Raw genomic sequence first — 230,686 nt, forward strand, 5'->3', positions numbered from 1 at the left:
GGGGGTTGCTCAGCGTATGCCAGTGTCCACCTGGCCGGTCCACCATCCCTACGAGGACCTGAAGAACTTTCTCACCGATTCCCGGCTGCTCTCGGCCCGCGCGACGGCCGGATTCCTGCGCCGCACCAGTATGGGCAACCTCCGTTTCCCGCCCGGCTTCCTCGATGACGTGCACAGCCATCTCGAGCGCATGCGATGACCAGGCCACCGACCGACCCGGCGACCAGCGCCCGCTTGTCCCGGCAGCGCCGCTCCGGCACGAAACCCGAACTGGCACTTCGTAAAGAGCTGCATCGGCGCGGTCTGCGGTATTTCGTCGATCGCGCGCCGCTGGCCGGGCAGCGGCGGCGCGCCGACGTGGTGTTCCCACGGCTGCGCGTGGCGGTCTACGTCGACGGCTGCTTCTGGCATCGCTGTCCGCAGCATGCGACGGATCCGAAGAACAATGCCGAATGGTGGGCGGCCAAGCTCGCGGCCAATGTGACCCGGGACCGGGCGACCGATGCCGCGTTGCGCGCGGCGGGCTGGCAGGTGGTCCGGATCTGGGAGCACGAGGATCCGGGCCGGGCGGCCGATCGAGTGCAGGCCGCGGTGCGACGCTGAGATCGCGGATGCGAGTATGAGAACCATGGCTGGTAGCCGAGAGATAGCTCACCTGCGGCTGGCCGTCGCCGCAGCGCTCGTCCTCGCCGGGCTCTGCTATTCGTCCTGGGTGCTCGAGTTCGTGCTGCCCGTCCACAGTGCTCCGGTCGACAGCTTCCTCAGCGAACTAGACGCCGAGGGCAAGCCCTATCGCTGGGTCTTCGCCACCGGCGACAAGATCGCCGCCGCGCTCCTGATCGCCGTTGCGCCCACCGCGCTGTGGCTCTTCCCGAGGCGTCCGCTCACCACGCTCGGCTGGCTCGCCCTGCTCTGCTTCGGCGCCGCCACCCTCGCCGATGCGCTTGTGCCCCTGCGTGATTGCGCCGACTGCGCGGACCGCGGCCTGTTCCCACAGCTGCGCCAGCCGCACGCACTGACCAGCACGCTGGCTGTCGCCTCGATCGCGGTCGCCGTCCTCGCCTTCACCCGCGCCGCCTTCCGCTACCGTCCGCACTGGCGGATCCTGCGCACCCTCGGGCTGGTCTTGCTGATCATCGGCGCGCTGGCCACCGGCTGGATGCTGGCGGCCGATCGCCTGCCCGGCGACTACGCGCTCGGCATCGCCCAGCGGATCCAGGTCGGCGCCATCTCGCTGTGGCTGATCGCGCTCGGGTTCGCTCTGCCGCGCGCGGACGAGAGTGCCATGCTGTCCGCGTGAACGCACGGGTGAACATCTCCTCGGAATCGGATTTCGAAGACGTCGTCGGCTATTCGCGCGCGGTGCGGATCGGGAACACCGTCGCCGTCAGCGGCAGCACGGCCGCCGCGCCCGGCGGCGGCGCGGTCGGCGGCGACGATATGGCCGAGCAGGCGCGAGAAGCGCTGCGGCGCATCGCGACCGCGCTCGAGAAGGCCGGCGCCGAGCTGACCGACGTCATCCGGACCCGGATCTTCGTCACCGACATCGCACGCTGGCCGGAAGTCGCCGAGGCGCATCGCGAATTCTTCGGCGACATCAAACCGGCCGCCTCCATGTACGAGGTGCGGGCGCTGATCGCCCCGGAACTGCTCGTGGAGATCGAAGCCGACGCCGTGCTCGGCTAGCTACTTCCAGGCGGGCAACGGGGGCAGATCGCCGGACAGATCCTTACCGTCCGAACGGCCGAGCAGCCAGGCGAGCAGTGGTTTCGACGGGCCCGAGACGACCTGCCCCGACTCGCCCGGGCCGATCGTGGCGCCGATTCCCAGATCGGTCGCCTCGATCGCGAACGCCGATGCGGGCGCCTCGGATGTGGCCGCCACCCTGGTCAGATCGATAGCCACCTCGGGCAGCAGCCGCAGCACGAACGGCGCCGGCCAGTCCGCCGGGTGGTAACCGAGACCGAGATCGACATGGTGAATCTCGACCTCCCGCAGCCGCATCCACGGAATGAAGGCACCCGGCAGCTCCCCGCCCTGCCGGTTGCGCACCGTTGCCGTCCACGCCGCATCCGGTGCGGTGCACGCGAGTTCGAGCCAGCGCGCGGCCGTCGCCTCGATATCGGCGACCTGCTCGGCGAGCGGGCGGGGGGCGCCCTCCTCGATATCCTGGTCGCGCGCCGAAGCGCTTACATACTGCGGAGTTTCGACTCCGGTGCGAGCCCAGGTGAGCAGATTGCTCAAGCTGTCGGCATTGCGCGCGATGTGGGCCAGCACGTGACCGCGCGTCCAGCCCGGCAACACCGACGGCTCCCCCACCTCCCGCTCGCTCATCCCCTTGATCGTCTCGAGCAGCCGTGCGGTGCCCTCGGCGACTTGATCGATCACATCGACAGGGGCGGCGGAATCAGCGCTGGTCACGCCGTCGACCCTAGTCCGTCGCAGGTGAGCGAGTCCACAGAACTAGCCGAGCCGCTCACGCAACGCGCGCGCCTGCGCCCACAGCTCGTCATCCGGGATCCGCCGCTCCGAACCGTCCTGCGGCAGCAGGGGAAACGGACGGCCCGGCGCCGGATCCTCGACGTATCGCGGCAGCAGATGGGTGTGCAGGTGCGGGACCGAATTGCCGAGCGTCTCGTAGTTCATCTTGAGCGGACGGTAGTAGTCCATCAGCGCTCGCGCCACGCGCATGACCGCACGCCAGTACCGCGCCGACTCGTCCTCGGTCAGCTCGAACGGTTCCGTGACATGGCGGCCCCGCCAGATCACCACCGTGTAGCCGCGTTGAATATCGGCCCGCTGCAAGGACGCGTCGACATTCGCCGACTCGAAGATGCGCACCCCGTAGTCGTCGGATTCCGCCCGGGCGGAATCGCACATCACGCACCCGATCCCGCGGGTGAGATCCGCCCACCCGGCGGGCCAGCCGCCGGTCAACGCCGCACCGTCTCGGGCGAATGTCCCAGCACCTCTTGAAAACTCGTGCGCAGCGCGTCCACCGCGTCGGTGTGCGCCCGGCTGTAGCCGTGGATCTCGGCGGGCTGCAACATCCGGGGCGGCTGCCGCAGATACTGGCGGACCAGCGTATTCGCGGCCAGGATCTGCTGATACGGCGCGTCCAGGTCGAGCAGCAGCAGCATGCTCGCCGCCACGGTGCACTCGTCCGCCGCGGCCGTGCACCGGTCCCGGGCGTGCTCGTCACCCGGGTTCGACCCCGCAGCCGCGTACGCGTCCTTCAACTTGCTCAACGCCGCCAGCCCGTCCTTGACCGCGTCCGTACTCACCTGGCGGCGATGCTTCTCCCGCTCCAGGTTCGCTGTCGCCGCCAGTTGCGCCGCGTGCTGTCGCCCCTGCCGCACCAGCGCCGCGTGCTGTTGGCGCAGCTGCGCTCTGGTCGCCGATTTCGCAACAGCCTGTGCGTGTAGCACCCCCACGAAGGCAATGCCCGCCGCGACTATCGCCAAGCCCGCCGCGATAACCGTCGCCCATGGTTGCGTCAATGCCTGCTGCCCTTCTGTAGGAGGTGATCCCGGTCTTCAGCTATCTTTCCGCCAGTCGCCGTCAGCGATGGTGTTTTGGCCGCACATCGAGAGCGGCGATTACGAAGCAATACAACGTAATCGGCGGATTGCGCACAGCCGTGCGCGTCCGGGTCCACTCACCCGAGTGGGGCGACGTACTGTATCCAGCCTTCGAGCTTGTACTCGAAGTCGGCGCTGCCGTAGGTCATGATGAGGAAGATGTTGCGTTCGGGGTCGGTGGGAAATGCTGTCAGCACATACGGGCGGCCGTCCTGCGCGGACATCGCGTAGTTCGTATACGAGATGCCGTCTTCCTTCACACCGGGAGACTTGCGAACATCGAGCGTCGCCAGCGCGGACTCGATCTCGCTCGATCCGGTGAATTGCAGCACGGTGAAGGTCAGCTGCCCACCCGGATCGACACAACCCCACGCGTAATCCCACGAGTCGAAATGCTGTGGGAGTGCTGGGCCGTTCGCCAAGGTCGCCAGCGGCTTGCGCCGGGGTGCCCACGTGCATTCGAAGCCCTGGAATCCGGTTCCCGAGTATTGCTCTCGTGGGACGAGTTCAGGAAATGCTCGTTGCATCGGATCCAGGTGCACAGGCCGGTTCATCGATCGATAGACCGCGACACCGATACCGGCGATCAGCGCGACCGCGAGCACACCGGCCAGCACGAACCAGACAGCTCGCTTGGACCGTGCCGGCGGGGCAGCGCCCCACGGTGCGGGCTGCTGCGGGAATGGTGCGCCGGAGTACGGCGGAACTGGCGCATTCAACTGTCGGCCCCCTTCATCCATCCAACAGACGAGGAGCCTACTGGAGGTCGGAGACCGTACGGGGCCACGCTAGGCGAGGAAGGCGCGCAGCAGGTTTCGGATAACAGGCGAAAGTCGATCCGGCAGCGGGTCGAGGGCGGCGGTGCCGACGAGGTGACCGAAGAGGATGCCGTCCAGGCAGGCCGCGAAGTCGTGGGTGGCCACGGCGGGGTCGGCGGCGCCGAGGGTGATGAACAGCGGTTCGACGAGTGCCCGTGCGCCCGCGGTGGCCTGTAGGAGAGTCTCACGCAGCTGGGGCTGGCGTAGCGATTCGAGCGACAGTTCGTAGCGGGCCAGTGTGCGCGTACGGCCGATGGTGAGCCAGGATTCGGCGAGAACCGCCAGGTCGGCGGCAATTTCGTCGATATCCGCGTCCGGCCGGGGGACGAAAGCCTGGGCTACCGACAGTTCGGTGAGACGGTTCACCGCGGCCGCCAGCAGGGCCTGGCGGGTGCGGAAGTGGTTGGAGCAGGAGCCTTCCGGCAGTCCGGCCGCGTGATCGACGGCGCGGTGGGTGAATCCCCGCATTCCCGCGTGGGCAAGCGTTTCGATCGCGGCGTCGGCGAGCTGTTTGCGCCGATCTGTGGGCTCGATCACCAGGGTTCCCTTTCCAATTCAGATGAACTACAACTGTAGTAAGAATCGAACTACAGACGTAGTGAAGAATGCCAGGGCAGCGTATCGCGCCGTGGCCGACACGACAGGAGCACCCGATGCGACTCCCCGACACCGCGCACACCAGCCAGCCATGGCGCGTCCACGACATCGCCGCCGACTTCATACTCGAGGACGTGTGGCGATTGCCGACCCCCGGCGGCCCCGACGGCCTGGCACGGTACGTCCGCCTCGCCGGCACCAGGGCCGAACACAAGTCGTTCACCATCGAGCAGCTGTTGCTCACGATCCGTTGGAAACTGGGCGGATTGCTCGGCTGGGACGAACCGGAGACCGCCATCGGCACCCGGGTTTCCTCGCTGCGGGACCGGCTCCCCGCCGACCTGCGCGACGGTGAACGCGGCCCCGACATCCCCGGGACCCCATTCACCTCGGTGTACCTCACAGATCGGGAATGGTTGGCGGAGTTCGCGAACAAGACCGTCCACGGCCTGATGCACATCAGCTGGGTCCCCGGCGACGACGGCTACCACGCCCAGATGGCCGCGCTCGTCAAACCCAACGGCCGCTTCGGCACCCTCTACATGGCGGCGATCAAACCGATCCGCCACCTCCTGGTCTACCCATCGATGATGCGCACCATAGAACGCCGCTGGCTGGAGCCGGACACCCCTGAAACCGTCGCTTGATCACCCGCCTCGTCGGCGGACCAAGGATACGAGCAACCCCTCGGAAGAAGCACCTGCACGAATGGTACCAAATTGGTACCATAAGACATGGCCATCAATCTCAGATTCACCGGCGACAACGAGACGCGGATCGCGAAACAGGCCGAGCAAGAGGGCCTTTCGATCAACAGCGTCATCAACAAGGCGATCGCGGAGTACATCACCAAGTACCAGCGGAAATCCGAGGTCGACGCAATCCTGGATGACGAGTTCGGCCGTTGGGACGAGCTCTTGGACCGACTGAAGTGAGGTACCCCACCCTCGAGGAGGTGCTGATGATCGCCATTCGCGTCAATGAAGAGCGGAGAACGATCGTCAGGGACATGGGGCTCTTACAATCAGCGCTCTTCCGACCCGAAACCGTCGCCTTCGGCGTCGAGGCCTACACCGACGTTTTCGACAAAGCGGCAGCGCTGCTGCAATCCCTGGCCTGTAACCATCCGTTCTTCGACGGCAACAAGCGCACGGCCTGGATCTCATGCATGCTGATGCTCCGCTTGAACGGCGTGCGACTCAGGGTGGATGTGGATCTAGCGGAAAAGCTGGTCCTGGATGTTGCGACAGGGCGACTGGAGAACGTATCCGAGATCGGCGACGCTCTCCGAGGCCTCCAGTAACCCGAGATGCGATAGAGCCCCTTCCGACGTATCGGAAGGGGCTCTATTACTGTGCGCCCGAAGGGATTCGAACCCCTAACCTTCTGATCCGTAGTCAGATGCTCTATCCGTTGAGCTACGGGCGCATGGATATTCAGTTATGTGGCGGAGGCGAGAGGATTTGAACCTCCGGTCCCCGTGAAGGGACAACTCATTAGCAGTGAGTCCCATTCGGCCGCTCTGGCACGCCTCCTGGAGCCTTCTCTTCGAGGGCACCGGTCCTTTCGAACCGCCGAGCATGAAGATTACAGGAGGCACCGTCCAGATAACAAAACGCCTGGTTATCTAGCGTAAGTTGCTGTCGAACCAGTCGAAGATGCGGGTTTGGGCGGCGATGAAATCGGCGTCGTCGTCGGCGTCGGGGGACGGGCGGTCGGCGCGATGGTGCAAACCGGGATAGCTGACGACGAGAGAGGCGACGGCGGCCTGGGCGGCGGCATCGCGGAGCTGATCGATATGGGCGGCGGGGATGAGCGGATCGTCGGCGCCGTAGAGCCCGAGCCAGGGGGCCTGCAGACCGGGCGCGGCCAGAACGAGCGCGTCGGCATCATCGGTGAGCGGTTCGACGATGCCGGGGGCCGCGACACTGACGGCCGCACCCACCGGACGGTTGGTGGCGACGAGGAAGGCGGCCGTACCCGCATGGTCGAAACCGAGCACGCCGATACAGTCCGGGAACACCCCGTGAGCGGTGAGCCAATCGTGGCAGGCGTCGAAATCGTCGAATAGCGCGTCACCGAACACCTCGTGCTCGGGATCGCCGCCGGAACGGTGGAACAGGTTGGGCGCGACGACCGTCCAGCCATCCAGGGACAGGGCCTGCATCAGGTCGAGCAGGGGGCGGGTGAACTCACGTGCCTCGTGCAGGACGACGATCGCGCCGCGGGCATTCCCCTCTGGTTCGACCACCAGGATCGGCACCTGCAGGTCGGCATCGAGACGGTCCGCCGGCGCGGTGGCGCGGCGTAGGGGGGCAATATCGTCAAAGGTGCCCGACATGGAATCCAGAGTAGGGCGACGGGCTGATCTTGGCGAGAAATTGCACGTGAGCGGGTTCCAACCGCAATTTTTTCGGTACGGAGCACCCGATCGGCGACCTGTCGGAGGCCCGATCGAGATCTCCGTCACGGAGGGGGACACGTTTAGGGTGGAGGGGTGAGCGCGCAGATCCGATCGGACCTTTCCTCCATTCCGGCCTACACCCCTGGCCGCAGCTATCCCGGCGCCGTCAAGCTCGCCAGCAACGAGACCACGCTGCCGCCGCTGCCCGCGGCGGCCAAGGCCATCGGCGAGGCGGCCGAGCTGGCCCATCGCTACCCGGACAACCAGGTCACCGAACTGCGCGCGGCCCTGGCCGAGTTCCTCGGCGTCACCGCCGAGCAGGTGGCGGTCGGCTGCGGCAGCGTGGCGCTGCTGCAGGAGCTGGTGCAGATCACCTGCGCCGGCCCCGAGGACGAGGTGCTGTTCGCGTGGCGCTCGTTCGAGGCCTACCCGATCGTCACCCAGGTGGGGCACGCGACGGCGGTTCGGGTCCCGTTGACGGCCGAGCACACGCACGACCTGGCGGCGCTGGCGGCGGCGGTGACGGACCGCACGAAACTGGTGTTCGTCTGCAACCCGAACAATCCGACCGGCACCGCGGTGGGCCGGGACGTGCTGACCCGCTTCCTGGACGCCGTGCCCTCGAACGTACTGATCGTGCTCGACGAGGCCTACTTCGAATATCTGCGGATGGACGGCACCGGGCAGTGTCCGGACGGCGTGGAGCTGGGTCGCGGCCGCCCGAATGTGGTTGTGCTGCGCACCTTCTCGAAAGCCTACGGACTGGCGGGGTTGCGGGTCGGGTACGCGGTCGGTGATCCCGAGGTGATCACGGCACTGCAGAAGGTGCACATCCCGTTCAGCGTGAACCGAGTGGCGCAGGCCGCGGCGATCGCCTCACTGGAGGCGCGGGGTGAGCTGCTCGACCGCACGCACGCGCTGATCGTGGAGCGCGAGCGGGTCCGGGCGGCGCTGCTGGCGGCCGGATACTCGCTGCCGCCCAGCGAAACCAATTTCGTCTGGCTGCCGCTGGGCGAGCGCAGCGGCGCGTTCGCCCAGGCGAGCGCGGAAGCGGGCGTGCTGGTGCGGCCCTACGCCGACGACGGCGTGCGGGTCACCATCGGCGACCCGCACGAGAACGACCTGTTCCTGCGCTTCGCCACCGATCCGGAGATCGCGGCCCGCTTCAGTTGAGGCCGGCGGCGACGGCGGGCCAGGAGGCGGCCAGCTCGTCACGCCAGTACGGCCAGGAATGTGTGCCGGTGCCGCGCAGACTCACCGAAGCCGGAATGCCCAGCGCCCGCAGCCGATCGGCGAGAATCCGGGTGCAGGCGAAGGTCGCGGCCTCGAGCGGGCCGCCGAAGCCGATGGCGCTGGCCAGTTCCGGATTGCCCGGTACGTCGTACCCGCCGGGGATGCCGCTGCCCGAGGACAGGTAGATCGCCTTGCCGCGCAACGCTTCCGCCTGCGAGAGCACATCGTGGGCGGCCCACTGCGGATCGTGCTCCGTGCCGAACATATTGTCGGCCTTGCCGTTATAGGTGGCGATCACCGCGCGAGTCTGGGCTTGGCCGGCGTCGGTGCCCATCTCGTAGCAGCCGCTGTGCCCGGCCACCGCGGAGTACAGCTCCGGGCGGCGCACCGCGAGCATTAGTGCGGCTTCGGCGCCCATCGACACACCCATCACCGCGTTGCGGCCGTTGCCGTCGAAGCGGGCATCGATCAGCGGCGGCAGTTCCTCGGTCAGGAAGGTTTCCCATTTGTTCAGGCCCAGTACCGGGTCGGGACGCTGCCAGTCGGTGTAGTAGCTCGCCGGGCCGCCGACGGTGAACACGACGGTGACGTCCTTGTCCTCGAAGAACTCGAGGGCGCCGCCGCGCTCGGCCCAGTTGTTGCTCTCCGATCTCGCGCTGCGGCCGTCCAGCATGTAGACCACGGGTCTGACGTGAGACGTGTTGCGCGGCAGCAGAACCTGCACGTCGACGGAGCGGCGCATGGCCGGCGACGAGACGGACACGGAGAGCAGGCGCTCATCGATGCGGGTGACGCGTTCGATGAACGGGGTATTCGGTGGCGACGTGGTGGGCTCGGCCGGATCGGGCTTGTCCGAGGAGCCGCTGCTCGGTCTTTCCGCGGGATCGGCGAGGGCGAAGGGCGCCGCCGCGCCGGTCAACAAGGCCACGGTGACGAGGACGCCGGGTAGGCGGCGTCTCAGTAACTCGGAGAAGGTTCTGCGCCGAGACCGCATGGCGCCCATCCTGCCAGAAGGCGGGGGCCGGGCCCGCGTGCCAGCGGTGGCCGTGGGCGTGTCGGCCTCGGCTGGCAAACGGCGAGCCGGTCGCTCCCGGGGCAGCTGAGGCGAATCCAACTGGGAATACCACGAATTCGGGCACACGGTCAGCACACTGGTCTTAGGCTGGCTCCGGGCCCTCGTCAGGCGTCGATCGGAAACCCGTATGACCGCGCGTAGCTCTGCCTCCCACTCAGTTCACGGTGGTGTGCGCGCCCAGGTCAGCCGGGCCGGATCAGCCCTGGGGCTACTTCACAGCATCGAGGGGTTCCACTGCGGGCGGGCACCGCCGCAGGCTCCCGCGCACACTTCGCGCGAACTCGATCCGAGCTCCACGTTAGCTGTCTTGTCTGTTTCCGCAGTACCTGATGCCCGACCGGAGAAATCGTGAACCACATGTTGCCCGTTCGACAGTTCGAGAACCTCACCGACGCAGGCGCTTTCGGCCCCGAACAAGCCCGGCGGCTGCGCGAGTGCGACGAATTCTTCCGACAACCGGAACTGGCGCATCTGCCGAGTCATCGCCGCCGCGTCGCCCTGCGCGAACTCGAGCACGAAGCCACCTATCAGCACACCGCCGAGGAAATCCTGATCGGCGCCCAACTGGCCTGGCGCAATCACGCCCGCTGCGTCGGCCGAAAGCATTGGCGCGCACTGAAACTGATCGATGCACGGCAGGTGCGCACCGCACGCGAGCTCGCCGAGGCCTGCTGGGAACACCTACGCCAGGCCACCAACGGCGGCGCCGTCCAATCCATGATCACCGTCGGACCGCCCCGCCGACCCGACGGACGCGAATACCGGATCGTCTCACCACAACTCATTCGCTACGCGGGCTACCGCAACGGCGACGGCACCGTCACCGGCGATGCCGCCCACATCGCGATCACCGAATTCGCGCAGAAGCTCGGGTGGCGCGGGGCGCGCACCCCGTTCGACATCCTCCCGGTACTGATCAGCACCCCCGACGAACCGATCCGCTGGTTCGATGTGCCGCCGGAGCTGGCCCGCGAGGTGCGGCTGGAGCATCCCGACTTCGACTGGTTCGCCGGGCTCGGACTGAAATGGCATGCGGTACCGGCTGTTTCGAACATGGACCTGGAAATCGGCGGCGTAACCTACCCGTGCGCGCCGTTCAACGGCTGGTACGTCGGCACCGAGATCGGCGCCCGCAATCTCTCCGATACCAACCGCTACAACATGCTCCCGCTGATCGCCGACATGATGGACCTGGACACCTCCAACGCCCGCACCCTGTGGCGCGATCAAGCCCTGATCGAACTCAACCGCGCCGTGCTGTACAGCTACCGCAAATCCGGCGTCCACATCGTCGACCACCACACCGTCGCCAAACAGTTCTGTGAGCACGTCGCCCGCGAGAAATCCGCCGGCCGCACCTGCCCCACCGACTGGTCCTGGATCAATCCGCCGATCTCCTCCGGCCTGACCCCCACCTTCCACCGCACCTTCGACCCACCGGACGACCTCATCCGCCCCAATTTCGTTCGCAGAGGCTGAATCGGACCCGACAGGCGTGGCGGAGACGGAGGGATTTGAACCCCCGGTCGCTCTCGCGACGCTCGCTTTCAAGGCGAGTGCATTCGGCCGCTCTGCCACGTCTCCAGGGGGTTGATGCTAGCGCACCGGGGTGGCGGTGCGCTTTTCGATCAGTGGGTGGTGGTGATGAGGGAGCGGTTGAGGGCGGCGGGGGTGGGGCAGCCGGTCAGGCCGAGGGCGGAATCGAAGTCGGCGAGCAGCAGGCGCAGCGCGTGGCGGGCGCCGGCGCGGCCCGCGATACCGAGGCCATACGCCCAGGGGCGGCCGTAGAGCACGGCCTTGGCGCCGAGAGCGAGGGCGACCAGGACGTCGGAGCCGGTGCGGATACCGGAATCGAACAGGACATCCGCGCGGTCGCCGACGGAGGCGACGATGGCGGGCAGGGCGTCCAGGGAGGCGATCGCGCCGTCGATCTGCCGGCCGCCGTGATTGCTCACGATGACACCGTCGGCGCCCGCGTCCACCACCTGGCGGGCGTCGTCGGGATGCTGGATGCCCTTCACCGCGATCGGCAGATCGGTCCACTCGCGCAGATGCGCGATATCGGCGGGTCGCAGGGTGTGATTGCCGAACAGGCCGACCCAGGTCAGCACCGCGATCTGCATCGCCTCGGGGCTCTCCTCGGGCGGTGACGGCAGCTTCGCCCGAAACACTGGATCCGACAGATAGTTCGCTATCCCCTTGCCCCGCAGGAACGGCAGATGCGCCAGCTCCAGATCACGCGGACGCCAGCCCAGGCTGGGCGTATCGACGGTGACGACGATGGCTTTCGCGCCCGCCCGCTCGGCACGCTCGACGAAGGAGCGGGCCAGATCGTCGTCATTGGGCCAGTACAGCTGATACCACCACTCCCCCGCGGCCGCACCCACCTCCTCGATCGTGGAGGACGCGGCGGTGGAGAGCACCGCGCCGATACCGAGTTCCTTGGTGACATCGGCGACGACCACCTCGCCTTTGTCGTGCAGCAACTCCAGCACGCCCACCGGCGCGGTGAGCACCGGCGCGGCCAGCCGGGTGCCGAGCACCTCCACGGACAGATCACGCGCACCGGGACCGGTGGTGCCGCGCAGCATCCGCGGCACGATCCGGTGCCGGTCGAAGGCCGCCCGGTTCGCGTCGGCGGTCCGCTCCGTGGACGCGCTACCGGCCACGTACGCGAATTCGGCCGCGCCGAGCACTTCGCGCGCCCGCTGTTCCAAACCGGCCGCCGTCATCGGCAGCTCGGGCACCGCGCCGCCCAGTCCGGCCAGGTAGATCTCGTTCTGGAAGTCGATGAAGCTCACGTCGGGAACGCTAGCGGTTCCGCGCCCATCGCGCCGACCGCTGGGCAGATAGGCTGCCGCCCAGGTGGATTCGACCGCCTCCGGAAACCTGCCCGAGCACCGAATCCGAACAGCGGGAACAAACCGGTCAGACCGCAGACGGCGCCGTCGCCGCGCCAGGGCCCACTGGGGCTCTCGAACGCGGGCGGTGCTCGCGCGTCGGAGCTGGAGATGACAACGCCGCCGGGAGCGACGGGGCAGTATGGAGGGGTGCGCGCTATCACGTTGAACGGATTCGGTGGGCCGGAGGTCATGGAGTGGGGCGAGGCGCCCGCTCCGGTGGCCGAGTACGGCGAGGTGCTGATCGATGTGGTGGCCGCGGGGGTGAACCGGGCGGATCTGCTCCAGCGGCAGGGGTTCTATCCACCGCCGCCGGGGGCGAGCGAGATTCTGGGGCTGGAAGTGTCCGGGGAGGTCGCGGCGGTCGGTGACGGCGTGCTGGAGTGGCGGGTCGGCGACCGGGTGTGCGCGCTGCTGTCCGGTGGCGGGTACGCCCAGCAGGTGGCGGTCCCCGCGGGGCAGTTGCTGCCGGTGCCGGAGGGCATGGATCTCACCGTGGCCGCGGGGCTGCCCGAGGTCGCGGCCACGGTGTGGTCGAACCTGGTGATGACGGCCGGGTTGCGCGCCGGACAGCTGGTCTTGATCCACGGCGGCGGCAGCGGCATCGGCACGCACGCGATTCAGGTCGCGGTGCAGCGCGGAGCGCGGGTCGCGGTGACGGCAGGGTCGGATGAGAAACTGAAGCGCTGCGCCGAACTCGGCGCGAGCGTGCTGATCAACTATCGGGAACAGGATTTCGTCGAGGTGGTGCGCGGTCAGGAATCCGGTGCGGGCGGGCCGGGCGCCGACATCATTCTCGACAATATGGGTGCGGCGTACTTGGCGCGCAACGTGGAAGCGCTGGCCGAACACGGGCACCTGGTGGTCATCGGCATGCAGGGCGGGGTCACGGCCGAGCTGAATCTCGCGGCGCTGCTGGGCAAATGGGGGACGATCCACGCGACGAATCTGCGCAGGCGACCGGCGACCGGTAGCCACAGCAAAGCCGAAGTGATCAGTCAGGTGCGCCAGCAGGTGTGGCCGCTGCTCGCCGACGGAACCGTGGCACCGGTGGTGCACGCGGAACTGCCGATTACCGAGGCGGCCCAAGCGCATCGGATGCTGGATGCCGGGGCGTTCGGAAAGGTGACACTTCGGGTGGAGTAGGCCGTCCACGGCACACGGTCATGCGGCTTCCGGCCGAGGCGAGTGCTCAATCCAGCGCGGTCAGTGCCCGCCCCAGCTGATCGATCTCGAATTTCGTTGTGTACGGCGCCAATCCGATGGTGACCGCGCCACCTTCGTCGTTCACGCCCAGCGCGTCCAGCAGCCGGCTACCGCCGTGCACGCCGGACAGGGTTCCGATCCGCGCGTCCGCGAGCTTGGCGGCGACCTTCTCCGCCTGCATCCCGGCCATCGTGAAACTCACGGTCGGAATCCGGGTGGACGCCCGCCCGATCACGGTCAGGTCGGGCACCTTGTCCAGCACCTCCATCAGGTGCTCGAACAGCTGATCGTGATAGTCCTGGAGTGAGGTGATCGAGACCTCGAGCCGTTCCCGGCGCGTGCCCTTGGCGCGCTCGTCCAGCCCCGCCAGGAAGTCGATCGAGGTGGTGAGCCCGGCCAGCAGCGCGTACTGATGCCCGCCGACCTCGAGGCGTTCGGCGCCTTTCGCGTACGGGTTCAACGACATCGACGGAATCCGGTCCAGGAACGCGGGATCGCGGAAGACCAGCGCGCCGATCTGCGGGCCGCCCCAGGCGGGCGCGCTCAGCGCGATCACATCGGCGTTGAGTTCGTCGATATCGATGAGCGCGTAGGGCGCAGCGCCGACCGCGTCCGCGACCAGCAGGCCGCCGACCTCGTGCACCCGGTCGGCCGCGACCCGCACCGCGGGCGCGGAACCCACGATCGGGGACGCCGCCGTCAACGCGACCAGCCGGGCGGTCGGGCCGATCAGTTCCTCGAACTGCCAGGACGGCATCTCACAGGTTTCGATCTCGACCTCGGCCCAGCGCACATGGGCGCCATAGCGGTTCGCGATCCGCAGCCACGGCGCCACATTGGCCTCGTCGTCCAGACGCGAGAGCACGATGCCGGTGCCGAGACCGAGCCGGGAGCTCAGCGACTCGGCCAGCCAGGCCAGCAGGACCGCGCGATCGGGGCCGAGCACCACGCCCGCCGGGTCGCCGCCGACCAGATCCGCGACCGCCTCGCGGGCCGCGTCCAGCAGACCGGCACTGCGTACGGCGGCGCCGTTACGGCCGATATGGGAGAAGGCCGAGGTACGGAAACCCGTTGAGACGGCGCGCGATACCGAATCCGGAACCAGCATGCCCGCCTGCGGGTCGAAATGAATCCAGCCGTCGCCCAGGGACGGTATGAGGCCCCGAACCCGCGCGACGTCGTAAGTCATGCTGGCCACTCTAAGGGCAGTGGGCGAGGCGGCGTAACCGTGTTCCACTCGACTGGCGTCCAGCACCGCAGCGACCGGGGTGAATGCATGGCAACCGACTTTCAGCAAATCCGAACCACACGACGACCCGATCAGTTTAGGACGCCCTGCGCCGTCGCAAGCACGGACCGGCGGGCTCGCTCAACGGATGACATGATGGGGAACATGACGCATTCGGATGAGGCACCCGATTCCATCGTCGTGGTCGGACCCGACGGGCGGCACCTGGTGATCCCGGCCGACGCGGGCACGCCGCTGAACGCGCAGGTGGTCTCCGAGGACGACACCGCCGCGGCGGCGGACCCGGACGCCGGGGAATCGCTGGCCGACATGGTCGAGCAGCCCGCGAAGGTGATGCGCATCGGCACCATGATCAAGCAGCTGCTGGAGGAGGTGCGCGCCGCACCGCTGGACGACGCCAGCCGCACCCGGCTGCGCGAGATCCACAAATCCTCGGTGCGGGAACTCGAGCAGGGCCTGGCACCGGAGCTACGCGAGGAACTGGAACGACTCACCCTGCCGTTCACCGAGGACGCCGTGCCGACCGACGCCGAACTGCGGATCGCGCAGGCGCAGCTGGTGGGCTGGCTGGAGGGTTTGTTCCACGGGATCCAGACCGCGCTGTTCGCCCAGCAGATGGCGGCCCGCGCGCAGTTGGAGCAGATGCGTCAGGGTGCGTTGCCGCCCGGCCTGCACGCCGCGGATCCCCGCACCGGCCGGCCCGACCACGTCACCGGCGGCTCCGGGCAATACCTCTGACCCCCGATCCGCGACCCCGTTCCGGACGATCCGGCCACGGGGTGGTTCCGGCCGATCTCGGCCAAGTTCGCACGGGTAGTGTCGACCACCGTGTCCGCCGCTGCCGCTCGCCCCGACTCCGACGTGAGTGCGGTGCGTCCTGAAGAAAGCACAGTGCATGTGACTGCCGAGGAACCCCGCACCACGGAAGCTGTTCCGGTGGAGCCGATCGTGTCGGATTCACAGACCTTCCGCCGGGCCTTCCAGGATTTCCGCCAGGGGTTCTCCCAGCGGGAACTGTGGCTGTCGCTGGGCTGGCAGGACATCAAGCAGCGTTACCGGCGTTCGGTGCTCGGGCCGTTCTGGATCACCATCTCCACCGCCGTGCAAGCGGCCGCCATCGGCTTTCTCTACGCGACCCTGTTCGCGCAGCCGCTGCGCGAGTACCTGCCGTATGTGACGGTCGGCATCATCGTCTGGAATGTCATCGAGGCCAGCATCCTCGAGGGCTCGGATGTGTTCATCGCCAATGAGGGCCTGATCAAACAGCTTCCGTCGGCGTTGAGCGTGCACGTCTATCGGCTGGTGTGGCGGCAGTTCCTGTTCTTCGCGCACAACGCGGCGATCTACCTGGTGCTGCTGCTCGCTTTCGGCGTGTGGCGCGAGCTGGACCTGTCGGTGCTGCTGGCGATTCCGGCGATCGCGCTGCTGTTCCTCAATGCCGCCTGGGTCACCATCGTGTTCGGCATCTTCAGCACCCGCTACCGCGATATCGCGCCGATTCTGGGCAGCCTCACCCGCATGCTGTTCGTGCTGACGCCGGTCATGTGGTCGGCGAAGGTGCTGCACGAGCAGGGCGGTTCGGTGGGCGATCGCGCGCGGCTGGTCGAGCTGGTGCCCACCTATCACTATCTGGAAATCGTGCGCGCCCCCCTGCTCGGCGATCCGATCCACTGGCGCAGCTGGGTGGTCGTCGGCGGCCTCACCGTCGTCGGCTGGCTGGTGGCAGTGTTGGCTATGAAGAAGTACCGGTCCCGCGTCCCCTACTGGGTGTGAAGGCGATATGTCCGATGTGAGTATCGAAACCCAGGGCGCCTGGGTGGAGTTCCCGATCTTCGACGCCAAGTCGCGGTCGCTGAAGAAGGCTTTTCTGGGCAAGGCTGGCGGCGCGATCGGGCGCAACCAGTCCGATGTGGTGGTCGTCGAGGCGCTGCGCGACATCAACCTGTCGCTGAAGGAAGGCGACCGGATCGGTCTGGTCGGCCACAACGGCGCGGGCAAATCGACGCTGCTGCGCCTGCTGTCGGGCATCTACGAGCCCTCGCGCGGCAGCGCGCGGATCCGGGGCCGGGTGGCGCCGGTGTTCGACCTCGGCGTCGGCATGGATCCGGAGATCTCCGGCTACGAGAACATCATCATCCGCGGCCTGTTCCTCGGGCAGACCCGTAAGCAGATGCTGGCGAAAATCGATGAGATCGCCGACTTCACCGAGCTCGGCGAGTACCTGTCGATGCCGCTGCGGACCTATTCCACCGGTATGCGGGTACGGCTGGCGATGGGCGTGGTCACCTCGATCGATCCCGAGATCCTGCTGCTGGACGAGGGAATCGGCGCGGTCGACGCCGAATTCATGAAGAAGGCGCGACTGCGGTTGCAGGAACTCGTGGCCCGGTCTGGCATTCTGGTGTTCGCCAGCCATTCCAACGAATTCCTCGCCCAGCTCTGCGATTCCGCCATGTGGGTCGATCACGGGCAGATTCGCCAGCGCGGCGGAATCGAGGAAGTGGTGCGCGCGTACGAGGGGCCCGACGCCGGAAACCACGTGGCAACGGTGCTGCGGGAATTGGAAGCCGAGCGCGCGGCGGGCCCGCAAGGTGATCGAGAACTGGAGCGTAATCTCCCATGAGTTCCCCGACCGGCCCGAGCGAGCAGGCCACTCCGTTCGAACAGCCTTCGACGGGGGCCGACGCCCGGATCGTCGCGGTGGTGGTCACGCACAAGCGTCGTGAACTGCTCACCGAATCGCTGAAGGTGCTGACCTCGCAGTCGCGTCCGGTGGACCACCTGATCGTGGTGGACAACGCGAACGAGCCCGAGGTAGCGGCCCTGGTGGCCGAGCAGTCGATCGAGTCCACCTATCTGGGGTCGGCGCACAATCTCGGCGGGGCCGGCGGTTTCGCGCTCGGCATGCTGCACGCGCTCACCCTGGGCGCGGACTGGGTCTGGCTGGCCGATGACGACGGCCGCCCCGATGGCCCGGAAGTGCTTGCGGTGCTGCTGGATTGCGCGCGCCGGCACGGGCTGGCCGAGGTGTCGCCGGTGGTCTGCGATATCGACGAACCGGATCGGCTGGCCTTCCCGCTGCGCCGCGGTGTGGTGTGGCGGCGGCTGCGCTCGGAGCTGGGCGCGGAGGATTTCCTACCCGGAATCGCCTCGCTGTTCAACGGCGCGCTGATCGCGGCGAAGGCGGTGGATCAGATCGGCGTGCCGGATCTGCGGCTGTTCGTGCGCGGTGACGAGGTGGAGGTGCATCGGCGGCTGGTGCGTTCGGGGCTCCCGTTCGGCACCTGCTTGCAGACCGCGTACCTGCACCCCAATGGCGCGGCCGAGTTCAAGCCGATTCTGGGCGGGCGAATGCACACCCAGTATCCGGATGATCCGGTGAAGCGGTATTTCACCTACCGCAATCGCGGCTACCTGATGGCGCAACCCGGTATGCGCAAGCTGCTACCGCAGGAGTGGGTGCGGTTCTCCTGGTTCTTCCTGGTCACCCGGCGGGATCCGGCGGGGTTGAAGGAGTGGTTCCAACTGCGCAGCCTCGGTCGGCACGAGCAGTTCGGCAAGCCCGAAAAATAGGTTGCGGGCCCGTCCGGGCCTGTGCGAGGGTGATCGCAACGTCGAGAGAGTAGAGGAGGTGGAGATCGTGAAGACAACTGTGCGGATTGTCGTGCCCGTGGCACCGATCTACCCCTCCACCTCATCTCACTGAAGGATTCCCCCATCATGGTCGTCAACGACCCTGAATTCCATATCCCTTTCGGCTGGACCGAAGCTGTCGCACACCGCTACGCACCGCTGATTCCCGCTGGTCAGGCGCCTGCGCGTGTCATCAGGATGGACCGCAGCGAATGCGATGTGGCCACACCCACCGGGCTCGCCCGGGCCCGCTGCCCGCGCTCGGATTCCGAGGTCAGCGGGCTGTGCACCGGTGACTGGGTGACCGTCGACGCCGAACTGACCGTGCGGCGACTGCTGCCGCGCCGCTCGGCGATCACAAGGTCCTCGGTGTCCGGGCGCTCCGAGGCGCAGGTGCTGGCCGCGAACGTCGATACCGTGCTGATCTGCTCGCCCGCCGACGGCGATGTCGATCTGAATCGGATCGAGCGGATGCTCACCCTGGCCTGGGAGAGCGACGCGCAACCGGTCGTGGTGCTCACCAAAGCCGATGCGGCCGACGATATTCCGCTCGCCGAGGTGCGGGCCGTCGCACCCGGCGCGGCCGTGCTCGCCGTGTCCGCCGGTACCGGGGCGGGCCTGGATGTGCTCACCGCCATGCTCGACGGCACCGTCGCGCTGATCGGCCCCTCGGGCGCTGGTAAGTCGACCCTGGCCAACGCGCTGCTGGGCGCGGAGGTGTTCGCCACCAATGATGTTCGCGCGGTGGACAAGAAGGGCAGGCACACCACGGTGCACCGGGAATTGCGCCCGCTGCCGGGTGGCGGCACCCTGATCGACACCCCGGGCCTGCGCGGGATCGGTCTCTACGATGCCGCCGAGGGGATCGAGAAGACCTTCAGCGATATCGAATCGCTCGCGGCGGACTGCCGGTTCCTGGACTGCTCGCATGTCACCGAACCCGGTTGCGCGGTGGTGGCGGCGCTCGAATCGGGCGCACTGACCCAGCGCCGGATGGACAGCTACCGCAAGCTGATCCGGGAGAACGCCTGGATGGAATCGCGCACCGACAAGCGGATCCAGGCCGAGCGCACCCGGGAGTGGAAGTCGATCAGCAAACAGCAGCGGCGCATGTACCGCGAGCGCGGCTCCCGAAGCCGATAGTCGAAACGCCGTCCGCGCACTGGAATTCAGGTAGTGCGCGGACGGCGATTCGGCGGTGCGGCCGAATTCGTGGATTCACGGTAGGGTTCGCCCCGAATGACCATGCTTTCGGGAGGGTTTGGATGAGTTACCCCGGCGGATACCCGCCTCAGGGCCAAGCGCAAGGCGGGCAGTACCCCGGACAGCCTGCGTACGGCCAGCAACCAGCGCAGGCGGGCAACCCGTACGGCGCACCGCAGCAGCAGCCGTACGGCCAGCCACAGCAACAGCCCTATGGCGCACAGCCTTACGGTCAACCGCAGCCCTACGGTCAGCAGCCGCAGTATGGGCAGCCGCAGGGGCAGTACGGCGCGCCCGCCCCGGCCCCGGCCCCGGCGCCGCCCGGGATCACCGTGCAGGCCGACTACGAGTGGCCGCTGTTCATGCTCGCGCTCAGCAAACCCAAGATCCGGATCAACGGCCAGCAGGTGCCCAATACCCGCTGGGGCGAGAACCATATCCCGGTGGGCCCGGGGCAGTACCACCTCCAGGTGTGCACGCCGTGGCTGTTCGATATGGGCCCGGCCCAGGATCAGGTGGTGGTCGCCGACGGGCAGGGTGTGCGGTACTTCTACCGGCCGCCCGCCATCATCTTCATCAATGGCGCGCTCGGGCAGTTCCCGCAGAAGACGCCGGCCATCCTGTTCCTCTACATCGCGTGGGGCGCGGCGGCCGTGATCTTCCTGCTCAATTTCCTGTTGCTGGCCGCCATCTGATGACGGGAGGATGTCGATGAGTTACCCGGGTGGCGTCCCGCCACAGCAGCCGTACGGACAACAGCCGTACGGGCAGCAGATGCCGCCGCCGGGTGTTCCGGGGGCCCAGGGCATCACCATCCAGGCCGATTACATGTGGATGGCCTTCATGCTCGGCCTGCTCACCAAGCCGAAGATCCTGATCAACGGCCAGAAGGTGCCGGTCACCCAGTGGGGCGAGAACCATATTCCGCTCGGGCCGGGCCAATACCATCTGCGGGTCAGCACGCCGTGGATCAACGATATGGGTCCGGCCGAGCAGCAGTTGATGCTCGCGCCCGGGCAGAGTGTGCGCTACTACTACAAGCCGCCCACCATGTTCTGGATGCGCGGCGCGATGGGCGAGACGCCGCAGTCCACGCCCGGCATGTGGATCTACTGGGTCCTGCTGGCCCTGATCGCCCTGCCGTGTGTGCTGGGCCTGCTGATCACCGTCGTCGGCATAGCCGCCGCCTGATCGGACGCCCGAGGCGGGGCATCGGGAGCACCCGATGCCCCGCCTTTCTGTTGCCCGTATCGCATATGCAACTGGTTGCATAGCGCCCGGGTCTACGCTTAGTGTGCGAAGGAGGCCGCGGGCCGAATCCCGCGGCGGGCAGACAGGAGCTGGTCATGGCGGAATCGGGTAGGGCGCTGGCGGGAAAGACGCTGATCATGTCCGGCGGCAGCCGGGGCATCGGGCTGGAGATCGCCAAGCTGGCGGCCGCGGACGGTGCCAATGTCACGCTGATCGCGAAGACGGATCAGCCGCATCCGAAATTGCCGGGCACCATTCACACCGCGGCCGCGGAGATCGAGGCGGCCGGCGGACAGGCACTGCCCTTCGTGGGCGATGTGCGGCTGGAGGAGTCGGTGGCCGAGGCGGTCCGGCAGACCGTCGAACGGTTCGGCGGCATCGATCTGGTGGTGAACAACGCCTCGGCGATCGACCTCTCCCCCACCGAGACGCTGCCGATGAAGAAATACGATCTCATGCAGGACATCAACTGCCGCGGCAGCTTCCTGCTGTCCAAGCTGTGCATCCCGCACCTGCGCGCCGCGGCGCGGGCCGGGCGCAACCCGCACATCCTGACGCTCTCGCCGCCGTTGAACCTGGACCCCAAGTGGGCGGGCATGGCGCTGGGCTACACCATCGCCAAGTATGGAATGTCGCTGACCACACTGGGTTTGGCGGAGGAACTCAAAGGCGACGGCATCGGCGTGAACTCGCTGTGGCCGCGCACCACCATCGCCACCGCCGCGGTGCGCAACCTGCTCGGCGGCGACGAGATGATCTCCACCTCACGCACACCCGCCATCTACGCCGATGCCGCCTACCTGGTGCTCACCTCGCCCGCGGAGCAGACCTCCGGCAACTTCTTCATCGATGACGACGTGCTCGCCGCACATGGCATCACCGACCTGGACAAGTACCGGGTGACCCCGGGCGACGGCGAACTGACCACCGACCTGTTCCTCTGACGGTAGCCCGCCGCCGTCAGCCCCAGACCACCGAGTGGTACTTGGCGACGGCGGCGATCAGGCCGATCGCGCTGGCGACGGCGACCGTGACGGCGGGGCCGACGGCCGGGGTACGACCCTCGATATCGGTGAGGCGCAACGGCATCCAGCGCAGCAGCACCGCGAAGGCGAGGATGGCGAGCGGGACGAAGTAGCGGCCCTGGACGCCGTCGATGATGTAGTAGCCGACCGGCGTGAACGACATGTACAGGGTCACATAGATCATCGCGACGCTGGCCGCCACCGTCAGCGCGGCCACCCAGGTGCGCCAGCGAGTGGACCCGGTCATCCGATCGGAGATGCCGAGCGCCACCGCGAACGCGAGCAGGCAGGCCACGATCGACAGGGCGGGCACATCGATGTAGGCGAAGCCGAGTTCACCGAAGAACTGGATGAACCAGCGCTGATCGCGATAGGAGATGCTGTCGCCGAACACGCTCAGAAAACCCACCGGGTCACCGAGAATGCCGGACAGCTGGTCGCCGGGGCGCACCGACTTCCACTGGTGCTCGGGCCGCATCAGGCCCATGCCCTCGGTGGTCGGTCCGGCGATCTTGGTCCAGACCGCGAAGCAGACCGCGCCCGTGCCCGCGAACACCCACGGTACGAAACGTTGCCAGCTACCCGCGCCGAAGGCGAAACGCCCGGCGGGCACCAGCACGACCAGCATGGCCAGCAGCACATACGTCGGCTTGCTCAGCGGCAGCAGCACCGCCGCGGCGAGCAGGGCGGTGGTTTCCACCCAGCCCAGCCGGTCACCGAGGAACAGCGCCTTCACCAGCAGCGCCGAGACCATGATGGCCAGGGCGTTGGTCATGGTGTCGGCGGTGACGGTGCCCGCCTGGAACACCGCGATCGGCAACAGCGCCACCGCGAGCACCAGCCACTGCACCCGGTGCCGCCGCAGCGCCCACAGCCCGAGCCCGACCAGCGCCAGATATACCGCCAGACCGGCGAGCCGGGTCGCCATGATCATGCCGCCGACCTCGAGGCCCAGCGCTTCGGCGGCCTGAATGCCAACGGCGGCGGGGAGATACGGGATCGGCGAGTAGGCGGCGGTATTGGTGAACCACACCGGTTCCATCGCCGTGGAGACCTCGGCCGACTTGAATCGGTCGTAGGCGGCCGGGTCGGCCACCATCGGATCCGGCTCCTGCGGATTGGTGGTGTAGTCGGTCAGCGCGTAGCCCATCAGGTCGGTGATGCTGACCGGCACATCGCCGCCATAGGAGATGCCGCGGGTGTCCGGGATCCGCTCCGGCAGGAGTCCGCCGTGCGCGACCTGATAGGCCCGCCCGAACTGGGTGATCTCGTCGTGCCCCCAGAACGGCGGCGTGCTCACCGCGAACGCCGCGCCGAACACCGTGGCCAGCACCGCGAAAACCACGGTGGCCGCACCGACTCGGTGCGCGAGGGCCGACGCCGCCCGCCGGAGGGTGGACGTACCGGTCTCCGTCGCGGGCTTCGGACCGGTGCCCGAGGTCTTGTCCAGGACCACCGAGGTCCGCACCGGCTGGTTCGCGTCGATCTGCTCGGCGACGCCCGCCGACTCGGCAGGCCCGGCCGACGTGGTCAACGCCGTGGCTCCGGGTCACCGTCCACGCCGGGCGCGGAATGCAGCAGGTAGTTCAGCCGGGCGGCCTCGTGCCGGGACCGGCGGATGCCGTCCAGGACCAGGCCCGCGGTCCAGGCCAGGCTGCCCAGCAGCAGCAGGGTGAACGCCAGGAACAGGGTCGGGAAGCGCGGCACCTCGTGGGTCGCGTAGAACTCGACCACGATCGGAATCGCGAGGGCGATCGAGATCAGCCAGCTCAGCGTGCCGAACAGGCCGTAGAACGCGACCGGGCGCTCGTGCCGGGCCAGGCCGATGATCAAGCCCAGAATCTTGAAACCGTCATGGTAGGTGCGCAGTTTCGACTCGCTGCCCGCCGGGCGATCCCGGAACCCGACCGGCACCGCGGTCTGCGGAACCCGCAGGTGCAGCGAATGCACCGTCAGTTCGGTCTCGATCTCGAACTCGCGCGAGACGGCGGGGAAGCTCTTGACGAAGCGACGCGAGAACACCCGGAATCCGCTGAGCATGTCTTCGACGTTCTCGCCGAACACCTTTCCGACCACACCGTTGAGCACCTTGTTGCCCATCTCGTGGCCGGCCCGATAGGCCGAGGAGCCCGTGTCTTTCAATGACTCGGTTTCACGACGCACGCCGAGCACGTGATCGTAGGGGCCGTCGAGCAGCGTCTTGATCATCAGCGGCGCGGCCGAGGCCTCGTAGGTGTCGTCGCCGTCGATCATCAGATAGATGTCGGCGTCGATGTCGGCGAAGGCGCGGCGCACCACATTGCCCTTGCCCTTGGTGTTCTCGTACCGCACGATCGCACCGGCTTCGCGGGCCCGCTCGGCCGTCTGGTCGGTGCTGAGATTGTCGTAGACGTAGACGACGATTCCCGGCACGGCGGCCTGTAGATCGGCGACGACCTTGGCGACCGACGCCTCTTCGTTGTGGCAGGGGACGACTGCGGCGATTCGAAGCTCGGTGGAGTCCACCTGGGTAAATCCTCGATGTCGGCGGTGAAGGGGAACACCGGGAGGGTACAGGGCCCTGCTGACTCTGCCACGTTCGCGGTACCGTCACCCGGTGTCTTACCCCGAGCCGCCCGTCGCACACCCGGTGACCGTGGATCCGGAACCGAGCCTGGCCGCCAAGGTGATCACCGCGCTCCGTAAGGGCAGTGCCTTCCTGATCGTCGGCGGCATCGGCTTCCTGGTCGACGCGGGCACCTACAACCTGCTGGTGTTCTGGGGCGGCGAGGGCGTGCTGTACCACCAGCCGCTTGCCGCGAAGATCATCGCCATTCTGGTGGCCACCGTCGTCACCTACTTCGGCAACAAGTGGTGGACCTTCGCCGATCAGCAGACCGACAACCCGGGCCGCGAGTACCTGCTGTACGCGGTGTTCAACGTGGTGGCCATCGGGTTGCAGCTGGGCTGCCTCGGATTCTCCCGCTATGTCCTGGACCTGTCGACGCCGCTGTCGGACAACATTTCCGGCACGCTGATCGGCCAGGCGGTCGCGGTCGGATTCCGCTACTGGGCCTATAACAAGTTCGTGTTCACGGGTTCCACATCGCGCCCGTGAAGGTTTGGATTGATATCCTCACCCCCGCCGCGAACGGCATCCCGTCGGCACAATCAGGATTTCGAGGACTTCATGGAGCAGTCGGCTACCGAGGCCGTTACCGAAACGAACGACCACACGTCGGCCGAGGCAGCGCCCGCTACCTTGCGTAGTGATCATCGGGCGCCGGACCGGCTCGTGTTACAGCGCGGCATCTTCACCGGGCCGTCGGCGAAGATCAGCGACGAGCTCTACGCCGTGGTCAAGGGCCGCGCGCACCGGGAACGCCTGGAACTGCGCCTGGACAAGGGCGCCACCGCGCACACCAATACCTACTTCGGCCGCTTCGCCGCCGCGTACTGGCAGCGCTGGACCGTGGTCACCGAGGTGCGGGCCACCATGGTGCTGGAGGTGACCGGCAAGGCGCAGGTGCGCATCGTCGCCTCCGATATCGCCGGGCACCGCCGCATCATCGGCTCCGCGGTGGCACAGGAGAGCGGCGCGGTGACCCTGTCCGCTCCGCTGGACCAGTACGTCGACGGCGGCGCGCTCTGGCTGGAATTCGATGCCGTCGGCGGCCCGCTGACCATCACCGAACTCACCTGGACCGCACCCGCGCCGAAGCGGATGCGCCCGGTCGCCATCGCCATCTGCACCTTCAACCGCGCCGCCGACTGCGCGGAAACCGTCGCGGCGCTGGCCTCGGATCCGACCGTGCTGGCCGCCATCGACGCGGTCTACGTCGTCGATCAGGGCACCGACCTGGTGCAGGACCGGCCGCGCTACCAGCAGACGCTGCCGATCCTCGGCGACAAGCTGCGCTACCTGCGCCAGCCGAACCTCGGCGGCGCGGGCGGTTTCACCCGCGGCCTCTACGAGGTGTCCGCGGTCAACGAGCACGCCGACGTCATCCTGATGGACGACGACATCCTCTGCGAACCCGAAACGGTGTTGCGGCTCAACGCGTTCGCCAATCTGACCGTGGAGCCGACACTGGTCGGCGCGCAGATGCTGTTCCTGCTCAACCCCGACTACCTCAATGTCGGCGCCGAGGAGGTGCACCTGCACGAGCTCAAGCACGGGCAGAAGGTGCCCAAGGCGCTGCGCAACACCTCCATGCTGAAGAAGAACCAGGAGCGCCGCGTCGACGCCGGCTACAACGCCTGGTGGACCTGCCTGATCCCGGCCGAGGTGGTCGCGAAGATCGGGCTGCCGATACCGATCTTCTTCCAGTGGGACGACGTCGAATACGGCGTGCGGGCGCGGGAGAGCGGTTTCGTCACCGTCACCCTGCCCAACGCCGCGGTCTGGCACGCCGATTTCTACTGGAAGGACTTCGACGACTGGGCGCGCTATTTCAGCACGCGCAATTCGCTGATCGTCGGCGCCATGCACGCCGAGCTGGACGGGAAGAAGATCACCCGGCAGTTCCTGCGCCAGATCGGCGAATACCTGGTCGGCATGCAGTACGGCCTGGCGCACACCACCCTGCAGGGCATCGAGGACTTCCTGGAGGGCCCGAAGGTGCTGCGCGACGGCGGTATCGACGCGCTCGCCCGGGCCCGCACCAGCCGCGCCGACTACCCGGAGACCGCCAAGCACGCGGCCGCGACGCCGCCGGTGCGCGCGGCCGATATCCAGCTGCGCCGGGCCGGCGGCGAGCCGAGCCGGGTCCTGCTGATCCTGATCAAGCGCGCGATCACGCAGTGGACCGGCCGCACCCAGCACGGCGTGATCGGCGTGACCCGCGAGGACGCGCACTGGTGGCATGTGTCGCTGTTCGACCACGTGGTGGTGACCGACGCCTCGCAGTCCGGCGTGCGGGTTCGAGTGCGGGACAAGGACCGTGCCCGTCAGCTGCTGACGCGCACGATCCGGGTGCTGCGCCGGTTGCGCAAGGACCTGCCGCGCCTGACGGCCGAGTACCGGGCCGCGGTGCCGGAGCTGACCAGCCGGGCGAACTGGGCGCGGCTGTACGGGATCGACGCCGACTGACAACGGTGCCCGCCCGGCTCATCGGCCGGGTGCAGGGCTCCGTCGTGCTCGATCGGCCGGGCGGCGAGCGCTATTCGGCGGTCGCATCGAGGGTGCGTTCGCCCGCGGCGGCGTAGGCGCGTTCGGTGGCGGCCTTCTCCGGCCGCCACCAGTCCTCGTGGTCGCGGTACCACTGGACCGTCGCGGACAGGCCCGCGCGGAAATCGGCGTAGCGCGGCGTCCAGCCGAGTTCGGTGCGCAGCGTGGTCGCGTCGATGGCGTAGCGCTGGTCGTGACCGGGCCGATCGGTGACGTGGTCGAAATCGTCCGGGGCGCGGCCGAATTCCTCGAGGATGAGCCGCACGACGGTCTTGTTGTCGAGTTCGCCGTCAGCGCCGATCAGGTAGGTCTGCCCGATCCGGCCGCGCTCCAGCACATCCCAGACCGCGCGATTGTGGTCCTCGACGTGGATCCAGTCGCGCACCTGATGGCCCGCGCCGTAGAGCCGGGGGCGCACGCCGTCGATCAGATTGGTGATCTGCCGCGGGATGAACTTCTCCACATGCTGGTATGGCCCGTAGTTGTTGGAACAGTTCGACAGGGTGGCGCGCACCCCGAACGACCTGGTCCAGGCGCGGACCAGCAGATCGCTGGACGCCTTGGACGCCGAGTACGGGCTGGACGGGTTGTAGGGGGTGTATTCGGTGAACCGCGGCTCGTCGGGGGTGAGGTCGCCGTACACCTCGTCGGTCGAGACATGGTGGTAGCGCACGTCGTAGCGGCGCACCGCCTGCAGCAGCGAATACGTGCCGACGATATTGGTCTGGATGAACGGCCACGGCTCGGTCAGCGAGTTGTCGTTGTGCGATTCGGCCGCGAAGTGCACCACCGCGTCGACGCCGCTGACCAGCTCGTCGACCAGGTCGAGGTCGGCGATGTCGCCGTGCACGAAGTCGATGCGGTCGGCGACGTCGTCCAGCGAGGCCTTGTTCCCGGCGTAGGTGAGCGCGTCGAGCACCGTCACCGTGGTGTCCGGGCGCTGGGCCACGGTCTGGTGGACGAAGTTCGCACCGATGAATCCGGCTCCGCCGGTGACAAGCAAGCGCACGCCATGAACTTTACGTCCCGCCGGCGCGTCCCCGGACGGCGCCACCTGAGAGCCGCCTGAGTGGCCTTCGCCACACTCGAGCGGAATAAGCGCAGCTCGGCATGGCCGACCGATTCCGAAAAACCTGCTGGGAGTGCGTATTTCCGGGAGTACCCCATCGCGTACGTCCGAATGGTGAACAAGATTTGAATTAACCGTCACAGGCGATTCACCCCCCGTTAGCTGGCTTGAATTTCGATCAGCTTGTCCCCGCACGATGCGCAACATTGAGGTTCAAGAAAAATGCTGATGAGGAAGTTCACCGCGACGTCGGCCCTGCTGATCGCCGCCCTGGGTGTGGCCGCCGGTACCGCCCACGCCGAGCCCGCCGCCGCCGCCCCGCTGCCCGTCAACCTCTCCTACGAGATCGACGAGAAGAACGGCAGCCTGAAGCTGACCACCGATTCCGGTTCGATCGTGACCGAGAACGGCCGCCTGGCGATCAAGGCCAACAACGGTGCCGTGATGGCCGGCATTCCGCTCGCCACCCAGATCTTCGACCACGAGTTCCCGGTCGCCGCCACCCAGGTCGCCGACCGCTCCGTGACCCTGACCCCGCAGCTCGACGAGCAGCACGCCGTCTACAAGCCGGTCGCCCTGCCCTTCGAGGGCCAGGCCGAGTTCAAGAACGAGTACGAGCGTGAGAAGGCTGCCTACTCGCGCATGAAGGACAACATCGGCCTGGCCGCCACCGTGGCCGGTCTGACCACCACCGTCCTCGGTGGCCTCATCGGCTGCGTCGGTGGCGCCGCCCTCGGCACCGCGGCTTCGGCTCCGGTCGCCTTCCTGCTGGGTGCCGGTCCGGTCGTCGGCTGCATCGTCGGCGCGGCCGCCGGTGCGTCGTTCCTCGGCGTCGTCGGCACCATCCTGATCACCGCCCCGATCGCGGTGGTCGAGGCCGTCAACTACTTCGGGATCATCAACTCCCCCTTCGTTCCCCCGGCCAAGAAGTAAGGCTCGCGGTAGCGCAGCGAAACCCCGTCCGGTTCGCCCGGGCGGGGTTTTTCGTTGCCGCCGAACGAAATTGAACCCCCGCCCCGAGGGGGGAGCGGGGGTTCATGCTCGTCCGGCCGACCGGGGTCAAGGCCGTCCGAGCTCAATCAGGCTGTGCCCGAGGTCAAGCTGTGCGTATCGTCGCGTCTGCCGGTTCGGTGCAGGCGCGCACGAATCGCGCGACCCGTCCCAGTGCCCGGCGGCCCTCGGGCAGGCCGGGCGCGATGCTCATGAACGCGTGCACCTGGCCGCGCCAGAGCTCCAGGGTGTTCGGCACGCCCGCGGCGGTGAGCCGCAGCGCCATGAGTTCGCAGTCGTAGCGCAGCATTTCGTCTTCGGCGGCGATGAGCAGCACCGGCGGCAGCCCCGCCAGTGCCCCGTTCACCGGCGACAGTTTCGGGTCCAGCCGGCCGTCGATCTCGGCGCCGAACCGGACCACGGCCTCGAGCGCGGCCAGCGGAAGGTACGGATCGCGCGCGACATTCACGTAGTCCCGCTTGGCCGTGTAGTCGAGATCGAGCAGCGGGCTGAGCCCGATCAGCCCGGCGGGCGCGGGCAGGCCCGACTCGAGGGCGGCCAGCGCCGTGGCGAAGGTGAGGTAGCCGCCCGCGGAGTCGCCGGCGAAGGTGATGCGGGCCGGATCGACGCCCTTGCGCAACAGCCAGCGGTAGGCGGTGAGACAGTCGCGCACCGACTCCTCGATCCGGCAGCCGGGTAGCTGCCGGTACTGCACATTGACCACCGGCTGTCCGGTGCGCCGGGCCAGGCTGGCCGCGACCGGTCGATGCGTGGTGAGCCCGCAGACCGCGAACCCGCCGCCGTGCATGTAGAGCATCGCGCCGTTGCGCAGCGATTTGGAGCCACCGGCGGGGCGCACGATCTCCATTCGAAAGCCGTCCAGCGTGAGCTGTTCGCGCTCGACGCCGCGCGGGCCGGGCCGCAGCCGGGCCAGATTGTCGATGGCGAACGCGCCGATCGGGATGGTCGCGGGCCTGATCGGGGCCAGCCGCAGCGCGGGGCGCACGAGCGAGGTGCAGGTTGCCAGGAGCAGGCGGGCCGCCGGGCTGGGTCCATCCGGATTCACTACTTCGCCGACACCGATCGCGGTCATCGCGCACCTGCTTTCCACTGGCGCGCCGTGCCCGACCGGACGGCAGGGGCCACCTACCGGACCGGCGAGACATCGACGCTGACATCTCACACGGCGTTGTTTGACAACGCTCGAACTCAGGAGACCACGTGAATGTGACCTACGCAACAGGATTGGCCCGAATCGCCGGAAAGCTAAACCTCCGTGACACTTTCGTAGGCATGTCGGAACCGGGCCGACGTCGGGTGCGACCGTCGATCGCGAAACTGGCAGACTCCAGGGCATGCGCGGAATCATCTTGGCGGGCGGCACCGGCTCGCGGCTGCACCCGATCACGCGCGGGGTGAGCAAGCAGCTGGTCCCGGTCTACGACAAGCCGATGATCTACTACCCGCTGTCCACGCTGATGCTCGCGGGCATCCGGGACGTGCTGGTGATCACCACCCCGGAGGAGGCCCCCGCCTTCTGCCGCCTGCTCGGCGACGGCTCCCAGTTCGGCATCGAGCTGTCCTACGTGGTGCAGCCCGAACCCGACGGGCTCGCCCGCGCGTTCGTGCTCGGCGCCGACCATATCGGCGGCGACAGCGCCGCACTGGTGCTGGGCGACAACATCTTCCATGGCCCCGGCCTCGGCACCAGCCTCAACCGCTTCACCGGACTGGACGGCGGCGCGGTCTTCGCCTACTGGGTCTCCGATCCCTCCGCCTACGGCGTCATCGAATTCGAAGCCGGGCGGGCGGTCTCGATCGAGGAGAAACCCAAGCAGCCCCGCTCCAACTACGCCATCCCCGGGCTGTATTTCTACGACAACGACGTCGTGGAGATCGCCAAGACGCTACGGCCCTCCGCGCGCGGCGAATACGAGATCACCGATATCAACCGCGCCTATCTGGAACAGCAGCGCCTGCGCGTGGACGTGCTCGCGCGCGGCACCGCCTGGCTGGACACCGGCACCTTCGACTCGCTGCTCGACGCCGCCAACTATGTGCGCACCATCGAGGAACGCCAGGGACTCAAGATCGGGGTGCCTGAAGAAGTCGCCTGGCGGATGGGCTACATCGATGACGATCAGCTGTGCGCGCGAGCCGAACCGCTGGTGCGCTCGGGCTACGGCCGTTATCTGCTGGATCTGCTGAGCCAGGGGCCGGACCTCTCGCACAGCCCGGTATCGCCGGACGGGCGCGGACCCAGGTGGGATTGGTGATGGAGTTCCAGGAACTCGCGGTGCCCGGCGCGTGGGTGATGACCCCGCGCCTGCTGGGCGACGACCGCGGCGCGTTCGCCGAGACCTTCAAGGCCTCGGAGTTCGAGAAGGCCACCGGCCGCGCCTTCGAGCTGTGCCAGGTGAACACCTCGGTGTCCGCGGCGGGCGTGCTGCGCGGTATCCACTACACCGAGGATCCGCCCGGCCAGGCCAAGTACGTCACCTGTATGCGCGGCGCTTTCTACGACGTGGTGGTCGACCTGCGTCCCGGCTCCCCCACCTACGGCCACTGGGACAGCGTCCTGCTCGACGACGTGCACCGCCGCTCGGTGTTCCTCTCCGAGGGCCTGGGCCACGCGATCCTCTCGCTGGAGGACCGGTCCACCGTCACCTACCTGTGCTCACTGGAGTACACCCCCGAATTCGACCGGGACATAGACGCTTTCGATCCTCGGCTGGGGATCGACTGGCCCCGGCTGGGCCGCGACGGCGAGCCGCTCACCTACATCCGCTCCGCCAAAGACACTGCCGCCCCACCCTTTTCCTGACCGAAAAGCCGAACCCCACACGCGCGGTGTGGGGTTCGGCTTTCATCGGCTGGATGAGGGCGTCAGCCGACTGGCTCGAGCACCTTGGTGTCGGCGGCCGAATCCGGCCGCGCCACCGGCTTGCGGCGCTTGGGCAGGTAGACCGTGAGCGCGACCAGGGCGCCGACGATCGCCACACCGGCGGCGAATTCCAGGCCCGGACGGTAGGTGTCCAGCATGGCGGCCGGGGAGCGGTCGGCATGCGCGCCGCTGGTGATGATCGCGGTGGTCACGGCCAGCACAATGGCCGCGCCGACCTGCATGGCGGTCTGCAGCACGCCCGCCGCCAGGCCCTGTTCCTCGTCATCGATACCGCTGGTGGCCTGGATGTTGATGGCCGGGAAGCCGACCCAGCCGATGCCGATCAGCAGCAGCGCGGGCAGCAGCACCGTGAGGTAGTTCGGCGCGGTGTCCAGGCGCAGGTAGGCCAGGTAGCCAAGCGCCATGATCACCATGGTGACGGCGATGATCGGGCCGGTGCCGAAGCGGTCGACCAGCTTGTCGGAGACGAACGCCGAGGCGACCACCAGCAGACCCACCGGCAGCAGCGCCAGGGCCAGCTTCAGCGGCGACCAGCCCAGCGACTCCTGCAGGTAGAGCGTGGTGATGAACTGCCAGCTGAAGTAGGAGCCGGCGACCGCGATGATGGCGAGGCTGGCCCGCACCAGGCTGGCCTTGCGCAGGATGCCGAGGCGGATGAGCGGGTACTTCACGCGCTTCTCCACCGCGACGAATCCGGCGAACAGCGCGGCCACGACCACGAACGAGCCGAGCGTGCGCGCCGAGGCCCAGCCCACCTCGGGCGCGGTGACCACGGTGTAGACCAGCAGCAGCATGGCGGCGGTGGACAGCACCGCGCCGAGGATGTCGTGCCCGCCCTCGTCGGCGGCCTTGTCCTTGGGCACCAGGTAGTAGGCGGCGACCAGCGCGGCCACGGCAACCGGGACCGGGAGCAGGAAGGTCCAGCGCCAGCCGAGACCGGTCATCAGGCCGCCGAACAGCAGGCCCATGGAGTAGCCACCGGCACCGAACACGGTGTAGATGGACAGTGCCTTGTTGCGGGCCGGGCCCTCGGCGAAGTTGGTGGTGATGATGGACAGACCGGTCGGCGCGGTGAAGGCGGCGGCCAGGCCCTTGATGAAGCGGGTGATGATCAGCAGCGGGCCGGAGCTGACGAAAGCGCCTGCGAGCGAGGCGATCGCGAAGACGGCCAGGGCGATCAGGAAGACCTTGCGGCGCCCGAGCAGGTCGGCGGTGCGCCCGCCGAGCAGCAGCAGGCCGCCGTAGCCGAGGACGTAGCCGGAGACCAGCCACTGCAGGGTGGAGGTGGACAGCTCGAGTTCGGCGCCGATGGAGGGCAGTGCGACTCCGATCATCGACACATCGAGGCCGTCCAGGAACAGCACGATGCACAGGGTGATCAGCATGCCCCAGAGCCGGGCGGACCATCTGGTCGGGTCGGTCGCCTGCTCGGCGGCCGAGAGCGTTGCTGGTGAAGTCATGATCGAAACGATTGCATGCACGCGCATTAGATGTCAACACATCTAATGCATTTGCATAGAACGCCGGGGATCACTAGGATGTGGGCATGTCGAAGCCGTCTCTAACTGAGACAGCCCGGGGCAGCGCCGCCTCCGGGCTGGTGGGCGAGTGGCGAGAGCTGCTCGATCGTCATGCGGCGGTCAGCTGCGCATTGGAAAAAGCGCTACAGAATCAGCACGAGATCGGACTCAGCGAGTTCGAGACGCTGGACCGGCTGATCGAAGCCGACAGCGACTACCGCATGAGCGATCTCGCCGAGGACATCTACCTGAGCCAGAGCGCGCTCTCCCGCACGGTCGCCCGGCTGGAACGCGACGGCCTGGTCTCGCGCCGCATGTGCACCGAGGACCGGCGCGCGATCTTCGTCTGCCTCACCGAGCAGGGCCGCGCGGCACACGCCCGGGCACTGCCCACGCATCGCGAAGTGCTCGGGCGCACTTGGGAATCCGACACCAAGTGCGACTACCCGCCGGATAACTAACCCAGGCTCGCGCGAGCATCCTCGATCAGCGCACGCGCGTCCACCGATACCGCCTTGATGCTCGCGAACGCCGAGCGGTAGCGGTCCACCTCGGGCGCCTTGTCCAGATAGACCGAACTCGTGAACGCCTCGATGTAGACGACCGGCGGCTCGGACTGCTCGCCCGCGCTGAACTCGGGGAACTCCAGGACGACGAAGTGGCCGGTCGCCATACCGTCGTGGTACTCCGACTCCGACTGCACCGCCTGCATCCGGATATTCGGCCGATCGCACATCCGCCGCAGATGGTCGAGCTGTGCCGCGGCCACCTCCGGTCCGCCGATCCGGCGCCACAGCACGGACTCGGCGATCACCACGTCCAGCTGCACCGGCGCCTCGTCACGCAGGATCAGCTGCTGCCGGGTCAGGCGCAGGCGCACGCGCCGATCGACCTCCGCCGCGGACAGCTCCGGGCACGCGGCCGTGATCAGCGCGCGGGCGTAATCCTCGGTTTGCAGCAGGCCGGGAACCAGTTCGTTCTCGTAGGTGGTCACGGTGCGGGCGGCCTCCTCGAGGCCGATGTAGACCTCGAAGCCCTCGGGAATCACATCGCTGTAGCCGGTCCACCAGCCGCGTGACTTGGTCTCCTTGGCCAGTGCCGCCAGCGGCGCGACCACGGCCTCGGGTGCGCCGTAGATCTTGCACATGGCCTCGACATCGAGGCTGCGCAGCGAGGTCTGTCCGGTTTCGATCCGCCAGATCTTGGCTTCGGACCACTCCAGCTGCCGGGCGGCCAGCCGGGTGGTCATGCGCGCTCGAGTGCGCAGCTCGCGCAGCTGCCGTCCGAGTTGGCGGCGCGGCATGGTCGAGCCTGTGGTCCCCTGCGGTAAGGCCATACTTCCCCCTCCTGCATTTCTAGCGCGTCCGCGTCGTGTCCCGGACACCCGAACCGCATTGTTTCACAGCAAATCTGGCATAGCGTACGACGTACAACTCAGGCACGCCACTGTCACTATCAAGTCAATAGGTTTAGAGCCCGGTGCAATTGGGGAATTCAGGCAGGTTAGCTACTTTTTGGGACCCTTTTTACGGAACCGCCAGAACTGCACCGCGCGTACGTCCTCGGACAGCTGGTTCACCGGTTCGGCAACATCGGAGAGCGCTTGGAACAGGTCATCGGCGAGTTCACTGATGTGCTCCACCCGAGTCGCCAGCCTGGAGGCGTTGACCAGGAACTCGAGCAGCAGCCGCACGGTCGCCGCGATGGTGAGCCCCAGCGGGACGCCGATCAGCAGGGTCAAAATCCCCAGTACCGCCGAAACCTGCCACATCGACACGACCAGCACCACGGGTATCGCCACCGCGAAGGCCAGGCCGAGCATGTAGGCCAGCGGCAGCAGCGTGCGGGTCGCGGGCCGGCGGAACTGGACATCGAGCAGCGTCCGCCCCGCCGCCACTCCCCACTCCCGGAACGCGCGCGGGCTCCGGAACGGCTCGGCGGCCGGTTCCTCACGGACCGGCCGCGGCTTGGCGAACCGTTCTTTCCAAGTGATCCAACGAGATTCGGTCTCGTACTCCTCGGGGTCCAGCGCGACGCCCTCGGTGCCATCATCCATGCCGTGATCGTGCACCGAATCCGCGGACCCGGCCAGCCCAGACGGTGATAGCGACTACACCGGGGTGAGACGAATCCGACACTCTGGAAGAAGTTTCCGATCAATCCGTAACGCCGGAGCTACCCGGCGTCGATACGAACCATGAACGCAGCAGGACCCAGTTCTATCGGGGAATGGAGAAAGACAGTGCGCACCACGTTTCCGACTTCCGTCTCGGCGGCCGAGATGACCGCCGCAGCGCAGGACTACACCCAGCGCGGATGGACGGTTGCCGAAACGGCCAACGGGATCTGCCTGATCACCGATGCCGACATTTCCGGCATCGAGGTGACCGGCGAACTCGCTGGCGAGGTTCGCCGCTTCCTGCGCGCCAACAACCTGTCCGGCCCGGTGATCGAGATGCCGGGTAGCGAGCGTCGCGAAATCCACCTGGTCACCGGTGTCCGCAAGGCCGCCGCCGCCATGGACGCGCTGCGCGAGGCCGGCGCTGTCATCTACACCGACGGCGCGGGCATCCCGCTGCCCCCGACCCACCTGTCCACCGGTGCGGCCTGCTGGGGCGTCGCCCCGCACGAGGCCCGCTGGGTGCCGCCGGTCGTCGCCATCGGCGCGGCGGTTCGCTCGGTGCAGGCCCGCTCCCGCTCGGCGCTCACCAGGGTTGCCTGCTGATCCAGCTCGGATGACTGCGTTCCCACGAATACCCCCTGCAAGGGTGGCCGAGTTCTAGGATTCGGCCGCGAACGACCGGTACCGCTTCGGCGGATACCGGTCGTTGTGGTTTTCAAGGGTGTCGGCGGCGGGCCGGGCAGGCCAAGATGGTCCTATGAGCCAGATCACGTCCCGGAACCTGCTGCGCACCTGCCCGCTGTGTGAGGCGGTGTGCGGGCTGGAGCTGCGGCTCGACGCCGACGACCACATCACCTCCGTGCGCGGGGACAAGCTGGATCCGTTCAGTCAGGGCTTCATCTGCCCCAAAGGCGCCAGTTTCGGGCAGCTGGACGAGGACCCGGACCGGGTGACCGAGCCGCTGATTCGCGACCGCGCCACCGGCGCGTGGCGCACGGCGGGCTGGGACGAGGCCTTCGACTACATCGCCGAGCGTTTCGCGCCGGTCGTCGCGGCGCACGGGCGCGGAGCGGCGGCGCTGTACCTGGGCAACCCGAACGCGCACACCGTGGCGGGCGCGCTGTACGTGCCGGTGCTGATCCGAGCGCTCGGCACCAAGAACCTCTTCTCCGCGAGCACCGCCGACCAGATGCCCAAGCAGGTGGCCAGCGGCCTGATGTTCGGCGACCCGCTGCGCATCCCGGTACCGGATCTGGACCGCACCGACTATCTGCTGATGCTGGGCGCGAATCCGCTGGAGTCGAATGGATCACTGTGCACCGCACCGGATTTCCCGGGGCGGCTGAAGGCGCTGCGGCGACGGGGCGGGAAGTTCGTTGTGGTCGACCCACGGGCCACCCGGACCGCGAAACTGGCCGACGAGCACCTGTTCATCCGGCCGGGCAGCGACGCCTACCTGCTGCTCGGCATCGTGCACACACTGTTCGCCGAACAGCTCGCCACGGTGCCCGAGGCGCGAGCTCAGCGCCCGGAGGCGGCAGCGGAGCGTGACCACGGAGGGCGTAGCGAACGCCGTCCAGCAGCTGCCGTAGAGGTCGCGGGTCTGGACGAGTTGCGGGCGGCGGCAGCGGAATTCACGCCGGAGGCGGTGGCGGCGCGCACCGGCGTGCCCGCCGCGACCGTCGTGCGGCTGGCCCGGGAACTCGCGGGCGCCCCGACCGCCGCCGTGTACGCCCGGATCGGCACCTGCACCACCGAATTCGGCACGGTCGCGCAGTGGCTGGTGGACGCGATCAATGTGCTCACCGGCAATCTGGACCGGCCCGGCGGCGTCATGTTCCCCGAGGCCGCCGCGGGCGGAATCCCGCGCACCAAGCCGTTCCGGATCGGACGCTGGACCAGCCGGGTGCGTGGGCTGCCCGAGGCCATGGGCGAGTTGCCGGTCGCCACCCTGGCCGACGAAATCCGCACGCCGGGAACGGGTCAGGTGCGGGCGCTGATCACGGTGGCGGGCAATCCGGTGCTGTCGGCGCCGAGCGGCGCGCGGCTGGACGCGGCGTTCGCGGAGCTGGACTTCATGGTGAGCGTGGACCGCTATGTCAACGAGACCACCCGGCACGCCGATGTCATCCTGCCGCCGCCCCGGCCGGTGCAGTCGCCGCACTACGATTTCGCGCTGCTCCAGTTCGCGGTGCGCAACTACGCCCGGTACTCCCCGCCGCTGGTCCCGCTGGACGGGCGGCCGTCGGAGGCCGAGGTGCTGGCCCGGCTGGGCGCGGCGCTGACCGGGCAGCCGCACACCGGTGACGTGCTGGCCGCGGTGGACGAGCTGATCATCGCCGGCACGCTACAGAAAGCCGGGCTGAGCGAACGCCGACCGGAATTGCGCGGCGCTACCAGCACCGAGCAGCGGCTGGATCTCATGCTGCGGGTCGGACCGTACGGCGAGTGGAATGGTGGCACCCTGAATCTGCAAGTGCTGCTGGACAATCCGCACGGAGTCGACCTCGGTGCGCTGCGGCCACGGCTGCCCGGAGTGCTCATCACCGCCTCCGGCCGGGTGGAGCTGGCACCGGCGGCGCTGCTCGCCGAGGTGGACCGGATGCGGGCCCGGATCGCGGACACCGCACCGGATTTCGTGCTGATCGGGCGGCGGCAGCTGCGCTCCAACAACAGCTGGATGCACAATGTGGCGCCGCTGGTCAGCGGATCCAATCGGTGCACGCTGCACATTCATCCCGAGGACGTGGCCCGGCTCGGACTGGGTGATCAGGCGGTGGTGAAGTCGGCGGCGGGCGCTGTGACGGTGCCGCTGGAACCGACCGAGGCGATCATGCCCGGCGTGGTGAGCCTGCCGCACGGGTGGGGACACGGTGACAGCGAGCAGACGGTCGCGCGGGCGCATGCCGGGGTCAATGCCAATGTGCTGACCGATGATTCGATTGTCGACGCGCCGTCGGGCAACGCGGTGTTCAACGGCGTCCCGGTCACATTGGCTGCCCCGTAACGCGTCCGGACTTCCGATCGAGCGCGGCGTGCGCGCGGCGCGCCAGGTCCGCGCCCAGCGCGCCGGCCTGGGTGGCGAGTTCGCGATGCGCCGCCGGATCGCTGGTCTCGGTGCCGTAGAGCAGTTCTACCGAGGAGTTCGGGATCGCCGAGTATCCGGCGATCCCGTGCTGTAGCTGGAGGGTGAGCGCATCCCGGTAGCCGCGGCGGTGGTAGGTGTCGGCTCGCACACCCGCGAAGCCCACGAAGTGCAGTTCATCGAGCGCGCTGCCGGTGCCGGTCGCGGTGTTCTCGTAGGCCCAGCCGCGGCTGAACACCCGGTCCACCCACCCCTTGGCGAGGGCGGGCAGCGACCACCAGTACACCGGGAACAGCAGGGCCACCAGGTCCGCCGATTCGACCAGCCGCTGTTCGCGCGCGACGTCGGCTGGTACCTCGCCGCGCAGGCGGTGCACGGCGAGGTCGGCCGCGGTGAACACCGGGTCGAATCCGGTCGCGGTCAGGTCGTGCACGGTGACCTCGGCGCGGGCGTCGGCGCGCAGTCCCCGCTCGACGGCGCGGGTGAGCGTCCAGGCGGCGGAGTCGTGGTCGGGATGGGCGACAACGAGCAGGACGTGTGGTCGATTCGTTTCGTCGGTCATGCGGCCACGGTAAACATTCATACCGGTGTGAAGGTCAAGCCGGCAACTGCCGAGTCGAGGCCAGCAACCTTCTACAAAACGTCCGGTCGGAATGTGGCAAATGTCTGGAAAATGTTGCTACCGAAATGCTTTGGAGCGAATCGTCCCACTTGATTTCAGGTATTGGCCCGTACGGTTTCCTCTACACTGGGCGAGATTTGGTGTGCTAGATCCAGCAACCCTAGGGGACACCATGCCCATTCCACCTGTCGGCAGCAGCGGCGAGCACGAACTCCAGGACAGATACGGTACGCGCGATAGAGCCGAACGCTTCTACTCCGATCAGGTACTCGATCGACTGAACCCGGCAATGATCGAGTTCATCGCCCGAATGGATATGGCCTTCCTCGCCACCGCCGACCGAAAAGGCGAATGCGACACCACTTTTCGGGCGGGTCCACCCGGCTTCCTCCATGTCATCGACGAGCGCACGATCGCCTATCCGGAATATCGCGGCAACGGTGTCATGGCCAGTCTCGGCAACATCCTGGAGAATCCGCACATAGGCATCCTGCTCATCGATTTCGTCCGCGACCTCATCGGATTGCACATCAACGGATCGGCCCGCGTCGTCGAGGACGCCACCCTGCGCCACTGCGTCGCCGGGCTGCCGCCGAACCTCAAGGGGCGGATCGCCGAACACTGGGTGATCGTCGACGTCGAGGAGGCTTACATCCACTGCCGCAAGCACATTCCGCACCTGCTGCCCGCACCGCGCGAACAGCGCGAGTGGGGCACCGACAATGTGCGCGCCAAGGGCGGTGACTACTTCGGCGCCAAGGCCGACGCCGCCGATCGGCGCTACGCGCCTAGTGGATCCTGAAGATCACCAGGCGCTGCACCACGAAGTTGATCACCGTGGCCGTGCCCTGCGCGATCACGAAGGCCAGCGGCACCCGCCACCAGTGCTCGGCGATGGCGTAGTACATCACCTGATTGATCCCCACCTGGATCGCGAAGGTGCAGGCATACAGGGCGACCACCGCGATGAAGCGCAGCCGGCTCGGATCGGCCTTGAAGGTCCAGCGGCGATTGATCAGATACGCCGTTGTCGTGCCCGCGACGAAACCGAGCGCCTTGGCGGCGCTGACCGGCAGACCCGCTTTCAACAGCAGGACGTACAAACCGAAATCGACGATCGCCGACAGCCCGCCCGTCAGGGTGAAACGGATGATCTGGGTCTTCAGGTCGACATCGGTCCCGCCCGGCTCGTCTACCAGCGGCAGTTCGGCAGGCAGCGGGAGATGGGGTTCGGCTGACACGCGAGCAGCCTAACGGCCGTCCGCCCGCGGTCGCGGCGCGCGCACCCCCGATGCCCTCCCAAGCGACCGCTCGGGTTCTTTCCGGGCCGCTAACCAGGTGCGATGTTGCCCATATCCCGGCGGCCCCGGTCAGCGCTCGCCTCCGCTGTGTCTGATCTGCGGTGTTCACAACGCCCTCCATGGTCACGCTTCGCTACCGCCTCCGGGCGCTGAGTTCACACCGCCGTGTCCGGTCCTACCTGTAGCCTCTATGCCGATGTCCACGAAAGCTCCGACCTCCACACCGGCCACCGGCAGTGGTACCGCCGACAGTGCGAACGCCAGCGTCACCGCTGCCACGTCGTTCACGCTGCCGACGCGTACCCGCTCGCTGACCGGCTGGGGTCGCACCGCACCGACCTCGTCCGAAGTGCTCGCCACCAGCGATCCGGAACTGATCGCCAAGGCAGTCGCCATGGTGGCCGAGGACAACGACGGCAAGCCCGCCCACCTGCGCCGCGGAGTCATCGCGCGCGGCCTCGGCCGCTCCTACGGTGACCACGCCCAGAACGCGGGCGGCCTCGTCGTCGACATGACCGCGCTGAACAACATCCACCGCATCGACCGCGACACCCGCCTGGTCGACGTGGACGGTGGCGTCAGCCTGGATCAGCTGATGAAGGCCGCCCTGCCGTTCGGGCTGTGGGTCCCGGTGCTGCCCGGCACCCGGCAGGTCACCATCGGCGGCGCCATCGCCTCCGATATCCACGGCAAGAACCATCACAGCGAGGGCAGCTTCGGCAACCACGTGCGCTCGATCGATCTGCTCACCGCGGACGGCACCGTGCAGCACCTCACGCCCAAGCGCAACACCAAGCTGTTCTGGGCGACCGTCGGCGGCAACGGGCTCACCGGCATCATCCTGCGCGCCACCATCGAGATGGCGCCCACGGAGACCGCGTACTTCCTCAACGACGGCCTCAAGACCACCACCCTCGACGAGACCATCGCGGCGCACAGCGACGGCAGCGAGGCGAACTACACCTATTCCAGCGCGTGGTTCGACGTGATGAACCCGCAGCCGAAACTGGGCCGGGCCTGCATCACCCGCGGCCGGCTGGCCACGGTGGACGAACTGCCGAAGAAGCTGCGCAAGCGGCCGCTGAAATTCGATGCGCCGCAGCTGCTGACCGTGCCGAACATCTTCCCGAGCTTCACCGCCAACCGGCTCACCCTGGGCGCGGTCGGCGAGGCCTACTACGCGATGGGCGGCACCTACACCGGCAAGGTGCAGAATCTGACGCAGTTCTATCACCCGCTGGATATGGTCGCGGAGTGGAATCGGGCCTACGGTCCGGCCGGATTCCTGCAGTACCAGTTCGTGGTGCCGACCGAGGCCGTCGACGAGTTCAAGAAGATCATCATCGACATCCAGGCCTCCGGGCACATCTCGGCGCTGAATGTTTTCAAGCTGTTCGGCCCGGGTAACCCGGCGCCGCTGAGCTTCCCCATGCCGGGCTGGAACATCTGCTGCGACTTCCCGATCCGCCCCGGCCTGAACGAGCTGGTCAGCGATCTGGACCGGCGCGTCATGGAATTCGGCGGGCGGCTGTACACCGCGAAGGACTCACGGACCACCGCGGAGTCGTTCCACAAGATGTACCCCCGGATCGACGAGTGGATCAAGGTCCGCCGAAGTGTCGATCCCACAGGCGTTTTCATGTCCGATATGGCGAGAAGGCTGGAGTTGCAGTGATCAATGCCGTTGGTAACCCGCAGACGATTCTGCTGCTCGGCGGGTCCTCGGAAATCGGCCTGGCGATCTGCGCGGAGTACCTGAAGAAGGGGCCCGCCCGCGTCATCCTGGCCATGCTGCCCAACGATCCACTGCGCGAACAGGCTTCGGCGCAGCTGACCGCGGCGGGCGCGAACACGGTCGAGATCATCGACTTCGACGCGCTCGACACCGACAGCCACCCCAAGGTGATCGACGCGGCCTGGGCCGGCGGCGATGTCGACGTGGCGATCGTGGCGTTCGGTGTGCTCGGCGACGCCGAGGAACTGTGGCAGAACCAGCGCAAGGCCGTCCTGACGGTCGGAATCAACTACACCGCGGCGGTTTCCGTCGGCGTGCTGCTCGGCGAGAAGATGAAGGCACAGGGCTTCGGCCGGATCATCGCCATGTCCTCGGTGGCGGGCGAGCGGGTGCGGCGCTCCAACTTCGTCTACGGCTCCACCAAGGCCGGGCTGGACGGTTTCTACCTGGGTCTGGGCGAGGCGCTGCGGCCATTCGGTCCGCGCGTGCTGGTCATCCGGCCGGGCCAGGTGCGCACCACCACCACACTCGAGCACTGGAAGGCGACCGGCGCCAAGGAGGCCCCGTTCACCGTCGACAAGGAAGACGTTGCCGCCCTTGCGGTTTCGGCGTCCGAAAAGGGCCGCGAGCTGATCTGGGCCCCCGGCCAGGTCCGCTACCTGATGTCGGTCATCCGCCACATCCCCCGCCCGGTCTTCCGGAAGCTTCCGCTCTGACCGCAGCAGCACGACAACGGCCCGCACAGTGTGCGGGCCGTTTCACGTTCCCGAAGCTCAGTCATGGAGCCGAATGCGGTCAGGATTCGGGTTCCGGGTCGGGGCGGTTCCAGGCGAGGATCAGGCCGGGGGTGCAGCCGCCGGCGAGAAGGGTGGCCAGGACCATTACGCCGCCCGCGTAGGCCGATTGGAAGGCGCTGATCTCCGGGGCCAGCACCGAGACGAATATCAGGTAGAACACCGGGAGCAGCGTCAAAATCTGGGTGACGGTCAGGCCCGCCGAGCGAGCGGAGTTACGCTGGGCGATCTCGAGTTCGTCGAGGGTTACCGCGGGCGCGCTGTCCTGTACCTGCGAGACGACCCGCAGCATTCCCCAGGCCGGAATGAAGATCAGGGTGGCGGGCAGTATGGCAAGGGCCGCCATCCGCAGGTCGAGGGCGCAGAGCAGCCCGGCGAGGAGCATGACGGCGATGGCCAACACCACGGTGACGGCCAGGGCGCGGCGGCGGCGCCGGGTGCGCCAGCCGGGCAGCAGGCCGGACAGGCGCTGCTCCTGGATCAGCCAGCGGCGGACCCGGTAGTTCTGGTAGCGGTCGAGCAGGTCGCTGGTCACGGTGGTCATGGCCGTCCTTTCGTGTAGATCTCGGCCGAGGAGGCAGTGAATTCGGCGCGGGCGAAGACGGCTTCGATCGGCAGCTCGAAGACATCGCAGATCCGCATGGCGAGATCGAGGCTCGGGTAGTGATCGCCCCGTTCCAGCGCCCCGATGGTCTGCACATTGACGTTCACCGCGTCGGCCAGGGCCGCGCGGCTCATCTTGTGGACCGCCCGCAACACCGCGATTCGGTTGTAGATAGGAAGAGTTTCTCCCCTTCTGACTGGGCTCACACAACACAGTGTTGTAAAAACACAACAATCTGTCAAGGAGATTCGTTGCGGGCCTCGAGGCGGCGCTGCCATTCCTCGGTGGCGCCGCGTAGCGCCTCGTTGACCAGGTGCAGGAGTTCGGCCCAGGCGGCGAAGCGCGTACCGGCGGGAGTGTCGGGGCCGAGGATCTCGGCGGCGCGCTGGGATTCCGCGGCCAGCTCCTGCTGGGTGCGCACGGAGGAGACCAGGTTGCGCAGCCAGATCCCCTCGTCGAGGACATAGCGTTCGCGGCGGGCGCCGGGGACGCGCTCGCGACTGAGCATGCGCTGCTGCTCCAGGAAGCCGATGGCGTGCGAGACCGAGGCGGGGCTGATCCGCAGGCGCTGCACCAGCTCGGCGGCGGTGAGCGCGCCGGAATCGGCGATCTGCAGGCAGGCCAGGACCCGCGACTCCATGCGCGGCATACCTTGGCGCACAAGAAGTTCGGTGACGGATTCGGTCAGTGCGCGCACCGCCTCGGGATCGCGGCCGGGACCGAGGTCGGGCGCGGGCAGTTCGGGCGGCGCGGCTGGCTTGGCGCGGCGCGCGCGCTGACCGGTGGCCCGCTGGGCACGATCGGCACGGTAGCCCTCGAGACCGCCGTTGCGGGTGACCTCGCGCATGATCGTCGACGCGGGGCGGTCCAGGCGGCGGCCGATCTCGGCATAGCCGAGACCGTCGGCCAGCCCGGCGGCGATCTGCTGGCGGTCCTCGGCGGTGAGTCTGCCTCCGGGCATCGGCGGTTCCCTATCGATTCGTAGCGGCGTAATCGCTGCTCAGTATGCACACGAACGCACCTCATTGCAAAGCCGAGCGTTTGGATCTCATTGCGTTTACCTTCAATATCATTGCAATACAAGCTCAACTAACGTGCTGAGCGTGCTATTTGCTTTGAGATTATTGTTGACAGACTTATGAACGCAACGTACCGTCATTCTTGTTCAGAGATTACCGAACAAACAAGGAGCAAGACGATGATCACCACGAACGCCCCCGCCTTCAACGGCATGCTCGAGATCGAGGACACCGCCCTCGCGGTCTCCGACACCGGCGGCACCGGCCAGCCGGTCATCTACCTGAACGGCTGCTACGCCGACACCCGCCCGTGGAAAGCGCTGATCGCCGAGCTGGGCGCGGACTTCCGGCACATCACCTACGACGAGCGGGCCCGGGGCAAGTCCAAGACCTCCGCGGACTACACCTTCGAGGCCAGCATCCGCGACTTGGACGCGGTGCTCGAAGCGACCGGCGCACAGCAGCCCATCCTGGTCGGCTGGTCCTACGGGGCCTCGCTGGCCGCGCACTACGCCGAACGCAATCCCGGCCGGATCGCCGGTGTGGTGGCCGTCGACGGCGCGATGCCCTACGGCCTGACCGGCCCGGAAGGCCGCGAGCAGATCACCGAACTGTTCCAGAAGATGCGGTTCCTGCTGCCGCTGGTGCGACCGTTCGGGCTGGCCGCCAAGATGAGCCTCGCCGAGCACATCGAGGTCAATGTGGAGATCAACCAGATCTGCGCGGAGATGGCCCCGGTGCTGCAGAATGTGCGCGTTCCACTGCGCTACGTGCTGGCCAGCGGCTCCAATCTCGGTGGCGCCGAGGACGAAATGGCCGCCGCGCGGGCCTCGCTCGATCCGATCCTGGCCGCCAACCCGCACGTCACGATCAGCGCCCAGGTACCGAGCAACCATTCGAAGATCCTGCGCAAGGATTTCCGCGCCGTCGCCGCCGCCGTCCGCGCGACCGCCGACGCCGTGTGATCGGCCACCTCGCGCGGCGGCAGTCGGCCCGCACGCACCGAAAACGAAGGCCCCGAACACGACCCGTTCGGGGCCTTCGCCATGCGCGCCGCTCGACAACCGCGCTGTGCGTGGTCCACATGCCCTGTGGATGGTTGGGGGTGGTTCGGCGGTGTGGTTGGGTGAACACGCGGGCCGCGGGTGGCGATCCCAGGCCACTAGGCTGACGCGACGGCTTTACGGTCTAGCAGCGACAGAGGGAACCGGAGGGGCTATGAGTGGCACCGTTGGCGAAGCTGACAGCGCGGCGGCGCCCGGGCGGGTGCGGGCCGGGCTGCGGCAGATCGGGACGGCGCTCGGTGAAGCCGCGGTAGCGGCCATCGTGGCCGCGGTGGTGGCCGCGGTCGGGCTCGTCGCGTTCTCGTTGGTGCAGTGGCCCGCGTTCAACACCTCCCACGTGACCCGCGCGCTGACCACCGTCGGACAGGTCGCCTCGGCCGCGCTGTTGCTCGCGGCGATCTGGCTGCTGCGGACCCGGAAATGGCCGTGGCTGGCGAAAGCGCTGTCCTGGGCCGGGATTTCGGCCTTCGTCACGGTAACCCTCGGTATGCCGCTGGCCGCGACCAAGCTCTACCTCTTCGGCGTCTCGGTCGATCAGGAATTCCGCACCGAATATCTGACGCGGCTCACCGACAGCGCGGCCCTGCGGGATATGACCTACATCGATCTGCCGCCGTTCTACCCGGCCGGGTGGTTCTGGTTCGGCGGCCGGTTCGCCGACCTGCTCGGCCTGGACGGCTGGGAGGCGTTCAAGCCCTACGCGATCGGGTCACTGGCGGTAGCGGCGGTGCTGTCACTCGTGCTGTGGTCCAAGCTGATTCGCGCCGACTGGGCCGTCGCGGTGACGGCCGCGACCACCGCCGTCGCGGTGACCTGGGCCGCGCCGGAGGCCTACAGCGCGGTCATCGTCATGCTGCTGGCGCCCGCGCTCGTGCTGGCCTGGGGCGCGCTGCACCGGCCCGAGCGGCCGGGCCGGACCGCAGGCGGCTGGGGCGCGGTCCTCGGCACCGGCCTGTTCCTCGGCGGCGCGGCGACCTTCTACACCCTGCACTTCCTGCTGGCGGCCTTCGCGGTCGCGCTGATGGGCCTGCTGGCCGCGGTGCTGGCGATGCGCGCGCAGCGGGCGGTCAACCATCCGCGCGGCGGGAAAACCGATGCGGGTCAATCGGTTCGGCGCGGCGGGCAGACCGATCCGGGCCAGCCAGGTCGACGTGCCGGGAAAGCCGGCCCGGGCCAACCGGTGTGGCGCGCCGCGATCCCCCCGCTGGTCCGCCTGTTGGCGATCGCGGTCCTCGCCGGAGTGATCGCGGCCATCGTCTGGCTCCCCTATCTCCTGGAGACGCTGACCACCAAGCTGCCGAGCTCGGGTACCGCACTGCACTATCTGCCGCAGTCCGGTGCCGAATTGCCGCTGCCCATGGCCGAATTCACGCTCGAGGGTGGGCTCTACCTGATCGGCACCATCTGGCTGGTGCTGCGCGTGGGCTCCTCGCGGCGGGCGCAGGCGCTCGGCATGGGCGTGCTCGCCATCTATTTGTGGACGCTGCTGTCCATGGTGGCGACCGCGGCCGGGACCACGCTGCTGTCGTTCCGGCTGGACGCGCCGCTGAAGGTGCTGCTGGCGGCGGCGGGCGCGTTCGGGTTCGTCGAGGGCGCGCGGGCGATCTATCAGGCGCTGAACGAACCGGCCGCGCTGAAGCCGGTCGCGGCCACCCTCGCGGTGCTCGGCGCACTCGCCTTCGCCCAGGACATTCCGCACGTGCTGGCCCCCGAGATCACCACCGCCTACACCGACACCGACGGTGACGGCCACCGCGCCGACGCGCGCCCCGCCTCGGCGGTCCAGCATTACGACGAGGTGGACGCGGCCCTGCTGGAGCGGACCGGCCGTCCACGCGACCAGACCGTGGTGCTCACCGCCGACACCAGCTTCCTCGCCTTCTACCCGTACTTCGGCTTCCAGGCACTGACCTCGCACTACGCGAACCCGCTCGGCGACTTCCCCGCTCGCGCCGCGCTGATCGATCAGTGGAGCAAGCTGAAGACCCCCGCCGAACTCCGCGCAGCCCTGGCGGCCGCCCCGGTGCGCGCGCCGGACGCGTTCCTGTTCCGCAGCAGCGGCGACAACTACACGCTGCGCCTGGCTCGCGACGTCTACCCGAACGACCCGAACGTCGAGCGTTATACGGTCAGCTTCCCGAAGTCGCTGTTCGACGATCCAGCCTTCACCAGCACCGTCATCGGGCCGTTCACACTGGTCACCGTCCGGCACTGACCCTCGCCCTGCGCCGATCCTCGCGGTGGCGTGGGTTACGCGACGGCGGTGGCTAGCATGAACGATCGTGCGAGCGGACCGATCGACTTCAGCGTTCCACCGTTACCGCCTGATCGCCCTCGTCTCCGGGCTACTCGGATTCGTGCTGGCGCTGCTGACCCCGGTCTTACCGGTACAGCAGGATCGGGCGACGTTGGACTGGCCACAACCGGGCAACAGCGCCAGCGTGGCGGCGCCACTGGTGTCGTATGTGCCACTGCGATTGCACGCCGAGCTGCCGTGCTCGATCCTGCCCGGCACCGACGCCACCGTGCTGTCGACGATTCCGGCCGCCTCCGGCCAGTCCACCGCCAAGGGATTGGTGGTCGCGGTGGCCGACGGGACGCTGTCGGTCTTGCAGCGTGATGTGCCGCTGCTGTCCGCGCCGGTCGCGGAGATCGCCGGCTGCACGGCTGTCACCATCGACGCGACCGCCACCGCGACCTCGGTCGAATTCGCCGGTGCGCGACGCCAGGACGGCACTCCGTTCCAGAACACCGTCACCCGGGATATCCGCCCGCAGGTGGTCGGCGTCTTCACCGATCTGGACCAGGCGCAACTGACCGGCGCGCGCCTACACGCCGATATCGATTCGCGCTTCTCCTCCACCCCGAGCGGACTCAAACTGGCCGCCATGATCGGCGCGGCGGTGCTGACCGCCATCGCGCTGCTCGCGCTGCATCTGCTGGACAACTCCGACGGCCGCCGGGCCCGGCGCTTCCTGCCCGCGCAGTGGTGGCGGTTCGGTCTCGCCGACGCGGTGGTGCTGGGCACGCTGCTGCTGTGGCATTTCCTCGGCGCGAACACCTCCGATGACGGCTACATCCTGAATATGGCTCGCGCGTCGGAACATTCGGGCTACATGGCCAACTACTACCGCTGGCTCGGCGTCCCCGAGGCGCCGTTCGGCTGGTCCTACGAGGTGCTGGCCTGGATGACCAAGGTGTCCGCCGCCAGCCCGTGGGTCCGGCTGCCGACGCTGCTCGCCGGTTTCGTGTGCTGGATGGTGATCTCCCGGGAGGTGCTGCCGCGCCTGGGAGCTCGGGTGCGCCGCCACAAGATCGCACGGCGCTCACCCACCCCGTCGACTGCGTCGACTGCCATCCCCCGGTGGACCGCGGGTCTGGTCTTCCTGGCCTTCTGGCTGCCCTACGACAACGGCCTGCGCCCGGAACCGCTGATCGCCGCGGGCGCGCTGCTCACCTGGTGCTCGATCGAACGGGCCATCGCCACCGGCCGGCTGCTGCCCGCCGCGGTCGGCGTGCTGATCGCCGCGTTCTCGCTGGCGGCCGGGCCCACCGGTCTGATCTGCGTGGCCGCGCTGATCGCGGGTTCGCGCCCGGTCCTGGAGATCATCGTGAAGCGGGCACAGGGCCGACGGCCGATCCAGATCGCGGCCGACGCCTCCGCGGCTGAGCATGACAGTGCGGCAACACCTTCCGCACGTGCGCCCGGGAATGAAGGCGGCACGAGCCCATCTGCTGAACGTGATGCGCGAGCGCACGAGAACGACAGCGCGACACCGTCCCAACCCGAGGTGTACGCCGCCGATGCCGCCGACCCGGCCTCCGGTTCCCGGCTCACCACGTTCTTCCGCTACGCCGCGCTGATCGCACCCGGCCTGGCGGCCGGAACCCTGGTGCTCATTGTGGTTTTCGCCGACCAGACCCTGACGACGGTGCTGGAGGCGACCCGGGTGCGCACCATCATCGGCCCCAATGTCGCCTGGTTCGACGAGCGCACCCGCTGGGATTCGCTGCTCATGCTGTCCCCCGACGGCTCGCTGGGCCGCCGCTTCGGTGTGCTGATGATGCTGCTGGCGCTGCTGGTGTGCGTACTCCAGGTACTGCGAAAGGGCCGGATTCCCGGCACGTCTCGCGGTCCGTCGGTGCGCATTCTCGGCATCGTGTTCGCCTCGCTGCTGCTGATGATGTTCACCCCGACCAAGTGGACCCACCACTTCGGTGTCTACGCCGGGCTGGCCGGTTCGCTGGCCGCGCTGGCGGCCGTCGCGGTGGGTAGCGAGGGGATCCGGTTCCGGCGCAACCGCGCGCTGTTCGCGGCGGCGGTGCTGTTCGTGCTGGCCATCACCTTCACCGGCTCCAACGGCTGGTGGTACGTCTCGAGCTACGGCGTGCCGTGGTGGGACAAGGCGCCGTTGATCGCGGGCAAGGGCCTGTCCACCCTGTTCCTCGGGCTGGCGGTGCTGGCACTGCTGTGGGCGATCTGGGAGCACTACCGCGCGCCCTACCAGCGGGATGTTCCGCCGCGGCGTTTCGATCGTTTCGCCTCCGCGCCGCTGACCATCGCGGCGGCGCTGCTGGTGCTGTTCGAGGTCGCGTCGCTGGCCAAGGCGGCGGTCACCCAGTACCCGGCGTATTCGATCGCCAAGTCGAATCTCGATACGCTGCGCGGTGATCCGTGCGCCCTGGCCGACGCGGTGCTGGTGGAGACGAACACCGCGGATTCGCTGCTGCAGCCCTTCGACGGCGCTCCGGCGGACGGATTGTCCGCGGAATCGACGGGTTTCACCCCGAACGGCGTGGCCGCCGACCTGACCGCCGACCAGGAGGAAACCGTCTCCGGCGGCGCGAATTCGATCAGCACCGACGAGAACAAGACCACCAACACCACCGGGGCGGGCACCGGCGGCGGCACCAGCGCGCAAGCCGGAATCAACGGCAGCACGGTGGCGTTGCCGTTCGGCCTGGATCCGGCTCGCACGCCGGTCCTGGGCAGCTACAGCGCCGACGCGCAGACCCAGGCCAAGCTGACCTCGCAGTGGTACCGACTGGATCTGACCGACGCGGTGCGCGATGATCCCGCCTACCAGGTGCTGGCGCTCACGGTCGCGGGGCGCATCCGCTCGGTGGACGCTGACGGGGTGGTGACCTACGGGCAGGAGCTGCGCCTGGAGTACGGAACCCGCCGCGCCGACGGTGAATTCGAGACGCTCGGCGCGGTCGATCCGCTCGATGTCGGCCCGGCCCCGTCGTGGCGTAACCTGCGCGTCCCCCTGGACCGTCTGCCCACGGGCGTGAACGCGGTGCGCCTGGTGGCCGTCGACAACGACATCACCCAGCGCCAGTGGCTGGCGGTCACCCCGCCCCGGCTGCCCCGCCTGGCCACGCTGAATTCCGTGGTCGGCTCGAGTGATCCGGTACTGCTGGACTGGCATGTCGGCCTGGCCTTCCCGTGCCAGCGACCCTTCGACCACCACGATGGCGTCGCCGAGATACCGCGCTGGCGGATCCTGCCCGACCGGGTCGGCTCGGACGCTTCCAATGCCTGGCAGGACGATATCGGCGGCGGCCCGCTCGGCTGGACCGAACTGCTGGCGAAGGCCGAGACCGTTCCCACCTATCTCGAACACGATTGGGGCCGGGATTGGGGTGCGCTGGAACAGTTCACGCCCTACGATCCGGCGGCCGAGCCGGCGCGGATCGGCGCCACCGTGGTGCGGCGCTGGGGTGTGTCCAAGGACTCGCCCATCCGGATCCCCTGACCGAATGGGCTACCGGCACGCTAACGCCTGTGCTATCTATTTCTGAGCACGGTGCGCACCTGCCGGTGACCCGGTACCGCAGACCGTTCACATTGTGTAGAGATTCCGCCACGGTAACGCTCGAGCGAACTGTCCAAGATCACGAAAGCGGTTGCCGCAGTGACCGTTTCGCAACGATGACACCTTCGTAACCGATGCGCCGAAATAGAGACCGATCCGCCTCCGGGACGTAATGTGTGCGGTATGACAGCGGCGTTCGATGACATGGGTCTGCGCGATCTCGTCGATCTGCTCACCGACGAGGAGCAATCGGAATTACGTCCCGAGGTGCTGCGAGTTCTCGGTCGTCTGCCCTCGCAAGAGGTGCTGCGCCGCGAACTCGGCCGACGGATGTTGAAGGTATAGGTCACTACTCACGAGAAATGCCCGCCGAGCACTGCTCGGCGGGCATTTCGCTCGCGCCTAGAACACCCGCATCTGTCCCGGTGTCCAGAAACCCCAGCGGTTCTCGGTGCCGGTCCGCAATTGCGCCTGAGTGGCGGGCAGGTACTGGTCGTAGCGTTCGAGCGAACCCCAGTCCCGCGCCCAGTCGTCCTTCAGGTACGTCGGCAGGGTGGTCGAGCGGGCCAGCATCTGACTGAAGCCGAGCGGACCGCCGAACTCCTGGGCCTGCCAGGTATTGGTGGAGCTGATGGCCAGCGGCCGGTCCGGCAGGATGCGGAACTTCGGCACCTCGGCGACACCGTTGCGGTGCAGGAACGGCTGCTGGCACGGGAACTGCAAGCCCACCGCCCAGTCCTCCAGGATCGGCTGCTCAGAGCCGAGGAAGCTGTTGAGCGACTCCAGCTTCGGCATGCGCGGCGGGGTGAACGCCAGCCACTGGTCACCGATCAGGATCGGGTCGCTGGCCACCAGTCGCACCGTGTCCGCTTCCGGCGCGATCTCGTCCAGCGGCACCCGCAGGTTGCGCCAGGACGGGAACGGGCCGATATCGCGCGGCAGATAGGTGCCGAGCTTCTCGACGCTGCCGTCGGGCAGGCGACGACCGTAATCGACGGTGAGCGACTGGCCGTAGTTCAGATCGCCGGTGTCGTCGAAGGACAGGATGCGACCCGCCGCCGAGATAACTACCAGCGGCTTGTCCGCCGAACGCGGGGCCAGTTCGTACCAGCTCGAGGTCAGCCGGGCGGGCTGCTGCACGCCGGGCTGGTAGCTGCCCATGATCGGAGTGGTGGCCGGGTTCAGGCCGAACGGCAACGCGACATCGGAGCCGTTCACCCCGACCGCGCCCTTACCGCCGCCGGTGCCCGCGCTCTCGCCCTCGGCGAAGGCGGCGCCGACGGACTGGGTGGAGGTATTGCCGGTACCCGGCTTCACCTCGACACTGTCGGCGGACAGATCGTTCGGAACGCCGTTGGGGCTGAACCCGACCGGCTCCGCGCCCGCGAGCGGATCATCGTTTACCGGTGGATTCGCCGGATCGATGATCGGCTGCAACCGGCCCGCGTTCGGATCGGCTTCCACCAGGACGTCATTGGCCAGACCGCACGAATCACCGCTGATCGCATCGATGTTCGAGCGCGCCAGCGAGTAGGCCGGGTACTGACTGTAAGCGCCCTTGACCAGCGAGAGCACCTCCAGCGCCACCATGGCGGCCGCGACCAAGGTCAGCGGAATCGCGGCGAACTTCCGAATCCGGCGCCCGCGCGCCGACTTCGACGAACTCTCCGGCTTGGCATAGCCCTCACGCAACGCGTGCCAGGCCACCAGCGCCAGCGCCAGGCCGAACAGCACCAGCATCAGGGTGTTGCCCTGGTAACCCTGCAACGAGATCCGCTTGTCGAACCAGGGCACCCCGAAACTGGAGACGTACCAGTAGCCGTTGATCCCCGAGAAGGACACCGCGAGCACGAACAGCAACCCGGCCAGGAAGATGGCCCGGTTCTTGCGATGCCGCAGCGCCGTGGCCGATACCGCGACCGCGGTGACCGCGGCCAGCGAGCCGGCGATGCCCGCGTACGCGCCGAAGTGGTGCGTCCACTTCGTCGGGTTGAACATCATGAAGAAGATGGTGCCGAAGACGATGCCCATCAACCGCCAGGTCGGACCACTGGCGATCCCGGCCACCTGGCGGCGGCGCAGGAGCACCAGCATGGTGGTGAACAGGCACAGCAGCATCACCAGGAAGGCGAAGCGGCGCGGCAGCGAGCCGTCGACCGTCTCGACGAACAGGTAGTAGTAGCGCAGATAGTCCTCGTACCAGGCCAGATTCGGGCCGGTCGCCTGCCGCACCCGGTTGGCCTCCTGGATCGCCGAGAAGGTCTGATCGCTGTAGACCACGGTCAGCACCAGCACGCCCGCCGCGGCGATCGGCGCCAGCAAGGGCAGGGTCGAACCCCACCAGGCCGACGCGCCCAGCTTCATGAAGTCCCGGCGGCGGCGCACCACGATCCGAATCAGCGGACGGATACCGGCGAGCAAGGCCGCCACACACATAAGACCGGTCGGCGCGGCCGCCAGGGTGAAGGCGGCGATCAGCACCGCGGCCGCCGCGGGCAGCAGGCGTCCGGTCGCGATCGCGCGTTCGATCGACACCCAGGTCAGCAGCGCGCCCAGCGCGACGATCGGCTCGGAGCGCAGACCGTTGTCGTAGGGCAGCCAGAAGGCCAGGAACACCAGGCCACCGGTCCACAGCGCCACCTTGCTGGTACGCACGCCGCGCCCGAGCCGGGGCACGACCTCGCGACTGATCACCATCCAGCAGAAGATGGCGCAGGCCAGCGCGGGCAACCGGACCCACGGACTGGCCGTGGAGATCTCGGCGAACACCTGGATCACGTAGTAGTACCAGCCGAACGGCGCCTCCGGGACGCCGTACCAGCGGAAGTAGTTGGCCATGTATCCGGCCTCCGGTGCCACCCGGACCATGCTGAGGATGTAGCCGTCGTCGGAGGTGTTGGCGCCGAGGAAATGCCAGACCAGCAGGGTGCCGATCACCGCGCCGTCGGCCCAGGTCGGCTCGAGCCAGTGGGCGGGCAGGAAGCGGCGGTGGCCGCGGCCGTCGCTGGTGTCGAGCTTGGCCAGCGCGCCCAGCGCGATCAGGGTCAGCAGCACCGCGGCGAGCATCGCGACCAGTTTGGTCACGGTCGGGGTGGTGCTGAACCGAGTGTCGATCACGGACTCGAACGACAGACCCGCGGGCGCCGCACCGCGCAAATCCGAGAAGACGCCGACGATCTGCGGCCGCAGATCGCCCGCCAGCTCACCGGCCAGCAGTTCCGTCACGGTGACAGGCGGCGCGCCCTCGACCGGCCGCTCGACCGTGCGCTCCAGTCCGACGAACTCGGCCCGGGTCTTGTCGCTGTCGGAGGTGATCAGAATCGACGAGCACTGCCCCATCTCCGACCGCGCGGCGGACGCCACCACCGCGTTGCGGTCGATCACGTCGACGCTGCTGTCGGACACCCGCACGAACAGCGCGCTCAGCGCCGCCTGATCGCCCTGCGGCGGCGCGGTCGCCAGCAGCATGCCGCCCTGCTCGGGCAGCGACTCCACCGCCGCACACGGAATCGACGCCTTCAGGCTCATCGGCACCTGCGACATCAGCGGCGCGGTGACATTGCCGAGCTGCCCGGCCTGCGGCCAGCTCAGTGTCGCGGTCGTCTGCGTCACCGGCAGGAAAGGAGTAGCCAAAGCCAGTAGCGCACCTAACAACCCGGTGATCAGCGCGATGGTGCGCGCGGTCCGGAAATCGCGTGGGGCGACCTCCGGCGCGGGGGCCGGGCGTTCGAGTACGGCGGTGGCGGCGTCTGACACGGTTGGCAATGCTATCTGTAGCGGTCGCTCCCGGTACACCAGCCGGTGCCCGCCCTGGTCACGCTCCTGAACCGAGGTAGTCGAAACACCGAAATCGACCCGAGTGACAGACCGTCGATCGGGTATTTGGCAGGGTGGGGGTATGACCAAGGTGAATCTCGTAACGAATTACGGACCGATCGTCCTGGAGCTGGACGACGCCAAGGCGCCGAACACGGTGCAGAACTTCGTGAGCTACGTGAACTCCGGCCACTACAACAACACCATCTTCCACCGCGTCATCCCGAACTTCATGATCCAGGGCGGCGGCTTCGAGCCCGGCATGCGTCAGAAGGGCACCCAGGCGCCGATCCAGAACGAGGCCACCAACGGCCTGAAGAACGCCAAGTACACCGTCGCGATGGCCCGCACCAACGACCCGCACTCGGCCACCGCGCAGTTCTTCATCAACACCTCCGACAACGAGTTCCTCAACCACTCGGCGCCCACGCCGTCGGGCTGGGGCTACACCGTGTTCGGCAAGGTCGTCGAGGGCAACGAGGTCGTCGACAAGATCTCGGCCGTGTCCACCGGTTCCGCGGGCATGCACCAGGATGTCCCGAACGACGACGTCGTCATCGAATCGGCGACCATCGCCTGAGGAAGACACGAATCGGGCCGTCTCCCAAGGGAGTACGGCCCGATCTCGTTCGAGGGGTTTACAGCGGGATCAGGTGGTGCTTGCGCGGGTAGCGCACCATCTTCTTGTCCTGCAACATCTTCAGCGCCCGCCGCAGCTCCAGCCGGGTCGCCGACGGCTCGATGACCGCGTCCAGGTAACCCCGCTCGGCCGCCAGCCACGGCGTGGCCACGGTGGCGTTGTAGAAGTCGATCATCTGGCGGCGCATCGGTTCGCGCTGCTCCTCGGGCATGGCCTCGATCTGCTTGCCGCCCATCAGACTCACCGCGCTCTCGGCACCCATCACCGCGATACGCGCGGTCGGCCAGGCCAGATACACATCCGAACCCAGCGCCTTGGAACCCATGACGGCCCAGCCGCCGCCGTAGGCCTTACGCACCACCACGGTCACCTTCGGCACCGAGGCCGCGGTGTAGGCGAACAGGAACCGGCCGCCGCGCTTGATGACGCCGATCTTCTCCTGCTCCACACCCGGCATGAAGCCCGGGGTGTCGACGACCAGCACCAGCGGGATCTCGTAGGCGTCGCACATCCGGATGAAATGCGCCGACTTGTCCGAGGCCGCCGCGTCCAGCGCGCCCGCGTAGTGCATGGGCTGATTGGCGACCACGCCGACCGGGCGGCCGTCCACCCGGGCGAAACCGGTGATGACGTTCTGCGCCACCTGCCCGCCGATCTCGTGGAACGCGCCGTCGTCGAAGATCCGCAGCAGCACCTCGTGCATGTCGTATCCGGCGTTGTCGGAATCCGGGACGATCGTGTTCAGCTCCAGATCCGAATCCGTGACTTCCGGCTCCAGACCCGGGTTCACCACCGGCGGCAGCTCGACACAACTCGACGGCAGATAACTCAGGTAGTCCCGCACCCATTCGAACGCGGCCTTCTCGTCCTTGGCCACATGGTGGATATTGCCGTAGCCGGCCTGGCTGCGGGCGCCGCCGAGCTCCTCGATGCTCACGTCCTCGCCGGTGACCTCGCGGATCACCTTCGGGCCGGTGACGAACATGTGCGCGTCCTCGGTGGCGACCACGACGTCGGTGCAGATCGGCTGGTAGACAGCGCCACCCGCGCAGTTGCCGAGGATCAGCGAGATCATCGGCACATAGCCCGACAGCGGTTCCATCGCGGTGGCCAGCTGGCCGTACCAGTGCAGCGAGGTCACCGCCTCCTGCACGCGGGCGCCGCCGGAATCGTTGATACCCACGATCGGGCAGCCGATCTTGGCGGCGAACTCCATGGTGGCCACGATCTTGCGGCCGAACATCTCACCGACCGAACCGCCGTAGACGGTCTGGTCGTGCGAGAACACCGCGACCGGGCGGCCGTCCACCAGGCCGTGCCCGGTCACCACGCCGTCGCTGTAGAGCGCCTTCTTGTCGTTCGGATTGCGCACGAGCGCACCGATTTCCACGAAGGTGCCCGGATCGAGCAGCATATTGATCCGGTCGCGGGCGCTGGGTATCCCCTTCTTCGCCCGCTTGGCCACCCCCGCGTCACCCGTCGGCTCCTGCGCGAGCTCCAAACGCTGACGCAGGTCGGCGAGCTTTTCGGCAGTTGTGCTCACTACGCTCCCTTCGCGATCTCGGTGAGCTTGGCGGCCAGATCCGTGCCGATCTTGCCGATTCGCGGTTCGTCGACGATCTGCAGGTGATCACCCGGGATGTGCACGATCTCCAGGTTCGGGATGAACTCGTCCCAGCCACCGTTCGGACGGCGGTCACCGTAGCGCGGTTCCAGCTCGATCGCGCCGTCGTGGTAGCGGTCGGCGAGGTAGAGCACGACGTGTCCGTCGTAGCGGGTGGGCTCGGCCTGCTGCAGCGCGCGCTGTTCGATCCAGGAGGTGCGCTGATGTTCCAGCACGCCGCCGGGAATCTTCGCGCCGCTCAGTTTGACCAGATCCATGATCATCTTCATCTGGTCCTCGTCGCTGGCGGCGGCCAGCTCCTCGATCTGCTCGCGGTCCAGTTCGTGCGGCACGTTGTAGGTCTTCTTGGCGAAGGCCTGGTAGCGCTCGAGCCGGCGGACGCGCTCCTGCGGGCTGTTGTCCTCCTTCTCGACCGGCATGGCCAGGTCGATCAGGCCGACGGTGCGCACATCCGCGCCCGCTTCGCGCAGCAACTGCCCTACCTGCAGAGCCAGCACCGCGCCCAGCGACCAGCCGTACAGCACGTACGGGCCGTCGCCCTGGAGTTTTTGCAGCTCCGGCAGGTACTGGCGAGCGCGCTCCTCGATCGAGCCGTCGACGCGTTCGAAGCCGTACATCGGCGTATCGGCGGGAAGCCGCTTGAGCAGCGGTTCATAGACCAGCGTGTTGCCGCCAGCCGGATGGAACACGAAGACCGGCACGGCCTTCGAGCCTTCGGTGCGCGCCCGCAACGGCCGGATGAAGCCGTCCACATCGGCGCCGCTGTCCTGCAATTCGCGCACGATATCGGCGAGCTGTTCGATGGTCTCGGAGTCGAGCACGTCGTCGACGGTGATCTCCGCGCCGACCCGCTCGGTGAGCCGCGTCGCCAGCTTCTCGGCGATCTCCTCTTCGAGAATCGGCAGGGTGTTGAAGATGCCGCCCGCGGATTTGCCGGTGACCAGGGCCCAGGTGCCGTAGACCAGTCGCTCGGCCGCGTCACGCGGCGGGACATCGTCTTCGGATTCGGCCTCGTAGGCCACGCCGCCGAATACCGATTCCTCGGCCACCGGCGCGGCCTCGGTCGCCACGGCGGCCTCGGCCACCAGTGCGCCCGCCTCGGACTCGATGGCCTCCTGCTTCACTTCCGCCGCAGCCGCTTTCGCGACCGCGGCCGGGTCCTCGCCCGCTTCGATGGCGGCGCGGGCCTGCTCCACGAAGTCGGCGTCGATGCTGACGTCCTCGCCCGCGGCCTGCCGCTCGGCGATGGCGGCGACCTCGTCGCGGTGCTCGATGGCGTAGCGCAGCACCTTGCCGACCTCGGTCAGGTTGGCATCACGTACGGCCTGGATCTGGAGCTGTGGGATATCGAATTCGTATTCGACGCGGTTCTTGATCCGCATCGCCATGAGCGAGTCGAGCCCGAGCTCCATCAGCGGGATCTCCATCGGGAGGTCCTCGACGGCGTAGCCCATGGATTCGGCGACGATCAGCGCGAGGCGCTGCTCGAGCGTCTGGCTGCCGTTGGGATCCCAGCGGTCGCCGAAGGATTCGACCACCGCCACCTCGGTGGCCGCGCTTTCGGCCGGCGTGACCGCCTGCACCGCAACGGGTTCCGGCAGCGGAGCGCCCGAGGTGACGACACCGTCGAACAGCAGCGTGAAGGTCTTGCCGTCCTTGGCGTGCACCTGCGCCGCCGCGCCGCCCGGGTACGGGGTCAGCGTCGTGGTGAGCGTGCCGGTCACCGGGATCGGCGCGTACGCGTAGGACGCGCCCGCCTCGACATCGGAAAGCACCTGCGCCGCAGCGGCTTTCACCAGTGCGCCGAGGTCGGCGACGGCACCGGCCCGCACCTCCCAGACGTGGCGGCCATCGGGCAGGGCGACGTGCGCGCCCGGCGCCTTGGTGTTGCCGCCGCCGCTGGTGATCGCCTTGCCCTTGGGCCAGAACTCCTTGCGCACGAACGTGGTTCGCGGAATCGCGGCGTACGGTCCGGCGGGCAGCAGCGAGGTCAGATCGACCCGGTGGCCGTTGACGTAGAGCTGGGCCAGCGCCGCGATCACGGCCGCCGACTCGTCTTCCTTGCGCTTGAGGGTGGGGATCAGCGCGGCATTGGGCAGCCCCGCCGCGAAGGTGGTCCCCATGACCTGCATCAACGCCACCGAATTCGGCGCGAGCTCCAGGAATGTGGTGATGCCGGAATCCACCGCGCGGCGCACCGCGTTGGTGAAGTACACCGAGCCACGCATATTGGTGACCCAGTAGTCCTCGTCGTGCACCGGGTCGTTGCCCGCGGCGTAGACGGTGTCCTTGTGCACGGTCGAGTAGAGGTCGACCTTGAGCTTGGTCGGCTCCAAACCGGCCAGCTCCGCGGCCAGTTCGCCGAGCAGCACATCCATCTGCGAGGTGTGGCCCGCGCCGCGGGTCTGGAGTACGCGGGCGAACTTGCCCTGCTCCTCGACCTTGGCGACGATGGCGTGCACCTGATCCGGCGGACCGCCGATCACGGTGTTGGTCGGCGCGGCGTACACCGCGACCTCGATTTCCGGATAATCCGGCAGCATGGCCTCGACGGCCTCGGCGCTCAACTCGACCAGCGCCATATTGCGCACCTGGTCGTCGGTGATCATCTGCTCGCCCTCGGCCATCAACCGGCCGCGCGAGCAGATCACGCGCACCGCGTCTTCCAGCGGCAGCCCACCGGAGATGTAGGCGCCCGCGACCTCGCCCTGGGAGTGACCGACCACGCCCTCGGGCTCCGCGCCGTGCGCGCGCAGCACCGCGGCCAGACCCGCCTGAATGGTGAAGGTGCCGACCTGGCCGGTACCGATATCCCAGTCCTGGGCGTCGTCGAGCATCATCTCACGGACCGAGTAGCCCGCCTCGTCCACGACGAGTTCGTCGATCTTGTCGACGGTTTCGCGGAAGATCCGGTTCTCGGCGTAGAGCTGTTTGCCCATCTTGCGGTGCTGTGCGCCGAAACCGGCCATCACCCACAGCGGGCCTTTGGCGGCGGGCGCGTCGACGGTGAAGACGCCGTTGCCCGGCTTGCCCGCGGCGATCGCGCGCAGACCGGCGACGGCTTCCTCGTGATCCTTGGCGATCACGACACCGCGCGAACGCCAGTGGCTGCGCTTGGCCAGCGAGCGGGCCACATCCTCGAGCGGTACTTCTTTACCGTCGGCCTCGAGCCAGTCGGCGAGTTCCTGCGCGGCCCGGCGGCGGCGCGAGGGCAGATAGCCCGAGACCGCCAGGATCACCGGCAGCGGCTCGGCGCGCGCCCACTCGGGCTCGGCGACCTCGACCGGTGCGGCCAGCATCTTCTCGGCTTCGGCCAGGACGTCGGTGGCCTCGACCTCCGCGTCCGCGGGCGCGGATTCGGCCGAGGACGGCGCGGCCGGAACATACTCCTGCACGACCATGTGCGCATTGGTGCCGCCGAAACCGAAGCCGGAGATACCGACCGTGGCGACGCCGCTGTAGCGCGGGTACTCCGTCGGCTGCTCGACGACCTTCAGGTTGGCCTGCTCGAACGGGATGAACGGGCTCGGACCCGCGAAACCCAGATTCGGCGGAATGACATTGTGCTGGAACGACATCACGACCTTGGCCAGGCTGGCCGCGCCCGCCGCGGACTCCAGGTGACCGAAGTTCGTCTTCGCCGAACCCAGCAGCGCGGGCTTGTCGGCGTCGCGGCCGCGACCGACCACCCGGCCGAGCGCGTCGGCCTCGATCGGATCACCGATCGGGGTGCCGGTGCCGTGCGCCTCGATGTAATCGACCGTGGTGGGCTTGATGCCCGCGTCGCGGTAGGCGCGGCGCAGCACATCGGCCTGGGCATCCGGGTTGGGGGCGAACAGGCCGTTGGAGCGGCCGTCGTTGTTCACGGCCGAACCCTTGACCACGGCGAGGATATTGTCGCCGTCGCGTTCGGCGTCGGCCAGGCGCTTGAGCACCACCAGGCCCGCGCCCTCCGAGCGCACCATGCCATCGGCATCGGAGGAGAACGCCTTGATGTGACCGTCCTTGGCGACGGCGCCGTTCTTCTCGAAGCCGAGCGTCGCGACCGGGGCCAGGATCATGTTCACGCCACCGGCCAGCGCCACGTCGGCGTCGCCGTCGCGGAGGGCGCGCACCGCCTGGTGCACCGCGACGATGGTCGAGGAGCAGGCGGTGTCGATGGTGACCGACGGGCCACGGAAGTCGAAGAAGTAGGAGACGCGGTTGGCGATGATGCCGGTCGACGCGCCCAGCAGCGCGTACGCCTCCGCCGAGATCGGCACGTTCGGATCGATGTCGCCAAGGCCGAGCGCCGCGATCAGCTGGAAGTCGCTGGTGGAGGAGCCGATGAACATGCCGACCGCTTCGCCGCGCAACTCGCTCGCTGGAATCCGGGCGTGCTCGAGCGCCTCCCAGGTCAGCTCCATCATCAGACGCTGCTGCGGGTCGACGCGTTCGACCTCGACCGGTGACATGGCGAAGAACTCCGCGTCGAAGCCCTTCACCACGTCCTGGTCGAGATAGCCACCGAGCGTGTTGGATTCCTCGACGATCTGCTTGACGGCCGGGTCCGCGGTGAACTCTTCCCAGCGGCCGTCCGGCAATTCGCGGATGCCGTCACCGCGATTGATCAGGAATTCCCAGGTCGACTCCGGGGTGTCGCCCGCGCCCGGCAACCGGGTGGACAGGCCGACAATGGCGATGTCGTGCGCCTCGCCCGGCGTGTATCCCGCGTAGAACGCGTCGTCGGCGGACTCCTCGGGCAGTTCCGGGACACCGTTGACGACCACGTCGGCCAGCGAGCCGATGGTCGGATGCTGGTACACGACGGTGGCATTGAGCACCACGCCGGTCAGTTCCTCGATGTCACCGCCGAGGGCGAGCGCGTCCCGCGAGGCCAGCCCGAATTCCTCCATCGGCCGGTCCGTGGTGATGTTCTCCAGCGGTTGCCCGGTCGCGTCGGATACCCAGCGCCGCAACCACTCTCGCAGTTCCGCCACCGAGATGTCGGGGTTGGTCGCATCCTTGACCGGTGCGACCGACACGTCGGTGTCGGCGGCGTCGGTCGTCTGGGTCGGTGTGCCCTCGTTGTCAGCCATCAATTCCTCAAGCTACCTGTCTGCGTACCGGGCGCGCCGCGAATTGACGCTCGGTGGTGGTTACCCCGCGCGCGGTCGCCCGGGCGTGATGTCGAGCGACCTGCAAGCAGATTAGCGCCCGCGAGTGGAGCCGTTGCCGAGCGTCGTCGATCGGCAGCCGGACTCCGTCATCGCGGGCGGTGTCCGACTATTTATTCGGCATCCGGTGCATCGGGGAAAGCCTGCTGCGTGTAACCGCCGCGCAGCGTGCCACCGACATATTCGGCCTTGCAGGCACGCCGGGCGATCTTGCCGCTGGAGGTGCGCGGGATCGAACCCGCCGGTACCAGCAGCACATCCCGCACGGTGACACCGTGGCGCTGCGACAGCGCGGCACGGACCGCGTCGGCGATCGGCAGCGGATCGGCCTTGCCCGCGCCCGGGCCGCGCTCGCCCACGATGACAAGCTGCTCGGAGGCGTCGTCGGCGTCGAACTTCAGGCCGGAATGGCTGCCCTGCTCGAAGACCTCGGGCGGCAACTGGTTGGCGGGCACGGAGAACGCGGCCACGAAACCCGGGCGCAGCGCGGTGGAGGCCTCCTGCGCGGAGAACTCGAGATCCTGCGGGTAGTGGTTGCGTCCGTCGACGATCACCAGGTCCTTGACCCGGCCGGTGATGTAGAGCTCGCCTTCGAAGTAGACGCCGTAGTCGCCGGTGCGCATCCAGTTGGCGTCATCGGCGGCGCCCTCGGCGTGGCTGTTCTCGGCGTTGCGCTTGCTGATCTTGTTCTGGAAGGTCGCGGCGGTCTCGTCCGGGCGATCCCAGTAGCCGATGCCCATGTTGTTGCCGTGCAACCAGATCTCGCCGACGTGGCCGTCGGGTAGCTCGTGGCCACCGTCACCGTCCACCGTCGCCGGATCGACGATCGCGGCCCACTGCGATAGCGCCACATAGCCGCAGGACACCTGGGCGATAGCGTTCTCGGTGCCCTGGGCGACCTTCACCATGCGGCCGGCATTGAGTTCGCCGCGGTCGACATAGACCACCTTGGCCTCGTCCTCGGCCTTGGTCGCCGACACGAACAGCGTCGCCTCGGCCATGCCGTAGCACGGCTTGATCGCGGTCTTCGGCAGACCGTACGGCGCGAACGCCTCGTTGAACTTCTTCATCGAGGACGTGGTGACCGGCTCCGAACCGTTGATCAGACCCAGCACATTGGATAGGTCCAGCGACTCCCCGGCCTTGGGCAGGCCACGCACGGCCGCGTGCTCGAACGCGAAGTTCGGTGCGGCGGCGAAGGTTCCGGCACCGTCGGAAACGGCGGCCAGCTCCTTGATCCACCGGTACGGACGGCGCACGAACGCGCTCGGCGACATGATGGTGATGTACTTGCCGCCCACGGCGGGCAGGATCACCGTCAGCAGACCCATGTCGTGGAACAGCGGCAGCCAGGTGACGCCGCGCGAACTCCAGTCCAGGTTCAGTGCCTTGACCATCTGGAGCAGGTTGGTGCCCACGGCCCGGTGGGTGATCTCCACACCGGCAGGCACCCGGGTCGAACCCGAGGTGTACTGCAGATAGGCGATGTCGTCGACCTTGATATCCGGGCGCACCCAGGTATCGCCGACGCTGTCGGGAATCGCGTCGACCGCGATGATGCGGGGACGCTGCGAGGCGGGCAGCGCGCGGAAGAACTGGCGCACCCCGGCCGCGGACGAGCTGGCGGTCAGGATGGCCGACGGGGTGCAGTCGCCGAGCACGGCGTGCAGACGATCGGTGTGGCCAGGCTCGTCCGGATCGAACAGCGGCACCGAGATGCAGCCCGCGTAGATCGCGGCGAAGAAGGAGATCACATAGTCCAGGCCCTGCGGCGCCAGAATGGCGACTCGATCACCGGGCTTGGTGACCTGCTGCAATCGAGTGGCCACCGCGCGCAGCCGAACACCGAACTCCTGCCACGTCAGCTCATGAACTTCACCGTCGCGTTCCCGCGAGTAATCGATGTAGCGATACGCGAGCGTGTTCGCGTCGTTGCGGGTGTGCTTCTCGACGTGATCGACCAGGGTCCGACCCTCGGGAATAATGATGTTCCCGGTTTCGTCCAGGTAGTCGTCGAAAGTCTCTTCCATTCCTTCTTCTCCTCCGAGGCACACACAGCAATACGGCAACTAAGCCGCTGTCTACCTGTGAGGCCCCGACTCGCTAACGCCCCGCGGGTCGCTCTTCGTGCATGAGCCAGCCTGCGAATCTGGTGCGGTCTGCGCGGCGACCGCATATCGGCTAGATGTACCCAAACCGTTGTTATGTTACAGAGGAGAGCCGCTCACTCATCCCTCAGCAGGGGGATAACCGGAGCGAACGCGTCCATCTGGGTGGGGAATACGCCGACGTAGGACATCGACGTGAGTTGCCGCACACGTTTGATCTGCTCGGCGATTTCCTCGAACGTCCCGATCGCCACGTAGGGCGAGTTCAGGATCTCCTCGACCGACAGTTCGACGTCCACCTCCAGGTCCGGGTGCAGGCCACGGCTGATGGCGTTCAGCGCCATCTCCGCGGTCTTCTCCCGATCGTCGGTGATGACGATGGCGGTGATCGCCCAGTTCAATTCGATCTCGTTGAACCGATCTCCGGCGGCCTCCTTGATCAGCTCGACCTTCTCGATGGTCTTCTCCATCGTGATGCCCGAGATCAAACCCTTGCCGCCCTTGGTGGTGACCGGCACCACCGAGATGATGTCGGCGTGCTTGGCGGCCAGGCGCAGCATCTTCGGTCCGCCGCCGCCGGTGCAGATCGGCGGACGCGGGCCCTGCCGCGGGCGCGGCGTCCCCTTGATGCCGTCGACCTGGTAGTACTTGCCGTCGAAGGTGCATTCCTGGCCGCGCAGCAGCACGTCCAGGATGGTCAGCGCCTCATCGAGTTTGGCGATTCGGACACCGGGGGTGTCGTAGGTCAGTCCGGCGGCGAGATATTCGTCCTGCTTCCAGCCCGCGCCCAGGCCCACCTCGAGCCTGCCCTTGGACAGCACGTCGATGGTGGCCAGATCCTTGGCCAGCACCACCGGATGGCGGAAGCCGTTGGCCAGCACCGAGGTTCCGAGGCGGATCTTGTCGGTGGCCTGGCTCAGCGCGCCCAGCGCGGCGATCGGGCCGATCTGATCACCCAGGTGGTCCGGGACGACGAAGGTGTCGAACCCGTACTCCTCGGCCTGCTGCGCCGTCTGGATGAACTTGCGGGCCCCGCCCTCCTGCTTGTTCCCCTCCCCCGCTGCCGCGAAGCGGAAGGGACGCAGCGGCGTACCCAGCGCGGACAACTCACCGACCGGTGCGGCGGCTTGTGTCATGAACTCATGCTCCTGGCGGTTAGACGCGTCTGAACTTCAGCGCACTTTACAACGTGATGACCGATCGCAATGCGAATGTCACAGCAGCCCGGAGCCGGACACCACAGCCAACGGCCCTGGACTGTGCATATTCACCATTGCCTCATGAGTGCGGCGGGTGCGGTGCATTGTTCACCAGCTCGGTCGCCCAGCCCACGGTCCACTGCGTGGCGGTGGCTCCGCTCGCCGGGTCGACCACGTACCCGTTGTAGAGGCTGTGGATCGGATTGCCCGCGGCCCGGATCAGCGTGAGCACGCTCGGAATGAAGTTCACCGGGCTCAACGCCTGCTTGGGCGAATCGCAGATCATGTCGCCGGGCGCGCAGATGGTGAAGGTGCGGTCGGCGACCTTGCCGAATCCGGGCCGGGCGCCGGTCATGGTGATACCGGGCACTTTCAGGCCCTTCAGGGTGACCTCCGCGCCGACGCCGGGCGGCGCGGTGCCGATCAAGGTCGCTTGACCCGGCCCCGGTTCACGGCGGCCGTCGGCGATCAGCATGACGCCGAGCACCCGATCGGCGGCCACCGGCCCTTGGTCCGCGCCGATCCGAGCCGCGACATCACCGGCGATCACCGCGCCCTGCGAGAACCCCGCCAGCACATAGCTGGTCAGCGGGCACTCCTTGGCGCGACCCACCATGAAGTCCAGGGTGCGCTGCTCGCCCTCGGCACGGCTGAGGTTGTAGGAGCTCTGCCCATCCGGCGGGAAGGCCACCGGATTGGAGAACTGCGCGACATAGGGGACGGTGTAGACGTCCAGCCGGCTGCCCGGGAACTGCTGCTGCATCGGCTGAGAGACGTTGAGCATCAGCGAGATCGGGTTCGCCGTCGGGTTGTACGGGTCGTCGCCGCTATTGGATTCCCAGGTGCCCGGAATCGAAATGAACTGCACGTCCGGGCAGCTCTCGGGTTGTGAAGTCGGCGGTTCCTCCGGGCCCGGCGTGGGGCCCGGCGGCTTCCACCACCCGGCGGCGATCGACCAGATCAACACGACGATCGCCACCAGGAACGCGACGGCGGCGAGGAATATCAAGCAGCCCACCGGTCGACGAGACCGGCGGGTGCTCGACCCTCGACGCGCGCTCACTGGCAGTACGACGACTTAGCCGCGCTGATGTACTTCTTGCCCGCGTCCTCGACCGACATCTTGCTCGAATCGAAGGACGGGTCGGACCCGGCCATCGCGTTCACGAAGGTGGTCAGGTCGGCCTCGCTGGCGCCGGCGTTCACGCCCTGGCACACATAGGTGCCGATGCTGAGCGCGATATCCGGGCTGGACGGCACCACACCCTGGGACTCGAGCGCGGCCAGGAACTTCTTGTCCTGCTCGGTCAGCTTCGAGGTGTCGGCGGGGGTGTCCTGGGTGGGCACCGGCTGCGGACGCTCCAGATCCTCGGTCGGCGCGGCGGGCGCTTCGCTCGCCGTCTCCGAGCTCTCCGGCGCGGCGGGCGCGGCCGCCGTGGACGACGAGGTGGCTGCCGCCGAAGCGGACGTGGTCAGCGTGGGGCTGCTGGACGCGGTCGAGTCATTGCCGCCGCACGCGGCGAGCAGGCCGGAGGCGGCGATGGCCACGGCGACGCCGAGAACCTTTCCACTGGTCCGATGCATGTATTCGTATCCTCGATCTGTTCGCTGGGGCTGCGGGTCGCCAACCAGGCTAGCGGGCGATCCCGAGGGCCGCCCGAATAGATCGGGCGACCCTGGCTCGTTTACCCCTACTCACAGACCCTGAATCTCGACCTTCCCGTTCTTGACGACGATCCGGCCGAATTGGAAGTTCTGCTGCACACCGCCGGGAATCTCGACCTCGTCGCCGGTCGGGAAGCCGAGTCGACCGTTCTCGAAACCGACTGTGCGCCACGCCTCGTAAATCGGACCGTTGCGCACCGCCCAGGCACCCGAGAGCGGACTCCAGTAGATGGCGCCGCCCTCGAACCGGCTGTAGCGGCCGAGATCCTTCAACGGCTGCTCGTCAGCCGCGGGGAAACCGAGCCAGCCGTTCTCGTAGGTCATCTGCTTGTACTTCTCCAGGATCTGACCCTGCACCCGGAAGACACCGGTCTTCGGGCTGTAGTAGATCGGGCCGCCTTCGAAGGCCTGCACCGCGCCGTCACGATTGGGCGTCTTCTCCTCGAACGCGAGCGGGTAACCGGCCGGGCCGGTTTCGAAGCCCTGCTCGGACCACTTCTGGAAGATCGCGCCGCGCACCATCTGCGCGCCGGTCTGCGGCGTCCAGTAGATCGAGCCGCGCTCGAAATCCTGGACCCGGCCACGGCCGTCCGGCAGGCCGCGCTCACCGCTGATCGGGAGACCGAGCGGACCCGCAGGGCCGTTCGCCGCCTGGTAGCCACCACCGATCATGCCGCCCACGGCGTGCGCTCCGCCCGCCGCCGAATGGTAGGCGCGGCCGGTCACGAAATCCTGTGCGGTGCCACCGGGCACCTGGTATTCGGTGGTGGTGCAATGCCCCAGCCACCCGGCGTGCCGCACCAGCTCGGCCAGCGCGCCCGCGGGCGCGCATTCGATCTCGGTGTTGTCCACACCGAGTGCCGCCGCGGCCTGCGGCCAGGACTGGCGCAGCTCGAAATCCCAGTACGGCCACGTATGCGTGCCGGAGGCACGGTAATTCACCTGCGCCGGGATCTGCAGCTTGCCCAGCTTGCTGACGAAGTTCTGGGAGGTCAAGCGGGACAGGATCTCCAGACCCATACCCGCGTAATTGGTGCTCACGCCGGGAATGTCGGGCGAGGCCTGATCGAACGGGCCGGTGCTGCCCGAACCGCTCGAAATGTAGAGGCTGGTGCCCTTCAGCTTCTCCGCCAGCGTGTACGGATCGTGGTTGTCCCATTCGTCGCTGGTCGGCGGACCCCACATGGCATTGGCGTCGAATCCGCCCGCGTCGCGCAGCGCGTACATGATCGCCTGCGGCATACCGAGGGTGGTGGTGGTCAGGAATCCGGAGTAGGACGCGGCGTACTTCGCGAAACCCGGATTGCGCCCGGCCAGGAACATGGCCGCGGTGCCGCCCATGGACAGACCGGCCAGGCCGCGCGCATCGCTGGCACGCCAGCCGCTTTCGAGAACCGGCGGCAGCTCCTTGGTCAGGAAGGTCTCCCACTTGTAGTTCTTGCCGTTGTTCGGCGCCACCCAGTCGGAGTAGAAACTGGACTGACCGCCGACCGGCAGCACCACCATGACGTTCTTGTCGGCGAAGAACTCCTCCGCGTTGGCATCCTTGGTCCAGCCGCTCTCGTCATCGGTGGCGCGCAATCCGTCCAGCAGGTACAGGGTGGGGAACTTGGCCTCGCGCCGGGTGTTCCAGTCCCGGGGCAGCAGCAGCTGCACCTGGATCGGCGTGGCCATGGCCGCGGATTCGATCCACAGGGCGACGCGCCGGTCACCGAGCCAGATCGTCTTCTGCACGCGCGGGTCACGGGGTGTCTCCGCGGCGGCGGGCTGCGGTGCGGGAGCAGGCGCCACCGCGGGCGCGGCAGGCGCCTCGGGGGCGACGGCCGCGGGCGCGGGCGCCGGAAGCGCGGGCATGGTGGGCCCGTACAGCGGAGCCTGCGCGGGAGTCGGCGTGAGAGCGGGTATCAGATGAGACGGCGCCGGCGCCCCGGGCGCCGCTTCGGGCGCGAGTGCGGGCGCGGCCTCCGGGCTATGCGCGAACTCCGGCGCGGCGGCGGGGCCGGACGCGGGCGGGGGCTCGGGGGCGGGCGCAGTCTCCGGCGCTGGTTGCGGCTCGGGGGCTGGCGCGGGTGCGGCTTCTGGCGCGGCCGCGGGCGCAGGGGCTGATTCAGGCGCGGCTTCCGGCGGGGCCGCGGGCGCGGGGACCGGTTCAGGAGTGCGCGCGGGCTCAGGGGTGGGCGCGGGCTCCGGTGCCGGATTCGGCGGCGCGGGTTCCGGATTCGGGGCCAGCGCCGGTGCCGCCGGGGGCGGCGCGGGTTCGAGCACAATGGGTTCGGCCAGCGCGGCCGGTGCGATCCCGGCGGCCAGCGGTAGCACCAGCGCCGTCGCGATCAGTGCCAGACGACCGCGTCCGGCACGCGTCTCACGTCGACCGATTCGCCTCCATCTACCGCCGCTCTCAGCCCCAGTCATAGGTGTTTTGTACCCCGGTCCAGGTCGAGAACCCGGTAGGACGCGCTGATAGCCGAAAGGTATATCCAGTTGTGCACACCCGTAAACCAGCGACGCCGCCGCTTCCGTGAGGAAGCGACGGCGTCAGAGGTCTATCCGGTGATCACCAGGCGCCGGTGGCGTCCAGGATCCCCTTGCGGGAGTTGAACAGCTGTCCCTCCCAGTACTTCCAGGAGTGCGTGCCGCTGGCCGGGAAGTCGAAGAACGCCGGAATGCTCAGCGTCTTCAGCCGGGCCTGGAACGCGCGGGTGTTCACCAGCGACAGGGCCTCCAGGGCCATGGCGTTACCGGTGTTGAACAGGCCGACCGGCGAATTCGGCCGATCGAACTGGCCGGGCAGACCGGACGCCGCCGAGATGTACATCGGCAGGCCCTTCAGCTGCGGCGCGAACACGAACGGGTCCATGCGCAGCCAGGCCGGGCTCCACGGAGCAGCCATGGAGTCGACGTTGAAGCGGCCCGCGTCCAGCATGGCGATGCGGATGGCCTCACGCATGCCCGGCGCGGAGATGTTCAGGTAGCCGGAGTAGGACGCGGCGTACTTGAACTGGTCGCGATGGTAGGCGGCCAGGGCCAGGGCGGCGGAACCACCCATGGACAGACCGGCGATCGCGTTGTTGGTCTTGGAGACGCCGTAGTTCGCGAGGAAGTTCGGCAGTTCCTTGGATAGGAACGTCTCCCACTTGTAGGTGGTCTTCTGGCCGTTGGTGTTCGACGGCGAGACCCAGTCGGCGTAGAAGCTGGACTGGCCGCCGACCGGCATCACCAGGGTGATGTTGTCGTTCTTGAACTGCTCCATCGCGTTGGTCTCGAACGACCAGGCGTTGCGGTCGTCGCGAGCGCGCAGACCGTCGAGCAGGTACAGCGCGGCGCTGCCGCCGCGCGAGGCCCACTGGACCTGCACCTTGATCGGGCCCATGGCCGAGGGGACCATCAGTTCTTCGTATCCGCCCGCGGGCGCGCGCAACACCGGAGCGGTGATGGGCGCGGCAACAGCGGTCGGAGCGGCCACACCAGCGGCGATCGGCAGCGCCAGCGTGGCGGCACCGACGGCCAGAATTCGATTACGCCAACCGCGAGGTTCGCTTCGCCGGCCCGGCTGAGTACTCTTCGGCGCGGCGGCCCTGCCGAAACGCATGAATTCTGCTCTCTTTCTGCTGTTGTGGCATCACACGAGACGCACGCCACATTCGAGCCGGATCCCGACCTTCCGGCACTACGGCGGCGCTACAACGATCTGGTCACACACCGCGCTCAGTCGAGCACAATCTGTGATCGTGCGGTGACGATACCGCGTCGGCCGCGTGATGTCGTCCCCTGGGGCGGATTTTGTTTAACCCAGCCGCATTTCGCAAACAAAGCGAACCGTCCGGCACTCGCGTGCCGGACGGTGCTATCCGATCTTGCTATAGCGGCGTCAGCCGATATTCGCCGAGAGATCCGGCGCCATCCGCGCCGCCTCCTCGATCCAGTTGTGCCAGTTGTGGATTCCAGCGGCCGGGAAGGAATACACCACGTTCCCGCCGCCCAGCGTGTCCATCCGGACCTGGAAGGCCCGCGTGTTCGCCAGCGCCAGCCCCTCCAGCGGCATCCCCTGGATGACGTCCATCGCGGAGCGGATATCGCCGTCCATCGGCGAACCGCTGCCCGCAGCGATCCAGAGCCGGGTGCCGTTCTGAACCAGGTTGGGCGCGAACACGAACGGGTCCATGCGCAGCCAGTTCGGGCCCCACGGTGGTGCCATCGAATCGACGTTGTAGCCGCCCGCGTCGATCATCCCGATCCGGATCGCCTCGCGCATACCGGGCGCGGAGATATTCAGGAAGCCCGACATCGAACCGGCGAAGCTGAATTGATCCGGGTGATAGGCGGCCAGGGTCAATGCGGCACTGCCGCCCATCGACAGGCCGAACACGCCATTGCGATTCGGATTGAATCCCAGACGTTCGCTCAGCGCGTTGCGCAGATCCCTGGTCAGGAAGGTTTCCCAGTCGTAGCGATAGCTCTTGCCGGGCCCGGCGGAAAGTACGTTCAGGCCACCGGAACCCGAACTCAGACCGGCATCGGGCGCGGCGCCGAAGAACGAGCTCGGCGCGTTCCAGTCGGCATAGAAGCTGGACATGCCGCCGACCGGCATGACCACGTTGATATTCCAATCGGCGAGCATCGCCGGAACGCCGGTTTCGATTTCCCAGCCGCTCAGAGTTTCCGGGGCGCGCATACCGTCGAGGGCGTAGACCACCCGATGGGTATTGCCGTCGCGGGCGCGCAGCACGCGGGATTTGATCGGGCCCATGATGGGCGAGTCCACCCAGAAATCGAAGGCCGCCGGGTCGAAGCCGGCCCGCGCCGCGGGCGCCTGAACGGTCGCGGCCGCGCCCAGCGGGAACAGCAGTGCGGCGACAACGGCCAGCACCACGGGTTCGAGTCGCCCACCCCAGGTTGCTGAACTGCGCGGCCTTCTTATCCAGCGGGCAATACGCATTCGCCTCGACCTCTCATTTCAGACGATCAGCCAGCAAATCTGAGGTACCGCAGCCTTGAATGACTACATGTTGCTGGAAGTTGACCCCCGCGACAAGCACCGCGCGGGGGTAACCCTGCGATTCGTTACGAGAGGCGTCCGAAATGCGAAAACCGCCCGATGCGCGAACGCACCGGGCGGTTTTCGAAAGCCGGGTCGGGTCAGCCGATGTGGGCCGACATGTCCGGAATCATGCGGTTGGCCTCGGCCTCCCAGTTCGCCCAGTTGTGGATACCGGCGGCCGGGAAGCTGTAGGTGACGTTCTGGTAGCCCAGCGTCGCCATCCGCACCTGGAAGGCGCGGGTGTTCACCAGCGCCAGCGCTTCCAGCGGCATGCCCTGGATGACATCCATCGGCGAGTTGATGTCGCCGGCCTGCGGCAGCGCACTACCCGCGGCCACCCACAGGCGGGTGTTGTTGGCCTTGAGCTGCGGTGCGAACACGAACGGGTCCATCCGCAGCCACTGCGGGCCCCACGGCGGCGCCATCGCGTCGATGTTGTAGCCACCGGCGCTGATCATCGCGACGCGCATCGCTTCGCGCATCCCCGGCGCGGAGATGTTGAGGTAACCGGAGAACGAACCGGCGTAGTTGAACTGGTCCGCGTGGTAAGCGGCCAGGGTCAGCGCCGCGGAACCGCCCATGGACAGACCGAAGATGCCGTTGTTGACCGGGCTGAAGCCCAGGCGATCACGCAGCGCGTTCTTCAGGTTCTGGGTGAGGAAGGTTTCCCACTTGTAGGTGTTGACCTTGCCGAGGGTCTCCTGCCAGCCCGAAGAGCCGGTCATCGAGGAACCCGAGGAGGAACCGGACGGGCCGGAACCGGTGGGGATGCCCAGGAAGGTGCTCGGGCCGATCCAGTCGGCGTAGAAGCTGGACGGGCCGCCGACCGGCATGACCACATTGATGTTGGCGTTGGCCAGGGCGGCCGGGATGTTGGTCTCGATCTCCCAGCCGTTGAGGTCGCCGCGGGCCCGCTGGCCGTCCAGCACGTAGACCACACGGTTGGTGTTGCCGTCGGCGGCCCGGATGATGCGGGACTTGATCGGGCCCATGCTGGAATCGACCCAGAAGTCGAACGCTGCCGGGTTGAAGGCGGCCTGGGCGGGCACAGCGGCGCCGATCGAGGCCCCGAGCGGCAGCACCGCCGCCAGAGACACCAGCACCGACTTCTTCAGCCACGCACCGGCTCTCCCGACTCTGAGAGGTCGCATATCTATTCGGGGCCTTTCCCTCATCGCGACCGGTCCGGCCGCCTTCGACGATCAGCCCCGCCGGAATCTGCCCACGCAGAGTGGACGCCCCCGACGGGCGCACTTTCACCGAGCGTATCGCTCCATCGATGCCCCGGCGTTATCAAAACGATATGAGTGAGGCGCATGCCACGTTTACCGACGGCTGTGATCTGCGCCCACTCGGCCTAGCGCGGCGGATCCGGATACGGATTCACCAGCCCACAACGCTCGATCTCGTACTTCGGCACCCGGTCGATCCGGTACTTGGCGAAGGTCAGCGAGTGCAGCAGGTTGTGCTTGAACCGCTCGAAGGTGAACGGATCCCGGTACGAGACGAGCAGCGCCTCGGTGGCCGGGCAGGACATGGCGGTGCGGGCCTGAGCGACCCACCTCTGATCCAGATACCACGGCATCCACGGCTTCACATCGACCATGCCCGCCTCGACGATGACCCAGTCCGGGTACAGGCTCTTGTCGTGCCCGATCCGTCCGTCGACCAGCCGGTCCGTGTGCGCCGCCAGCGGATAGGCCAGGCCCATCGGATCGATGACACGCACGTCCAGCGGGACATTCATGCTCGTCATGCCCAGGTTCAAGAAGTACACCGAATGCCCGTAACCGCCCTCGGGAATCGGCAGCGGCGGCGGCGCGACGTACCAGAACCGGAACGACGGCGAGTTCAGCAGCACACCGCCGTTGGGGGTGGCGGCGATGTCGTCGACCATGGCCCGGATGCGCGGGTAGTCGAGATAGTCCTCGGCGCGGATCGGGTGGTCGTGGCCGGTGTTGAGCACGTAGTAGATGCGCTCGTCGACGATGCCGGAGGCCCGGATCGTGGTGCCGGACTTGATCGCGGTGGTACCGGCGGCGAACAGCGCCCAGCCCATCGTGCCGATCCAGGCGAGGCCGATCACGGCCAGCGCCCAGTTCGGGCGGTCACCGCGCGCGGGCAGCCGGACCGGGACGACGGCCACCGGCAGCAGCAGCAGGAACAGCTGCGGCAGCAGCATGCGCCCGTGCATGAAGTCGCCGCCGACGCGCAGCGCGTACACGGTGAGCAGCAGCCCCGCGGCCAGCACCATCGCGACCACCGCGCCCGGCGAGCGCAGCCACTCGCGGACCCGGCGCACCGTCAGCCGTTCCCGCACACCGGGTTCGCGCCGCGCCCGGCCCGCGAGAACCCCGGCGACCAGCAGCACCAGCAGCGGAATGTAGAGGTGGTAGGGCCCGGCGAAATCCCAGAGGTAGGTGAAGCCCTGGCCCCATTTCGCGCCGCCCGCGTCCTTGGCGACGGCGGTGTTCGGGTAGGGCAGGCCGTAGTAGCCCATCCGCCAGATCTGGTAGCCCAGCGGCACCAGGCCGGCGACGGCGACGATCAGGCCGCGCACGAGGAACGGCCGCACCCGCGATTCGGGCATCGGCGCCAGGAAGATCATCAGCAGGGCGAGCGCCCCGACCAGCGTCATCTCCGGGCGGATCAGCGGCGCCAGCCCGGCCAGGAAGACCAGGCCGAACAGCGCGGACAGCCGGACCCGGCGCGCCTGCGCCCAGCGCATCATCATCCACCAGAGCAGGCCGATCCAGCAGATGACCAGGCCGCTCTCCAGGCCGGAGGTGGCATAGTCCCGCGCGGGCGGCAGCGCGACATAGACCAGCACACCCGCGGGCAGCAGCAGCGCGCCGGTGTTGACCCGCCCCGTCGGCTTCGCCTGCTGCCATCCCCCGGTCGAACCGCCCCACAGCCGCGCCGAACCGACCATCGCGAAGACCACGGCCAGCACCGACATCGTCAGCGCGATACCGAGCACCACGTACTCCAGGCGCGCCTGGGTCAGCCAGCTGAAGAACCAGACCAGGTAGGTCCAGGCGGTGCTGGTGTTGGCTTCGACGCGTTCGCCCGCGTTGAACACCGGTCCGTTGCCCGCCAGCAGGTTGCGGATGGTGCGCAGCACGATCAGGCCGTCGTCGGCGATCCAGCGCCGATTCCAGCCGCCGACCGCGAAAAGCACGGTGGTGAGCACGATCCCACCGACGAGGATGCCGCGAGAGAGTACCGCGAACCGCGAGGCGGAGCGCTCGTCACGCTCCGCCTCGTCCTCGATCCCGTCTACTTCCTCGATCACTTTCTCGTCAGGTGAGATAGACAGCGACACCTACCGCTCCGATCAAAGCGATTGCCAGGAGCTGGAGGACCCGGTCCCCCAGCGCGATCTCTTCAGGCTCACCGGCCGCGCCGCCGTCGACGTCGACCGCGTAACGCAGGACCGCGATGGTGAACGGCACCATCGAAATCGCATACCAGATGGTCTCGTTCTTCTCGCCCTGCTGGAACGCCCACAGACCGTAGAAGATCACCAGCGCGGTCGCCGACAACGTCCAGACGAAACGCAGATAGGTCGGGGTGTAGTACTCCAGCGACTTGCGGATCTTCGCGCCGGTACCCAGCGCGATCTGGAGTTCGGCGTACCGCTTGCCCGCCGCCATGAACAGCGAACCGAACGCCATGACCAGCAGGAACCACTGCGACAGATCGATATTCGCGGCCGCGCCGCCGGCCACCGCGCGCAGCAGGAAGCCGGAGGACACGATGCAGATGTCGAGCACAGCCTGATGCTTGAGCCCGAAGCAGTAGGCCAGCTGGATGCCGATGTACACCGACATCACCACGGCCAGATGCCAGGACGCCAGGAACGAACCCAGGATCGAGCCGATCAGCAGCACCAGCGCCAGCGCGTAGGCCAGATTCACCGGCACCACGCCGGCCGCGATCGGGCGGTACCGCTTGGTCGGGTGCGCGCGGTCGGCCTCGACATCCATCGAGTCGTTGACCAGATAGATGCCCGAGGCCGCCATGCAGAACACGACGAACGCGATCGCGACATGGCCGAGCACGCCCGCGTCGCCGACCACCTCGGGGCCCGCGGCCAGCGGCGCGGCCAGCACCAGCACGTTCTTCACCCACTGGCGCGGGCGCACTGCCTTGATCAGGCCGCCCGCCAAGGTCTTCGGGGGACCCTTGACTACACCTTCGGCTAGATCGGTGCCGGTCGGCTCTTCACTCATCTCAGTCTTTTCCTGTGCGGTGGTCACGACTATCGAGTCTCTTTTCGGCGGCAAGCACTACAGCGGCGGACGCGGCGCCCAGCGCGGAACCGGCGAGCACATCGGAGGGATAGTGCACTCCGAGCACCACTCGGGAGAGCAACATCGGCGGCACGAGCACCGCAGGCAAGGGTAGCCCGGTCAGTCTGCCGAGCAACACCGCAGCCGCCGTGGTGGATGTCGCGTGCGAGGACGGGAAGCTCAACTTGCTCGGCGTCGACACGTTGACCTGCACCGCAGGGCTGTTCGGGCGCGGGCGGCGCACAATCCGCTTGATCACGATCGACGCGGCGTGCGCCCCGACCGCACCGACCGCGACACCGGCCCACTGCCTGCGGCGCGGCTTGTCGACCAGCCAGCCGGCGGCCGCGATACCGACCCAGCCCAGCGCGTGCTCACCGAAGTGCGACATGCCGCGCGCCGCGGACACGACGGCCGGGTGGGTGCCGATGGTCGTCTGCACGGTGTTGATGATGCCGACCTCGAGCGGTACCTCGAGGTACTCGCCGTCCGCGCAGGCGCAGTCACCGCCGCAGCCCTCCTCGGCCAACTCCAGTTCGGGCAGTTCGGGGTTGATCGCGTTCACTTCTTCTCGGTTCCGTTCTGGCTCAGGCCGAAGGTCTGCTCCCACGCGGCTGTGCTGGTGAGTTCGGAGTGCGCGGCGCGATAGCGCCGCTGCATCTCCGGGAAACGCGCGGCTAGTTCCTTGCGCAGGCGCATGGCCTCCTTGAGTAGCGCCGCCGCCTTGCGCGGATCACGCTTGCGGTACACCACGCCACGGCCGTCGGCGGTTGTCACGGTGACGCCGTCGACCTGGGAGAGCAGGAACCAGCGCGCGTCCAGCGTCGGTACGTTGAGCTGCGGTGTCTCGTGGGCGGCCGGGTCGGCCCGGCGGAAGTTGTGCACCACGCCCTTGGCCAGGCGAGCCACCTTGGCGACCGGGTTGCCCGGTTCGCCGGTCGCGCCGACACCGTGCCGGTTGGCCAGCGGCAGCTCCGTCGACGACGGCAGCACGACGGCGTCCGGGTAGTCCTTGCGCATCGCGTGGATCTTGCCCAGCGCGCTCGGCAGCAGATCGAACAGGCCTTCCGGACCGGCCAGGAAATCGCGGATCGCCTGATTCTGGATGGCGACCGTCGAGTACTCCAGGCACAGCAGATGTTTGAGGGTGGCCTTGACCGTGTTCACGATCATCGGCTTGCCGTCGCCCGGCAGGTGCAGCGAGGCCACCACCAGGCGGTTGCGCAGGTGGAAGTAGGCCTGCCAGTCGATCGCGTCGTCCTTGTCGCTCCAGGCCATGTGCCACACGGCGGCGCCCGGCAGGGTGACCGTCGGATAGCCGTGATCCCGTGCGCGCAAACCGTATTCGACGTCGTCCCACTTCAGGAACAGCGGCAGCGGCTGACCCAGCTCCTGTGCCACCCGGCGCGGAATGACGCAGGTCCACCAGCCGTTGAAATCGACGTCGATGCGCCGGTGCAGCAGCTTGGAGTTGTCGCGATCCTTGAGCGGGTACTTCGAGAAGTCGTGGTCGTACTCGACATTCGGCGCCGAGGACCACATGAAGACGCCGCGATCGACGACCTCGCCCATGGAGTGCAGGTGCGAACGCTCCTGGAGGTTCAGCATCTGCCCGCCGACCAGCAGCGGCGACTTGGCGAACCGGGAGAACGCCAGCGCGCGCAGGATCGAATCGGGTTCGATCTCGATATCGTCGTCCATGTAGACGATGTATTCGGCGTCGGAGTACTTCAGCGCCTCGTACATGACCCGGCTGTAACCGCCGGAGCCACCGAGATTGGGCTGATCGCGGATGACCAGCCGGTCACCCAGCACGGCGGCGGCCTCGGTGAACCCGGGCTCGTCGACCACCTTGCGATTGCCCTGATCCGCCACGATGACCGCGTCGACATGCTCGAGCACCAGCGGATCCGAACCCAGCGCGGCCAGCGTCTGCACCAGATCCGTCGGCCGGTTGAAGGTCGGCATGCCGCAGGCGATGGTGCCCGATCCCGGGGCCGGGATCGGCGCGTACCAGCCGCCGGACAGCAGCGTGACCGCCGTGTCGGTGGTGATGTCGAACCAGAGCCAGCCGCCGTCCTCGAACGGGCCCAGATCGGCCTCGAATTCGACGGTGGTGCGCTCGGTGCCCGGTGCGACGGCGAACTCGTTGCCCTGCACATGAATTCGCGAACCATCGGCCTTGGAGCGATACAGGTCGACCCGGCCGTGCCCGGCCAGCTCCAGCCGCAGCACCACCGAGTTCAGTACGCTCCAGCGCCGCCAGTAGCTGGCCGGCAGCGCGTTGAAGTAGGTGCAGAACGACACCTCGGACTCCGCGCCGATGGACAGCTCGGTGCGGGTGGAGGCGTGCGCGCGGCGCGCGTTGGTCGCCGATTCCTCCAGGTAGAGGGTGCGCACATCGAGCGGCTCACCCGGGCGCGGCAAGATGATGCGTTGCAGCAGCGAGATAGCGCGGGTCTCGGTCATTTCGTCCACCATCGCGGGCGAGCTCATGCGTTGTCCGTATCGACGAGCGGGGCGCCGGATTCCAGGTGCGGGCGCAGGACATTGTCGAACATGTTCAGCGCGGAACCGATCGCCATGTGCATGTCCAGGTACTGGTAGGTGCCCAGGCGACCACCGAAAAGCACCTTCGCCGAAGCAGTTTCGGCCTTGGCGCGTTCGCGGTAGGCGAGCAGCTTGGCGCGGTCCTCGGGGGTGTTGATCGGGTAGTACGGTTCGTCGCCGGTCTGCGCGAAACGCGAGAACTCGCGCATGATCACCGTCTTGTCCTGCGGGTAATCACGTTCCGGGTGGAAGTGACGCGGCTCGATGATGCGGGTGAACGGCACGTCCGCGTCGTTGTAATTCATCACCGAGGTGCCTTGGTAGTCACCGGTTTCCAGCACTTCGGTCTCGAAATCGATGGTGCGCCAGCCCAGCTCGCCCTCGGTGTAGTCGAAGTAGCGGTCCAGCGGGCCGGTGTAGACGACCGGGGCGTCCGGGTTCTGGGCGCGCAGTTCGTCGCGCACGTCGAACCAGTCGGTGTTGACCCGCACCTCGATCAGATCCGAGGCGGCCATGTTCTCCAGCCACTTCGTGTAGCCCTGCTTCGGCAGGCCCTCGTAGGTGTCGTTGAAGTAGCGGTTGTCGAAGGTGTAGCGCACCGGCAGCCGGGTGATATTGCCCGCGGGCAGTTCCTTCGGGTCGGTCTGCCACTGCTTGGCCGTGTAGTCGCGGATGAACGCCTCGTAGAGCGGGCGGCCGATCAGCGAGATGGCCTTTTCCTCGAGGTTCTGCGCGTCCTTGGTCTCGATTTCCGAGGACTGCTCGGCGATCAGCTTCCGGGCCTCGTCCGGGGTGAAGTAGCGGCCGAAGAACTGCGAGATCAGGCCCAAGCCCATCGGGAACTGGAAGGCCTGGCCCTTGTGCATCGCGAATACGCGGTGGTTGTAGTTCGTGAATTCGGTGAACTGGGTGACGTAGTCCCAGACCCGCTTGTTCGAGGTGTGGAACAGGTGCGCACCGTAGACGTGCACTTCGATCCCGGTTTCCGGTTCCGGCTCCGAATAGGCGTTACCGCCCAGGTGATGCCGACGGTCGAGGACCAGCACGCGTTTGCCGAGCTGGGTGGCTGCGCGTTCGGCGATGGTCAGGCCGAAGAAGCCCGAACCGACGACGATGAGGTCGAATGCGGAATTTGCGGAGGTACCGGGGGACGATGCGACGGTCACGGGAGCCCACAGTATCGGACGCGGCGCGGGCGAGTCGGCGGAGGCGGTAGCGCGGCCACCGCCTCCGAGTACCGCGATTATTCGCGGTCCGGGTAGCTCCGGATTTCTCGGTGTCGCAATCGGAATTTCAATCGGTGTTAGCCGAAACGGGGACATGGCGGCTACCGAGCCGCTATTACATACGGACCGAACTGAACGTTCGTCCAGTTCTAGACCGTTTGTCACGGAGTTCGCCCATGCGGATCACTCGCCTAATCGCCTTGCTACTCGGCGCCCTCGCCCTGGTCAGCGTGCTCGTCGTCCCCGCCCGGGCCGAAACCGACGACACACTGGCCGCCATCCTGGTCAGCGACGGCTGCGGTGCGCCTACCTTCGACGCCGTCGTCACCGCCGCCGCCACCGCACTGCGCGGACAGGTGCCCGCCGGCCAACTGGCCGGATTCGATCAGCAGGTCGGTGAATTCCGGCAGCGGATCGCCGCGATCCGGGTGCACCGCGACGGACTGCCCGTCGATCCCGCGCTGGTCGGCGCGCGGCCCGAATTCCTGGACGATCCGATCGTCACCTACCTGGTCAACGGGCTGGATGCGGTGCGTACCGGACGGATTCATCAGACGATGTCGGTTTCGCAGCTCACCGTGAACGACGCCATCGAGGTCTTCGTCCTCGCCACCCGCATCGTGAAGATCCCGGCACAACTCGCCGCCAGCATGGTGCCCTCGGTCGGCATCCTGTTGAAACCGATCGTCGGCGCGCTGTTCAACGGCGTGAAATCGCTGACCCGGGCCGTGCAGGACCACCTCGCAACCCAGTGCGCCGCACCGAATGCCTACGCGCCACTCGAGCTCGGTGCGCCCGCCCTCGAGCGGGTGGAGCTACCCGCGCCAGTGATCGATCTGGCCAACTCGCTGGTCAACGCCGACGAATCCTGCACTCCCGTGGCCGAACTCACCACCCGCGAGGTCATCGAACGCACCCGCACCTACCTGGCCGCCACCGACCTGCCGTTGGACCGTGCCGCCATGCACGCCGGCGCCGACAGCCTCCAGGCCATCCTCGCCGAGAACCGCGTCACCGAACTGCTCCTGCTGCGCCGCACGGAGGAACTCGGCCCCCTGGTCTCCGCCGCCGACTACGGCCCGCTCACCTTCCTCACCAACCTCGGCTTCAGCCTCTACGAAGGCAAGGCCCTCAACACCGTGCCGCTCGCCGACATCCAGGTGGAAAACGCCTTCGACCTGGCCCTGCTGGCCCTGGACGTGACCAGCCTGCTTCTCACCCTGGGCAACACGGCCCTCGGCTTCACCGGCGTGGCCACCACCGTCACCACCCCCCTCTCCATCGTCCAAACCCTCGCCTTCGCCCCCACCACCTACGGCGCTCCCATCCTGCGCGGCGTGTTCCAATCCATGTGCGCCGCCTAGGTTCCTCACCGGCTTCAAACCTCGCCGGACACCAGCGACCCCCCAACCCGATCAGACCAAACAGCGTCGCACTTGTGCAGGTACGGTCACGGAACGGCATGCGACCTCTCGAATTCACCTGCCGCACCACGAACACCCAATTCGCCCGTCCGAATCCCAGCAGTTCACAGCCCTGCTCGCGACCTCACCTGTGCGATCGGGCGAGCGGTGTCACACGAAGGTCTGTGAACCAACATGCAGGTGTGTGAGGCAAACGGCTCAGCAACACAACGACATCGGCAGCTACAGGTAGAGACCCGACCAGCCCAGCGCAGCAGGCAGGCGAAGCGGGCATTGAACAGGTGCCATGACATCGGCTGCCACACGCAGGCCCCGGGAACATCCACCCGGCGCTCTGGGCTGCGCGCGAAGGCAACAGGCTGGGCACTCGGTTCAGGTTCGCGCGGGTAGATCGTCGACTGGTGCAACGAATGTAGTTGCAGGACAGGGTTATCCGGGATTGGGCTGGATATTCGGGGTGGTTGGGACGGCACGATCGAAGATCGTGGGCGCAGCCGAGGTGACCTCGGCGGACCGGAGGTAGTCGCGGCAGGTTACTTGATTGGATCGGGTGCGCTGGATGGCGCTGGCGGGGTGGGGCGGCCCGGGACTTGACCCGGGCTCGCCGGGTGAGCACTCGGATCGGGCCGGCCGAACACGGTCGGCTGGGCACTCGGGTCGAAGGGGTTCGGCGCCGCGGGCTGAGCGGCAGGCTCCAGTTGGCTGAATGAACCAGGCTGCCCAGCCGCCGCAGGCTGACCGTACTGGCCGGGTGCCGCGGGCTGGCCGTACGGAGTGGGCTGGGCGTAGGGGTTCGGCTGGGCGAAACCGGCGGGTTGGCCGTAGGCGGGTTGGCCGTAGAGGGGTGGGGTGTTGGGGTGGGGGGCTTGGAGCCAGCGGACGGTGGATTGGGTGAGGGCGCAGCCGAAGACCGTTCCGGTGAGGAGGATGGCGAGAATCGAGACGACGAGTCCGACGGCGAAGATCGAGAGGACACTGAGGGCGAGGTAGACGCCGGAGACGCCGAGCAGGACGACTCGACCCACCGGTTTACGCATGAATATCAGCGTGGAGCCGGCGAGCCAGATCGCGGCGATGGCGAAGAAGACGACCATCGAGCCGAGCTTGGCGAGGCCGATCACTTCGAGTCCACCCCTGGTCAGCCCCAGGATCGGGCCGACCAGGTTGAATACACCGATAATCCCGCCCAGCCCGGCGGCCGTCATCGCCGTCGCACCGCTGACGGGTTGCGGATAGCCGTAACCGCCTGGGCTGTATGGGTAATTCATCGCTCTCCCCCCGATATCGGCGTGATCCCGCTGCGCCGGACGCGGTGGAAGCTCAGTACCGCGGCGGGTACTGCTGCTGACCGTACGGGTTGGCCGGGGGCGCCACCGGCTGGCCGTAGGGGGCCTGCCCGTAGGCGGGCTGCCCCGGGGCGGGCTGACCGTAGGCAGGCTGACCGTACGGGCTGGCGGGCTGGCCGTACGCGGCCTGGCCGTAGGCGGGCGGCATGCCGGGCTGGAAGCGGCCGGGGGCGGTCGCGAGCCAGCGTGAGGTGGGGGTGGCCAGGCACAGGCCGATGATGAGCAGAGCGACCAAGAGGCCGATCCAGCTGGTGGCCGAGGCGACGCCGTACTGCGCGGCATTGATCCCGCCGACCAGATTGAGCAGGGCGCCGATACCCGCGACGATGAGCAGGATCACCCGGCCGGCCTGCTTGCGCATCAGCAGCATGATGCCGCCGAGTGCCCACAGGGCAGTGATGATCAGACTCACGATGGCCATGAAGTACAGGAACCCGGTGTCCGGCTTGGAACTACCGCCGTACTTGCTGAGGCTCTTGTACGCGTCCTCCAAATCGCTGATCGCGGCGAACATCATGATCGCGCCGATGAGCGCGAGCAGGGCGAGCAGCAGGGCCAATCCACCGGCCGCCTTGGCGGTTCCGCCGCTCTCGTGCTGCCCCGGATAGCCGCCCGGCGCGCCGTAGGGCGCGGGCTGCTGCGGATACGGCTGCTGCGGAAAGCCGCCGGGCTGCGGTCCGTACGGGTAATTCATCAGGTCCTCCCCTGTGGCGCGGTGTCCCCGCGAACCCTACCGGCCGCCTCCGACGATCCGCACAGCGAATAGGCGCAACGAATTCCGACGGCGGCCAGGCGATTACGCGCGGTCAACGCCACGGGTACCGCCCCGCCGCGAGCCAGCGCCCGGTCGCGCCGCAGCCGGCGAACAGCAGCAACACCAGCCAGGGCGCGACGGCCAGCCCGGTGAACCCGATCAGGGCCTGGCTCGGCGCGAAGTCGAACGCGATCAGCCAGGCCGCCAGCGGCAGGGTGGCGAACAGCAGGCTCAGTAGTCCGCCGAGGATCACCAGCGCGCGGCCGAATCGGGTGCGCCCGGCCAACAGAATCGCACCGAGCAGCAGCGACAGTGTGGCCAACGCGGCGGTGCCGAGGATGGCGGCGAGTGTGGCGTCGGCCCACTGCGGGGTCCCCGAATCCTCGAACACCGCGACCATCGCAGTGTCGGCGCGCAGGTACTCGTACAACCGGAAGGCATTCCAGAGCCCGCCGAGCAGCGCGACAATGGCTGCGGTGTATGCGGTTCCGCCGCCAGGACGGCGGTAGCCGTAGTACGGATGCGGTGGATGGGCGGGCAGGTAGGTCATCTGGATCGTCCCCTCTTCGCGGTGTGCGCGAACCGTATCGAGACCCGTCCAGGCGAACGCATAAGGAATCCTTGGCACGCCGATGGCGCCCGCACCGGTTGTGCGGGCGCCATCGGTACAGCTCAGTCCTGGTGCTGCTCGGCGTATGCCTTCATGGCGTCGCGGACGAACTCCGCGGTGCCGGGCGCGTGCACGTCGTAGTTGACGCGGAAGCGCTCGTCGTCGACATACATCTGGCCGATGCAGGCGAAGGTCTCCAGCGGGACCTCCTTGTTGCCCCAGCCCTGGCCCATCCAGGTGCGGTGCCGGGCGGAGATGGCCAGGACCTCCGGGCTGTCGGACGCCAGGCCCGCCTTGAAGGCGGCGCCGTAGGCGGTGGAGATGTCCATAGCCTCCTGCTGGAACGCGCGCTTACCGGCGTCGTCCAGTCCGCTCCACCACTTGTCGCTGTCGGCGTAGGCCTGTTTGCCCCACCGTTCTTCCACTTCTTCCTTGTACTGGGTGTGGTCGAACCCGTCGAAAACCTCTGCGGCCACGAGCTTCTCACCTCTTTCCGTCTTGTGCAGCGTGGTCAGTACCGAGTCGATCTGGCGCCGGATCCGATCCTGTTCCTGCCGAAGCAGTTCCAGGTGCGTGCGCAGTGCGGCAGTCGTTTCCTGTTCTCCGGCAAGGACTTCGGCGATGGCCGGGAGGCCGAGGCCGAGTTCGCGCAGGAGTAGGATGCGTTGCAGCCGCACGAGGGAGCCCTGGTCGTAGTAGCGGTATCCGTTGGCGCCGGTCCGGCTGGGCGGCAACAGCCCGAGCTGGCCGTAATGGCGCAGCGTGCGGCTGGTGGTACCGGCCGCCGTGGCCAGATCGTGGATCGACCATTCGCCGGTGCGGATCGCCGTACTCATCTCCAGTTCTCCTTCCCGTTTCTCGTCGGTGAGATCAGTCTGCAAGTTGACGTAACGTCAAGGTCAAGCCTTTACCAGTATGCGCTCGGCCGCCGGTGTCACGGCCGGTGCCGGCACCCGCACCCGGCCGGTGGTCTGGCCCAGCAGGGTGCCGCCCAGCGCGATGGCCATGCCGAGGATCTGCAGCGGGGTGAGCGCCTGGCCGAGGGCGATCCAGCCGATCACCGCGGCCGATACCGGCGAGAGCAGCCCGAGGAAGGCGACCGAGGTCGCGGGCAACTGCGAGATGCCGCGCACCCAGAGCCAGTAGGCGACGGCGGTGCCGATGACGCCGAGGTAGAGGTAGCCGCCGACGGCGCGGCCGTCCAGCGCGGGCGGTGCGCCTTCGATGAGCAGGGCCAGCGGGGCGATGATCAGACCGCCCGCGGTGAGCTGCCAGCCGGTCATGGCGAGCGGGCCGACGCCGTCGGGGCGGCCCCAGCGCTTGGTGAGTATGGTGCCCAGCGCCATCGAGCCGGCGCCCGCGAGGCCCGCGATGACGCCGACGGCGTCGAGTTGCGCGGTGGCCTTCAGCACCACCAGCGATACGCCGCCGACGCCGATCAGCGCGGCCGCGAGTTTGCGGCCGGTGAGGTTTTCGCCGAGGACGAGTGCCGCGAAGCCGAGCGCGAACATCGGCGCGACCGCGCCGAGGACGCCGGCGACGCCGCCGGGCAGCCGGTAGGCGGCCAGGAACAGCAGCGGGAAGAAGGCGCCGATATTGAGCAGGCCGAGCACGGCGGCGCGGCCGACCCAGCGGCCGTGCGGGAGGGCGCGGGTCAGCGCGAGCAGGATCAGCCCGGCGGGCAGCGCGCGCATGAGGGCGGTGAACAGCGGCCGGTCGGGCGGCAGGAATTCGGTGGTGACGAAGTAGGTGGATCCCCAGACGATCGGGGTGAGTGCCGTGAGCGCGAGGGTGCGGGTCGCGGTGCTGGTCATCATTCGCTCCTCATTGATAATCTCAACGTTGAAATATTTACCCACACCGGTGTCTCACCGTCAAGTAGATGAACGTTGAGATATTTAGTATCGAGAGGAACCGCTGATGAGCGATGCGATCGACCTCATCGCCGAGCACTGGCACCGCGAACGACCCGACGTGGACGTGACGCCGATGGCGGTGATCGGCCGCATCTCGCGGCTGTCGCAGGTGCTCGACGGTGAACTCAAGAAATTCTTCAACGGCCACGGCCTGGAGTTCTGGGAATTCGACGTGCTCGCCACCCTGCGCCGGTCGGGTGGCGCACAAGGGCTGACGGCGGGCGCGCTCAACAGCGCGGCGATGCGCACCTCCGGGGCCATCACCAACCGCGTCGACCGGCTCACCGCCCGCGGCCTGGTTCAGCGCGCCGCCGACCCCAACGACCGGCGCTGCATCCGGGTACAGCTCACCGACGAGGGCCGCGCCCTGGTCGACAAGCTGCTCCCGCTGCACATGGACAACGAGCGGCGGCTGCTGACCGCACTCGGACTCGACGATCAGGCACGACTGGCCGATCTGCTGCGCATTCTGTCCGAGTCACTGGGTGACACCAGCCTGGAATGACCGCCCGGCAGGCGTTTCCGGCTATTCCGCGGTGCCGAACTCCACCGGAACCTCCGAAATATCCAGCGGGGCCGCCGGTTTCGGGAGGTCTACACGGCGCGGCGGCTGGACGATGATCGGGCGCGCGGGCGACCCGGCGGTGGTGCGCGGCGGCGCGGTCCGGTCGTCGTCGCGTGTGATCGCCTCGGGAGCCAGCTCCGCGAGCGTGGTGAAATCGACGACGCGCGCGCCGAGCTCCGGCGTGGCGACGATGACACCGTTGGTGAACACCCGGTAGCTGCCGATACTGCGCGGCAGGCGCGTTTCCGGACCCAGCGGCGCGCCCAGCGAGCTGTATTCACCACCGAGCCTGCGGTATTCGTCATCGATGATCGACAGCGGCCGCCCGGCGGAGGTGATCGGCTCCTGAATGTGCCCGATGCCGAGTTCGGCCGGGGTCGGGCCCACCGCGAAGGTCTCGATATCGGCCGGCCCGCCGCCGTCGGGTGCGGCGGAGTATTCGGCGCGCAGCACCCGGCCCTCGCGCAGCAGCACGGTGCCCGCGGTGGCGGCGACGGCGTCGGAGGCGCGTGGATCCTCGATGACCGAACCCGCGTAGACCTGGCAGTCGGTGCTGTCGCAGGTCTGGGCGTAGGGGTAGCGGGATTCGGCGATGGCGTAGGAGCGGGCGGCGATCGCCTGCGCGCGCAACGCCTCCGCCGCGCCCTGATCGGCCCAGTTGGCCTGCATCTCGGCGGGGACGACGCCGAGCAGATAGTCCTCCACGTCCACCCGGTTGACGGTGCGCGCCACACCGTCCTCGGTGGCCAGGCCCAGCGCGCCGCGATATCCGGTGCCGTTGCACAGCATCAGGTGTTCGGCGACGGGACGGCCCGGGTTCGGATCCAGCGGATAGACCCAGGGATCCTGGGTGTCGGTCTGCCACAGCTGTTCTCCGTCGCAGCCGACGGTGACGACGACGTTCGCGCCGCCGTCCGGCAGCGCGGTCAGGTGGGCGACCTGGCCGGGTTCCAGCACACGACCGGCAACGCGTGCGCCCGCCTCAGCGTAGGTGTCCAGAGTCGAGTCGTCCTGGGTCAGCAGCCGCACCGCGACCGTGGTCGGCGGGATGACACCGAGCGTCGCACCGGGGTAGTAGTGCTCGAGGATGCGCTCGGCGGCCCAGCCCTGCACCGCGTTGTCGAAAGCGCCGTGCTGGCTCAGCCCGCGACCGTGGCCGGGTCCGGCCAGATGTCGATAGACCGGCGTATCCACGCAGGTGAGCAGGATTCCGGCGAGCGCGGCGGCGGCGCCGGTCACTAGTAGTGGCCGCCAGGTTCCGGCGAGGGCGCTGGGTCGGATCCGGCGTCGGCGCGGGCCGGCGCACCGGCCGCCGATCGCACGGATCCAGGCTCTGACAGGGCGTTCACGGCGTCGCATATGTTCACTCCCACCGGTTTTCCGCCAAGACATCGGTTCGATAGCCGTCGGCATGTCGCGACATCCGGGCAGATGAAGGGCCGTTACATTCGAGCAATCCTCAACTAAAGGTTTAGGCATGTGACAGTTGTTGCTTAGTGTGATCGGTGAGGCGTCGAGAAGCAAGCACATGTCAGCGCTGGTTCCAACCTGAATGGAGATGCTCGTGCCGTACCGCAGACCGAAACGCTCCTACGTGCTCCCGGTGGTCACCACCCTCGCGGTCTCGGCCCCGCTCCTGCCCCTGACCTTGGCCGACGACACCGCCTACCGCACCGCCAACGACAGCGAATTCGCCGCCGTGCCCACTCAGCTGGCCGAGGTGGTGCTCAGCTCGATCCCCGACATCACGCTGCCGCTGCGCGAGCTCACCGGCCTCGAGCTACCCGACCTACACCTGTCGGACCTGCGCAGATTGCCGCTACCCGCGTCCATCCCGGTCCCCGAGGGGCTGCCGCTACCCGACGGGGTCGAGCTACCGAGACAGATCCCGCTCCCCAGATTCGGCGCCGACCCCGGCAAATACTCGATTCCCGCGACACCCGGCCCCACCCCAGCCCCGAACTCCGGTCCGACGCCCGGCCCCGCCGCCGTGGCTCCCGGTCAGCTTCCCCCCGCGAGCGGTCAGACTCCCGCCACCGCGCCAACCCCGAACGCCGCGCCGAACGCGGCCCCACAGCCCGGAACCGCGCGGCCCGTCGGCCCGGAACCGCAGGCCGCCCCGGCTCCCGCCGCACCCGGCTTCATCGCCGATCCGCTGCGCATCGAAACCTCGCCCAGCGCAACAGATTTCACCAGTCCCGTCGACTCCGTTCCGCAACAGATCGGTGACCCGATCGAAGCGATCCCGGCCCCACTCGCCCCCGAACCCACCGCCGCGCAGGAGATTCCAGGTCCCGGGCCGCTCGCCAGCGACGCCACCGAACCAACTGCCGCAGCAGCAATTCCGAGTCCCGGGCCGCTCACCGACGACTCCGCCGAATCAACTGCCGCAGCGGCGATTCCGGGTCCCGGGCCGCTGACCGACGACTCCACCGAACCTCCTGCCGCGGAGGCGATTCCGAATCCCGGCCCGCTGACCGGTGACGCGTCCGAATCCGCTGCGGCGGAGGCCATTCCCGGCTTCGGGCCCGGCACGAATCACCTCGTCGCCGATCCCGCCGCGCCGGAGCAGGCCCAGATCAGCCCCGACACACCGGCGCTCGCGCCGGGCGCGATTCCCGAGGACGTGCTCGAGCAGGTGGGCGCGCAGGTGAAAGAACTGTCCCGGGATACCCCGTTCTCCATGGTGGCGCTGACCGCCAAGGATCTGGCCGGCACCAAGGCGATGGTCCGGGCCAAACAGCCCGATGGCAGCTGGGGCCCCTGGTTCGAGACCGAACCCGTCGACACCTACCGCAACGATCGCGGCGCACCGAGCCGCACCCGGGGCACCGAACCGATCTACGTCGGCAGCACCAACGCGGTGCAGATCCTGGTCACGCGCAAAGACGCCCCGACGCCCACACCCGAGGTGGCGGCGCCGACCACTCCCGGCCCCGACGGCAGCCTCCGATTCCCCACCAGCGAAGAGGTTTTCGGCGCGGATGTGCTCTCCGAGCTGACCGCTGTCCTGATCGATCCGGGGCAGGGCGCCGCCGACGGCACCCTCACCGACATCGCGGCCGCACTGCCCGGCGGCGGGCCGACGGTGATCAGCCGCGCCGGGTGGGGCGCCGACGAATCGATCCGCTGCGAGGACCCGACCTACGACGATTTCCTCGGCGGGGTCACGGTGCACCACACCGCGGGCCGCAACGACTACGACAAATCCGAGTCCGCGGGCATCGTCCGCTCGATCTACGCCTATCACGCGAAAACGCTGGGCTGGTGCGATATCGGTTACAACGCCCTGGTCGACAAGTACGGCCAGATCTTCGAGGGCCGCGCCGGCGGGCTGGACCAGCCGGTGCAGGGCGCGCACGCGGGCGGGTTCAACGAGAACACCTCGGGCGTGGCGCTGATGGGCAACCACGTCTCCGAGCCGCCGACCGAGGCGGCGATCGACGCGGTCGGCCGGTTCGTGGGCTGGCGCGCCAAGATCGCGGGCCTGAACCCGAAAGGCTCGACGGTGATGGAGTCCGAGGGCACCGAGTTCACCCCGATCCCGCAGGGCGAAACCATCGATCTGCCGATCGTCTTCGCGCACCGCGATGTCGGCAACACCACCTGCCCCGGTGACGCGGCCTACGAACTGATGGACCGGATCCGGGAGATCGCGGCCGACGCGCCGGGTCCCGCGCCGCGCACCCAGCAGCAACGACAGCGCAAGGCGAGCACCGGGCCGAACACCATGCCCGCGCCGCCGGTGGAACCGGAGACCGACGAGGACGTCGAAAAGCTGGCGGCACTGACCGACCAGCTGCTGGATCTGCTCGGCCACAATGTGATCGCCGAGTACTGGGCGGCCAAGGGCGGCGCCCAAGGCCCGCTGGGCGCACCGCGCACCGAACCGCTGCCCGCCGCCGGCGGCGGCCAGTACGTGAAATTCGTCAACGGCTATGTCTACGGCACACCGAACGGCCAGGTATTCGAGGTCGCGGGCAGCATCCTGAACCGCTTCCTCGAACTCGGCGGCGACTCGGGCATGCTCGGACTTCCGGTCAGCAATGTCTATCCGGTGCTCAACGGGCTGCGCTCGGATTTCCAGAACGGCTCGCTGATCGTCGACGAGGTCACCGGGATCGTCACCACGGCGTGGCAGGAAATCCACGCCGACCCGCGCCAGGAACCCCAGCCGGTCGACGTGGCGGCACCGCCCGCACCGGGACCTGCCGCGGTGGCCGCACCCGAGCCGCCCGCGCCGGCCGAGGTCGCCGCGCCCGAAGCACCGCGGGAATGGGCCGAGCCCGAATTCGCCACGGCGCCGCAGTCTTCCGGCGACGGCGCCTGATCACGAGATCAGGACCACCAGCGTTCGAGCACCCGGGCGACGCCGTCATCGGCATTGGTGCCGGTGACCTCGTCGGCCGCGGCGATCGCCTCGGGGTGCGCGTTGGCCATGGCGACACCGTGACCCGCCATGCTCAGCATGGGCACATCGTTGGGCATATCGCCGAAGGCGATGATGGCGGGATGCTCGACGCCGAGCCGCTGCGCGACGATGGCCAGCCCGGACGCCTTCGTGACACCGGGCGCGGACAACTCGATCAGCCCGTGATCGGTGGAATAGGTGATGTCGGCGCGGTCGCCGATCAGCGGGGCCAGCACCCGGCGCATCTCACCGCTGGGCGTTCCGCGCAACCGGATCAGCATCTTGATCGCGGGCGCATCGATCACCTCGTGCCGGGCGACCATGGTGTCGTCCGGGTTCAGCCACGCGTGCTCGTACTGCGGCGAGCTCACGAACTGCGGTGTGACCGCGTCGTGGGCGCGGGCGCCGACCCGTTCGGCGGCCAGACCGCAGCCGGGTAGCGCGGCCTCGGCGATATCGGCGATCCAGGACAGCGTCTCCACATCGAGGGTGCGGCTGGCCAGGACGGAATCACTGGCGCTGTCATAGATCACCGCGCCGTTGCCGCAGACGCACAGCGGCGCGTAGCCGAGCCCGTCGACCACCGGGTCGATCCAGCGCGGCGGCCTGCCGGTGGCCAGCACGAACGGCACACCGTCGGTGATCAGGGCGTCGATCGCGGCCTTGGTGCGCGGGGTCACGCGCTCGTCGTGGTCGATCAGTGTGCCGTCCACATCGGAGGCCACCATCTTGGGTTTGGGCAGGTGCAGGCGAGTCACCTATTCCATCCTGCCGGAAAACCGTCTCGGCGCGGTCGCACTCACGCGCTCGGGCGTCGCCACGGGTCGTCCTCGGGCTTGGTCAGGCCGACCCGCTGGTCGCCGCCGACCACCTGCGTGGCCTCGTCGACCGGCTGGGCCGCGCCGGGGCCCAACTGGGTGGGGGCATTCGCGAAGGAGTCGGCGGGCGGGAAGCCGGGCTGCGGGGCGAACCCACCGGCGGGGACGCCGGGCTGCGGTGCGAACCCCGCAGGCGGAACGCCAGGCTGCGGCGCGAACCCGGCAGGCGGAATGCCGGGTTGCGGCGCGAACCCGGCGGCGGGGTTCTGGCCGTACGGGTTCGGCTGCCCGTATCCCATCGGCGGCTGACCGTAGGGGTTGCCGGCCGGTGCGGGCTGGTAGGCCAGCCAGCGGGCGGTGGGTGGCAGCAGCACCAGCACCAGGGTGATGATCGGGAAGATCATGCCGATCACGCCCGTGACACCGGCGACCGCCACGATCGCGCCGTCATCGTCCAGGTCGCCGAACATGGTCGCCATCATGGTCATGGACAGCAGCTGCATCACGATCACCAGGCCGCAACCCGACGCGATCAGGATCCGCCCGATCGGCTTGCGCATGAACAGGGTCACCGCGCCGACTCCGAGCAGCGCGCCCGCCAGCAGTCCGACCGACGAGGTAAGGATGGTGAAGGTCCGGAGCTGGTCGAGAGTGCTGGTCTCGATCTCGCCCAGCTCATCGGCGAGCACCGACAAGGTCGCGAGTGAGTAACCACCACCGACGACGTGCACAAGGGAACCGATCGAGGCCAGCACGCCCGCGGTAATCGCCGTGCCGCCACCAGGTTTCACCGGCGGCATCGCGTATCCGCCCGGATACGGCTCGTACTGCCCTGGATACTGCTGCGGGTAACCCATTTTCCCCTCCGAGACGCTGAAAGGCTCAGCGTAATCGGAAGTCGACGGCCCTGCTGAACCGCGGGTCGCGACATGCCTGGGGTTCGGTCGCCTGCGCGAAGGGCTGGTCTCTCCTTATGATCAGTGCCAAATTGCCCTGGCGAGAGACCACGAGGACTGATGACCGGCTTCCTGCTACGACGCGCGCTCAACTACGTCGTGCTCCTGTTGTTGGCGTCGTTTCTCACCTTCGCCCTGACCTCGCTGACCTTCCGCCCGCTCGACAGCCTCGAGCAGCGCAGCCCCCGCCCACCTCAATCGGTGATCGACGCCAAAGCCGAGGAACTGCATCTCAACGACCCCATCCCGGAACGCTACGTGAATTGGCTCGCCGGAATTCCCTCCGGCGATTTCGGGAAAACCCTGGCCGGTCAGCCCGTCAGCGAAGAACTCGGCCGCCGGATCGGGGTCAGTCTGCGCCTGCTGCTGCTCGGCTCGATCCTGGGGACCGTGCTCGGTGTGTTGATCGGCGCGGCCGGGGCGATCCGACAATACAAATTCAGCGACTACTTCACCACCGTGTTCTCACTGCTGCTGCTGAGCACACCGATCTTCCTGCTCGCGACCCTGTTGAAATACGGTGCGCTGGAAATCAACTCGATGACCGGCGAGCAGATCTTCCTCTACACCGGCGAGACCTCCGCCACGAAGATCACCGGCTTCGGGCCCCAGCTGCTCGACCGCGCCCAGCACCTCGTCTTGCCCACCCTCGCCCTCGCGATGGGCGCGATGGCCGGTTACTCCCGATACCAACGCAACGCCATGCTCGACGTGCTCGGCAGCGATTTCATCCGCACCGCCCGCGCCAAAGGCTTGACCCGCGGAAAAGCCCTGTACAAACACGGATTACGGACCGCGCTGATTCCCATGGCCACCCTGTTCGCCTACAGCATCGGCGGGTTGATCACCGGGGCCACCTTCACCGAGAAGATCTTCGGCTGGCACGGGGTCGGCGAGTGGCTGCTGGACTCGATCAACGCACAGGACATCTACGTCGTGGTCACCGTCACCGCATTCGCCGGACTGGTGGTCCTGGTCTCCGGGCTGCTTTCCGATATCGTCTACGCAATTCTGGACCCGAGGGTGCGTGTGTCGTGACTGAAACCGAACTCATCGTCCAGGGCGCACCCGCCGCGGCCGGGCGACGCAAACTCGTCTGGCGGCGGTTCCTGCGGAACAAGCCCGCCGTGACCGGTGCGGTGATCCTGATCACGTTGTTCATCACTTCGTATGCGCTGCCGCCGTTCCTGGCGTTCGACTATCAGCAGATGGACCCGGCCGCCTATCTGAAACCGCCGTCCGGAAAGCATCCCTTCGGCACCACCCTGATCGGGCAGGACGTGCTCGCGCAGACCCTGCGCGGGCTCCAGAAATCTTTGACCATCGGGATTTGCGTGGCGTTGATCTCGACGACCATCGCCGCCACCGCCGGTGCGGTCGCCGGACTGCTCGGCGGGTGGACCGACCGGGCGATCATGTGGCTGGTCGATCTGCTGCTGGTCGTGCCGAGTTTCATCATCATCGCGATCTTCGCGCCGCGCACCAAGGGCAGCGGATCGATCCTGCTGCTGATCGTGTTGCTGGCCGCATTCGGGTGGATGATCAGCGCCCGCATCGTGCGAGGGCTCACCCTGAGCCTGCGGGAACGCGAATTCGTCCGCGCCGCACGCTATATGGGCGCGCCCACGCGGACGGTGATCGTGTCGCATATCGTCCCGAACATCGCCTCGATTCTGATCATCGACACCACCCTGACCGTGGGCTCGGCGATCATGGCCGAAACCGGGCTGAGCTTCCTGGGATTCGGCGTCCAGCCCCCGGATGTGTCGCTGGGTTCGCTGATCGCGGCGGGCACGAAATCGGCGCTGACCTACCCGTGGCTGTTCATGTTCGCCGGCGGTTTCCTGGTAATGACGGTGTTGTGCGCCAACCTCGTCGGCGACGGCCTGCGCGACGCGTTCGACCCCAGCGCCAAACGAGCACGGAAGCAGGCCCGATGACCAGCCTGGAGAAGAAGCCGCCGCTACTCGAGGTCACCGATCTCCAGGTCTCGTTTCCCAGCGAGGAGGGCCGGATCGAGGCCGTGCGCGGGGTGGATTACACCGTCGCCGACGGTGAAGTCCTGGCCATCGTCGGTGAATCCGGATCCGGGAAGTCAGTGTCGTCGCTGGCGGTGATCGGTCTGCTGCCCGAACAGGCCCGGGTGCAGGGCTCGATCCGATTGCGCGGCCGCGAACTGCTCGGCCTGGGTGATCGCCAGTTGTCGAGGTTGCGCGGCAGTTCGATCAGCATGGTGTTCCAGGACCCGCTCTCCGCGTTGACCCCGGTCTACCGGGTCGGTGAACAGATCGCGGAAGCTCTGCTCGCGCACGGCAAGCTGAGCAAGAAGGAGGCGGCCGCCAAGGCGGTCGAGCTGCTCGAGCTGGTCGGGATCGACGATGCGACGGTGCGCGCCAAGGCATTTCCGCACGAGTTCTCCGGTGGTATGCGTCAGCGCGTGGTGATCGCGATGGCGATCGCCAATGATCCCGAGCTGATCATCTGTGACGAGCCGACCACCGCGCTGGATGTGACGGTGCAGGCCCAGATCCTGAACCTACTGCGCAAGGCGCGCGATATCACCGGCGCCGGGGTCGTGATGATCACCCATGACATGGGCATCGCGGCCACACTCGCTGATCGGGTCGCGGTCATGTACGCGGGCAAGATCGTCGAAACCGCCACCGCGGAAAGCCTTTTCCGCGCGCCCCGGATGCCCTACACCGTCGGCCTGCTCGGCTCGATCCCCCGCATCGATGGACCGCCCCGGGTTCCACTGATCCCGATCGTGGGCACACCACCGGCCATGCACGCCCTGCCACCCGGGTGCTCGTTCGCACCGCGCTGCCCGGTCGCGATCGACGAATGCCGTACCGCCGAACCACCACTCACCGCGGTGGCGTCGGATGCCGGAACCTCGGGTGCGCACACCGCGGCTTGCATCCGCACCGGGGAACTCGATACCGCCGACCTGTTCACCGCCTACCGCAGTGAGATCGCCGAACCGGATCCGGCCGACGCCTCCGATCCGCAGGTGGTGCTGGCGGTCACCGACCTGGTCAAAACCTTCCCGCTGACCTCCGGGGTCGTGTTCCGCCGCCGAACCGGCGAGGTCCGGGCCGTCGACGGCATCACCTTCCAGCTCCGTACCGCACGCACCCTGGCCCTGGTCGGCGAATCCGGCTCCGGGAAGTCCACCACCCTCACCCAGATCCTCGAGCTCGCCCAACCGCAACAGGGCACCATCGAAATCCTGGGCCACGATGTCGCCGCCCTCACCAAACAGCACCGGCGCGATATCCGCCGGCACATGCAGATCGTCTTCCAGGACCCCACCGCCTCGCTGGACCCACGCCTGCCGATCCACGACGCGCTGGCCGAACCGCTGCGCATCGACGGGCGCTCACACGCCGAAATCGCCCGCCGCGTACCAGAACTCCTCGAACTCGTCGGGCTGCGCCCGGAACACGCCGACCGATACCCCGCGGACTTCTCCGGCGGACAGAAACAGCGCATCAGCATCGCCCGCGCCCTCGCGTTGGACCCGCAGATCCTCGTCCTCGACGAGCCGGTCTCGTCGCTGGACGTGTCCATCCAGGCCGGGGTGTTGAACCTGCTGCGCGATCTGCAGGCCGAACGCGGACTGTCGTATCTGTTCGTTTCCCACGACCTTTCCGTGGTCCGCAATCTCGCCCACGATATCGCCGTCATGTACAAGGGCAAGATTGTCGAATCCGGTCCCGCCGAACAGATCTTCGCGGCGCCCGCCCACCCCTACACCCGCAAACTCATCGACGCGGTACCCACACCGGTCACCGCCGAATAAGTCAGGAGTGCCCATGCGGATCCTTGCGAGCCGAATGCGTTGCGCGGCCGCGCTGGTCGCGGTCGGGTTGGTCGCGGCGGGATGCGGATCGGGTACCGATCCCGCTACCGAGGGCCTGACCGATGCCCTCGGCACCACCAGCGACATCAACCCGAAACCGCGCGACGAAGTGCGTGACGGCGGCAACCTGCGGCTGGCCACGACGGCCATGCCGGACAACTGGAACACGCTGTCCAACGACGGCAACAATGGCGAGATCGCCGATCTGCAACGGCCGATGATGCCGCGCGCGTTCCACGTCGACGCCGCGGGCAAACTCAGCGTCAACACCGACTATTTCGTCGATGTCGCCTTGACGAACACCGCGCCGCAGCAGGTCACCTACACGATCAATCCGAAAGCGTTCTGGTCCGACGGCAACCCCATCACCTGGGAGGACATCCAATCCCAGGCCAACGCGCTCAGCGGCCGCGACAAACGCTTCCTGATCGCCATCACCAACGGCTTCGAATTCGTCGAGAAGGTGGAGCGCGGCGCCGACGACCGGCAGGCCGTCCTCACCTTCTCCCAGCCGTACGGCGAATGGCGCGGACAGCTCGCCGGAAACGCCTCGCTGTTCCCGAAATCGGTGACGCGCGACCCGGAATCGTTCAACCACAGCCTGGTCGACACCATGGGCCCGACCGCCGGACCGTTCAAGATCCGTTCGATCGATCGCGGCACCTCCCGCATCGTGCTGGAACGCGATCCGAAATGGTGGGGTGAACCCGCCAAACTCGACACCATCACCTACAGCGTGCTCGACCAGGTGGCGTGGCTGGGTGCGTTGCAGAACAACGAACTCGACCTGGCCCGGCTCTCCTCGATCGAGGACGTGAAGGCCATTTCCGGCAATCCGGAGATAGCGATCCGCCGGGCGCCCGGAAACCGATGGCGGCACCTCACATTCAACGGCGCACCGGGTTCCATCCTCGCCGATCCGGCGCTGCGGGTCGCGATCTCCAAGGCCATCGACCGGCAGGCCATCGCCGCCACCACGCAGATGGGAATGGTCGAGAATCCGAAACCACTGAACAATCACGTCTTCCTGGAAGGCCAGGAAGGCTACCGGGACAACAGCCTCGGTTTCGACCCGGCCGCGGCGGCCCGGGAACTCGACGCGCTCGGCTGGAAACTCGACGGTGAATTCCGCGTGAAAGACGGCAAGCGGCTCGTCATCCGCGACGTCATGTACAACAATCCGCTCTGGGTGCAGCTCGCGCAGATCATCCAGCAGAATCTGGCGGCGGTCGGCGTGCAGCTCACCATCGACACCAAGCCCGCCATCGGCTTCTTCCCCGATGTCATCCAGAAGGGCGATTTCGATGTCGCCCAGTTCATCTGGCAGGGCGACGCCTTCCCGATGAGCAGCGTCCGGCAGACCTACTACTACGATCCGGCCGATCTGCAAGGCAATTACGGCCGCATCGGCTCGCCCGAATTGAACGCGCTCATCGATCGCGCGGTCGCGGAACTGGATCCGGGTAAGGCCATCGAATTGGCCAACGAGATCGATCGCGCACTGTTCGAGGAAGGGTTCTCGCTACCACTCACCCAGGATCCGGGCACCTTCGGCGTCCGGGCCGAGGTGGCCAATATGGGATCGCACGGGCTGGCGTCCTATGACTACACGAAGATCGGATTTGTGAAGTGAGCAGTAAATATTCGCGACGGCTGCGGCTTTTCGCGGCCCCGATCGCAGTGATCTCACTGGTCCTGGCCGGGTGCGGGGGCGATAGCGAGGTCGAGGCGAAGTCGAACGCGCTCGGCTCCAGCAACGACATCAATCCCAAGAGCCGCGACGAAGTGCGAGACGGCGGGCATCTGCGCTTGGCGATCACCGGCTTTCCGGCCACGTTCAACCCGCACCATGTCGACTCCGACGCCGACGGCGCGGAGGTGCAGGATTGGACCCTGCCCGGGCCGGTGAACGGCAACGCCGCCGGCGAGCTCACGATCAATCGCGACTTCTTCGCCGATATCGAACTCACCGGCACCGCTCCCCAGCGGATCGTCTACACCATCAACCCGAAAGCGGTCTGGTCGGACGGCAGCCCGATCACCTGGGAGGACATGGCCGCCCAGGCCGAGGCCCTGAGCGGCCGCAACACCGCCTACCAGGTCGCGGCGACCCAGGGTTACAGCCGGATCGAGAAGGTCGAGCGCGGCGTCGACGACCGGCAGGCCATCGTCACCTTCACCAAGCACTACGCGGAATGGCGCGGCCTGTTCAGCCAGCTGATGCCGAAGGAGGTCAACGCGTCACCGCAGACGTTCGACGACCTCGCACGATCGACGCCGGTGAAATCCGCCGGACCGTTCATGATCACCTCCGTCGACCGCGGCCAGCAGCGCATCGTGCTCAGCCGCAACCCGAAGTGGTGGGGCGAAACGCCCAAGCTGGAGACGGTCACCTACAGCGTGCTGGACTGGTCCGCCCGGCTCGGCGCGCTGCAGAACAATGAGCTCGACGCGATCACTGTCTCCGGTATCGAGGAGGTCAAGACCGCCAAGAACTCGCCGGGCATCCTGGTGCGCCGTGCGTCCGCGCCGGCCAACTCCCACATCACCTTCAACGGTGCGCCCGGCTCGATTCTCGAGGATCCCCGGCTGCGCGTGGCCATTTCGAAGGCGATCGACCGGCAGAGCATCGTCTCGGCAATCCAGAACGGCATCGTCATCGATCCCAAACCCATCAACAACCACGTCTATCTGATCGGCCAGAAGGGCTATCAGGACAATTCGGCTGTCGTCTCCTACGATCCTGCGGCGGCCGCGCGCATGCTCGACGAGCTGGGCTGGAAACTCAATGGCGAGTTCCGGGAAAAGGACGGGCGGCAGCTCGTGCTCCGGGATGTCATGTTCCAGCAGGATTCCTGGTTGCAGATGGCACAGATCGTGCAGCAGAATCTGGCGCAGGTCGGGGTGAAGCTGGTGATCGAAGCGTATCCGGGCAACAACCTGTTCACCGAGGTCATCGATCCCGGTAACTTCGATCTCACCCAGTTCAGCTGGAGCCGAAGCGCTTTCCCGCTCGGTGCGCTGCCGCAGATCTACTCCTACGATCCGGCCAATTGGCAGAGCAACAAGGGCCATATCGGTTCACCCGAGCTGAATGCGCTGATCGAGCAGGTCATCTCCGAGCTCGACCCCGAAAAGGCCATCGAGCTGGCCAACCAGGCCGACCGGATGATCTTCGAACTGGGCCACTCCCTGCCGATGTCGCAATCGTCGGGAAATGTCGCGGTGCGGGACAATCTCGCCAACTACGGCGCATTCGGAATCGCGTCCATCGACTACACATCGGTGGGCTTCCAGAAGTGACCAGCCCGCTGGCCTATCCGGCCGGTGTGACGATCGGCGCCCTCGCGGTCTGCACCGTGTGGGCGCCGTTCGCCACTTCGAACCAGGTGGCGGCACTGGCGACGGTGGCGCTACTGATCCTCTGCTACACGGCTTTTCGGGCCGCGACCGCGTTCGGTGTGCTGCCGAGCGGGCTGCCGGACCCGATCACCGTGCGGGTACGGCGGATTCGGCAGGAGCATCGGCTGGTCAGTCGCTCCTGGCTGGAGGTCACCTCGAAATACACCGATCCGCTGTGGCTTCCGGTCTATTTCGATCCGGCGCTGCTGAGTCTGATCGAGACCGACGCCGCATCGGCCGAGGGGGTGATCCGGGCGGGCGAGCTGCGCGTGTACCCCTCGGGCCGGGCTCGCGGCAGCGAACCTCCGGGTCGCCTGATCGACAATCCGTCGCGGCCGGACCCGGAATCGGCGGCTCTGGCGCGCGTGGCCACCCGCTGGCGCAGGCGGCTGCTGCTCGACGCCCAGCCCGCGGTCGCCGCGCCGTTCGCCGCCCTGCTCTGGGTGTATGTCGACGGCGGTGGTCTGCCCGCGTTCACCGGCGCCTGCTGTGTGGCGTTCGCGGCCGCCGTCTGGCTGTCCGCGATCCGCGGTTCGGACCCGAGCTAGGACAGCAGGCCGAGCGCGTCGGCGTGGTCCAGGGTGCGGCGCACGTGCCACACCAGCGGGACGTGGGTGGCCTGCTCGTAGGTCATCCATTCGAATTCGTCGTGCTCGTCGTCGGGCAGGTGCACCGCGCGGCCGAGTTCGGTTTCGAAGCAGCCGAAGGTGACGGTGTGGAAGTCGAGTGCGCGGCCGGCGCTGTCGGGGTTGACGAAATGCGTGAGCTCGTCGGTGACCAGCACGTCCAGGCCGGTTTCCGTGGCTACTTCGCGACGGGCGGCCTCGGCCGGTGTCTCGCCGGGTGCCACATCGCCGCCGGGGACTTCCCAGAGCCCGCCCATCGGCCGGGCCGGATTGCGATGCAGCAGTAGCACTTTGCCGGTGCGGATGGGCAGGGCGTGCGCCGTCCACCGCTGTATGCCGTTGTGCTGTGTCATGTCCCGCTCCTCCTCCCGGTGTCGAGTCTGCCATGCGTGTGCCTTTTCAGGTTTCCGTAGAACCATCGGGTTGACAAAATACCCTAGGGGGGTATGGTAATTCTCAGATCGGCGGCAGGGGCCGCCGGCACATTCGGAGGAGAACACCATGAGCACCGCCACCAGCACCGCCACTGTCACCGTCAAGGGCATGACCTGCGGTGGCTGCGCCAACAACGTCCGCACCGCGGTCGGCAAGATCGATGGCGTCAGCTCCGTGGACATCGACCTGGGCAGCGGCCTGGTAACCATCGGCAGCGCGGCCCCGGTCACCCGGGACGCCATCACCGCCGCGGTCACCGAAGCCGGCTACCGGATCGCCGAATGACCCGCCGGGATCGCGGGCCCGGCCCGCGATCCCGCCCGACCACAATGGAGCGATTCCGATGAACACCACCGCCAAATTCGCCGGATTCACCGTCGGCCTGGCCGCCGTCTTCGGGGTCGCGCTCGGCGCCGGCGCCCTGCTCGGCCCGGAGCCGGCCACGCCCGACAGCCACGACACCGGAGCGCACGGCGCGCCCGCACCCGCCGCGGACACGCTGCCCGGCGGACTGCTGGTCACCGAATCCGGCTACACCCTGGCCCTGAACAGCCCGCAGGCGCCCGCCGCGGCCGATACCCCCGTCCGGTTCCAGATCCTCGACAACGCGGGCAAGCCGGTCACGCGATACACCCGGGCACACGACAAGGATCTGCACCTGATCGTGGTCCGCCGCGATATGGCCGCCTTCCAGCACGTCCACCCGGTGCTCGACCCCGCCGGCACCTGGAGCGTCCCACTGAACCTCACCCGCGCGGGCGACTACCGGGTGTTCGCCGACTTCACTCCCGAGGGCGGCGAGAACCTCACCCTCGGCGCCGACCTGCGGGTCGCGGGCAACTACGACGCGCAGCCTCTGCCCGCACCGGCCACCACCGCGAAGGTCGGCGACTACACGGTCACGCTGAACGGCGACATCACACCCGGCACCGCCTCGAAGGTCACCCTCTCGGTCGCCCGCAACGGCGCACCGGTCACCGACCTACAGCCCTACCTCGGCGCCTACGGCCACCTGGTCGCCCTGCGCACCGCCGACCTCGCCTACCTGCACGTCCATCCCGACGGCGCACCCGGTGACGGCGTCACCGCACCGGGACCGGGCATCACCTTCTACGTCACGGCACCGAGCCCCGGCGACTACCGCCTGTTCCTCGACTTCCAGCACGAAGGAAAGGTCCGGACCGCCGAATTCACCGTCAGCGTCGGTGGCGCCGCGCCGCGAACCGCCACGCCACAGCCCGCCGCTCCGGAGCCCGCACAGCCCCACGGGCACTGATCCACGCACCGCCGCACACCCCGAATCGAGAAAGGAACCTACGATGACCACCGTGACTGAACCGTCCGCCGGGCAGGTCGAACTGGTGATCGGCGGTATGACCTGCGCGTCGTGCGCCAACCGCATCGAGAAGAAGCTCAACCGGCTCGACGGCGTCACCGCCACCGTCAACTACGCGACCGAGAAAGCGCACGTCGAATTCACCGGCGACATCACCGCCGAAGACCTGATCAGCACCGTCGAGCAGACCGGCTACACCGCGGCCCTGCCCGCACCGCCGGTCACCGCAGGCACGCCCGAACCGGCCGCCGAACCCGACCACGCGGCCGCGCTGCGGACCCGGCTGCTGGTCTCGCTCGCGCTCACCGTGCCCGTCATCGCGATGGCGATGATTCCGGCACTCCAGTTCAGCAACTGGCAGTGGCTCTCGCTGACGCTGGCCGCGCCGGTGGTGGTGTGGGGCGCGCTGCCGTTCCACCGGGCCGCCTGGACCAACCTGCGCCACGGCGCCGCCACCATGGACACCCTGGTGTCGATGGGCACCCTCGCCGCCTTCGCCTGGTCGCTGTACGCCCTGTTCTGGGGCACCGCCGGGACACCGGGGATGAAGCACCCGTTCGAGTTCACCATCTCCCGGATGGACGGCACCGGCAACATCTACCTCGAGGCCGCGGCGGGCGTCACCACGTTCATCCTGGCCGGCCGCTTCTTCGAGGCCCGGTCCAAGCGCCGGGCGGGCGCGGCCCTGCGGGCGCTGCTCGAACTGGGCGCCAAAGAGGTGTCCGTGCTGCGCGGCGGCAGCGAACAGCGGATTCCGGTGGAGCAGTTGGCCGTCGGCGACCGGTTCGTGGTCCGGCCGGGCGAGAAGATCGCCACCGACGGCGTCGTGGTCGAGGGTTCCTCGGCGGTCGACGCGTCCATGCTGACCGGCGAATCGGTGCCCGTCGAGGTCGGGCCCGAGGACACCGTGGTCGGCGCGACCGTGAACGTCGGTGGCCGGATCGTGGTGCGTGCCACCAGAATCGGATCCGACACTCAGCTCGCGCAGATGGCGAAGCTGGTCGAGGACGCGCAGAACGGCAAAGCCCAGGCCCAGCGTCTGGCCGACACCATCTCCGGGATCTTCGTCCCGATCGTGATCGCCCTGGCGGTGGCCACGCTCGGGTTCTGGCTCGGCACCGGCGGCGCGGTCGCCGCGGCCTTCACCGCCGCGGTCGCGGTCCTGATCATCGCCTGCCCCTGCGCCCTGGGCCTGGCCACGCCGACCGCGCTGATGGTCGGCACCGGGCGCGGCGCCCAGCTCGGCATCCTGATCAAAGGCCCCGAGGTGCTGGAATCCACCCGGCGCGTGGACACCATCGTGCTGGACAAGACCGGCACCGTCACCACCGGCCGGATGACCCTGCTCGACGTCGTCGCCGCCGACGGTGAAAACGCCGACCGGGTGCTGGAACTGGCCGGCGCGCTGGAGGATTCCTCCGAACACCCGATCGCTCAGGCCATCGCCAAGGGCGCTCGCGACCGGATCGGCGCGCTGCTGCCGGTGCAGGACTTCGCCAATCTCGAAGGGCTCGGCGTGCAGGGTCAGGTGGACGGGCACGCGGTGCTGGTCGGCCGGGTCCGGCTGCTCGCGGACTGGTCCCAGCACCTGGATGCCGACCTGGAGCGGGCGGTGCACACCGCCGAAGCCGACGGGAAGACCGCTGTCGCGGTCGGCTGGGACGGTAAGGCGCGCGGTGTCCTGGTGGTCGCCGACGCGGTGAAAACCACCTCCGCCGAGGCGATCACGCAGCTGAAGGCGCTCGGCCTGACCCCGATCATGCTGACCGGCGACAATGCCGCCGCCGCCCGCGCCATCGCGGACGAGGTCGGCATCGACGAGGTCATCGCGGAGGTCATGCCGCAGGACAAGGTCGACACCGTCAAGCGGTTGCAGAGTGAGGGCAAGGTGGTCGCCATGGTCGGCGACGGCGTCAACGACGCGGCCGCGCTGGCCCAGGCCGATCTCGGCCTGGCCATGGGCACCGGCACCGATGTCGCCATCGAGGCCAGCGACCTGACCCTGGTCCGCGGCGATCTGCGGGCGGCGGCGGATGCGATCCGCCTGTCCCGCAAGACCCTCGGCACCATCAAGGGCAACCTGTTCTGGGCCTTCGCCTACAACATCGCCATGATCCCGCTGGCGATGGCGGGGCTGCTGAACCCGATGCTGGCCGGCGCCGCGATGGCCTTCAGCTCGGTCTTCGTGGTCACCAACAGCCTGCGCCTGCGGAGCTTCCGCTCCACCGCGCGGTAACCGCGACCGATCAACGGGCGGACCGGCTTCGGCCGGTCCGCCCGTCGTCGTCTCAGCGGCTCGGCGGGCGGTTCTTCAGCAGGTGGCCCGCGACCTGGCGGCCCAGGGTGTACAGGTTCTCCAGCGCGAGCCGGAAACCGTCACCTTCGGCGTCGAGGTGTTCGACCACGGTCTGGCCGGGATGCTGCTGATCGAAATTGCTGACCGTGCGCAGGGACAGGTAGCGGTTGAGATAGCCGTGGCGGGCCAGCGCGGTGGCGGTGGCGTTGTCCTCCATCTGGGTGGTGCAGTAGGTGCCCTGGCCTTCGGTGCGGACATCCATGATGTAGCGGGCTGTGGCCGATGGGGTCCGGCCGGAGAAGTAGTCGTCGCCGGTCATGGTGTCGCACTTCATGACCGACGGGGTGCGCCCGGCCTGGCCCGGATATTCGGCGCGTTCCGCGGCCGCGGCCTCGCTGTCGGCCAGGCGGGTCTTCTCGGTGAGCCGGAACGCGGTGTCCACCAGAGCGTCGTCCAGGTGGTAGGCGGCGGTGTCGTATTTCTCAACCGGCCGGAACCCGAACGGCACCTCGGGCGCCTCGACCGGGTCGAGATGGTTGCCGAGATCGAAATCCACCACCCAGCGTGCCCAGGCCGCCGAGCCGAGCGTGCCCTGATCGGGCGGGGTTCCGGCGATTCCGGTGGTCAGGAAGTAGGCGCGGGAGAAATCGAATTTCGGGCTGTCGAGCACCGCCATCATCGTGGCCGCCGCATTCGCCTTCCCCTGGCCCGTCTCCACCACACACAGCCCATCGGCATTGCACTGCACCGGTTTCCCCACCGTCGGCACCTTCAGGCTGACCGGCAGCGACTCCTTCCCCAGCCACGCCTGATGCTCGGGATCGAACATGGTGATGACCAGCACCCCGACATCGACCCGGTCCTCGGAACCGTCATCCCCGGCACACCCCGCCACCAGCGCCCCGGCCACGGTCAACCCGACAGCAATCTTCCAGCAATTTGGAGTCATCGCGCGATCGTATGTCGCGACGGAGAAAAAGCGACGAATGTGGCCCGAATGGACCGTGGAGCGGATGACGAGATTCGAACTCGCGACCCTCACCTTGGCAAGGTGATGCGCTACCAGCTGCGCTACATCCGCACGCGTTCGGGGCCGGAAACCGGCACCCTCGTGCGATCCGAAACTTTAGCCGGTGGCGGGCGAATTCAGAAATCCGCTGGTCAGGAGGGTGGGGAGATCGTCGAGGGTGTCGATGACCGTGGCGTAGCGGGTGGCCTGCGGGAGTTCGGCGTGCAGGTAGCCCCAGGGGCCGCGGCGGATCAGGACCGGTCGCAGGCCAGCGGCGTGGGCGGGCAGGACGTCGTTGTCGACGCGGTCACCGACGTAGCAGATCTGCTCGGGGCGCACGCCCGCCACCTCCGCGACCTTCAGGAAGAACTTGGGATCCGGTTTCTCCAGATCCCATTCCGCGGAGGTGTGGACGCCGTCCACCGGCAGGTCCATGCGTTCCAGCGCGGCCTTCGCCTGCGGCGGCTGGTTGCCCGCGATCAGCACCCGCAGCCCGCGTTCGCGCAATTCGCCCAGCGCCCGGCGCACATCCGGGTACAGGTCCTCGGCGTCGAAATTCACCCGCAGGCCCTCGGGTTCGGAAGCGGCCCAGGCGATCTGCTCGGCCTCCACGTCCAGACCCGGCGCCACCACCTCGAACGCGTCGCTGAGCGGGCGGCCGGTCGCCGCCATGCCGCCGATCACCCCGAGCATCGCGAACCTGGGCACGCCGAGGCGATCGGCCCAGCGGGACCAGATCCGCGTCTCGTCGATCAATGTCTCGCCGACGTCGAACACCGCCACCTTGATCATCGAGTCAGCGTATCGGGAGTGGGATTTTCGCGCAGAATCCGGCCGGAAGCCCGCATCGGGCGCGGAACCTGTCCGACATCGCTGACCGTCACTCCGCGACGAACGCTCCTCGGTGATCGGCAACCCACTCCCGATACACGCGCGGCGCGTGCCCGAGCACCACTCGAACGTCCTCGGTCAGAACGGCATTGCCGCCCGAACGCACGTACGCCTGACCCGCGAGCGCACCATCCACATACTCCGGCGACATTCCGGCCGCCCGCATCTGTTCGGCGGCGATCTCGTGCGGAACATCGGTGACCGCGACCGGGCAACCGAGCACCTCACCGATGATCGCGGCCTGATCCGGTCCGCTGAGCAGTTCCGGCCCGGTCAGCGTGTACAGGTGCCCCGAATGCGCGGGCGACACAAGCGCTTCCACCGCGACCGCGGCGACATCACGCGGATCGATGACGCCCTGGGTTCCAGCCCCCGTCAGGTTGGGCACCGGTTGTCCCGCGCGTACCGCCTCGGCCCAGCTCACCGTGTTGGAGGCGAAAGAGCTGGGCCGCAACACCGTCCACTCCAGGCCGCTGTCGCGCACCGCGTTCTCCCCCGGCAGATGCCAGGTGCTGAAATCGCCCAGACCGGACTCCCCCGTCCCGATCGCGGAGAGTTTCACGACCCGCCGCACCCCGGCGTCCCGAGCGGCCTCGACCAGCGCGCGATCGGTGTTCACATCGTCGGGACCGAGCACACTCACCAGGAAGACCGCCTCCGCCCCGTCGAAGGCGGCCGCCATCGACGCGCCGTCCCGATAGTCGCCACGCACCACCTCGACCCCCGCCGGAGCCTGCGCCCGCCCCGGGTCCCGGGTGACCGCACGCACTTTCACGTCTCGCTCCGCCAACTGCCGAACAACTTCACTGCCGATGGTGCCCGTGGCACCGGTAACCAGAATCATGATCCGAGCCTGCCGCCCGCCGGTACGCCGGCGATAGGAGATTCCGGCACATCCCGTACGACAACGAAGTTGTGCACAGCGGTCCACAAGCCGGCCGGTGGCGGCTGCGCCGCGGTCGACGGATAGGAGATTTCGGCACAGCTCGCGGCGCGGAATACCGCCTACAGTTGATCGGGTGAACACAGTGCAGCGCGGGGCGGCGGATCTCGGTGAGCGGGTGATGGAGACGCCGGAATCGTTGCGCGGGTGGATCACCGAGATCGGGCATATTCCCACCGTGACCGATGTGTCCGCACCGTTCACGCACGCACCGCATACGGCGACGACCATCGTGTTGCGCCGGGAGCCGGCGGGGGCGCGGGCGCTGGTGCTCGGTCCGCAGACTCGGGCCACCTACACGCGGACCGACCGGCCCGCCGGGTGCACGCGGCTGCGGCTTGCGCCGGGCGCCACTCGTGAGCTGCTCGGTGTCCGGGCCGTCGACCTGGCCGATCGCGTGGTCCCACTGGCCGAGCTGCCCGGCCCGGCCGCCGACCTCGGCCCCGAGCTGCTGGAACTCGATCCCGCCGAGGTGCTGCCGTTCCTGAGCGAGGTCCTGCCCCGGCGGCTCACCGACGACCCGGTGCGGCGTGCGCACCGCCGCCTGCTCCGCAGGGCAGTCGCGTCCCTGTCCACCGCACCGACTCCGGTGCCCGCCCTGGCCGCCGAACTCGCCGTCAGCGAACGCCAACTCCGCAACCTGTTCATCGACGGTGTCGGCGTCTCCCCCAAACACTTCGCGCGCATCGACCGGGTCCGCACCGTCCTGGCCCACGCGGGCACCACGCCCTGGGCCGAATTGGCCGGCGCGACCGGGTATTACGACCAATCCCATCTGACTGCCGACTTCCGCACGCTGATGGGCGTGCCACCGGCCCAATTCGTCCGCGGTCACCTACCCGCCCCGACACCCTGCCGCGCCCCCGGGTGACCGGACCGGTCGGCGTTACTATGGCGCATGCGACTCGACGAATCCGCGCGTGAATTGATCGGCGCCGGTGCCGAAGCCACCCTGGTAACCCTGAATTCCGATGGCAGCCCACAGGTTTCGGTGGTCTGGATGGCGCTCCAGCAGACGCCGGACGGCGACGAACTCGTCACGGCACACCTTGGCGAATACCTGAAGGTACGAAATGTCCGCCGAGACAACCGGGTCGCGGTGACCATTCTGTCCCCGGAACCCGGCGACGTGATGCGGCCCTACCTGTCGATCCGGGGTACCGCCCGCGTCGTCGAAGGCGGCGCACCGGAACTGCTGACCGAGCTGGCCCGGGCGCTCGCCGCGCCCGACATCGACTTCCCGCCCGCCGACGCCCCGCCGGGCCTGCTGACCCGCATCCGCATCGACAAGGTCGGCGGCATCGGCCCCTGGGCATCCTGACCGGCCAGGCGGGCGCGCGCGGCTATTCGGCGGACTTGCGCTTGGCCGCGCGTTCGGCGATCTCGGCGGCGTCCATGGCGTCGGCTTCCTCGAGAGTCGGGGCGCTGCCGCCGAGACGGGCCGGGACCCAGTAGGCACCGGGCTCGTGGACGTAGTCCTCCTGGAGTTCGAGGAGGAGTTTCTGCATGGTGGCGCGGAGTTCGGCGGTGAGGTCGGCGGCGGGTTCGTAGGGCTGGATCGGCTTGCCGACAGCGATGGAGATCGGCGTGTTGGTGCGGCCCAGGCGCTTCGGGAAACCCTTGGTCCAGACCCGCTGCGCACCCCAGATGACGATCGGCACCAGCGGCACGTCGGCCTCCAGCGCCATGCGCGCCGCGCCGGACTTGAATTCCTTGATCTCGAAGCTGCGGCTGATCGTCGCCTCGGGATACACCCCGACCAGTTCACCGCGCCGCAGATACTCCACGGCGGCCTGGTAGGAGTCGGCCCCGGCGCCCCGGTCGACCGGAATGTGCTTGAGCGCACGCATGATCGGGCCCGAGATCGCGTTGTCGAAGACTTCCTTCTTCGCCATGAACCGGATGTAGCGCTTGGGGGTGCGCACCGGCAGACCGGCATAGGTGAAGTCCATGTACCCGGTGTGGTTGACCGCCAGCACGGCGCCCCCCGACCGGGGAATGTTCTCCGCGCCCTGGACAGTGAACTTCAGACCTTCGACGAAGAAAACGGTGCGGGCGAGACCGATGATCGTCCGGTAGACGGGTTCCACAAGTCAGCTAGCGTAGTCGCACCCCGGCACGGCCGACAGCGGCCGGGCAGCGGTAGCGCGGCATCACCCGGTACGGCAGAGTGAGCAGCGCAATTCCGAATCGAGGAAGAGGATCGTCGAAGTGTATCGGGCTCGGCCGAAATCGGGTGTCGGCGAACGCAAGTCACGTCGAGCGGTGACGCTCGGGCTGGCCGGGGCGTTGCTGCTGGCGGGATGTGATTCGGTCGCCGGGATCCCCGGCGACGAACCCGCTCGCGCCGCCGCCGCCCCCGCCGCCACCACACCACCGGCCGCCATCCCGTCCCCGGCCGCGTCCACCTCGGCGACGCCGCCCGACGACGCGCCACCGGTCGGTGCGGTCGCCGGAGTGCCCGAGGCCGCGCCCGCCCTGCGCCGCTGGGCCGCGGACCTGCGCTCGAAATCGCTGACCGAGTTGCAGGCCGCGTGCTGGACCATCCCGCCCAGGAGCGCGCAGACCATGTACGCCGACCCGGACGTCGTCCTGGCGGCGCTCGCCACTCCCGGCACCGCCACCGCGGACACGCTGACCTGGAAAGACTCCGACACCACCGTGACCGTGGAGCGGGCCGCGGTCACCGCCGGCTATGCCTGCCCGCGCGTCTTCTCGACCGGCGCCCAGCCCGGTTACGACGAAGCCGACGCCCGGCACACGGTCCGCCGCTATCTCCTACGTTTCGTCGGCACACCCATCGACCCCGCCGACAAAGAGGGCGACTACCCGCTGGTCTGCGCGGCGACCCCGGCGACCTGGGATCCCACCGGCTCCGGCAGACCGGTCCCCGCGCCCCTGTTCAACAATCCCGGCCGCCTCACCGGCACCGTCGAGTTCACCGACGAGGACATCGAATCGCAACGGCTGCGCGGTGACTACGTGTCGGTGACCGCGCCGGTCACGAACTCCGCGGGCGTCGCGCAGAAGCGAACATTCACCCTGGTAGAACAGCCGGAGGGGTACTGCATCGGGGACATTTCTCCCTAGCCGTACCCTGGATGACCGGTAACGGTAGGAGGAGCAGCTCGTGCAGATCACCAGCGTCGGACACGCCGGATTCCACATCCGCACCGCGGCCGGGACAATCCTTTGCGATCCCTGGGTCAACCCCGCGTATTTCGGTTCGTGGTTCCCGTTCCCCGACAACACGCGGCTGGACTGGGACGAGCTGGGCAACTGCGACTTCCTCTATGTCTCGCACCTGCACCGCGACCATTTCGACGCGAAGACGCTGGCCGATCACGTCAACAAGGACGCGACCGTGCTGCTGCCGGACTATCCGGTGCCGGATCTGCGCCGGGAACTGGTGAAGCTCGGTTTCCACCGCTTCTTCGAGACCGACGATTCGGTGAAGCATTCGCTGATCGGTATGCCGTGGCGGTCGGGTGTCCCCGCGGACGCGCAGCTCGACATCATGATCGTGGCGTTGCGCGCGCCCGCCGACGGCCCGATCGGTGATTCCGGCCTGATCGTCTCCGACGGCGAGACCACCTGTTTCAACATGAACGACGCCCGCCCCGTCGACATGGACGTGGTGCACGACGCGTTCGGGCACATCGACATCCATCTGCTCCAGTACTCGGGCGCGATCTGGTATCCGATGGTGTACGACATCCCGGCCCGCACCAAGTCGAATTTCGGGAAGCAGAAGCGGCAGCGCGGTATGGACCGGGCGCGCAGCTACATCGAGCAGGTCGGCGCGACCTGGGTGGTGCCCTCGGCCGGTCCGCCGGTGTTCCTGGACGAGGAACTGCGTTACCTCAACGACGATCGCGGCGACGAGGGCAACATCTTCCCGGATCAGATGGTGTTCCTGGAGCAGATGCGGATCCACGGCAACGAGGGCGGGATCCTGATGATCCCCGGCTCCGTGGCCGACGTGCACGGCAAAGACCTTGCGGCGCTGGAGCATCCGGTCGACCCGGCCACGATCTATGACGACAAGGCCGCCTACATCGCGGATATGGCGCAGCGCCTCGCGCCCGTGCTCGCGGCCGAGAAGGCCGGTTGGGCAACGGGTTCCGAACCTTTCCTGGAGCCGCTGAAGGCACTGTTCGAGCCGATCATGGCGCAGTCGGATCTGATCTGCGACGGTATCGGCTACCCGGTCGGGCTGGTGCTCGGCGACGAAACGGTGGTGCTGGACTTCCCGAAGCGGACGGTGCGGGCGCCGATCGAGGGTGAAGGCCGCTACCGCTACGGATTCCGGATCGCCCCCGAACTGGTCCGCACCGTGCTGCGCGACAACGAACCGGACTGGGTGAACACCATCTTCCTGTCCACCCGCTTCCAGGCGTGGCGGATCGGCGGATACAACGAATTCCTGTACACGTTCTTCAAATGCCTCACCGATGAGCGCATCGCCTACGCCGACGGCTGGTTCTCCGAGGCGCACGACGACAGCGCCTCCACCGAGCTCGCGGGCTGGGAGATTCAGCGCCGCTGCCCGCACCTCAAGGCCGATCTGTCGAAATTCGGTGTGGTGGAAGGCAATACGCTCACCTGCAACCTGCACGGCTGGCAGTGGGATCTGGAGTCGGGCCGCTGCAAGACCTCCAAGGGGCATGAGCTGCGCAGCCGCAAGCTCTGATCAGCTCCGGCGGGCGGCGATGCCGACCGCCGTCAAGGTCAGCAGGCAGCCGAGCACCGACAGAGGCGACAGACCCCGCCCGGTCGGCAGGGCCAGGTCCAGCACCAGCGCCATGGTGAGCTGCCCGGCCACCGAGGTGAGGCCGAGCAGCAGCACGCTGATCCAGCGCACTGTCAACGCCGCCAAGGCGATGAACGCGACGCCGATGATCCCGCCGAGATAGAGCCAGGGCTCGGCGGGGAATTCGGCGGGGCCGCCCACCGTGGCCAGCACCAGCGTTTCGAGTGCGACCAGAACCACCAGTCCCACAGCGAAATTCACCAGCGCCGCCGAGATCGGCCCGCCGACCGCGCCGACCCGCCCGTTCACCGCCTGCTGCCACGCCAGCCCGATACCGGCGAGCGCGGGCAGCACGATCAGCAGGACCGTCGGCAGGTGCCGCACCGAATCCGGCAGTGCGAGCGCGCCTTGCGAACCATCCGCGCGCTGTGTCCCCGCGAGCAACACCGCGGCCACCGCCAGCGCCGCACCCGCGATCCGGGTTCCGGTGACCGCCGCCCGCCCACTCGGCGCCACGCCGAGCCGGTCCACCAGCAGACTGCTCACCAGCTGCCCCGCGACCGCCGCCACCGTGAACGCGGTGACTCCGATCGCGCCGACGGTCAGCCCCTGGCATCCCACGAACAGCGCCCCGAATACCCCGCCCAGCAACTGCCAAGGGCGCAATTCCCCACCGCGCACCGCGTGCCACACCGCCCCGACCTGTCCTCGCAGCCGCCCGCTGACCGCGAACACGGCCGCCAGGACGAGCAGCCCGGTCGCGAAACTGACCACCGCGGCGGCGATCCCGTCCTGCAACCGCGCCCCGAGCGCTCCGTTGATCCGGCTCTGCACCGCTACGCCCGCACCGATACCGAAACCGAACACCAGCCCCCACCGCGTCCGCCTGTCCATCCCGGCACCGTACTGCCAGGACCGCACCGCCTGTGCGCAACCATCCACAGATATCCACAGGTACGGTCGGGTAGACCGCAATCCGCCGGCCGTGACCGCCTTCGACGAATCGAATCCGGATTCCGGCCTCCGGACAGTCGAGGCCGCTGGGGCCTGACCGGTGCCGATCAACCGTTCGTCGCGGCCTGACCGCCGAGCCGTCAGCGATCAGCCGGCGCGCAGGGCGGGGCGAGCGTAGGTGTCGTGGCGGGCGTAGGTGCGGTCGCCACCGTTGCGGGCGACCGAGCCGCGGACCAGGCGGGTACGGATCCGGGCACCCAGGTTCTCGGTGAGGCGGGTGGCGCCGGGGATCAACTGGCGTGGGGCCTCGAGTACGGAGTTGACGGCGGCGGTGGCCAGGACGGCGGATTTGAAGAGTTGCCGGTCCGGCAGTCCGAGGAAGTCGGAGTTGGTGGGGCCCAGGACGATTCGACTGTAGGCGAGCATGTAGCCGGTGACGATCCGGCGGACCGCGCGCTGAGCGGCGGTGTCGGTGCCGACGAACAGGCCACCCGCGGCGGACATCAGCGCCTGGGCCAGGCGCTGGGAATCGGCGTCGGGGATGAACTCGGTGTCGGCCAGTATCCAGAAGGCGCGCCAGGTGTCGGTTTCATTGGTGGGCAGGATCTCCTGGTCGATGCCGAGCAGGAAGCCGACGTAGCGCCAGAGATGGAAGACGGCGTCTTTCTCCCCCGCTGAGAACCGCAGGCCGAGAGCCTGCGCGCCGACCAGATTCGCCATCGAGAACAGGCCGAGGGTGCCGACGGTGAGCACCTGGTTCACCGGGTGGTCCCAGGCCGCGTAATCCCAGTCCGGTCGCCGGTTCATCCCCGCGCGGACCAGCGCGTGCATCAGCCGGACCCGCAGCACGCTCTGGTAGCCGACCGAATGCCGGTGCAGCGCACCGGGAGTGGTGACATCGAGCCACCACTGGGTGGTCTCGGCCAGCCGCCGCGGCGCCATCGAGTTCAAATCACCGGTGCCGACCAGGGCTTTGTCTGCGCGAGAGGCGAGATAGCCGCCCATCAGCGCGAACATGCCCATGGCGACGCCACCCCACACGCTGGTGCGGCCCACCACCCGGGCGCCGCGGTCGAGCTTGCCGCGATCCAGCCAGTACGGCTCGGCTTCGACCTGCGCGAAGAACGCCCGCAGTGCGGCGGGCGCGTCCGGCACGCTGTCGATCCCGGATTCGACGGCGCGCTCGAACATGCGCCGCCCCTCGCCGACCGGCAGCCGCCCGAACATGGCGACCACCTCGTCGGCCAGGGGGTCGCCCACCTGCGCGAACCGGCGGAACGAGTCCCGCTGCGCGGCTGTGCACCGCAGATCCCCGGGCGCGAAGACGGGCACCGCGTACTTGAAGGGGAACTCCGTGAACAGCGGCGGAGTCGGCAGGAACTGGTTGTCATGCGCCATTGCATCGCACCCATCGGTCCAGGCTCGGCCTTCGGCCGAGCGCGTCTGACACCGACGGTCCCACACAAACCGGATTCTGGCAATGCTCTCTGCCAGATTCTAGGATTCCCGCGGCAACCAGGCCGGAACCAGCACCGCGATGGCCAGGATCACCAGGCCGAGCAGCGCCAGGGTCACCGCCATGGACAACCACACGGTGGCCACCGCGACGAAACCGAACACCGCCAGGGCGACAATCTCCGACAACAGCCCGGACACGGAGGTGACGGTCGCGCGCGCCGGACCCTCGATCGAATCCTGCAACCGCGCCTCGGCCACCACGCCGCTGTTGTAGACAGTGCCGTAGGCCACGCCGATCGCGATGAAACCGAGCCCGGTCAGCGCATACACCGCCGCCGGGCGGTCGAACGCCAGCCCCGCCACCAGCGAACCGGCGATGAACAGCAGCGACGCCAGCGCCAGCGCCACCGTCATCGTGCGCGCCGACATCCCCTCGGTCCGCCCCGCCAGCAGCGCCCCCGCCATCGACCCGAGCACCGTCACCCCGACCAGCACCGCCACCACCGCCGTGGCCGCACCCGCCGACTGCGCCAGCAGCGCGAAATACTCGTCGAACGAGGTGATCCCGTACAGCAGCGACGCCAGCAGCACCCCGAACCGCACGCGCCGCACCCGAACCGCCTCGGCAATTCCGGTGCGCAACATCGACAGGTACCGGGTGAACAGCGCCCGCTCATCGCGCGCAGTGCGACCGACGCCACCTCGGACGTCAGCATCTGCGATTCCGAGCGCGGCAGAGCCAGCCGGGCGAGCGGACCCGTCGAGGGGCCCGGCAGCGGCCACGACGCTGTCTCGAACCGGTGTTTCGGCCGGCTCGGCCGACGGCGTATCCGACTCGGCGAGTTGCTCTTCCAACTCCGCTACCGCGCCGGCGGAGACCGCCACGGGCGCGCGCGGGAGCGTGCAGGCGATGCCGGTGTGCAGGACGGCGACCGCGACGCTGGACCAGCCGACGAGCGCGTAGCCGCCCCAGGCGTAGAGCGGAGCGGCGGCCATGATCGCGACGACTACCGAGATTTCCTGTGCGGCCCGGGCATAACCCATGATCCGGGGGTAGGCGGAACGCGCACCGCGCGTGACGAGTTCGTCGTAGAGCAATGCCTGGAAAGTGCCGGACTCCAAAGCGCCGGCCGCGCCCCACAGCACGAAACCGAGCGCGAAGCCGAGATAGGACGGCGCCACAGTCCAGATGATGAAGCCCAGGGCCATGAGCGCGGCACTGAGCACCAACAGCATTCGGCGCGACACCGTGTCCGCCCAGGCGCCCGAGGGCACCTCGAGGACGAACGCGGTCAAGGACCACATCGCCAGCAATGAGGAGATCTGCGCCGTGTTCAGACCGTGTTCTGCGAACAGCAGTGCGTACAGTGCGTACAGCGGAAGCAGATCGCGCGAGCCCTTGAACAGCACCGCGCGCAGTGTCAGACCGCGAACTCCGCGGTCATGGGGATTCGAGGAGAATCAACAGCCGTAGATGAGCATGCGCATGGTCCCCACTCTCATCGCACATGATCGAGCAGTCAAGCCTTTTCCGATGCGAACCGCGCTGACCTGTGTGGATTCGCGCCGAGGCTAGGGTCGGAAGCGCATTCGATCGCATTCAGGTGGAGGTTGACCATGGCTCGGATTCCCACGTCGCTGCTGGCCGCCGGTGGACTCACCGGTGGTTTCGCGCTCGCGCAGGCGACCAAACAGCGACAGCTGGGTGGCGCGGTATTCGCGGCGGGCACGCTGGCCGCGCTACCGCGCTGGTACCGGACGGTAGGCGCAGGCGGTGCGGCCGCACTGACCGGAGTCACGGTGGGCGCCATGGGTGTTTCGCATCCGCTGGCCAAGAGGATCGGCGCGTGGCCGTCGGTGGCCGTGGTGTCCGGCGCTGTGGCGTTGGCCGCATGGGCGGCCGTGGACCGGCGCGACTGAGACGGTCCGGGTGTAGGGTGCCTCTTAAGCTTAGGCTTACCTAGCACAAGGAGATACACCCATGATTCGCTCGTTCGCCGCGGCCTCGATGACGGCCGCCGCCCTGCTGCTCCCGGTCGGCGCCGCCGTGGTCGTCACGGCACCGGTCGCCCTCGCCGCACCGGCCGCGCCCGCGCCGGCCGAACTCCAGGGCAAGCTCCAGGCGGCACTCAATGGCTCGGCGGCGGAACTCGAGTCGGGTGACCCGAGCAAGCTCGCGACCGTCGGCCAGGTCATCAACCGGCTCCCCGGCTACACCTGGTCGGTGATCGGGCCGGTCACCGTCGACGGCGATACGCTCAACGCGACCCTGAACAGCTGCCTCGGCACCTGCTACCCGATCGCGGTCACCTGGAAGAACGTCGACGGCACCTGGAAGTTCTCGCGCGAGAGCGAGGAACTCCTCGCCAGTTACGCCACCATGGCGTAACTCGCCGCACGACAACGATTTACCGCGACCCCGTGGTCACCCCAGCGGCAGCCAGCCGTTGGTGGAGGCCATGGGGTCGTCGTCTGCCACGGGACCGACGCGGCCCTGCCCCTCGTTGAGATCGCTGATCAATTCGGCGACCGGATGCGAATCGCTGTAGTGGTAACCCTGTGCCAGCGCGAAACCCAGCTCGGTGAGCACCGCCGCCTGGTATTCGGTCTCGACGCCCTCCGCGATCACCTGGAGATCCAGCGCGGAGCTGAGCGCCGCGATCACACCGAGCAAAGGCGGCGCGGGCGAGTCGGATCGGATCGCCGCCACGAACGACTGATCGACCTTGAGAATGTCGCTGGGCAACGTCGCCAGCCGGCTCAGCGACGAATAGCCGGTGCCGAAATCGTCGATGGCGATACGCACGCCGCGGTCGCGGAGCGTATGCAGATTGTCGATGGCGGTCTGCGATTCCGCGGCCAGCTCGCTCTCGGTCACTTCGAGGACCAGCTGATCGGCGGGCCAGCCGGTACTGGCGAGAATCCCCGAAACCCGATCGGCGTAACCGGTTTCGGCCAGCTCCAGCCCGCTGACATTGACGTTCAACGTCAGATCCAGCTGGGCGAAGGTCTCCTGGAGGCGAGCGGCGTCGGCGCAGGCACGGCGCAGCACCAGCTCGTCCAGATCGGCGATGAGGTCGTACTCCTCCGCGACCCGGATCAACCCCTCGGTGGTGACGTCGGGCTGCGCGGTCGAGGACCAGCGCAGCAGCGCCTCCACGCCGACCGCCTTGCCGCCGCCCTCGCTGAGACTGACGATCGGCTGATAGTGCACATCGAGCGCACCGCGATCGATGGCCTCCCGCAATTCGACCGCCAGCGGCAGCTGCCGCGACGATTCCAGCACCGTGCGATTGCGCCCGGCCTGCTTGGCTCGATACAGACCCACATCGGCGCGCGACACCAGCAGCGACCCGGATTCACCCGGCTGCCATGAGGTCACACCGGCCGAACAGCCGGTGGTGACCGCGGCCCGCAACTGCTCGGTGAGCAGGATCGCGGCCTGCTCGGTGGTGTTCGGCAACAGCAGCGCGAACGCGTCACCGCCGTAGCGGGCGAGCACCTGATCCGCTTGCAGCAGACCCGACCAGGTGTCGGCGACCCGCTGCAGCACCGCGTCACCGGCGCGGTGCCCGAGATGATCGTTGATCTTCTGGAAGCGGTCCAGATCGACCAGCACCAGCGAAAGGCCCTGCCCGTTCCGGGTGGCCAGCTCGATCGCGCCGTTGAGCGCGCGGTCGAAACCGCGCCGGTTGTGCAGCCCGGTCAGCACGTCGATATCGGCTTCGGAGGCCATCCGGGTCAGAATGCCCACCACCACCCCGACACCGAAGGTGACGCCCGCCGGGATCAGGCCGGACCACCAGGGCAGATCCCGGGTCGGCAGTACCCACAGGCACAGCACGATGGCGAAGGCGAGATGCGCGGCGGCCTGGCTCCACCGGAAGAACAGCGCCGCGTCGCAGGCAACGAACACGTAGAACGCCGCGAGACTGATCGCGCCGACGGTATTCGGGAACGAATGCACCGCGATGGTGACCAGCACCGTCGCGATCGCGACATAGGCATGGTGGATCCCGTGGGGTAATCGCGGACCCCACGCCAACAACGTCAGGCCCAGCAGCAGCGCGATCGCTGCCGCTGTGCCAACCAGCGGTCGATTACCCTCCGAGCCCGGGGCGATGGCGGTTATCACCAAGCCCAGCACACCACCCATGACGTAGAACGCCCCGGTGGTCCGAGCCATGACCATTGCTGTCGCCAGCGCCGATGCCGCCCGCACCCGGGTTCGGGTATCGCCGCGCGCCCCGATTCCTCGCACGGGGAATAGCGTAGAGGCAATGATTCTCGGCGGTTGCCACAACTAGGGAATCAGGAGCGGCGAACCGCTGGCTATTACTTGACGGACGCTTTCGGCTTCAGCACATCGGTGCCCACGAACGGCACCAGCGCGGCGGGAACTCGGACCGAACCGTCGGCCTGCTGGTGGTTCTCCAGGATGGCCACGATCCACCGGGTGGTCGCCAGTGTGCCATTCAAAGTGGCTGCGATCTGCGGTTTCCCATTCTCGTCGCGGTAGCGCACGGCCAGGCGACGAGCCTGGAAGGTGGTGCAGTTCGACGTGGACGACAGTTCGCGGTAGGTCTGCTGGGTGGGAACCCAAGCCTCGCAATCGAACTTGCGCGCCGCCGAACTGCCCAGATCGCCCGCCGCGGTGTCGATGACGCGATAAGGCACCTCGACGGCCGCGAGCATTTCCCGCTCCCAGGCCAGCAGCCGCTGGTGCTCGGCGTCGGCCTGCTCGGGGGTGGTGTAGACGAACATCTCCACCTTGTCGAACTGGTGCACCCGGATGATGCCGCGGGTGTCCTTGCCGTAGCTGCCCGCCTCGCTGCGGAAGCACGACGACCAGCCCGCGTACCGCTTCGGGCCCTCGCTCAGATCCAGGATCTCGTCGGCGTGGTAGCCGGCCAGCGGCACCTCCGAGGTACCGACCAGGTACAGATCCTGTTCCGGCAGGTGGTAGACCTCGTCGGCGTGCTGGCCGAGGAACCCGGTGCCCGCCATGATCTCCGGGCGCACCAGCACCGGCGGGATCATCATGGTGAACCCGTTGGCCACCGCCTTCTGCGCCGCCAGTTGCAGCATGCCCAGCTGTAGCAGCGCGCCGTAGCCGGTGAGGAAGTAGAACCGCGAACCCGACACCTTGGCGCCGCGTTCCATATCGATCAGGCCCAGCGATTCGCCGAGTTCCAGATGGTCCTTCGGCTCGAAATCGAAGGTGGTGGGCGTGCCGACCGTTTCCAGCAGGACGTAGTCGTCCTCGCCGCCCGCGGGCGCGCCCGCCTGCACCACATTGGAGATCGCGCGATGCGCGGCATCCAGCTCGGCTTCGGCGGCGGCCTGCGCGGCCTCGGCCTCCTTGACCTTCACCGACATCTCCGTGGCCTGCGCGAGCAGGGCCGGGCGCTCCTCCTTGGCGGCCTTGCCGATCACCTTGCCCATCGCCTTGTGCTCGGCGCGCAGGGTGTCGGCGGTGGCGATGGCGGAGCGGCGCGCCACGTCGGCTTCGAGTAGAGCGTCGACGAGGGCCGGGTCTTCACCGCGGGCGCGCTGCGAGGCGCGGACCGCTTCGGGGTCTTCCCGCAGGAGTCGGAGGTCGATCATGGACAACCAGCCTAGTCGGCGCCGGATGCGGCTTTCACCTGGATATCTGCGGCCGCGGGTTTGGCCGGTTTGCGCCGATCTGCCCGGTTCCGGCGAGTCGATCGCCCCGCGCGCGCATAGTTGGCCTGTGGGTACGACTTTCGACACCGAGTCTTTTCACAGATCGAGCATCGACAACGCGCTCGCCGAGCTGGCCGCAGGCGAGAAAGTCTGGGCCCGGACCTCGCTGCGCCGGCGCCGCGAACTGCTCGGCGAACTGCATCGGCGCACCGGCCGCTTCGCCGCGGACTGGGTGCGCGCCGCCGGCGAGATCAAGGGCCTGGCCCCGGACTCCCCGCTGCTCGGCGAGGAGTGGATGTCGGGGCCGCTGGCCCTGCTCCAGGCCACCGCCGCGCTCGAGGCGACCATGACCGCGCTGGTGGAGGGCCGCAGCCCGCTCGACGGTGTGCGGCTGGGCAGCGCGCCCGGCGCTCGGGTGGCGGTGCCGATCCTGCCGCACGACGGCTACGATCGCCTGCTGCTCAACGGTTTCCGCGGTGAGGTGTGGCTGCGGCCCGGCGTGGACGCCGATACCGCGCGGCAGCGCGCGGGCCTGGCCCAGCTCGAGCCGGGCGCCACCCACGGCATCGGCGCGGTGCTCGGCGCGGGCAATGTCACCTCGATCCCGGCGCTGGACGCCCTGTACGAGCTGTACGCGCACAACCGGGTGGTGGCGCTGAAGCTGAACCCGCTCACCGATCCGCTGTACCCGGTGTTCGAGATGATCTTCGCGCCGCTGCTGGAGCTGGGCGTGCTGCGCATCCTGGTCGGCGGCGCCGAAGCAGGCACGTACCTGGTGCGCCACACCGAGGTCGCGCACGTGCACATGACCGGCAGCGCCCACACCCACGACACCATCGTGTGGGGCACCGGCAAGCGCCGGAAGAAGCAGCTGGACAAGCCGATCACCAGCGAGCTCGGCGGCGTCGCCCCGACCATCGTGGTGCCCGGCGACTGGTCCGAAGCGGACCTGCAATACCAGGCCGAGCACCTCGCGACCCAGCGCCTGCACAACGGCGGCTACAACTGCGTCGCCGCGCAGACGGTGGTGCTGAGCGCGGACTGGCCGCTGCGACACCGATTCCTGAACGAGCTGCGCGCCGCGCTCGAACTCGCACCGGGCCGCAAGCCCTACTACCCCGGCAGCGACACCCGCGTCGCCGACGCGCTCGCGGCCTATCCCGACGCCGAACGCCTCGGGCAGGGGCGGGTGCTGGTCAGCCAGTTGCCGAGCACCGACACGCCGCTGCTGCGCACCGAATACTTCGCGCCCGTACTCGGCGTCGTCGAACTGCCGGGCACCGGCGGTGAATTCCTGGCCCGCGCCGTCGACTTCGCCAATACCGAGCTCGTCGGCACGCTCGGCGCCAATGTGCTGGCCCATCCCACCGTGATCCGGCGCCTGGGCACCGCCTTCGACCGCGCCGTCGAGCGGCTGCGCTACGGCACCATCGCGATCAACGCCTGGACCGGGCTGGCGTTCCTGACGCCGCGCGCGTCCTGGGGCGCGTTCCCGGGCCACACCCTCGAGGACGTGCAGAGCGGAATCGGCGTGGTGCACAACGCCTTCCTGCTCGACGACGTGGAACGCACCGTGATCCGCGGCCCGTTCCGGCCCGCGCCGCGCGCCCTGCTGCACGGCGAAGTGGCGCTCACCCCCAAACCGCCGTGGTTCGTCAGCAATGCCACCGGCGCGGCGACCGGGCGCAAACTCACCGAGTTCTACGCGGGCGGCAATCCGGCCCGCCTGCCCGGTCTGTTCCTGTCCGCACTGCGTGGCTGAGCCCGGGGTCGTGGCACAGCCGCTCCGACACTGCCATGATGGAGCGCGATGTCCGACGACGATGCGTACTCCGATTACCCCGACGAGCACACCGAGGGGTCGGACACGCGTGCCCGGGCGCTGCGGGATCAGCTGATCATCGACCGCAAGGTGCTCTCCGGCGGCAAGGTGCAACTGCCCGCGCCCACCCTGCGCTGGGTGCTGCTGGCCGTCGCGACCGGTGCCGTCATCGCCTCCCTGGTCGGCCTGTTCATCACCGGTTTCGACAATGAGAACGGCCTGGAAGCGCACAATCCCGCCGCGCCCGCGGACACCGTGCTGGACAAGGAGTTCGGAACCGCCTCGGCCGGTGACTGCCTGTCCTGGACCAAGCCCGACCGCTCCGACCTGGTGAAGGTCGCCTGCTCCAGCAAGCATCTGTTCGAGGTCGCCGCCGATATCGACATGAGCAAGTATCCGGGCGTCGAATTCGGTTCCGGTTCCCGCTTTCCCGACTCGCTACGGCTGACCGAACTCAAGGAAGAGCACTGCGTCCCCGCGGTACAGCAGTACATGCAGGGCAAATTCGATCCGCGCGGGCGCTACGTCGTGGGGCTGATGTACCCGAGCCCCGACGGCTGGAAGCACGGCGATCGCACGCTGCGCTGCGGGCTCCAATTCTCCGGCAGCACCGGCACGCCGCTGACCTCGACCGGCAGCGCGATCGAGCAGGACCAGTCCAAGGTGTTCGCGCCGGGCACCTGCCTGGGCATCAACCAGAACCTGCCGACCGATCCGGTCGACTGCGCCCAGCCGCACGCCGTGGAGATCATCTCCACGGTCGATCTGAGCGCCCACTTCCAAGGCCGCCCGCCCGCCAAGGAAGAGCAGGACAAGGTGGTCGAGGAGGAATGCACCCGCACCTCCACCGACTACCTCGGCGCGCCCGACGCCATCCGGATCAAGACGCTGACGCTGTTCTTCGACTACATCGACGCGCGCAGCTGGCTGGCGGGCAGCCGCAAACTGGACTGCATGATCGGAAAGGGCACCGACCGTGAGGGTTTCGCGCCGATCCAGGGTTCGGCCAAGGGCGAGATCCTGATCAACGGTCAAGCCCCCGTGCCGCCGCCGAACACCGGCCGCTCGACTCCGGCGCCGCTGCCCGGCGCCGCACCGCTGCCGCCGCAGCCACAGCCCCGGTAGGGACCATGTCGGTCTCCATGTCCGAGGACCGGTTCGAGGAACTGGTCGGCGACGCGCTCGACCAGATCCCGCCGGAACTGGCCCGCGCCATCGACAACGTGGTGGTCCTGATCGAACCGCGCAACGCCGAGGACCCCCATCTGCTCGGTCTCTACCAGGGGATCGCGCTCACCGATCGGGTCGACAGCCAGTACGGCGGCATGCTGCCGGACACCGTGACGATCTACCGGGACGCGATTCTCGACATCTGCGCCGACGCGGACGAGGTCGTCGACGAGGTCGCCATCACTGTGATCCACGAGATCGCGCACTACTTCGGGATTGACGAAGACCGGCTGCATGAGCTGGGATGGGGATAATCTTGTTCGAGCTTGCGGGTTCATTAAGAGCTGGGCAAGATCGTTGCAAGAAGTAGGGGATTCGATGGAACCGATCGCAGCGCTGTCGCGTCCTATCACTCGAAGGGGGAATTCTCGTGGTTCCGCCCATTTGCCGCCACTAGAAGGAGTCGAGTCATGGTTGGCCTGGTAAATATCACACCCGAAGCTGTCCTGCTCGCTGCCGCGGAGCTGGACCTGCTCGCCGATCGGCTCGCCGCCGCCGGTGCGCTCACGGCTCCTGCCACACACGTGATTCCCTCCGGCGCCGAGGAAGTGTCCTTGCTCGCCGCGAATCACTTCAACACCGCCGCCACCAGCCACGACCGCGTGGTCGCGCAGGGCGTGCTCGAGCTGCACCACGCCGCCAGCGTGCTGCGCGCCCAGCTCGCCGGCCACATCGCCGAGGATTCGGCCAAGGCGAGCATCATGAGCGCCGTCATGAACACCATCGTCTAGGCCACCGGATACCACTAGTACTGATCACAGGGGAGAAACAAGCATGACCGCAGGTATCACCGGGGTGTTCTGGCTGCCGCGCATGGCCGAAGCCAATTCCATCGCGCTCAACGCGGGCGCGCACGCCGTCCCGATCTCGGCGGCCTCCACCGCCTGGGGCGCGCTCACCGCCGTCTGGGTCGACGCCACGGCCACCGTGTCCCGCGTCGTCGCCGAACTCGGCGTCGGCATGCAGGGCATCAACGGCATGTCCGCGATCGGCAAGCTCGCCGGATTCACCGGCTGGGCCGAGCAGCAGGGCGTGATGGCCGCCGCCCTGAGCGCCAAGACCGCCGCCAACGCGGCCGCCTACACCGTGGCCTCGATCGCCATGCCGAGCCTGCCGGAGATCATCGCGCTGGAAACCGCGCGGGTCGCCTCGCACAGTACCGGTGGCGCGCTGCGCGGTGACGCCGAAGCCATCGAGGCCGCCAAGGCCGCAATGGATCTGCGCGCCGCGCTGACCATGGAGACCTACGAGGCGGCGACCACCGTTCAGGTGTCGACCCCCGGCGAGTTCACCGATCCGCCGCACATCGCCGAGGGTGCAGGCGCCGCCGACCCGATCAGCATGGTGATGAGCGCGGCCTCGGCCGCCGTGCAGAACGCGGGCGGCGTTGCCACCCAGGTCGCCAATGTGGCGGGCACGGCCGCCAGCAGCGTCGTCGGCACGGGGGCGAACATCGCCGGCGCCGCGGTCTCCGCGGCCACCGCGCCGGCCGGCACCGCCGCCCTGGTGGCTCCGGCCACCGTCGCCGCCGCGGCAGCACCCGCGATCACCGTCCCGTCCACCATCGGGGCCAGCACCGTGCAACTGCCTTCGGGCTGGGGCACGCCGGCCACCGTCGGCGGCATGGGCCTGGGCTCGCTGCCCGCCAGCGGCACCGGCATGCGGATGGAGACCGCCGCGACCCGTCCGGCGTCCAACTTGAACAGCCCGCTGGTGCCCAACCGCGCCGCCACCAACAACGAGGACGAGGAGCAGGACCGCAAGCCCGCCGTCGACCTCCAGGACGATCAGTTCGCCGACGGTCGCTTCATCGCCGACGGTGTCATCGGCGCCAGCACCGGACAGAATAAGTGACCATTCTGGGTGCGGGCCACGGCCCATCCATGCTCGGAAGCGTGGCGTTGTCGCTCGACGAGATGCAGTTCCTCCTGGAGAAACTGGAACTCGACGAGATGCCCGTGGTGCTGCAAGCCACCGGGCGCTATGACGACCAACTCGCCCACGACGCGGCGATGGACGTGGCCGCCCAGTCCCTGACCGACCGCGATCTCGTGGTCGACCGGGCGGTCCAACCGGAACTCGAAGACCGGCTGCGCACGCTGTACCGGCCGCACTGGGTGCTCGCGCTGCGCCTGGTCGTCGACGGCGTGGTCAGCCGGCTCTGCCTCGCAAAGGGTGACGACCTGGCGGTCCTCGCCCTGCGCGGGCCGGAATCCTATGTGCTCAGCGTGGTCGACGAGGATCTGCCGGGCCCGATCATCGCGGCGCTCGGCGCCTCGGAGCCGCTCGAGATCTCGGCCATGAACGCCCAAACCGAGCTGCTTGCACCGATTTTCGGCGATGTCGGGGATGCGGCCGCGACGACCGAACGGCTGAGCAAGGTCTGCACCCCGAACCGGGACGTGCAGGTACTCGCGTCGGCCCTGGTCGAAATCCATTCGCACGCGCAGATTTCGGCGGTGGTCTACGGCGACGGCACCCGCGATATCGCCGACAACCACATCGCGCTGTTCAATACCCGCGGCGGCCGGATCGTCGTCACCGCGAGCATCGCGGACGACGGCACCAAGTGGTCCTCGATCAGCAGCGGCAGCAATGCCCGGCTCCGCCAGGCGCTGCTCGATCTGATGAACTCGCTCCCCGAGCGCGAAGATTTCGCGCCGACCGCCGGCCCCGCGTAGTCACGACCGAACCCACCGGCTCGCCTGCCCGGCGAACCGGTGGGTTCTGTCGTGTCAGCCCATCGGATCGTCTTGGCTGCGTTCGGCTTTGTAGGTGAACGGCGGCGTGAACCGGCCCCACCGTAGGCAGGCCCAGCCGCCGTCGGGTTGCGGGGCGAGTTCGATGGTCTCGGTGTTGTCGAGGTGGTTGTTGGTGGAGAAGGGCGGGGTCACACCCGCCAGGCTGCGGCCGAGCAGACGCATCGCGGCACCGTGGATCACCAGCAGCACATCACCGGAGGCGGGGGTGGTCAGGTAGCTTGCGCGCAGCTGATCCAGCATCGGGATGAAACGTTCCAGGACCTCGTGACCGGATTCGCCGCCGGGCACGCGGCGCGTCAGATCGCCTTCGTGCCAGGCGTGATACACCGCGAGGAAGGCATCGTGCGACTCGCGGTCGCTGCGGCCCTCCAACTCACCCACCTGAACCTCGTGCACGCCTTCGAGTACCTCCGCGGGCACACCGGTGGCGGCCTCGATGTACGCGGCGGTCTGCCGGGCCCGCAACGCGGCCGAGCTGAACAGCGCCTGCGGGGGTGCGGATAGGTGCGCGCCGAATGCTTTCGCTTGCGCCGCACCGCGTTCGGTCAACGGCAGGCCCGGCACCCGGGTGTCGAGGATCTTGGCGACATTACCCTCGGTCTCACCGTGCCGGACCAGGATCAGCCTGCCTCCGGGCGAGACGTCACGCGCGGTCATGGCGCGTCCCCCTTTCGCAACTGCGTCAACCATTCCGCCGCCGCCTCGTCCGACGGGGGCGGGGTTCCGGTGGCCGAGGTCGCCGGCCAGGAACCCAGGAACCGGATGTGCGCGGTGCGGTGCAACGCCTTGAGCGCTTCGGCCACCGCGGTGTCGTCGATATGCCCGACACAGTCCAGATAGAACCGGTAGGTGCCGAAACGTGTTCGGGTGGGCCGGGATTCGATCCGGGTCAGATCGATGCCGCGGGTGGCGAATTCGGCGAACGCGCGCATCAGCGAGCCCGGCTCGTTGGCCAGTTCCAGCACGATCGAGGTGCGGTCGGCGCCGGTCGCGGCCGGTGCCGCGCAGGGCCGGGTGACCAGGACGAAGCGGGTGATCGCCTGGTCGTGATCGGCCACGCCGGAGGCGAGCGTGGCCAGTCCGAGCCGCTCACCCGCCAGCGCGGTGGACACCGCGGCTTCCGCGTGCCCGGCCACCACATCCTCGGCGGCGGCCGCGTTCGAGGCGGAGGTGTAGAGCCGCGCGTCCGGCAACTCGCGGGCGATCCATTCGCGGACCTGGGCGGCGGCCACCGGATAGGCGGCGAGCGTACCGATCTCGCGCAGCCCGGCACCGGCCTTGCCCAGGATCGTGAAGGACACCTCGAGTTCCGTCTCGGCGATGATCTGTAATCGGGGGCCGATCGCCAGCGAATCCAGGGTCGCCGAGATCGAGCCCTCCACCGAACTCTCGATCGGCACCACCGCACCGTCGACCTGCCCGGCACGGATCAATTCCAGCGCGGCGCCCTGGCTCGGCGCGGCGATCCGCTCCACCGGGGCAGCGAAGACGCCGGTGGATTCGAGTTTGGCCAGGGCCATCTCGGTGAATGTCCCGGAGGGACCGAAGTACGCGATACGCGGCACGTCTACGAGGTTACTTGCGTCGGCGGGGCGGGCTCCGCCATCGCGGGCTAATTCGGGGCGAGAATCCGCAGCGCCCGGGTGACCTCGTCGACGGCATCGGTGTCGATCCCCAGCAACACGGTCCGCGCGGCCTCGACGGCGGCGGGTTTCAACCCGGTCAGGAACGCGATGTCGGGCCGTCGCAGGGCGGTGCGGATGTCCTCGCCGCACAGGGCGGCCACTGTCGCCGCGACCACGGCCACGGCCCGGTCGCCGCTGGTCGTGCGGGCAACGAACCCGCGCTCCGCGTGTGCGGCCGCCGCCAGGAAGTCCGCGAGGTCCGCGTCGGGCACGTCGGCGTCGACCGTGGTCTCCTCGGGGGCCGCCGCCCGCACCAGTCCGTCGACCAGGCTGCCGCGGCCGGGCACCGTCAGCGCCAGCAGTACCGGCTCGTTCGCCCCAGCGTTGTCCACACGGCAACCGTAATCCCGGCCGAATCTCCGGCGGCGGAGAGGTTGCGGAAGTGATCTTCGTGACTTAGCTTAGGTTTACCTAATTCACTGCCTGCTCTCGGAGGTTTGCATGCCGACTTCGACCATCGCGCCGACGACCGCTGAGCGAGTGCGGAGTTCGTGCGCCCACGCCGAGCAGGCCGTGCTCGCGCTGCCCGGTGTCGACCCGACCCCGACCTCCGTGCACTACCTGCGCGAATGCGGAGACGTGGTGATCGCGGTGCCCTCGGCATCGGTAGCCGCGGTGCTGGTCGGCAACGCGCGGGCCGGATCGTCCGCGGCGGTCCTGGAATTGACCGATCACGCCCCGCTGCCGCTCCGCGAACCGGTCCGCTCCCTGGTGTGGCTGCGCGGATCGGTGCGGTCGGTGCCGGTCCAGGCGCAACGGGCGCTGGCCGGCGAGGTCGCCAAGGACTATCCGCATCCGGCGCTGCTCGATATCGGGCACACCGCGACCCTGCTGCGGCTGGTGCTGGAGTCCGCGGTGATGGCGGACTCGACCGGCGCCGAATCGGTATGCCTGGACCAGCTGCGGCGAGCACAGCCGGATCCGTTCTGCGCCATGGAATCCGCGTGGCTACAACACCTGGACGCCGACCACGCCGACATCATCGCCCAGCTGGCCCGCCACCTCCCGCCGCGACTGCGCACCGGCGCGGTCCATCCACTCGCCATCGACCGCTACGGGCTCACACTGCGCATCGAGGGACACGACGGCGACCACGACTTCCGCCTGCCGTTCAGCACGCCCGCCGACGACATCGAGGCGCTCAGCCGCGCGGTGCGCACCCTCGCGGGCTGCCCCTTCCTCAACGGCATCCGGCGCATCTAGTTCGCGCGATCGAATCGAGGCAATAGATTCGGACGCATGCGTGCTGAGCCGGGCGAGACCGAGCTGACCGAGCGGGACCGCCGGGGCATCCGGCTCGAGATCGTGGTGGTGCTGATCGTCACCTTCGGGCTCAGCGGACTCAGCGCGGCGCTGTCGCTGGTGGAGAGCGCGCTCTCCCCCGGCGGGGTGGGCGGGCAGACCATGCGCCTGAACCCGTCGCGGTCGGAGCTGCCGCTGCTGGATCTGCTGTTCCAGCTGCTGAGCGTGCTACGGCTGCTGGGCTGGGCGGCGCTGGGCCTGTATCTGCTGTGGCGCAGCGGAATCGGACCGCGGGCGATCGGACTCGCGCGCCGCCTGCGCTGGCGCCAGGACGTGCTGCCCGGGCTCGGCCTGGCCGCCCTGATCGGAATCCCCGGGCTCGGACTGTATTTGACCGCGCACGCGCTCGGCTTCAGCGTGACCATCGTGCCCGCCTCCCTCGGCGACCACTGGTGGCGCCTGCCGGTACTGGTGCTGGCCGCCTGCGCGAACGCTGTCGCCGAGGAAGTGCTGGTGGTCGGCTACCTGCTGACCCGCCTGCGCCAACTGGGCTGGACGGCGAACCGATCGCTGCTCGCCGCCGCACTGCTGCGCGGCAGCTACCACCTGTATCAGGGCCTCGGTGGCGGACTCGGCAATCTGGTCATGGGTGTGATCTTCGGCCGATTCTGGCAGCGCACCAATCGCCTGTGGCCGTTGATACTCGCGCACGCCACGATCGACACGGTGGCCTATATCGGGTACACATTCCTGCACGGCCACCTGAGTTGGTTGCCGTAACGGATTCCGCGGCAGGCGGGATCGATAGAGCAAGCGCGCCACCCCCCGATCAGTAGAGTCAGAGTGATGAACGGCGACGACCACCAGCGCAATGCCCGGCCTCGCCGGCTGCCGCCGCCCGATTACGTTCCCGGGTCGGCGGGTTCGCAGCATCTGAAGCCGACCGAGGTGCTGCGCCGCGACGGCCAGGAGTACCAACCGCCTCAGGCCTATTCGCAGATGCGGCGGCAGCAGCCACCACCGCGGCGTACCCACGCACCCACCCAGCAGCCGCAGCCCTATCACGAGCCCGCGCCCCGGCAGCGCCGCCAGCAGCCGCCACCGCCACCGGCCGCGCCGCCGAACCGGCGGGAACCGGAGCCGCGCGCGCCGCGACCCCGGCGCAAGCGACACCCGTTCCGCTGGTTCCTCGTCTTCCTGCTGGTGCTGCTGGTCGGTTCGGTGGCCGGTGTCATCCATCTGGACGGCAAGCTCACCCGCATCGACGCGCTCACCGATTACACCGACCGCGTGGGCGATACCCCCGGCACGAATTGGCTGCTGGTCGGCTCGGATTCCCGCACCGGCCTGACCGCCGACCAGGAAAGCGAACTCGCGACCGGCGGCGATGTCGGTAGCGAACGCACCGACACGATCATGCTGATCCACGTCCCGAAGTCCGGCGGCACCACCATGGTCAGCCTGCCGCGCGACTCCTACGTCTCGATTCCCGGCCACGGGCGCGACAAACTCAACGCCGCCTTCACCTTCGGCGGCGCCGCGCTGCTGGTGCAGACCGTGGAGATCGCGACCGGCCTGCGCATCGACCATTACGCGCAGATCGGTTTCGCCGGTTTCGCGGGCATCGTCGACTCGCTCGGCGGCATCGATGTGTGTGTTCCCAACGCCATCGACGATCCACTGGCCGGGATCAACCTCCAGGCGGGCTGCCAGGAGCTGAACGGACCCGAGGCGCTGGGTTTCGTGCGGTCCCGGGCGACCGCGCTCGCCGATATCGATCGGATGAACAATCAGCGTCTGTTCATGGCGGCGCTGTTGAAGAAGGCGACCAGCTGGTCGACCCTGGCGAACCCGTTCTCGCTCTGGCCACTGGCCGGTGACACCGTGAAATCGCTGAAGGTCGACGAGGGCGATCACCTGTGGCATCTGGCCCGGCTGGGCTGGGCGCTGCGCGCCGACACGGTGGCGACGACGGTGCCGATCGGCGGCTTCGACGACACCGACAGCGGCAATGTGCTGCTGTGGGACAAGTCCAAGGCCGGGCAGTTCTTCGAGGCGCTGGCATCGGATCAACCCGTGCCGGAGGCTCTGCTGACGCGGTAACGTCGAAGTATGGCCGGTACCGAGTCCTTCCCCGTCCTGCTTCGCGACCAGATCCGGCGCGGCTTCACCGCCGCCCAGCAGTGTCTGGCGATCGCGGTCTACTTCGACGCCAACCGCCTGCCACAGCTGTCCAAGCACTGTTACAACCGCTCGGAGCTGCATCGGGCGCACGCGCTGCGGATGATCCAGCATCTGCTGGACCGTGAGCTCGACGTGCGGGTCGGCGGCCTGGACGAAGTGCGCCCGGATTTCGACGCGCCGGTTGCGGCGATGCGTTTTCTCCAGGCGGGTGAACAGGTTTTCACCGAGCAGATCACCGAGTTGGCGGCCGCCGCGCGAGCCGACGACGACTACCTCGGCGAGCGGTTCGTGCAGTGGTTCCTCAAGGAGCAGGTGGACAATCTGGCCCGGGTCAACACCCTGGTTACCGTGCTGGACCGGGGCGTCGGCGATCTGTTCGACGTCGAGGAGTTCATCGCCCGGGAGGTGCCGGCACCGGCGCGGGCCGATCGGAATGCGCCGAAAATGGCTGGCACAGCAACAAATTATTAGGTCTGGCTGACCTCAATAAGGCTGTGCTCAATAAGGTTGCACTTGGATGACACGCGCTCTGACCAGCGTTAATCTGTCGAACATGCCCAGCCATCAGGAGAACCAGCGCAGCAAATTCCACAAGCTGCTTCACGACCAGATCCGGCATGAATTCAATGCCGAGCATCAGTACATCGCCATCGCGGTGTGGTTCGATAACGCGGACCTGCCGCAGCTGGCCAAGCGCTTCTACGCTCAGGCGGTAGAAGAGCGCAACCACGCGATGATGATTGCGCAGTACTTCCTGGATCGTGATCTGAGCGTCGAACTCACCGGCGTCGATTCGGCGAAGTCCGCGTTCAAGAACGCGATCGAGCCCATTCAGCTGGCGCTCAAGCAGGAGAAGACGGTCACCGACCAGATCATCCAGCTGGCCAGTACCGCCCGCGAAGAGGGCGATTACCTCGGCGAACAGTTCATGCAGTGGTTCCTCAAGGAGCAGGTGGAGGAGGTCGCCGCGATGCACACGCTGCTCAATGTCGCGGAGCGGGCCGGTTCCAACCTGTTCGATCTGGAGAATTTCATCGCTCGCGAAATGAGCGGTCCCTCGGATGCTTCCGGTGCGCCCTCCGCGGCGGGCGGATCGCTGTAATACGGGCGATATGAATGGATTCGGGCCCAGCTCTTCGCGACGAGCTGGGCCCGAGTGCTATCCGTTATCTCAATCCGCGCTCAGCGTGCTGAGCAGCGTGGTGAGCAACGTGAGAATGGCGTCCATGATTGCCTACTTTCCTCATCTGGCGGCGGGGTTTTCCCTCGCCATCACCAACTTTCGGTGATGGGAGAGAACCTATCCGACCAGATGTCTGAAAGAAGCGTATTTCACAAAATTGGGTCAGCGCAAAGTGACCTGGCGCGAACGCAATCCGTCGCGGGAACGCCGCTCGTCCGCGGTCATCGGTGCGTCGTCGGCCAGCGCCGCCGCCAGGCGCACACCGAATTCCCTTGCCGGAGTTTCCCATTCGGTCGGATGCCGGTCCGGATCCAGATCGAACACCGGCACCAGCAGGCCGTGCGTGCGGAACGAACCCGCGAAACGCGAACCCTCACCCAAATGCAGGCCGCCGCCGGCGTGCAGCCGAGCCAGCGCCAGCATCAGGTCGTCCTCGTTCTCCGGGCGAACCCAGCGCAGGTGCGCCTTCTCGCCCGCGTCGACCCACCAGCCCGCACCGATCGCGTCCGGGCCCAGATCCAGCCGGGCCGACGGCATGATCGCCTGCTTGGCCTGCTCGATGGTCGCGGCGACCTGCGGGTCGGGCGTGACACCCTCGGGCACCCACCAGTCGAAGTCCTGGTGCACGGTGAGTTCCAGGTCGGCACCGGGATCGATGACATCGGCCAGCCGCGGCCCGCCGTCCAGCGCCTGGGCCGCGTTCAGCGATTCGCCCGCCTCCGCCGACTGGGTCCACAGGATGGCGGCCGCCATATCGGCGCTCGGATCCGCACCCTGGAGTTGCACCTGGGTGCCGACGAATCCGGTCTCGGGCTCGCCGGCGCGCACCAGCGCGGCCACCGCGCCCGGCAGCACCGTCGCCAGCACGACCGAACGCTCGGCGGCCACGCCCGGCGCCAGCTTCAAGGTCGCGGTCGCCGACGGCACGAACTCCCGCAGCGCCACCAGATCACATTCGGCGGCCAGCCCCTCGAACGGGCGCGTCACGGCCTGTGCCGCCTGCTCCAGCGCCGCCTTCCGCTCGGCGAGACGCTGGGCCCGGTTCCCTCCGGGCTTAGGACTATTGCGCTTGCTCTTACCCACGGTGCGCGAGCGTAGCAGGCAGCGCCGCCAGGATTACGGCGTCGGTAACGCAGTCACATGGCGCGGCTCGAGTTCGACGTACATGGTGTAGCTGTCGATGCCGTACTTCTCCGACAGTGCCCGAACCACCTCGCGGCACTGCTCGTTCGATTCCGCGGTGATGGCCTGCCGGTTCACCACCTGACAAACGACGCGCTCGGCGGCGGTGCGCAATTCGAGTTCCTTACCGACATCCAATTGCAGCAGTGCCTCGGCAGCGTTGTCCCATAGCGACGACAGGTACCAGTGGCCTCTGATCTCGACACCGGCGACATTGTTGTTCGGTTCGCGACCATCGATCACTACCCGTGGATAGAGATGACGCAGAAAGTCGTTGTCCCGGCTGCTGTCCCACACTCGGCTGAAGTACTCGCTGGTCATCCGGCCGTAGACGCTGCTGACCGAAAAGTCGATGTGCTGGCTCTGATCGGAGATGTCATCGGGCATGAAGAAGGCCACCATCGCGTCGTCGTCGATGCCGTAGTAGGCGATGCCCGGCGAGCTGTCGTACAGCCTGACCTCGAGCAGCCGCTGAACGTTGGTCAACTCGGAATTCTTGTGCATGCCGTTGAGCAGTGCAAGATTCTTCTTCACCCCCTCGGCGATCGAGCGCCCGCGCCCGGCGACCTCGCGACTGCGTCGGGTCGCGGCTTCGGAGGTGGGGTCGATGAGCAGGATCTCTACCTTCACGCCCCGCTCGATCGCCTGTCGCAGGGCTGCGACGCAAGCTTCCCGGGAGGCCGCCACCGCCGCGTCGGTGGTGTCGGTCGGATCGAGCACGCCGCTCGAGGTGTCCATGATGCGGATCTTCGATCGCGCGCTGCCAAGTCGCTGCAAGTAGAGGTTGTACTGGAAGTTCGCGAAGCTCTCCGGAATGTCCCCGCGCCGCTGCAGGATCGCCTCCAGTCGCCGCTCGAAGGCGATGAGCAGCGGGGTCAGGATGAACGCGACCATGGCGGTGCCGAGGAATTCGGCCGCCAGATTGACCTGGAGTTCGTGCGCGGTGAAGGGACGGGCCAGGAACAGCATGACCGCGGAGATGACCGCTGCCAGCCCGATCGAGACGAACGCCAGGGTCAACGTTGTGATTCGGCGCCGGCGAGCGTCGGCGGCTTGCGCCGGCTGTGGCGGTATCGACATCGAATCCCCCCTTGGCCGTGCGCTTTTCGCAACGGTTGCGTCGATTCGATGGTAGCGCGGACCCGGCTAGGCCGGGGTGAGTAAAGCCTTGGTGCGGGCGGGGTGGTTGGTGGCGACCCAGCTGACGCCGAGGTCGGCGCACAGTTGGACATCGGTGGGGTCGTCGGCGGTCCAGCAGTAGGTCGCGCGGCCCGCGGCGGCGGCCACGTCGACGAGCTCGGGATGCTCGCGCAAGGTCTTCACCGACGGGCCGACCGCGGTGGCGCCGACCGCGGTGGCCGCGCCGCCACCGAGATAGCGGGAGGACTCACCGAGCAGCACCGTGGGCAGCAGCGGCGCGGCGCGCCGGATCCGCCAGACCGCGGTGGCCGCGAACGACATGACCACGGCCCGGGAGTGATCCGCCGACGCCGGGGTCGCGATGCCGAAGCGCTGGAGTTCGGCGAGCAACTTGTTCTCCACCAGCGCGCCGTAGCGGACCGGGTGCTTGGTCTCGATGAACAGCTTGGTCGGGCGGCTGCGCCAATCCAGCACGAGCTCGATCAACTCCGACAGCGTGAGCACCGCGGCCGGCGCGCCCGCGACCCCGAAGTCCAGCTCCCGCAGCTCGTCCAGGGTCATCTCGCTGACCGGGCCGGTGCCGTCGGAGGTGCGGTCGACCGTGCGGTCGTGCACGCAGACCAGCTGACCGTCCCGGGTGAGCCGGACGTCGCACTCCACCCCGTCGGCACCCTCCTGCAGGGCGAGTTCGTAGGCCGCGAGGGTGTGTTCGGGTCGCGCCGCCGAGGCCCCCCGATGCGCCACGACGAACGGCGCGCGATTGCCTTGGCTCACTGGGCCATAACCTCCTGGTCCGCTTTCTTCGCCTGTCCCGCACCCGGTTGCACCGGCTCGATGACCGGAACGGCCGCTTCGGTGGCCACCACCCAGCGCCGGGCGAGCTTGGTGCGGCCCAGTAGATCCCGGCCCGCCACCAGGCGCAGCACCCACAGCGTCAGCACCGCGACACCGGCGGCGACCGCGTCGGTCCAGACCATGAACATGACGCCGTCCGCCTTGGCCTGCAACGAATCCGCGGTGCGCCAGAGCAGCGCGCCGACGGCCATCGCCGCGCCGAGCACCCAGCCGCACCACCAGAGCCGAACGGCGCGCAGCACCCGTGGATCCGTGCCCTGCTCGGCCAATTCGGTGAGAAAGACGCCCGGCCACACCAGGTTGACGCCCGGCAGCACACAACCCAGCGTGAGCATGCGCGCCGATCGGGGATCGCGCTGGCCGTTCGCGGCGAACGCGGCGGCCCGGGCCTGGATCAGCCAGCCGACCAGCGCCACCGCCGAGAGCAGCGCGAAAACCAGGGCGAGTACGGCGGATCCGATCACCAGCGCATCGGAGACGCGCAGCAGCAGCGGATCGATCAGCCGGGTGCGGTTGCGCAGCAGGACACCGTAGCGGCCCAGCTCGGCGACCGCGGCCAGCGCGAACAGTCCGGCGGTGACCACCAGCAGCGGCTCCACCCGCAGTGTCCAGCGTGCCCAGCGCGAGGGCGGCGCGGCGGTGGCGGCGGATGGGACATCGGTCAGACCCCAGCGTGGGATCTGGGTATATCGCGGTGTGCCGGCGCCGGTTCCGGCCCGGCCGCCGGGGCGGCGCGTGCGGTGGTCCGGGCGACGCGCGACCCAGCGATAGTTGCGCCGCGCGGGCGGTGCGTCGATGGGCGCGGGTGAGAGCAGCACACCCCGGCAGCGCGGGCACCAGTGCATCGGGGTCGTCTGCACGGCCCAGCGCGCGCCGCAGCGCGCACATGGTTGCACCACGCTCATGGGCTCAGCTCCCTTCGGGATGGCAGGAGGTCAGTAGATCTTCGCCTGGTGGTCGCCTTCGGCCGCCAGTGGGCGGCCCTGCTGCTGCCAGGCCACCATGCCGCCGTTCACCTGGATGGCGTCGAACCCGACATGCGCGAGATACCGGGCCACCTCGATCGAGCGCCCGCCCTGCCGGCAGACGACATAGAGATCGACGTCGAATTCCAGTTCGTCGATGCGGGCCGGGACGTCGACCATGGGGATGTGGATGGCTCCTGGCGCGTGCCCGAGTTCCCATTCGTCGTCCTCGCGCACGTCGAGCAGGATGGGCCCCGCCTCGCCGCGCGCGGGATTGTCGAACTCGGCGGGCACAGCCTCCACCGGTACCGACGGAACTTCGGGACTCGTCACGGGTCCGATCCTGCCATGTCGGGCGGGCCGCCGCCCCGGCGAAGTCGGGGCCGGGGAAGTTATCCACATAATCCACAACCTCATCCACAGGTTAAGACTTCGGGTGTGGCGGGAGCGAACGACCGATCCGAGACTCCCCTCCTGAAGTCCCGGAGCGGTCATCCGCCGCTGCCGCGAGGTACCCCTGCGGGACCCGGCACTTACTTGGACGGAACAACCGGCCATTCGGTTCCGTCGAAACGGGCAACCGCGGCGAAAAAGTGAAATACGAGGTTCCGCAACGCCGTATCGGTAGCCTTGATGCATGAACGTGAGCAGGGGGCTACTCGACGGATTGGACATCACCGGACTCAACACCGCACTGTCCGAGGCGACCTGCCTCGGCCTGGACGCGGACACCAAGGCGCACGAGCTGCGCCTGCGACTCGGCGTACTGACTCTGCCCACCACCGGGCAGGGCAGCGAAGACTTTCCCGTTCAACTGACCTTCACCGGCGTCAGCCGGGTCGCGGCCTCCCTGCGCATGCAGCGCTGGGACGATGTGGAACCGCAGGTACTTCCGCTGCAACTCGACGGCCTCGACGAGGCCATCCGCAGTTTCGGCGGCGGCCGGCTGCACGGCTGGGAATTCATCGATCTCGACGACAGCGGCTGGGCGCTCTGGCGGGAGCTGCTCAGCTTCGACACCAAGTTCGACGATCACATCTCCACGCACGTCCTCGAATTCTCCCAGGAAGAGGGCATCGACCCACGCGAACTCGACATCCGCGTCTGGTTCGACACCATGACCATCCACGACGCCACCGGTAGACAAATTCCCCTGGAGGAGTTCGTCGCCGGCGGCGAGAACTGGTGGAAAGCGCACGACGCGGGCGATCCGCGGACCATCCGGCCCGGCATCGTCCCCCAACTCTGACCCATCCGGGCCGACCCCTTCGCGACCGCGCACCCGTCAGGGCGCGCGGTCGCCCCAGCTCCGAAGAAAGCGGGGTTTTCTGGCGCGCAACGGGTACCCGACACCACGATCCGTTCGGTAGCTTCGCTGGGGGAATGAGGGGGGACCGAGCCAGGTTGCTACCTAGCGGGTGTACGAATGGTGGTTGGGTGTTGCTCGAAAGCGGGCACACACGGCCCGACATTAGGAAGGGACATCGTGGCTGTTTACACGCTGCCAGAACTCGATTACGACTACAGCGCTCTGGAGCCGTTCATCTCCGGGCAGATCAACGAACTCCACCACTCCAAGCACCACGCCGCCTACGTCGCGGGCGCCAACGCCGCCCTGGAGAAGCTGGAAGCCGCCCGTGAGGCCGGCGACCACGCCGCTATCTTCCTCAACGAGAAGAACCTGGCCTTCCACCTCGGCGGCCACGTGAACCACTCCATCTGGTGGAAGAGCCTGTCCAAGGACGGCGGCGACAAGCCGGTCGGCGAGCTGGAAGCCGCCATCGTCGACCAGTTCGGCTCCTTCGACAAGTTCGTCGCGCAGTTCTCCGCGGCCGCCAACGGCCTGCAGGGTTCGGGCTGGGCCTGGCTGGGCTACGACACCCTGGCCGGCAAGCTGCTCACCTTCCAGCTGACCGACCAGCAGGGCAATGTGCCGCTCGGCATCATCCCGCTGCTCGGCCTGGACATGTGGGAGCACGCCTTCTACCTGCAGTACAAGAACGTCAAGGCCGACTACGTGAAGGCGTTCTGGAACGTCGTCAACTGGGCCGAGGTGCAGGACCGCTTCGCCCGCGCCGTCGCCCAGGGCAAAGGTCTCATCTTCTGAGATATTGGCGGCGCCTGCGGCGCCGCGTGTTTGCGGCCCCTTATGTCTCGCATCCGAGCAGCCGAGACTCGCGCCTGCGGCGCATGCGCTTCGGCTACTCGGATGCGAGACGGCCGCAAACGGTCGGTCGTAAGACTCCCTCCGGACGGGGCTGCGTCCACCGATTATGTGACGTGCTTGTGGAGAAGTAGTGCGGATCCGGTGGATGTTGGCCGGGGACATGGCCGATCGCAAGGTCTTTCGCGCAGGGTGGGGGCATGGATGTGCTCGACAAGGTGGGGCCGGATCTGCTGGACGTGCTGCGGCGCGACTGGATCTGGATGGGGTGGAACACGATTCTGGCGTGGATCCCGGTGGCGCTCGCGCTGCTGATCTTCCGCGTCGCACCCGCCGCGAACCGGCGTTTTCCGCGGTCGCCGCTCTGGTGGGCGGGCCTCGCGCTGTTCGTGCTGTTCCTGCCGAACGCGCCCTATGTCGTCACGGATCTGGTGCACCTGCGCTACGACATCGCCTTCGTCGGCGACGGCCCCGTGGTCACCACCGTGTTGCCGATCTATCTGGCGTTCATCGGCTCCGGATTCCTGGCCTATTACCTGGCGCTGGACCAACTGGGGCGCTACCTCGACCGTAACGGTCTGGGGAATTGGCGCGCGCCGATCACCGTGACCCTGCATTTCCTCTGCGCGATCGGCGTCTTCCTGGGCCGCTGGACCCGGCTCAACAGCTGGGAGCCGATGGTGCAGCCCGCCGACACCTTCGAACGCGTGCTGCTGGCCCTCACCTGGTCGTGGGCGCCGATCCTGATCGCCGCGGTATTCCTCGCCACCGCGACCGGGCATTTCGTGACCAAGGCGGTGGTCGAAGCCGCGGTGGCCAGCGCCGGACGCGGTGCGCGATGGTTGCGGGATACCCGTACCCGGTCCGCACCGACGGAGTCGTGATCTCAGACGCATTAGGGCACAGCGATTTTCGCCGAAGGTGCTGGATGACCCCGGGGGTAGCCGCGTAGCCTGAGAAGGTTGGGTGAGCGTGGAGGAAGAGATGTCCGGAAACCCCCTGGCCGCCGCCGAGCCGTGGGATCTCGTCGCCGACGGTTACGCGGCGGAGGCACTGGCGATCATGGAGCCGTTCTCCGCGCGCGCCCTGGAATTGGCCGGATTGTCCGCGGATTCGCACATCGTCGATGTCGCCGCGGGACCCGGCACGCTGAGCCTGCTCGCCGCACCGCAATCGGCACGGGTCACCGCCATCGATTTCGCCGGGCACATGCTCGAGGTACTGAACCGAACCGCGGCGGCGGCCGGGCACACCAATATCGAAACCCACGTCGGCGACGGCCAAGCGCTCCCGTTCCCGGATGGCGAATTCGACGCGGGCTTCTCCATGTTCGGCCTGATGTTCTTCCCCGACCGCACGAAAGGCTTCGCCGAACTGCTGCGGGTGCTGCGCCCCGGCGGCGTCGCGGTGGTCTCGGCCTGGGCCCCCGTGGTCGAATCACCGCTGATGCGAATGATGTTCGGCGCCATGGCCGCCGCCGACCCGGCCATCGAGGAACCACAACCGAACTACCTGAGCCTGGAGAACCCCGAGGTCTTCGCCACCGAAATGCGCACAGCCGGTTTCGCGGGCGTCACCATCCAACGCCACACCAACGAAGTCGCCTGGGACAGCGGCGAACAGATGTGGGACCAGATGGCCCGCAGCAGCGCCCCCTTGACGGTCCTACGCCGCAGCCTGGACGAGCGCACCTGGTCCGAACGCGCCACCATCATGCGCGACTACCTCACCACCAACTACAGCCCCCGCACCCCCTTGGCCACCACCGCATTCCTCGGCATCGGCCACAAACCAGCCTGACCCCACCATCCTTCCGGGGAACCCGTTGCACACACGGACCTTTGGGGGCCCTGTGCACACGCCCGCCCTTGGGACTCAATTACGCACGCCAACCTTCTGAGGACCGAGAGCGCACGCCGCCCCTTTGGGGACCCAGAGTGCATGCCGAGCGAAGCGAGGCAAGCTCCGAAGCTGGACGGCACCGGGGAAGCGAAGCGCCCCCGGTGCCCGATCGAGACTCCGGTCGCCGGGCCGTTAGCCGAGCGCAGCGAGGCGTCGGCCCGGTGACCCCGCTAGCGCGGGCTCATGCGCAGCGCGCCATCCATGCGGATGGTCTCGCCATTGAGGTAGTCGTGCTCGGTGATGTACTGCGCGAGCTGCGCGTACTCGTCCGGTCGGCCCAGGCGCGACGGGAACGGCACACCGGCCTCGAGGCCCTTGCGGTACTCCTCGGTGACACCGGCCAGCATCGGGGTGTCGATGATGCCGGGGGCGATGGTGTTCACGCGAATGCCGAACTGCGCCAGGTCACGTGCGGCCGGGACGGTCATGCCGTGCACGCCGCCCTTGGAGGCGGAGTAGGCGATCTGGCCGATCTGGCCTTCGAACGCCGCGACCGAGGCGGTGTTGATGATGACGCCGCGCTGGCCGTACTCGTCGACGGTGTCGGTCTTGGCGATCGCGTCGGCGGCCAGGCGCATGACGTTGAAGGTGCCGAGCAGGTTCACGGTGATGACCGTGCGGAACAGCTCCAGGTCGTGCGGGCCGTTCTTGGACAGGATGCGCCCGGCCCAGCCGACGCCGGCGCAGTTGACCACGACGCGCAGCGGCACGCCGGACTCGACGACCTTGGCCACGGCCGCGGACACCTCGTCGTGGCTGGTCACATCGGCCGGAATCAGGGTGACGCCCGCGGGCACGTTGTCGCCCGCGCGCTCGATGGATTGCGGCACGTCAAGGCCGAAAACGGTGGCGCCGAGGTCGGCGAAACGCTTGGCGGTGGCGGCGCCGAGGCCGGATGCGCCTCCGGTGACAATGGCGGCGGAACCCGAAATCTCCACGATGGTCCTCTCGTTCGTGACAGCCAGTTGGCCTTTCGTCAATTGCACCCTAGCGCCTGTGCCGCAAGACCCCTAGCACCCCTGCTGCGCACCCCGGTAGGACACCCGGCTGTCCCCCGTCAGCCGCCGATTTATCCACGAACAGACCTGTTCATCGGTGGTAGTGTCGCCGTCATGGAGTTGGCCCGCTCGTCGCCCGAGCACCCTCGACGGAAGCGCTTCGCGATCCGGCGGTCCCGGCCCGGCGTGCGCGGCCGGAAGGTCTTGGTCACGGGCGCGGCGCGCGGCATCGGTGCGGCGCTGGCGCGGCAGCTGCACGCGCGCGGTGCGGCGGTGGCGCTGCTGGGGATCGAGCCGGAACTGCTGGCGGAAGTGGCGCGCGATTGCGGCGACGCGCCGTGGCGGTACTGCGATATCGGGGATCCCGCGCAGGTGCAGCGCACCGTGGACACGCTGGCGGCCGAACTCGGCGGGCTGGACGTGGTCGTCGCCAATGCCGGTGTGGCCAAACAGCTTCCGCTGCTCGGCGGTGATCCGACGGTGATGGAGGAGATGCTGGCGGTGAACACGCTCGGCGTCTATTACACGCTGCGGGCCGCGGGGCCGCACGTGCTGCATCCGGATGGCTACGTGCTGATCGTGTCCTCGCTGGCGGCGGCGGTGAATCTGCCGTTGGCGGGCGCCTACAGCGCGTCCAAGGCGGGGGTCGAGGCGCTGGGCCACACCCTGCGCAACGAGATCCGGCACACCGGCGCCCGGGTCGGCGTCGCCTATTTCGCCGAACTCGACACCGATATGACAACCCGCGGCTTCGGCACCGCCGCGGCCCGGGCCATCCTCGGCCGGTCCACGGTGTCCGGGGTAGCGCCGCTCGGCCCGGCGATCGACGGCATCGAACGTGCCATCACCAAGCGCAAGCGCCAGGTGGTCTCGCCGTGGTGGGTGGCCGTGGCGCTGCCGATGCGCCCGATCGCCCAGCGGCTGATCGACTTCACGCTGCGCGGCGGGGTGGCCTCCGCGCTCGAGATCGCCCGCACCGAGGACGCCCCCTTCACCACCGAGCAGCCGCGGCGGCCGCGCCGAGTGCGCACCCAACCGGGCGGCGCGGCGTAGCCCCCGGTCGAATGCCCGGCGCGGCCGGGCAGCCCCTGCGCGGTCGGGGCGATTCACCCACCAGAATGGAGCGGCAGACCTGACCCCATCCCCGAACCCCGGAGCCACCGCATGACCCCACCCGTCGCCCGCCAACTCCCCCGCGGCCGCCACGGCCTACCCCGGGAGCAGGTGATCGCCTCGCAGCGCGAGCGCATCCTGCAGGCGATGGCCGAGGCCATGACGGAGAACGGCTACGTGGGCACTTCGGTCGCGGTCATTCTCAAGCGCGCGGGTGTTTCCCGGGAAACCTTCTACGAGCAGTTCCGTTCCAAGGAGGACTGTTTCGAGGCCGCCTACGAACGCGCTGCCGAAGCGCTACTGGCCCGCATCGCGCATGCCTCCGCCGCACCGGCCGACACCGTCGCCGCCTCGGACCGAATGAGTCGCATTCTCACCGCCTACCTCGACGGCCTGGCTGCCGAGCCCGCCTACGCGCGACTGTTCCTGCTCGAGGTCTACGCGGCCGGTCCGAAAGCCGTAGCCCGCCGGGCCGAACTCCAGGAGTCCTTCGTCGAACTGATGGCGGAAACCCTCGGCGCGCGTACCGAGGCCCAGCGTTTCGCCTGCCGGACTCTGGCCGCCGGGGTGAGCGCGATGGTCACCACTCAGATAGCCGCCGATGACCTCGACGGCCTGCGCGCGCTGTGCGAACCGCTGCTGGAATTGGTGCGGCGCAGCGGCGAGCTCTACGGCAGCGCGCTCACTCGCGCCTAGCCTGCCGCACCACACCGATCCGGTTACGGCGCGCGGCCGCTGAGCTCGTCAGACGGATGTGCGGACGAGTTTCGGTGCACGGCGGCGGACCCGGCGTATCAACAGCACACCGCCGATCACGGCCGGGACCACGGCGGCCAGTGCCGCACCCGCGACCAGGCCGAGCCCGGGAAAAACGGTGGTGAGCAGCGTGGCAGCGCCGAAATACAAGAACAGCAGGCCCGCGGCCAGGCCGATCGCGCGTTCGGGCAGATGCTTGCCGATCAGGATGCCGACGGCGATGGCGAGCGCGTCGGCGGCGACCATGCCGATGGTGGAACCCAGCCAGACCCCGAACCAGTTGTTGTCGGTGGCCAGGGCGGCGGTCGCGAACATGGTGCGGTCACCGAGTTCGGCGAGCAGGAACGCCGAGAGCACCACGAAGTAGGGCGCCTTGCTCGAGCGCGGCGGCTTCGGTTCGTCGTCGGGTTCGGGTGCGGTCCAGTTCTCGCGCAGCGTCCAGACGCCGACGCCGAGGAACATCAGCGCCGCGACCAGCGCGATGACGCCGGTGGGCAGGGCCGCGCCGAGGAAATGGCCGACGGCGACCGAGATGACATGCACGAGGGCGGTGGCGGTCGCGATGCCGCCGAGCACCACCCACCAGCGATAGCGCAGGGCGAAGGTCAGCGCCATGAGCTGGGATTTGTCACCCAGCTCGGCGAGAAAGACGATGCCGATACTCAGCAATATCGTGGCGATCATGATGGTGGCTGCTCCCGGGTCTCCGGCCGACAACGAGGGTTGTTTCAGGCCGAAGGTCTCGCCCACCGGTGCACTACCGGTTCACGCAACCGGACCCGGGAATCGGATCAGTATGTCGACCGCGTGATTGGGGGCTACTCCCCTTCGCTGCATCCGACGATACCCGGATGCTCATCGATTGCCAAACCGCTGTTATCGAAATCGCAATGCGCACAATAAGTTTGGGGACCGACGCGCAGAAATTCGGGTACCCTTACCCGCCCTGGCGGGCAGGCTCACGCAGCCAGCAGCATGGCCAGAACCGCGGTGTCGGGATCGCTGATCGGATCCAATCCGACCCGGCTGACCAGGGAGGTGATGGTGCCGTCCGACTCCGCCTCCACCCACGCGGCCCGATGCTCGAGCCCCAGGTGCGGCACACCCGGCAGCAGCACACAGCCGGACGCGGCGCCCGCGCACTCGGGCAGACTCGGCCGGGTTTCCGACGGCGGATGCAGCATCAGCAGCGCCGGTGGCACATGTTCGGCAAACCTGCCCGGCGCCACGGCCTGCTCCCCCAGCACCGGCCCCTCGGCCAGCACCAGGCCGACCATATCCGGCATCGGATCGTCGGGCAGCTCCTCCCGGACCCCGAAAACCGTCGAGGTGTGCAGCAGCCCCGGCAGGGTCGCCACCCGCACCGCGAGCACCAGCACCTGCGCCCATTCCTTGGTGGTGTCGGGCCAGCGCCCGCTGATGACGAAACCGCGCAGCGATCCGTCCGCTTGAAACGGCGTGATGCCGATCGGTCCACTGATCCGCATGATGCCTCCGTTCCTCCGGCACCGGCTTTTCGCCAACGTCAGGAGTCAGAGGATGAACGAGACCGCACCTGGCACACAAGTATGTTCGAGTGCCAGCCGACTGATTTCCCGAGCATCCGGCCAACCCTTCTACCTGTGAATACCCAGGCCGAAACCCATTGTTACGACGAATGGCCACCCCCAGCGGGAGTGGCCATTCGTAACCGGGAATTTTCCTACAGCGTCCGGGTCAGCCGATCGGTCAGGATGTGCGCGAACCGCGCCGGATCCTTCAGCTCCCCACCCTCGGCCAGCACCGCGGTGCCGTAGAGCAGTTCGGCGGTCTCGGTCAGCTCCGGCACCTTGTTCTCGTCGGCGTCGTCCTTGCGCGCGAAGTACGCCTCCTTGAGCCCGGTCACCAGCGGATGCGCCGGGTTGAGCTCGAGGATCCGCTTCGACTCCGGCACCGCCTGCCCCGACGCGCGGTACATGCGCTCCAGCATCGGCGTGAAGTCGTAGACATCGCCGACCAGGCAGGCGGGCGAGGTGGTGAGCCGGTTGGTCAGGCGCACCTCCTTGACGCTCTCGTCGAGCGTCTTGCCGAGCCAGGTCAGCACATCGGCGTAGTCCTTGTCCTGCTGTTCGCGCAGCGCCTCGGAGGCCTTCTTCTCCTCCTCGGTCTCCAGATCGACCTCGCCCTTGGCGATGGACTGGAACGGCTTGCCGTCGAACTCGGTGACCGAGCTGACCCACATCTCATCGACCGGGTCGGTCAGGATCAGCACCTCGCGGCCCTTGGCCTTGAACGCCTCCAGGTGCGGCGAGGACTCGATCTGCTGCCGGCTCTCGCCGGTCATGTAGTAGATCTGCTCCTGGCCCTCGGGCATCCGCTCCAGGTACTGCGCGAGCGTGGTCAGCTCGGATTCGGAATTCGTGGAGCTGAACGAGCTGACCTGAAGGATGGTCTCGCGATTGTCGAAGTCCGAGAGCAAGCCCTCCTTGAGGACACGCCCGAACTCCTTCCAGAAGGTCTGGTACTTCTCCTGGTCGTCCGCGCCCTGGAGATCCTTGACCGTGGACAGCACCTTCTTGACCAGCCGCTTGCGGATCATCTGGATCTGGCGGTCCTGCTGCAGGATCTCGCGGGAGACATTGAGCGAGAGGTCCTGCGCGTCCACCACACCCTTGATGAAGCGCAGGTACTCCGGCATCAGCTCTTCGCAGTTGTCCATGATGAACACCCGCTTGACGTAGAGCTGCACGCCGCGCTTGTGCTCGCGGGTGAACAGGTCGAACGGCGCGTGCGACGGAATGAACAGCAGCGCCTGGTATTCGAAGGTGCCCTCGGCCTTGAGCGGGATGATTTCGAGCGGATCGTCCCAGCCGTGGCTGACGTGGCGGTAGAACTCCTTGTACTCCTCGTCGCCGACCTCGCTCTTGGGGCGGGTCCACAGCGCCTTCATGGAGTTGAGGGTCTGCTCCTCGGTGACCGTCTTCTCGGTCTGCTCCTCGCCCTCACCCTCGGTGACGGTCCGCTCCACCGACATCCGGATCGGCCAGGCGATGAAATCGGAGTACTTCTTGACGATCTCGCGGAGCTTCCACTCCTGCGTGTAGTCGAAGAGGTGGTCGTCCTCGTCGGCGGGCTTCAGATACAGGGTGACCGCGGTGCCCTGCGGGGCGCCGTCCACGGTCTCGATGGAATAGGTGGAGCTGCCCGCGCTGGATTCCCAGCGGGTGCCCTCGGTTTCGCCCGCCTTGCGGGTGGTCAGCACGACCTTGTCGGCGACCATGAAGGTGGAGTAGAAGCCGATACCGAACTGGCCGATCAGCTCCTCGGCCGCCGCCTCGGATTTGGCCTCGTTCAGCTGCCGGCGCAGCTCCGCCGTCCCCGACTTGGCCAGGGTGCCGATCAGGTCGACCACCTCGGCGCGGGACATGCCGATGCCGTTGTCCCGGACCGTCAGTACCCGCGCGTCCTTGTCCACCTCCAGCTCGATGTGCAGATCGGAGGTGTCGACATGCAGGTCCTTGTCCTGGAAGGACGCCAGCCGCAGCTTGTCCAGGGCGTCGGAAGCGTTCGAGATCAGCTCCCGCAGGAACGAGTCTTTGTTGGAGTAGATCGAGTGGATCATCAGCTCCAGGAGCTGATGTGCCTCGGCCTGGAACTCGAGTTGTTCGACGTGCTCTGTCACGCCGCAAATATTAGCGCCCCCCGCTCAAGGCCCGACGCGCACCGTGAAATCCGCCAGGCCCGGCACCTCGCGGTCCGCGCTGTGCTCGGCGGGCTGCTTGGGGCACATCCATTCGCGCAGCACCATGGTGGCGCGCACATCGTCCTCGTTGTACTCCAGCAGGCGGGTGCGCTGGGACATATCCGGTTCGCCGTCGTAGCCGACGGCCAGCCGATACCAGCTCATCGACGCCTCGCCGCCCGCCTCCGGATCCCGCCAGGCGAAGCCCGCCACCGGGGCGATCTTCTTCAAGCCCTTACCGCCCGGGCAGATGAACTGGTCGGAGACGGCTTGGAACATGTCCACCCACTCCGGGCCGTCCACGAAGGCGCGGATCTGCTCGACGGTCGGCACGCCCGGCTGACCGGCGAACCGGCGCGCCGACTCGTAGAGCCACTTGTCCTCCGCGGTTCGCGAATAGCAGTAGGCGGCAAAGGTTTTCCCCGCCACGGCGGCCTCGGCCCGCACCTGCATGAGCCAGGTCCAGAATTCGGCGAAGGAGCGGCCCTCGTCCTCGGTGGGCAGTGGATCCCAGGTGACGAACGGGCGATACTGCCCGTCCAGCAGCGTGCCCCACAGGTAGGCGCCGTACTCCTGGTAGCTCTCCAGATCGACATCGACCTCGACATCGGCGCGCTTGACCCACACCCGGTCGACCCGGCGCACCAGCGGCGCGTTGGCCAGCCAGGCGCGGGCGGTGACCACGGCCTCGTCGAACGGGCCGTGCTGCCAGTCGTCCGGGTCCTCGCCGGTCCAGCCCGCGAGATCGTCGATGGTCTGCACGCCATGGCCGCGCAGCACATCGGCGCGGGAACCGGGCGCGACCAAGCTGACATCACGGTGCTCGGCCAGCCAGTCGGCGCAGTTGCCCACCCACCCCGTCGGCTCCGCCTCCTGCCGTCCCCCGGTGATAGGCCCCGGGGCGGCGCGACTCCACCACGGGCACTGGCGGCACTCGGGCACCTTCGACGGAATCGTCGGCAGTTCACCGCGCACCACCGCGATCCGATCGGCGTAGCGCCGGTCGTAATCGTCGAGCAGCGGGCCCAGATCGTGGATCAGGATGCGGTCCAGGTGGTAGCCGATGACGCCGCCGATCAGCGCCGGACTGGCCAGCCCGTGCCGCTGCAACATGCGGTACAGGTGCGCGAGGCGCTGCTGATCGCGGGGCTGCTGGCGAAGTTTGCGGGTCGGATCCGGTTTCGGATGCCACTCGAAAGGATCGGAGGTGGTGGGGTGGAAATCGGCGGGCTCGGGCCGACGTGGGTCGGTGACCTTGTGATTGACCACGATGATCGGGATGTAACCGCCCCGGTCCAGATCGCGCATCAGGATCTCGGAACCGCCGCGTCTGCCGGTATCGGGTTCCTGCGGTAGCAAAGCACCCCAGACATGGTGCGCCCCAGCCGTACACGCGGCCATGGTGGCCTCGGCGCGGGCGCGGGCGGGCTGTGCCGGATCGATCACCACCCAGCTGTCCGGGGCCGCGGCGATCAACGCGTCACGGACCCGGTGCCGGTGCGCGGCGGCGGCCTCGCGACGCTGGCGCACACCCGGATCCTCCACCACACCGGCGAGTTCACCCGGGAAAGCGGCATCCAGATGCAGGCGATGACGGCACCCGATCAGCGAACGCGCATCGATGAAAGCGACCGGCGCACCCACCGCGGACGCATCGACGGCCCCCGGCCGATCCTCGGCCGAAGCGTCGTCTGTGCGACCGTCGCGGTCGTCGATGCCCGAATACACGTACGCAAGTATGGTCCCTACCCCCGACAACTCACGCAGCGGCCAACATGCGCGGTTCACCCGATGGCCGCGCGACCGGGGGAACCGATAGGGTACTGACAAACCGTGTGACATGGGCGGACGGGCGTTTGCGCACGTCGTTCCGCCGTGGCGAACCAGCATGACGGAGGGCCTTCGATGGGGTTGTTCACGAAGCGCAAGCGGCGGCCGAGCCGCCGGGCCGAGGCGAAAGCCCTCAAGCACAAGGCCGCCTTGGAGGCCAAATACGGCGCCAAGATCACCCGCAGGGCGCAGCGTGCCGAGGCCCGTACCCAGCGCCAGGTCGCCAAGGCGCAGATCGCCGCCTTCCAGGCCGAGGAGAAGGCCGCCGAAAAGGTGGCCGCCAAGGCCGAGCGGGATCCGTTCAGCGCCGCCCAGGTCCGCAAATACCTGGGTGTGGCCCGGATTCTGGTGCCGGTGCTGGCGCCGCTGGCCTACCGCGCGGCCACCATGGTCCGCGGCCAGCTCGACGCGCGCCGCGCCCAGCAGCTCGGTGTCGGCATCGACCAGCTCGGCGATTTCAGCGGCCACGGCGCGAAACTGCACGCGCGCATCGCGAATACCGAAGCGGCGCTTGCCAAGATCACCGATCAGGGTGAGTTCTCGCTGGCCACCCGGGACCGGCTGGACAGCCTCGGCGCCGCCGTGCGCACCGCCGAGCAGATGCCCGCGCCGCGCCGCCGCGCCGTGCACGCCTCGATCGCCCACGAACTCACCACCATCGAGACCGACGTGCTCGGCCGTCTCGGCGTGAACTGACCCACCCATGATCGCGATCGCGTCCCGGCACACCCGCGTGGTGCCGCCCGGGATGCGGTCGGCCACCCGCGTGCGCCGCCGACCCGCAGGCCGCGCGGTCCTCGGCGCCATGGCCGGCGCGCTGGTCGCCGCGCTGGCGATCGCGGCCCACGGCTTCGGGGGCGGCAGCTTCCCGGATTCCGCCAACGGCACCCTGCTGCTGGTGGTCGCCGTGCTCGCCGGCGCGGTCGCCACCGCGCTGCCGACCGCGTGCAACCGGTTCGGCCTGCTCGGTGTGCTCGCCGCGGGACAGTTCGCGGGCCACACCGTGCTGTCCGGATTCGACACGCACCACCACGAATTCGTGCGCGCCCAGCTGCCCGGCTGGTGGATGCTGCTCGCCCACGTCATCGCGACGCTGGTCTGCGGCGCGGTCATCACGCTGGCGCAGCGGCTCTATCTCGTTGTCTCCAGGGCGATTCGGGCCGCGCTCGCGGCGCCGCCCCGAATTCATCCACAGCTCTGCACAATCGGCTGGTCCGCGGCGGGCCCGTCGCCCTACCGCTTTCATCCGACCGGCGCGGGCGGTCCGCGCGCGCCACCGGTGGCTGTCTGACCCCATCGCGGGGCTGGTCATCGGAAACCATTCGGACAGAAAGTCTTTCACTATGCGTAGTTCAGTTCTGCGTGCCTGCGGCACCGTCGCACCCGCCATCGGCCTGGTATTGCTCGCCGGTGGCACCGCCGCCGCACACGTCAGCGTCGACGCTCCCGGCGCCCAGCAGGGTAAGTACTCCGTGGCCACCTTCCGGGTGCCGAACGAGTCCGAGACCGCCGCCACCACCGCGCTCACCGTCACCCTGCCCGGCGTGACCGGTGCACGCACCGAGCCGATCCCGGGCTGGACGGCCAAGGTCGAGAAGAACGACAAGAACCAGGTCGTCGCGGTCACCTGGACCGCGGACCCCGGCAACCCGGGCATCGGGACCGGCCAGTTCCAGCGATTCGCGGTGTCGATCGGGCCGCTGCCCAAGCAGGAGACCGTGAGCTTCCCGGCCAAGCAGACCTACAGCGACGGCAAGATCGTGAACTGGGATCAGCCGGCCGGGCCGGACGGCTCCGAACCCGAGCACCCCGCCCCCACCTTGACCCTGGCCGCCGGCCGGGCCGACGCGGAAGACGGCCACCAGGTCGGCGCCACCGCCAGCGCGCCCGCCGCCACCGACGACACCGCGCGCTGGCTCGGCGGCGCGGGCCTGGCCCTGGGCATCCTGGGCGTGGCCATGGGCATCGGCAACACCCTCCGCGGGCGCAAGTCATGAAGCGCGGCAGGGTGATTCGCGTGCTCGGCGCGGTGGCCGCGGCACTGGTCGTGACCGGGCTCGGCGCGGGCCCGGCGGCGGCGCATTCGGCGCCGGTTTCCAGCGTTCCCGCCGACGGCGCCAGCATCGACACCAGCCCCGGCCGGGTGTCGATCACCTTCAACGAGGAGTTGCAGCCCAGCTTCCCGGCGATGACGGTGACCGGGCCGCCGGATCGCAATGTGTGGTCCAAGGGCGAACCCGTGGTCGAGGGCCGGACGATCAGCGTCGAGGTCGGTGAGCTCGGCCCGGCGGGCGAGTACACCATCGCCTTCCACGTCACCTCGGCCGACGGGCATCCCGTCAAAGGTTCCCGGACCTTCACGCTGACCAAGGCGGGCACCGGAGTGCCGGGGCCGAACCTCCAGGTCACCGCGAGCGCCGACGACGACTCCGGCGGAATCCCGCTGTGGGTCTTCATCGCCGGCGCGGTGGTCCTGTTCGGCGGCGGCCTGGCCTTCGCGCTGTTCGGCGGCAAAGGCAGAGCCCGCAGGTGAGCGGCAGCGGCGGCCGGGACGCGGGGGCACTGCTGTGGCTCGTCCCGGCCGGGCTGCTCGGCGTGGCCCTGGCCTGGGCGCTGACCGCGCCCAATCCGGCGGCCGCGGAGGCGGGTGTGCGAATGCTTGCCGACTGCGCGGGCGCCACCGTCCTCGGCCTGGCCGCGCTGCCGCGCTTGCACGAGCGACTGGATCCGCCGTGGCGGCCGCTGGCCGGGCTCGCCGGAATCTGGTGTGCGGCCGAGGCGGCGGTGCTGGTCTTCGACGCGGCCGAGGTGGTGGGGGCCGGGGTGCGCCGCCTGGACGCGGACCAGTTCGGCGCGTATCTGACCGAGATCAGCGGCGGGCAGATCGGGATCGCGGTCCTGCTCGGTACCGCGGTGGTCGCCGGATACGCGGCGCTGGCGTACCGGCGGCCGGAGTCCGCCTCAGCCGATCTGGTGCTGGTGTTCGCCGCCGTGACGTTGGCGCTGCGCCCGATCACCGGTCATATGTCGCAGCAGGCGTTCGGTTCGGTGCTGGCGGCGGTGCACGCGCTCGCGGCGGCGGCGTGGTTCGGCCTGCTGGTCGCCCTGGCCCTGGTGGTGCGTACCCGCGGCGAATGGGCGGTGGTGCTGCCGCGCTATTCGGCGGCGGCGCTGCCGCTGGTGGCGGCGGTGGCGGTGAGCGGACTGGTCAACGGGCTGGTGCGGATCGGCGGGCTCACCCCGCTGGTGAGCACCGGCTACGGTCGCGTCCTGCTCGCCAAGGCCGCTGTGCTGGCCGGTCTGCTGGCACTGGGCTGGTGGTGGCGGCGCGGCTGGGTGCGGCAGGCGGCCGAGCACCGGGTGACCGCGCGGGCGTCGCTGCGCCGGGCCCTGCTCGAGGTCGTGGTGCTGGCGTTCGTCTTCGGTTTGGCGGCCACGCTGGCGGTCACCGCGTGAATCCCCGCCCGCTCTGCAACCGGTTACTGTGGCGATCATGACCGAGATCAAGATCAACGAAAGCTGCGCGGGCTCCGCCGAATCCGCGTTCGCCTACATGAACGACTACCGGAATCTGACCAAGTTCCTCTACGGCATCCAGTCCTTCACGCCGGTCGGCGACCAGGTCGAAGGCATCGGCGCGGCCTTCGACGGCCACGTGAAACTCGGCCCCGCGTCGCTGAAATCCCGTGTCGAGGTCGACAAGTGGGAGCGCGACGCCGTCATCGGCATCACCACCATCAAGGGCTTCGAAATCCACGCCACCTTCCGGTTCCACCCGCAGGGCCCCGACGCGTGCACCGTCGACGCTCTCGTCGACTACCGGGTCCCCGGCGGCCTCGCGGGCAAAGCGCTCGGACGCACCATCGAGCCGTTCGTGAAGATCGCGGTCAAGCACACCACCGAGAACCTGATCAAGCAGATCGTCGCATTCCACACCACCCGAGCTCAGCAGTCCGACTCCCAGTGACACCCGATACACCGGTCGCCCAACGCCGTGCCGCCGGGATGCGAGATGCTGGACATATGACCGAGCAGTCCAGGCCGAGCTTCACCCAGCGCATCGGCTACATCTGTGGCCGGACCCTGCCGCCGTCGATGACGGACTGGGTACGCAACGATCTCACCGGCCCCGGGGCGACCCGCCGCTACCTGACCCGATTCCTGGTGCCGATCATTCCGGTGCTGTGCATCTTCCTGCTGGTACCCGGCCCGAAGTGGATCGGCCTCGGCATGATGGCGCTGCTCTACCTGCCGCTCATCTACTTCACCATCGCCCTGCTCTACGTCTACCGCCGCCACCGCCTGATCAAGCACGGCCTCGACCCTGAACTCGCCGACGCCGAACAGCGGGCCCGCAGCGCAGCCGAGCGCACGGAGTACGAACGCCGCCACGGCCGTCAGTGACTGGACAATCAGCCCGTCAGCCGCGAAGATCGCCGTAGTTCGATTCTTCGGGGGTTCAATTCGTATGTCGCTCTTGGGTAGAACCGCGCTGGCGATGGTGCTGCCGGCCATGGGGGCACTGCTCGCCACCAGCGCCGGGCCCGCGCAGGCCGCGGGAGATCTGTACGGCGCGATGGCCGTGAGCCGGGAGGTCTTCCGCAAAACCGTGGCGGTCGACTATCCGACGCAGGCCGCCGCCGAGCAGGCCGCGCTCGAGGCCTGCGGCGCCAACTGCTTCGTCTACCTGGTCACGCACAACGAGTGCGGATCGCTGGTGCAGCGGGTGTCGTGGAACCATCTGTTCCAGACTTTCATGCCGAGCACCTACACCGGGACCGGCCCAACCGCCGCCGCGGCCGAGCGGGCGGCGATGGAGTCGGCGGGCCCGGACGTCGACCCCTTGATGGACCTGATCGTGGTCACCACACAGCCGGCGCGCGTCGAAGACACCTTCTGCACCGCCAACACGGGCTGATCCGCCGACGCGACGCAGGTCACACGGGGTGCGGGCCGCACGGGAAATGCGTCGGCGCACCCCTAAGCTGGGCGCCATGACCGAATCGAATGCAGTTGCCACCGCGGATCTCGCCGACGAGATCGGACCCGAGATTCGCAGCTGCGATACCCAGTTCATTCAGTTCGGCGGGCGCGCGGTGTTTTCCGGCCGGATCACCACCATCCGCTGCTTCCAGGACAACCTGCTGGTGAAGCAGACCCTGAGCGAGCCGGGCAACGGGCAGGTCCTGGTGGTCGACGGCGGCGCCAGCGTGCACACCGCCCTGGTCGGCGACATCATCGCCGGGCGCGGCGTCGACAACGGCTGGGCAGGCGTCATCGTCCATGGCGCCGTGCGGGATTCGGCGATCCTGCGCACCCTCGACATCGGCGTCAAGGCGCTGGGCACCAACCCGCGCAAGAGCACCCAGACCGGCAGCGGCGAAAAAGATGTCCCGGTGGAGTTCGGCGGTGTCACCTTCACCCCCGGCGACATGCTCTACAGCGACCACGACGGCATCGTCGTGCGCGCCGAAGCCTGACTACCCAGCTACTTTGGCCTTGTGACCGGCGAGGGCGACGACGTCGCCGACGTGGAGCTGGCGGCCGCGCCGTAGTTCCACCTCGTCGTTCACCCGGACCAGCCCGTTGGCGATCACGGTCTTGGCCTCGGATCCGGAATCGATCAGGTTGGCCAGCTTCAGAAACTGGCCGAGCCGAATGACCTCGTCATCGATCGGTATCTCGACTGGATCTGACATGCCTACATGCTTACCCTGCCCCGGCCCCACCGGAACGCCCACCCCCGCCCAGGCGACTGACACGCGAGCACAACACGCCGACGGCCGCACGCTGGGATTGTGTTTTGCCGATCCCGCACACTGGTTCGGTGACTTCCACGCAAGCCGGGCACCGCGGCACCGAACACCCGCCCGAAAGATCAACCGTGCCGTCGGCTTCCGCCATTCCCCATCGCGGCCATGGACGCCTATCCAACGTCCCGCACATCACGGCCACGATCCTCGGCGTCTTCGCGGTCATCTGCTTTCTGTGGAGTCTGTCGCCCGCCTTCCGGTTCCTGACCCACGTCCCGTGCCGCTACCTCGACAACTATTACATCGATGCGCCCGAGACGAACCTGATGTGGGCGTTGATCGTCGGCCTGCTGGCCGGCGCGGTGGCCAGCCGCAAACGCATCGTCTGGTGGCTGCTGGTCGGGTACACCGCCGCCTGGGTCGCGGTCAACGCCGTGGATTTCGCACTCAACGGCAGCATCCACGCGCTGGTGGCGCTGGTGGTGCACATCCTCGTGCTGGGCGTGCTGCTGGCCGCGTGGCGGGAGTTCTACACCCGGGTGCGGCGCGGCGCGGGCTGGAAGGCGCTGGGCGTCTTGGCCGCCGGGCTCGTGGCGGGCTGCCTGCTCGGCTGGGGACTGGTCGAACTGTTCCCCGGTTCGCTGCCCGGCGGCTGGCAGCGCCCGGGCTGGGCGGTCTATCGGGTGACGGCCGCGGTGCTGGTGGACAACGAGCATTTCGACGGCCGCCCACGCCAATTCGTCAACTTCGTGCTCGGCCTGTTCGGCGCGGCCGCGCTGCTCGCCTCGGTGATCGTGCTGCTGCGTTCGCAGCGCGCGGACAACGCCATGACCGGCACCGACGAGTCGGCCATTCGCGGTCTGCTGGATCGCTCCGATATCGAGGACTCGCTCGGCTACTTCGCCACCCGCCGGGACAAGGCGGCGGTGTTCGCGCCGAGTGGCAAGGCGGCCATCACCTATCGCGTCGAACTCGGCGTCTGCCTGGCCAGCGGTGACCCGATCGGCCTGCGGGAGGCCTGGCCGCAGGCGATCGATGCCTGGCTGCGCCAAGCCGATCAGTACGGCTGGGCGCCTGCGGTCATGGGCGCCAGCGAGATCGGCGCCACCGCCTATCGCCGGGCCGGGCTTTCGGCGCTGCGCCTGGGCGACGAGGCGATCCTGGATACGCGCGGTTTCTCCCTGGCGGGCCCGGAGCTCAAACAGGTACGCCAGGCCGCCAACCGGCTGCGCAAACATGGCGTGGCCGTGCGGATCCGGCGGCACCGCGATATCCCGGCCGAGGAGTTCACGCAGGTGATCGCCCGCGCCGACACCTGGCGCGACACCGAGACCGAGCGCGGCTTCTCCATGGCGCTCGGCCGGCTCGGCGATCGGCTGGACGGCGACTGCCTACTGGTCGAAGCGGTGAAGCCCACCCGCCGGCCCACCACCACCCTCAACGGACAGCCTGCGGCTGACTCCGCCGATCACGGGGACGTGCTCGGCATGCTCTCCCTGGTCCCGTGGGGCCGCACCGGCGTCTCACTGGAGTTGATGCGCCGCGACCCCGGCGGACCCAACGGCGTGATGGAGCTGATGATCTCGCAGCTCGCGCTGACCTCCGAACAGCACGGCATCACCAAGGTCTCGCTGAACTTCGCCGTCTTCCGCTCGGTGTTCGAGGAGGGCGCCCGGATCGGCGCCGGGCCCGTGCTGCGCCTGTGGCGCGGTGTGCTGCTGTTCTTCTCGCGCTGGTGGCAGCTGGAAGCGCTGTATCGCTCCAATGTGAAATATCAGCCGCACTGGGTACCGCGATTCTTCCTGTTCGAGGAGCGGCGGCAGCTGCCGCGGGTCGCGATCGCCAGCGCCCTGGCCGAGGGTTTCCTGCCGCGCCTCGGGCACGCGCCGGGCACCGTCGCGCACACCGGTCTGCACAGCGCCGTCCCGGCCACCGTCACCGGCCTGCACGCCGACGGCAGCGCGCCGGAGCCACCGGAAATCGAGGCGGAGGAACAGCTCACGCGCCGCCCCGAGCAGGTCCGGGTACGAATGGACAAGCTGGACCGGCTCACCGCCGCCGGCATCGACGCCTACCCGACCGCCTATCCCCCGACCCACACCGTCGCGGCCGCGCGCCGGTCGCCGCGCGGCACCACGGTGCGAGTCTGCGGGCGGCTGCTGCGAATTCGCGACTACGGCGGTGTCATCTTCGCGGTGGTCCGCGACTGGTCCGACGAGATCCAGCTGGTCATCGACCGGGACCGGGTCGGCGCGCAACGCAGCGCCGAGTTCACCGAGTTCTTCGACCTCGGCGACCTGATCGAGGTCAGCGGCCAGATCGGCACCAGCCGACGCGGCGAGCTTTCCCTGCTGGCCGCGGACTGGCGAATGAACGGCAAATGCCTGCATCCGCTGCCGGACAAGTGGAAGGGCCTGGCCGATCCGGAGGCCCGGGTGCGCCAACGCTACATCGATATGGCGATCAACCCGGAGGCGCGGGAAGTGTTGGCCAAACGCAGCGCGGTGGTGCGCTCGCTGCGCGACTCGCTGCACGGCCTGGGCTATCTCGAAGTGGAGACGCCGATCCTGCAACAGGTGCACGGCGGCGCCAACGCCGCACCGTTCCTGACCCACATCAACGCCTACGATCTGGACCTCTACCTGCGCATCGCCCCCGAACTGTATTTGAAGCGACTGTGCGTGGGCGGGATGGAGAAGGTCTTCGAACTGGGCCGGACCTTCCGCAACGAGGGCGTGGATTTCAGCCACAACCCGGAGTTCACGATCCTGGAAGCCTATGAGGCACACAGCGATTACCGACGCATGATGGACACCTGCCGGCACCTGATCCAGCAGGCGGCGCTCGCCGCCAACGGGAGCATGGTGGCGCTGCGCCCCGGACCGGACGACACGCTGACCGAGGTCGATATCTCCGGCACCTGGACGGTCAAGACCGTGCACGGTGCGGTATCGGAGGCGATCGACATCGAAATCACGCCGGAGACAACGCTTTCCGAGCTACGTGAACTGTGCGAGCAGGCCGGGGTGCCGTATCAGCACGGCTGGGACACGGGCCAGGTGGTGCTGGAAATGTATGAGCACCTGGTGGAATCGCGCACCGAGGAACCCACCTTCTATATCGATTTCCCCACTTCGGTCTCGCCGCTGACCCGCGCGCACCGCAGCATCCCGGGCGTCACCGAACGCTGGGACCTGGTGGCCTGGGGCGTCGAATTGGGCACGGCCTACAGCGAACTCACCGATCCGGTGGAACAGCGCCGCCGGTTGACCGAACAGTCGATGCTCGCGGCCAACGGCGATCCGGAGGCGATGGAACTCGACGAGGACTTCCTCCAGGCGCTCGAGCACGCCATGCCGCCCACCGGCGGCCTGGGGATGGGTGTGGATCGAATCATCATGTTGCTCACCGGACGGAGCATTCGCGAAACACTGCCGTTCCCATTGGTGAAGCCGCGGTGAACGTTAACGACGGACGCGAAATTCTCGGAGTGAGATATTGCATCGGCCAAGTCCCCTCCTCTGGAGCCCACAGCCACTATGTTGAGAATCCGGCCCCGGGAGGAGGCCGTGACATCACAACGACATGGGGAGCACTATGTACCTCGACCTGCTGCACAACGTGACGGTGATCGATCACTCGGTGTGGGCCAACCCGGACACCTACCTGGCGTCGGACACCTACACCCAGGCGATCGAGTACGCGGCCAAGAAAAAGAAGGGCAAGGGGATCGGCTTCATCGGCATCCTCTGCATCGTCTTGGTCATCATCGCCGCCGTCGTCGGTGTGCTGCTCTTCCTGCGCAGCAAGAAGGACTAGACACGAAACGCACCCCGGCCCGGGCTCCGCAACGCGGACCCGGGCCGGTTCGGTTCGGCCCCGGTGCGGCACAGTGGGGGTGTGCAGTTGATCCTCGTCCGCCACGCCCAGCCGCTCCGCGTCGTCAACGCGACCGGACCCGCCGATCCGGAGCTTTCGCCCATCGGGCAGGAGCAGGCCGAACGGGTGCCCGCCGCGCTCGGCCAGCACCGGATCAGCCGGATCCTGAGCAGCCCGCAGCGCCGCGCCCGCGAGACCGCCGCCCCGCTCGCCGCCAAGCTCGGCCTGCCGGTGCGGGTCGTCGACGATCTCGCCGAGTACGACCGCGATCTGCCCGCCTACATTCCGATCGAGGACGCGAAGACCGAATTCCAGTCCGCCTACGAGCGGATCAAGGCGGGGTATCTGCCCGAGCAGATCGACGGCCCCGCGTTCGTGCAGCGGGTGCGTGACACCGTCACCGAGATCGCCGCGAGCACCGACCCCGCCGACACCGTGGTCGCGTTCGCGCACGGCGGCGTGGTGAACGTGCTGCTCCAGGACGTGCTCGGGCTGGCCCGGCCGCTGACCTTCCCGATCGACTACTGCTCGATCACCCGGATCCTGTTCTCCCGCACCGGTCGCCGCACCGCCGCCACCGTCAACGAGAACGGGCACGTATGGGATCTGCTGCCGCGGAATCTGCCGACTCCCAGCTGACTGCCAGGTTCGTCGCACCGCCGTCCCAGTGAGCGGTTCTTTGATGGGTGCCGTGAGTCGCCGCGAGGCACTCATCGACCCCCGAGAAAGGAACCCGACGTGCACACCGACAAGAGGAAGTTCCGTCGCCACGCTGTCCGAGTCATGGTGGCCGGTGCCCTGGTCACCGTTCCGCTCGGCGCCCTCGCCGTCACCGCCAACGCGCAGGCCCCGACCGACGAACCGGTGGAACTCGAGACCGTCACCACCGAGGCGCCGGAAGGCGCCGAAATCCACGGCGACTGGCGGCCCCGACCCGGCCCGGACCCCCGCCAGACCATCATCATCCCCGGCCCCGCCGAGGCCATGCCCGCCCACCCGTACCCCGGCGGCCCACGCGTCGAATACCGCGAGGACCACCCCGAGCACGGCCCGACCATCCACCTGCACCGCCCGCCGACGGGCTCCGCGGGCAGCAGCTAGTCAACTGAACAGAAGAAGGCTCACCTGGAAATCCAGGTGAGCCCTCCGGAGAAAGCGCGCCGCGCGGAGACCCGGGCGCTAGCGCGGGTCTCGCGTGGCGATCACGCCATACCGGCGATCCAGTTGTGCATCCAGGAGATCGCCGTCTGGCCGCCGCCGACGCCGTAGCTGCCGTACAGCGTGTGCGCCTGCGAACGGTAGAACTCCTCGAGCTGCTCTTTGCGCTCCTGGTTCGCCGAATCCGTCAGCTGCGATTGCAGAGTCGGGACACCGCCGTGCGCCATCAGGTCGTTGATGATGGCACCGGCCTCGAGCTGATAACGCCAGATATTGGCCGGGTTGGCCTCCGAGCTCTGGGCCAGCCAGCCCGCGAAGCGGGTGACGAAATCATCGGTGGCCGTAGCGCAGTACAGATCGTCGACCGCGCAGATGGTGCGGGTGCGGTCCGACAGCCAGCCGAAGCCGCCGACCCGGGGGCCGCCCGCACCGGCGCCGGCCGCGTACGGGCCGACCTGGATATCGGTCGGCGAGCGCCGCGGATCGGAGATCAGGCCGACACCCGAGACCCGGTCCGGCGGAACGACTCCGAGCCCGGTGCCGATCTCGGCGGCCAGATCGCCCGCCGCGTCGGCGCCCTGGCTGTAGCCGACCAGCGCGATATCGGTCGCGCCGCAACGAGCCGCCATCGCGCCGATCAACCCGCGCGCATTGCTGACGGCTTCCTTCTTGGAATTGCCGTAGACCTCACCCTCCCATGGGAAGGCAGTCGCCGCGTATGTCACATAGTCGACCTCGGTATTGGCGGGGAGACCCCGGGTGACACCGGCCAGCATGCCGGGGCCGGGGGATTTGTCGTGTCCGGTCTCCCAGGTGCCGGGGATCGCCACCACGTACAGGCTCGGGCACCTAGCCGCTGCCGCCGTGCCGCCGCCGCCGAAGACCAGGCCGGTCGCAATCGTCGCGGACACGCCGAGGGCCGCGACAACCTTCTTCAAGCGCATACTGCTCCAGTTCAAACCTGCCCTCGGGCGGAGGGCATCCCCGACAAGTTTCCGTTAACCATGCTGAACTCGGCGGATGACTCACTAGTGCACGCCGAGTAACCTCAGGGTTAACCCGGTGGTATAGCGCTATGGAATCTCACAACCCGAAAGATCCACAGCACGCCGCTGATCACACTAGAGCCCAATCGCCGCGTGCGCCACGCAAACCCACACCGCGTGTCCGATTTCCGTCGAAGATCACTCCACCAGAGCGGGTCTCGAAACGCAAAAACGCCTGCGGAACGGAGTCCGCAGGCGCTCTTGGCGATTCGAATCAGGTCAGCGCTGAGCGACCATGGTGGGGGTGATCGGCGCGGGCAGCGCGGTCTCACCCTCCAGGTAGGTGTCCACCGCGGCGGCCGCGGCGCGACCCTCGGCGATGGCCCACACGATCAGCGACTGACCGCGGCCCATATCGCCGGCCACGAACACGCCGGGGATATTGGTGGACCAGCCCTTGTCGCGCTGCACATTGCCGCGCTGGTCGTAGCCGACGCCGAGATCCTCGAGCAGGCCCGGCTTCTCCGGACCGGTGAAGCCCATGGCCAGCAGCACCAGATCGGCCTCGAGGGTGAAGTCGGTGCCCTCGACCTTCTCGAAACGGCCGTTGGACATCTTCACCTCGTGCGCCTGCAACCCGGTGACCTTGCCGTCCGCGCCCACGAAACGCTCGGTGTTGACCGAGAACACGCGCTCGCCGCCCTCCTCATGCGCCGAGGACACCCGGTACATCAGCGGGTAGGTCGGCCACGGAGTGGAACCCGCGCGCTCCTCCGGCGGACGCGGCATGATCTCGAACTGGTGCACGCTGGCCGCGCCCTGCCGGTGCGAGGTGCCCAGGCAGTCCGCGCCGGTATCGCCGCCGCCGATGATGACGACCTTCTTGCCGCGCGCGTGGATCGGCGGCAGGCCGTCCGCGTCGGTGACATCGTCACCGAGCTGCACCCGGTTGGCCCACGGCAGGAACTCCATGGCCTGGTGGATGCCGTCCAGTTCACGACCCGGGATCGGCAGGTCGCGGGCCAGCGTGGCGCCGCCGGCCAGCACGACCGCGTCGAACTGCTCGCGCAGCTGCTCGGCGGTGATGTCGACACCCACGTTCACACCGGTCTTGAAGATGGTGCCCTCGGCCTCCATCTGCGCGATCCGGCGGTCGATGAAGCGCTTCTCCATCTTGAATTCCGGGATGCCGTAGCGCAGCAGGCCGCCGATGCGGTCGGCGCGCTCGAACACGGTCACGGTGTGACCGGCGCGAGTCAGCTGCTGCGCGGCGGCCATACCGGCCGGGCCGGAACCGACGACGGCGATCTTCTTGCCGGTGAGCCGGGTCGGGTAGACCGGGGTCACCCAGCCCTCGTCGAAGGCGTTCTCGATCAGCTCGACCTCGACCTGCTTGATCGTCACCGGGTCCTGGTTGATACCCAGGACGCAGGACGCCTCGCACGGCGCGGGACACAGCCGCCCGGTGAACTCCGGGAAGTTGTTGGTCGCGTGCAGCCGGTCGATGCCCTCACGCCACTGGCCCTTGTAGACCAGGTCGTTCCATTCGGGAATCAGGTTCCCGAGCGGGCAGCCGTTGTGGCAGAACGGGATACCGCAGTCCATGCAGCGGCTGGCCTGGGTCTTGAGCGTGTCCTTGGCGAACCCCTCCTCATAGACCTCTTTCCAGTCCATCAGGCGCAGCGGCACCGGACGGCGCGTGGGCAGTTCCCGCGAGGTGTGCTTCAGAAATCCTTGTGGGTCAGCCACGAGCCGCCTCCATGATCGCCTCGTTCACGTCCGCGCCGTTCTTCTCGGCTTCGGAGATCGCGAGCAGTACCTTCTTGTATTCGCGCGGCATGACCTTCACGAAGTTGCCGACCTGCTGGGACCAGTCGTTCAGGATCCGTTCGGCCACCGCCGAGCCGGTCTGGGCGCGGTGCTCGGTGATGATGTCCCGCAGCCAGGTGCGATCGGCATCGGTGAGCTCCTCGATGGCGCCCGCCTGCTCCGGGTTGACCCGCGCGACGAACGTGCCGTTCGGGTTGTAGACGAACGCCTCACCGCCGGACATACCGGCGCCGAAGTTACGGCCGGTCTCACCGAGGATGACCACCTTGCCGCCGGTCATGTACTCCAGGCCGTGGTCGCCCACGCCCTCGACGACGGCGGTGGCGCCGGAGTTGCGGACCGCGAAGCGCTCGCCGACCACACCGGACAGGAACGCCTTACCGCTGGTGGCGCCGAACAGGATCACGTTGCCCGCGATGATGTTCGACTCCGCCTCGAAGCCGGCCGGCGCGTTGAGCGCCGGGCGCACGACCAGGTGGCCGCCGGAAAGGCCCTTGCCCACATAGTCGTTCGCGTCGCCCTGCACCCGCAGCGTGATGCCGGCGGGGACGAAGGCGCCGAAGCTGTTGCCCGCGGAACCGGTGAAGGTGATGTCGATGGTGTCGTCGGGCAGGCCGACGCCGCCGAAGTTCTTCGTCACCTCGTGGCCGAGCATGGTGCCGACGGTCCGGTTCACGTTCGTGATCTTGGTTTCGAACTTGACCGGGGTGCCGCGCTCCAGGGCCTCACGCGCCTGCGTGATCAGCTGCTGATCCAGCGCCTTGTCCAGGCCGTGGTCCTGGGTCTTGGTGCAGCGGCGGTCCTGGTACATGAACGCCGTCTCGACATCGTCGAGGATCGGCGACAGGTCCAGTTTGCTGGCCTTCCAGTGCTGCTTGGCCTTGGCGGTGTCGAGCATGTCGACCCGGCCGATGGCCTCGTCCAGGGTGCGGAAGCCCAGCGACGCCAGCAATTCCCGAACCTCTTCGGCGATGAACATGAAGAAGTTCTCGACGAATTCCGGCTTGCCGGTGAAGCGTTCGCGCAGCACCGGGTTCTGCGTCGCGACACCGACGGGGCAGGTGTCGAGGTGGCAGACGCGCATCATGATGCAGCCCGAGACCACCAGCGGCGCGGTCGCGAAACCGTACTCCTCCGCGCCGAGCAGCGCGGCGATCACGACATCGCGGCCGGTCTTCATCTGACCGTCGACCTGCACCACGATCCGGTCGCGCAGACCGTTGAGCAGCAGCGTCTGCTGGGTCTCGGCCAGGCCGAGCTCCCAGGGGCCACCCGCGTGCTTGAGCGAGGTCAGCGGCGAGGCGCCGGTGCCGCCGTCGTGACCCGAGATCAGAACCACGTCGGCGTGCGCCTTGGAGACACCCGCGGCGACGGTGCCGACACCCGGCTCTGCAACAAGTTTCACGTGAATCCGAGCCTGCGGGTTCGCGTTCTTGAGGTCGTGGATCAGCTGCGCCAGATCCTCGATCGAGTAGATGTCGTGGTGCGGCGGCGGGGAGATCAGGCCGACGCCCGGCGTCGAGTGCCGCACCTCGGCGACCCACGGGTACACCTTGTGCGCGGGCAGCTGACCGCCCTCGCCCGGCTTGGCGCCCTGGGCCATCTTGATCTGGATATCGGTGCAGTTCGACAGGTAGTGCGAAGTCACACCGAAACGACCGGAAGCCACCTGCTTGATCGCGGACCGGCGCCAATCGCCGTTCTCCTCGACCTCGAAGCGGGCCGGATGCTCGCCGCCCTCACCGGAATTCGAGCGGCCGCCGAGCCGATTCATCGCGATCGCGAGGGTCTCGTGCGCCTCCGCCGAGATCGAGCCGTAGCTCATCGCACCGGTGGAGAACCGCTTCACGATCTCCGAGGCGGGCTCGACCTCGTCGATCGAGATCGGCGCGCGCTCCTTGGTCTTGAACTTGAACAGACCGCGCAGCGAAGCCAGCCGCTCGGACTGGTCGTCGACCAGCTTGGTGTACTCCTTGAAGATCGAGTACTGCCCGCTGCGGGTCGCGTGCTGCAGCTTGAACACGGTGTCCGGGTTGAACAGGTGGTACTCACCCTCGCGCCGCCACTGGTATTCACCGCCGACCTCGAGCTCGCGGTGCGCGCGCTCGTTGCGGTTCTCCAGGAACGCCACCCGGTGCCGGGCCGCCACATCATCGGCGATCTCGTCCAGGCCGATACCGGCCAGCGGTGATTTCAGGCCGGAGAAGTACTCGTCGACCAGCGCCTGCGACAGGCCGATGACCTGGAACAGCTGCGCGCCGGTGTAGGAGGCCAGCGTCGAGATGCCCATCTTGGACATCACCTTCAGCACACCCTTGCCGGCGGCCTTGTTGAAGTTGGCGACCGCCTTGCGGAAATCGGAGGAGATGCTGCCGGTGCCCAGCGACAGCGCGCCGCGCTCCAGCAGGTCCTCGATGGTCTCGAAGGCCATGTACGGGTTGATCGCGGCCGCGCCGAAACCGACCAGCAGGGCCATGTGGTGCACCTCGCGGGCGTCACCGGCCTCCACCACCAGGCCGACCATGGTGCGGGTGCGGGTGCGGACCAGGTGGTGGTGCACCGACGCGGTCAGCAGCAGCGACGGGATCGGCGCCAGCTTCTCGTTGGACTCACGGTCGGACAGCACGATGATCCGGGCGCCGCCGTCGATGGCCGCCGAGACCTGGGTGTTGATCGCCTCGAGCGCCTTGCGCAGGCCCTTGCCACCCTTCTTGACCGGGTAGAGGCCGCGGACCACGACCGAACGCAGCCCGGGGTGCGAGCCGTCGTCGTTGATGTGCACGAGCTTGGCCAGCTCGTCGTTGTCGAGAATCGGCTGTTCGATGGCGATCTGGCGACAGGACTCCGGGCCCGGGTGCAGCAGATCGGCCTCCGGGCCGATGGCCCGCTGCAGGCTGGTGACGACCTCTTCGCGGATCGCGTCCAGCGGCGGGTTGGTGACCTGCGCGAACAGCTGCGAGAAGTAGTCGAAGAGCAGCCGCGGCCGCGAGGACAGCACCGCGATCGGGGTGTCGGTGCCCATCGAGCCGAGCGCCTCCATGCCGTTCTTCGCCATCGGCGAGATCAGCAGGTTCAGCTCCTCGTTGGTGTATCCGAAGATCTGCTGCCGGATCAGCACCCGGTCATGCGACATGTGCACGTGCGGGCGATCCGGCAGATCACCGAGCTTGGTGACGCCGTTGTCCAGCCACTCCTGGTAGGGGTGCTCGGCCGCCAGCTGCGTCTTGAACTCGTCGTCGCTGATGATGCGGCCCTGGGCGGTGTCGACCAGGAACATCTTGCCGGGCTGTAGCCGGAACTTCTGGACCACCTTGGACGGGTCGATGTCCAGCACGCCGACCTCGGAGGCCAGCACGACCAGGCCGTCCTCGGTGACCCAGATGCGGCCGGGGCGCAGGCCGTTGCGGTCGAGCACCGCGCCGACGACGGTGCCGTCGGAGAAGCAGACCGAGGCCGGTCCGTCCCACGGCTCCATCAGGTAGGAGTGGTACTCGTAGAACGCGCGACGCTGCGGGTCCATGTTCTCGCTGCGTTCCCACGCCTCGGGGATCATCATCAGCACGGCGTGCGGCAGGCTGCGGCCACCGAGATGCAGCAGTTCCAGCACCTCGTCGAAGCGGGCGGTGTCCGAGGCGCCGGGTGTGCAGACCGGGAAGATCTTGTCCAGGCGGTTCTTACCGGCGGAGTCGGTGCCGAACACGTCCGAGCGCAGCAGCGCCTCGCGGGCACGCATCCAGTTCTCGTTACCGGTGACGGTGTTGATCTCACCGTTGTGCGCGACCCGGCGGAACGGGTGCGCCAGCGGCCAGGACGGGAAGGTGTTGGTGGAGAAGCGCGAGTGCACGATGCCCAGCGCCGACTCGACGCGATCGTCCTGCAGGTCCAGGTAGAAGGCGCGCAGCTGGGGCGTGGTGAACATGCCCTTGTAGACGAAGGTCTCGCCGGACAGGCTCGGGAAGTACACCGACTCCTTGCCGGTGGAGCCCTCGCCCGCGCCGGCCTTGCCGAGTTCGCGCTCGACCCGCTTGCGGATGACGTAGGCGCGGCGCTCCAGGTCGACGCCCGCGAGCTGCTCGGCGCTGTCCTTGGGCGAGGCGATGAAGATCTGGCGGAAGGTCGGCATGGCGTCGCGGGCGAGCGCGCCGAGCGAGGTCTCGTCGATCGGGACCTCGCGCCAGCCGAGGACCACCAGGCCCTCTTCCTTGACGATCTTCTCGACGCCGTAGGCGGCGCGCGCGGCTTCCCGGCGGGCCTGCGGCAGGAAGGCGATGCCGGTGGCGTAGGCGCCTTCCGCGGGCAGTTCGAAGTCCACGATGGCGCGGAAGAACCGGTCCGGTACCTGCAGCAGGATGCCCGCGCCGTCACCGGAGTTCGGTTCGGCGCCCGCGGCACCGCGGTGCTCCAGGTTCAACAGAGCCGTAATAGCCTTGTCGACGATGTCGCGGCTGCGGCGGCCGTGCATGTCGACGACGAACGCGACACCGCAGGCGTCGTGTTCGTTCGCCGGGTCATAGAGCCCGATGGGTCCGGGGGACCTGTGGCCAGGAAGTTGCGTCATGCCTCTGCCTTCAAGAAAAGTCGGCCTCCGAAGAAAAGAAGCTGGCTTATTCGCCTTTGTTTCCCGTCTCCGAACGCCTTCGTCAAGACTGCGCCCGTACGTTCCGAATCCAGCCGCGCTGATGGTCCGGCGTGCAGTCACGTCTCCAGTTGTCCACCCGCATTGGTGTGGGGTGCTCGGAAGTAACGGAACTCTTACTAGTTCCTAACTTCCGTGCGGGTGCCGCCCGCTAGGCTGGGGCACCGGCTTGGTGAACCGTGCGGGCGATTGTGCCGACCAGTTTTGTGTTCGGCGTAAGAGCAAACGATAAGTCAGGTCCGGGGCCCAACCAACTTAGGTTTGACTAATAACCAGGTTTAGCTGGGCTTCTTCATTCGGTCCTCCAACTCGTGCGCGTTGTCCAGTGTAAAGCAGCCGGTCGGAGGTCATCGATCCCCGCGCAGGGGGTGTCGACCAGCGAAAACTTGGGATTCGCCGGGCGCTGGAGCGTCTTCGATCCAGCTTCCGACCTGCATCGCAGTGGATTTCCCCGTGCTCTCGATCGACAAACCAGGCAGTGGCGGCTACCTCGCTGCGGCGGCCCGTGAGACATTTCCGACAGAAGGCATGACGAGCATCGGAACCGGATCCGACCGTCCGGACTCTTTCATTCCCTGTGTCTGACAGCACATTTCCAGCTATCGATTCGGGTGGGATTTCCCACAGCCCGCGCAACGCTTCCCCGAGCGATTGTGAGGCTGCCCACAACCCCCACGGCGGGCTCGGTGTGTCGGCCGAGCGCCTGTCACGCTGTCACGACGAATCTGTGACAGTTTCGCCTGACGCCACACAGGATGTGAGATCGCATGACCGCCACCGGCTTGCTCATCTGGCTCGGCGGAGGCCCGCGGTGGGACACCCCCGACCAGGCTGGCAACTACCACCACGAACGGTCCAGCTACGCCGTCACCGGCGCCGTCGTCACCCTCTTCGCCCTGGTCACCGGGGCGGTCACCGTTGTCGCCCTCGCCGCGGCCGACTGGTCTTTCTTCCCCGCAGCACTGACTACGGTCCTGCTCACCCTGCTGGCCGCCGCCATCGGCCGCGCGCTGGCCACCGTGCGGCCCGCCGCCGCCACCGACCGGGCCGGGCAGCTGAGCCGGATCGGCGTCGCGATCCTGGCGGGCGTGCTGGTCGCCGAACTGGCCTGCACCGTGCTGTTCGGCGGCACCGTCGACCGGCTGCTGGACGAAAAAGCGCAGCGCGGCGCCGAATCCGCGCCCGGCGTGGTCGTCGCCGCCGCCGAACTCGACCGCGCCCGCGCCGATCGCACCGCCCTGGACCAGGCGATCACCAAGGCTCAGGCCGACTACGATCGCGCACTGGTCATCGCCCGCTGCGAATTCAACCCCAGCGCCGAATGCCCGCAAACCCGGATCACCGGCGTGCCCGGCAACGGGCCCGAGACGCGCACCGCCAACCAGATGCTCGACGACGCCCGCGTCCAACTGGCCGCCGCCCAGGGCCGGATCGACGGCGCGAACCAGCGCGTCACCGCCGGCGAGCAGACGGTCGCCGCCGCCCGCTCGGCGGCCTACACCGGAGGCGACCGCGGCCTCGGCGCCCGCTGGTCGGCCGTGCACGACCATGTCTTCGGCGGTGCGGGCGCGTTGCTGCTGTGGCTGCTCATCCTGGTCGCGTTCACACTGCTGGCCCTGCTGCCGGTACTGCTGCGCTGGTGGCGCGGCAGTACCTCCTTCGAACGCCGCAACTCCTTCCAGGCGGTGCAGGACGAGGCCGAACTCTGCGCCGACACCGCTATCGCCGTGAAACAGGCCGAGGTGCGCGCGGAAACCGAGAACCTGCGCGCCGAACAACAACTCACCGCCGCCCGCCTCGCCGCCGAGGCCGATGCCGCCATCGACCGGGAGCGCCAGCGCACCCGGGTCATCGCCGCCCTCGGCGGCTTGGAGATCGGCGTCAACGAACCCGAGCGTCTCGGGCCCGCACCGCGACCCGCCGAACTTCCGGCCGGAAAGGACAGCACCGTGTCTTCGAACCTGCCCGCCACCGTCTCCGCGCACCCGCCCGCCCGCACCGGCGAACTCGTCCCGCACCAGCCGCGGCCCGAAACCAAGGGCGGCGGGCTGGAACTGCCGATCATCGGCCAGGTCCCGTTCTCCGACACCGCGGCTCGCTTGATCCGCCCATTGGTCCCCTCGTTCGTGGCCAACGCCATCGACACCGCGACCCATCCCCTGCGCACCGCCCGGCAGGCCTTCGAAGAGGTGGAGGAGATCACCTTCACCCTGCGCCGCACCCGCAAGGTCACGGTGGACAACCAGGATTCGGCCGTGCCCGCCTTCGCCCCGGCCCACCCCGGCTACCAACTCTCGCCCGGCTCGCCGCACGCCCAGCACGTCGCCGCCACCGTCGTGGACGCCGATTACACCCCGGCGCCGCAGTATTCGCCGCTCCCCCAGTCTCCGCAGGCTTCCCCACTTCCCGAACCCGCCCGCGACACCGAACTACAGTCCCGCAAATCCCGCTCACTCCTGGGCCGCCGTGCACCCCGCGAACTCCCACCCGCCCACTGAACCCACCCCGCGAATCACGTCCGCAGACCGCCCCCGTCGGTGGCGCATCACCGCGGCGTAACAGCGCTCGACCGCACGCTCCGGTCGATCAGGCCGCGCGCCGGGCGCTTTCGGCGCAATTGCCCTTGGCCGCGATCTCCGCGCTGTGCATCATCATCTCGGCGTGTGTCTGGGCGACCGTCAGCGTGGCCTCGGCCATGAGCTCGAAGGCTTGTCTGCCCGATGCCTATGGTGTCGCCGAGGTTCGCTCCCCCTGATCTCGGGTCGCCCGGTGTACCAGCACCGTGGTGAGCAGCAGGATGGCCGTGGTCGCGGCCGCGGCCAGGTGGATTCCGGAGACGAACGCGGTGCGGGCCGACTCGAGCAGCGCGGTCGCGGTGGATTCCGGTAGCGCTCGGGCGAGTTCGACGGCACCGCCGAGCGATTCGCGGGCCGCGCCGACATGGTCGGCCGACACCGAGTCCAGGCCGCTCCGGTACTCGGCCATGACGACGCTGCCCAGCACCGCTACCCCCAGGGCGACACCACCTTCCAGGGCCGTCTCGGAGATCGCCGCGGCATTCCCGGCCCGTTCGGCGGGGGCCGAGCTGACGATCAGATCGGCCGAGACCGTCAGCGCCACACCGGCTCCGACGCCGATCAGCCCGAACCCGACCACGAACGGCCACACCTCGGCGGCCGGTTCGGCACGCAGCAGCCAGAACAGCGACGCACCGACGGCCGCCATCAGCATCGACCCGCACAGCACCTGCCCCGGTCGCCACCACCGCACCAGCCAGGCCGCGACCAGCGCGCCGACAATGCTGCCGACCGTGCCGGGCACCAGCAGCAGACCCGCCTGCAACGGTGTCCGGTCCAGCACCAGTTGCAGGTACTGCGAGCCGAAGAACAGCACACCGGCCAGCGCGAAGACCGACAGCAGGTTGGTGAGCGCGGCGGCTCGGAACGCCGGGCGACCGAACAGCGCCAGATCCAGCAGCGGATCGGCCAGCCGGGCCTGTCGCCGCAGGAACCGCGCTCCGGCGAGCGCACCGATCGCGGCGGCCGCCAGCGGGCCCCAGGCCAGGCCGTGTGCCGCGATCTCCTTGACCGCGTAGACGATCGGGATCAGCGCCAGCATCGAAAGACCCGCGCTGACCAGGTCGAAGCGGCCGGGATCCGGGTCCTTCGATTCGGGGATCAGCAGCGGCCCGAGCACAATGAGCAGTCCCATCACGGGCAGGTTCACCAGAAACACCGAGCCCCACCAGAAGTGTTCGAGCAGCCATCCGCCGAGCAGCGGGCCGACCGCCGCGCCCGAGCCCGCCATCGCACCCCACACCGAGATGGCGAGGGTGCGTTCGCGCGGGTCGGCGAACATGCCGCGGATCAGTCCGAGAGTCGCGGGCATGAGCGTCGCGCCGGCGACGCCTTGCAGCACCCTGGCGGCGATCAGCATTTCGGGGTTGACGGCCCAGGCGGCCAGCGCGGAGGCCAGCCCGAATCCGGCGGCTCCGGCCAGCAGCAGCCGGCGGCGGCCGATGCGGTCGCCGAGGGTGCCCATGGTGATCAGTAGCCCGGCCAGCACGAACGAGTAGATGTCGATGATCCACAGCAGCTGCGGTGTCGAGGGCGCGAGGTCGGCGCTGATCGCGGGAATCGCGGTGTCGAGCACGGTCGCGTCGACCGAGATCAACAGCAGTGCCAGGGCGAGGACGCCGAGGCCGGCCCAGGTGCGAGCGGTGGCCCGGGCGGGTGCGAATTCGGTGGTCATGGTCGGTCTACCTCCCGATATTTACCGTCCAGACGGTACAGTAACAGCCCAACCGTCTGGACGGTACAGTCGCGGGGTGACCACTCGCGACACCGGCGGCACTCGTGACCGCATCCTCGACGCCCTGGAATCCCTGCTGCTGGACAAGGGCATGTCGCAGGTCACCCTGGAGAGCGTCGCGGCCGGAGCGGGCGTCTCCAAAGGCGGCCTGCTGTATCACTTCAAGTCCAAGGACGCGCTGCTCGCCGGTCTGATCCGCCGCCTCGGCGAGCGCGCCGACCAGCAGCTGAACCACGCCGTCGCCGCCGGCCGCTCGCTGGCCGAGTGGTATCTCCAGGCGCCGCAGCCCGACGACGCGGACGAGGCGCTCGAACTCGCCGTGCACCGCTCCATGCTCGCCGCCATGCGCACCCTGGACGGTCCACAGGATTTCGACGAGACCGACCGCGCGCTCGACGAGGTGATGGCCAAATGGCAGGCCGGGCTGGACAGCGAGTTCGCCGATCCGGTCCAGGCGCAGCTCGTCGGCCTGGTCGGCGACGGGGTCTACCTGCGGGCGCTGCTGGGCCTGCCGCAGGTCGCGCCCGAGCTGTACCGTCGCGTCGTCGCCCGGCTGCTGGACGGTACTCGGCCGGGTTTACCGAGGTGACGGGAGCGGCGCGCACGCTCTAGACTCGGCCGCGTGTTACCAGCCGACCCGGCCGGTGCCGTCGGGGCGGAAGACGATCCGGCACCAGGGTCAGGACCGACGGTGCCGGTGCGCCCGTTGACCTTCCGTGAACTGCTCGATGTCCCGTTCGCGTTGGTGCAGGCCAATATCGGCGCGGTGGCCAAGCTCGCGGCGGCGGGCCTGGTGGTAGCCGAACTGTTCGTCATGGCTGTGACAGCGGGGGTCTCGGTGCTGACCGACGGTTCCGACGACGGCATCGGGTGGGCCGCATTGCTGTCCACGCTGGTCGCCGCGTGGGCACTGCGTTTTCTGCTGCGCGGAACGACCGTGGCGCTCGGGCTGGCCGATGTGGCCGGGCACCGGATCGGCTGGTCGGCCGCGCTGGATCGCCTGTGGGCCAGCGCGCCCAGGCAGCTGCTCTTCGAATTCCCCTACACCCTGTTCTGGACGGTGGCGATCCCCGCCTACTGGCTGCTGCTCGACGAGGCCACCGCCTTGGGCGTGGTGCTGCTGGTGCTGATGGCGTTCTTCGTCCCGCCACTGCTCGGCCGGGTGCGCGCCACCCGCTACGCCGCGACGCCGGTGATCCACGCCGAACGCGCCGACCGTTCCACCGCGGCTCAGCGCGCGAAACTGCTTGTCGCCGGAAAGGAATGGTCGCTGACCGGTCTGTGGCTGGCGCACCGCGGCCTGCTCGTGCTGCTGATGCTGCCGGTGTTCGGGCTGTGGCTGTTCGTCGCCGATTTCTCCGGCACCCACCTGTGGACGGTCATCACGCTGACCACCACCTCGGTGCTGGTGTTCCTGACGTTCGGCGAGGTGGTGGAGGCGGCCACCCGGGTGGTGGCCTACCTCGACATGCGCTGCCGCCGCGAAGGTCTCGATATCAAGATTCCGGAGCTGCGATGAACGATCCGGAGATCAGTTTCTGGAAGCCGCCCGCGGACCTGCCCGCGCCGCAGATCCCGCCGCTGGGCCCGGCCGCTCAGCATCGCGGCGCGGCCGACGCCGCCGCCGCGAACCAGGACTACGATCGCGCGCTGCGGGAACGCTTCCGGGCGATGTTGCGCGGCCTGGAGCAGGGCGGGGTACTCGAGGTCCGGCGTTCACGCACCGCGGACGAGACCGCGCGGGATGCCTCGGGCGCGCTGCCGGTCGAGGTGGCCGGCGAGATCCAGCCCGCGGCACACAGTTTCGACGAGGTCGTCTACGGAGGTCGTCGCGCCACCGAGGCCGAATACCGCCGATTGGACCTGGCCGACCGCTACTCGCAGTCCGCGCCCGCGCCCGCCCCGGGACCCCTCGAAACCGAACCGGTGGAGATCCGCGAACGGCACCGCCGTGAGCTGCCCTCGGTGCCGAAACTGCTGCGGAGCCCGAAATTCTGGGCGGCCGTGCTCGCGTCGATCGCCGTGGGCCTGGTCCTCTGGGGCGCGCTGAGCGCCCTCGGCACCCCGCCCGCACCCAAGCCGCCGACGCCGGATCTGCCTGCGCCCCCGGACCCACCCGAGGACGAGGACACCTGCTTCTTCTTCTGCGGTGGCGCGGGCGAGGATTCGATCTTCACCCGGCTGCCTGCCTGGCTCGCATTCGGTGGGCTGCAATTGCTGCTGGCCGGTGCCGCGCTGGCCTGGTGGCGGGCGCGCCGCCGGGGCGCGCTGGTGCGGGAACCCCGCCCGGTCGAGGTCGCGGCCAACGAACTGCTGGCCGGTCAGGCGGCGCTGTACCGGCGTTCCGGCGACCACGAGTACGTGGCCGCGAAACTGCGGGCCGCCACCGTGCGCCGGGCCCGCCCACGGCTGGGTGTACCCGCCGACGCACGCCCGGATCAGCTCGTCGCCGCGCTGGCCGCCCGCACCGGACTGGACCAGCACCAGCTCGGCACCGCGCTGTACGGGCCCGTGCCCGACACCGACACACTGCGTATCGTCGCCGCGGTGCTCGATCTGATCGACGCCGACGCACCGAGCCGCACACCATCCGGCGCCGCCGCCGGACCCACAGGAGGGGACCGATGACCCAGACCGACACCACCCACACCCCCACCGCCGCGGAGGCCGGGCAGGCGTTCGCCGCGCTGCGCACCGAGATCGGCAAGGCGGTGGTCGGCAACGACCAGGCCGTGATGTATCTGGTGCTGGCGCTGCTGTGCCGCGGGCACGTGCTGCTCGAGGGTGTGCCGGGTGTCGCGAAAACCCTGCTGGTGCGGGCACTGTCGACCGCACTGGATCTGGAGCACTCGCGCGTGCAGTTCACGCCCGACCTGATGCCCGGCGATGTCACCGGCTCCCAGATCTACGACCCGCATTCGGCCGAGTTCACCTTCCGGCACGGTCCGGTGTTCACCAATCTGCTGCTGGCCGACGAGATCAACCGCACCCCGCCGAAAACCCAGTCGGCGCTGCTGGAATCGATGGAGGAGCGGCAGGTCTCGGTGGACGGCAAGCCGCGGCCGCTGCCGGACCCGTTCGTGGTGGTCGCCACCCAGAACCCGATCGAGCAGGAGGGTACCTATCCGCTGCCGGAGGCGCAGCTGGACCGGTTCCTGTTCAAGGTCGACATCCAATTGCCGGGCCGCGACGACGAATTCCGGATTCTGCAACGGCACGCCGCCGGTTTCGATCCGCGGGATCTGTCGGCCGCAGGTTTGCGTCCGGTGGCCGGTCCCGCCCATCTCACGGCGGCACGGGCCGCGATCGCGCAGGTGACGATCAGCCCCGAGGTGCTGGCCTACACGGTCGATCTGTGCCGGGCCACCCGCACCTCCCCTGCCGTGCAGCACGGTGCCTCGACCCGCGGCGCGACCGCGCTGATGGCGGCGGCGCGGGCCTTCGCCTGGTTGAACGGGCGCGGGTTCACCACCCCGGACGACGTGAAATACGTTGCCACCGCGGTGCTGCGGCACCGGCTGCATTTGAAGCCGGAGGCCGAACTGGACGGCGTGACGACCGAGGGCGTGCTCTCGTCGCTGCTGCTGTCGGTCCCGGTGCCGGTGTAGTCGTGGTCGTTACCGGACGGTTCGCCGCCGTCGCGGCCTTGGGCGCGGTGCTGGTCGCGGTGTTCCTGCACGGCTGGGGCGGGATCATTTTCGTGACCGCGATCCTGGCCTGGCTGCTGCTGATCGATATGGGCTGGGTGGCGCGCGCCCGCGATCTGACCCTGACCCGGGAACCACTCACGGTGGTCCGGCTGGACCGCAGCACCGAGGTGGAGCTGGTCGTGACCAACACCGGCAACCGCACCGTGCGCGGCTACCTGTGGGACGACTGGCCCGACAGCACTCGCGCCCGTGGCCGCGCGCACCGGCTGCGACTCGCGCCGAATCAACTGGTGCGCCTGCGCACCACGCTCACCCCGAGTTATCGCGGCGACCGGGTCGCGGGCCCGGTGACGCTGCGGCTGCTGGGTCCACTGGGCTTGGCAGGCAGGCAGACTCGGCGGGCGGTGCCCGCTCGAGTGCGGGCGCTACCGGCGTTCCGCAGCGAGCGGTTGATGCGTTCGAAGGTGAAGCGGCTCCAGCACCTCGAGGGCCGCAATGTGGCGAACACTCGTGGCCAGGGCACCGAATTCGATTCGTTCCGCGAATATGTGGCCGGTGACGACGTGCGCTCCATCGACTGGCGGGCCAGTGCCCGCGCCACCGATGTGCTGGTGCGCACCTGGCGGCCGGAGCGCAACCGGCACGTCATGATGCTGCTGGATACCGGCCGGATCAGCGCGGCCCGTGTCGGCGACGGCACCCGGCTGGACGCGAATATCGAGGCGGCGCTGCTGCTCGGCGGGATCGCGGGCGCGGCGGGTGATTCGGTGGATCTACTCGCCTACGACCGCGAGGTTCGTGCGGAGGTGCGCGGTATCGGCGGGAATCGGTTGCAGCTCAAGCTGATGCACGCGCTGGCCGGGGTGACCCCGGCCCTGGTGGACACCGACGCGCCGGGCCTGGTCCGCGCGGTCATCCAGCGGGCGCGCCGGCGCAGTCTGGTGGTCTGGTTCACCACGTTGGACGGCGCGGCTGTCGAGGAGAACCTGCTGCCGGTGTTGCCGGTGCTCGCGGTGCGGCACCGGGTGCTGATCGTCTCGGTCACCGATCCGGAGATCGCCGCGGCGGCCCTGCGCCGGGATCGGCTCGATGACCTGTACACCGCGGCGGCCGCGGAGTCGGTGCTGGCCGAGCGGGCCCTGGTCCAGGAGTCGTTGCGGCGCATGGGGATCGCGGTGGTGTCCGCGCCGCCGGAGCGGCTGCCGGAGGCGCTGGCGGATGAGTATCTGGAGCTCAAGCAGTCGGGTTCCATGTAATCAACTGTCTGAGTTGGTCATTTGCCAGATTTATAGAACCGGTTCCAGTTAGATTCTCGGGGCAGAACCTGAACCGAGGGGGACCTCCATGCGCGCACTGCTCCGGCGCACACCGAAATCACTGCTGATCGTCGCCGCGCTCGCGGCCCTGTGGACCACCGCGAGCGCACCCGCGCACGCCGAATACCCGGTGGACTACAACTTCTTCGCCGGCATCCCGAACGAACTCACCCATCCGAACGGGTCGCTGCCCGGCGCGAACAACTGGTCCTGCCGGCCCACCGCCGAGCACCCGAATCCCGTTGTGCTGGTGCACGGCACCGGCGGCGGCGGACAGACCAACTGGGGTGTCTACGCGCCGCTGCTCGCCAACGAGGGGTACTGCGTCTTCTCGCTCACCTACGGCGCGCACCCCGCGCCGTGGCCGCTCAACCAGATCGGCGGTATGCGCCCGATCCCCGAAAGCGCCGCCCAGGTCGGTGCTTTCATCGACCGGGTACGCGCCGCCACGGGTGCGCCGCGCGTCGACATCGTCGCGCACTCGCAGGGCAACTTCGTCGGCAACTACTTCATCAAGCGACTCGGCGGCGCCGGGAAGGTGGACAAGTTCGTCGGCATCGCGCCGCCATGGCTCGGCATCTGGGAGAACAGCGCCGACCTGCTGCGCATGTTCGCCGGTGGACTGGGCGTGCCGGGTGCCGTGGACGGGTTGCTCAGCGCCGGACTGTGCCTGTCGTGCCCGACCATGCTCGGCGGCTCCGCGTTCCTGGACGCGCTCAACGCCGACGGCGTCTACGAGCCCAGCGTCACCTACACCAATATCGCCACCCGCTACGACGAAGCCGTCATGCCGTATACCGTCGGCCTGGTCCCCGCACCCAACGCGACCAATATCGTCGTGCAGGACGGCTGCGAATCCGATTTCTCCGAGCACGCGGGCATCGCGGGCAGCCCCCGGGCCGCGACCTTCGCCCTCAACGCGCTCGACCCGGACCACCCGCGCCCCGTCCCCTGCGAGTTCATCCCGCCGTTCACCGGCTGACGGATCGGGCCGCTAGCCGGTACGCACCAAAGTGGGCCCGCCGGGCGTCAGCGCACGCCGCTGCCGCTCGGCGATCACGGCGCCGAGAATCTGCACCGGCGGGTAGCCGTTCGGCGGGGCCACCTGAATTCGCGCGCACACCGCGTGCACCAGCTGCTGTCCGAGCCCCGCTTGCGCTGCGGGAGTGAGTGTCCGCAGGCGGGTCAGGTACTGCCGTACCGCGAGCGCCAGCTCCTCCGGAATGCCGGTGAGATCGAGCTGCCCCACCCACCCGGCCAGCCACGGCGGCGGCAAGGCGAGCGCGGGCCGCGGCAGCGGTTGCTGTGCGTGCACCACGACCGTGCCCGCCAGCACATCGCCGACCCGGCGCGCGTTGGGCGAGCAGAGCGAACTGATCACCGCGATCGCACCGAATCCGCCGAGCACCCAGAAGTCGACGATCGCGCCGGTCAGTCCACGCGTGAGCGCGTGCCGGAAATCGATGGGGCCGCCGTCGGCGCGCACCACCCGCAGGCCGACGGCGAGCTTGCCGAGGGAGCGGCCGCGGGAGAGGGTCTCACAGGTGACCGGGTAGCCGACCAGCACCGCGACCACGGTCAGCAGCATGAAGGCGGCGATCCAGGCATCCTCTGCGTCGGCTTCCTCGAGGGCGAGGCCGACTACCAGCAGCGCGACGAAACCCAGCAGCAATTGGACCAGCACGTCGAGAAGAAACGCGGTGGCCCTGGTCGGGATCCGGGCGATCGGCAGCTCGAGCGAGACCGCTTCCCCGGTGGTGAATTCAGCCATGTGACTAGCATTCTTCCCATCGGCGGTATGGGAGGCAACCGAAATGGACGTGGACGCCTACAGCGTCATGCACCGGCGGTCCTGGGACCGCCTCGATTCACTATCCCGGCAGGGCAAGCTGACCGGCGCCGAGGCGGAGGAACTGGTCGCGCTGTACCGGCGCACCTCCCAGCAACTGGCCCGGCTGCAATCGCACAGTCCGGAACCGGAACTCATCGCGGGCCTGAGCGCGGTACTGACCCGGGCGCGCGGCAAGGTGCTCAGCACCAAGCTGAATCCGTGGGCGGAGTTCGGCCGGTTCTGGACCCACGCCTTCCCGGCGGCGGTGTATCGGACCTGGGTGTGGTGGGCGACGGTGGGCGCGCTGTTCGTGCTGCTGACGGCCGGGCTGGCGGAGTGGGTGCGCGGTTCGGGTGCGGCGCGTGATCTGTTCGGGATTCCGGCCGACAATTCCGCGATCACCGCGCCCGGCGGCGCGTTCGAGACCTATTACACCGAGCATCCGAACGATGCTTTCGCCGCGCAGGTTTGGACGAACAACGCGTGGGTGACCGCGATCTGCCTCTTCACCGGCGTCGTGATCCTGCCGGTGATCTACATGCTGATCATGAACGCGGTGAATGTCGGGATCACCGGCGGCCTGATGGCCGACGCCGGGCGACTGGACGCGTTCTTCGGATATCTGCTGCCGCACGGGATTCTGGAGTTGACGGCCGTGTTCGTCGCGGGCGGCGCGGGTTTGAAGCTGGGCTGGACACTGATCGATCCGGGCCGGCTCAGCCGCCTGGAAGCGGTGGCCCGGCAGGGCCGCGCGACCGCGACCATCGCGCTCGGCCTGGTGGCGGTGCTGTTCGTCTCCGGCCTGCTGGAGGGTTTCGTGACGCCGAGCGGGCTGCCCGCGCCGGCGCGGATCGGGATCGGCCTGCTCGCGGAGGTGTTGTTCCTGGTGTACGTCTTCGTGCTGGGCCGTCGGGCAACCGTAGACAACGTCGAGCACACGATGAGCGAAGCGGGGCTGGGGAAGCGGTAGCAACGTCTGATAACGACGTGGTTTCGGAACCCCCCATTTGAGTTCCGCTGGCCGCAGCGAGTCCAGCTCAGCTGCGGCCAGCGTTGGCATTAACTCTACACATTCGTTACCCCTACGCAACCCCCCGCACGGATGTCAAGCGTATTTAGCAGCTCTCCAGCAAACCTCCGCGAGCAGTGTGACTTTCACCCGCTCAGCTAACCCATGGCTCCAGCTCGGGCAGCCTTCGGAAGACGCCGGATATGCCGCTTTACCGGAGACGAAAATCGATTGCGTGCGCCCGCGCCAAACGCAACAATCGTTGCCGGCTCAATTTGCCGCACACCGCCTACTCGCCCTGCCGCCCCGACAGCAGGCTGTTTACCTGCGCCTTCAGGGTTGTCTGTCGGATAGCCAAATTTCTGACAGACAGAAAGCGACTTCAGGTTTGTTTATGGGCCTTTTTGCAAGAACCATGATCGGCGTTTCGCCCTTGGGCATACTTCAGACAGGCTGAACTCGACGATAACCAGTTGCAGAAGCGCTGCGGCTGCGCCGCTGCCCGCCGGGTCGATCAGCACCACAACCGCAACTCGAATCGCCATTGTGATCTTCGCCTCAGCATTGCTTTTCGTGAACCGGACAGCCTCGGGACAACTCATCTGTGGACAACCCTGGAGATCCACCGGCTGCCGCATTCGGCACACCGGCCGCCGGGCGGCCGCGCCGAGTTGCGCCGATCTCTGAGAACCACCCGAAAACCGGCCGTGATCAGCGCGGCAATGCGGGCGCGGGCGGGTTGCGCCGCACCCTTGCGGACACCTGCTGTGACACAGCGGCTTTCCCCCACACCGCCGCGCAGAACGCCACGACCGGCCCGGATACCGACCGCGCCGCACACTTATCCACAATTCACCCCCAGATATCCACAGGCGCGCGTACACCCGGCGAACGCGATAAAACCGACCTACTCGGCGCGGCCGGTGGCCGCAGAATCCGGCGCCCGACCGGCCATCCGCACACCTACCCGGGCCCCTGCCCCCACCAGCGCTTTCCAGGCTGTCCCGGCCGAATTCCACAGACGGACCCGGGATATCCACAGACCCGGGCTGAAAGTTCAGTGGATACGCAGGATTCCGGTGATCGTCCCCTGCAGCAGCTGTCCATCGCTCGTGATCAACGCCGAGGTCTGCAGCGGATCATCGACCACCGTGCCAGGCAGCAGCCGGTCCGAAAGCACCACGCCCGTCTCGGGATCCAGCACCGTGAACGAGTAACCGTCCAGGGGCGTCGTGCTATTGGGTCCGACGCGGCTCACCGTGTACAGGTTGCCGTCCGCGACGGCCAGATGCGGCACCGCCGCGCTGCGCACCGTGTTCTCCCACACCGTGCGGCACCCGTTGTCGTCCACGTCGATGCGGGTCATCCCGCCGGTGAACGGCGCGCTCGCCGGCACCGCCGGACCCGCGTCCTCCGGCACAGCCGGATAGGGATATCCGTAGGTACTCGCCACGAACACCGAGCGCCCGATCCCGACCGGCGAATTCTCGCTGCCCGCACCGCCCTTGGTAAGTACCGGCTGCGCGCACACCAGCTCGCCGGTGCCGGAGCGGAAGATCAACACTCGCACCTGATCATCGGCGTTGTCGACGATGGTGAGATAGTCCGCACCCGTGGTGGGGCCGAAATACGTGGGCGTCGAACCGGTACCCCAGCTGAGCTGGCCGGGCTTGCGCGCCGAGCCGCGCGCATAGGGCGCGCGCCAGCGGATCTCCGGCTGCTGTCCGAGCGCATGCAGTTCGTACAGCGCGTGCGTCGTGGCCACCGCCACCGCGCCACTGGGCGCGGCCGAAATGCTGTTTGCCACTTGCTCGCCCGCGGGCAGCTCGAGAGTTGCCGCCGCACCCGCGGGCGTGACCAGGCCGACCACCCCGTGCCCGGTGGCGAACCAGACATTTCCCGACCAATCGGGCACGAGCCCGGTCACGTTGTCGCCCAACGGAATAACCCCGGACAGGTCCACGGACGCGTCGATCGTCAGGCGCCAGCGCCCGGATTCGCGAGAATGTCCTATCCGCACCAGTTTTCGGTCGCCATCGACCGCGACCAAGCGATCGTCGTGATCCAGATACGCGTAAACCCCGCCGAGCAGACTGCCTTTCGGCAGTTCCAGCGCGGCGAGCGAGGTTCCGACCGGGCCGCTGTGCGCCGGGTCGAGCAGATGCACCGTCGGCGCTCGGCCGACGATCGCGGTGCACAGTGCGAGCACCAGACCGTCGGTACCTTGCAGGATCGTCGGGCAGGCCGAGGCCAGCGGATACGCCGCCACCGCGATATGCCCGGCCCCCGGCCCCGCCAGCGGCGTCGCGTCCGAGGACCCGGCGTCGCCGTGCATGGTGGAGGTGCCCACCGGACCCAGCCATGGATTCGGGGGTGCCAGCGGCCCCCAGGCGGCGGCCTGTGCCGGGCCGGCCGGTGCCAGCGCCAGGGCGCAGGCGGCGAGCAGAACGATCGGGGAACGCATATCGGTCAGCTTTCGAGTTCGGGCGCAGGACATTCGTGCCGATCCAACCCGACCGGAGCCCATGGCGACAGTATTTGACCCACTAGCAGTTCAATTCGTCCAAGCGATGCGTCAGCCCGCTACCTACGATGGGCGACATGCCTGGTCTACGCGCGAAAGTCATGTCTACCCTGGCCGGCCAGCTCGGCAACCCGCACGGCCTGCTCGGCAAAGGCGTGGCTCGGATACTCAATCGCGGCAACCGGCCGCTCATCGAGGCGGCGGCCGAGGCGGCCACCGGCACGGTCGTCGCCGATATCGGATTCGGCGGCGGCGTCGGCTTGGAACTGCTGCTGGCCCGCAGCGGCACCGAGGTCGTGCACGGCGTCGAACTCTCGCCCGACATGCTCGCCCGGGCCCGCTCGACTTTCGCCCGCGACCTCGCCGCCGGACGGCTCCGGCTCAGCGCGGGGTCGCTGACCGCGCTCCCGTTCGCCGACGACAGCCTGGACGCGGCCATCACGGTCAACACCATCTACTTCCTGTCCGACCTGGATGCCGCCTGCGCGGAACTGGCCCGCGCCGTACGGACCGGCGGCGCCGTGGTGATCGGCATCGGCGACCCGGACGCGATGGCGGCGATGCCGTTCACCGCGTACGGATTCACCCTGCGCCCGGTCGCCGAAGTACGCGCCGCTCTGGAACGCGCGGGCTGCACCGTGACCGAGCGGCAGCTGCCGAGCCGGCCGATCCCCACCCATCTGCTGGTGGCCGTGCCCGGCTGACCTACATCTCCGCGCCGCCGTCGACCCGGATCTCGCAGCCGGTCATGTAGCGCCCATCGTCGGAGGCGACCATGGCGACCACGCCCGCGATATCGTCCGGGCTGCCGAGCGCGCCGCCGTTGAGCCAGCCGGTCAAACGCTCGAACAGCTTCCAGTCCGCGCCTTCGGGCTGGGCCAGGATGGACTTGGTCGTGATCCCGCTGACGATGCCCGCGGGCAAGATGTTCACCGCGCGCAGCCCCTGCTTCGCGTACTCCAGCGCGATGGCGTGGGTGAATGCGTTGACACCGCCCTTGGACGCCGCGTACGCCGCCAGGTAGGGCGCGGCGTTGGTTGCCGCGGTCGAGGACAGGTTCACCACCACGCCGTGCCCGGAGTCCAGCAGCGCGGGCAACGCGGCCTGGGTCATGAGGAAGGTGCCGGTCAGGTTGATCGTAATGATCTGATTCCAGTCCGCCAGCGCCATCTCGTGCGTGCGCGCGGGCTTGAGGATGCCCGCCGCGTTCACCAGAACATCCAGGCCACCGAGGAATTCGAGGGCCGTGGCGACACCCGCGGTGGTCGACTCGGGGTCGGCGATGTTCACCGTGACGGTTCGCAGCCGCTCGGCCGCGTCGCCTGCTTGATCGACCGTGGTCTTCAGGCCCGCCTCGTCGATATCGGCGGCGACCAGCTGCGCGCCCTCGTCGAGCAGGCGCAGGGCGATGCCCTGCCCGATCCCCGACCCCGCACCGGTCACCACTACTCGACGGCCTTCGTATCTACGCATGCCCCAAACTAGAACAGGTTCTCGCACGGTGGCAACAGTTTCCCGCCGCGCGCACCGCCTCCGGCGTCCGGCTATTTCGCGGGCGCGTAGATCTGATTGATCACACCGGTGCTGAACGCCTCGGCCGAGACCAGCTTCAGTTCGACGGTGTCATCGAGCTGGTCGAACCAGCGCGCGCCCTTGCCGAGCACGATGGGGTGGACGAACAGCTGCAACTGATCGAGCAGGCCGGCGCGCAACAGGGACTGCACCAGCGTGAGACTGCCGGTGATGGCGATGTCGCCACCTTCGGTGGCCTTCAGCGCCGCGAGTTCCGCCGGGATGTCGCCGGTGATGATCTCGGTGTTGTTCCAGGTGGCTTCGGTCAGCGTGGAGGTCACGACGTACTTCTTCTGGTTGTTCATGAATCCGGCGAACTCGTCGTCACTCTCGGGCCAGTGCCCGGCGAACTCCTCGTACTGCACCCGCCCGAGCAGCATGGCGTCCGAGCTGCCCATGCCCGCGCCGATCGCGGCGCCCATCTCGTCGTTGAAGTAGGGGAAGTGCCAGGTGTCGGGCGCTTCGGCGACGCCGTCGGCGGAAACGAACAGGCTGGAAATGATCTTGCGCATGAGCTGCTCCATCGGATGCTTCAAACTGAACTGTACCGTACAGTTCCGGGTGAACTGAACAGTACGGTACACTTCCGGAAGCGTCAACAGATCCGGCGAAATCGATTTCCAGGAGGCCTCATGTCACCGACCGAAGCAGCGCTCGACGCGGCCGAGGGAAGTGCCGCCGCACAGGCGCGGCAGCGGATCATGACCGCCGCCATGGAGGTGTTCCTGCGCGACGGCTATCTCGGCGCGAAGGTCGATGAGATAGCCAGGGTCGCAGGATCGTCGAAGCAGACGATCTACAAGCGGTTCGGCAGCAAGGACAAGCTGTTCGAGGAGATCGTGTTCGATCGCCTGGGCGGGATCGATCAAGTGTTCCGGGAGGCCATCGGCGAACTCGCCGCCGCCGAGGACGTGGCGACCACACTGCGGATGGTGGCGCACCGCTTCGTCCACCTGCTCACCCGGCCCGCGCAGCTGCGGGTGCGGCGCCTGGTGATCGCCGAGGCGGGCCGCTTCCCGCAACTCGGGCGCGCCTATTTCGAAGCCGGGCCCGAACGGGTCCACGCCATGCTGGCCGCGTGCTTCGCCCAGCTGACCGAGCGCGGACTGCTGCGCACAACCGAACCAGAACTGGCCGCCAACCATTTCACCTGGCTGGTGGTGTCCATCCCGGTCAACAAGGTGATGTTCTGCGGCGACGAAACCCGGTTCGCCCCCGAGGAACTCGACCACTTCGCCGACACCGGCGTCGCGGTCTTCCTAGCCGCCTACCAGGTGAGGTAGAACGCGAAGAGGGCCCAGGATCTGCGATCCTGGGCCCTCTTGCTGTTGTGGGCGAAGGGGGACTTGAACCCCCACGTCCCGAAGGACACTGGCACCTGAAGCCAGCGCGTCTGCCATTCCGCCACTCGCCCGAGCGACTGGAAGAACGTATCACGGGTGTGTCTCGGAAACGAAATCGCCTGGTCAGCGATACCGTGGATGACACCTGCGCGGAACGGGAACCCGTGGTGCCGCTCAGGAGTTACAGGTGTGGACGATCGTGGATATCATGCAATGAACGTGGTCGACACACGACACGCCATATGAGCGTGTCGTTGTTATGAAATGGGCTATGACTCGGGGAAGACGTTCGACGAAGGGAGGCCGGTCATGGGCATCGTTTCGCGATTCGAAGCTCGTCTTCGCGGCACCGTGGACGACGCCTTCGCTCGCGCCTTCGGTGGCAATGTCGTGCCCAAGGAGGTGGAGGCGGCGTTGCAGCGTGAAGCCTCCGAGCACATCGAGGATGTGGGCGGCGGACATCTGCTGGCGCCGAACAGCTATGTGATCACCATCAACTCCTCCGATCACGAGAAACTCGACGCCGACCAAACCCTCACGACCCGTGCGTTCGCCAAACATCTCCAGGACTTCATCCGCGATCAGGGGTGGCAGACCTACGGCGAAGTACACGTAGCGTTCGAGGCATCACCTACGCTGCACACCGGACAGTTCAGGGCACGCGGCCGGGTCGACCCCGACGCGCACCGCCCCGAACCCTCGCCACAACGACCTGCAAACCCGCAACCAGGAGCTGGCCCCATGACGCAGAACTCTGGCTACGACCCGAGCCGTGAGCCCGCGGAGTCCGATCCACGCAATCGCGGGTACGCACCGCCGCCGGCGGGGCGGCCCAACCCACCCAACGGCGCCTACCGTGACGACTACCGCGCACCCTACGAGGGCGGCGCCGATTACCGCGCGCCCGAGGGGCAGCAGGGTTACAGCGAGTACCAGAACGGCTACGACTACCAGCAGGGCGGTCAGGGCGGGTACCAGGCGCCCAGTGGCTACCAGGCGCCGAGCGGGTACGAGGAGTCCGGCTACGGCCAACAGGGCTACGGCCAGCAAGGTTATGGCGAACAGGGCTACGGCCAGGCGCCGGGCGGCTACCAGGAGCCGGGTTACGGCCAGGGTGGCGGCTACGGGCAGCAGCAGGGGTACAGCCAGCAGGGCTACGGCCAGCAGGCGCCCGGCTACGGCGAACAGGGCTACCAGGAGCCGGGTTACGGGCAGGCCGGCTACGGCCAGCAGCAGGGCTACGGCCAGCAGGGCTACGCCGAATCCGGCTACGGCGAGCAGGGCTACGCCGAGGAGCAGGGCGGCTACGGCCAGGCCTACTCGCAACAGGGTGGCTACGGCGGCCAGCAGGGCTACTCCCAGCCCGCCCCGTATTCCGGTGCGGCACCGGCGGGTTCGGGCTATTCGGCCACGCTCCAGCTGGACGACGGCAGCGGCCGCACCTACCAGCTACGAGAAGGCAGCAACATCATCGGCCGCGGGCAGGACGCGCATTTCCGCCTGCCGGACACCGGTGTTTCGCGCCGCCACATCGAGGTGCGCTGGGACGGCCAGACCGCGATGCTCTCGGATCTGGGTTCCACCAACGGAACCCTGGTCAACGGCTCGCCGGTGCAGGATTGGCAGCTGGCCGACGGTGATGTCATCCGCGCCGGGCACTCGGAGATCCTGATCCGAATCGTCTGATCCCGTAAGCTCGCGTCCAGGTCATGACATGACGTGTGCACAACCTGGCGAACAGCGGTTCTGCGGTCGTATCGTGATCGAAATCGACTGACGGCCCTATGATGCTGCCAACGTGCGGCACCGTCATGGGGCCGGGCAAGACCAGCAGCCGGGTGGGGGCGAACCAGCACCTACGCGGCACCGACAGACACACGGTCGAACAGGAGGTGGAACGCCGTGCAGGGACTGATCCTGCAATTGACCCGAGCGGGGTTCCTCTTGCTGTTGTGGCTGTTCGTGTGGGCGGTTCTGCGAACCTTGCGCAGCGACATCTACGCGGCCTCCGGCATTCGGATCCAGCCCAGGGCCGCACGCGGTTCCGCGGTGCTGCCGTCCTTCAGCCGGGGCCAGAAGGGCGCCAAATATCTTGTGGTGACTCAAGGTTCACTCGCCGGCACGCGCATCACGCTCGGCACCCAACCGGTGCTGATCGGGCGCGCGGATGATTCCACGCTGGTACTCACCGATGATTACGCCTCCACCCGGCATGCGCGACTTTCCCAGCGGGGTGACGACTGGTACGTCGAAGACCTCGGCTCGACCAACGGCACCTATCTCGACCGCGCGAAAGTCACCACCGCCATCCGTGTTCCGCTCGGCACTCCGGTCCGTGTCGGCAAGACAGTGATCGAGCTCCGATCGTGACACTTGTTCTCCGCTACGCAGCGCGTAGCGACCGCGGCCTCGTGCGAGGCAACAACGAGGATTCCGTCTACGCGGGCGCTCGCCTGCTCGCGTTGGCCGACGGCATGGGCGGCCACGCCGCCGGTGAGGTCGCCTCCCAGTTGATGATCGCCGCGCTGGCCCATCTCGACGACGACGAGCCGGGCACCGACCTGCTCGGCAAGCTCGACCGCGCGATCCACGAGGGCAACGCCGCGATCGCCGATCAGGTCGAGGAGGAGCCCGAGCTCGACGGCATGGGCACCACGTTGACCGCGATCCTGTTCGCGGGCAGCAAACTCGGTCTCGCCCATATCGGCGACTCCCGCGCCTATCTGCTGCGCGGCGGCGAACTGGCCCAGATCACCCGCGACGACACCTTCGTGCAGTCGCTGGTGGACGAGGGCCGGATCACCCCGGAGCAGGCGCACACCCATCCGCAGCGTTCGCTGATCATGCGCGCGCTCACCGGCAACGAGATCGAGCCGACGCTGATCATGCGGGAGGCCCGGGCGGGCGACCGCTATCTGCTGTGCTCGGACGGCCTGTCCGATGTGGTGAGCGACGAGACGATCGCGAACACCCTGCGCGAGGGCAATACCGACGAATGCGCCGACCGGCTCATCGAATTGGCGCTGCGCAGCGGCGGTCCCGACAACGTCACCGTGGTCGTCGCCGACGTGATCGATCTCGACTACGGGCAGAGTCATCCGATCGTGGCGGGCGCCGCCTCCGGTCAGGACGAGGACACCCCGCCGCCGAACACGGCCGCCGGCCGGGCCGCCGCCATGCGGCCGCCGCGGGCGGCCCCGCCGCGCCGGGCCACCGCCGCACCGGAACCCGAGCCGCCGGCCAAATCGCATCGGCTGCGCTGGATCCTGCTGTCGCTCGGTCTGCTCGTCGCGATCGGCATCGGCCTGCTGGTCGGCTACAAGATGGTGCGCAACAACTACTACGTGGCCGCCGAGAACGGCACCGTGGTGATCATGCGCGGCCTGCCCGGTTCGGTGCTCGGCTACTCGATCCACGAGATCGACACGATCGGCTGCGTCAACAAGAACGCCGAGCTCACCATTCTCAAACAGGGCACCACACTGCCGGCGGGCTGTAGGTCGCTCGCGGTCGCCGACCTCACCCAGACCGGGCGCAACCAGGTCAAGCAGGGTCTGCCGCCCGGCTCGCTGAACGAGGCCGAGAGCCAGTTGCTGCGGCTGACCCAGGAACTGCTGCCGGTGTGCACGCCCAAGGAGCAGGTACCGCAGCCCGGCGTCGTCCCGACGCCCGAGCCCGTGCCCGCACCCGCGCCCGACGCGACCGTGACCCCGACTCCGGCGCCCGCCCCGGTGCCGCCGGCCACCGAGGTGCCCGGCGATACCCGCGGCACCGATCTCAAGACACCGACGAAGGTGGAGCCCACCGCGCCGACGCCAACGTCGTCGACCCCGCAAACACCGGGGGAGAGCTGCCGGGTGACGGACTGATGTCCGCTCCGGCACCGCCGTCCGCTGGGGCCTTCCCCAGTCCGCCAGGCGGATTCGCGCCTGCACCGCCGCCGACCACCCGGCGCAATGTGGAACTGTTGCTGCTGGCGTTCGCGGCCGTGTTGACGACGGTGTCGCTGTTCCTGGTCGAAGCCAGCCAGGAACAGTCACTCACCTGGGACATCGCCAAGTACGGCGCCGCCTACCTGGCGCTGTTCGGGGTGGCCCATCTGGCGGTGCGCCGGTTCGCGCCGTTCGCCGACCCGCTGCTGCTGCCGATCGTCGCGGTGCTCAACGGGATCGGGCTGGTGCTGATCCACCGGCTGGATCTGGGTGCGGCGCAGAACGCCCGCTACAACTCGTGGGCGATCCCCTCCCCCGATGCCGGGCACCAGATCATGTGGACCGCACTGGGCACCATCGGGTTCATCGCGGTGCTGGTCATCCTGCGCGATTACCGCACGCTGGCCCGCTACAGCTACACCCTCGGCCTGATCGGCCTGATCGCCCTGATGATTCCGGCGCTGCTGCCCAGCGCCTACTCCGAGACCAACGGCGCCAAGATCTGGATCCGGCTGCCGGGTTTCAGCGTGCAGCCCGGCGAGTTCTCCAAGCTGCTGCTGATCATCTTCTTCGCCTCGGTGCTGGTGGCCAAGCGCGACCTGTTCACCACCGCCGGCCGGCACATGCTCGGCATGGAGTTTCCGCGCGCCCGCGACCTCGGGCCCATCCTCGCGGTGTGGGTGGTGTGTATCGGCGTGCTCGTGCTGGAGAAGGATCTCGGCACCTCGCTGCTGATCTTCTCCACCGTGCTGGTGATGCTCTACATCGCGACCGAACGGGTGGGCTGGCTGATCATCGGCGGCGGCCTGCTTGCCATCGGATTCGTCTTCGCCTACAACGCTTTCGGGCACGTCCGGGTCCGCGTGCACACCTGGCTGGACCCGTTCTCGGACTACAACAACACCGGCTACCAGATCTCGCAGTCGCTGTTCGGCCTGGCGACCGGCGGGCTGGCGGGCACCGGCCTCGGCAATGGCCGCCCGAACCAGGTTCCGTTCGCCAAGACCGATTTCATCGTCACCACCATCGGCGAGGAGCTCGGCCTGATCGGGCTGACCGCGGTGCTGGTGCTGTTCCTGGTGCTGGTCGTGCGCGGGCTGCGCACCGCCCTGGCCGTGCGCGACAGCTTCGGCAAGCTGCTCGCCGCCGGGCTGGCCTTCACCCTGGCGATCCAGCTGTTCGTGGTGGTCGGCGGTGTCACGAAACTGATTCCGCTGACCGGTCTGACCACGCCGTTCATGTCCTACGGCGGCTCCTCGCTGCTGGCCAACTACCTGCTGCTCGCGGTGCTGATCAAGATCTCGGATGCGGCCCGCGCACCGGCGCCCTCGCGGAAGAAGGAGCCCCAGGCGCCACTGGCCGATGCCCCGACCGAGCTGTTCCGCAAGGATGCGAGGCCGCAGGAATGAACACTCCACTACGACGGGTCGCGGTCGCGGTCATGCTGATGATCGTCGCGCTGATCATCAACGCCACCTACGTGCAGGTCTCGATCGGCCCGTTCGGCAAGGCGGACAGCCTGCGCCACGATCCGCGCAACTCGCGGGTGCTGCTCGACGAGTACTCGCGTCAGCGCGGCCAGATCTCGGCCAGCGGTACCGTGCTGGCGAGCTCGGTCTCCACCGACGACCGCTACCGGTACCTGCGCACCTATCCGACCGATCCGGCCGCCTACGCCCCGGTCACCGGCTTCTACTCGATGCAGTACGGCAGCACCGGCCTGGAGAAGGCCGAGGATTCGGTGCTCAACGGCTCCGACAGCCAGCTGTTCGGCCGCCGCCTGATCGATATGGTCTCCGGTCGCGACCCGCGTGGCGCGAACGTGCTCACCACGCTGAACCCGGTGATGCAGCAGGTCGCCTACGAGCAGCTCAGCGCCAAGGGGTACACCGGCTCGGTGGTCGCGATCGAGCCGAGCACCGGCAAGATCCTCACCATGGTCTCCACGCCCAGCTACGACCCGAACCTGCTGTCCGGGCACGACGGCGCGAAGGGCACCCGGTCCTGGGAGGAGCTGAGCCGCGACGAGTCGCTGCCGATGCTCAATCGCGCTGTCTCCCAGACCTATCCGCCGGGGTCCACGTTCAAGGTGGTGGTCACCGCGGCCGCGCTGTCCGAAGGCGTCGCAACCCCGAACGACCAGTTCACCGCCGCCAACCAGATCGAGCTGCCGAACACCAAGACCACGCTGGAGAACTACAACGGCACGCACTGCGGCAGTGGCAACACCGCCTCGCTGTACGACGCGTTCCGGTTGTCCTGCAACACCGCCTTCGCCGAGCTGAGCCAGAAGATCGGCGCGTCCAACCTCAAGGACGCCGCCGCCGCGTTCGGTGTCGGCCCGAGCCGCGGCATTCCGATCCCGGTCGCCGAGTCCACCGTCGGCTCGATCCCCGACAACGCGGCGCTGGCGCAGAGCAGCATCGGCCAGCGCGATGTGGCGCTGACTCCGTTGGAGAACGCCGTCATCGCGGCCACGGTCGCCAACGGCGGCGTGCGGATGGAGCCGTACCTGGTGGATTCGCTGCAGGCCCCGGACTTGAGCGAGTTGTCCAAGACCAAGCCGGTCTCGGTCGGCCAGGCGGTCAGCGCCCCGGTCGCGGCCCAGCTGACCGACATGATGATCGCCTCGGAGAAGAACACCCAGGGCGGTCAGACGAACCGGGGTTACACCATCGCATCCAAGACCGGAACCGCCGAGCACGGCGAGAATCCGCGCAATACACCGCCGCACGCCTGGTACATCGCCTTCGCGCCCGCCCAGAATCCGACCATCGCCATCGCGGTGATCGTCGAGAACGGCGGCGACCGGGCGCTGGCCGCCACCGGCGGATCCGTAGCCGCGCCGATCGCGCGGGCCGTGCTGGACGCCGGGCTGCGAGGGGGCTGAACGATATGACTGTGCGAGTGAATGTACGGAGTCCCCGATGCTGAACAACGGCGCGATGATCGCCGACCGCTACCGCCTGCAACGGCTCATCGCCACGGGCGGTATGGGTCAGGTCTGGGAGGCTCTGGACACCCGGCTGGACCGCCGGGTCGCGGTGAAGGTGCTCAAGGCGGAGTTCTCCGCCGACCCCACCTTCCGGCAGCGGTTCCGCACCGAGGCCAAGACCACCGCCCAGCTGAACCATTCCGGGATCGCCGGGATCTACGACTACGGCGAGACCTACGACCCGTCCGCGGGTGAAACCGCCTACCTGGTCATGGAATTGGTGCAGGGCGAGCCGCTGAACACCGTGCTCAACCGGCTCAACCGGCTCTCGGTGATGCAGGGCCTGGACATGCTCGAGCAGACCGGCCGCGCGCTCGAAGTCGCCCATGCCGCAGGCGTCGTACACCGCGATGTGAAGCCGGGCAACATCCTGGTCACGCCGACCGGCCAGGTGAAGATCACCGACTTCGGCATCGCCAAGGCGGTGGACGCCTCTCCGGTCACCAAGACCGGCATGGTGATGGGCACCGCCCAGTACATCGCGCCCGAGCAGGCTGTCGGCGAGGACGCGACCGCCTCCAGCGACGTGTATTCGCTCGGCGTCGTCGGCTACGAGGCGCTGGCCGGGCAGCGGCCGTTCACCGGTGACGGTGCGATCACCGTCGCCATGAAGCATGTCCGCGAAGCGCCGCCGCCGATGCCCGCGGATCTGCCGCCGCATGTGCGCGAGCTCATCGAGATCACCATGCGCAAGGACCCGAATCAGCGCTACGCCAGCGGCGGCGAATTCGCCGACGCGGTGGCCGCGGTGCGGGCCGGGCATCGTCCGCCGGAACCGTTGGGCGCCACCGCCGCTCCGGGTACCGGCGCGTTCACCGAGGGCGCCACCCGCGTACTGCCGCCCGGCCCGACCGTGATCCTGCCGGCCTCGCAGCAGGACGGCCCGACCGTGCCGTACAACGGCGGCACCGCGGGCGCCTACCGCGCGCCGGAGACCGCCATGAACCCGGGCACGGCCGCGCCGGTGCCGCCGAAGCCCGCCGGGCTCACCAATACCCAGAAGTGGTTGGTGGGCCTCGGAATCGGCGCGGTACTGCTCGGCGGCGCCGCGACCTGGCTGGCGTTCGGCGGTGACACCAATCCGCAGCCCGACCGTCCGGTCGTAACCACCACACTGCTCCCGCCGACCACGACCAAGGCGCCGGTCACCACGACCACCGAGCCCGCTCCCCCGCCGCCGGTCACCACCACGACCGTGCCGCCGACCACCACCACGACGGAACCGCCGACCACAACGCCGGAACCGACCACGACCACCTCGGAACCGCCGACCTCGACGACCAAGCCGTCGAAGACGACGAAACCCAGCACCACCAAGCCGACCAAGACGACGCCCCGGCCCCCGGTCTTCCCCACTCTGGAATTACCATTTCCGGAAAGTCCTGGCGCCCAGGCTCCCTCGACCACTCGTAGCGCGTCTACTCCTTCACAAGGACAACCATGACGACCCCGAAGAATCTCTCGTCTCGCTACGAGCTCGGCGAGATCATCGGATTCGGCGGTATGTCCGAAGTACACAAGGCCCGTGATCTGCGGTTGAGCCGTGATGTCGCGATCAAGGTGCTGCGCGCGGACCTCGCCCGCGACCCCACGTTCTACCTGCGCTTCAAGCGCGAGGCGCAGAATGCGGCCGCCCTGAACCATCCGGCCATCGTCGCGGTCTACGACACCGGCGAGGCCGAGGTGGACGGCGGCCCGCTGCCCTACATCGTGATGGAGTACGTCGACGGCGATACGCTGCGCGATCTGGTGCGCGGAGACGGCCCGCTGCCGCCGCGCCGCGCCATGGAGGTCGTCGCCGACGTCTGTGCCGCACTGGATTTCAGCCACAAGGCCGGGATCGTGCACCGCGATATGAAGCCCGCCAACATCATGATCAACCGGGCCGGCGCGGTGAAGGTGATGGACTTCGGCATCGCGCGCGCACTCGCCGACAGCTCCAATCCGATGACCCAGACCGCGGCCGTCATCGGTACCGCGCAATACCTTTCGCCCGAGCAAGCCCGCGGCGAGACCGTGGACGCGCGCTCGGACGTGTACTCCGTCGGCTGCGTGCTCTTCGAGATACTTACCGGTGAACCGCCTTTCACCGGTGATTCACCGGTGGCGGTGGCATACCAGCATGTTCGCGAGGACCCAAGACTTCCCTCGCGCGTCCACTCGGGCGTGCCACGCGAGCTCGACTCGGTGATCCTCAAGGCGATGAGCAAGAACCCGGCCAACCGGTATCAGACCGCGGCAGAGATGCGCGCCGACCTGATCCGGGTGCTCGGCGGTCAGAAGCCGAGCGCGCCGATGGTCATGACGGAGGAGGACCGCACCACCGCGTTCGATTCCGATGAACCGGCTCCGCGCGGCTACCGCATGGTCGAACGCCGCGACGACACGGCCGAGCAGGAAGCCGCCGATCCCGGCGGCACCCGCCGCACCTGGATGGTGGTCGGCGCCGCCGCGGCCGTCGCCGTGGTGTTCGCGCTGCTCTGGGTGTTGATCGGGCCCGGAAGTCAACCGGATCAGGTGGCCGTTCCCGACCTTTCGGGCAAATCACAGAACCAGGCGCGCGACGCGCTGCAACAGCTCGGCTTCAAGGTCGCCAGCGAGCAGAAGGCGGACAGCAAGATCGCCCAGGGCAATGTGATCGCCACCCAGCCGCTGGGTGGTTCCCGGATCGACGAGGGTTCGACCGTCACCCTGGTGGTGTCGATCGGCCCGGCCCAGGTGCCGGTGCCGCGCCTGATCGGGCTGAGCCAGGAGGAGGCCGAGCGCAAGCTCGGCGATGTCGGCCTCCGGATAGACCCGAACGCCAGTCGTAAACCGTCCAGCCAGCAGGAGAAGGACAAGGTCATCGGCACCGAGCCCCCCGAGGGGTCGAAGGTCGATGTGGATCGTCTGATCGTCATCGTGATCGGCGACGGCCCGGAGAAGGTCCGCGTGCCCACGGTCGTCGGCCAGGACATCAGCCAGGCCCAGCCGAACCTCGGGGAGGGTGGCGCCGGTTTCAAGGTCGCGATCGACGAGGTCCCGTCCTCCAAGCCCAAGGGCGAGGTGCTCTCGACCAGTCCGGCGGGCGGCAGCCAGGCCGACAAGGGTTCCACGGTGACCGTACAGGTCTCCAGCGGCGAGATCGTCATGCCCAGCATCGTCGGCCTGACCCCGTCGCAGGCGGTGGAGATGCTGCGCGAGAAGGGCTGGACCGGCAGCACCAGCCAGATCATCCAGCAGCCACAACGCACCTTGGATGCCGGCCAGGTCGGCAGGATCCTGGGACAATCACCGGCAACCGGTGCCGCGCTGGCCAAGAACGCCACGATCACCATCAATGTCGGGGCTATCGGGGTGCCATGACCGATCCCACGCAGGGCACATAGTTACTTTCGGGAAAACTCGAATCCCCGTCGAGCAACGAGGCGAGAATGGGGCTGCTCATCCGAATGCGTCTACGCAACTGGAGGTAGCCCCATGACCACCGCCCGCGACATCATGCGTCCCGGCGCGCACTGGATCTCCACCGACGACACCCTCGGCAAGGCGGCCCGGCTCATGGCCGAGCTCGGCGTCGGCTGCCTGATCGTCTCCGATGACAACGAGCGTATGCGCGGCATCATCACCGACCGCGACATCGTTGTGAAATGCATCGCCCAGGGCAAATCGCCGGGCGCCACCAAGGCAGGCGACCTCTGCGAGGCCACGCCCCGCTGGGTGCCCGCCGACGCCGACGTCGAGGAGGTGCTCGACGAGATGGAAGGCCACCGGATCAAGCGGGTTCCGGTCATCGACGACGAGAAGAAGCTCGTCGGCATGATCAGCGAAGCCGACCTGGCCAAGCATCTCGACGACAATCAGCTCGGCGAGTGGGTCAATTCCATCTACGGCCGGCCCTGAGCTAGGACAGGTCGAGGTGCCGGTTCATGGCCATCGCCGCGTCGGCGAGTTCAGCCAGCTCCAGCACCTCGACCCCCGCCTGCCGTAACCGCTCGACCCCCACACAGTTGGTCACGAACGTCGTCGGCTCCCGCCACGCGATGACCACCCGCGGAATGCCCGCGCGCAGAATCCGTTCCGTGCATGGCGCCCGTCCCGCGCTCGCCCGCTGCGAACACGGTTCCAGCGTGCTGTAGATGGTCGCCCGGGCCAGGCGAGGATCGTCGTCACCGAGTTTGTTCAGCGCGGACTCCTCGGCATGCACCTTGTCATCGGTTTCGCGGGAATACCCCGTCGCGATCTCCGCCCCGTCCGCCACGATTACCGCGCCAACAGAGAACGCCGTGGCACTCGGCGGACACTGGCGTGCGAGTTCGATTGCCCTGAGCATGAACTGGTCGTCGTGCATCTGCGGTGGTCCTTGTCCTCGTGCTCGGGCGCGGCAACAGCTTGGCGTCCGCGTTTCCGAAATCCGACTGCGATCTGCCCGACGCGACGCCGAGTCACGCTGATTCTTCCTATCACCCGTCGCGGTGACGCTCAGCTCACCGCCGCAGCCACAGTACGGATGCCGTAGGCCCGCCCTGCCCTCAGCGGGTGTAACGCAGAACGGCCATGTCTCCCACGCGCTCCAGCCCGGTCAGGCGTAGACGGCGGTGCGGTGCACCCGGGAACGCGGCGGGGTCGACGAACCGGGGCGCGGCGGAGTCACCGACCAGGATCGGCGCGACGGACACGTGCAGTTCGTCGGCGAGATCGGCGGCCAGGAATCCAGTGTGGATTCGGGTGCCGCCCTCGACCATCAGTTGACCGATACCGCGTCGGCCGAGATCGTCCAGCAGGGCCTCGAGCTCGACTTCCGGACCGAGGCCGACTACTTCGGCGAGCCCGGCCAGCCGATCACCGAGCCGCGCCGCGCCGTGATCGGTGGTGTAGACCAGCTTGTCGCCGCCGTGCTGCCAGAACCGCCAGGCCGGATCCAGCTCGCCGGTGGCCGTGATCGTCACCTTCAGTGGAAACTCCGGCTTTCCCGCCGCGACCCGCGCGGCGCGGCGCTCGGCACTGTTCACCAGCAATCGCGGATTGTCGCGCCGCAGCGTCTGAGCTCCGACCAGGATGGCGTCGGAATCGGCGCGGACCTGATCGACCCGGTCGAAATCGGCGGCGTCGGAGAGTTTCAGTCGTTCAGGGCCGGCGTCATCGATATAGCCGTCCAGGCTTACCGCGACCGAGAGCACCACCCGCGGGCGCCGGGGACGGGCGGGTGAGCTCGGCGTCACTGCGTCACCAGCGCAGCGACCTCCGATTCGAGCATCTCGACCAGCCCCTCGGCCGGACGGTCACCGCAGACCTCGAGCCAGTTCGCGAGCATGCGGTGCCCGCCCTGGGTGAGTACGGATTCGGGATGGAACTGGACGCCGTGGATCGGCAGCTCGCGGTGGCGCATGGCCATGACGATCCCCGATTCGGTGCGGCCGGTGACCTCGATCTCGGCCGGCAGCGTGTCCTCCGGCACGGTCAGTGAGTGGTAGCGGGTGGCGGTGAACGGGTCGGGCAGCCCGGCCAGCACACCGGTGCCGCTGTGGAAGACCAGCGAGGTCTTGCCGTGCAGCAACTCCGGCGCCCGGGTGACGGTGGCGCCGAACGCCGCACCGATGGCCTGGTGGCCGAGGCACACGCCGAGCAGCGGAGTCGCGAGCCGCGCGCACGCGCGCACCAGCGGGATGCTCGCACCGGCGCGATCGGGCGAGCCGGGGCCCGGGCTGATCAGAATGCCGTCGTACGCGGCGGCAACGGCATCGACATCGGCGAGTTGCGGATCGTCGTTGCGCCAGACCACGGCCTCGGCCCCGAGCTGACCCAGATACTGGACCAGGTTGAAGACGAAGCTGTCGTAGTTGTCGACGACGAGTACGCGCATGCGCACGAGGGTACTGCTTCTTCGGGAGGGTGCCTATTTCAATTCGCAGGTGGGATAGCCTGGTGGCACACTCGCCGGTACTGATCTGCACGCCAAACACGAGGATGTCATGCCCAAGTCGAAGGTCCGTAAGAAGACCGACTACACGATCAATCCCGCCAGCCGGACTCCGGTCAAGGTCAAGGGCGTCGGCCCGTCGCCGATCTGGTACGTAGCGATCATGCTGGGCTTCATGGTGGCCGGGCTGGTCTGGCTGCTGGTCTACTACCTGGCGGCCGAGAAGATCACCTGGATGAACGACCTCAACGCCTGGAACTTCCTGATCGGTTTCGGCCTCATGGTGGTCGGCCTGATCATGACCATGCGCTGGCGCTGATCACAGACATGTCATTAATCCCCAACCTGTGGATAAAGGTGGGGACAACACTGAATCTGAGCTTGAGGATTGGGGTAGCGGCCGCATGGAACCGGAAGCTTCGATTCCACCGCCGACCCTGACCTGGGCCACACCCACACCCACATTGATCGCGGTCACCGTGGGTGGCGTGATTCTCACCGGCGCGGCCGTACTCAGCACCGATGGCGCCAGCCGACTGCTCATCGGGCTTGCCGCCACCGGTCTGCTGGGTCTGGCCCTGCTCGGTTTCCGGCAGCGACCCCGGCTGGCCATCCTGCCCGGCGCGCACCCGCGTCTGGTTGTCCGTTCGGTATTCGGCACCGCCGAGTACACCAGCGAGCAGATCATGCGCGCCCGCATCGTCGGTTACCGCCGACTGGGCCGCAAACTGCCGATGCTCGAGATCGACGTCGACGATGAAGGCTCCGAACGGTTGCTCATCTTCGGCCGCTGGGATCTGGGGACCCGGCCCGAAGACGTGTTCGACACCCTGGTCGAACACGGCCTGGCTCGCCTGGCCTGAACGCCCGACGTTTCACGTGAAGCAAGGCCGCGCCATGCTCAGCCGAGTGTGATCGCACGGGCGGCGATGATCGCCAGGGCGATCAGTCCGATCACGGCAAGGCTGGCCCAGCCGATACTGCGCGCCGCCTCTTGGGTTTTCGCGCCGAGCCGTTCCGGCAGGAACAGCAATCCCAGTGCGGCCAGCGTTCCCGCGACCAGCCCGCCGAGATGCCCCGCGATCGAGATGTGCGGGATGGAGAAGCTGATGAACAGGTTGATGCCGATCAGGATGTACATCTGAGTGGCGTTCTGCCGCAGGCGCAACAGCAGCACGGTGATCGCGCCGAACAGGCCGTACACCGCGCCGGACGCGCCGGCCGTCGCTTCGAGCGGGCCTTGGAAGAGCATGCAGGCGGCCGCGCCGCCGAGCATCGAGACCAGGTACACAGCCAGGAATCGCAGCCTGCCCAGCGGCGGCTCCAGACTGCGGCCGATGACCCACAGCGCGAACATGTTCAGCGCCAGGTGAATCGGACCGTAGTGCAGGAACCCGGAACCGATCACGCGGATCCACTCGCCGTTGGACACCACAGCCGGGACCAGCACCCAGTCGTAGAACAGGCGCGAGGTGAAGAACGTCGTACCGCCCTGGGCGTTGTCGAACAGATCGCGGGATTGGAACGCCGTAATGGCGTACACCACCACGTTCACCAGGATCAGCCCGTAGGTCACGTACGGGACCGTGGATCTTCCGGCCACGGCGCCCGCCACGGTTCTGACCTGACGGGTCTCCTTCTGACCGGCGCGCACACAGTCGACGCAGTGCTGCCCGACCGAGGCGGGCCGCAGACATTCGGGGCAGGCCGGCCGCCCGCAGCGGGTGCACGCCAGTCCGGTGGGGCGGTCAGGGTGGCGAACGCACGTGGGTGCGGACGGCTGCGGGTTCATAGCCTCACTCGATTGTGATCTTGGAGATGACGACCGGCTCCTTCGGGCGGTCGTTGCGATCGGTCGCGGTGGTCGCGATGGCGTCGACCACCTTGCGCGAATCCACGTCGATGACCTCACCGTAGATGGTGTGCTTGCGGTTCAGGTGCGGCTGGGGGCTGACCGTGATGAAGAACTGCGACCCGTTGGTGCCCGGTCCCGCATTGGCCATGGCCAGCAGATAGCCGCGGTCGAAGCGCAATTCCGGGTGGAACTCGTCACCGAATTCGTAGCCGGGCCCGCCGCGACCGGTGCCGGCCGGGTCGCCGCCCTGGATCATGAACCCATCCATCACCCGGTGGAAGACCGCGCCGTCGTAGAACGGACCGGTGCTGCCGCCACTCGCGTTCGGCGTGGTGTACTCCGCCGAACCATCCGCGAGGCCGAGGAAGTTTCGCACTGTCCGAGGCGCGTGATTGCCGAACAACGCGATCTTGATGTCGCCGTGGTTGGTGTGCAGCGTCGCGCTCGCAGTCTGAATCGGTGAGGTCACGACGCCATGCTAGCCGCGCGCGGCGTGCACGCCCCCGAACCAGCGCGCCGACGCGTCGCCCGTCACAGCCCGGCCACCAGCCGTTACTGCGCGAACGTCGCGGTTGTGCCAGAGTGGTCGAATGACCTTGGGGCGCCAACTGGTATCCGCACGTTCTCGTAATCGCCTCGTCGCCGTACTCGCCGTCGGGATGGCCGCCGCCGTGGCGTGGGTGCTGCGTAGCCGTCGGCCGCAGCCGCCCGCGGTGGCCCCGGAGCCACCGCGGATCGGCTACTCGCGCAACGGTTCGCCGCAGCCGGTCTCGCTCAGCGACTGACCGCGCGCTTGTACTGACGCAGCGCCAACGGCACGAAGATCACCAGGATCACCACCACCCACACCAGCGATGTGGTCACCGGATGCCGGATCGGCCAAGCGTCCGAGGGCGGCGGCGCCGCCGGGTTGGTGTTGCCGAACAGATCGCGGGTGGCCTGGGTCAGCGCCGACACCGGATTCCACTCGGCGAACACCCGCAGCACCTTGGGCAGATTCTCCAGCGGCACAAAGGTGTTGGCCAGGAAGGTGAGCGGGAACATCACCATGAAGCTGGCATTGTTGAATACCTCGGGCGCGCGGACCAGCAGGCCGACCACGGCCATGATCCAGGAGATCGCGTACGCGAACAGCAACAGCAGCACATAGGCCAGCACCGCGTCCAGAATCGAGCCGCGGATGCGCCAGCCGACCACATATCCGGTCAGCGACATCACGGCCAGGCTGACCAGGTTGATGACGACATCGCTGATGGTGCGGCCGAACAGCACCGCGGCGGGCGCCATGGGCAGCGACCGGAAGCGGTCGATGATGCCCTTCTGCATGTCCTCGGCCAGACCGGCGCCGGTGAAGGAGGCGCCGAAGACCACGGTCTGGGCGAAGATGCCCGCGATCAGGAATTCGCGGTAGCCGCCCTCGGTGCCGGGCACGGCGATCGCATTGCCGAAGACGTAGGCGAACAGCAGCACGAACATGATCGGCGACAGTGTCGAGAAGATCAGGACGTCGGGTACCCGTTTGATCTTGATGACATTGCGTTTGGCGATGGTCAGGCTGTCGCTGACCAGATACGACAGCCGCTCGCCCAGGCCGGGCCGCTGCGGTTCGGCGAAGGTGGTGGCATCGGAGGTCTTGCGCAGCTCGGTCATCGGACTGTTCCTTCCGACTGGAGTTCCGCGCTGTCGCCGTTGACGTAGTCCTCGGCCTCGTGGCCGGTGAGCGTCAGGAAGACATCATCGAGCGAGGGCCGGCGCAACCCGACATCATTGATGCGGACGTCCTTGGCGCCCAGCAGGCCGATCGCGTCGACCAGCGCCTGCGACCCGTTGCTGACCGGAACGGTGATCCGGCGCAGGCCCGCCTCGATGTGGATCTCGCCGTCCGCCAGACCTTTCAGCGCCTGCTCGGCGATCGCGAGCTCGGCGGGATCGCCGACCGTGAGTTCGATGCGATCGCCGCCGACCAGCGTTTTGAGTTCGTCGGCGGTACCGCGCGCGATCACCCGGCCGTGGTCGATCACCGCGATGGAATCGGCGAGCCGATCGGCCTCCTCCATGTACTGCGTGGTGAGCAGCAGGGTGGTGCCGCCGGCGACCAACTCCTCGATGACGTCCCACAGGTCGAGCCGGGCGCGCGGATCGAGGCCGGTGGTCGGCTCGTCCAGGAACAGCACCGGCGGATTGGCGACCAGCGCGCCCGCGAGATCGAGGCGGCGGCGCATGCCGCCGGAGTAACCCTTGACCGGACGGTCCGCGGCGTCGCTGAGCCGGAAGCGGTCCAGCAGTTCGCGGGCACGGTCTTTACTGCGCTGCACGCCCATGTGGTACAGCCGGCCCACCATCTCGAGGTTCTCGAATCCGGTGAGGTACTCGTCGACCGCGGCATACTGGCCCGATGCCCCGATGCGGGAGCGCAGCGCCTGTGGATTGCGCAGCACGTCGATACCGGCCACGGTGGCGCTGCCCGCGTCCGGGACCAGCAGGGTGGTGAACACGCGGACCGTGGTGGTCTTCCCCGCGCCGTTGGGGCCGAGCAGGGCGGTGACGGTGCCTTCGGGCACCGATAGATCGAGTCCATCGAGGGCGACCAGCTGGCCGTAACGCTTGACCAGACCCTCGGCGACTATTGCGTCGGGCATGACACTCCTGAGTTTCGTATGGTTCGCGAAGCAGGCCGATCGATACCCGAGTCAGTATTGTCCCTGGCAGCGACATTTTCATCCCCCTGCCGGGGTGCGCCGTTCACGCCGGAGACGTCGAAGGCCGCATCCCGATCCAGGCGGTGCTCGGGGGTACCGGAGCGGGATGCGACCACCTCGATCCTCCCGCGCGCGCGGGTCGCGGGGCGTGCGTAGGCCGCTACCCGTTTCCCCGGCGGTCGATACTCGACTATCGAGCGGAACATCTGGTCATGCTCGCACCTGGGTCCGACAGGTACGCGCCCGCCGACATGCCCGACCCGCAAGTGACACGCGACAAATGCGACAGAATCCGGATGAACGCGCCACACCGAATCCCGCTGTGCGACAGACAGCGATCACTCCGCACGATCGATCCGAACCGATGAAGTTCCATTTGATCAGGGCTTCGAAACGTGAAACTTCCTGGAGTACAAGGGTTTTAGCAAACAAGCAGCCGATACCGTACCGGCGCCGACCAACCCGGCAGCCCCGGCCCACGTCCGGCCTGACCACCCCGAGTAGCCCGCCACCTAAAAATCTACGAAAGTGGCGATCCCCACGCGCACACAAACGCAATTCATCGCGTAGGATCATTCACGTCGGCCCCTCCCCCCCGGGCCGACCCTACGCGGGCCTCGGCTAACTCCCCCCCTTCGCCGAGGCCCGCTCCCCATTTCCGGGGGTTGTCACTCGCCTTCCACGCGACGCCAGGCCGCCGCCAAACGCTGCTCCCGCACTCGCCCCGCGACCGCCAGCAGCGCCCGATCCCGCTCCCAGCGCTCCCGCGTCTCCGGCTGCACCTGCTCCCACAGCACGGCCGAGTTCGCCAGCAGCCGATCGAGTTCCGCGAAAACCCCGCCGAGCGCGATGTGCGTACCCGGCGACCCCGGCCGGCTCAGGTCCAGGCCGCGCACCATCGCCACCGCCGCCAGCAAGCGCTGCGACACCTCCCGCGGCCACGCCGCCAGTCGGCCCACCCGCACCAGCCAGCCGAGCGTCGCCGCCAGCACATGCACGTCCTCGACGGTCCGGAACGGCTTCAGGAAGTCGGTATAGCCATCACCCGGCAGCAGGGTCGCCGCCGCATCCTCGAAAATGACTGTGGCATGCGGGATCTCCGGCGCCATCGACAGCGGCGGCCGGTTGGTCACCCGCACCCCGGGCTGATCGGCCTCGACCAGCGCCGCCCGCAGGCATGGGCGGCCATCGACCACATCGCCGGTGGCCGCGATCACCACCAGCCGCTGTGCGCGCTCCCCCATCGTCGTGAAGGTCTTGGTGCCGCACACCACCCAGCCCTCGCCACGCGGCGCCAGCACCGTCCGGATCGCCGCAGGATGCGCGCCGCCCTCCTCGGTCGCCGACACCGCCAGCATATCCACGCCCGCCAGCTCCGGCAGCAGGTGCCGCAGCGCCTCCTGATACCCCGACAGGAACGCGAATCCCAGCCGATCGGCCGCGAATCCGCCCGCCACCGCACGATCGACCGAGCGATCGAACGACCCCGTGACCGCCACGTGCCGGGCCCACGCCTGATCGAGATCAGCGGGCGCGGGCGCGGTAATCGGTTCGGTCAGCACGAACTCCAGCACATCGTTCACTCCTGCACGGTAACCCGCGCTGCCGTCACCGCCGGGCGCTGAACCGGAGTCCAGATCCGGCTGCGCAGATCGCGTCCTCGAATCACCTGGATCCGATACGGCTCCAGCCGCATCACATGCAGCGTCGGATCCGCGGGCGAACTCCAGAACTGCCCGAGCGGATATCCGGCTCCGGGTGGACTGGTCCGCGCGTACAGCCGCCAGACCCGCTCACGCACTGCCATATCGTCGTCCCACGCAGCGGCGGCGTCGATCGCCACCGAATCGTTGCGCCGATCCCAGTACGAGAAGCTCACATGCGGATTCCGCGCGATATGCGCCGCCTTGACCGGCGTCCGATAGGTGGCCAGCCAGCCCACCGGCTGTCCGTCCACGTTCTCCCAGATCGGGATCAGTACCCGTGTGCGTGGCCGATTCTTCCCGTCCACCGTCACCATGGTGGCGTAGACGATGCGCCCCACATAGGCATCGAACTCCGACTCCAGCTCCCCGAACTCCGCGACTTTCGCGCTCATGATCGTTGCCTTCCGTGCTCACGCGGCGTCGGCGTGCCCGCCGAGGCCCTGTCCCCAGCCGCCGTCCACCGGCAGCTCGATTCCCGTGGTGAAGGTGGCCTCGAACGCCAGGAACAGCGCCGCCCGGGCCACCTCGGCCACGGTTCCGTTGCGCCGCAACGGAGTACTCTGTTCGCCCTGTTTCAGGAAGTCGGCACGCTCGGCCGCGGTCAGTCCCACGACGCCCATCGTCGGCGTCTCGATGAACCCCGGCGCCACCGAATTCACTCGGATGCGACGCGGCAGCAGCTCCGCCGCCAGCACCTGCGCGATGGCGCGCAGCGCTTCTTTGGATCCGGAATACGAACTCAGCCCGGGGAAGATCACATCGTTGGCGACGGTGGTGAACACGATCGAACCGTGGTCGGCAAGCAGCGGCGCCAAGCGCCGCACTGTGAACAACGCGCCTTTGGTGTTGATCGCGAACTGCCGGTCGAAGGACTCCTCGGTCAGCTCCGCCAGGGTCTGGAACTCCGCGGTGCCGTGATTGACGAACAGCGCGTCCACCGCGCCGAGCCGGCGCTGCACCTCCGCTCCCAGCGCCTCGATCTCGGTCAGGCTCGCCGCGTCCGACCGCAGCACGTGTGCCGGCCGTCCTGCCAGCTCCGCTCGAGCCTGCTCCAGTGTCCGCTCATTGCGGCCGGTGAGTACCACCTCCGCGCCGCCATCGAGCAGCGCCTGGGCGATGGCCAGCCCCATGCCATGCGTGCCACCGGTGACCACGGCCTTCTTGCCCGCGTAAACGTTCACGACGAAAGGTCCTTCCGAGATAGTTCTCTTCGAGTAGGTCGGTTACTTCTTGTAACTGACGCCATCATGCGTCACTATTGGTGACCATGGAAGAAGGCACTTTCGAGTCACTCGGTTACTGCGCGGATACCGGCGACTACCCGGCGCGTCAGTGGGACACGCGGGCCGACTGCGAGGTGCGCCAGATCCTGGACCGGATCGCGGACAAGTGGTCACTGCTGGCGATCGCGCTGCTGGCCGGGCGGGTCATGCGGTTCACCGAACTGCGGCGGGAGATCGACGGCATCAGCCAGCGCATGCTCACCCGCACGCTCCGGCACCTGGAGCGCGACGGGCTGGTGCGCCGCACCGTGCACCCGGTGGTGCCGCCCCGGGTCGACTACGAACTCACCCCGCTCGGCGCGAGCCTGCACGAAACCATTCAGGCCCTGGTGGATTGGACCGAATCCCATCAGCGCGAGATCGCTCACGCGCGCGACAGCTACGACCGCGCCGAGGCGGCCGCGGTCTGAGCTCCCGGCGAACTGCCGGAAACCCGCGGCTCGGCTGCCGCGATTCGCGTCTCCGATAGGCCAGACTTGGGCATTGCCCAACGCCTGGGAGGAGCCTGACCTGTGAAGCAGCCGGATCCGGCGCGCAAACGGGCCCTGTTCGACGCTGAAGCCAGGATCTCCTGGGTGCTGGCCGCGCTGGCCGGTCTGATCGGCGCGGCGGCGTTCATGCATACCGCCGGCTACTTCGTCACCTTCATGACCGGCAATACCGAACGAGCCATCCTCGGCCATTTCCACGACGAGCGCGATATGGCGGTCGCCGCGGCCGCGCTGCTGGCGTCGTTCCTGTCCGGCGTCATCGTCGCCTCCTGGTGCCGCCGGCATTTCTGGACAAGCCACCCGCACGGGCCGACCCTGCTCACCACCGTCAGCCTCGCCGTGGCCGCGTTCACTGATCTGTACCTGGTCGCGCACGACGACGACGGCAGCCGGATCGCGTTCGTGCCAATCCTTTTCGTCGCGTTCGGCGTCGGCGCCCTGAACACCTCGTTCGTCAAGGACGGTGAGGTCTCGATTCCGCTCAGCTACGTCACCGGCACCGTGGTGAAACTCGGCCAAGGCATCGAACGCCACATCGGCGGCGGCGACTACGCCGACTGGCTCGGCTACTTCCTGCTGTACACCGCGTTCGCCCTGGGTTCATTCCTCGGCGGCCTACTCAGCCTCGCGGTCCCCGGCTGGGCCATGCTGATCACAGCGTTCGCGGTCTGCCTGATAACCACCGGCTACACCTACCTACACCTGGACCGCCACGGCCCCCTGACCGAATCCCCCTGACCCCCACCCACCGATAACCCCACCGCAGCCCACCGACTACCACAGCCCACCGACCACCGCAGCCCACCGACTACCGTCTCCCCTGACGCACCCCGTCCGCCGGGGGTCCGGGGGCTCGCCCCCGGCTGGGGTTTGGGGGCTCGGCCCCCAAAAGAAATCGCGAAACAAAGTAAGGCGAGCGCTCTACGCGAGCACTCGCCTCCCAACTTTGTGGAGCCTAGGGGAATCGAACCCCTAACCCCTGCCTTGCAAAGGCAGTGCTCTGCCAATTGAGCTAAGGCCCCTTACCGCTCGAAACGGTACCTGGCTGGTAATTGCCGAGTCAAACACGAGCGGAGCCGGGGCCCACCAGCTGAGCAACCTCACTCAGCGGTTGGTGACTTCCTGCCACATGTCATTGTCGTCACGCTTACGCAGCTTGCTGATCCCGACGAGCACAGCCACCGCAATACCAACGGTAAGAAGAAGTTTCATGCCCCCACCCTACTCGCCCGCAACACCGACAAGGGGGGTCCGGGGGGCGAAGCCCCGCCGGGTGGGGTTTGGGGGCTCCGCCCCCAAGAAACTCGAGTGAAACGAAAAAGGCTCATGCTCTCCATGAGCATGAGCCACCTATGAGTGAAACGGTGGGCCTAGGAGGACTTGAACCTCCGACCTCTTCGTTATCAGCGAAGCGCTCTAACCGCCTGAGCTATAGGCCCGTATCGACCCTTGTGGTGTATCACCCGAGCCGAGGACAAAGATTACCCGACGCACCCGAATGAACCAAAACGGCTGGTCAGAGGCCGATGCCGGGCTGGCACCGGCCTCTGGAACCGGTTTAGTCGGGGTCGGCCAGGGTGACCTGGATACCGCCGACCAGATCGCAGCACTGGTTGTAGATGAAGGTGCCGACGGTGCCGAGCGCGGTGAACAGCACCACGTTGATCAGGCCGATCACACCGGCGTAGCCGAAGACTGTGCCGGCATCGATCAGCCCCATCGACCCGCTGTCCTGCGACACCATGTCGGTGAAGGTGTTGTTCAGCCGCTCCCACACGCCCATGCCCTCGAGCACGATGTAGAGCAGGCCGACCGCCAGCATCCACACGAAGAACAGGGCGACGCTGATCACCAGCGAGATCTTCAGCGTCGACCAGGGGTCGATCCGGCGAATCTGGACGGTGGCGCGCAGTGGCTCCCCCGCGGCGGCGGCCGCCACCGCGACCGGCGCGGCGGGCGACACCGGGTGGTACTGCGGCAGCGAATGGGATTCCTGCGGCGGCAGCGGATGCCGGATATCGGACAGGTCGGGCATGTCCTTGATCAGTTCCGGCCGCGCGATGCTGCGCGTAGGTCCGTCGATACCAACGGATTTCACCATCGCCGCTTCCTTGCGCGCGGCTTTGGCGGCCAGGTCGGCGGTGGTCCGGGCATTGGTCACACCGCCGCCGTTCAGGCCGCCCGAGGGACGGCCGGTGACCGGTGACTGCCCAGGCCGGTACAGGTTGGACTGCGGTTCGCGCTGCGGAAGCTGCGACCAGCCCTCCTGATACTGCGCCTGGCCGCCGCCCGGTTCCGGTTGCGCGTCGCGCCCTTCGGCGCCGGAATGCTCCGGCGCCGAGGACGTGAATTCGCTGTGCTGCTCCGGATTTTCGTTCGACCCGTCGGCCGAACTGACCGGCCGTGATGTCGGCCGCGGCGGAATCGGGGACGGTGCGATTCGTTCGGTCACACCGTTGGTGTGCTGCCGCTCGTCATTCGGCTGATTCGGAGTGGTCAATGGGAATCCTCAGATCCGTTCGTTGCCGCCGCTGGTGGTTTACTCGGAACCGGCGCTGTCGTCACCGGCGACCTGATCGGGTTCGTCGGCGTTGCGCGCGATAGCAAGCAACGTATCCCCATCTGCGAGGTTCATCAATCGCACGCCCTTGGTCTGTCGTCCAGCCTTACGAACCTGCTTAGCCGCCGTCCGGATTACGCCGCCCCCGGACGTGATCGCATACAACTCATCCTCGTCGTCGACGATGAGCGCACCGACCAGGGTGCCACGCTTGGCGTCGAACTGGATAGTCAATACACCTTTACCGCCGCGGCCCTGTGCGGTGTACTCCTCGATCGCGGTGCGCTTGGAGTAGCCGCCCGAGGTCGCCACCAGCAGATAGGTGTCGGGGCGAACCACATTGAGCGACAACAGTTCATCGTCGGCGTTGAACCGCATGCCCTGCACACCGGAGGTGGCGCGGCCCATCGGGCGCAGCGCCTCGTCGGTGGCGGAGAAGCGGATCGACTGGCCGTGCGCCGACACCAGCAGCAGATCGTCCTCGGCGGCACACAGCACTGCGCCGACCAGTTCGTCGGAGTCGCGCAGGTTCACCGCGACGATGCCGCCGCTGCGGTTGGAGTCGAAATCGGTCAGCTTGGACTTCTTCACCAGGCCGTTCTTGGTGGCCAACACCAGGTACGGCGCGTCCTCGTAACCCTGGATACGGATGATCTGGGCGATCTTCTCATCGGGCTGGAAGGCAAGCAGATTCGCCACGTGCTGGCCGCGCGCGGTGCGGCTCGCCTCGGGCAGCTCGTAGGCCTTGGCCCGGTACACCCGGCCCTTGTTGGTGAAGAACAGCAGCCAGTCGTGCGTACTGGTGATGAAAAAGTGCTTGACGATGTCGTCCTGCTTGAGACCCGCGCCCTGCACGCCCTTGCCGCCCCGCTTCTGCGAGCGGTAGAGGTCGGTCTTGGTGCGCTTGGCGTAGCCCGTCTCCGTCACGGTGACGACCACGTCCTCGCGGGCGATCAGATCCTCGTCGGCGACATCGCCGTCGGCCGCCACGATCCGGGTGCGGCGCTCGTCGCCGAACTTCTCGACGATCTCGCGCAGCTCGTCGCGCACGATGGCGCGCTGCCGCTCGGGCTTTTCCAGAATGTCCTTCAGATCGGCGATCTCGGCTTCGATCTTCGCCAATTCGTCGATGATCTTCTGCCGCTCCAGGGCCGACAGGCGGCGCAGCTGCATGTCGAGAATGGCGGTGGCCTGGATCTCGTCGATGTCGAGCAGCTGCATCAGGCCGGTGCGCGCGGTGTCGGTGTTGGCCGAACGCCGGATCAGGGCGATGACCTCGTCGAGCGCGTCCAGGGCCTTGACCAGGCCGCGCAGGATGTGGGCCCGCTCCTCGGCCTTGCGCAGCAGGAAGCGGGTGCGCCGGACGATGACGTCCAACTGGTGATCGACGTAGAGCCGGATCATCTGGTCCAGGCGCAGCGTGCGCGGCACGCCGTCGACAATGGACAGCATGTTGGCGCCGAAGCTGGTCTGCAGCTGGGTGTGCTTGTAGAGGTTGTTCAGCACCACCTTGGCGACGGCGTCCCGCTTGACGGTCACCACGATGCGCATGCCGGCGCGGTCGGAGGACTCGTCGTGGATATCCGAGATACCCGCGATCTTGCCGTCCTTCACCTGCTCGGCGATCGAGTTGATGAAGTTGTCGGTGTTCACCTGGAACGGCAGCTCGGTGATCACGATGGTGGTGCGACCGCGGCTGTCCTCTTCGATCTCGACCACGCCGCGCATGCGGATGGAGCCGCGACCGGTGCGGTAGGCGTCCTGGATGCCCTGGCCGCCGACGATCAAGCCGTAGGTCGGGAAGTCCGGGCCCTTGACCCGTTCCATGCACGCCTCGAGCGTGGTTTCCTCGTCCGCCTCGTAGTTCTCCAGCGCCCAGTAGACGGCCTCGGCGAGCTCGTTCAGATTGTGCGGCGGGATATTGGTCGCCATGCCGACCGCGATGCCGTTGGAACCGTTCATCAACAGGTTCGGCACCCGGCTGGGGAGCACCGTCGGTTCCTGCGAGCGGCCGTCGTAGTTGGGTGCGAAATCGACCGTCTCGTGGTCGATTTCGCGCAGCATCTCCATGGCCAGCGGCGTCAGGCGGCACTCGGTGTAGCGCATGGCGGCCGCGCCGTCGTTGCCGCGGGAACCGAAGTTGCCCTGGCCGTCGACCAGCGGGTAGCGCAGCGACCACGGCTGCGCCATGCGCACCAGGGTGTCGTAGATCGACGCGTCGCCGTGCGGGTGGTAGTTACCCATGGTCTCGGCGACCGGACGAGCGGACTTCACGTAGCCGCGGTCCGGACGGTAGCCGTTGTCGTACATCGCGTAGAGCACGCGCCGGTGCACCGGCTTGAGGCCGTCGCGCACATCGGGCAGCGCGCGGCCCACGATCACGCTCATCGCGTAATCGATGTAGCTGCTCTGCATCTCGTTCTGGATGTCGACCGGTTCGATCCGGTCACCGGCCCCGCCGTTGGGCGGCAGCGTGGTCTCAGTCATGAAGTGATCTCCGTAGGAAGTTGTGCGCGGCAGCGGTTCCAGGCGGGACTAAGGGGAATCGAACCCCTTACCCCCACCGAGCCACTTACACGTCGAGGAAGCGGACATCCTTGGCATTGCGGGTGATGAAGCTGCGGCGCGCCTCGACGTCCTCACCCATCAGGATGGAGAACAGCTCGTCGGCGGCGGCGGCGTCATCGAGGGTGACCTGACGCAGCACCCGCACCGAGGGATCCATGGTGGTCTCCCACAGTTCCTTGGCGTTCATCTCGCCCAGACCCTTGTAGCGCTGGACGCCGTCGTCCTTGTTGATCTTCTTGCCGGCCGAGAGCCCGGCCTCGAGCAGCACGTCGCGCTCGCGGTCGGAATAGGCGAACTCGGGATCGGCGCGCTGCCACTTGAGCTTGTACAGCGGCGGCTGCGCGAGGTAGACGTGACCGTGCTCGACCAGCGGGCGCATGAAGCGGAACAGCAGGGTGAGCAGCAGCGTCGAGATGTGCTGGCCGTCGATGTCGGCGTCGGCCATCAGCACGATCTTGTGATAACGCAGCTTGGCGATATCGAACTCGTCGTGGATACCGGTGCCGAACGCGGTGATGATCGACTGCACCTCGTTGTTCTTCAGGACACGGTCGATGCGGGCCTTCTCGACATTGATGATCTTGCCGCGCAGCGGGAGGATCGCCTGGTACATCGAGTCGCGGCCGGATTTGGCCGAGCCGCCGGCGGAGTCACCCTCCACGATGTAGATCTCGGACTTGATCGGATCCTTGGACCGGCAGTCGGCCAGCTTGCCCGGCAGCCCGCCCAGGTCGGTGGCCGACTTACGGCGCACCAGCTCGCGCGCCTTACGCGCCGCGACCCGGGCCTGCGCGGACGAAACCGCCTTGTTCACAATGGTCTTCGCGTCGGCCGGGTTGGCCTCGAACCAGTGCGTGAGGTGCTCGTTGCAGGTCTTCTGCACGAACGACTTGACCTCGGTGTTGCCCAGCTTGGTCTTGGTCTGGCCCTCGAACTGCGGCTCACCGACCTTGACACTCACAATGGCGGCCAGGCCCTCCCGGATGTCGTCACCGGTGAGGTTGCCGTCCTTGTCCTTGATGAGCTTCTTGTCCTTGGCGTACTTGTTGACCACGGTGGTCAGCGCCGCGCGGAAGCCCTCTTCGTGCGTACCACCTTCGTGGGTGTTGATGGTGTTGGCGAAGGTGTGCACCGACTCGGAGTAGCCGGAGTTCCATTGCATCGCGACCTCGAGCTCGTGGCCCTGGCCCTTGCCGGTGAACGCCACGATCGAGTTGTGGATGGACTGCTTGGTCCGGTTGATGTGCTTGACGAAATCCTCGAGCCCGCCCGGGTAGTGGTAGACGCGCGACTTCACCTTCGGCGCGGCGGGCGCGGTCTCCTCGTCGGCGTGCTTGGGCGCCTCGGCGGTCTCACTGACCACCTCGTCGGTGACATCGCTCTCCGAGACCCGCTCGTCGGTCAGGGTGATGGTGAGTCCCTTGTTCAGGAACGCCATCTCCTGAAGGCGGCGCGCGACCGTCTCGAAGTTGTAGGTGGTGGTTTCGAAGATTTCCGGATCCGCCCAGAAGCGGATGGTGGTGCCGGTGCGCTTGGTCGCCTCACCCTTGACCAGCTGGCCGGGCTTGGCGTCCTTGTAGATCTGGGTCCAGTGGAAACCGGCGTTGTCGATCTCGGCCTCGAGCCGGCTCGACAGCGCGTTGACCACGGAGATGCCGACACCGTGCAGACCACCGGACACCGCGTAGGAGTCGGAGTCGAACTTGCCGCCCGCGTGCAGCTGGGTCATGACCACCTCGATGGTGGGGATGCCCTGCGCGTGCATGCCGGTGGGAATGCCGCGGCCGTCGTCGACCACCTCGACACCGCCGTCGGCGAGCAGTTTGACGTCGACGCGGGTGGCGTGGCCGGCCATCGCCTCGTCGACCGAGTTGTCGACGACTTCCCAGATCAGATGGTGTAGACCGCGCTCACCAGTGGAGCCGATGTACATGCCGGGGCGCTTGCGAACCGCCTCGAGGCCTTCGAGGACCGTAATGGAGGAAGCGTCGTAATCACCGGATGTTGCTTTGGTCGAGCCCGATTCGTTGGCAGCCACTGGTCGGTAGCTCTCCTTACTTGCTGATCCTCTGGACAGCGGCCGGACAATACACGTGAAACCCCGTAAAATGGACTGGTCGAAATCAGGGGTCCGAGAGCGTGCCGATCCGAACGCGCCGAAGGTTCGCCGCTAGTTACTCCACCATCCTACTGGTAGACCCGAGCCACAGTGCACCTAACACACCCCTCACAGCTTCGTGGCTCAAAGAAATCGACTCCAGATGTGTCCCGTCGGCCATCCGCCGGTTTGCTCCGCGTCTCCGGGCACCTAGGGCGCACTAGTTACTTGCCCGGAATTAGCGTCGCGGGCACCGGGCCTACCCGTAGGTGTCCCGTGGACCGCGACCGCGGATATGGCGCTCGCCCTTACGCCAGCTCGGCGCGGCCGGACCGGTGATCTTCAGCTGCGTGACCACGCCGTTCCCGACCGCGGCGGCGATCTTGGCCAGGATCTGGCTCTGCAACATGCGCAGCTGGGTGGCCCAGGCGGTGGACTCGGCGGCGATGGACAGCACGCCATCGGTGAGCGACACGGGATTCGCGTGCGCGGCGATGTCCTCCCCGACCACCGTCGGCCACTGGCCGAACACCATGCCCTCGGCCACCTTCGCCGACCAGCCGCGGCTCTTCGCCAGCGCGCCCGCGAGTTTGAACAGGGGCTGTGGATCACGGCCGTCCGGGCCCGGGCCCGACCAGCCGGACCGCCGGCGAGCGCCGGCGCGCAATCCCCGCTTGGGCGAGGCGCGGCCCTGACCGACGGATTTACCGCTGGCGCGCGCGGCGGCCCGAGCCTCCTCCAGCGCGCGCCGGGCCAGGTCGATGCCGCGCAGCTCCGGTTGCTCTCCGGGTGGCCCCGCATCGGCGCCCCGCTGTTCCGATTGATCGGTCATCGCCTGCTCCGTTCACCCTGCCGCGGGGGTTGTCCCCAGTTTTCCCAAGTTGTCCCCAGGCGCCACACCTACCCCGCCGGGATGGAAATCCCGTGGTCAGCGGCTCGAACGCCCAAGATCGAACGTCTGTTCGCCCCGGTCACGTGGGTGTTCTGCATATTCCACAGTGTTCGAGCCATCGGGTCGCGATACCGCGGTGGTCATGAGCGAGCCGAGTTGTCCACAGAACCTGTGGATAACTTCTTCCCGCTGGTAATACCGCCGATCCGGCGCCTCGGCGCTGCGAACTCTACGGGAGATCACCGGACTCGCGCTGCCCCGAATCGAGGTCGAGCGAACCCGGCGCGGCGGGCCCGGCCGGGCGGATCAGGGAGGTCCGATGATCGGCCGCGCCGGTGGTTTCCACCCGCAGCGGGGTCGCCTCGAGCTCGGCGGGGACATCGTCGGGAACCGCCGCGGTGATCAGCACCTGCTCCGCACCCGCCGCCACCTCGGCCAGCGCGGTGCGCCGCCGCCGGTCGAGTTCGGCGAACACGTCATCGAGCAGCAGCACCGGCTCGGTGCCGCCCGCGCGTAACAGCTCGAACGCACCCAGCCGCAGCGCCAGCGCGAAAGACCACGATTCCCCATGACTGGCAAAGCCTTTCGCGGGCGCGCTCCCCAGCAGCAGCTCCAGATCATCGCGGTGCGGGCCGACCAGGCAGACGCCGCGCTCCAGCTCCCGGGTCCGCGCGATCCCCAACTCGCGCAATACGATCGACTCCAGCTCGGCGGTGTCCTCGGCCCGCGGCTCCCGAGCCGGATCGAGCAGCTCCGGGGGCAGGTAGCCGCTTCGGTAACCGATTGCGGCGGGCCGGGATTCGGGCGCGATCGAGGAATAAGCCTGTGCGAGTTGGGGATAGAGTTCGTGCACCAGTCGCAGCCGCTGGGCCAGCAGCACGGCGGCATGCGTCGCCAGATGCCCGTCCCACACATCCAGGGTGCTCAGGTCGGCTTTCGAACGCGCCTGCCGGCCAGCGGTTTTCAACAGGGCCGAACGCTGCCGCAACACCCGGTCGTAGTCGGCGCGCACCGCCGCCAGCCGCGGGAGCCGGGTTGTGCACAACTCGTCCAGGAAGCGCCGCCGCTCTCCCGGATCGCCGCGGACCAGCGACAGATCCTCCGGCGCGAACAGGACGGTCTGCAGAATGCCGAGAATCTCACGCGGCCGCCGCACCGGCGACCGGTTGATCTGCGCGCGATTGGCCGCCCCGGAATTCAGTTCGACATCGATGCGCAATTCTCGACCGGTATTGACCACGGTGGCGCCGACCCGAGCCTTGGCCGCGCCCAGGCGGATCAGCGGCGCGTCGGCGGCGACCCGGTGGGAGGCGAGAGTGGCCAGGTAACCGATTGCCTCGACGAGGTTGGTCTTGCCATTGCCGTTCGATCCCAAGAAGACCGTGCGGCCTGGGGATAATTCCAGCTCGGCCTGTTCCCAGGAGCGGAAATCACGCAGTGACAGTGCCCGAATGAACATGGACTATCCCAGCCCGACCTGCGGATGAACCCGGCCCACGGCGAGTGGACCGGGTTCGACCCGGTTATGCACAGACGTTTGCACCCCTGGGGATCAGCCCGGCAACCGGACCGGCATCAACAGGTAGATGTAGGGGCTGGCCAGCGCGGCGAACGATCCGGAATCGAGCACTTCGGGCTCGTTCTCGCTGGCGGGCAGCAGCACGGCGGGACGGCTCGGGGTGGTGAACCCGAAGGTGACCCGGTCCGAGTGCAGCGCCGAGAGCCCGTCCACGAGGTAACCGGGGTTGAACGCGATGGTCAATGCCTCACCGCGGAAATCGGCCTCCAGCCATTCCTCGGCGCGCCCGGCGTCGTCGCCACCGGCCGACAGCAGCAGACCCTCGGTGGAGAACTCCAGGCGCACCTGGGCACCGCGCTCGGCCACCAGGGCGACGCGCTTGATGGCCTCCGAGAGCGCCGACACCGACAGCGTGGCGATCGAGGTGTGCTCCTTGGGGAGCAACTGGCGGAACTTGGGGAATTCGGCGTCGAGCAGGCGCGTGGTGGTACGGCGGCCCGCATTGACGATGCCGAGCAGGCCATCCGAGCCCGCACCGGTCCCCAGGGACAGCTGAACGGGCGCGTCGGTGGCGCCCAGGGTCTTGGCGGACTCGGAGAGCGTCTTGGCCGGAATCAGCACCGAGGTCTCGATATCGGCCTGCTCCGGCTTCCACTCGATGTGGCGCACCGCGAGCCGGAACCGGTCCGTGGCCGCGAGGACGACATTGGCGCCCTCGATCTCGACCCGGATGCCGGTGAGCATGGGCAGCGTGTCGTCGCGGCCGGCGGCGACGGCGACCTGGCCGACGGCCTCGGCGAAGACGTCCACACCGAGTTCACCGGTCTGCTGGGGGACTTCGGGCAGCTGGGGATAGTCCTCGACCGGCATGGTGGGCAGGGAGAACTTGGCGCTGCCGCAGCTGATCAGCACGCGGGTGCCGTCGACGGAGACGTCGACGGGCTTGTTGGACAGGGCCTTGGTGATATCGGCCAGCAGGCGACCGGAGACCAGGACCTCGCCCGGACCGGCGACCTCGGCGGCGACCCGCATCTGCGCGGACACCTCGTAGTCGAAACCGGAGACCGTGAGGCCGTCCTCGTTGGCAACCAGGAGCACGCCACCGAGTACGGGCACCGGCGGCCGGGACGGGAGGCTGCGTGCGACCCAGGCGACGGATTCCGCGAAATCCTCACGGGCGACCCGAAACTTCATGCTTTCCATCGCCCGATCTGTCCTCTCCCATTCCTGGAGTCGATGCTGCCGTGATCCGTGTGCGGTGGCCGAACGTCGTCAGAGGGTACTGGATCGGCCGCCTTCGAAGTCTGGCACAGGCGACCGACAACAAACCGTACTCGTCTCACCCGCGTAGACCTAGCCCGACCCTCCGGTGTTCGCACCAACCGGTGACAACTGTAGATGCGTGCGGACTCGATCGGCTTCCTGTCCTCCGAGGCGTCTTTCGGTGAGTGGCTCGGTGCGTGAGCCGACTCGATCAACTTTCCACACAGCCTGTTTTCAAGAGATCTCTTCTAGAAGAAGAACTGAAGTAGTAGTAGGCACTGTGGAATCTGTGGACTGCGCCTGTTTTCGCAGGTCGCGATGCCTGGCGGCGTGGGGATGACCGGCGGATGACTCGAGGATGAACCGAGGGTGTCTGTGGACGTCGGAAAGTTGTCCCCGATTCATCCTCGAGTGCTCCTCGAGTTGTTCCACCGGATTCACCCGGTTGTGCACATATGTGCAGGAACGAGTGCACAACTCGAGGATTCCTCGAGGACTCCCCAGGGACTCCTCGAGGAATCCACAGGGGTTAACCGACAGGCTGCCTGGTCAGTGCCTGTGGGTAGCCATGGTTGTTAGCACTGGGGACAACCGGGTGTGAGTGACGGCTCCCAGGCAGGTTCCACAGGGTGTGGGGGAATCGGTGGACAAAGCGGTGGATTCCTCGAGGAGTCCCCAGGAATTCCTCGAGGAATCCACAACCCAAAAAAGTGCACTGCCCCTGGTCAGAGGCAGTGCACAAGTGTGGATTCAACAGCCGCGCCGGGCTGGTGATCGTGGGTGTTAGTGGATTCTTCCCGCGGCTAGCGCGAACGCTGCTTGATGCGTGCGGTGAGCTCCTGCACCTGGTCGTAGACCCGGCGGCGCTCGGTCATCTCCTTGCGCACCTTCTTCTCCGCGTACATGACCGTGGTGTGGTCGCGACCGAACGCCTGGCCGATCTTCGGCAGCGACAGATCCGTGAGCTCACGGCATAGGTACATCGCGATCTGCCGGGCCTGCGCCAGCGGGCGGGCCTTACCGGGACCGGTGAGTTCCTCGAGCGTGGTGTTGAAGTACTCCGCGGTCACGGCCATGATCGTGGCCGCGTTGATCTCCAGCGCCGCGGTCTCCGGCATCAGATCGCGGAGCACGACCTCGGCCAGCGGCAGATCCAGCGGCTGGCCGTTCAGCGAGGCGAACGCGGTCACGCGGATCAGCGCGCCCTCCAGCTCCCGGATATTGCGCTCGACCCGGCTCGCGATCAGTTCCATCACATCGTGCGGCACATCGAGTCGATCCATTCGCGCCTTCTTGCGCAGGATCGCGATCCGGGTCTCCAGCTCCGGCGGCTGCACATCGGTGATCAGACCCCACTCGAAGCGGGTGCGCAGCCGTTCCTCCAGCGTCGCCAGCTGTTTGGGCGGCCGGTCCGAGGACACCACGATCTGTTTGTTCGCGTTGTGCAGCGTGTTGAAGGTGTGGAAGAACTCTTCCTGGATGCCTTCCTTGCCCTCGATGAACTGGATGTCGTCGACCAGCAGGATGTCGGTCTCGCGGTAGCGGCGTTTGAAGGCCACCTTGCGGTCGTCGCGCAGCGAGTTGATGAAGTCGTTGGTGAATTCCTCGGTCGAGACGTATTTCACCCGCATACCAGGGAACAGCCGCTGGGCGTAGTGCCCGGCCGCGTGCAGCAGATGCGTCTTGCCCAAACCCGAAGCGCCCCAGACGAACAGCGGGTTGTAGGCCCGCGCGGGGGCTTCCGCGATGGCGACCGCGGCGGCATGCGCGAAGCGATTGGATGCGCCGATGACGAAGGTCTCGAAGGTGTACTTGGCATTGAGACTGGCCGAGGAACTCGGCGCGGGCGTCTCCTGGGTCTTGGTGAAATAGGTAGGCCAGGAGTTGCGGGCGCTCACGACGGGCTCGTCGCCGTCCTCGTGGTCGGGATGCGCGGGCCGGGTGTCGCGGGGCGGCTGCTGCTCCCGGACCGGCTGGTGCGCGGCGGTGCGGGCGGGCTCGGGTTCGTCATGCCGCGGTGGGCGGCCGGCCGACTCACGGCCGCGCATCGCGACAGGTTCGGGAGTGAACAGCGACTCCTGCCCGGGCGGCCCGGATTCCCGGCGCGTGGACTGCCCGTTGGACCGCGGCGGCGGTTCGGGCGCGGGTGCGGTCGGAGCGGGCGCCGGGCTCTGATAGTCCGGTGCGGAGTAGTAGTCGTCGGCCGCGTACTCCGGGGACGGTTCGTACTCCTGTGACTGGTAGCCGGATTCGTAGCTCTGGGCGGGCTGGTACTCCGCGGCGGGCGAGTACTCACCGTCGCCCGGTTGGTATTCGGGCGTTGTCTCGTATTCGGCGGCGGGGCTGTACTCCGCACCGGTGGCGTTGTAGTCGCCCGGCGCGCTGTACTCGCTGGTGCTGCCGTAGTCGCCGGTGTCGCCGTACTCGCCGTATTCACCGGTGCTGTTGTATTCGGGTGCTTTGTTGTACTCCGGCGCCGTGCCGTACTCCTGCGTCGTGCCGCCGTACTCGGTAGCGGTGGCGTATCGCTGTGTCTGGCCGTACTCGCCGCGGGCCGCGTAGTCGGGTGCGGGCGCGCGGCGCGGTTCGCGGCGTTCCGGACGGCTGGTCATCCGCGCGTGCCGGGGATTGGCCGCGGAGCGTTCGCTGGTCGACTGCGGTGGTGCGGCGATGCGCACGCCCAGCCCCTCGACCTGGGGGCCGAGCCGACGACCCAGGGAACGCAGAATCGGTTCGCGCAGATCACGTTCGATGGCCTCCTGGGCCAGCGACGAGGGCACCGAGAGCAGGGCGAAGCCCTGCGCCACGGTGATCGGCTTGACCAGCTTCAGCCAGGCCTGCTGTGCTCGGGTGACCGGGGGGATGGCGCCGTCGGGCGAACCGGTGGTGAGCTCAGCGATCACCTCGGGCCACACAGTGGCCAACACGTTCTGCTCGTCGTCCATGCAGTGTCCTCCCCAGTAGTTGTTCGATAGGAACGCAGACGACCTGGGCGTTGTACCGTGAGCCCGAGCGCTGTTAGGATTCTCCGGTTCCAGGTAGCGGCGAAGTCAGCCGTCGGCCTACGAATATGCCACCGGAGGGGTGTTTCCACACAATTATCCACAGATGTGGAAAACCCTGGGGACATGTGAATCCGGCGTCAGCTCGGTCGGTGTGTCGCATCTACCAGCGGATCTTCAGCTATTAAGCAGCTATCGACGCTTGCCGTGCACATGTCCGTGCCCAGGGGTGTTGATAACCGACCGTTCAGTCCACAACCGGTCCCCGCCCTGAGCTGGCCCGATGACCGGCTTCACAGGGGCTGAGTTTGACCCGAATCTGGCGGATCAGTACCCTCGTACAGTCACCCCTTGGTGCGGTGGCGGTCCTGTGCTGACCGCGTTGAGGTCGTAACCGACCCTCTGTGCGCCAGGACCGACGCGCATCGATGACGACCGCAAGTTTTGCGTGACTCAGCATCGCGCACCCATGTTTTACCGACCAGCTATCGGGCGCACCCGCGCCCCCAACTCGAGGAGTGTTGACCGTGGCCAAGGGCAAGCGGACGTTCCAGCCGAACAACCGTCGTCGGGCGCGCGTCCACGGCTTCCGCCTCCGGATGCGGACCCGTGCGGGCCGCGCCATCGTTTCCGCGCGTCGCGGCAAGGGCCGCAAGACCCTGACTGCCTGATCCTCGCATTCGGACGCTCGGGTGTTGCCTGAGCCGTATCGGTTGCATCATCGTGCCGACTTCTCCCGGACGGTGCGCCGCGGCCAGCGAATCGGGAGGCGAGATCTGGTCGTACACGCGCTCGTGCACGGGTACGACGGAATCGTGGGCACGACGGAATCCCGGCCGGAGACCCAGGGGGCGAAGCCCCGTGGCTCCGGAGGTATCAGCGCATCCCTCGGACCGGTTTCGGTGGATGCGCTGATCCGCGTGGGCGGTCCGCGATTCGGATTGATTGTCAGCAAGGCGGTGGGCTCCGCGGTGATTCGACACCGGGTAGCCCGCCGCCTGCGTCATATGTGCGGCAAGGTGATCCACGATCTACCCGCCGAGACCGATATCGTGATTCGTGCGCTGCCCGGCGCGGCCGACGCCAGCTCCGCGGAACTACTCCGCCAGCTCCAGGGCGCGCTGCGCAAACTCGATGGGGCCCGGTCGTCGTGAACAGCCTCACGCGGCTGCCGGCTCGCTTGTTGATCTTCTTGATCGAGCTGTACCGGACCTACGTCTCCCCCACCCGAATGCCGGTGTGCCGCTTCACTCCGACCTGCAGTGAATACGCAGTCACTGCGCTGCGTACCCGCGGCCTGTTCGTCGGACTCGGTTTGACGGCCGTGCGATTGCTCAAATGCGCGCCCTGGCACCCTGGTGGATGGGACCCCGTCCCGGAGCGCCGCGCACGCGCCCGGGACGCGGCAGCCGCCGACACTGCCGCGTCGGCAGCGGCGCCACAAGCTTGTACAGGATCACCGTCCGCGGTGATCGGCGAACCGAACGACGGGAGTGCATAGAGCCGTGCTCGACTTCATCTATTATCCGGTGTCCTGGATCCTCTGGTTCTGGCACCGGGTCTTCGCGGCCATCCCCGGCCTGAGCGACAGCAGCGGCATCGCCTGGGCGCTGGCGGTGGTGTTCCTGGTCTTCACCTTGCGCATCGTGCTCTACAAGCCGTTCGTGAAGCAGGTCCGCACCACCAAACAGATGCAGGAGTTGCAGCCCCAGATCAAGGAGCTGCAGAAGAAGTACAAGAACGACCGCCAGAAGATGGCGCTGGAGATGCAGAAGCTCCAGAAGGATCACGGCTTCAACCCGCTGATGGGGTGCCTGCCGATCCTGGCGCAGGTGCCGGTCTTCCTCGGTCTGTTCCACGTGCTGCGTTCCTTCAACCGGACCGGCCACGGTTTCGGCCAGCTCGGGATGAGCATCCAGGAGAACGCCAACACTCCGAACTACGTCTTCAATGCCGCCGATGTGCAGTCGTTCCTGAGTGCCCGGCTCTTCGGCGCGCCGATCTCGGCGTTCATCACCACCCCGGTCAGCGAGCTGCAGGCGTTCGCCATCGACGGCGCGCTGCCCTCGCGTGTCGCTATTGCCGCCGTCGCGATCCCGCTGATGGTCATCGCCGGTCTGGCTACGCACTTCAACGCTCGCGCTTCGGTCGCGCGGCAGAGCCCGGAGGCCGCGGCCAATCCGCAGGCCGCGCTGATGAACAAGCTGGCGCTGTGGGTCTTCCCGCTGGGCGTGCTCGTCGGTGGCCCGTTCCTGCCGATCGCCATCCTGCTGTACTGGGTGGCGAACAACATCTGGACCTACGGGCAGCAGCACCTCGTCTTCGGCCGGATGGCCAAGGAAGAAGAAGAGAAGAAGCAGCAGAAGCTGGAGCAGCGCGCGCAGAACGCCCCCAAGCCGGGCGCGAAGCCGGTCAACACCAAGAAGAAGCCGGCTGTCGACGCCGAGCCCGCCGACGCCGTCGAGGACGCGGCGGACACGGTCGAGCGGGCCGCGACGAACGGCACCGCGAAGCCGAAGAGCGCGGCCCAGCGCCGCTCGGGCGGTGGGCAGAAGCGCCCGAACCGCGGCCGCGCCAACCAGAAGCGGCGACGCTGATCGCCTTCGCGCACTAAGCAGCAACCCCTTGATCGCGTACCACCCGGCGGCGATGGCCAGGCGGTCGCGGCGAGCAGATGAAGGAAAGCCAAATGACTGTTGAGACCGACGGAGGGGACGCCACAGTGGCGACGACGATGGTGAGCGCAGACACCGAACCAGCCGATGTCGTCAGTGACTCCGAGGAAGCTCTGATCGAAGAGGGCGAGATCGCGGGTGACTACCTCGAGCAACTGCTCGACGTGCTGGATTTCGACGGCGATATCGACCTGGATGTCGAGGGCGATCGTGCGGTGGTGAGCATCGACGGCGGCCGCGATCTGTCGAAGCTGGTCGGCCGCAACGGCGAAGTGCTGGACGCGCTGCAGGAGCTGACCCGCCTCGCGGTGCAGCAGGCGACCGGTGTGCGGAGCCGACTGATGCTGGATGTGGCGGGCTGGCGGGCCAAGCGTCGGGAGGAGCTGAGCGCGCTTGGCACCGCCGCCGCGCAGCGGGTGCTGGAATCCGGTGCCCCCGAGGCGCTTGCGGCCATGACCCCGTTCGAGCGGAAGATCGTGCACGACGCGGTCGCCGCTGTCGACGGGGTGGAGAGTGAGAGCGAAGGCGTGGAGCCGAACCGCCACGTGGTGGTCGTTCCCGCTTGATCCTGGGGGACGGCGCGTTTCGTCACCCTGACGTTTTGGACAGGGCCTCCGGTCTATGGACCGGGGGCCTTCTCCATGTCCCGGGCGCGGTCGGCCGCGGTCGGTTCAATACTGTTGACTCATCAGACGCGGAAGGATGTTTCACGTGGAACGGGATCTCGGTGAAAGCACTCCCCTGCCAACCGAGTTGGAGCCGCCGGCCGAAGCCGCCCGGGTCTTCGGCGACCGGTTGGATATCGCCCGGAAGTACTGCGCGGCGCTGGCGACCGCCGGTGTGGAGCGTGGGCTGATCGGTCCGCGTGAGGTGCCGCGGCTCTGGGATCGCCACATCCTCAATTGCGCGGTGCTCGGCGAGCTGATCCCCGAAGGCGCGACTGTTGTCGACATCGGTAGTGGTGCCGGGCTGCCCGGTATCCCGCTCGGAATCGCGCGACCGGATCTGCGCATCACTCTGGTGGAACCGTTGTTGCGCCGCACTATCTTCCTGAGCGAATTCATCGACGCGGCGGGCCTGGACATCACCGTGGTGCGCGGCCGTGCCGAACAGTCCGGCGTGATGAAGGAAGCGGGCGGCGCGGACATCGTCACCTCGCGTGCGGTGGCCCCCTTGGCGAAACTGGCGCAGTGGTCCCTCCCGCTACTGCGCGACCACGGCCACATGCTCGCGCTGAAGGGCGCCAGCGCAGCAGAGGAATTGGAACGCGACGGTGAGGCGCTGACTCGCGCGGGCGCGAGCAATTTCCAGGTGCTCGAATGCGGCGTCGGAATCGTCTCCACCCCCACCGTCGTCATCAGCGCCGAACTGCTCCCCCGCGCTGAACGCGCTCCGCGTCGGCGCGCCAACAAGTCTCGCGGCTGATCCCGTCGCCTCGCGAACGTCGGGGCGCATCAGGTCAGCCCCGGTTGCCGGTTGTTCGATTTGTTGTCGCCCACTTGCTCGGCGCGTGGTCCGTCGGGGCCACGGCTGTCTCCTGGGCGAATGTCGGGGTCCATTCTCATGTTTCATGTGAAACAGCGCACGTGGCGTGTGCTGTCGGATGTGCGCGGGCGCGTTGTTTCACATGAAACATGGGCGGCTGTGGCGGGCAATTCGCTTGTCCTGTGCGCCGCACCGCGATTCAGCTTTCTAATCCCGGCCGGTGCTGGCAAGCTATGTCACGTCGGGCGTGAGCGTTGGTGCCACGAAGGAATATTGGGATTCGATCCGACTCAGCTGTTTGAAGTCACATGCGTCGGCGTTGGCCGGTGGTGCGTGATCTGAAGTTCTCGCGTTAGGAGCTGTTATGTCGAGCGGTCCGGCGAATGTTTCACGGGAAACTACGTCGCGCGTGCCGGGGATGCTGGACTCCAGCAACCTCGACCAGGAAGCATTCGGAAGCACACCGTTCGGGCACATCTCCCCCAGCGAGACCCCGATTGCCGCCGAAGCCCAACGCGCCAGCCAGATATTGCATCCAGGAAAGGTGACTGTGCCAAAACCGCACGAGCAACGCATCATCACCGTCGCCAATCAGAAGGGCGGCGTCGGTAAGACGACAACCACGGTGAATCTCGCGGCGGCCCTGGCGCATCAAGGCATGACGGTGCTGGTGATCGATCTCGATCCGCAGGGCAACGCCAGCACCGCACTCGGTATCGAACACCACTCGGGTGTTCCCTCCAGCTACGAACTCCTCATCGGCGAGGTGTCGGTGCAGGAGGCGATCAAGACGAGTCCGCACAACGAGCGGCTGCTCTGCATCCCCGCCACCATCGATCTGGCGGGCGCCGAGATCGAGCTGGTTTCCATGGTGGCCCGTGAGGGTCGGCTGAAGGCCGCTATCGATCAGGCGAATATCGCGGGCTACGAGATCGATTACGTCATGATCGACTGCCCGCCGTCGCTCGGCTTGCTCACCGTCAACGCGCTCGTGGCGGCCAAGGAGGTGCTGATCCCGATTCAGTGCGAGTACTACGCACTGGAGGGTGTCGGGCAGCTGCTCCGCAATATCGGTCTGGTGCAAGCGCACCTGAATCCCCAACTGCACGTGTCGACGGTGATCCTCACGATGTACGACGGCCGCACCAAACTCGCCGACCAGGTGGCCGACGAGGTGCGCGGCCACTTCGGCGACGTGGTGCTGCGCTCGGTGATCCCCCGCAGCGTAAAGGTCTCGGAGGCACCGGGATACGGCATGACGGTGCTCGATTATGATCCAGGCTCCCGGGGTGCGATGAGCTACCTCGACGCCGGTCGGGAGATGGCCCAGCGGGCAATGAACAAGGCCGCCGCCGGCGGCGCGGCGTAGCCAGTTGATGGGTGTGGGTTGGCGGACGAGAAAGGGATCGGTAGGCCGATGAGTCAGGCGAAGAAGGGCGGGCTGGGACGCGGACTGGCCGCGTTGATCCCCACGGGCCCGGCAGCCGAACCGGGTCTGGGCGCCACCCACGGCCTCGCGCCGGGCATGGGCAGCGCGGCGGCCAATGTGGTGATCGGCGTCGATCCGATCGGCCCGCAGCCGGCGTCGGCCTATCTGCATCGGGTTCCGGATCCTGCCGATGATGACGAGCTCGAGGTGAATGCGGCGGGCGCGACCTACCGCGAGATCCCGCCGTCGCAGATCGAACCGAATCCGAAGCAGCCGCGCAGCGTCTTCGAGGAGGAGGCGCTCGCCGAGCTGGTGCACTCCATCCGCGAATTCGGGCTGATGCAGCCGATCGTGGTGCGCCGGGTGGCGCCCGGGGTGGATCGCTATCAGCTCGTCATGGGCGAGCGGCGCTGGCGCGCCTGCCAGGAAGCGGGGCTGGAGAGCATTCCGGCCATCGTGCGGGAGACCGCCGATGACGCGATGCTGCGCGACGCGCTGCTGGAGAACATCCACCGGGTGCAGTTGAACCCGTTGGAAGAGGCTGCGGCCTATCAGCAGCTGCTGGAGGAATTCGACGTCACCCACGAGGAACTGGCGTCGCGGATCGGCCGATCCCGGCCGGTCGTCACCAATATGATCCGACTCTTGAAACTGCCGATTCCGGTGCAGCGCCGGGTTGCCGCGGGCGTGCTGTCCGCCGGGCATGCGCGTGCGCTGCTGGGGTTGGAGGCGGGTGCCGACGCTCAGGAGGTGCTGGCCGCGCGGATCGTGGCGGAGGGCCTATCGGTGCGCGCCACCGAGGAAGCGGTGACGCTGGCCAATCGAGATCCGGACAATGCCGCCACTCCCCCGACGCCGCGCCGCAAGCCGATTCATATGCCCGGTCTCCAGGATGTGGCCGAGCGGCTGTCCGAATCGTTCGACACCCGGGTGACGGTGAGCCTAGGCAAGCGCAAGGGCAAGATCGTCGTCGAATTCGGTTCGGTCGAAGATCTCGAGCGCATCGTCGGCATGATGCAGCAGCAGCAGCAGGTCGACCAGTGACGAAAATCGCCCCGTAATCCCGGCAACTCCGTGGTCGCCGCCGAAACGTCACTGTGACGGCGCGTTTCGGCGCACCCCGATCGCCGGTCCGAACGGGATCTCTGACAACAGCACAGTGAGTGGAGTGAGGCGGGTTCTTTTGATCGCTTATTCTTGCTGGCGGGCAATAGCCACAATGCGGCGCGCGCGAACGCATGGATGAATCGGACAGCTGGAGGCTGAGCAGAGCGGTGTCGACCAGCGTCACAGCCCTTTCCCTCGGGGAACTCGACAAGCTCCCGGCACATGCCAGGCGCTGTGTCTTCTGGGAGATGGATCCCGCGGTAGTCGCGGATTCGCGTGAGTTCAGCGATCCGGTTTTCGAGAAGGAAGCGTGGCTGTCCACGGTTCTGCTGGAGTGGGGTTCGTGCGGACAGGTGGCCGCGGTGGACGGCAAGGTCGCGGGTTGCGCCCTGTATTCGCCGCCCAGTGCCGTGCCGCGGGCCGCGCTCTTCCCCACCTCCCCGGTCAGCCCGGATGCCGTCCTGCTGACCACGCTGCGGACCGAATTCCGGTATTCCGACTCGGAGGTACCCCACCGGCTGCTACAGGCGGTGGTGGCCGATCTCGTCCGGCGTGGTGTCCGCGCTCTGGAGGCGTTCGGTATTCGCAGCGGACCGGCGACCCAGGCTATGTCCGACCGATCGGTCGGTTCCATGATGCTGATGGAACGGATCGGCGCGCCGGTGCGGGAGAACCCGTCGAGTGATTGCTCGCCGGAGACCTGCATGATCGACGCCGACTTCCTGGAGGACGCCGGATTCGAGGTGGTCGCCGCGCATCACCGGTTCCCCCGGCTGCGGTTGGAGCTGAATTCCGATCACGGCTGGAAGGAAGACGTCGAGCGCGCGCTGGATCAACTGCTGGCCGCCGCCGAGCTCACCGTGCCGTTCCGGATCGGCGCCGGATAGCGGTCTCGGAAACGACAGTGCCCCGGCCGGATTCCGGCCGGGGCACTGTGCGGTTTCGGGGCGCTAGGCGCGATCGGCTGCCGCGAGTTCCTCGGCGAGCAGTTCGGCGAAGGTGTATGTGCCGGTGGGCTGGTCGTCCTGGCCGAGCAGATACAGCCGCTTCACCGAGATCAGGATGGCCTCGGCGATCACATCGCGCATGCGTGGATTGGTGAGTACCGAAGCGTCGTAATCGTTGGTCAGATAGCCGATATCGATCTGCACCGTCGGCATCTTGGTGAGCCGCAGCAGATCCCAGGTGCGCGCGTGGGTCCGGCAGTCCTGCAAGGAGGTGCGGGCCACCACTTCGCGCTGAATGAAACCGGCGAGCACCTGGCCGATCATCGAGACCGAGCCGTGCGAATTGCCGAAATGGAAGCCGGCCACACCGTTCGCGGACTGACTGGGATTGGTCGCGCAGCGCAACGAGATCATCAGATCGGCATCGAAAGCGTTGGAAGTGTCGGCACGTTCGGCGTCGGTGGGATTGGCGCCCCACGGACGGGACAGGAAGGTCTCCATGCCGGTGGCCGCCATCCGGCCCTCCAGGCGGCTGGCCAGATCCCAGAGGATCTCCGACTCGTACACGTCGCCGTACTCGGTGGGCACGGAGTGGCCCTTGTCGGGGCCGCCCAGACCCGGATCGATCACGATCCGCTTGCCGGTCAGCTGCGGGCCGGCCCGGTGCACGACCTCCTCCTCGGCGATCCGATGCGGATTGCCGCCGGTGACGCGGGCGCCCAGCAGTTCCAGCGAACGCAAGGTCTCCGGGCCGCAGATGCCGTCGGCGGACAGCCCGATCTCCCGTTGGAACGCGGACAGCGCCTCGTGGGTTTGTGGGCCGAAGTAGCCGTCGACCCGGTGGACGTAGAAGCCGAGATCTTGCAGGCGACGCTGCAGGGTCGCGACATCGTCGCCGTACAGCGGTGCGGACAGCTGATAGATCAGTGTGCGGGCACCCAGGCGGTAGGAGGCTTCCTTGAGCGCGCGATAGGTCGCGGGACCTACGACGCCGTCGACGAGCAGACCACGATGCTGCTGGAACGCGCGCACCGCGGAATCGAGCTGATGATCGAAGGACGCCTCGGTGTCCTTCCAGTACTCGCGCGCATCGGCATCGGCGCCAGCGGCGTGCGCGTGCAGAAACCCGAGACTTGCCAGGGTGCTCCGAACCTCTGCGACGGCTGGACCGGTATCGCCGTGACGAAGTCGGTGCATGCGTGAGAGCCCTTTCCTTCCGTCAACCCGGGTACCCACTCATGCGAGGGTTGACACCTTCGCACGACCGGAGCTGTGCTCGTTCGCACCGCCACGCAGGCTACCGGTTGGGCGGGCCCGGCGCTGTACGGCGCGTGGTCGATTGTCTCAGACCTGACCCGGAATTCGGCAATTCGCGGGGTCCAGGGCATCCTACGGCGCGTCGTGGGGCCGCGATGTCTGATTGACACCACGAATTACGGCACCGGGCCCTGGGGAACAAACGGGGAGATTACCCGATCGAACCCCGCAGTCTCACTGCGGGGTTCGTCGGAGAGTGAGCGGTGTCAGAGGACACCGTCGAGTTCGCGCAGCAGCGCGGCCTTGCCCTTGGCGCCGACGATCTGCTTGACCGGCTTGCCTTTCTCGAACAGCACCATGGTCGGAATCGACAGGATCTGGTACTCCTTGGCGGTTTCCGGGTTGGCATCCACATCCAGCTTGGCGATGGTCAGCTTGTCGCCGTGCGCGCCCGCGATCTCCTCCAGCACGGGGGCGACCATCTTGCAGGGGCCGCACCAGGTTGCCCAGAAGTCGACGAGAACGGGCTTCTCGCTGAGCAGCACGGCGTCGGCGAAGTCCTTGTCGGTGACGGTCACCGTATTAGCGGACATGGATATCTCCTCTGTGATGGGGATTTGAGGGTGTCAGTTCGCCGCGACGGGCTGGCCCGCGTGGTCGAGCGTGTTGGCGGTGATGTCGCCCTGCTCGGCCAGCCAGCGCTCGGCGTCGATCGCGGCGCGGCAGCCGGTGCCCGCAGCCGTGATGGCCTGGCGGTAGGTGTGGTC

General features: G+C 67.9%; 212 protein-coding genes and 7 tRNA genes (2 of these 219 only partly in view). 114 read left to right on the top strand and 105 right to left on the bottom strand.

Translation table 11 applies throughout. The features are described 5' to 3' along the window. The 4 genes in view from ACFVMC_RS05095 to ACFVMC_RS05110 are tightly spaced (at most 25 nt apart) and all read left to right on the top strand, a layout consistent with a single transcriptional unit that may run on beyond the window. A protein-coding gene (locus ACFVMC_RS05095) for a DNA cytosine methyltransferase (protein WP_379207837.1) crosses the window boundary here: on the top strand, positions 1–199 show its final stretch. It extends 923 nt beyond the left edge of the window; the window shows 199 of its 1,122 coding nt (coding positions 924–1,122); its start codon lies off the left edge, out of view; the stop codon is at positions 197–199. Next, a complete protein-coding gene (locus ACFVMC_RS05100) occupies positions 196–603 on the top strand; it encodes a very short patch repair endonuclease (protein WP_379206981.1) in 408 nt (135 codons plus the stop codon). Before ACFVMC_RS05095 ends, ACFVMC_RS05100 begins: the two co-directional genes overlap by 4 nt. 25 nt (positions 604–628) lie before the next feature. Continuing rightward, positions 629–1,300 (top strand): DUF998 domain-containing protein, encoded by a 672-nt coding sequence (locus tag ACFVMC_RS05105; RefSeq protein ID WP_379206983.1) that lies wholly within the window; start codon positions 629–631, stop codon positions 1,298–1,300. After that, positions 1,297–1,686: a RidA family protein gene (locus ACFVMC_RS05110; protein WP_379206984.1), complete on the top strand. Its 390-nt coding sequence runs from the start codon at positions 1,297–1,299 to the stop codon at positions 1,684–1,686. Before ACFVMC_RS05105 ends, ACFVMC_RS05110 begins: the two co-directional genes overlap by 4 nt. Here ACFVMC_RS05110 and ACFVMC_RS05115 read toward each other — a convergent pair whose 3' ends face one another. The 5 genes from ACFVMC_RS05115 to ACFVMC_RS05135 form a co-directional block, all read right to left on the bottom strand. Beyond that, positions 1,687–2,421, bottom strand: a complete 735-nt coding sequence (locus ACFVMC_RS05115; protein WP_379206986.1) for a maleylpyruvate isomerase family mycothiol-dependent enzyme — start codon at positions 2,419–2,421, stop codon at positions 1,687–1,689. A 42-nt stretch (positions 2,422–2,463) separates the two neighbouring features. Next, a complete protein-coding gene (locus ACFVMC_RS05120; protein ID WP_379207839.1) occupies positions 2,464–2,880 on the bottom strand; it encodes an HIT family protein in 417 nt (138 codons plus the stop codon). A gap of 53 nt (positions 2,881–2,933) precedes the next feature. After that, positions 2,934–3,500 (bottom strand): hypothetical protein, encoded by a 567-nt coding sequence (locus tag ACFVMC_RS05125; protein WP_379206988.1) that lies wholly within the window; start codon positions 3,498–3,500, stop codon positions 2,934–2,936. Positions 3,501–3,658: 158 nt separating this feature from the next. Next, positions 3,659–4,300: a hypothetical protein gene (locus tag ACFVMC_RS05130; RefSeq protein ID WP_379206990.1), complete on the bottom strand. Its 642-nt coding sequence runs from the start codon at positions 4,298–4,300 to the stop codon at positions 3,659–3,661. 69 nt (positions 4,301–4,369) lie between these two features. After that, on the bottom strand, positions 4,370–4,936 hold the full coding sequence (locus ACFVMC_RS05135; RefSeq protein WP_379206992.1) for a TetR/AcrR family transcriptional regulator: 567 nt from the start codon (positions 4,934–4,936) through the stop codon (positions 4,370–4,372). Between the two features lie 116 nt (positions 4,937–5,052). On the opposite strand from ACFVMC_RS05135, the gene ACFVMC_RS05140 reads away from it, so the two are divergent. The 3 genes from ACFVMC_RS05140 to ACFVMC_RS05150 all read left to right on the top strand — a co-directional run bounded on the left by ACFVMC_RS05140 (position 5,053) and on the right by ACFVMC_RS05150 (position 6,299). Further along, positions 5,053–5,643, top strand: coding sequence for a DUF2867 domain-containing protein (locus ACFVMC_RS05140; protein WP_379206994.1), 591 nt, complete (start codon positions 5,053–5,055; stop codon positions 5,641–5,643). 87 nt (positions 5,644–5,730) lie between these two features. Then, positions 5,731–5,931: a hypothetical protein gene (locus tag ACFVMC_RS05145; protein ID WP_379206996.1), complete on the top strand. Its 201-nt coding sequence runs from the start codon at positions 5,731–5,733 to the stop codon at positions 5,929–5,931. Positions 5,932–5,957: 26 nt separating this feature from the next. Further along, positions 5,958–6,299 (top strand): type II toxin-antitoxin system death-on-curing family toxin, encoded by a 342-nt coding sequence (locus ACFVMC_RS05150; protein WP_379206997.1) that lies wholly within the window; start codon positions 5,958–5,960, stop codon positions 6,297–6,299. Between the two features lie 52 nt (positions 6,300–6,351). On the opposite strand, the gene ACFVMC_RS05155 is transcribed toward ACFVMC_RS05150, so the two are convergent. The 3 genes from ACFVMC_RS05155 to ACFVMC_RS05165 form a co-directional block, all read right to left on the bottom strand. Continuing rightward, positions 6,352–6,424 (bottom strand) — tRNA-Arg (locus tag ACFVMC_RS05155). A 17-nt stretch (positions 6,425–6,441) separates the two neighbouring features. Then, positions 6,442–6,531 (bottom strand) — tRNA-Ser (locus ACFVMC_RS05160). 92 nt (positions 6,532–6,623) lie between these two features. Next, positions 6,624–7,337: a dienelactone hydrolase family protein gene (locus tag ACFVMC_RS05165; protein ID WP_379206999.1), complete on the bottom strand. Its 714-nt coding sequence runs from the start codon at positions 7,335–7,337 to the stop codon at positions 6,624–6,626. Between the two features lie 156 nt (positions 7,338–7,493). Here ACFVMC_RS05165 and hisC point away from each other — a divergent pair, with 156 nt between their 5' ends. Next, complete coding sequence (hisC, locus tag ACFVMC_RS05170) at positions 7,494–8,573, top strand: histidinol-phosphate transaminase (protein WP_379207001.1); 1,080 nt, start codon at positions 7,494–7,496, stop codon at positions 8,571–8,573. Here the strand turns inward: hisC and ACFVMC_RS05175 are convergent. Then, complete coding sequence (locus tag ACFVMC_RS05175; protein ID WP_379207003.1) at positions 8,566–9,627, bottom strand: alpha/beta hydrolase; 1,062 nt, start codon at positions 9,625–9,627, stop codon at positions 8,566–8,568. The two genes, hisC and ACFVMC_RS05175, sit on opposite strands and share 8 nt — an antisense overlap. Positions 9,628–10,065: 438 nt before the next feature. Between ACFVMC_RS05175 and ACFVMC_RS05180 the strand changes: the two genes are divergently transcribed. Continuing rightward, positions 10,066–11,187 carry a nitric oxide synthase oxygenase gene (locus ACFVMC_RS05180; RefSeq protein ID WP_379207005.1) on the top strand — a complete coding sequence of 374 codons (1,122 nt, stop codon included), beginning with the start codon at positions 10,066–10,068 and terminating at the stop codon, positions 11,185–11,187. Between the two features lie 17 nt (positions 11,188–11,204). Here the strand turns inward: ACFVMC_RS05180 and ACFVMC_RS05185 are convergent. Both ACFVMC_RS05185 and ACFVMC_RS05190 read right to left on the bottom strand, forming a co-directional pair. Beyond that, a tRNA-Ser gene (locus tag ACFVMC_RS05185) sits at positions 11,205–11,292 on the bottom strand. Positions 11,293–11,336: 44 nt separating this feature from the next. Beyond that, entirely contained in the window at positions 11,337–12,509 is a 1,173-nt protein-coding gene (locus tag ACFVMC_RS05190; protein WP_379207007.1) for a lactate 2-monooxygenase, read from the bottom strand. 249 nt (positions 12,510–12,758) lie between these two features. On the opposite strand from ACFVMC_RS05190, the gene ACFVMC_RS05195 reads away from it, so the two are divergent. Next, positions 12,759–13,754 (top strand): NAD(P)H-quinone oxidoreductase, encoded by a 996-nt coding sequence (locus tag ACFVMC_RS05195; protein ID WP_379207009.1) that lies wholly within the window; start codon positions 12,759–12,761, stop codon positions 13,752–13,754. A 46-nt stretch (positions 13,755–13,800) separates the two neighbouring features. Here ACFVMC_RS05195 and ACFVMC_RS05200 read toward each other — a convergent pair whose 3' ends face one another. Further along, positions 13,801–15,003 (bottom strand): cysteine desulfurase-like protein, encoded by a 1,203-nt coding sequence (locus ACFVMC_RS05200; protein WP_379207011.1) that lies wholly within the window; start codon positions 15,001–15,003, stop codon positions 13,801–13,803. Between the two features lie 204 nt (positions 15,004–15,207). Between ACFVMC_RS05200 and ACFVMC_RS05205 the strand changes: the two genes are divergently transcribed. From ACFVMC_RS05205 to ACFVMC_RS05240, 8 genes are all read left to right on the top strand, one after another. Next, complete coding sequence (locus ACFVMC_RS05205; protein ID WP_379207012.1) at positions 15,208–15,801, top strand: bacterial proteasome activator family protein; 594 nt, start codon at positions 15,208–15,210, stop codon at positions 15,799–15,801. Between the two features lie 153 nt (positions 15,802–15,954). After that, complete coding sequence (locus ACFVMC_RS05210) at positions 15,955–16,836, top strand: ABC transporter permease (protein ID WP_379207014.1); 882 nt, start codon at positions 15,955–15,957, stop codon at positions 16,834–16,836. A gap of 7 nt (positions 16,837–16,843) precedes the next feature. Next, positions 16,844–17,686 (top strand): ABC transporter ATP-binding protein, encoded by an 843-nt coding sequence (locus ACFVMC_RS05215; protein ID WP_379207016.1) that lies wholly within the window; start codon positions 16,844–16,846, stop codon positions 17,684–17,686. Next, positions 17,683–18,636: a glycosyltransferase gene (locus tag ACFVMC_RS05220; protein WP_379207017.1), complete on the top strand. Its 954-nt coding sequence runs from the start codon at positions 17,683–17,685 to the stop codon at positions 18,634–18,636. The genes ACFVMC_RS05215 and ACFVMC_RS05220 overlap by 4 nt, the downstream gene beginning before the upstream one ends. Before the next feature lie 147 nt (positions 18,637–18,783). Continuing rightward, positions 18,784–19,839 (top strand): ribosome small subunit-dependent GTPase A, encoded by a 1,056-nt coding sequence (rsgA, locus tag ACFVMC_RS05225; protein WP_379207019.1) that lies wholly within the window; start codon positions 18,784–18,786, stop codon positions 19,837–19,839. 122 nt (positions 19,840–19,961) lie between these two features. Further along, entirely contained in the window at positions 19,962–20,594 is a 633-nt protein-coding gene (locus tag ACFVMC_RS05230; RefSeq protein WP_379207021.1) for a hypothetical protein, read from the top strand. A gap of 16 nt (positions 20,595–20,610) precedes the next feature. After that, on the top strand, positions 20,611–21,090 hold the full coding sequence (locus ACFVMC_RS05235; protein ID WP_379207023.1) for a hypothetical protein: 480 nt from the start codon (positions 20,611–20,613) through the stop codon (positions 21,088–21,090). A 155-nt stretch (positions 21,091–21,245) separates the two neighbouring features. Beyond that, the gene (locus ACFVMC_RS05240) at positions 21,246–22,094 is read left to right on the top strand and encodes an SDR family oxidoreductase (RefSeq protein WP_379207024.1); all 849 of its coding nucleotides are present in this window, start codon (positions 21,246–21,248) and stop codon (positions 22,092–22,094) included. A gap of 16 nt (positions 22,095–22,110) precedes the next feature. On the opposite strand, the gene ACFVMC_RS05245 is transcribed toward ACFVMC_RS05240, so the two are convergent. Together ACFVMC_RS05245 and ACFVMC_RS05250 are read right to left on the bottom strand one after the other, a co-directional pair. Beyond that, complete coding sequence (locus tag ACFVMC_RS05245) at positions 22,111–23,709, bottom strand: DUF2142 domain-containing protein (protein WP_379207026.1); 1,599 nt, start codon at positions 23,707–23,709, stop codon at positions 22,111–22,113. Beyond that, complete coding sequence (locus tag ACFVMC_RS05250; protein ID WP_379207028.1) at positions 23,706–24,680, bottom strand: glycosyltransferase; 975 nt, start codon at positions 24,678–24,680, stop codon at positions 23,706–23,708. Before ACFVMC_RS05250 ends, ACFVMC_RS05245 begins: the two co-directional genes overlap by 4 nt. 91 nt (positions 24,681–24,771) lie before the next feature. On the opposite strand from ACFVMC_RS05250, the gene ACFVMC_RS05255 reads away from it, so the two are divergent. Together ACFVMC_RS05255 and ACFVMC_RS05260 are read left to right on the top strand one after the other, a co-directional pair. Beyond that, complete coding sequence (locus tag ACFVMC_RS05255) at positions 24,772–25,272, top strand: GtrA family protein (RefSeq protein ID WP_379207029.1); 501 nt, start codon at positions 24,772–24,774, stop codon at positions 25,270–25,272. Between the two features lie 72 nt (positions 25,273–25,344). Further along, complete coding sequence (locus ACFVMC_RS05260) at positions 25,345–27,246, top strand: glycosyltransferase (RefSeq protein WP_379207031.1); 1,902 nt, start codon at positions 25,345–25,347, stop codon at positions 27,244–27,246. Positions 27,247–27,316: 70 nt separating this feature from the next. Here ACFVMC_RS05260 and rfbB read toward each other — a convergent pair whose 3' ends face one another. Continuing rightward, positions 27,317–28,333, bottom strand: coding sequence for a dTDP-glucose 4,6-dehydratase (gene rfbB, locus ACFVMC_RS05265; RefSeq protein ID WP_379207033.1), 1,017 nt, complete (start codon positions 28,331–28,333; stop codon positions 27,317–27,319). A gap of 288 nt (positions 28,334–28,621) precedes the next feature. On the opposite strand from rfbB, the gene ACFVMC_RS05270 reads away from it, so the two are divergent. Next, positions 28,622–29,326 carry a hypothetical protein gene (locus tag ACFVMC_RS05270; protein WP_379207035.1) on the top strand — a complete coding sequence of 235 codons (705 nt, stop codon included), beginning with the start codon at positions 28,622–28,624 and terminating at the stop codon, positions 29,324–29,326. Between the two features lie 163 nt (positions 29,327–29,489). Here ACFVMC_RS05270 and ACFVMC_RS05275 read toward each other — a convergent pair whose 3' ends face one another. Then, positions 29,490–30,476 carry an alpha/beta hydrolase gene (locus tag ACFVMC_RS05275; protein ID WP_379207036.1) on the bottom strand — a complete coding sequence of 329 codons (987 nt, stop codon included), beginning with the start codon at positions 30,474–30,476 and terminating at the stop codon, positions 29,490–29,492. A 262-nt stretch (positions 30,477–30,738) separates the two neighbouring features. Between ACFVMC_RS05275 and rfbA the strand changes: the two genes are divergently transcribed. Together rfbA and ACFVMC_RS05285 are read left to right on the top strand one after the other, a co-directional pair. Continuing rightward, complete coding sequence (gene rfbA, locus ACFVMC_RS05280; RefSeq protein WP_379207038.1) at positions 30,739–31,659, top strand: glucose-1-phosphate thymidylyltransferase RfbA; 921 nt, start codon at positions 30,739–30,741, stop codon at positions 31,657–31,659. Beyond that, entirely contained in the window at positions 31,659–32,207 is a 549-nt protein-coding gene (locus ACFVMC_RS05285) for a dTDP-4-dehydrorhamnose 3,5-epimerase family protein (RefSeq protein ID WP_379207840.1), read from the top strand. Before rfbA ends, ACFVMC_RS05285 begins: the two co-directional genes overlap by 1 nt. A 62-nt stretch (positions 32,208–32,269) precedes the next feature. Here the strand turns inward: ACFVMC_RS05285 and ACFVMC_RS05290 are convergent, their stop codons facing one another. Further along, positions 32,270–33,748, bottom strand: a complete 1,479-nt coding sequence (locus ACFVMC_RS05290; RefSeq protein WP_379207040.1) for an MFS transporter — start codon at positions 33,746–33,748, stop codon at positions 32,270–32,272. Positions 33,749–33,834: 86 nt separating this feature from the next. Here ACFVMC_RS05290 and ACFVMC_RS05295 point away from each other — a divergent pair, with 86 nt between their 5' ends. Further along, positions 33,835–34,269, top strand: coding sequence for a MarR family winged helix-turn-helix transcriptional regulator (locus tag ACFVMC_RS05295; protein WP_379207041.1), 435 nt, complete (start codon positions 33,835–33,837; stop codon positions 34,267–34,269). Here the strand turns inward: ACFVMC_RS05295 and ACFVMC_RS05300 are convergent. Together ACFVMC_RS05300 and ACFVMC_RS05305 are read right to left on the bottom strand one after the other, a co-directional pair. Further along, entirely contained in the window at positions 34,266–35,144 is an 879-nt protein-coding gene (locus ACFVMC_RS05300; protein ID WP_379207043.1) for a helix-turn-helix domain-containing protein, read from the bottom strand. The genes ACFVMC_RS05295 and ACFVMC_RS05300 overlap by 4 nt on opposite strands. A gap of 171 nt (positions 35,145–35,315) precedes the next feature. Then, positions 35,316–35,864 (bottom strand): DUF4282 domain-containing protein, encoded by a 549-nt coding sequence (locus ACFVMC_RS05305; protein WP_379207045.1) that lies wholly within the window; start codon positions 35,862–35,864, stop codon positions 35,316–35,318. Between the two features lie 186 nt (positions 35,865–36,050). Here ACFVMC_RS05305 and ACFVMC_RS05310 point away from each other — a divergent pair, with 186 nt between their 5' ends. Both ACFVMC_RS05310 and ACFVMC_RS05315 read left to right on the top strand, forming a co-directional pair. Next, a complete protein-coding gene (locus ACFVMC_RS05310; RefSeq protein WP_379207047.1) occupies positions 36,051–36,533 on the top strand; it encodes a hypothetical protein in 483 nt (160 codons plus the stop codon). 154 nt (positions 36,534–36,687) lie between these two features. After that, positions 36,688–38,937 carry a molybdopterin-dependent oxidoreductase gene (locus ACFVMC_RS05315; RefSeq protein WP_379207048.1) on the top strand — a complete coding sequence of 750 codons (2,250 nt, stop codon included), beginning with the start codon at positions 36,688–36,690 and terminating at the stop codon, positions 38,935–38,937. On the opposite strand, the gene ACFVMC_RS05320 is transcribed toward ACFVMC_RS05315, so the two are convergent. Continuing rightward, on the bottom strand, positions 38,918–39,577 hold the full coding sequence (locus ACFVMC_RS05320) for an NAD(P)H-dependent oxidoreductase (protein WP_379207050.1): 660 nt from the start codon (positions 39,575–39,577) through the stop codon (positions 38,918–38,920). The two genes, ACFVMC_RS05315 and ACFVMC_RS05320, sit on opposite strands and share 20 nt — an antisense overlap. 232 nt (positions 39,578–39,809) lie before the next feature. Here ACFVMC_RS05320 and ACFVMC_RS05325 point away from each other — a divergent pair, with 232 nt between their 5' ends. Continuing rightward, a complete protein-coding gene (locus ACFVMC_RS05325) occupies positions 39,810–40,439 on the top strand; it encodes a pyridoxamine 5'-phosphate oxidase family protein (RefSeq protein WP_379207052.1) in 630 nt (209 codons plus the stop codon). Here ACFVMC_RS05325 and ACFVMC_RS05330 read toward each other — a convergent pair. After that, positions 40,426–40,878, bottom strand: coding sequence for a GtrA family protein (locus ACFVMC_RS05330; RefSeq protein WP_379207054.1), 453 nt, complete (start codon positions 40,876–40,878; stop codon positions 40,426–40,428). The two genes, ACFVMC_RS05325 and ACFVMC_RS05330, sit on opposite strands and share 14 nt — an antisense overlap. Positions 40,879–41,128: 250 nt before the next feature. On the opposite strand from ACFVMC_RS05330, the gene ACFVMC_RS05335 reads away from it, so the two are divergent. Together ACFVMC_RS05335 and ACFVMC_RS05340 are read left to right on the top strand one after the other, a co-directional pair. Next, entirely contained in the window at positions 41,129–42,613 is a 1,485-nt protein-coding gene (locus tag ACFVMC_RS05335) for an FAD-binding protein (RefSeq protein WP_379207056.1), read from the top strand. Beyond that, positions 42,610–43,389, top strand: a complete 780-nt coding sequence (locus ACFVMC_RS05340) for a decaprenylphospho-beta-D-erythro-pentofuranosid-2-ulose 2-reductase (RefSeq protein WP_379207057.1) — start codon at positions 42,610–42,612, stop codon at positions 43,387–43,389. The genes ACFVMC_RS05335 and ACFVMC_RS05340 overlap by 4 nt, the downstream gene beginning before the upstream one ends. Before the next feature lie 79 nt (positions 43,390–43,468). Here the strand turns inward: ACFVMC_RS05340 and ACFVMC_RS05345 are convergent, their stop codons facing one another. From ACFVMC_RS05345 to ACFVMC_RS05355, 3 genes are read right to left on the bottom strand one after another with little or no spacing between them, the layout of a single operon-like run. Continuing rightward, positions 43,469–44,011 carry a hypothetical protein gene (locus ACFVMC_RS05345; RefSeq protein ID WP_379207059.1) on the bottom strand — a complete coding sequence of 181 codons (543 nt, stop codon included), beginning with the start codon at positions 44,009–44,011 and terminating at the stop codon, positions 43,469–43,471. Further along, positions 44,008–44,277 carry a helix-turn-helix transcriptional regulator gene (locus tag ACFVMC_RS05350; RefSeq protein ID WP_379207060.1) on the bottom strand — a complete coding sequence of 90 codons (270 nt, stop codon included), beginning with the start codon at positions 44,275–44,277 and terminating at the stop codon, positions 44,008–44,010. Before ACFVMC_RS05350 ends, ACFVMC_RS05345 begins: the two co-directional genes overlap by 4 nt. Before the next feature lie 32 nt (positions 44,278–44,309). Beyond that, complete coding sequence (locus tag ACFVMC_RS05355) at positions 44,310–45,032, bottom strand: helix-turn-helix domain-containing protein (protein WP_379207062.1); 723 nt, start codon at positions 45,030–45,032, stop codon at positions 44,310–44,312. 237 nt (positions 45,033–45,269) lie between these two features. Here ACFVMC_RS05355 and ACFVMC_RS05360 point away from each other — a divergent pair, with 237 nt between their 5' ends. The 4 genes from ACFVMC_RS05360 (at position 45,270) to ACFVMC_RS05375 (ending at position 52,318) form a co-directional block, all read left to right on the top strand. Further along, positions 45,270–46,055, top strand: coding sequence for an alpha/beta fold hydrolase (locus ACFVMC_RS05360; RefSeq protein WP_379207064.1), 786 nt, complete (start codon positions 45,270–45,272; stop codon positions 46,053–46,055). A gap of 253 nt (positions 46,056–46,308) precedes the next feature. Next, positions 46,309–48,369 (top strand): galactan 5-O-arabinofuranosyltransferase, encoded by a 2,061-nt coding sequence (locus tag ACFVMC_RS05365; RefSeq protein ID WP_379207066.1) that lies wholly within the window; start codon positions 46,309–46,311, stop codon positions 48,367–48,369. A 67-nt stretch (positions 48,370–48,436) separates the two neighbouring features. Continuing rightward, positions 48,437–51,913 carry an arabinosyltransferase domain-containing protein gene (locus ACFVMC_RS05370; RefSeq protein ID WP_379207068.1) on the top strand — a complete coding sequence of 1,159 codons (3,477 nt, stop codon included), beginning with the start codon at positions 48,437–48,439 and terminating at the stop codon, positions 51,911–51,913. A 243-nt stretch (positions 51,914–52,156) separates the two neighbouring features. Further along, positions 52,157–52,318, top strand: coding sequence for a hypothetical protein (locus ACFVMC_RS05375; protein WP_194816755.1), 162 nt, complete (start codon positions 52,157–52,159; stop codon positions 52,316–52,318). 57 nt (positions 52,319–52,375) lie between these two features. Here ACFVMC_RS05375 and ACFVMC_RS05380 read toward each other — a convergent pair whose 3' ends face one another. After that, on the bottom strand, positions 52,376–55,738 hold the full coding sequence (locus tag ACFVMC_RS05380) for an arabinosyltransferase domain-containing protein (protein WP_379207070.1): 3,363 nt from the start codon (positions 55,736–55,738) through the stop codon (positions 52,376–52,378). A 133-nt stretch (positions 55,739–55,871) separates the two neighbouring features. Between ACFVMC_RS05380 and ACFVMC_RS05385 the strand changes: the two genes are divergently transcribed. Continuing rightward, entirely contained in the window at positions 55,872–56,369 is a 498-nt protein-coding gene (locus tag ACFVMC_RS05385; protein WP_379207072.1) for a peptidylprolyl isomerase, read from the top strand. 58 nt (positions 56,370–56,427) lie between these two features. Here the strand turns inward: ACFVMC_RS05385 and ACFVMC_RS05390 are convergent, their stop codons facing one another. The 15 genes from ACFVMC_RS05390 to glf form a co-directional block, all read right to left on the bottom strand. Beyond that, entirely contained in the window at positions 56,428–57,972 is a 1,545-nt protein-coding gene (locus ACFVMC_RS05390; protein WP_379207074.1) for an acyl-CoA carboxylase subunit beta, read from the bottom strand. Further along, complete coding sequence (gene pks13 / locus ACFVMC_RS05395; RefSeq protein ID WP_379207076.1) at positions 57,972–63,131, bottom strand: polyketide synthase Pks13; 5,160 nt, start codon at positions 63,129–63,131, stop codon at positions 57,972–57,974. Before pks13 ends, ACFVMC_RS05390 begins: the two co-directional genes overlap by 1 nt. A 191-nt stretch (positions 63,132–63,322) precedes the next feature. Continuing rightward, positions 63,323–65,239 carry a long-chain-fatty-acid--AMP ligase FadD32 gene (fadD32, locus tag ACFVMC_RS05400; RefSeq protein WP_379207078.1) on the bottom strand — a complete coding sequence of 639 codons (1,917 nt, stop codon included), beginning with the start codon at positions 65,237–65,239 and terminating at the stop codon, positions 63,323–63,325. 194 nt (positions 65,240–65,433) lie between these two features. Beyond that, positions 65,434–66,453: an LLM class F420-dependent oxidoreductase gene (locus tag ACFVMC_RS05405; protein WP_379207080.1), complete on the bottom strand. Its 1,020-nt coding sequence runs from the start codon at positions 66,451–66,453 to the stop codon at positions 65,434–65,436. Between the two features lie 142 nt (positions 66,454–66,595). Further along, the gene (locus ACFVMC_RS05410; RefSeq protein WP_379207082.1) at positions 66,596–67,534 is read right to left on the bottom strand and encodes a cutinase family protein; all 939 of its coding nucleotides are present in this window, start codon (positions 67,532–67,534) and stop codon (positions 66,596–66,598) included. 41 nt (positions 67,535–67,575) lie between these two features. After that, positions 67,576–68,100, bottom strand: a complete 525-nt coding sequence (locus tag ACFVMC_RS05415; protein WP_379207084.1) for a DUF732 domain-containing protein — start codon at positions 68,098–68,100, stop codon at positions 67,576–67,578. A 111-nt stretch (positions 68,101–68,211) separates the two neighbouring features. After that, positions 68,212–70,035 carry an alpha/beta hydrolase-fold protein gene (locus ACFVMC_RS05420; protein WP_379207842.1) on the bottom strand — a complete coding sequence of 608 codons (1,824 nt, stop codon included), beginning with the start codon at positions 70,033–70,035 and terminating at the stop codon, positions 68,212–68,214. A gap of 700 nt (positions 70,036–70,735) precedes the next feature. Then, positions 70,736–71,770 (bottom strand): alpha/beta hydrolase, encoded by a 1,035-nt coding sequence (locus ACFVMC_RS05425; protein WP_379207086.1) that lies wholly within the window; start codon positions 71,768–71,770, stop codon positions 70,736–70,738. 279 nt (positions 71,771–72,049) lie between these two features. Continuing rightward, the gene (locus ACFVMC_RS05430; protein ID WP_379207088.1) at positions 72,050–73,117 is read right to left on the bottom strand and encodes an alpha/beta hydrolase; all 1,068 of its coding nucleotides are present in this window, start codon (positions 73,115–73,117) and stop codon (positions 72,050–72,052) included. Between the two features lie 200 nt (positions 73,118–73,317). Then, on the bottom strand, positions 73,318–74,370 hold the full coding sequence (locus tag ACFVMC_RS05435) for an alpha/beta hydrolase (RefSeq protein WP_379207089.1): 1,053 nt from the start codon (positions 74,368–74,370) through the stop codon (positions 73,318–73,320). A gap of 206 nt (positions 74,371–74,576) precedes the next feature. After that, positions 74,577–76,544: a flagellar motor control protein ZomB gene (zomB, locus tag ACFVMC_RS05440; RefSeq protein ID WP_379207091.1), complete on the bottom strand. Its 1,968-nt coding sequence runs from the start codon at positions 76,542–76,544 to the stop codon at positions 74,577–74,579. Continuing rightward, positions 76,522–77,454 (bottom strand): decaprenyl-phosphate phosphoribosyltransferase, encoded by a 933-nt coding sequence (locus ACFVMC_RS05445; protein ID WP_379207093.1) that lies wholly within the window; start codon positions 77,452–77,454, stop codon positions 76,522–76,524. Before ACFVMC_RS05445 ends, zomB begins: the two co-directional genes overlap by 23 nt. Before the next feature lies 1 nt (position 77,455). After that, positions 77,456–77,968, bottom strand: coding sequence for a phosphatase PAP2 family protein (locus tag ACFVMC_RS05450; RefSeq protein ID WP_379207844.1), 513 nt, complete (start codon positions 77,966–77,968; stop codon positions 77,456–77,458). Positions 77,969–78,075: 107 nt separating this feature from the next. After that, the gene (locus ACFVMC_RS05455) at positions 78,076–80,010 is read right to left on the bottom strand and encodes a glycosyltransferase (RefSeq protein ID WP_379207095.1); all 1,935 of its coding nucleotides are present in this window, start codon (positions 80,008–80,010) and stop codon (positions 78,076–78,078) included. After that, positions 80,007–81,230, bottom strand: a complete 1,224-nt coding sequence (glf, locus tag ACFVMC_RS05460; RefSeq protein WP_379207097.1) for a UDP-galactopyranose mutase — start codon at positions 81,228–81,230, stop codon at positions 80,007–80,009. The genes ACFVMC_RS05455 and glf overlap by 4 nt, the downstream gene beginning before the upstream one ends. Before the next feature lie 236 nt (positions 81,231–81,466). Between glf and ACFVMC_RS05465 the strand changes: the two genes are divergently transcribed. Next, positions 81,467–82,654, top strand: a complete 1,188-nt coding sequence (locus ACFVMC_RS05465; RefSeq protein ID WP_379207098.1) for a hypothetical protein — start codon at positions 81,467–81,469, stop codon at positions 82,652–82,654. A gap of 593 nt (positions 82,655–83,247) precedes the next feature. Here ACFVMC_RS05465 and ACFVMC_RS05470 read toward each other — a convergent pair. The 5 genes from ACFVMC_RS05470 to ACFVMC_RS05490 form a co-directional block, all read right to left on the bottom strand. After that, complete coding sequence (locus ACFVMC_RS05470) at positions 83,248–83,982, bottom strand: hypothetical protein (RefSeq protein ID WP_379207100.1); 735 nt, start codon at positions 83,980–83,982, stop codon at positions 83,248–83,250. Positions 83,983–84,034: 52 nt separating this feature from the next. After that, positions 84,035–84,754 carry a hypothetical protein gene (locus ACFVMC_RS05475; RefSeq protein ID WP_379207102.1) on the bottom strand — a complete coding sequence of 240 codons (720 nt, stop codon included), beginning with the start codon at positions 84,752–84,754 and terminating at the stop codon, positions 84,035–84,037. Between the two features lie 112 nt (positions 84,755–84,866). Continuing rightward, on the bottom strand, positions 84,867–85,364 hold the full coding sequence (locus ACFVMC_RS05480) for a hypothetical protein (RefSeq protein ID WP_379207103.1): 498 nt from the start codon (positions 85,362–85,364) through the stop codon (positions 84,867–84,869). 122 nt (positions 85,365–85,486) lie between these two features. Continuing rightward, positions 85,487–86,260, bottom strand: a complete 774-nt coding sequence (locus ACFVMC_RS05485) for a MerR family transcriptional regulator (protein WP_379207105.1) — start codon at positions 86,258–86,260, stop codon at positions 85,487–85,489. Between the two features lie 63 nt (positions 86,261–86,323). Next, entirely contained in the window at positions 86,324–87,238 is a 915-nt protein-coding gene (locus ACFVMC_RS05490) for an EamA family transporter (RefSeq protein WP_379207107.1), read from the bottom strand. A gap of 106 nt (positions 87,239–87,344) precedes the next feature. On the opposite strand from ACFVMC_RS05490, the gene ACFVMC_RS05495 reads away from it, so the two are divergent. Then, positions 87,345–87,845 carry a MarR family winged helix-turn-helix transcriptional regulator gene (locus ACFVMC_RS05495; RefSeq protein WP_379207109.1) on the top strand — a complete coding sequence of 167 codons (501 nt, stop codon included), beginning with the start codon at positions 87,345–87,347 and terminating at the stop codon, positions 87,843–87,845. A 21-nt stretch (positions 87,846–87,866) separates the two neighbouring features. Here the strand turns inward: ACFVMC_RS05495 and ACFVMC_RS05500 are convergent, their stop codons facing one another. Then, a complete protein-coding gene (locus ACFVMC_RS05500) occupies positions 87,867–89,264 on the bottom strand; it encodes a SpoIID/LytB domain-containing protein (protein ID WP_379207111.1) in 1,398 nt (465 codons plus the stop codon). Between the two features lie 199 nt (positions 89,265–89,463). Here ACFVMC_RS05500 and ACFVMC_RS05505 point away from each other — a divergent pair, with 199 nt between their 5' ends. Then, positions 89,464–92,235, top strand: a complete 2,772-nt coding sequence (locus tag ACFVMC_RS05505; protein ID WP_379207113.1) for an N-acetylmuramoyl-L-alanine amidase — start codon at positions 89,464–89,466, stop codon at positions 92,233–92,235. 8 nt (positions 92,236–92,243) lie between these two features. On the opposite strand, the gene ACFVMC_RS05510 is transcribed toward ACFVMC_RS05505, so the two are convergent. Continuing rightward, a complete protein-coding gene (locus ACFVMC_RS05510; protein ID WP_379207846.1) occupies positions 92,244–93,044 on the bottom strand; it encodes an HAD family hydrolase in 801 nt (266 codons plus the stop codon). Between the two features lie 71 nt (positions 93,045–93,115). After that, entirely contained in the window at positions 93,116–93,991 is an 876-nt protein-coding gene (locus ACFVMC_RS05515) for a hypothetical protein (protein ID WP_379207115.1), read from the bottom strand. A gap of 159 nt (positions 93,992–94,150) precedes the next feature. Here ACFVMC_RS05515 and ACFVMC_RS05520 point away from each other — a divergent pair, with 159 nt between their 5' ends. From ACFVMC_RS05520 to ACFVMC_RS05545, 6 genes are read left to right on the top strand one after another with little or no spacing between them, the layout of a single operon-like run. Further along, positions 94,151–95,128, top strand: a complete 978-nt coding sequence (locus ACFVMC_RS05520) for an ABC transporter permease (protein ID WP_379207116.1) — start codon at positions 94,151–94,153, stop codon at positions 95,126–95,128. Then, entirely contained in the window at positions 95,125–96,030 is a 906-nt protein-coding gene (locus ACFVMC_RS05525; protein ID WP_379207118.1) for an ABC transporter permease, read from the top strand. Before ACFVMC_RS05520 ends, ACFVMC_RS05525 begins: the two co-directional genes overlap by 4 nt. Then, entirely contained in the window at positions 96,027–97,895 is a 1,869-nt protein-coding gene (locus tag ACFVMC_RS05530) for a dipeptide ABC transporter ATP-binding protein (RefSeq protein ID WP_379207120.1), read from the top strand. The genes ACFVMC_RS05525 and ACFVMC_RS05530 overlap by 4 nt, the downstream gene beginning before the upstream one ends. A gap of 13 nt (positions 97,896–97,908) precedes the next feature. Further along, positions 97,909–99,588: an ABC transporter family substrate-binding protein gene (locus ACFVMC_RS05535; RefSeq protein WP_379207122.1), complete on the top strand. Its 1,680-nt coding sequence runs from the start codon at positions 97,909–97,911 to the stop codon at positions 99,586–99,588. Next, positions 99,585–101,258, top strand: a complete 1,674-nt coding sequence (locus ACFVMC_RS05540) for an ABC transporter family substrate-binding protein (RefSeq protein WP_379207124.1) — start codon at positions 99,585–99,587, stop codon at positions 101,256–101,258. Before ACFVMC_RS05535 ends, ACFVMC_RS05540 begins: the two co-directional genes overlap by 4 nt. Then, positions 101,255–101,905, top strand: a complete 651-nt coding sequence (locus tag ACFVMC_RS05545; RefSeq protein WP_379207126.1) for a hypothetical protein — start codon at positions 101,255–101,257, stop codon at positions 101,903–101,905. Before ACFVMC_RS05540 ends, ACFVMC_RS05545 begins: the two co-directional genes overlap by 4 nt. Here the strand turns inward: ACFVMC_RS05545 and ACFVMC_RS05550 are convergent. Then, positions 101,902–102,336 carry an NUDIX hydrolase gene (locus tag ACFVMC_RS05550; protein ID WP_379207128.1) on the bottom strand — a complete coding sequence of 145 codons (435 nt, stop codon included), beginning with the start codon at positions 102,334–102,336 and terminating at the stop codon, positions 101,902–101,904. The genes ACFVMC_RS05545 and ACFVMC_RS05550 overlap by 4 nt on opposite strands. Before the next feature lie 148 nt (positions 102,337–102,484). Between ACFVMC_RS05550 and ACFVMC_RS05555 the strand changes: the two genes are divergently transcribed. From ACFVMC_RS05555 to ACFVMC_RS05565, 3 genes are read left to right on the top strand one after another with little or no spacing between them, the layout of a single operon-like run. Continuing rightward, entirely contained in the window at positions 102,485–102,703 is a 219-nt protein-coding gene (locus ACFVMC_RS05555) for a heavy-metal-associated domain-containing protein (protein ID WP_379207130.1), read from the top strand. 58 nt (positions 102,704–102,761) lie between these two features. Beyond that, positions 102,762–103,694: a hypothetical protein gene (locus tag ACFVMC_RS05560; RefSeq protein WP_379207132.1), complete on the top strand. Its 933-nt coding sequence runs from the start codon at positions 102,762–102,764 to the stop codon at positions 103,692–103,694. A 43-nt stretch (positions 103,695–103,737) separates the two neighbouring features. Beyond that, complete coding sequence (locus ACFVMC_RS05565; protein ID WP_379207134.1) at positions 103,738–105,990, top strand: heavy metal translocating P-type ATPase; 2,253 nt, start codon at positions 103,738–103,740, stop codon at positions 105,988–105,990. Between the two features lie 52 nt (positions 105,991–106,042). On the opposite strand, the gene ACFVMC_RS05570 is transcribed toward ACFVMC_RS05565, so the two are convergent. The 4 genes from ACFVMC_RS05570 to ACFVMC_RS05585 all read right to left on the bottom strand — a co-directional run bounded on the left by ACFVMC_RS05570 (position 106,043) and on the right by ACFVMC_RS05585 (position 108,794). Beyond that, positions 106,043–106,999, bottom strand: a complete 957-nt coding sequence (locus ACFVMC_RS05570) for a purine-nucleoside phosphorylase (protein WP_379207135.1) — start codon at positions 106,997–106,999, stop codon at positions 106,043–106,045. A gap of 56 nt (positions 107,000–107,055) precedes the next feature. Beyond that, positions 107,056–107,131 (bottom strand) — tRNA-Gly (locus ACFVMC_RS05575). Between the two features lie 45 nt (positions 107,132–107,176). After that, the gene (locus ACFVMC_RS05580) at positions 107,177–107,851 is read right to left on the bottom strand and encodes an HAD family hydrolase (protein ID WP_379207137.1); all 675 of its coding nucleotides are present in this window, start codon (positions 107,849–107,851) and stop codon (positions 107,177–107,179) included. 88 nt (positions 107,852–107,939) lie between these two features. Beyond that, entirely contained in the window at positions 107,940–108,794 is an 855-nt protein-coding gene (locus tag ACFVMC_RS05585) for an NAD(P)H-binding protein (protein ID WP_379207139.1), read from the bottom strand. Positions 108,795–108,969: 175 nt separating this feature from the next. Here ACFVMC_RS05585 and ACFVMC_RS05590 point away from each other — a divergent pair, with 175 nt between their 5' ends. After that, a complete protein-coding gene (locus tag ACFVMC_RS05590; protein ID WP_379207140.1) occupies positions 108,970–109,764 on the top strand; it encodes a helix-turn-helix domain-containing protein in 795 nt (264 codons plus the stop codon). Between the two features lie 27 nt (positions 109,765–109,791). Then, the gene (locus ACFVMC_RS05595; protein WP_379207141.1) at positions 109,792–110,214 is read left to right on the top strand and encodes a PPOX class F420-dependent oxidoreductase; all 423 of its coding nucleotides are present in this window, start codon (positions 109,792–109,794) and stop codon (positions 110,212–110,214) included. 22 nt (positions 110,215–110,236) lie between these two features. Here the strand turns inward: ACFVMC_RS05595 and ACFVMC_RS05600 are convergent, their stop codons facing one another. After that, positions 110,237–110,983, bottom strand: coding sequence for a lysophospholipid acyltransferase family protein (locus ACFVMC_RS05600; RefSeq protein WP_379207142.1), 747 nt, complete (start codon positions 110,981–110,983; stop codon positions 110,237–110,239). 121 nt (positions 110,984–111,104) lie between these two features. Between ACFVMC_RS05600 and ACFVMC_RS05605 the strand changes: the two genes are divergently transcribed. Both ACFVMC_RS05605 and ACFVMC_RS05610 read left to right on the top strand, forming a co-directional pair. Beyond that, a complete protein-coding gene (locus ACFVMC_RS05605; protein ID WP_379207143.1) occupies positions 111,105–111,983 on the top strand; it encodes a hypothetical protein in 879 nt (292 codons plus the stop codon). A gap of 40 nt (positions 111,984–112,023) precedes the next feature. After that, positions 112,024–113,586 (top strand): Rieske 2Fe-2S domain-containing protein, encoded by a 1,563-nt coding sequence (locus ACFVMC_RS05610; protein ID WP_379207145.1) that lies wholly within the window; start codon positions 112,024–112,026, stop codon positions 113,584–113,586. On the opposite strand, the gene ACFVMC_RS05615 is transcribed toward ACFVMC_RS05610, so the two are convergent. The 3 genes from ACFVMC_RS05615 to ACFVMC_RS05625 all read right to left on the bottom strand — a co-directional run bounded on the left by ACFVMC_RS05615 (position 113,587) and on the right by ACFVMC_RS05625 (position 117,468). Further along, complete coding sequence (locus tag ACFVMC_RS05615; protein ID WP_379207147.1) at positions 113,587–114,540, bottom strand: DMT family transporter; 954 nt, start codon at positions 114,538–114,540, stop codon at positions 113,587–113,589. 207 nt (positions 114,541–114,747) lie between these two features. Continuing rightward, the gene (locus ACFVMC_RS05620; protein WP_379207149.1) at positions 114,748–115,998 is read right to left on the bottom strand and encodes an oxygenase MpaB family protein; all 1,251 of its coding nucleotides are present in this window, start codon (positions 115,996–115,998) and stop codon (positions 114,748–114,750) included. A 99-nt stretch (positions 115,999–116,097) separates the two neighbouring features. Continuing rightward, positions 116,098–117,468, bottom strand: coding sequence for an MFS transporter (locus tag ACFVMC_RS05625; RefSeq protein ID WP_379207151.1), 1,371 nt, complete (start codon positions 117,466–117,468; stop codon positions 116,098–116,100). Positions 117,469–117,675: 207 nt separating this feature from the next. Between ACFVMC_RS05625 and ACFVMC_RS05630 the strand changes: the two genes are divergently transcribed. Together ACFVMC_RS05630 and ACFVMC_RS05635 are read left to right on the top strand one after the other, a co-directional pair. Next, complete coding sequence (locus tag ACFVMC_RS05630) at positions 117,676–117,978, top strand: hypothetical protein (RefSeq protein WP_379207153.1); 303 nt, start codon at positions 117,676–117,678, stop codon at positions 117,976–117,978. A 61-nt stretch (positions 117,979–118,039) separates the two neighbouring features. Continuing rightward, entirely contained in the window at positions 118,040–118,447 is a 408-nt protein-coding gene (locus tag ACFVMC_RS05635) for a hypothetical protein (RefSeq protein WP_379207155.1), read from the top strand. A gap of 36 nt (positions 118,448–118,483) precedes the next feature. On the opposite strand, the gene ACFVMC_RS05640 is transcribed toward ACFVMC_RS05635, so the two are convergent. Continuing rightward, on the bottom strand, positions 118,484–120,319 hold the full coding sequence (locus ACFVMC_RS05640) for a putative bifunctional diguanylate cyclase/phosphodiesterase (RefSeq protein WP_379207157.1): 1,836 nt from the start codon (positions 120,317–120,319) through the stop codon (positions 118,484–118,486). A gap of 74 nt (positions 120,320–120,393) precedes the next feature. Next, positions 120,394–121,665, bottom strand: coding sequence for a serine--tRNA ligase (gene serS / locus ACFVMC_RS05645; RefSeq protein ID WP_379207158.1), 1,272 nt, complete (start codon positions 121,663–121,665; stop codon positions 120,394–120,396). Between the two features lie 127 nt (positions 121,666–121,792). On the opposite strand from serS, the gene ACFVMC_RS05650 reads away from it, so the two are divergent. From ACFVMC_RS05650 to ACFVMC_RS05675, 6 genes are all read left to right on the top strand, one after another. Then, on the top strand, positions 121,793–123,487 hold the full coding sequence (locus ACFVMC_RS05650) for an aldehyde dehydrogenase family protein (protein ID WP_379207160.1): 1,695 nt from the start codon (positions 121,793–121,795) through the stop codon (positions 123,485–123,487). Between the two features lie 48 nt (positions 123,488–123,535). Then, positions 123,536–124,672: a septum formation family protein gene (locus ACFVMC_RS05655; protein WP_379207162.1), complete on the top strand. Its 1,137-nt coding sequence runs from the start codon at positions 123,536–123,538 to the stop codon at positions 124,670–124,672. Between the two features lie 5 nt (positions 124,673–124,677). Continuing rightward, positions 124,678–125,031, top strand: coding sequence for a metallopeptidase family protein (locus ACFVMC_RS05660; protein WP_379207164.1), 354 nt, complete (start codon positions 124,678–124,680; stop codon positions 125,029–125,031). 156 nt (positions 125,032–125,187) lie between these two features. Beyond that, on the top strand, positions 125,188–125,508 hold the full coding sequence (locus tag ACFVMC_RS05665; protein WP_379207166.1) for a PE domain-containing protein: 321 nt from the start codon (positions 125,188–125,190) through the stop codon (positions 125,506–125,508). 43 nt (positions 125,509–125,551) lie between these two features. Continuing rightward, positions 125,552–126,631: a PPE domain-containing protein gene (locus ACFVMC_RS05670; protein ID WP_379207168.1), complete on the top strand. Its 1,080-nt coding sequence runs from the start codon at positions 125,552–125,554 to the stop codon at positions 126,629–126,631. A gap of 41 nt (positions 126,632–126,672) precedes the next feature. Then, the gene (locus ACFVMC_RS05675; RefSeq protein ID WP_379207169.1) at positions 126,673–127,458 is read left to right on the top strand and encodes an ESX secretion-associated protein EspG; all 786 of its coding nucleotides are present in this window, start codon (positions 126,673–126,675) and stop codon (positions 127,456–127,458) included. 54 nt (positions 127,459–127,512) lie between these two features. Here the strand turns inward: ACFVMC_RS05675 and ACFVMC_RS05680 are convergent, their stop codons facing one another. Genes ACFVMC_RS05680 through ACFVMC_RS05690 form a run of 3 tightly spaced genes read right to left on the bottom strand, consistent with a single transcriptional unit; the run spans position 127,513 to position 129,556 of the window. Further along, entirely contained in the window at positions 127,513–128,196 is a 684-nt protein-coding gene (locus ACFVMC_RS05680) for a histidine phosphatase family protein (RefSeq protein WP_379207170.1), read from the bottom strand. Further along, the gene (gene pheA, locus ACFVMC_RS05685) at positions 128,193–129,104 is read right to left on the bottom strand and encodes a prephenate dehydratase (RefSeq protein WP_379207172.1); all 912 of its coding nucleotides are present in this window, start codon (positions 129,102–129,104) and stop codon (positions 128,193–128,195) included. Before pheA ends, ACFVMC_RS05680 begins: the two co-directional genes overlap by 4 nt. A gap of 47 nt (positions 129,105–129,151) precedes the next feature. After that, entirely contained in the window at positions 129,152–129,556 is a 405-nt protein-coding gene (locus ACFVMC_RS05690; protein WP_379207174.1) for a hypothetical protein, read from the bottom strand. Positions 129,557–129,665: 109 nt separating this feature from the next. Between ACFVMC_RS05690 and ACFVMC_RS05695 the strand changes: the two genes are divergently transcribed. From ACFVMC_RS05695 to ACFVMC_RS05715, 5 genes are all read left to right on the top strand, one after another. Next, the gene (locus ACFVMC_RS05695; RefSeq protein ID WP_379207175.1) at positions 129,666–130,427 is read left to right on the top strand and encodes a DUF2470 domain-containing protein; all 762 of its coding nucleotides are present in this window, start codon (positions 129,666–129,668) and stop codon (positions 130,425–130,427) included. A gap of 36 nt (positions 130,428–130,463) precedes the next feature. Continuing rightward, positions 130,464–131,246, top strand: coding sequence for a CPBP family intramembrane glutamic endopeptidase (locus tag ACFVMC_RS05700; protein ID WP_379207177.1), 783 nt, complete (start codon positions 130,464–130,466; stop codon positions 131,244–131,246). Between the two features lie 66 nt (positions 131,247–131,312). Continuing rightward, entirely contained in the window at positions 131,313–132,569 is a 1,257-nt protein-coding gene (locus tag ACFVMC_RS05705; protein ID WP_379207179.1) for an LCP family protein, read from the top strand. Positions 132,570–132,578: 9 nt separating this feature from the next. Beyond that, the gene (locus ACFVMC_RS05710; protein WP_379207181.1) at positions 132,579–133,121 is read left to right on the top strand and encodes a ferritin; all 543 of its coding nucleotides are present in this window, start codon (positions 132,579–132,581) and stop codon (positions 133,119–133,121) included. 82 nt (positions 133,122–133,203) lie between these two features. After that, positions 133,204–133,752, top strand: coding sequence for a ferritin (locus ACFVMC_RS05715; RefSeq protein ID WP_379207848.1), 549 nt, complete (start codon positions 133,204–133,206; stop codon positions 133,750–133,752). A gap of 243 nt (positions 133,753–133,995) precedes the next feature. Here the strand turns inward: ACFVMC_RS05715 and ACFVMC_RS05720 are convergent, their stop codons facing one another. From ACFVMC_RS05720 to ACFVMC_RS05740, 5 genes are all read right to left on the bottom strand, one after another. Beyond that, positions 133,996–134,916: a DUF5926 family protein gene (locus ACFVMC_RS05720; protein ID WP_379207183.1), complete on the bottom strand. Its 921-nt coding sequence runs from the start codon at positions 134,914–134,916 to the stop codon at positions 133,996–133,998. A 33-nt stretch (positions 134,917–134,949) separates the two neighbouring features. Then, the gene (locus tag ACFVMC_RS05725) at positions 134,950–136,095 is read right to left on the bottom strand and encodes a DUF5919 domain-containing protein (RefSeq protein WP_379207184.1); all 1,146 of its coding nucleotides are present in this window, start codon (positions 136,093–136,095) and stop codon (positions 134,950–134,952) included. Positions 136,096–136,161: 66 nt separating this feature from the next. Next, positions 136,162–136,929, bottom strand: a complete 768-nt coding sequence (locus ACFVMC_RS05730; protein ID WP_379207186.1) for a glycerophosphodiester phosphodiesterase — start codon at positions 136,927–136,929, stop codon at positions 136,162–136,164. Continuing rightward, positions 136,926–137,915 (bottom strand): DUF4328 domain-containing protein, encoded by a 990-nt coding sequence (locus tag ACFVMC_RS05735; RefSeq protein WP_379207188.1) that lies wholly within the window; start codon positions 137,913–137,915, stop codon positions 136,926–136,928. The genes ACFVMC_RS05730 and ACFVMC_RS05735 overlap by 4 nt, the downstream gene beginning before the upstream one ends. 30 nt (positions 137,916–137,945) lie before the next feature. After that, positions 137,946–138,308, bottom strand: coding sequence for a rhodanese-like domain-containing protein (locus ACFVMC_RS05740; protein WP_379207190.1), 363 nt, complete (start codon positions 138,306–138,308; stop codon positions 137,946–137,948). A 304-nt stretch (positions 138,309–138,612) separates the two neighbouring features. Here ACFVMC_RS05740 and ACFVMC_RS05745 point away from each other — a divergent pair, with 304 nt between their 5' ends. The 4 genes from ACFVMC_RS05745 to ACFVMC_RS05760 all read left to right on the top strand — a co-directional run bounded on the left by ACFVMC_RS05745 (position 138,613) and on the right by ACFVMC_RS05760 (position 141,939). Beyond that, entirely contained in the window at positions 138,613–139,224 is a 612-nt protein-coding gene (locus ACFVMC_RS05745) for a hypothetical protein (RefSeq protein WP_379207191.1), read from the top strand. A 237-nt stretch (positions 139,225–139,461) separates the two neighbouring features. Further along, a complete protein-coding gene (locus tag ACFVMC_RS05750; protein ID WP_379207193.1) occupies positions 139,462–140,082 on the top strand; it encodes a superoxide dismutase in 621 nt (206 codons plus the stop codon). A 257-nt stretch (positions 140,083–140,339) separates the two neighbouring features. Next, complete coding sequence (locus ACFVMC_RS05755) at positions 140,340–141,023, top strand: DUF1361 domain-containing protein (RefSeq protein ID WP_379207195.1); 684 nt, start codon at positions 140,340–140,342, stop codon at positions 141,021–141,023. Between the two features lie 100 nt (positions 141,024–141,123). Beyond that, entirely contained in the window at positions 141,124–141,939 is an 816-nt protein-coding gene (locus ACFVMC_RS05760) for a class I SAM-dependent methyltransferase (RefSeq protein WP_379207197.1), read from the top strand. Between the two features lie 272 nt (positions 141,940–142,211). On the opposite strand, the gene ACFVMC_RS05765 is transcribed toward ACFVMC_RS05760, so the two are convergent. Continuing rightward, positions 142,212–142,979, bottom strand: a complete 768-nt coding sequence (locus tag ACFVMC_RS05765) for an SDR family NAD(P)-dependent oxidoreductase (protein ID WP_379207199.1) — start codon at positions 142,977–142,979, stop codon at positions 142,212–142,214. A gap of 174 nt (positions 142,980–143,153) precedes the next feature. On the opposite strand from ACFVMC_RS05765, the gene ACFVMC_RS05770 reads away from it, so the two are divergent. After that, positions 143,154–144,092, top strand: a complete 939-nt coding sequence (locus ACFVMC_RS05770; protein ID WP_379207201.1) for an SDR family NAD(P)-dependent oxidoreductase — start codon at positions 143,154–143,156, stop codon at positions 144,090–144,092. Between the two features lie 111 nt (positions 144,093–144,203). Next, positions 144,204–144,848, top strand: a complete 645-nt coding sequence (locus tag ACFVMC_RS05775) for a TetR/AcrR family transcriptional regulator (protein ID WP_379207203.1) — start codon at positions 144,204–144,206, stop codon at positions 144,846–144,848. 48 nt (positions 144,849–144,896) lie between these two features. Here the strand turns inward: ACFVMC_RS05775 and ACFVMC_RS05780 are convergent, their stop codons facing one another. From ACFVMC_RS05780 to ACFVMC_RS05795, 4 genes are all read right to left on the bottom strand, one after another. After that, the gene (locus ACFVMC_RS05780) at positions 144,897–145,592 is read right to left on the bottom strand and encodes a TMEM165/GDT1 family protein (protein ID WP_379207204.1); all 696 of its coding nucleotides are present in this window, start codon (positions 145,590–145,592) and stop codon (positions 144,897–144,899) included. Between the two features lie 275 nt (positions 145,593–145,867). Further along, positions 145,868–146,395, bottom strand: a complete 528-nt coding sequence (locus ACFVMC_RS05785) for a peptidase (RefSeq protein ID WP_379207206.1) — start codon at positions 146,393–146,395, stop codon at positions 145,868–145,870. Between the two features lie 215 nt (positions 146,396–146,610). Further along, positions 146,611–148,569, bottom strand: coding sequence for a molecular chaperone HtpG (htpG, locus tag ACFVMC_RS05790; protein WP_379207208.1), 1,959 nt, complete (start codon positions 148,567–148,569; stop codon positions 146,611–146,613). Positions 148,570–148,593: 24 nt separating this feature from the next. Continuing rightward, on the bottom strand, positions 148,594–150,273 hold the full coding sequence (locus ACFVMC_RS05795) for a TM0106 family RecB-like putative nuclease (RefSeq protein ID WP_379207850.1): 1,680 nt from the start codon (positions 150,271–150,273) through the stop codon (positions 148,594–148,596). Between the two features lie 261 nt (positions 150,274–150,534). On the opposite strand from ACFVMC_RS05795, the gene ACFVMC_RS05800 reads away from it, so the two are divergent. From ACFVMC_RS05800 to rraA, 9 genes are all read left to right on the top strand, one after another. Then, a complete protein-coding gene (locus ACFVMC_RS05800) occupies positions 150,535–151,155 on the top strand; it encodes a DUF6474 family protein (RefSeq protein WP_379207210.1) in 621 nt (206 codons plus the stop codon). Positions 151,156–151,162: 7 nt separating this feature from the next. Further along, positions 151,163–151,750 carry a hypothetical protein gene (locus ACFVMC_RS05805; protein WP_379207211.1) on the top strand — a complete coding sequence of 196 codons (588 nt, stop codon included), beginning with the start codon at positions 151,163–151,165 and terminating at the stop codon, positions 151,748–151,750. A 52-nt stretch (positions 151,751–151,802) separates the two neighbouring features. Then, positions 151,803–152,456 (top strand): YcnI family protein, encoded by a 654-nt coding sequence (locus tag ACFVMC_RS05810; protein ID WP_379207213.1) that lies wholly within the window; start codon positions 151,803–151,805, stop codon positions 152,454–152,456. After that, positions 152,453–152,992, top strand: coding sequence for a copper resistance protein CopC (locus ACFVMC_RS05815; RefSeq protein WP_379207215.1), 540 nt, complete (start codon positions 152,453–152,455; stop codon positions 152,990–152,992). Before ACFVMC_RS05810 ends, ACFVMC_RS05815 begins: the two co-directional genes overlap by 4 nt. Continuing rightward, entirely contained in the window at positions 152,989–153,915 is a 927-nt protein-coding gene (locus ACFVMC_RS05820; protein ID WP_379207216.1) for a CopD family protein, read from the top strand. The genes ACFVMC_RS05815 and ACFVMC_RS05820 overlap by 4 nt, the downstream gene beginning before the upstream one ends. Positions 153,916–153,952: 37 nt before the next feature. Next, on the top strand, positions 153,953–154,426 hold the full coding sequence (locus tag ACFVMC_RS05825; protein ID WP_379207218.1) for an SRPBCC family protein: 474 nt from the start codon (positions 153,953–153,955) through the stop codon (positions 154,424–154,426). A 56-nt stretch (positions 154,427–154,482) separates the two neighbouring features. Beyond that, on the top strand, positions 154,483–154,863 hold the full coding sequence (locus ACFVMC_RS05830) for a DUF5313 family protein (RefSeq protein WP_379207220.1): 381 nt from the start codon (positions 154,483–154,485) through the stop codon (positions 154,861–154,863). Between the two features lie 73 nt (positions 154,864–154,936). Further along, complete coding sequence (locus ACFVMC_RS05835; RefSeq protein WP_379207221.1) at positions 154,937–155,377, top strand: DUF4189 domain-containing protein; 441 nt, start codon at positions 154,937–154,939, stop codon at positions 155,375–155,377. 76 nt (positions 155,378–155,453) lie between these two features. Beyond that, complete coding sequence (gene rraA / locus ACFVMC_RS05840; RefSeq protein WP_379207223.1) at positions 155,454–155,939, top strand: ribonuclease E activity regulator RraA; 486 nt, start codon at positions 155,454–155,456, stop codon at positions 155,937–155,939. Here rraA and ACFVMC_RS05845 read toward each other — a convergent pair whose 3' ends face one another. Beyond that, complete coding sequence (locus ACFVMC_RS05845; RefSeq protein WP_379207225.1) at positions 155,940–156,158, bottom strand: RNA-binding S4 domain-containing protein; 219 nt, start codon at positions 156,156–156,158, stop codon at positions 155,940–155,942. 128 nt (positions 156,159–156,286) lie between these two features. Here ACFVMC_RS05845 and lysX point away from each other — a divergent pair, with 128 nt between their 5' ends. From lysX to ACFVMC_RS05865, 4 genes are all read left to right on the top strand, one after another. Further along, the gene (gene lysX / locus ACFVMC_RS05850) at positions 156,287–159,673 is read left to right on the top strand and encodes a bifunctional lysylphosphatidylglycerol synthetase/lysine--tRNA ligase LysX (RefSeq protein WP_379207227.1); all 3,387 of its coding nucleotides are present in this window, start codon (positions 156,287–156,289) and stop codon (positions 159,671–159,673) included. Positions 159,674–159,797: 124 nt separating this feature from the next. Continuing rightward, positions 159,798–160,031 (top strand): hypothetical protein, encoded by a 234-nt coding sequence (locus ACFVMC_RS05855; protein ID WP_379207228.1) that lies wholly within the window; start codon positions 159,798–159,800, stop codon positions 160,029–160,031. An 81-nt stretch (positions 160,032–160,112) separates the two neighbouring features. Further along, positions 160,113–160,730, top strand: a complete 618-nt coding sequence (locus tag ACFVMC_RS05860; protein WP_379207229.1) for a histidine phosphatase family protein — start codon at positions 160,113–160,115, stop codon at positions 160,728–160,730. Between the two features lie 99 nt (positions 160,731–160,829). Beyond that, positions 160,830–161,192, top strand: coding sequence for a hypothetical protein (locus tag ACFVMC_RS05865; RefSeq protein WP_379207230.1), 363 nt, complete (start codon positions 160,830–160,832; stop codon positions 161,190–161,192). Between the two features lie 101 nt (positions 161,193–161,293). Here ACFVMC_RS05865 and ACFVMC_RS05870 read toward each other — a convergent pair whose 3' ends face one another. From ACFVMC_RS05870 to gltB, 3 genes are all read right to left on the bottom strand, one after another. Then, on the bottom strand, positions 161,294–162,193 hold the full coding sequence (locus ACFVMC_RS05870) for a cutinase family protein (RefSeq protein WP_379207231.1): 900 nt from the start codon (positions 162,191–162,193) through the stop codon (positions 161,294–161,296). Between the two features lie 321 nt (positions 162,194–162,514). Further along, positions 162,515–163,984, bottom strand: a complete 1,470-nt coding sequence (locus ACFVMC_RS05875) for a glutamate synthase subunit beta (RefSeq protein WP_379207232.1) — start codon at positions 163,982–163,984, stop codon at positions 162,515–162,517. Further along, positions 163,977–168,623, bottom strand: a complete 4,647-nt coding sequence (gene gltB / locus ACFVMC_RS05880; RefSeq protein ID WP_379207233.1) for a glutamate synthase large subunit — start codon at positions 168,621–168,623, stop codon at positions 163,977–163,979. The genes ACFVMC_RS05875 and gltB overlap by 8 nt, the downstream gene beginning before the upstream one ends. Before the next feature lie 845 nt (positions 168,624–169,468). Here gltB and ACFVMC_RS05885 point away from each other — a divergent pair. Continuing rightward, on the top strand, positions 169,469–171,199 hold the full coding sequence (locus ACFVMC_RS05885) for a DUF4407 domain-containing protein (protein ID WP_379207234.1): 1,731 nt from the start codon (positions 169,469–169,471) through the stop codon (positions 171,197–171,199). A 226-nt stretch (positions 171,200–171,425) separates the two neighbouring features. Here the strand turns inward: ACFVMC_RS05885 and ACFVMC_RS05890 are convergent, their stop codons facing one another. Further along, complete coding sequence (locus tag ACFVMC_RS05890; protein ID WP_379207235.1) at positions 171,426–172,952, bottom strand: MFS transporter; 1,527 nt, start codon at positions 172,950–172,952, stop codon at positions 171,426–171,428. Between the two features lie 76 nt (positions 172,953–173,028). On the opposite strand from ACFVMC_RS05890, the gene ACFVMC_RS05895 reads away from it, so the two are divergent. From ACFVMC_RS05895 to ACFVMC_RS05920, 6 genes are all read left to right on the top strand, one after another. Beyond that, positions 173,029–173,601: a TetR/AcrR family transcriptional regulator gene (locus ACFVMC_RS05895; protein WP_379207236.1), complete on the top strand. Its 573-nt coding sequence runs from the start codon at positions 173,029–173,031 to the stop codon at positions 173,599–173,601. 33 nt (positions 173,602–173,634) lie between these two features. Continuing rightward, the gene (locus ACFVMC_RS05900) at positions 173,635–174,531 is read left to right on the top strand and encodes a hypothetical protein (protein WP_379207237.1); all 897 of its coding nucleotides are present in this window, start codon (positions 173,635–173,637) and stop codon (positions 174,529–174,531) included. Next, a complete protein-coding gene (locus ACFVMC_RS05905) occupies positions 174,528–175,640 on the top strand; it encodes a DUF4129 domain-containing protein (RefSeq protein ID WP_379207238.1) in 1,113 nt (370 codons plus the stop codon). The genes ACFVMC_RS05900 and ACFVMC_RS05905 overlap by 4 nt, the downstream gene beginning before the upstream one ends. Beyond that, positions 175,637–176,620, top strand: coding sequence for an AAA family ATPase (locus ACFVMC_RS05910; protein ID WP_379207240.1), 984 nt, complete (start codon positions 175,637–175,639; stop codon positions 176,618–176,620). The genes ACFVMC_RS05905 and ACFVMC_RS05910 overlap by 4 nt, the downstream gene beginning before the upstream one ends. A 2-nt stretch (positions 176,621–176,622) precedes the next feature. Further along, complete coding sequence (locus tag ACFVMC_RS05915; RefSeq protein WP_379207242.1) at positions 176,623–177,918, top strand: DUF58 domain-containing protein; 1,296 nt, start codon at positions 176,623–176,625, stop codon at positions 177,916–177,918. Between the two features lie 88 nt (positions 177,919–178,006). Continuing rightward, positions 178,007–178,960, top strand: a complete 954-nt coding sequence (locus tag ACFVMC_RS05920) for an esterase/lipase family protein (RefSeq protein ID WP_379207243.1) — start codon at positions 178,007–178,009, stop codon at positions 178,958–178,960. A 12-nt stretch (positions 178,961–178,972) separates the two neighbouring features. Here ACFVMC_RS05920 and ACFVMC_RS05925 read toward each other — a convergent pair whose 3' ends face one another. Then, positions 178,973–179,749 (bottom strand): RDD family protein, encoded by a 777-nt coding sequence (locus tag ACFVMC_RS05925; protein ID WP_379207245.1) that lies wholly within the window; start codon positions 179,747–179,749, stop codon positions 178,973–178,975. Positions 179,750–179,792: 43 nt separating this feature from the next. Between ACFVMC_RS05925 and ACFVMC_RS05930 the strand changes: the two genes are divergently transcribed. Further along, positions 179,793–180,779, top strand: a complete 987-nt coding sequence (locus ACFVMC_RS05930) for a stage II sporulation protein M (protein ID WP_379207247.1) — start codon at positions 179,793–179,795, stop codon at positions 180,777–180,779. 1,096 nt (positions 180,780–181,875) lie between these two features. Here the strand turns inward: ACFVMC_RS05930 and ACFVMC_RS05935 are convergent. Further along, on the bottom strand, positions 181,876–183,282 hold the full coding sequence (locus ACFVMC_RS05935; protein WP_379207248.1) for a hypothetical protein: 1,407 nt from the start codon (positions 183,280–183,282) through the stop codon (positions 181,876–181,878). Positions 183,283–183,419: 137 nt separating this feature from the next. Here ACFVMC_RS05935 and ACFVMC_RS05940 point away from each other — a divergent pair, with 137 nt between their 5' ends. Next, the gene (locus ACFVMC_RS05940) at positions 183,420–184,046 is read left to right on the top strand and encodes a class I SAM-dependent methyltransferase (protein WP_379207250.1); all 627 of its coding nucleotides are present in this window, start codon (positions 183,420–183,422) and stop codon (positions 184,044–184,046) included. A 1-nt stretch (position 184,047) separates the two neighbouring features. Here the strand turns inward: ACFVMC_RS05940 and ACFVMC_RS05945 are convergent, their stop codons facing one another. Together ACFVMC_RS05945 and ACFVMC_RS05950 are read right to left on the bottom strand one after the other, a co-directional pair. Further along, complete coding sequence (locus tag ACFVMC_RS05945) at positions 184,048–184,815, bottom strand: SDR family NAD(P)-dependent oxidoreductase (protein WP_379207252.1); 768 nt, start codon at positions 184,813–184,815, stop codon at positions 184,048–184,050. Positions 184,816–184,886: 71 nt separating this feature from the next. After that, positions 184,887–185,426 (bottom strand): dihydrofolate reductase family protein, encoded by a 540-nt coding sequence (locus ACFVMC_RS05950; RefSeq protein ID WP_379207253.1) that lies wholly within the window; start codon positions 185,424–185,426, stop codon positions 184,887–184,889. Positions 185,427–185,546: 120 nt separating this feature from the next. On the opposite strand from ACFVMC_RS05950, the gene ACFVMC_RS05955 reads away from it, so the two are divergent. Further along, complete coding sequence (locus ACFVMC_RS05955) at positions 185,547–186,197, top strand: TetR/AcrR family transcriptional regulator (protein WP_379207255.1); 651 nt, start codon at positions 185,547–185,549, stop codon at positions 186,195–186,197. A 48-nt stretch (positions 186,198–186,245) separates the two neighbouring features. Here the strand turns inward: ACFVMC_RS05955 and ACFVMC_RS05960 are convergent. Beyond that, positions 186,246–186,328 (bottom strand) — tRNA-Leu (locus ACFVMC_RS05960). Between the two features lie 238 nt (positions 186,329–186,566). Here ACFVMC_RS05960 and ACFVMC_RS05965 point away from each other — a divergent pair. The 8 genes from ACFVMC_RS05965 to ACFVMC_RS06000 all read left to right on the top strand — a co-directional run bounded on the left by ACFVMC_RS05965 (position 186,567) and on the right by ACFVMC_RS06000 (position 197,066). After that, positions 186,567–187,943 carry a DUF3662 and FHA domain-containing protein gene (locus tag ACFVMC_RS05965; RefSeq protein WP_379207257.1) on the top strand — a complete coding sequence of 459 codons (1,377 nt, stop codon included), beginning with the start codon at positions 186,567–186,569 and terminating at the stop codon, positions 187,941–187,943. A 216-nt stretch (positions 187,944–188,159) separates the two neighbouring features. After that, positions 188,160–188,627: an FHA domain-containing protein gene (locus ACFVMC_RS05970; RefSeq protein WP_379207259.1), complete on the top strand. Its 468-nt coding sequence runs from the start codon at positions 188,160–188,162 to the stop codon at positions 188,625–188,627. Next, positions 188,624–190,126, top strand: coding sequence for a PP2C family protein-serine/threonine phosphatase (locus tag ACFVMC_RS05975; protein ID WP_379207261.1), 1,503 nt, complete (start codon positions 188,624–188,626; stop codon positions 190,124–190,126). The genes ACFVMC_RS05970 and ACFVMC_RS05975 overlap by 4 nt, the downstream gene beginning before the upstream one ends. Continuing rightward, positions 190,126–191,598, top strand: coding sequence for an FtsW/RodA/SpoVE family cell cycle protein (locus tag ACFVMC_RS05980; protein ID WP_379207263.1), 1,473 nt, complete (start codon positions 190,126–190,128; stop codon positions 191,596–191,598). Before ACFVMC_RS05975 ends, ACFVMC_RS05980 begins: the two co-directional genes overlap by 1 nt. Further along, positions 191,595–193,079, top strand: coding sequence for a peptidoglycan D,D-transpeptidase FtsI family protein (locus tag ACFVMC_RS05985; RefSeq protein ID WP_379207265.1), 1,485 nt, complete (start codon positions 191,595–191,597; stop codon positions 193,077–193,079). Before ACFVMC_RS05980 ends, ACFVMC_RS05985 begins: the two co-directional genes overlap by 4 nt. 37 nt (positions 193,080–193,116) lie before the next feature. Next, entirely contained in the window at positions 193,117–194,628 is a 1,512-nt protein-coding gene (locus tag ACFVMC_RS05990) for a protein kinase (RefSeq protein ID WP_379207266.1), read from the top strand. Beyond that, entirely contained in the window at positions 194,625–196,529 is a 1,905-nt protein-coding gene (gene pknB / locus ACFVMC_RS05995; RefSeq protein WP_379207268.1) for a Stk1 family PASTA domain-containing Ser/Thr kinase, read from the top strand. The genes ACFVMC_RS05990 and pknB overlap by 4 nt, the downstream gene beginning before the upstream one ends. Positions 196,530–196,643: 114 nt before the next feature. Further along, entirely contained in the window at positions 196,644–197,066 is a 423-nt protein-coding gene (locus tag ACFVMC_RS06000) for a CBS domain-containing protein (RefSeq protein ID WP_379207270.1), read from the top strand. Between the two features lies 1 nt (position 197,067). On the opposite strand, the gene ACFVMC_RS06005 is transcribed toward ACFVMC_RS06000, so the two are convergent. The 3 genes from ACFVMC_RS06005 to ACFVMC_RS06015 form a co-directional block, all read right to left on the bottom strand. Next, positions 197,068–197,514 (bottom strand): deaminase, encoded by a 447-nt coding sequence (locus ACFVMC_RS06005; RefSeq protein WP_379207272.1) that lies wholly within the window; start codon positions 197,512–197,514, stop codon positions 197,068–197,070. Between the two features lie 181 nt (positions 197,515–197,695). Further along, positions 197,696–198,385: a RibD family protein gene (locus ACFVMC_RS06010; protein WP_379207274.1), complete on the bottom strand. Its 690-nt coding sequence runs from the start codon at positions 198,383–198,385 to the stop codon at positions 197,696–197,698. Beyond that, positions 198,382–199,026 carry an aminodeoxychorismate/anthranilate synthase component II gene (locus ACFVMC_RS06015; protein WP_379207276.1) on the bottom strand — a complete coding sequence of 215 codons (645 nt, stop codon included), beginning with the start codon at positions 199,024–199,026 and terminating at the stop codon, positions 198,382–198,384. The genes ACFVMC_RS06010 and ACFVMC_RS06015 overlap by 4 nt, the downstream gene beginning before the upstream one ends. A 109-nt stretch (positions 199,027–199,135) precedes the next feature. Between ACFVMC_RS06015 and crgA the strand changes: the two genes are divergently transcribed. Continuing rightward, positions 199,136–199,402 (top strand): cell division protein CrgA, encoded by a 267-nt coding sequence (gene crgA / locus ACFVMC_RS06020; protein ID WP_379207278.1) that lies wholly within the window; start codon positions 199,136–199,138, stop codon positions 199,400–199,402. An 85-nt stretch (positions 199,403–199,487) separates the two neighbouring features. After that, positions 199,488–199,946, top strand: a complete 459-nt coding sequence (locus ACFVMC_RS06025; protein WP_379207280.1) for a PH domain-containing protein — start codon at positions 199,488–199,490, stop codon at positions 199,944–199,946. A 38-nt stretch (positions 199,947–199,984) separates the two neighbouring features. Here ACFVMC_RS06025 and ACFVMC_RS06030 read toward each other — a convergent pair whose 3' ends face one another. Then, positions 199,985–200,875, bottom strand: coding sequence for a rhomboid family intramembrane serine protease (locus ACFVMC_RS06030; RefSeq protein ID WP_379207282.1), 891 nt, complete (start codon positions 200,873–200,875; stop codon positions 199,985–199,987). A 4-nt stretch (positions 200,876–200,879) separates the two neighbouring features. After that, a complete protein-coding gene (locus ACFVMC_RS06035) occupies positions 200,880–201,407 on the bottom strand; it encodes a peptidylprolyl isomerase (RefSeq protein ID WP_379207284.1) in 528 nt (175 codons plus the stop codon). Positions 201,408–201,528: 121 nt separating this feature from the next. Between ACFVMC_RS06035 and ACFVMC_RS06040 the strand changes: the two genes are divergently transcribed. Beyond that, a complete protein-coding gene (locus ACFVMC_RS06040) occupies positions 201,529–201,723 on the top strand; it encodes a hypothetical protein (RefSeq protein WP_379207286.1) in 195 nt (64 codons plus the stop codon). Here the strand turns inward: ACFVMC_RS06040 and ACFVMC_RS06045 are convergent. The 5 genes from ACFVMC_RS06045 to ACFVMC_RS06065 all read right to left on the bottom strand — a co-directional run bounded on the left by ACFVMC_RS06045 (position 201,713) and on the right by ACFVMC_RS06065 (position 206,524). Next, positions 201,713–202,588: an ABC transporter permease gene (locus ACFVMC_RS06045; protein ID WP_379207288.1), complete on the bottom strand. Its 876-nt coding sequence runs from the start codon at positions 202,586–202,588 to the stop codon at positions 201,713–201,715. The two genes, ACFVMC_RS06040 and ACFVMC_RS06045, sit on opposite strands and share 11 nt — an antisense overlap. Further along, on the bottom strand, positions 202,585–203,577 hold the full coding sequence (locus ACFVMC_RS06050; protein ID WP_379207289.1) for an ATP-binding cassette domain-containing protein: 993 nt from the start codon (positions 203,575–203,577) through the stop codon (positions 202,585–202,587). The genes ACFVMC_RS06045 and ACFVMC_RS06050 overlap by 4 nt, the downstream gene beginning before the upstream one ends. 728 nt (positions 203,578–204,305) lie before the next feature. Beyond that, positions 204,306–205,220: an acyl-CoA dehydrogenase family protein gene (locus tag ACFVMC_RS06055; RefSeq protein ID WP_379207291.1), complete on the bottom strand. Its 915-nt coding sequence runs from the start codon at positions 205,218–205,220 to the stop codon at positions 204,306–204,308. Beyond that, on the bottom strand, positions 205,217–205,735 hold the full coding sequence (locus ACFVMC_RS06060) for a pyridoxamine 5'-phosphate oxidase family protein (protein ID WP_379207293.1): 519 nt from the start codon (positions 205,733–205,735) through the stop codon (positions 205,217–205,219). The genes ACFVMC_RS06055 and ACFVMC_RS06060 overlap by 4 nt, the downstream gene beginning before the upstream one ends. An 18-nt stretch (positions 205,736–205,753) precedes the next feature. Beyond that, positions 205,754–206,524 carry an SDR family oxidoreductase gene (locus tag ACFVMC_RS06065; RefSeq protein ID WP_379207294.1) on the bottom strand — a complete coding sequence of 257 codons (771 nt, stop codon included), beginning with the start codon at positions 206,522–206,524 and terminating at the stop codon, positions 205,754–205,756. Positions 206,525–206,610: 86 nt separating this feature from the next. Here ACFVMC_RS06065 and ACFVMC_RS06070 point away from each other — a divergent pair, with 86 nt between their 5' ends. Beyond that, on the top strand, positions 206,611–207,036 hold the full coding sequence (locus ACFVMC_RS06070; RefSeq protein ID WP_379207296.1) for a winged helix-turn-helix transcriptional regulator: 426 nt from the start codon (positions 206,611–206,613) through the stop codon (positions 207,034–207,036). Positions 207,037–207,138: 102 nt separating this feature from the next. Next, positions 207,139–207,855 carry a YoaK family protein gene (locus tag ACFVMC_RS06075; protein WP_379207298.1) on the top strand — a complete coding sequence of 239 codons (717 nt, stop codon included), beginning with the start codon at positions 207,139–207,141 and terminating at the stop codon, positions 207,853–207,855. 211 nt (positions 207,856–208,066) lie between these two features. Here ACFVMC_RS06075 and ACFVMC_RS06080 read toward each other — a convergent pair. The 10 genes from ACFVMC_RS06080 to dnaA form a co-directional block, all read right to left on the bottom strand. Next, positions 208,067–208,139, bottom strand: a tRNA-Ala gene (locus ACFVMC_RS06080). A gap of 82 nt (positions 208,140–208,221) precedes the next feature. Then, positions 208,222–208,329: a DLW-39 family protein gene (locus ACFVMC_RS06085; protein ID WP_379207299.1), complete on the bottom strand. Its 108-nt coding sequence runs from the start codon at positions 208,327–208,329 to the stop codon at positions 208,222–208,224. Between the two features lie 153 nt (positions 208,330–208,482). Continuing rightward, positions 208,483–208,556, bottom strand: a tRNA-Ile gene (locus ACFVMC_RS06090). Between the two features lie 119 nt (positions 208,557–208,675). Beyond that, complete coding sequence (locus tag ACFVMC_RS06095; protein ID WP_379207301.1) at positions 208,676–209,617, bottom strand: DUF3566 domain-containing protein; 942 nt, start codon at positions 209,615–209,617, stop codon at positions 208,676–208,678. A gap of 39 nt (positions 209,618–209,656) precedes the next feature. After that, positions 209,657–212,164 carry a DNA gyrase subunit A gene (gyrA, locus tag ACFVMC_RS06100; RefSeq protein ID WP_379207303.1) on the bottom strand — a complete coding sequence of 836 codons (2,508 nt, stop codon included), beginning with the start codon at positions 212,162–212,164 and terminating at the stop codon, positions 209,657–209,659. A gap of 85 nt (positions 212,165–212,249) precedes the next feature. Continuing rightward, positions 212,250–214,283, bottom strand: coding sequence for a DNA topoisomerase (ATP-hydrolyzing) subunit B (gene gyrB, locus ACFVMC_RS06105; protein ID WP_379207305.1), 2,034 nt, complete (start codon positions 214,281–214,283; stop codon positions 212,250–212,252). A gap of 319 nt (positions 214,284–214,602) precedes the next feature. Next, entirely contained in the window at positions 214,603–215,175 is a 573-nt protein-coding gene (locus tag ACFVMC_RS06110) for a DUF721 family protein (RefSeq protein WP_379207306.1), read from the bottom strand. A gap of 289 nt (positions 215,176–215,464) precedes the next feature. After that, positions 215,465–216,694 carry a DNA replication/repair protein RecF gene (gene recF, locus ACFVMC_RS06115; RefSeq protein ID WP_379207308.1) on the bottom strand — a complete coding sequence of 410 codons (1,230 nt, stop codon included), beginning with the start codon at positions 216,692–216,694 and terminating at the stop codon, positions 215,465–215,467. 93 nt (positions 216,695–216,787) lie between these two features. Further along, positions 216,788–217,948 (bottom strand): DNA polymerase III subunit beta, encoded by a 1,161-nt coding sequence (gene dnaN / locus ACFVMC_RS06120; RefSeq protein ID WP_379207310.1) that lies wholly within the window; start codon positions 217,946–217,948, stop codon positions 216,788–216,790. Positions 217,949–218,820: 872 nt separating this feature from the next. After that, positions 218,821–220,962: a chromosomal replication initiator protein DnaA gene (gene dnaA / locus ACFVMC_RS06125; protein WP_379207312.1), complete on the bottom strand. Its 2,142-nt coding sequence runs from the start codon at positions 220,960–220,962 to the stop codon at positions 218,821–218,823. Between the two features lie 584 nt (positions 220,963–221,546). Between dnaA and rpmH the strand changes: the two genes are divergently transcribed. The 9 genes from rpmH (at position 221,547) to ACFVMC_RS06170 (ending at position 228,602) form a co-directional block, all read left to right on the top strand. Next, entirely contained in the window at positions 221,547–221,690 is a 144-nt protein-coding gene (gene rpmH, locus ACFVMC_RS06130; protein WP_209885332.1) for a 50S ribosomal protein L34, read from the top strand. Positions 221,691–221,711: 21 nt separating this feature from the next. Continuing rightward, positions 221,712–222,173 (top strand): ribonuclease P protein component, encoded by a 462-nt coding sequence (rnpA, locus tag ACFVMC_RS06135; RefSeq protein WP_379207314.1) that lies wholly within the window; start codon positions 221,712–221,714, stop codon positions 222,171–222,173. After that, positions 222,170–222,520, top strand: coding sequence for a membrane protein insertion efficiency factor YidD (yidD, locus tag ACFVMC_RS06140; protein WP_379207316.1), 351 nt, complete (start codon positions 222,170–222,172; stop codon positions 222,518–222,520). Before rnpA ends, yidD begins: the two co-directional genes overlap by 4 nt. 4 nt (positions 222,521–222,524) lie before the next feature. Then, entirely contained in the window at positions 222,525–223,616 is a 1,092-nt protein-coding gene (gene yidC / locus ACFVMC_RS06145; RefSeq protein ID WP_379207318.1) for a membrane protein insertase YidC, read from the top strand. A gap of 137 nt (positions 223,617–223,753) precedes the next feature. Then, positions 223,754–224,260: a protein jag gene (locus tag ACFVMC_RS06150; protein ID WP_379207852.1), complete on the top strand. Its 507-nt coding sequence runs from the start codon at positions 223,754–223,756 to the stop codon at positions 224,258–224,260. A 136-nt stretch (positions 224,261–224,396) separates the two neighbouring features. Further along, entirely contained in the window at positions 224,397–225,119 is a 723-nt protein-coding gene (gene rsmG, locus ACFVMC_RS06155) for a 16S rRNA (guanine(527)-N(7))-methyltransferase RsmG (protein ID WP_379207320.1), read from the top strand. Between the two features lie 478 nt (positions 225,120–225,597). Continuing rightward, entirely contained in the window at positions 225,598–226,548 is a 951-nt protein-coding gene (locus tag ACFVMC_RS06160) for a ParA family protein (protein ID WP_379207854.1), read from the top strand. 48 nt (positions 226,549–226,596) lie between these two features. Continuing rightward, the gene (locus ACFVMC_RS06165; protein ID WP_379207321.1) at positions 226,597–227,652 is read left to right on the top strand and encodes a ParB/RepB/Spo0J family partition protein; all 1,056 of its coding nucleotides are present in this window, start codon (positions 226,597–226,599) and stop codon (positions 227,650–227,652) included. A gap of 230 nt (positions 227,653–227,882) precedes the next feature. After that, positions 227,883–228,602: a GNAT family N-acetyltransferase gene (locus ACFVMC_RS06170; RefSeq protein ID WP_379207323.1), complete on the top strand. Its 720-nt coding sequence runs from the start codon at positions 227,883–227,885 to the stop codon at positions 228,600–228,602. A 63-nt stretch (positions 228,603–228,665) separates the two neighbouring features. Here the strand turns inward: ACFVMC_RS06170 and ACFVMC_RS06175 are convergent, their stop codons facing one another. The 3 genes from ACFVMC_RS06175 to trxB form a co-directional block, all read right to left on the bottom strand. Next, the gene (locus ACFVMC_RS06175; protein WP_379207325.1) at positions 228,666–229,859 is read right to left on the bottom strand and encodes a peptidoglycan-binding protein; all 1,194 of its coding nucleotides are present in this window, start codon (positions 229,857–229,859) and stop codon (positions 228,666–228,668) included. Between the two features lie 326 nt (positions 229,860–230,185). Next, positions 230,186–230,512 (bottom strand): thioredoxin, encoded by a 327-nt coding sequence (trxA, locus tag ACFVMC_RS06180; protein ID WP_379207327.1) that lies wholly within the window; start codon positions 230,510–230,512, stop codon positions 230,186–230,188. Between the two features lie 33 nt (positions 230,513–230,545). Further along, positions 230,546–230,686 carry the 3' end of a thioredoxin-disulfide reductase gene (gene trxB, locus ACFVMC_RS06185; RefSeq protein ID WP_379207329.1) on the bottom strand. It continues 840 nt past the right edge of the window, so 141 of the gene's 981 nt are visible here — the last part of the coding sequence; its start codon lies beyond the right edge, outside the window; its stop codon occupies positions 230,546–230,548.

The sequence above is a fragment of the Nocardia sp. NPDC127579 genome, assembly GCF_042672005.1.
Classification (GTDB): Bacteria; Actinomycetota; Actinomycetes; order Mycobacteriales; family Mycobacteriaceae; genus Nocardia.

Bases quoted from the DNA above. Each gene is read 5' to 3' on its own strand.
- ACFVMC_RS06165 (WP_379207321.1), top strand. From the start codon at position 226,597: ATGAGTCAGGCGAAGAAGGGCGGGCTGGGACGCGGACTGGCCGCGTTG.
- ACFVMC_RS06015 (WP_379207276.1), bottom strand. From the start codon at position 199,026: ATGCGCGTACTCGTCGTCGACAACTACGACAGCTTCGTCTTCAACCTG.
- ACFVMC_RS05415 (WP_379207084.1), bottom strand. From the start codon at position 68,100: ATGCATCGGACCAGTGGAAAGGTTCTCGGCGTCGCCGTGGCCATCGCC.
- recF (WP_379207308.1), bottom strand. From the start codon at position 216,694: ATGTTCATTCGGGCACTGTCACTGCGTGATTTCCGCTCCTGGGAACAG.
- ACFVMC_RS05465 (WP_379207098.1), top strand. From the start codon at position 81,467: ATGCGGATCACTCGCCTAATCGCCTTGCTACTCGGCGCCCTCGCCCTG.
- ACFVMC_RS05660 (WP_379207164.1), top strand. From the start codon at position 124,678: ATGTCGGTCTCCATGTCCGAGGACCGGTTCGAGGAACTGGTCGGCGAC.
- ACFVMC_RS05885 (WP_379207234.1), top strand. From the start codon at position 169,469: ATGACCGCCACCGGCTTGCTCATCTGGCTCGGCGGAGGCCCGCGGTGG.
- ACFVMC_RS05270 (WP_379207035.1), top strand. From the start codon at position 28,622: ATGAGGAAGTTCACCGCGACGTCGGCCCTGCTGATCGCCGCCCTGGGT.
- ACFVMC_RS05770 (WP_379207201.1), top strand. From the start codon at position 143,154: ATGGAGTTGGCCCGCTCGTCGCCCGAGCACCCTCGACGGAAGCGCTTC.
- ACFVMC_RS05785 (WP_379207206.1), bottom strand. From the start codon at position 146,395: ATGCGGATCAGTGGACCGATCGGCATCACGCCGTTTCAAGCGGACGGA.
- ACFVMC_RS05205 (WP_379207012.1), top strand. From the start codon at position 15,208: ATGACGCATTCGGATGAGGCACCCGATTCCATCGTCGTGGTCGGACCC.
- ACFVMC_RS05285 (WP_379207840.1), top strand. From the start codon at position 31,659: ATGGAGTTCCAGGAACTCGCGGTGCCCGGCGCGTGGGTGATGACCCCG.
- ACFVMC_RS05755 (WP_379207195.1), top strand. From the start codon at position 140,340: ATGGATGTGCTCGACAAGGTGGGGCCGGATCTGCTGGACGTGCTGCGG.
- ACFVMC_RS05215 (WP_379207016.1), top strand. From the start codon at position 16,844: ATGTCCGATGTGAGTATCGAAACCCAGGGCGCCTGGGTGGAGTTCCCG.
- ACFVMC_RS05420 (WP_379207842.1), bottom strand. From the start codon at position 70,035: ATGCCCGCGCTTCCGGCGCCCGCGCCCGCGGCCGTCGCCCCCGAGGCG.
- ACFVMC_RS05935 (WP_379207248.1), bottom strand. From the start codon at position 183,282: ATGCGTTCCCCGATCGTTCTGCTCGCCGCCTGCGCCCTGGCGCTGGCA.
- ACFVMC_RS05735 (WP_379207188.1), bottom strand. From the start codon at position 137,915: ATGAGCGTGGTGCAACCATGTGCGCGCTGCGGCGCGCGCTGGGCCGTG.
- ACFVMC_RS05950 (WP_379207253.1), bottom strand. From the start codon at position 185,426: ATGCGCAAGATCATTTCCAGCCTGTTCGTTTCCGCCGACGGCGTCGCC.
- ACFVMC_RS05520 (WP_379207116.1), top strand. From the start codon at position 94,151: ATGACCGGCTTCCTGCTACGACGCGCGCTCAACTACGTCGTGCTCCTG.
- ACFVMC_RS05500 (WP_379207111.1), bottom strand. From the start codon at position 89,264: ATGCGACGCCGTGAACGCCCTGTCAGAGCCTGGATCCGTGCGATCGGC.
- ACFVMC_RS05120 (WP_379207839.1), bottom strand. From the start codon at position 2,880: ATGTGCGATTCCGCCCGGGCGGAATCCGACGACTACGGGGTGCGCATC.
- ACFVMC_RS05435 (WP_379207089.1), bottom strand. From the start codon at position 74,370: ATGCGACCTCTCAGAGTCGGGAGAGCCGGTGCGTGGCTGAAGAAGTCG.
- ACFVMC_RS05630 (WP_379207153.1), top strand. From the start codon at position 117,676: ATGGCTCGGATTCCCACGTCGCTGCTGGCCGCCGGTGGACTCACCGGT.
- ACFVMC_RS06045 (WP_379207288.1), bottom strand. From the start codon at position 202,588: ATGACCGAGCTGCGCAAGACCTCCGATGCCACCACCTTCGCCGAACCG.
- ACFVMC_RS05495 (WP_379207109.1), top strand. From the start codon at position 87,345: ATGAGCGATGCGATCGACCTCATCGCCGAGCACTGGCACCGCGAACGA.
- ACFVMC_RS05925 (WP_379207245.1), bottom strand. From the start codon at position 179,749: ATGGCTGAATTCACCACCGGGGAAGCGGTCTCGCTCGAGCTGCCGATC.
- ACFVMC_RS05360 (WP_379207064.1), top strand. From the start codon at position 45,270: ATGATCACCACGAACGCCCCCGCCTTCAACGGCATGCTCGAGATCGAG.
- ACFVMC_RS06110 (WP_379207306.1), bottom strand. From the start codon at position 215,175: ATGACCGATCAATCGGAACAGCGGGGCGCCGATGCGGGGCCACCCGGA.
- dnaA (WP_379207312.1), bottom strand. From the start codon at position 220,962: ATGGACGACGAGCAGAACGTGTTGGCCACTGTGTGGCCCGAGGTGATC.
- ACFVMC_RS05560 (WP_379207132.1), top strand. From the start codon at position 102,762: ATGAACACCACCGCCAAATTCGCCGGATTCACCGTCGGCCTGGCCGCC.
- ACFVMC_RS05535 (WP_379207122.1), top strand. From the start codon at position 97,909: ATGCGGATCCTTGCGAGCCGAATGCGTTGCGCGGCCGCGCTGGTCGCG.
- ACFVMC_RS05555 (WP_379207130.1), top strand. From the start codon at position 102,485: ATGAGCACCGCCACCAGCACCGCCACTGTCACCGTCAAGGGCATGACC.
- ACFVMC_RS05315 (WP_379207048.1), top strand. From the start codon at position 36,688: ATGAGCCAGATCACGTCCCGGAACCTGCTGCGCACCTGCCCGCTGTGT.
- ACFVMC_RS05175 (WP_379207003.1), bottom strand. From the start codon at position 9,627: ATGCGGTCTCGGCGCAGAACCTTCTCCGAGTTACTGAGACGCCGCCTA.
- rsmG (WP_379207320.1), top strand. From the start codon at position 224,397: ATGTTTCACGTGGAACGGGATCTCGGTGAAAGCACTCCCCTGCCAACC.
- crgA (WP_379207278.1), top strand. From the start codon at position 199,136: ATGCCCAAGTCGAAGGTCCGTAAGAAGACCGACTACACGATCAATCCC.
- ACFVMC_RS05585 (WP_379207139.1), bottom strand. From the start codon at position 108,794: ATGATTCTGGTTACCGGTGCCACGGGCACCATCGGCAGTGAAGTTGTT.
- ACFVMC_RS05930 (WP_379207247.1), top strand. From the start codon at position 179,793: ATGGACGTGGACGCCTACAGCGTCATGCACCGGCGGTCCTGGGACCGC.
- ACFVMC_RS05710 (WP_379207181.1), top strand. From the start codon at position 132,579: ATGGCCGGTACCGAGTCCTTCCCCGTCCTGCTTCGCGACCAGATCCGG.
- ACFVMC_RS05510 (WP_379207846.1), bottom strand. From the start codon at position 93,044: ATGGTGGCCTCCGATGTGGACGGCACACTGATCGACCACGACGAGCGC.
- ACFVMC_RS05830 (WP_379207220.1), top strand. From the start codon at position 154,483: ATGACCGAGCAGTCCAGGCCGAGCTTCACCCAGCGCATCGGCTACATC.
- ACFVMC_RS06150 (WP_379207852.1), top strand. From the start codon at position 223,754: ATGGTGAGCGCAGACACCGAACCAGCCGATGTCGTCAGTGACTCCGAG.
- ACFVMC_RS05910 (WP_379207240.1), top strand. From the start codon at position 175,637: ATGACCCAGACCGACACCACCCACACCCCCACCGCCGCGGAGGCCGGG.
- ACFVMC_RS06160 (WP_379207854.1), top strand. From the start codon at position 225,598: ATGCTGGACTCCAGCAACCTCGACCAGGAAGCATTCGGAAGCACACCG.
- ACFVMC_RS05335 (WP_379207056.1), top strand. From the start codon at position 41,129: ATGCCGATGTCCACGAAAGCTCCGACCTCCACACCGGCCACCGGCAGT.
- ACFVMC_RS05980 (WP_379207263.1), top strand. From the start codon at position 190,126: ATGTCCGCTCCGGCACCGCCGTCCGCTGGGGCCTTCCCCAGTCCGCCA.
- ACFVMC_RS05305 (WP_379207045.1), bottom strand. From the start codon at position 35,864: ATGGATGATGGCACCGAGGGCGTCGCGCTGGACCCCGAGGAGTACGAG.
- ACFVMC_RS06000 (WP_379207270.1), top strand. From the start codon at position 196,644: ATGACCACCGCCCGCGACATCATGCGTCCCGGCGCGCACTGGATCTCC.
- ACFVMC_RS05150 (WP_379206997.1), top strand. From the start codon at position 5,958: ATGATCGCCATTCGCGTCAATGAAGAGCGGAGAACGATCGTCAGGGAC.
- ACFVMC_RS05635 (WP_379207155.1), top strand. From the start codon at position 118,040: ATGATTCGCTCGTTCGCCGCGGCCTCGATGACGGCCGCCGCCCTGCTG.
- ACFVMC_RS05920 (WP_379207243.1), top strand. From the start codon at position 178,007: ATGCGCGCACTGCTCCGGCGCACACCGAAATCACTGCTGATCGTCGCC.
- ACFVMC_RS05260 (WP_379207031.1), top strand. From the start codon at position 25,345: ATGGAGCAGTCGGCTACCGAGGCCGTTACCGAAACGAACGACCACACG.
- ACFVMC_RS05855 (WP_379207228.1), top strand. From the start codon at position 159,798: ATGGGGAGCACTATGTACCTCGACCTGCTGCACAACGTGACGGTGATC.
- ACFVMC_RS05470 (WP_379207100.1), bottom strand. From the start codon at position 83,982: ATGAATTACCCATACAGCCCAGGCGGTTACGGCTATCCGCAACCCGTC.
- ACFVMC_RS05385 (WP_379207072.1), top strand. From the start codon at position 55,872: ATGACCAAGGTGAATCTCGTAACGAATTACGGACCGATCGTCCTGGAG.
- ACFVMC_RS05300 (WP_379207043.1), bottom strand. From the start codon at position 35,144: ATGGCCTTACCGCAGGGGACCACAGGCTCGACCATGCCGCGCCGCCAA.
- ACFVMC_RS05955 (WP_379207255.1), top strand. From the start codon at position 185,547: ATGTCACCGACCGAAGCAGCGCTCGACGCGGCCGAGGGAAGTGCCGCC.
- trxA (WP_379207327.1), bottom strand. From the start codon at position 230,512: ATGTCCGCTAATACGGTGACCGTCACCGACAAGGACTTCGCCGACGCC.
- ACFVMC_RS05825 (WP_379207218.1), top strand. From the start codon at position 153,953: ATGACCGAGATCAAGATCAACGAAAGCTGCGCGGGCTCCGCCGAATCC.
- ACFVMC_RS05665 (WP_379207166.1), top strand. From the start codon at position 125,188: ATGGTTGGCCTGGTAAATATCACACCCGAAGCTGTCCTGCTCGCTGCC.
- ACFVMC_RS05700 (WP_379207177.1), top strand. From the start codon at position 130,464: ATGCGTGCTGAGCCGGGCGAGACCGAGCTGACCGAGCGGGACCGCCGG.
- ACFVMC_RS05565 (WP_379207134.1), top strand. From the start codon at position 103,738: ATGACCACCGTGACTGAACCGTCCGCCGGGCAGGTCGAACTGGTGATC.
- ACFVMC_RS05845 (WP_379207225.1), bottom strand. From the start codon at position 156,158: ATGTCAGATCCAGTCGAGATACCGATCGATGACGAGGTCATTCGGCTC.
- ACFVMC_RS06040 (WP_379207286.1), top strand. From the start codon at position 201,529: ATGACCTTGGGGCGCCAACTGGTATCCGCACGTTCTCGTAATCGCCTC.
- pks13 (WP_379207076.1), bottom strand. From the start codon at position 63,131: ATGGCTGACAACGAGGGCACACCGACCCAGACGACCGACGCCGCCGAC.
- ACFVMC_RS05405 (WP_379207080.1), bottom strand. From the start codon at position 66,453: ATGACACAAGCCGCCGCACCGGTCGGTGAGTTGTCCGCGCTGGGTACG.
- rraA (WP_379207223.1), top strand. From the start codon at position 155,454: ATGACCGAATCGAATGCAGTTGCCACCGCGGATCTCGCCGACGAGATC.
- ACFVMC_RS05505 (WP_379207113.1), top strand. From the start codon at position 89,464: ATGCTCGTGCCGTACCGCAGACCGAAACGCTCCTACGTGCTCCCGGTG.
- ACFVMC_RS05530 (WP_379207120.1), top strand. From the start codon at position 96,027: ATGACCAGCCTGGAGAAGAAGCCGCCGCTACTCGAGGTCACCGATCTC.
- ACFVMC_RS05985 (WP_379207265.1), top strand. From the start codon at position 191,595: ATGAACACTCCACTACGACGGGTCGCGGTCGCGGTCATGCTGATGATC.
- ACFVMC_RS06060 (WP_379207293.1), bottom strand. From the start codon at position 205,735: ATGAGCGCGAAAGTCGCGGAGTTCGGGGAGCTGGAGTCGGAGTTCGAT.
- ACFVMC_RS05815 (WP_379207215.1), top strand. From the start codon at position 152,453: ATGAAGCGCGGCAGGGTGATTCGCGTGCTCGGCGCGGTGGCCGCGGCA.
- ACFVMC_RS05430 (WP_379207088.1), bottom strand. From the start codon at position 73,117: ATGCGTATTGCCCGCTGGATAAGAAGGCCGCGCAGTTCAGCAACCTGG.
- ACFVMC_RS05760 (WP_379207197.1), top strand. From the start codon at position 141,124: ATGTCCGGAAACCCCCTGGCCGCCGCCGAGCCGTGGGATCTCGTCGCC.
- ACFVMC_RS05490 (WP_379207107.1), bottom strand. From the start codon at position 87,238: ATGACCAGCACCGCGACCCGCACCCTCGCGCTCACGGCACTCACCCCG.
- ACFVMC_RS05890 (WP_379207235.1), bottom strand. From the start codon at position 172,952: ATGACCACCGAATTCGCACCCGCCCGGGCCACCGCTCGCACCTGGGCC.
- ACFVMC_RS05365 (WP_379207066.1), top strand. From the start codon at position 46,309: ATGAGTGGCACCGTTGGCGAAGCTGACAGCGCGGCGGCGCCCGGGCGG.
- rfbA (WP_379207038.1), top strand. From the start codon at position 30,739: ATGCGCGGAATCATCTTGGCGGGCGGCACCGGCTCGCGGCTGCACCCG.
- ACFVMC_RS05905 (WP_379207238.1), top strand. From the start codon at position 174,528: ATGAACGATCCGGAGATCAGTTTCTGGAAGCCGCCCGCGGACCTGCCC.
- ACFVMC_RS06025 (WP_379207280.1), top strand. From the start codon at position 199,488: ATGGAACCGGAAGCTTCGATTCCACCGCCGACCCTGACCTGGGCCACA.
- gyrA (WP_379207303.1), bottom strand. From the start codon at position 212,164: ATGACTGAGACCACGCTGCCGCCCAACGGCGGGGCCGGTGACCGGATC.
- ACFVMC_RS05240 (WP_379207024.1), top strand. From the start codon at position 21,246: ATGGCGGAATCGGGTAGGGCGCTGGCGGGAAAGACGCTGATCATGTCC.
- pknB (WP_379207268.1), top strand. From the start codon at position 194,625: ATGACGACCCCGAAGAATCTCTCGTCTCGCTACGAGCTCGGCGAGATC.
- ACFVMC_RS05990 (WP_379207266.1), top strand. From the start codon at position 193,117: ATGCTGAACAACGGCGCGATGATCGCCGACCGCTACCGCCTGCAACGG.
- rsgA (WP_379207019.1), top strand. From the start codon at position 18,784: ATGGTCGTCAACGACCCTGAATTCCATATCCCTTTCGGCTGGACCGAA.
- ACFVMC_RS05230 (WP_379207021.1), top strand. From the start codon at position 19,962: ATGAGTTACCCCGGCGGATACCCGCCTCAGGGCCAAGCGCAAGGCGGG.
- ACFVMC_RS05745 (WP_379207191.1), top strand. From the start codon at position 138,613: ATGAACGTGAGCAGGGGGCTACTCGACGGATTGGACATCACCGGACTC.
- ACFVMC_RS05715 (WP_379207848.1), top strand. From the start codon at position 133,204: ATGCCCAGCCATCAGGAGAACCAGCGCAGCAAATTCCACAAGCTGCTT.
- ACFVMC_RS05295 (WP_379207041.1), top strand. From the start codon at position 33,835: ATGTCGAAGCCGTCTCTAACTGAGACAGCCCGGGGCAGCGCCGCCTCC.
- ACFVMC_RS06005 (WP_379207272.1), bottom strand. From the start codon at position 197,514: ATGCACGACGACCAGTTCATGCTCAGGGCAATCGAACTCGCACGCCAG.
- ACFVMC_RS05620 (WP_379207149.1), bottom strand. From the start codon at position 115,998: ATGGCGCATGACAACCAGTTCCTGCCGACTCCGCCGCTGTTCACGGAG.
- ACFVMC_RS05945 (WP_379207252.1), bottom strand. From the start codon at position 184,815: ATGCGTAGATACGAAGGCCGTCGAGTAGTGGTGACCGGTGCGGGGTCG.
- ACFVMC_RS05145 (WP_379206996.1), top strand. From the start codon at position 5,731: ATGGCCATCAATCTCAGATTCACCGGCGACAACGAGACGCGGATCGCG.
- ACFVMC_RS05870 (WP_379207231.1), bottom strand. From the start codon at position 162,193: ATGCGCTTGAAGAAGGTTGTCGCGGCCCTCGGCGTGTCCGCGACGATT.
- ACFVMC_RS06070 (WP_379207296.1), top strand. From the start codon at position 206,611: ATGGAAGAAGGCACTTTCGAGTCACTCGGTTACTGCGCGGATACCGGC.
- ACFVMC_RS05570 (WP_379207135.1), bottom strand. From the start codon at position 106,999: ATGACTCCAAATTGCTGGAAGATTGCTGTCGGGTTGACCGTGGCCGGG.
- ACFVMC_RS05445 (WP_379207093.1), bottom strand. From the start codon at position 77,454: ATGAGTGAAGAGCCGACCGGCACCGATCTAGCCGAAGGTGTAGTCAAG.
- ACFVMC_RS05680 (WP_379207170.1), bottom strand. From the start codon at position 128,196: ATGACCGCGCGTGACGTCTCGCCCGGAGGCAGGCTGATCCTGGTCCGG.
- ACFVMC_RS05780 (WP_379207204.1), bottom strand. From the start codon at position 145,592: ATGATCGCCACGATATTGCTGAGTATCGGCATCGTCTTTCTCGCCGAG.
- serS (WP_379207158.1), bottom strand. From the start codon at position 121,665: ATGATCGACCTCCGACTCCTGCGGGAAGACCCCGAAGCGGTCCGCGCC.
- ACFVMC_RS05725 (WP_379207184.1), bottom strand. From the start codon at position 136,095: ATGTCGATACCGCCACAGCCGGCGCAAGCCGCCGACGCTCGCCGGCGC.
- ACFVMC_RS05375 (WP_194816755.1), top strand. From the start codon at position 52,157: ATGACAGCGGCGTTCGATGACATGGGTCTGCGCGATCTCGTCGATCTG.
- ACFVMC_RS05320 (WP_379207050.1), bottom strand. From the start codon at position 39,577: ATGACCGACGAAACGAATCGACCACACGTCCTGCTCGTTGTCGCCCAT.
- ACFVMC_RS05550 (WP_379207128.1), bottom strand. From the start codon at position 102,336: ATGACACAGCACAACGGCATACAGCGGTGGACGGCGCACGCCCTGCCC.
- fadD32 (WP_379207078.1), bottom strand. From the start codon at position 65,239: ATGGAAGAGACTTTCGACGACTACCTGGACGAAACCGGGAACATCATT.
- ACFVMC_RS05275 (WP_379207036.1), bottom strand. From the start codon at position 30,476: ATGACCGCGATCGGTGTCGGCGAAGTAGTGAATCCGGATGGACCCAGC.
- ACFVMC_RS05455 (WP_379207095.1), bottom strand. From the start codon at position 80,010: ATGAGCTCGCCCGCGATGGTGGACGAAATGACCGAGACCCGCGCTATC.
- ACFVMC_RS06085 (WP_379207299.1), bottom strand. From the start codon at position 208,329: ATGAAACTTCTTCTTACCGTTGGTATTGCGGTGGCTGTGCTCGTCGGG.
- ACFVMC_RS05100 (WP_379206981.1), top strand. From the start codon at position 196: ATGACCAGGCCACCGACCGACCCGGCGACCAGCGCCCGCTTGTCCCGG.
- ACFVMC_RS05325 (WP_379207052.1), top strand. From the start codon at position 39,810: ATGCCCATTCCACCTGTCGGCAGCAGCGGCGAGCACGAACTCCAGGAC.
- ACFVMC_RS05475 (WP_379207102.1), bottom strand. From the start codon at position 84,754: ATGAATTACCCGTACGGACCGCAGCCCGGCGGCTTTCCGCAGCAGCCG.
- ACFVMC_RS05655 (WP_379207162.1), top strand. From the start codon at position 123,536: ATGTCCGACGACGATGCGTACTCCGATTACCCCGACGAGCACACCGAG.
- ACFVMC_RS05355 (WP_379207062.1), bottom strand. From the start codon at position 45,032: ATGCCCGGAGGCAGACTCACCGCCGAGGACCGCCAGCAGATCGCCGCC.
- ACFVMC_RS05485 (WP_379207105.1), bottom strand. From the start codon at position 86,260: ATGAGTACGGCGATCCGCACCGGCGAATGGTCGATCCACGATCTGGCC.
- ACFVMC_RS05105 (WP_379206983.1), top strand. From the start codon at position 629: ATGGCTGGTAGCCGAGAGATAGCTCACCTGCGGCTGGCCGTCGCCGCA.
- ACFVMC_RS05775 (WP_379207203.1), top strand. From the start codon at position 144,204: ATGACCCCACCCGTCGCCCGCCAACTCCCCCGCGGCCGCCACGGCCTA.
- ACFVMC_RS05290 (WP_379207040.1), bottom strand. From the start codon at position 33,748: ATGACTTCACCAGCAACGCTCTCGGCCGCCGAGCAGGCGACCGACCCG.
- ACFVMC_RS06050 (WP_379207289.1), bottom strand. From the start codon at position 203,577: ATGCCCGACGCAATAGTCGCCGAGGGTCTGGTCAAGCGTTACGGCCAG.
- ACFVMC_RS05345 (WP_379207059.1), bottom strand. From the start codon at position 44,011: ATGACCACCGTGACCAGCGACCTGCTCGACCGCTACCAGAACTACCGG.
- gltB (WP_379207233.1), bottom strand. From the start codon at position 168,623: ATGACGCAACTTCCTGGCCACAGGTCCCCCGGACCCATCGGGCTCTAT.
- ACFVMC_RS05805 (WP_379207211.1), top strand. From the start codon at position 151,163: ATGATCGCGATCGCGTCCCGGCACACCCGCGTGGTGCCGCCCGGGATG.
- ACFVMC_RS05220 (WP_379207017.1), top strand. From the start codon at position 17,683: ATGAGTTCCCCGACCGGCCCGAGCGAGCAGGCCACTCCGTTCGAACAG.
- ACFVMC_RS05200 (WP_379207011.1), bottom strand. From the start codon at position 15,003: ATGACTTACGACGTCGCGCGGGTTCGGGGCCTCATACCGTCCCTGGGC.
- ACFVMC_RS05165 (WP_379206999.1), bottom strand. From the start codon at position 7,337: ATGTCGGGCACCTTTGACGATATTGCCCCCCTACGCCGCGCCACCGCG.
- ACFVMC_RS05425 (WP_379207086.1), bottom strand. From the start codon at position 71,770: ATGCGTTTCGGCAGGGCCGCCGCGCCGAAGAGTACTCAGCCGGGCCGG.
- ACFVMC_RS05180 (WP_379207005.1), top strand. From the start codon at position 10,066: ATGTTGCCCGTTCGACAGTTCGAGAACCTCACCGACGCAGGCGCTTTC.
- ACFVMC_RS05965 (WP_379207257.1), top strand. From the start codon at position 186,567: ATGGGCATCGTTTCGCGATTCGAAGCTCGTCTTCGCGGCACCGTGGAC.
- ACFVMC_RS05580 (WP_379207137.1), bottom strand. From the start codon at position 107,851: ATGATCAAGGTGGCGGTGTTCGACGTCGGCGAGACATTGATCGACGAG.
- ACFVMC_RS05515 (WP_379207115.1), bottom strand. From the start codon at position 93,991: ATGGGTTACCCGCAGCAGTATCCAGGGCAGTACGAGCCGTATCCGGGC.
- ACFVMC_RS06175 (WP_379207325.1), bottom strand. From the start codon at position 229,859: ATGCACCGACTTCGTCACGGCGATACCGGTCCAGCCGTCGCAGAGGTT.
- ACFVMC_RS05615 (WP_379207147.1), bottom strand. From the start codon at position 114,540: ATGGACAGGCGGACGCGGTGGGGGCTGGTGTTCGGTTTCGGTATCGGT.
- ACFVMC_RS05800 (WP_379207210.1), top strand. From the start codon at position 150,535: ATGGGGTTGTTCACGAAGCGCAAGCGGCGGCCGAGCCGCCGGGCCGAG.
- ACFVMC_RS05595 (WP_379207141.1), top strand. From the start codon at position 109,792: ATGCGACTCGACGAATCCGCGCGTGAATTGATCGGCGCCGGTGCCGAA.
- ACFVMC_RS05705 (WP_379207179.1), top strand. From the start codon at position 131,313: ATGAACGGCGACGACCACCAGCGCAATGCCCGGCCTCGCCGGCTGCCG.
- ACFVMC_RS05810 (WP_379207213.1), top strand. From the start codon at position 151,803: ATGCGTAGTTCAGTTCTGCGTGCCTGCGGCACCGTCGCACCCGCCATC.
- dnaN (WP_379207310.1), bottom strand. From the start codon at position 217,948: ATGAAGTTTCGGGTCGCCCGTGAGGATTTCGCGGAATCCGTCGCCTGG.
- ACFVMC_RS05480 (WP_379207103.1), bottom strand. From the start codon at position 85,364: ATGACCTACCTGCCCGCCCATCCACCGCATCCGTACTACGGCTACCGC.
- ACFVMC_RS05940 (WP_379207250.1), top strand. From the start codon at position 183,420: ATGCCTGGTCTACGCGCGAAAGTCATGTCTACCCTGGCCGGCCAGCTC.
- ACFVMC_RS05695 (WP_379207175.1), top strand. From the start codon at position 129,666: ATGCCGACTTCGACCATCGCGCCGACGACCGCTGAGCGAGTGCGGAGT.
- ACFVMC_RS05235 (WP_379207023.1), top strand. From the start codon at position 20,611: ATGAGTTACCCGGGTGGCGTCCCGCCACAGCAGCCGTACGGACAACAG.
- ACFVMC_RS06030 (WP_379207282.1), bottom strand. From the start codon at position 200,875: ATGAACCCGCAGCCGTCCGCACCCACGTGCGTTCGCCACCCTGACCGC.
- ACFVMC_RS05670 (WP_379207168.1), top strand. From the start codon at position 125,552: ATGACCGCAGGTATCACCGGGGTGTTCTGGCTGCCGCGCATGGCCGAA.
- ACFVMC_RS05140 (WP_379206994.1), top strand. From the start codon at position 5,053: ATGCGACTCCCCGACACCGCGCACACCAGCCAGCCATGGCGCGTCCAC.